The sequence below is a fragment of the Endozoicomonas sp. ALC020 genome, assembly GCF_049275935.1.
Taxonomy (GTDB): domain Bacteria; phylum Pseudomonadota; class Gammaproteobacteria; order Pseudomonadales; family Endozoicomonadaceae; genus Endozoicomonas_A.
This window is the reverse complement of record NZ_CP184830.1, coordinates 1-230686: the sequence shown is the minus strand read 5'-3', so window position 1 is coordinate 230686 and position 230686 is coordinate 1. Positions and strand designations below refer to the sequence as shown.

The 230686-nt window shown below is 47.2% G+C and carries 175 protein-coding genes, 4 tRNA genes and 2 pseudogenes (1 of these 181 cut by a window edge); 86 read left to right on the top strand and 95 right to left on the bottom strand.

Going from position 1 to position 230686, the window contains the following annotated elements; all coding sequences use genetic code 11:
• Positions 1 to 9752: the 3' end of an anthrax toxin-like adenylyl cyclase domain-containing protein gene (locus tag ACOJUO_RS00905; protein ID WP_422138676.1), read on the top strand. Its footprint begins 20149 nt before the window's first position; only the last 9752 of its 29901 coding nucleotides appear in the window; its start codon lies beyond the left edge, outside the window; the stop codon is at positions 9750 to 9752.
• A gap of 10 nt (positions 9753 to 9762) precedes the next feature.
• On the opposite strand, the gene ACOJUO_RS00900 is transcribed toward ACOJUO_RS00905, so the two are convergent.
• Positions 9763 to 11793: an ATP-binding protein gene (locus tag ACOJUO_RS00900; RefSeq protein WP_422138675.1), complete on the bottom strand. Its 2031-nt coding sequence runs from the start codon at positions 11791 to 11793 to the stop codon at positions 9763 to 9765.
• Positions 11794 to 11937: 144 nt separating this feature from the next.
• Positions 11938 to 12117 carry a hypothetical protein gene (locus tag ACOJUO_RS00895; protein WP_422138674.1) on the bottom strand — a complete coding sequence of 60 codons (180 nt, stop codon included), beginning with the start codon at positions 12115 to 12117 and terminating at the stop codon, positions 11938 to 11940.
• Between the two features lie 30 nt (positions 12118 to 12147).
• Here ACOJUO_RS00895 and ACOJUO_RS00890 point away from each other — a divergent pair, with 30 nt between their 5' ends.
• Positions 12148 to 12282, top strand: coding sequence for a hypothetical protein (locus ACOJUO_RS00890; protein WP_422134823.1), 135 nt, complete (start codon positions 12148 to 12150; stop codon positions 12280 to 12282).
• A gap of 107 nt (positions 12283 to 12389) precedes the next feature.
• On the opposite strand, the gene ACOJUO_RS00885 is transcribed toward ACOJUO_RS00890, so the two are convergent.
• The 3 genes and pseudogenes from ACOJUO_RS00885 to ACOJUO_RS00875 form a co-directional block, all read right to left on the bottom strand.
• Entirely contained in the window at positions 12390 to 13709 is a 1320-nt protein-coding gene (locus tag ACOJUO_RS00885) for a KGGVGR-motif variant AAA ATPase (protein WP_422138673.1), read from the bottom strand.
• Between the two features lie 340 nt (positions 13710 to 14049).
• On the bottom strand, positions 14050 to 14205 hold the full coding sequence (locus ACOJUO_RS00880) for a YgjP-like metallopeptidase domain-containing protein (RefSeq protein ID WP_422134820.1): 156 nt from the start codon (positions 14203 to 14205) through the stop codon (positions 14050 to 14052).
• A gap of 287 nt (positions 14206 to 14492) precedes the next feature.
• Positions 14493 to 14576: pseudogene (locus tag ACOJUO_RS00875) on the bottom strand (hypothetical protein); the annotation flags it as partial.
• Between the two features lie 198 nt (positions 14577 to 14774).
• Here ACOJUO_RS00875 and ACOJUO_RS00870 point away from each other — a divergent pair.
• The 3 genes from ACOJUO_RS00870 to ACOJUO_RS00860 all read left to right on the top strand — a co-directional run bounded on the left by ACOJUO_RS00870 (position 14775) and on the right by ACOJUO_RS00860 (position 16570).
• On the top strand, positions 14775 to 14900 hold the full coding sequence (locus tag ACOJUO_RS00870) for a hypothetical protein (protein WP_422134819.1): 126 nt from the start codon (positions 14775 to 14777) through the stop codon (positions 14898 to 14900).
• Between the two features lie 265 nt (positions 14901 to 15165).
• Positions 15166 to 16104 carry a hypothetical protein gene (locus ACOJUO_RS00865; RefSeq protein WP_422138672.1) on the top strand — a complete coding sequence of 313 codons (939 nt, stop codon included), beginning with the start codon at positions 15166 to 15168 and terminating at the stop codon, positions 16102 to 16104.
• A gap of 28 nt (positions 16105 to 16132) precedes the next feature.
• Positions 16133 to 16570: a hypothetical protein gene (locus ACOJUO_RS00860; RefSeq protein WP_422138671.1), complete on the top strand. Its 438-nt coding sequence runs from the start codon at positions 16133 to 16135 to the stop codon at positions 16568 to 16570.
• Positions 16571 to 16796: 226 nt separating this feature from the next.
• Here ACOJUO_RS00860 and ACOJUO_RS00855 read toward each other — a convergent pair whose 3' ends face one another.
• The 3 genes from ACOJUO_RS00855 to ACOJUO_RS00845 all read right to left on the bottom strand — a co-directional run bounded on the left by ACOJUO_RS00855 (position 16797) and on the right by ACOJUO_RS00845 (position 19934).
• Positions 16797 to 17357, bottom strand: coding sequence for a hypothetical protein (locus ACOJUO_RS00855; RefSeq protein WP_422138670.1), 561 nt, complete (start codon positions 17355 to 17357; stop codon positions 16797 to 16799).
• 664 nt (positions 17358 to 18021) lie between these two features.
• Positions 18022 to 19227 carry a hypothetical protein gene (locus ACOJUO_RS00850; RefSeq protein ID WP_422138669.1) on the bottom strand — a complete coding sequence of 402 codons (1206 nt, stop codon included), beginning with the start codon at positions 19225 to 19227 and terminating at the stop codon, positions 18022 to 18024.
• Positions 19228 to 19268: 41 nt separating this feature from the next.
• Positions 19269 to 19934, bottom strand: coding sequence for a hypothetical protein (locus ACOJUO_RS00845; protein WP_422134814.1), 666 nt, complete (start codon positions 19932 to 19934; stop codon positions 19269 to 19271).
• 552 nt (positions 19935 to 20486) lie between these two features.
• Here ACOJUO_RS00845 and ACOJUO_RS00840 point away from each other — a divergent pair.
• Together ACOJUO_RS00840 and pth are read left to right on the top strand one after the other, a co-directional pair.
• A complete protein-coding gene (locus tag ACOJUO_RS00840) occupies positions 20487 to 21122 on the top strand; it encodes a 50S ribosomal protein L25/general stress protein Ctc (RefSeq protein ID WP_422134813.1) in 636 nt (211 codons plus the stop codon).
• 56 nt (positions 21123 to 21178) lie between these two features.
• Positions 21179 to 21772: an aminoacyl-tRNA hydrolase gene (pth, locus tag ACOJUO_RS00835; protein WP_422138668.1), complete on the top strand. Its 594-nt coding sequence runs from the start codon at positions 21179 to 21181 to the stop codon at positions 21770 to 21772.
• Between the two features lie 2 nt (positions 21773 to 21774).
• Here pth and ACOJUO_RS00830 read toward each other — a convergent pair whose 3' ends face one another.
• The 7 genes from ACOJUO_RS00830 to ACOJUO_RS00800 form a co-directional block, all read right to left on the bottom strand.
• Complete coding sequence (locus ACOJUO_RS00830) at positions 21775 to 22776, bottom strand: D-alanine--D-alanine ligase family protein (protein WP_422138667.1); 1002 nt, start codon at positions 22774 to 22776, stop codon at positions 21775 to 21777.
• Positions 22777 to 22859: 83 nt separating this feature from the next.
• Positions 22860 to 23573 (bottom strand): glycosyltransferase, encoded by a 714-nt coding sequence (locus ACOJUO_RS00825; RefSeq protein ID WP_422134810.1) that lies wholly within the window; start codon positions 23571 to 23573, stop codon positions 22860 to 22862.
• Between the two features lie 2 nt (positions 23574 to 23575).
• The gene (locus tag ACOJUO_RS00820) at positions 23576 to 24436 is read right to left on the bottom strand and encodes an MTAP family purine nucleoside phosphorylase (RefSeq protein WP_422134809.1); all 861 of its coding nucleotides are present in this window, start codon (positions 24434 to 24436) and stop codon (positions 23576 to 23578) included.
• The gene (locus ACOJUO_RS00815; protein ID WP_422134808.1) at positions 24424 to 24696 is read right to left on the bottom strand and encodes a hypothetical protein; all 273 of its coding nucleotides are present in this window, start codon (positions 24694 to 24696) and stop codon (positions 24424 to 24426) included. Before ACOJUO_RS00815 ends, ACOJUO_RS00820 begins: the two co-directional genes overlap by 13 nt.
• 27 nt (positions 24697 to 24723) lie before the next feature.
• A complete protein-coding gene (locus ACOJUO_RS00810) occupies positions 24724 to 25653 on the bottom strand; it encodes a radical SAM protein (RefSeq protein ID WP_422134807.1) in 930 nt (309 codons plus the stop codon).
• Positions 25644 to 26696, bottom strand: coding sequence for a methyltransferase domain-containing protein (locus tag ACOJUO_RS00805; RefSeq protein WP_422134806.1), 1053 nt, complete (start codon positions 26694 to 26696; stop codon positions 25644 to 25646). The genes ACOJUO_RS00810 and ACOJUO_RS00805 overlap by 10 nt, the downstream gene beginning before the upstream one ends.
• Positions 26689 to 27396 carry a TIGR04282 family arsenosugar biosynthesis glycosyltransferase gene (locus tag ACOJUO_RS00800; protein ID WP_422134805.1) on the bottom strand — a complete coding sequence of 236 codons (708 nt, stop codon included), beginning with the start codon at positions 27394 to 27396 and terminating at the stop codon, positions 26689 to 26691. The genes ACOJUO_RS00805 and ACOJUO_RS00800 overlap by 8 nt, the downstream gene beginning before the upstream one ends.
• A gap of 293 nt (positions 27397 to 27689) precedes the next feature.
• Here ACOJUO_RS00800 and ychF point away from each other — a divergent pair, with 293 nt between their 5' ends.
• From ychF to cls, 7 genes are all read left to right on the top strand, one after another.
• Positions 27690 to 28781 carry a redox-regulated ATPase YchF gene (gene ychF, locus ACOJUO_RS00795; RefSeq protein ID WP_422134804.1) on the top strand — a complete coding sequence of 364 codons (1092 nt, stop codon included), beginning with the start codon at positions 27690 to 27692 and terminating at the stop codon, positions 28779 to 28781.
• Positions 28782 to 29063: 282 nt separating this feature from the next.
• Positions 29064 to 29140 (top strand) — tRNA-Met (locus tag ACOJUO_RS00790).
• An 89-nt stretch (positions 29141 to 29229) separates the two neighbouring features.
• A tRNA-Gln gene (locus ACOJUO_RS00785) sits at positions 29230 to 29304 on the top strand.
• A gap of 7 nt (positions 29305 to 29311) precedes the next feature.
• Positions 29312 to 29388 (top strand) — tRNA-Met (locus tag ACOJUO_RS00780).
• A gap of 88 nt (positions 29389 to 29476) precedes the next feature.
• A tRNA-Gln gene (locus ACOJUO_RS00775) sits at positions 29477 to 29551 on the top strand.
• A gap of 322 nt (positions 29552 to 29873) precedes the next feature.
• Entirely contained in the window at positions 29874 to 30653 is a 780-nt protein-coding gene (locus ACOJUO_RS00770; RefSeq protein ID WP_422134803.1) for a TSUP family transporter, read from the top strand.
• 110 nt (positions 30654 to 30763) lie between these two features.
• The gene (cls, locus tag ACOJUO_RS00765) at positions 30764 to 32230 is read left to right on the top strand and encodes a cardiolipin synthase (RefSeq protein ID WP_422134802.1); all 1467 of its coding nucleotides are present in this window, start codon (positions 30764 to 30766) and stop codon (positions 32228 to 32230) included.
• A 94-nt stretch (positions 32231 to 32324) separates the two neighbouring features.
• Here the strand turns inward: cls and ACOJUO_RS00760 are convergent, their stop codons facing one another.
• The 11 genes from ACOJUO_RS00760 to ACOJUO_RS00710 all read right to left on the bottom strand — a co-directional run bounded on the left by ACOJUO_RS00760 (position 32325) and on the right by ACOJUO_RS00710 (position 39371).
• Positions 32325 to 32873 carry a DUF3299 domain-containing protein gene (locus ACOJUO_RS00760; protein ID WP_422138666.1) on the bottom strand — a complete coding sequence of 183 codons (549 nt, stop codon included), beginning with the start codon at positions 32871 to 32873 and terminating at the stop codon, positions 32325 to 32327.
• Position 32874: 1 nt separating this feature from the next.
• Positions 32875 to 34137 carry an ABC transporter permease gene (locus ACOJUO_RS00755; protein WP_422138665.1) on the bottom strand — a complete coding sequence of 421 codons (1263 nt, stop codon included), beginning with the start codon at positions 34135 to 34137 and terminating at the stop codon, positions 32875 to 32877.
• Positions 34137 to 34856 carry an ABC transporter ATP-binding protein gene (locus tag ACOJUO_RS00750; protein WP_422138664.1) on the bottom strand — a complete coding sequence of 240 codons (720 nt, stop codon included), beginning with the start codon at positions 34854 to 34856 and terminating at the stop codon, positions 34137 to 34139. Before ACOJUO_RS00750 ends, ACOJUO_RS00755 begins: the two co-directional genes overlap by 1 nt.
• A gap of 1 nt (position 34857) precedes the next feature.
• Entirely contained in the window at positions 34858 to 35565 is a 708-nt protein-coding gene (locus ACOJUO_RS00745) for a ZrgA family zinc uptake protein (RefSeq protein WP_422138663.1), read from the bottom strand.
• Positions 35566 to 35622: 57 nt separating this feature from the next.
• On the bottom strand, positions 35623 to 35997 hold the full coding sequence (locus ACOJUO_RS00740; protein ID WP_422138662.1) for a hypothetical protein: 375 nt from the start codon (positions 35995 to 35997) through the stop codon (positions 35623 to 35625).
• Positions 35998 to 36385: 388 nt separating this feature from the next.
• Positions 36386 to 37102 (bottom strand): hypothetical protein, encoded by a 717-nt coding sequence (locus tag ACOJUO_RS00735; protein ID WP_422138661.1) that lies wholly within the window; start codon positions 37100 to 37102, stop codon positions 36386 to 36388.
• A gap of 301 nt (positions 37103 to 37403) precedes the next feature.
• The gene (locus ACOJUO_RS00730; RefSeq protein ID WP_422138660.1) at positions 37404 to 37898 is read right to left on the bottom strand and encodes a cytochrome b/b6 domain-containing protein; all 495 of its coding nucleotides are present in this window, start codon (positions 37896 to 37898) and stop codon (positions 37404 to 37406) included.
• A complete protein-coding gene (locus ACOJUO_RS00725; RefSeq protein WP_422134796.1) occupies positions 37891 to 38292 on the bottom strand; it encodes a cytochrome b562 in 402 nt (133 codons plus the stop codon). Before ACOJUO_RS00725 ends, ACOJUO_RS00730 begins: the two co-directional genes overlap by 8 nt.
• A gap of 156 nt (positions 38293 to 38448) precedes the next feature.
• Complete coding sequence (locus ACOJUO_RS00720; RefSeq protein ID WP_422138659.1) at positions 38449 to 38898, bottom strand: rhodanese-like domain-containing protein; 450 nt, start codon at positions 38896 to 38898, stop codon at positions 38449 to 38451.
• Between the two features lie 49 nt (positions 38899 to 38947).
• Positions 38948 to 39238: a PA4642 family protein gene (locus ACOJUO_RS00715; RefSeq protein ID WP_422138658.1), complete on the bottom strand. Its 291-nt coding sequence runs from the start codon at positions 39236 to 39238 to the stop codon at positions 38948 to 38950.
• Positions 39207 to 39371, bottom strand: coding sequence for a hypothetical protein (locus tag ACOJUO_RS00710; protein WP_422138657.1), 165 nt, complete (start codon positions 39369 to 39371; stop codon positions 39207 to 39209). Before ACOJUO_RS00710 ends, ACOJUO_RS00715 begins: the two co-directional genes overlap by 32 nt.
• Positions 39372 to 39491: 120 nt before the next feature.
• Here ACOJUO_RS00710 and ACOJUO_RS00705 point away from each other — a divergent pair, with 120 nt between their 5' ends.
• Complete coding sequence (locus ACOJUO_RS00705; protein ID WP_422138656.1) at positions 39492 to 40931, top strand: hypothetical protein; 1440 nt, start codon at positions 39492 to 39494, stop codon at positions 40929 to 40931.
• A gap of 52 nt (positions 40932 to 40983) precedes the next feature.
• Here the strand turns inward: ACOJUO_RS00705 and ACOJUO_RS00700 are convergent, their stop codons facing one another.
• Positions 40984 to 41541 (bottom strand): hypoxanthine-guanine phosphoribosyltransferase, encoded by a 558-nt coding sequence (locus ACOJUO_RS00700; protein ID WP_422137133.1) that lies wholly within the window; start codon positions 41539 to 41541, stop codon positions 40984 to 40986.
• Positions 41542 to 41832: 291 nt separating this feature from the next.
• On the opposite strand from ACOJUO_RS00700, the gene upp reads away from it, so the two are divergent.
• Both upp and ACOJUO_RS00690 read left to right on the top strand, forming a co-directional pair.
• Positions 41833 to 42459 (top strand): uracil phosphoribosyltransferase, encoded by a 627-nt coding sequence (upp, locus tag ACOJUO_RS00695; protein WP_422138655.1) that lies wholly within the window; start codon positions 41833 to 41835, stop codon positions 42457 to 42459.
• An 18-nt stretch (positions 42460 to 42477) separates the two neighbouring features.
• Entirely contained in the window at positions 42478 to 43737 is a 1260-nt protein-coding gene (locus tag ACOJUO_RS00690; RefSeq protein WP_422138654.1) for a uracil-xanthine permease family protein, read from the top strand.
• A gap of 23 nt (positions 43738 to 43760) precedes the next feature.
• Here ACOJUO_RS00690 and ACOJUO_RS00685 read toward each other — a convergent pair whose 3' ends face one another.
• Together ACOJUO_RS00685 and ACOJUO_RS00680 are read right to left on the bottom strand one after the other, a co-directional pair.
• Positions 43761 to 44135 (bottom strand): STAS domain-containing protein, encoded by a 375-nt coding sequence (locus tag ACOJUO_RS00685; RefSeq protein WP_422134790.1) that lies wholly within the window; start codon positions 44133 to 44135, stop codon positions 43761 to 43763.
• A gap of 250 nt (positions 44136 to 44385) precedes the next feature.
• Positions 44386 to 45996 carry an AbgT family transporter gene (locus ACOJUO_RS00680; RefSeq protein WP_422134789.1) on the bottom strand — a complete coding sequence of 537 codons (1611 nt, stop codon included), beginning with the start codon at positions 45994 to 45996 and terminating at the stop codon, positions 44386 to 44388.
• Between the two features lie 473 nt (positions 45997 to 46469).
• Here ACOJUO_RS00680 and ACOJUO_RS00675 point away from each other — a divergent pair, with 473 nt between their 5' ends.
• The 3 genes from ACOJUO_RS00675 to ACOJUO_RS00665 all read left to right on the top strand — a co-directional run bounded on the left by ACOJUO_RS00675 (position 46470) and on the right by ACOJUO_RS00665 (position 50308).
• Positions 46470 to 47792, top strand: a complete 1323-nt coding sequence (locus ACOJUO_RS00675; RefSeq protein WP_422138653.1) for a hypothetical protein — start codon at positions 46470 to 46472, stop codon at positions 47790 to 47792.
• The gene (locus tag ACOJUO_RS00670) at positions 47776 to 49116 is read left to right on the top strand and encodes a hypothetical protein (protein WP_422138652.1); all 1341 of its coding nucleotides are present in this window, start codon (positions 47776 to 47778) and stop codon (positions 49114 to 49116) included. Before ACOJUO_RS00675 ends, ACOJUO_RS00670 begins: the two co-directional genes overlap by 17 nt.
• Positions 49117 to 49252: 136 nt before the next feature.
• Positions 49253 to 50308, top strand: coding sequence for an endonuclease/exonuclease/phosphatase family protein (locus ACOJUO_RS00665; protein ID WP_422134786.1), 1056 nt, complete (start codon positions 49253 to 49255; stop codon positions 50306 to 50308).
• 161 nt (positions 50309 to 50469) lie between these two features.
• Here ACOJUO_RS00665 and gatB read toward each other — a convergent pair whose 3' ends face one another.
• The 4 genes from gatB to ACOJUO_RS00645 form a co-directional block, all read right to left on the bottom strand.
• A complete protein-coding gene (gene gatB / locus ACOJUO_RS00660) occupies positions 50470 to 51972 on the bottom strand; it encodes an Asp-tRNA(Asn)/Glu-tRNA(Gln) amidotransferase subunit GatB (RefSeq protein WP_422138651.1) in 1503 nt (500 codons plus the stop codon).
• Positions 51973 to 52050: 78 nt separating this feature from the next.
• Entirely contained in the window at positions 52051 to 53502 is a 1452-nt protein-coding gene (gene gatA / locus ACOJUO_RS00655) for an Asp-tRNA(Asn)/Glu-tRNA(Gln) amidotransferase subunit GatA (RefSeq protein WP_422138650.1), read from the bottom strand.
• Between the two features lie 60 nt (positions 53503 to 53562).
• Positions 53563 to 53850 carry an Asp-tRNA(Asn)/Glu-tRNA(Gln) amidotransferase subunit GatC gene (gene gatC, locus ACOJUO_RS00650; RefSeq protein ID WP_317145569.1) on the bottom strand — a complete coding sequence of 96 codons (288 nt, stop codon included), beginning with the start codon at positions 53848 to 53850 and terminating at the stop codon, positions 53563 to 53565.
• A 274-nt stretch (positions 53851 to 54124) separates the two neighbouring features.
• Entirely contained in the window at positions 54125 to 54814 is a 690-nt protein-coding gene (locus tag ACOJUO_RS00645; protein ID WP_422138649.1) for a tellurite resistance TerB family protein, read from the bottom strand.
• Positions 54815 to 55287: 473 nt separating this feature from the next.
• On the opposite strand from ACOJUO_RS00645, the gene ACOJUO_RS00640 reads away from it, so the two are divergent.
• From ACOJUO_RS00640 to tldD, 7 genes are all read left to right on the top strand, one after another.
• Positions 55288 to 56325 carry a rod shape-determining protein gene (locus ACOJUO_RS00640; RefSeq protein WP_317145571.1) on the top strand — a complete coding sequence of 346 codons (1038 nt, stop codon included), beginning with the start codon at positions 55288 to 55290 and terminating at the stop codon, positions 56323 to 56325.
• Positions 56326 to 56423: 98 nt separating this feature from the next.
• Positions 56424 to 57329 carry a rod shape-determining protein MreC gene (gene mreC / locus ACOJUO_RS00635; RefSeq protein WP_422134782.1) on the top strand — a complete coding sequence of 302 codons (906 nt, stop codon included), beginning with the start codon at positions 56424 to 56426 and terminating at the stop codon, positions 57327 to 57329.
• A complete protein-coding gene (gene mreD / locus ACOJUO_RS00630) occupies positions 57326 to 57814 on the top strand; it encodes a rod shape-determining protein MreD (protein ID WP_422134781.1) in 489 nt (162 codons plus the stop codon). The genes mreC and mreD overlap by 4 nt, the downstream gene beginning before the upstream one ends.
• Positions 57815 to 57819: 5 nt before the next feature.
• Positions 57820 to 58419, top strand: coding sequence for a Maf family protein (locus ACOJUO_RS00625; RefSeq protein ID WP_422134780.1), 600 nt, complete (start codon positions 57820 to 57822; stop codon positions 58417 to 58419).
• Positions 58420 to 58628: 209 nt separating this feature from the next.
• A complete protein-coding gene (gene rng / locus ACOJUO_RS00620; protein WP_422134779.1) occupies positions 58629 to 60101 on the top strand; it encodes a ribonuclease G in 1473 nt (490 codons plus the stop codon).
• A 31-nt stretch (positions 60102 to 60132) separates the two neighbouring features.
• Positions 60133 to 64089, top strand: a complete 3957-nt coding sequence (locus tag ACOJUO_RS00615) for a YhdP family protein (RefSeq protein ID WP_422138648.1) — start codon at positions 60133 to 60135, stop codon at positions 64087 to 64089.
• Between the two features lie 132 nt (positions 64090 to 64221).
• Complete coding sequence (gene tldD, locus ACOJUO_RS00610; RefSeq protein WP_422134777.1) at positions 64222 to 65661, top strand: metalloprotease TldD; 1440 nt, start codon at positions 64222 to 64224, stop codon at positions 65659 to 65661.
• 192 nt (positions 65662 to 65853) lie between these two features.
• Here tldD and ACOJUO_RS00605 read toward each other — a convergent pair whose 3' ends face one another.
• Positions 65854 to 66480, bottom strand: coding sequence for an NUDIX hydrolase (locus ACOJUO_RS00605; RefSeq protein ID WP_422134776.1), 627 nt, complete (start codon positions 66478 to 66480; stop codon positions 65854 to 65856).
• Between the two features lie 60 nt (positions 66481 to 66540).
• A complete protein-coding gene (locus ACOJUO_RS00600; protein ID WP_422138647.1) occupies positions 66541 to 67638 on the bottom strand; it encodes an AI-2E family transporter in 1098 nt (365 codons plus the stop codon).
• 367 nt (positions 67639 to 68005) lie between these two features.
• Here ACOJUO_RS00600 and ACOJUO_RS00595 point away from each other — a divergent pair, with 367 nt between their 5' ends.
• Both ACOJUO_RS00595 and ACOJUO_RS00590 read left to right on the top strand, forming a co-directional pair.
• On the top strand, positions 68006 to 68398 hold the full coding sequence (locus ACOJUO_RS00595; RefSeq protein ID WP_422134774.1) for a hypothetical protein: 393 nt from the start codon (positions 68006 to 68008) through the stop codon (positions 68396 to 68398).
• A gap of 61 nt (positions 68399 to 68459) precedes the next feature.
• Positions 68460 to 68639 (top strand): hypothetical protein, encoded by a 180-nt coding sequence (locus tag ACOJUO_RS00590; RefSeq protein ID WP_422134773.1) that lies wholly within the window; start codon positions 68460 to 68462, stop codon positions 68637 to 68639.
• Between the two features lie 172 nt (positions 68640 to 68811).
• Here ACOJUO_RS00590 and ACOJUO_RS00585 read toward each other — a convergent pair whose 3' ends face one another.
• Positions 68812 to 70308 (bottom strand): carboxypeptidase M32, encoded by a 1497-nt coding sequence (locus ACOJUO_RS00585; protein ID WP_422138646.1) that lies wholly within the window; start codon positions 70306 to 70308, stop codon positions 68812 to 68814.
• 169 nt (positions 70309 to 70477) lie between these two features.
• On the opposite strand from ACOJUO_RS00585, the gene ACOJUO_RS00580 reads away from it, so the two are divergent.
• Entirely contained in the window at positions 70478 to 71452 is a 975-nt protein-coding gene (locus ACOJUO_RS00580) for a tetratricopeptide repeat protein (RefSeq protein WP_422134771.1), read from the top strand.
• A 116-nt stretch (positions 71453 to 71568) separates the two neighbouring features.
• On the opposite strand, the gene ACOJUO_RS00575 is transcribed toward ACOJUO_RS00580, so the two are convergent.
• The 5 genes from ACOJUO_RS00575 to ACOJUO_RS00555 all read right to left on the bottom strand — a co-directional run bounded on the left by ACOJUO_RS00575 (position 71569) and on the right by ACOJUO_RS00555 (position 76851).
• Positions 71569 to 72957: a hypothetical protein gene (locus ACOJUO_RS00575; protein WP_422134770.1), complete on the bottom strand. Its 1389-nt coding sequence runs from the start codon at positions 72955 to 72957 to the stop codon at positions 71569 to 71571.
• 454 nt (positions 72958 to 73411) lie between these two features.
• Positions 73412 to 74173, bottom strand: coding sequence for a sulfite exporter TauE/SafE family protein (locus ACOJUO_RS00570; protein WP_422138645.1), 762 nt, complete (start codon positions 74171 to 74173; stop codon positions 73412 to 73414).
• A gap of 8 nt (positions 74174 to 74181) precedes the next feature.
• Entirely contained in the window at positions 74182 to 74688 is a 507-nt protein-coding gene (locus tag ACOJUO_RS00565; RefSeq protein ID WP_422134768.1) for an 8-oxo-dGTP diphosphatase, read from the bottom strand.
• Positions 74689 to 74769: 81 nt separating this feature from the next.
• A complete protein-coding gene (locus ACOJUO_RS00560) occupies positions 74770 to 75435 on the bottom strand; it encodes a metallophosphoesterase (RefSeq protein ID WP_422134767.1) in 666 nt (221 codons plus the stop codon).
• A 54-nt stretch (positions 75436 to 75489) separates the two neighbouring features.
• Entirely contained in the window at positions 75490 to 76851 is a 1362-nt protein-coding gene (locus ACOJUO_RS00555) for a hypothetical protein (RefSeq protein WP_422134766.1), read from the bottom strand.
• A gap of 125 nt (positions 76852 to 76976) precedes the next feature.
• On the opposite strand from ACOJUO_RS00555, the gene ACOJUO_RS00550 reads away from it, so the two are divergent.
• The 10 genes from ACOJUO_RS00550 (at position 76977) to ACOJUO_RS00505 (ending at position 86765) form a co-directional block, all read left to right on the top strand.
• Entirely contained in the window at positions 76977 to 77444 is a 468-nt protein-coding gene (locus ACOJUO_RS00550) for a YybH family protein (protein ID WP_422134765.1), read from the top strand.
• Between the two features lie 134 nt (positions 77445 to 77578).
• Positions 77579 to 77875 (top strand): hypothetical protein, encoded by a 297-nt coding sequence (locus tag ACOJUO_RS00545; RefSeq protein WP_422138644.1) that lies wholly within the window; start codon positions 77579 to 77581, stop codon positions 77873 to 77875.
• Positions 77876 to 77979: 104 nt separating this feature from the next.
• Positions 77980 to 79497: an IS1182 family transposase gene (locus tag ACOJUO_RS00540; protein ID WP_422132798.1), complete on the top strand. Its 1518-nt coding sequence runs from the start codon at positions 77980 to 77982 to the stop codon at positions 79495 to 79497.
• Positions 79498 to 79764: 267 nt separating this feature from the next.
• Complete coding sequence (locus ACOJUO_RS00535; protein ID WP_422134763.1) at positions 79765 to 80823, top strand: phospholipase A; 1059 nt, start codon at positions 79765 to 79767, stop codon at positions 80821 to 80823.
• 347 nt (positions 80824 to 81170) lie between these two features.
• Positions 81171 to 82055: a hypothetical protein gene (locus ACOJUO_RS00530; RefSeq protein WP_422138643.1), complete on the top strand. Its 885-nt coding sequence runs from the start codon at positions 81171 to 81173 to the stop codon at positions 82053 to 82055.
• 26 nt (positions 82056 to 82081) lie between these two features.
• Entirely contained in the window at positions 82082 to 82174 is a 93-nt protein-coding gene (locus tag ACOJUO_RS00525) for a hypothetical protein (RefSeq protein WP_422137132.1), read from the top strand.
• Between the two features lie 672 nt (positions 82175 to 82846).
• The gene (locus tag ACOJUO_RS00520) at positions 82847 to 83770 is read left to right on the top strand and encodes a hypothetical protein (protein WP_422138642.1); all 924 of its coding nucleotides are present in this window, start codon (positions 82847 to 82849) and stop codon (positions 83768 to 83770) included.
• 319 nt (positions 83771 to 84089) lie between these two features.
• A complete protein-coding gene (locus ACOJUO_RS00515; RefSeq protein WP_422138641.1) occupies positions 84090 to 85010 on the top strand; it encodes a hypothetical protein in 921 nt (306 codons plus the stop codon).
• Positions 85011 to 85100: 90 nt separating this feature from the next.
• Complete coding sequence (locus tag ACOJUO_RS00510; protein WP_422140100.1) at positions 85101 to 85268, top strand: phospholipase A; 168 nt, start codon at positions 85101 to 85103, stop codon at positions 85266 to 85268.
• Between the two features lie 510 nt (positions 85269 to 85778).
• On the top strand, positions 85779 to 86765 hold the full coding sequence (locus tag ACOJUO_RS00505; RefSeq protein WP_422138640.1) for a hypothetical protein: 987 nt from the start codon (positions 85779 to 85781) through the stop codon (positions 86763 to 86765).
• Positions 86766 to 86814: 49 nt separating this feature from the next.
• On the opposite strand, the gene ACOJUO_RS00500 is transcribed toward ACOJUO_RS00505, so the two are convergent.
• The 3 genes from ACOJUO_RS00500 to ACOJUO_RS00490 all read right to left on the bottom strand — a co-directional run bounded on the left by ACOJUO_RS00500 (position 86815) and on the right by ACOJUO_RS00490 (position 89897).
• Positions 86815 to 87987, bottom strand: a complete 1173-nt coding sequence (locus ACOJUO_RS00500; RefSeq protein ID WP_422138639.1) for an alpha-hydroxy acid oxidase — start codon at positions 87985 to 87987, stop codon at positions 86815 to 86817.
• Between the two features lie 188 nt (positions 87988 to 88175).
• The gene (locus tag ACOJUO_RS00495) at positions 88176 to 88706 is read right to left on the bottom strand and encodes a general stress protein (RefSeq protein ID WP_422138638.1); all 531 of its coding nucleotides are present in this window, start codon (positions 88704 to 88706) and stop codon (positions 88176 to 88178) included.
• A gap of 327 nt (positions 88707 to 89033) precedes the next feature.
• Entirely contained in the window at positions 89034 to 89897 is an 864-nt protein-coding gene (locus ACOJUO_RS00490; RefSeq protein WP_422138637.1) for a hypothetical protein, read from the bottom strand.
• A 275-nt stretch (positions 89898 to 90172) separates the two neighbouring features.
• On the opposite strand from ACOJUO_RS00490, the gene ACOJUO_RS00485 reads away from it, so the two are divergent.
• Positions 90173 to 91453, top strand: coding sequence for a WD40 repeat domain-containing protein (locus ACOJUO_RS00485; RefSeq protein WP_422138636.1), 1281 nt, complete (start codon positions 90173 to 90175; stop codon positions 91451 to 91453).
• 170 nt (positions 91454 to 91623) lie between these two features.
• On the opposite strand, the gene ACOJUO_RS00480 is transcribed toward ACOJUO_RS00485, so the two are convergent.
• A complete protein-coding gene (locus ACOJUO_RS00480; protein WP_422138635.1) occupies positions 91624 to 92877 on the bottom strand; it encodes a hypothetical protein in 1254 nt (417 codons plus the stop codon).
• 202 nt (positions 92878 to 93079) lie between these two features.
• On the opposite strand from ACOJUO_RS00480, the gene ACOJUO_RS00475 reads away from it, so the two are divergent.
• The gene (locus ACOJUO_RS00475; RefSeq protein ID WP_422138634.1) at positions 93080 to 94360 is read left to right on the top strand and encodes a DNA polymerase Y family protein; all 1281 of its coding nucleotides are present in this window, start codon (positions 93080 to 93082) and stop codon (positions 94358 to 94360) included.
• Between the two features lie 23 nt (positions 94361 to 94383).
• Here the strand turns inward: ACOJUO_RS00475 and sctU are convergent, their stop codons facing one another.
• The 9 genes from sctU to ACOJUO_RS00430 all read right to left on the bottom strand — a co-directional run bounded on the left by sctU (position 94384) and on the right by ACOJUO_RS00430 (position 101466).
• On the bottom strand, positions 94384 to 95439 hold the full coding sequence (gene sctU / locus ACOJUO_RS00470) for a type III secretion system export apparatus subunit SctU (protein ID WP_422134752.1): 1056 nt from the start codon (positions 95437 to 95439) through the stop codon (positions 94384 to 94386).
• Positions 95436 to 96227 carry a type III secretion system export apparatus subunit SctT gene (gene sctT / locus ACOJUO_RS00465; protein WP_422134751.1) on the bottom strand — a complete coding sequence of 264 codons (792 nt, stop codon included), beginning with the start codon at positions 96225 to 96227 and terminating at the stop codon, positions 95436 to 95438. The genes sctU and sctT overlap by 4 nt, the downstream gene beginning before the upstream one ends.
• Before the next feature lie 14 nt (positions 96228 to 96241).
• Entirely contained in the window at positions 96242 to 96505 is a 264-nt protein-coding gene (gene sctS, locus ACOJUO_RS00460; RefSeq protein ID WP_317145607.1) for a type III secretion system export apparatus subunit SctS, read from the bottom strand.
• A gap of 9 nt (positions 96506 to 96514) precedes the next feature.
• Positions 96515 to 97174 (bottom strand): type III secretion system export apparatus subunit SctR, encoded by a 660-nt coding sequence (gene sctR / locus ACOJUO_RS00455; protein WP_422134750.1) that lies wholly within the window; start codon positions 97172 to 97174, stop codon positions 96515 to 96517.
• 30 nt (positions 97175 to 97204) lie between these two features.
• Positions 97205 to 98230 carry a type III secretion system cytoplasmic ring protein SctQ gene (gene sctQ / locus ACOJUO_RS00450; RefSeq protein WP_422138633.1) on the bottom strand — a complete coding sequence of 342 codons (1026 nt, stop codon included), beginning with the start codon at positions 98228 to 98230 and terminating at the stop codon, positions 97205 to 97207.
• A 67-nt stretch (positions 98231 to 98297) separates the two neighbouring features.
• Positions 98298 to 99032, bottom strand: coding sequence for a type III secretion HpaP family protein (locus ACOJUO_RS00445; RefSeq protein ID WP_422138632.1), 735 nt, complete (start codon positions 99030 to 99032; stop codon positions 98298 to 98300).
• Between the two features lie 27 nt (positions 99033 to 99059).
• Entirely contained in the window at positions 99060 to 99521 is a 462-nt protein-coding gene (gene sctO, locus ACOJUO_RS00440; protein ID WP_422138631.1) for a type III secretion system stalk subunit SctO, read from the bottom strand.
• 5 nt (positions 99522 to 99526) lie between these two features.
• Positions 99527 to 100858: a type III secretion system ATPase SctN gene (gene sctN, locus ACOJUO_RS00435; RefSeq protein ID WP_422138630.1), complete on the bottom strand. Its 1332-nt coding sequence runs from the start codon at positions 100856 to 100858 to the stop codon at positions 99527 to 99529.
• Between the two features lie 110 nt (positions 100859 to 100968).
• Positions 100969 to 101466, bottom strand: coding sequence for a type III secretion system chaperone (locus ACOJUO_RS00430; protein ID WP_317145613.1), 498 nt, complete (start codon positions 101464 to 101466; stop codon positions 100969 to 100971).
• A 235-nt stretch (positions 101467 to 101701) separates the two neighbouring features.
• Between ACOJUO_RS00430 and tadA the strand changes: the two genes are divergently transcribed.
• The 3 genes from tadA (at position 101702) to purL (ending at position 107259) form a co-directional block, all read left to right on the top strand.
• Positions 101702 to 102202, top strand: a complete 501-nt coding sequence (gene tadA, locus ACOJUO_RS00425; protein WP_422134745.1) for a tRNA adenosine(34) deaminase TadA — start codon at positions 101702 to 101704, stop codon at positions 102200 to 102202.
• Between the two features lie 111 nt (positions 102203 to 102313).
• Positions 102314 to 102616, top strand: a complete 303-nt coding sequence (locus tag ACOJUO_RS00420) for a hypothetical protein (protein ID WP_422134744.1) — start codon at positions 102314 to 102316, stop codon at positions 102614 to 102616.
• A gap of 737 nt (positions 102617 to 103353) precedes the next feature.
• Positions 103354 to 107259, top strand: a complete 3906-nt coding sequence (gene purL, locus ACOJUO_RS00415; protein ID WP_422138629.1) for a phosphoribosylformylglycinamidine synthase — start codon at positions 103354 to 103356, stop codon at positions 107257 to 107259.
• Between the two features lie 70 nt (positions 107260 to 107329).
• On the opposite strand, the gene ACOJUO_RS00410 is transcribed toward purL, so the two are convergent.
• The 5 genes from ACOJUO_RS00410 to ACOJUO_RS00390 all read right to left on the bottom strand — a co-directional run bounded on the left by ACOJUO_RS00410 (position 107330) and on the right by ACOJUO_RS00390 (position 121842).
• Positions 107330 to 107647, bottom strand: coding sequence for a hypothetical protein (locus ACOJUO_RS00410; protein WP_422134742.1), 318 nt, complete (start codon positions 107645 to 107647; stop codon positions 107330 to 107332).
• Between the two features lie 152 nt (positions 107648 to 107799).
• Entirely contained in the window at positions 107800 to 109248 is a 1449-nt protein-coding gene (dgt, locus tag ACOJUO_RS00405; RefSeq protein ID WP_422138628.1) for a dGTPase, read from the bottom strand.
• A gap of 526 nt (positions 109249 to 109774) precedes the next feature.
• Positions 109775 to 111037 (bottom strand): SGNH/GDSL hydrolase family protein, encoded by a 1263-nt coding sequence (locus ACOJUO_RS00400; protein WP_422134740.1) that lies wholly within the window; start codon positions 111035 to 111037, stop codon positions 109775 to 109777.
• A 190-nt stretch (positions 111038 to 111227) separates the two neighbouring features.
• Positions 111228 to 116384, bottom strand: a complete 5157-nt coding sequence (locus ACOJUO_RS00395; protein ID WP_422138627.1) for a hypothetical protein — start codon at positions 116382 to 116384, stop codon at positions 111228 to 111230.
• A gap of 385 nt (positions 116385 to 116769) precedes the next feature.
• Positions 116770 to 121842 (bottom strand): hypothetical protein, encoded by a 5073-nt coding sequence (locus tag ACOJUO_RS00390; protein ID WP_422138626.1) that lies wholly within the window; start codon positions 121840 to 121842, stop codon positions 116770 to 116772.
• Between the two features lie 295 nt (positions 121843 to 122137).
• Between ACOJUO_RS00390 and ACOJUO_RS00385 the strand changes: the two genes are divergently transcribed.
• Positions 122138 to 123286 carry an RNA-guided endonuclease InsQ/TnpB family protein gene (locus ACOJUO_RS00385; protein WP_422138625.1) on the top strand — a complete coding sequence of 383 codons (1149 nt, stop codon included), beginning with the start codon at positions 122138 to 122140 and terminating at the stop codon, positions 123284 to 123286.
• 48 nt (positions 123287 to 123334) lie between these two features.
• Here the strand turns inward: ACOJUO_RS00385 and ACOJUO_RS00380 are convergent, their stop codons facing one another.
• A complete protein-coding gene (locus tag ACOJUO_RS00380) occupies positions 123335 to 128272 on the bottom strand; it encodes a hypothetical protein (RefSeq protein WP_422138624.1) in 4938 nt (1645 codons plus the stop codon).
• A gap of 469 nt (positions 128273 to 128741) precedes the next feature.
• On the opposite strand from ACOJUO_RS00380, the gene ACOJUO_RS00375 reads away from it, so the two are divergent.
• The 6 genes and pseudogenes from ACOJUO_RS00375 to ACOJUO_RS00350 all read left to right on the top strand — a co-directional run bounded on the left by ACOJUO_RS00375 (position 128742) and on the right by ACOJUO_RS00350 (position 137797).
• On the top strand, positions 128742 to 130550 hold the full coding sequence (locus tag ACOJUO_RS00375; RefSeq protein WP_422138623.1) for a hypothetical protein: 1809 nt from the start codon (positions 128742 to 128744) through the stop codon (positions 130548 to 130550).
• A gap of 362 nt (positions 130551 to 130912) precedes the next feature.
• Positions 130913 to 131346 (top strand): annotated as a pseudogene (locus tag ACOJUO_RS00370) (DNA topoisomerase); the annotation flags it as partial.
• Positions 131347 to 132048: 702 nt separating this feature from the next.
• Positions 132049 to 133905 carry a hypothetical protein gene (locus ACOJUO_RS00365; RefSeq protein WP_422138622.1) on the top strand — a complete coding sequence of 619 codons (1857 nt, stop codon included), beginning with the start codon at positions 132049 to 132051 and terminating at the stop codon, positions 133903 to 133905.
• Between the two features lie 130 nt (positions 133906 to 134035).
• On the top strand, positions 134036 to 135964 hold the full coding sequence (locus ACOJUO_RS00360) for a DNA topoisomerase III (protein ID WP_422134734.1): 1929 nt from the start codon (positions 134036 to 134038) through the stop codon (positions 135962 to 135964).
• 199 nt (positions 135965 to 136163) lie between these two features.
• Positions 136164 to 136508 (top strand): hypothetical protein, encoded by a 345-nt coding sequence (locus ACOJUO_RS00355; protein WP_422134733.1) that lies wholly within the window; start codon positions 136164 to 136166, stop codon positions 136506 to 136508.
• Between the two features lie 137 nt (positions 136509 to 136645).
• Positions 136646 to 137797, top strand: coding sequence for a hypothetical protein (locus ACOJUO_RS00350; RefSeq protein ID WP_422134732.1), 1152 nt, complete (start codon positions 136646 to 136648; stop codon positions 137795 to 137797).
• 144 nt (positions 137798 to 137941) lie between these two features.
• On the opposite strand, the gene ACOJUO_RS00345 is transcribed toward ACOJUO_RS00350, so the two are convergent.
• Positions 137942 to 138472, bottom strand: coding sequence for a hypothetical protein (locus ACOJUO_RS00345; protein ID WP_422134731.1), 531 nt, complete (start codon positions 138470 to 138472; stop codon positions 137942 to 137944).
• A gap of 442 nt (positions 138473 to 138914) precedes the next feature.
• On the opposite strand from ACOJUO_RS00345, the gene ACOJUO_RS00340 reads away from it, so the two are divergent.
• From ACOJUO_RS00340 to ACOJUO_RS00330, 3 genes are all read left to right on the top strand, one after another.
• Complete coding sequence (locus ACOJUO_RS00340; protein WP_422134730.1) at positions 138915 to 140042, top strand: hypothetical protein; 1128 nt, start codon at positions 138915 to 138917, stop codon at positions 140040 to 140042.
• Between the two features lie 345 nt (positions 140043 to 140387).
• On the top strand, positions 140388 to 141416 hold the full coding sequence (locus ACOJUO_RS00335; RefSeq protein ID WP_422138621.1) for a hypothetical protein: 1029 nt from the start codon (positions 140388 to 140390) through the stop codon (positions 141414 to 141416).
• A 175-nt stretch (positions 141417 to 141591) separates the two neighbouring features.
• Positions 141592 to 142272 (top strand): hypothetical protein, encoded by a 681-nt coding sequence (locus ACOJUO_RS00330; RefSeq protein ID WP_422138620.1) that lies wholly within the window; start codon positions 141592 to 141594, stop codon positions 142270 to 142272.
• A gap of 588 nt (positions 142273 to 142860) precedes the next feature.
• On the opposite strand, the gene ACOJUO_RS00325 is transcribed toward ACOJUO_RS00330, so the two are convergent.
• Together ACOJUO_RS00325 and ACOJUO_RS00320 are read right to left on the bottom strand one after the other, a co-directional pair.
• Positions 142861 to 143847, bottom strand: coding sequence for a transposase (locus ACOJUO_RS00325; protein ID WP_422138619.1), 987 nt, complete (start codon positions 143845 to 143847; stop codon positions 142861 to 142863).
• A 338-nt stretch (positions 143848 to 144185) separates the two neighbouring features.
• Positions 144186 to 146234, bottom strand: coding sequence for an FAD-dependent oxidoreductase (locus ACOJUO_RS00320; RefSeq protein WP_422137130.1), 2049 nt, complete (start codon positions 146232 to 146234; stop codon positions 144186 to 144188).
• 137 nt (positions 146235 to 146371) lie between these two features.
• Between ACOJUO_RS00320 and ACOJUO_RS00315 the strand changes: the two genes are divergently transcribed.
• Entirely contained in the window at positions 146372 to 146980 is a 609-nt protein-coding gene (locus ACOJUO_RS00315) for a TetR/AcrR family transcriptional regulator (protein ID WP_422138618.1), read from the top strand.
• Positions 146981 to 147000: 20 nt separating this feature from the next.
• Here ACOJUO_RS00315 and ACOJUO_RS00310 read toward each other — a convergent pair whose 3' ends face one another.
• The 5 genes from ACOJUO_RS00310 to ACOJUO_RS00290 all read right to left on the bottom strand — a co-directional run bounded on the left by ACOJUO_RS00310 (position 147001) and on the right by ACOJUO_RS00290 (position 150845).
• The gene (locus ACOJUO_RS00310) at positions 147001 to 147693 is read right to left on the bottom strand and encodes an HD domain-containing protein (RefSeq protein ID WP_422138617.1); all 693 of its coding nucleotides are present in this window, start codon (positions 147691 to 147693) and stop codon (positions 147001 to 147003) included.
• Positions 147694 to 147750: 57 nt separating this feature from the next.
• Positions 147751 to 148428, bottom strand: a complete 678-nt coding sequence (gene artM / locus ACOJUO_RS00305) for an arginine ABC transporter permease ArtM (protein WP_422134724.1) — start codon at positions 148426 to 148428, stop codon at positions 147751 to 147753.
• Positions 148428 to 149090, bottom strand: a complete 663-nt coding sequence (gene artQ / locus ACOJUO_RS00300) for an arginine ABC transporter permease ArtQ (protein WP_422138616.1) — start codon at positions 149088 to 149090, stop codon at positions 148428 to 148430. Before artQ ends, artM begins: the two co-directional genes overlap by 1 nt.
• Before the next feature lie 53 nt (positions 149091 to 149143).
• The gene (locus ACOJUO_RS00295) at positions 149144 to 149920 is read right to left on the bottom strand and encodes a lysine/arginine/ornithine ABC transporter substrate-binding protein (protein WP_422134722.1); all 777 of its coding nucleotides are present in this window, start codon (positions 149918 to 149920) and stop codon (positions 149144 to 149146) included.
• A 187-nt stretch (positions 149921 to 150107) separates the two neighbouring features.
• Positions 150108 to 150845, bottom strand: a complete 738-nt coding sequence (locus ACOJUO_RS00290; protein ID WP_422134721.1) for an ATP-binding cassette domain-containing protein — start codon at positions 150843 to 150845, stop codon at positions 150108 to 150110.
• 377 nt (positions 150846 to 151222) lie between these two features.
• On the opposite strand from ACOJUO_RS00290, the gene argR reads away from it, so the two are divergent.
• The 6 genes from argR (at position 151223) to ACOJUO_RS00260 (ending at position 155398) form a co-directional block, all read left to right on the top strand.
• Complete coding sequence (gene argR / locus ACOJUO_RS00285; protein ID WP_422134720.1) at positions 151223 to 151681, top strand: transcriptional regulator ArgR; 459 nt, start codon at positions 151223 to 151225, stop codon at positions 151679 to 151681.
• A gap of 84 nt (positions 151682 to 151765) precedes the next feature.
• A complete protein-coding gene (locus ACOJUO_RS00280; protein ID WP_422138615.1) occupies positions 151766 to 151921 on the top strand; it encodes a hypothetical protein in 156 nt (51 codons plus the stop codon).
• Positions 151890 to 153011 carry an ABC transporter permease gene (locus ACOJUO_RS00275; protein WP_422134718.1) on the top strand — a complete coding sequence of 374 codons (1122 nt, stop codon included), beginning with the start codon at positions 151890 to 151892 and terminating at the stop codon, positions 153009 to 153011. The genes ACOJUO_RS00280 and ACOJUO_RS00275 overlap by 32 nt, the downstream gene beginning before the upstream one ends.
• A 2-nt stretch (positions 153012 to 153013) precedes the next feature.
• On the top strand, positions 153014 to 153847 hold the full coding sequence (locus ACOJUO_RS00270; RefSeq protein WP_422138614.1) for an ABC transporter ATP-binding protein: 834 nt from the start codon (positions 153014 to 153016) through the stop codon (positions 153845 to 153847).
• Complete coding sequence (locus ACOJUO_RS00265) at positions 153844 to 154812, top strand: MlaD family protein (protein WP_422134716.1); 969 nt, start codon at positions 153844 to 153846, stop codon at positions 154810 to 154812. The genes ACOJUO_RS00270 and ACOJUO_RS00265 overlap by 4 nt, the downstream gene beginning before the upstream one ends.
• 4 nt (positions 154813 to 154816) lie before the next feature.
• Positions 154817 to 155398 (top strand): PqiC family protein, encoded by a 582-nt coding sequence (locus tag ACOJUO_RS00260; RefSeq protein ID WP_422138613.1) that lies wholly within the window; start codon positions 154817 to 154819, stop codon positions 155396 to 155398.
• 115 nt (positions 155399 to 155513) lie between these two features.
• Here ACOJUO_RS00260 and ACOJUO_RS00255 read toward each other — a convergent pair whose 3' ends face one another.
• The 9 genes from ACOJUO_RS00255 to ACOJUO_RS00215 form a co-directional block, all read right to left on the bottom strand.
• On the bottom strand, positions 155514 to 155969 hold the full coding sequence (locus ACOJUO_RS00255) for a DUF29 domain-containing protein (RefSeq protein WP_422134714.1): 456 nt from the start codon (positions 155967 to 155969) through the stop codon (positions 155514 to 155516).
• A 203-nt stretch (positions 155970 to 156172) separates the two neighbouring features.
• Positions 156173 to 156649 (bottom strand): RING finger domain-containing protein, encoded by a 477-nt coding sequence (locus ACOJUO_RS00250; protein WP_422134713.1) that lies wholly within the window; start codon positions 156647 to 156649, stop codon positions 156173 to 156175.
• Positions 156650 to 156801: 152 nt separating this feature from the next.
• Positions 156802 to 157875, bottom strand: a complete 1074-nt coding sequence (locus tag ACOJUO_RS00245; protein ID WP_422138612.1) for an SbmA/BacA-like family transporter — start codon at positions 157873 to 157875, stop codon at positions 156802 to 156804.
• Positions 157876 to 157977: 102 nt separating this feature from the next.
• Positions 157978 to 159954 (bottom strand): amidase, encoded by a 1977-nt coding sequence (locus tag ACOJUO_RS00240; RefSeq protein WP_422138611.1) that lies wholly within the window; start codon positions 159952 to 159954, stop codon positions 157978 to 157980.
• Positions 159955 to 160142: 188 nt separating this feature from the next.
• Positions 160143 to 162206, bottom strand: coding sequence for an amidase (locus ACOJUO_RS00235; RefSeq protein ID WP_422138610.1), 2064 nt, complete (start codon positions 162204 to 162206; stop codon positions 160143 to 160145).
• Positions 162207 to 162382: 176 nt separating this feature from the next.
• On the bottom strand, positions 162383 to 163162 hold the full coding sequence (gene fkpA / locus ACOJUO_RS00230) for an FKBP-type peptidyl-prolyl cis-trans isomerase (protein ID WP_422134709.1): 780 nt from the start codon (positions 163160 to 163162) through the stop codon (positions 162383 to 162385).
• Positions 163163 to 163404: 242 nt separating this feature from the next.
• Positions 163405 to 164643 carry an organoarsenical effux MFS transporter ArsJ gene (gene arsJ, locus ACOJUO_RS00225; RefSeq protein WP_422138609.1) on the bottom strand — a complete coding sequence of 413 codons (1239 nt, stop codon included), beginning with the start codon at positions 164641 to 164643 and terminating at the stop codon, positions 163405 to 163407.
• Positions 164618 to 165412, bottom strand: a complete 795-nt coding sequence (locus tag ACOJUO_RS00220) for a metalloregulator ArsR/SmtB family transcription factor (RefSeq protein WP_422138608.1) — start codon at positions 165410 to 165412, stop codon at positions 164618 to 164620. Before ACOJUO_RS00220 ends, arsJ begins: the two co-directional genes overlap by 26 nt.
• 64 nt (positions 165413 to 165476) lie before the next feature.
• Positions 165477 to 166481, bottom strand: coding sequence for an ArsJ-associated glyceraldehyde-3-phosphate dehydrogenase (locus tag ACOJUO_RS00215; RefSeq protein ID WP_422134706.1), 1005 nt, complete (start codon positions 166479 to 166481; stop codon positions 165477 to 165479).
• 431 nt (positions 166482 to 166912) lie between these two features.
• Between ACOJUO_RS00215 and ACOJUO_RS00210 the strand changes: the two genes are divergently transcribed.
• The 3 genes from ACOJUO_RS00210 (at position 166913) to ACOJUO_RS00200 (ending at position 170479) form a co-directional block, all read left to right on the top strand.
• A complete protein-coding gene (locus tag ACOJUO_RS00210; RefSeq protein WP_422134705.1) occupies positions 166913 to 167248 on the top strand; it encodes a PBPRA1643 family SWIM/SEC-C metal-binding motif protein in 336 nt (111 codons plus the stop codon).
• 457 nt (positions 167249 to 167705) lie between these two features.
• Positions 167706 to 169433, top strand: a complete 1728-nt coding sequence (locus ACOJUO_RS00205; RefSeq protein ID WP_422138607.1) for a WD40 repeat domain-containing protein — start codon at positions 167706 to 167708, stop codon at positions 169431 to 169433.
• A 194-nt stretch (positions 169434 to 169627) separates the two neighbouring features.
• Positions 169628 to 170479, top strand: a complete 852-nt coding sequence (locus ACOJUO_RS00200) for a hypothetical protein (protein ID WP_422138606.1) — start codon at positions 169628 to 169630, stop codon at positions 170477 to 170479.
• Positions 170480 to 170507: 28 nt separating this feature from the next.
• Here ACOJUO_RS00200 and ACOJUO_RS00195 read toward each other — a convergent pair whose 3' ends face one another.
• The 5 genes from ACOJUO_RS00195 to fba (ACOJUO_RS00175) all read right to left on the bottom strand — a co-directional run bounded on the left by ACOJUO_RS00195 (position 170508) and on the right by fba (ACOJUO_RS00175) (position 176115).
• Entirely contained in the window at positions 170508 to 171491 is a 984-nt protein-coding gene (locus tag ACOJUO_RS00195) for a hypothetical protein (RefSeq protein ID WP_422138605.1), read from the bottom strand.
• Between the two features lie 237 nt (positions 171492 to 171728).
• On the bottom strand, positions 171729 to 172751 hold the full coding sequence (locus ACOJUO_RS00190) for a hypothetical protein (protein WP_422138604.1): 1023 nt from the start codon (positions 172749 to 172751) through the stop codon (positions 171729 to 171731).
• A gap of 73 nt (positions 172752 to 172824) precedes the next feature.
• Complete coding sequence (nagK, locus tag ACOJUO_RS00185) at positions 172825 to 173730, bottom strand: N-acetylglucosamine kinase (RefSeq protein WP_422138603.1); 906 nt, start codon at positions 173728 to 173730, stop codon at positions 172825 to 172827.
• Positions 173731 to 173820: 90 nt separating this feature from the next.
• The gene (fba, locus tag ACOJUO_RS00180; RefSeq protein WP_422134699.1) at positions 173821 to 174885 is read right to left on the bottom strand and encodes a class II fructose-bisphosphate aldolase; all 1065 of its coding nucleotides are present in this window, start codon (positions 174883 to 174885) and stop codon (positions 173821 to 173823) included.
• A gap of 372 nt (positions 174886 to 175257) precedes the next feature.
• Entirely contained in the window at positions 175258 to 176115 is an 858-nt protein-coding gene (gene fba, locus ACOJUO_RS00175; protein WP_422134698.1) for a class II fructose-1,6-bisphosphate aldolase, read from the bottom strand.
• A 958-nt stretch (positions 176116 to 177073) separates the two neighbouring features.
• Between fba (ACOJUO_RS00175) and ptsI the strand changes: the two genes are divergently transcribed.
• The 12 genes from ptsI (at position 177074) to ACOJUO_RS00115 (ending at position 193661) form a co-directional block, all read left to right on the top strand.
• Positions 177074 to 178795, top strand: coding sequence for a phosphoenolpyruvate-protein phosphotransferase PtsI (gene ptsI / locus ACOJUO_RS00170; protein WP_422138602.1), 1722 nt, complete (start codon positions 177074 to 177076; stop codon positions 178793 to 178795).
• Positions 178796 to 178975: 180 nt separating this feature from the next.
• Positions 178976 to 181594: a bifunctional acetaldehyde-CoA/alcohol dehydrogenase gene (gene adhE, locus ACOJUO_RS00165; protein WP_422134696.1), complete on the top strand. Its 2619-nt coding sequence runs from the start codon at positions 178976 to 178978 to the stop codon at positions 181592 to 181594.
• A 437-nt stretch (positions 181595 to 182031) separates the two neighbouring features.
• Positions 182032 to 183237 (top strand): 5-aminolevulinate synthase, encoded by a 1206-nt coding sequence (hemA, locus tag ACOJUO_RS00160; protein ID WP_422138601.1) that lies wholly within the window; start codon positions 182032 to 182034, stop codon positions 183235 to 183237.
• A 25-nt stretch (positions 183238 to 183262) separates the two neighbouring features.
• A complete protein-coding gene (locus tag ACOJUO_RS00155; protein WP_422134694.1) occupies positions 183263 to 183778 on the top strand; it encodes a YgjV family protein in 516 nt (171 codons plus the stop codon).
• 315 nt (positions 183779 to 184093) lie between these two features.
• A complete protein-coding gene (nagE, locus tag ACOJUO_RS00150; protein WP_422134693.1) occupies positions 184094 to 185476 on the top strand; it encodes an N-acetylglucosamine-specific PTS transporter subunit IIBC in 1383 nt (460 codons plus the stop codon).
• A 319-nt stretch (positions 185477 to 185795) separates the two neighbouring features.
• Positions 185796 to 186053 carry an HPr family phosphocarrier protein gene (locus tag ACOJUO_RS00145; RefSeq protein ID WP_422134692.1) on the top strand — a complete coding sequence of 86 codons (258 nt, stop codon included), beginning with the start codon at positions 185796 to 185798 and terminating at the stop codon, positions 186051 to 186053.
• Between the two features lie 709 nt (positions 186054 to 186762).
• The gene (gene gap / locus ACOJUO_RS00140) at positions 186763 to 187770 is read left to right on the top strand and encodes a type I glyceraldehyde-3-phosphate dehydrogenase (protein WP_422134691.1); all 1008 of its coding nucleotides are present in this window, start codon (positions 186763 to 186765) and stop codon (positions 187768 to 187770) included.
• A gap of 392 nt (positions 187771 to 188162) precedes the next feature.
• Entirely contained in the window at positions 188163 to 189599 is a 1437-nt protein-coding gene (pyk, locus tag ACOJUO_RS00135; protein ID WP_422134690.1) for a pyruvate kinase, read from the top strand.
• A 77-nt stretch (positions 189600 to 189676) separates the two neighbouring features.
• Positions 189677 to 190657 carry a 6-phosphofructokinase gene (pfkA, locus tag ACOJUO_RS00130; protein WP_422134689.1) on the top strand — a complete coding sequence of 327 codons (981 nt, stop codon included), beginning with the start codon at positions 189677 to 189679 and terminating at the stop codon, positions 190655 to 190657.
• A 291-nt stretch (positions 190658 to 190948) separates the two neighbouring features.
• Positions 190949 to 191455, top strand: coding sequence for a PTS glucose transporter subunit IIA (crr, locus tag ACOJUO_RS00125; RefSeq protein WP_422134688.1), 507 nt, complete (start codon positions 190949 to 190951; stop codon positions 191453 to 191455).
• Between the two features lie 481 nt (positions 191456 to 191936).
• A complete protein-coding gene (locus ACOJUO_RS00120) occupies positions 191937 to 192638 on the top strand; it encodes a hypothetical protein (RefSeq protein WP_422134687.1) in 702 nt (233 codons plus the stop codon).
• A 288-nt stretch (positions 192639 to 192926) separates the two neighbouring features.
• On the top strand, positions 192927 to 193661 hold the full coding sequence (locus tag ACOJUO_RS00115; protein ID WP_422134686.1) for a copper homeostasis protein CutC: 735 nt from the start codon (positions 192927 to 192929) through the stop codon (positions 193659 to 193661).
• Between the two features lie 5 nt (positions 193662 to 193666).
• On the opposite strand, the gene ptsG is transcribed toward ACOJUO_RS00115, so the two are convergent.
• The gene (gene ptsG / locus ACOJUO_RS00110; RefSeq protein WP_422138600.1) at positions 193667 to 195103 is read right to left on the bottom strand and encodes a PTS glucose transporter subunit IIBC; all 1437 of its coding nucleotides are present in this window, start codon (positions 195101 to 195103) and stop codon (positions 193667 to 193669) included.
• Between the two features lie 194 nt (positions 195104 to 195297).
• A complete protein-coding gene (locus ACOJUO_RS00105) occupies positions 195298 to 196302 on the bottom strand; it encodes a LacI family DNA-binding transcriptional regulator (RefSeq protein ID WP_422138599.1) in 1005 nt (334 codons plus the stop codon).
• A gap of 390 nt (positions 196303 to 196692) precedes the next feature.
• Here ACOJUO_RS00105 and ACOJUO_RS00100 point away from each other — a divergent pair, with 390 nt between their 5' ends.
• The 6 genes from ACOJUO_RS00100 to ACOJUO_RS00075 all read left to right on the top strand — a co-directional run bounded on the left by ACOJUO_RS00100 (position 196693) and on the right by ACOJUO_RS00075 (position 202993).
• Entirely contained in the window at positions 196693 to 198402 is a 1710-nt protein-coding gene (locus ACOJUO_RS00100) for a hypothetical protein (protein ID WP_422138598.1), read from the top strand.
• Between the two features lie 413 nt (positions 198403 to 198815).
• A complete protein-coding gene (locus ACOJUO_RS00095; protein ID WP_422138597.1) occupies positions 198816 to 199721 on the top strand; it encodes a TIGR01777 family oxidoreductase in 906 nt (301 codons plus the stop codon).
• 258 nt (positions 199722 to 199979) lie between these two features.
• Positions 199980 to 200951, top strand: coding sequence for an ABC transporter ATP-binding protein (locus ACOJUO_RS00090; protein ID WP_422140099.1), 972 nt, complete (start codon positions 199980 to 199982; stop codon positions 200949 to 200951).
• 62 nt (positions 200952 to 201013) lie between these two features.
• Positions 201014 to 201727, top strand: a complete 714-nt coding sequence (locus ACOJUO_RS00085) for an ABC transporter permease (RefSeq protein WP_422137128.1) — start codon at positions 201014 to 201016, stop codon at positions 201725 to 201727.
• Positions 201728 to 201818: 91 nt separating this feature from the next.
• Positions 201819 to 202643 (top strand): NADPH-dependent 7-cyano-7-deazaguanine reductase QueF, encoded by an 825-nt coding sequence (gene queF, locus ACOJUO_RS00080; RefSeq protein ID WP_422138596.1) that lies wholly within the window; start codon positions 201819 to 201821, stop codon positions 202641 to 202643.
• Between the two features lie 74 nt (positions 202644 to 202717).
• On the top strand, positions 202718 to 202993 hold the full coding sequence (locus ACOJUO_RS00075; protein ID WP_422134680.1) for a hypothetical protein: 276 nt from the start codon (positions 202718 to 202720) through the stop codon (positions 202991 to 202993).
• 119 nt (positions 202994 to 203112) lie between these two features.
• On the opposite strand, the gene ACOJUO_RS00070 is transcribed toward ACOJUO_RS00075, so the two are convergent.
• Positions 203113 to 203616: a YcgN family cysteine cluster protein gene (locus tag ACOJUO_RS00070; RefSeq protein ID WP_422138595.1), complete on the bottom strand. Its 504-nt coding sequence runs from the start codon at positions 203614 to 203616 to the stop codon at positions 203113 to 203115.
• Positions 203606 to 208033 carry a hypothetical protein gene (locus ACOJUO_RS00065; RefSeq protein WP_422138594.1) on the bottom strand — a complete coding sequence of 1476 codons (4428 nt, stop codon included), beginning with the start codon at positions 208031 to 208033 and terminating at the stop codon, positions 203606 to 203608. The genes ACOJUO_RS00070 and ACOJUO_RS00065 overlap by 11 nt, the downstream gene beginning before the upstream one ends.
• Before the next feature lie 85 nt (positions 208034 to 208118).
• On the opposite strand from ACOJUO_RS00065, the gene ACOJUO_RS00060 reads away from it, so the two are divergent.
• A complete protein-coding gene (locus tag ACOJUO_RS00060) occupies positions 208119 to 208430 on the top strand; it encodes a hypothetical protein (protein ID WP_422138593.1) in 312 nt (103 codons plus the stop codon).
• Positions 208431 to 208624: 194 nt separating this feature from the next.
• On the opposite strand, the gene ACOJUO_RS00055 is transcribed toward ACOJUO_RS00060, so the two are convergent.
• The 5 genes from ACOJUO_RS00055 to ACOJUO_RS00035 form a co-directional block, all read right to left on the bottom strand.
• Entirely contained in the window at positions 208625 to 208873 is a 249-nt protein-coding gene (locus ACOJUO_RS00055) for a YcgL domain-containing protein (RefSeq protein WP_422134677.1), read from the bottom strand.
• Positions 208874 to 208916: 43 nt separating this feature from the next.
• Entirely contained in the window at positions 208917 to 210062 is a 1146-nt protein-coding gene (gene rnd / locus ACOJUO_RS00050; RefSeq protein WP_422134676.1) for a ribonuclease D, read from the bottom strand.
• Positions 210063 to 210396: 334 nt separating this feature from the next.
• Positions 210397 to 211284, bottom strand: a complete 888-nt coding sequence (gene htpX, locus ACOJUO_RS00045) for a protease HtpX (RefSeq protein ID WP_422134675.1) — start codon at positions 211282 to 211284, stop codon at positions 210397 to 210399.
• 101 nt (positions 211285 to 211385) lie between these two features.
• Positions 211386 to 211814 carry a hypothetical protein gene (locus tag ACOJUO_RS00040; RefSeq protein ID WP_422134674.1) on the bottom strand — a complete coding sequence of 143 codons (429 nt, stop codon included), beginning with the start codon at positions 211812 to 211814 and terminating at the stop codon, positions 211386 to 211388.
• A 66-nt stretch (positions 211815 to 211880) separates the two neighbouring features.
• Positions 211881 to 213098 carry a pyridoxal phosphate-dependent aminotransferase gene (locus ACOJUO_RS00035; protein ID WP_422138592.1) on the bottom strand — a complete coding sequence of 406 codons (1218 nt, stop codon included), beginning with the start codon at positions 213096 to 213098 and terminating at the stop codon, positions 211881 to 211883.
• A 44-nt stretch (positions 213099 to 213142) separates the two neighbouring features.
• On the opposite strand from ACOJUO_RS00035, the gene ACOJUO_RS00030 reads away from it, so the two are divergent.
• Complete coding sequence (locus ACOJUO_RS00030) at positions 213143 to 213394, top strand: hypothetical protein (protein ID WP_422138591.1); 252 nt, start codon at positions 213143 to 213145, stop codon at positions 213392 to 213394.
• Entirely contained in the window at positions 213391 to 213783 is a 393-nt protein-coding gene (msrB, locus tag ACOJUO_RS00025) for a peptide-methionine (R)-S-oxide reductase MsrB (RefSeq protein WP_422134672.1), read from the top strand. The genes ACOJUO_RS00030 and msrB overlap by 4 nt, the downstream gene beginning before the upstream one ends.
• A gap of 32 nt (positions 213784 to 213815) precedes the next feature.
• Here msrB and ACOJUO_RS00020 read toward each other — a convergent pair whose 3' ends face one another.
• From ACOJUO_RS00020 to ACOJUO_RS00005, 4 genes are all read right to left on the bottom strand, one after another.
• Positions 213816 to 216143, bottom strand: coding sequence for a response regulator (locus ACOJUO_RS00020; protein ID WP_422138590.1), 2328 nt, complete (start codon positions 216141 to 216143; stop codon positions 213816 to 213818).
• Between the two features lie 148 nt (positions 216144 to 216291).
• Entirely contained in the window at positions 216292 to 222471 is a 6180-nt protein-coding gene (locus tag ACOJUO_RS00015; RefSeq protein WP_422138589.1) for a hypothetical protein, read from the bottom strand.
• A 209-nt stretch (positions 222472 to 222680) separates the two neighbouring features.
• On the bottom strand, positions 222681 to 228908 hold the full coding sequence (locus tag ACOJUO_RS00010; protein ID WP_422138588.1) for a hypothetical protein: 6228 nt from the start codon (positions 228906 to 228908) through the stop codon (positions 222681 to 222683).
• Between the two features lie 209 nt (positions 228909 to 229117).
• Positions 229118 to 230686, bottom strand: a 1569-nt coding sequence (locus ACOJUO_RS00005; RefSeq protein ID WP_422138587.1) for a hypothetical protein, incomplete at its 5' end; no start/stop codon positions are given.

The following is a 230686-nucleotide window of genomic DNA, read 5'->3' as shown; positions in this document are numbered from 1 at the left end:
AGGCTGGAGCTTTGCGGGAAAACATGATTGACCGCTGGCTCAGGAAACACAATGTTGACCAATCCCCAACCCTGAAAAAATTTCAGAACGTTCAGGCAAAACTGGGTGCCAAGCCCTGGTTTGGCAAGGCTCAGATGGCGTTCGGTGTGGGTATGGGGATAACGGGCCTGGCCCAAAGCTCGGTGTCGCTGCGCAACTTGAATGAATATCGGGACTATCTGTCACCAGAAACCTATGCCACGGGGATTGCCGGGGTGGCACTGGGATACACTGGCAGCATCTTCAGTTTGTCCAGAACGTCCCACTCGATAATGTCCAAAGCCGCCGGCTTTGCCGATGAAGGGCTGGGTCTTGCCGGTGCGGTCATTGAAAATGCGCCAAGGCTGGTAGGGAAAAGCGCCATCAAATTATCGGCGAAAACCACATCCCGGTTGGCTAGATTTGTTCCCATGGTGGGAGGCTTTGTTGCCGTGGCGGCAGGTGCGGCCGCCCTGGCTTCCAGTGTCATGGCTGCGAAGGATGCCAGTGAGGCAGGCAATAGTGCCCAGGTGGCATTTTATGCAGTGAATGCTGCACTGGACTGCATTGGTCTTGCTTTGGATGCGGTCAGTACTGTTATGGAAGCCTCGGTGATTCTGGCACCGGTTGGTTTTTTACTGGATATCATTTCCACCCTGCTTGGACTGGTTCAGACCATCATCGGTCTTTTTATCCCGCCCACCAATGCCCGTCAGGACTTTGATGCCCTGATGACGAGTAAGGCGTTTACAGACTTTATCGATAAGTTGGCCGGGGACGCAGCAGAGGAAGGCTATAGCCGATTTGCCTGGAGGGAAACGGCAGATCAGCATCTTAAAGATCGCTTTAAAACCTATGAAGTGGATTTGCGAACTTTACGACACCAGGTCGTCAGGGATCTAGAGAGCAGCGGTGAAAAAGGCATCAAAATCTGGGATATGGATGCACTGTCCAAAAAGCTGTTGGCGCGCACCACGGATAAAGACGACTATGTGGTGGCAAAAGGCGATAAAGAAGTTCATGGACTGGGGGGCGAAGATAAGATTTTCCTCGAGATGCACCAGGGGAAAGCCTTCGGTGGCGCTGGTAATGACCTGCTGGTGGGGGGAGTGTTTCAGAGCGGGGGTGCCGGTGATGACAGGCTCGTGCATACTCTCGGTAAAGTAGTTCAGGAGGGAGGGAAAGGTAACGATGAAATAAGCCCCGGTACCGGGTTTGCTGTTATTGACGGTGAGGCCGGTAAGGACACTCTGGTCTTGCCCAGCCCTGTGTTTGAGACCCATTTTAAGGGCATGTACCAGGTACAGTGCCTGAAAACTGATTTGGGGGTACGGAAGATTGATGATTTCTCAAAGCTCCAATATCACTGCGTCTTCTGCTATGAAAAAGCGACCTTTAGTTCTTCTGGTGTGGTTGCCAAGTTTAATCAGGAAGCGCTGAAAACGGGGCAGGATGGTTTCCCCTATCTGTTTGAGGTAGATCTCTCAAAACAAACGTTCACCAACCGGTTGGTTGAACTGTTAGAGCGGAAAAAGCAGGAGGGCAATGACTTCGGTATCTTGAAGGACCTGTATGGTTTGCAGAAGAAAGGTAAAGATAGCCTGCGGGTTCACGATTCAGGTATTAACTTTATCAATTATGCAGGTGACCCCACGACCTTCCTGGTTCATAGTTATTCCAGTCTGAAAAACTGCAAAGGTAAAACTGACATATCCCGAAGTCGTTCAGGTTGCCCTGATGATGAGGATGTGGTGCCGTTCAGTGAAATTGGTACTGATATTCAACCTTTCAAAGAACTCCCTGCAAAAGAAGTTTATAAAGTGGGTGATGTTGTTATCGCCCTTCTTCGCAGAGAGGAAGTTAAGCACTGGGAAGCTAAAGAGCACAAAAAGCTTTATAAGTCCCAGTCTAAAAAAGACATCTTTGCCCTGAATGTGGATAAGCATCGTCATCATTCTTACAACAGCCTGAAGGCTGATGCAAAAGGACGAATTTATGGGGTTGTAAATGAAAAAAAAATGCCCGGTGGCGGTTGTCAGTTGCTTCATCAAAAGACCCGTTGTGCAGACAGTTCAGCATATAAAACTCTTGAAAATTGCTGTGTTTTTTATGGAGTGGCGGGCATTGATTATATTAAAGAAAACCAAGTGTACGAGGGAGCTCTGTATATACATACCAAGGGGCTCAAGGAGGAGAAGAAGGATCGTTCAATCACTATGTACTTTTTGAGTGATAAAGAGGATCGCCTGATTGAGTTTAATCATACACAGTTGCTTGAATATGCCAACCTTAAATCCTTTTACGATAAGAGTAATAGCAGGCGTTACACTCACCTTAATAACCCGGTGGTTCGATTTTACGCGGGTCTTATGGATTTTATCGGAACCCAGGGGGAGGTCAAAAATATTGAAAACGTAGTTGGCAGTGCTTACAGCACCAAAATAATCGGAGATGACCAGAACAATCTGATGGTAGGTAAGAGTGGCCGTAATTTCTTCAAGGGATCATCTGGCGATGACCAGATTGTCACCGGGAGTGAGTTTGATGAAGTCTATGGCGGAGCCGGGCGGGATACCATATCTATTAAGGCCTCAGAGAAAAGCCGGAAATACGTCGACGGCGGCCCAGGTGTTGACAGGGTCTCATATGCACAAAGTAACCAGCGAGTGACCATCGACCTCACCAGAGATAAAAGCCAATTGTCGTATGGTGATGTGTATGTCAATGTCGAAATCTTTGAGGGATCAAATCACGACGATATCATGAAGGGGAATGATGAAAGCACTACCTTTATTCCCCGGGCTGGCGATAACATAGTGTATACCTACGGGGGTGATGACACCGTACTGGCTGATGGTGGAACCACGACAATGCGGTTGCATGAAGGGAGTAATAAGGTTTTCCTGAAGGCTGGGCATCATACTGTCGAGGGTGGCAAAGGCAATGATGAAATTTATTTTTCTGATACCACTCACACCCAGCATCTGATTAAGGGTGGAGGAGGCAGGGATCAGCTAATCAGTACTCTGAGGCCCATTGTTACGTTGAAATTCAAACGGCTGTCGACTTCTGTCGTTGTTCCGAGTACACAGCCAACAACGAAGTCTCCAGTGTTGTCATTCTTAGAATCTATTTTACTTGAACATTTTGTTAAACCGACATCGTTGCCCCTGACGAAATTCCAGTGCTTGGATTTTGCACCTGTCCGCCTGGTGGTGGATCTTGCGAATAATGTATTAAAGCTAAAAGTTTCAGGTGTCTACGATGCCGTCAAAGGCGAGACAAGAATAAAGCGTGAAGACAAGTTTTCCAAGGACAGCGGCTTTCAGTTGTCATTTGATTCAGCTGGGAAGCAGATAGTAAAAAAAGTAGCACTGGGTGACTTCATAAAAGGAGAGGCAACGATAAGCTGGGGAAGCATTGTTCAGGGTGTATCAATGGACTCAAGTTTGGAGTCGTTTATTTCTAGTGCCGTCGTTGATGTTGATCTGAAGTGGGCACCTGAATACAAAACAAAAGTGATCACTAAAGATGGAAAAATAACAGAGCAGGTAACGACAACGTATAAGGAAAAATGCCAGCCTACTCAATGGTCGGTCGAATTCTCAACGATTGATTCGCCATCAGTGACCATCGATTTAACCTACAAAAAAGATGGGCGCTTGCAGGTGCAAGATGTAACGACCCTGGTCGCTCAGGACGGTGATGACAGGATTACCGGAAACCCCGATGAAAATAATAGAATTATCGGAGGCAGCGGTAATAATCGTTTAATTGATATGGGCGGAGATAACCAGTTCTCCACAGGAATGGGAAGTAACACCATTACCGCCGGTCCCGGATACGACACGCTTTTGTATCAGGTGGCGACCCGGACCTGGCTGAAAGGTCGGCCCTTCATTCCCTACACGCTGGATGCTATTTCGGTGGATATGGCCAGCGGAAGAGTTCTTCATACATGGAAAGCCAATAACAGACAATCTCCAGACAAATCATTTTCAGATCAGTTTACCGGAATTGACCATATTGTTGGTACTGGCAATAGCGATCATTATTCCGGATCGGACGATAACGAGCAATATACCACGGGCGGTGGCGACGACACTGTGGATATGGGCGGAGGCGATGATCTGGTTATTGTTCTGGATTCCGGGCAGGAGGCGGTAAAACCCAGCCTCAATGGTGGTAACGGCATCGATACCCTGGTGTTTGAAACTCGACAGGGCGTCTGGTTAGATCTGGAAGCGGGCAAGGCCAGGGTTGGAACCGGGGAGCTATTTCATGTCGCGGGATTTGAGCGGATCACCGGCAGTGTGAGTAGCGATACTCTTTACGGCGATGAGCTTGATAATGTTTTCACTCCCCGGGCAGGCGATAACCAGGAAGTCCATGGCAGGGAAGGCAACGATCGCTTTCTACTGTTTGAGGGAACCCACCTGGTTTCTGGCGGCAATGGCACGGATACCGTCGATTATCAGGCCCTGGTATTACCCCCCGGTACCACGGGTATTATGATTTTACAGGATTATCAGGCACTGTCAGACGGTCAGGGCGGGTTTAATGGCACCCACTGGTTTGACCCGGATTGGTCAGACTATGTCGAACAGGCCGGCTTGCCTTGTCCAAATGACGACACCCTTGGCAGGTCAGCCAATGTTTCGGTCACTTGTCGTTCAGGCTTTGTCGTCTTTCGTTATGAGGAGAGTTCGACTTTACCCAGATCGCCAGGCATCAAAGATCAGTTATACGACATTGAAAACCTGTTTGGCAGCCAGGGTGACGATGTCCTTTTCCTGACGTTGGCCGAACATTTAGCCAATGGGGCTGATGGCAATGACCGCCTGGTGGATCTATCAGAGGGAGCAACCCTGAACGGTGGCAAAGGCGATGACATACTCCATGCCAGCCTTCGTAACGATAGCCTGGGCACTACCACCGTGGGTGGGCCAGGTTCCGATGTTCATTATGGCGGCCCTGGCGATGATAAAATGATTGCGGATCAGGGTCCTGACCGGTTGATGGGCGATAAAGGCAAGGATTTTTATCTCATCGACTGGCAAGCCAGGGGCTCAGAGATTGCTGACCCGGATAATGGCAATATGCTGATGCTCAGAGGCAAAGGGGCCACCTCTAAGAATATTGGGCTGGTACTGAATGGGAATTTCAGTCAGCTGGCCTTTCAAGACCAGGGACAGTACTGGGTAAACATCACCATGGACGCTGTGCCAAGAAGAGTTCGTCCTGATGGCAGCCTGGACACCGGGCATTTTGTCGAAGCACTCTATCAGCATTTTCCTTATCTGCGCATTGAGGATACTGAAAAAGGCAACAAAACGTCTGCGGCTCCCCTGACCAAGCAAGATTTAAAGCTTTTTTATCAGGACCGGTTGATAAAGGATCCCCGTCTGGACAACATCCTGATTGCAGAGGCTGACGATCCGGTGCTTCATGCAGGCATCGGCAATGATGACCTGATGGCACTGGGCTGCCGGAAACCCAACCAGACGGAAGGAGTTTCTGGCTGCCACTACAAGCTCTTCGGTGAAGAGGGGCACGATACTTTCCTGGTTCGCAATGCGACAGCGGATGTCTACCCGGGGCCAGGCCATAACCAGCTTGCTGTGGGTGAAGGGGCCAGGGTTTTTGTCAGTTTTGATCCGGATCAATCACAAACCTTCGGGCTCTCTTTGCCATCTCCGCCAGAACAGCTCAGGTCCGTTTCCTGGCAGTCCGTTGAGCCAGGGCAACTGGTCAGCCATGGCGGGCCCCTCTCTGGTGAAAATAGTGCAGGCTTCAAAAATGCACGGAAGTTAACTGAAAGAAGTCAATGGCTGGAAATACCGGGCTTATTGACGGGTGGAGCCATGACACTGTCCTTGCAGTTGCGGGTTTCTGGTCTGGATCAGGCCTTGCTTCCCATTATTTATTTTGCTGATGACGTTGGTCGTCATGGCATCAGGGTAGATAAAACGGGCCGTGATGATCTGGAACTGACCCTTTCCGACGCTGCTGCTGAAACCAGCTTTCATGGGCGGGTATCTGATTTTTTTCAGGATGGCCAGTGGCTGCATTTGGCGCTGCGGGTGAATCGTGAGGGCCTGGTGGGCATTTATAAAGATGGGAAAAACGTTTTGGAAGGCGTCAGGGTTGATGTGCCAAAACGGATGATCAGGCCCGTGAATTTTCTGGGTCGGGAAGCGCTGGCGGTGAGCACTCAGAATCCCAGTAACGCAACCTTGACCGTTGCCGGGCTGATGGTGGTCGATCATCCGATGGCTGATGAGGCCATTAGTCAGCTGGCCAAATCCCCCAGCGGAAACCTGGTGAAGCTGTCGTCTGAGTGTGATTCAGTTGAAGTGGCTCTGACTCATTATCCTGACTATCTGGAGTTGGGTGCCAGGTACTACCTTGATGGTCAGGATACGGTTCGTGACTGGCTCCAGTCTATTGAACGTTTGCCGGGTATGATTCCTGAACCGGATGGACGACAGGTCTTTGTTGCGGATAAAAACAGCAAAAAAGGGTTGTTTCAGCAGGGCGATGGTTACAGTGAGATTGTCGAGGCGCCGGGGCGCGCCGATTTGTTGGTGGTGAACGTTAATCAAGATAGTCAGGTTGTCTTTCGTAAAGAGAATGATGACCTGATGATTTATCTTTTCAAGGATGGCGAAAGCCTGAAAACGACTTCTTTGACCAGCGTTTCGGATCGGAGACGATATCAGAATTATTTTAATAGCAACCATTCGGATCGGGTTGAGCGCATTGAGCTGGATCATAGAGTTTTGCGGTTGGAAGACATTTGGTCGCTCACCCGCGATTTTCCACAACCCTCACAAATCCTCAACAAGGCAAGACTTGAGGAGGTCAGGGTGCTGGAACGCCAGGGACAGTTGCTGCTGTTCTTTGGCGGGAACCATTTTCCCCTGGGAATGACGCTGGGCCAGTTGTGGCCGGTTGTCTGGGATAATTATGAGAATGATCCGCTGGTCACATTAAGCTGCCCAACCGTTCAGCCCACCAGAGGGACAAAGGCAATATGTTCCCTGTCGGCCATGGATTGGCGCGGGTTGGCCCGGGCCTACGGACAGGTGTTGCTTTCCGGGTCAAACAAGGACATCAGTGATGAGCACTTGCTGCAGCTTAGTGCCCGTAATGTGTTTGAGAAAACAGCTGGGTTCTGCCCGTTGACTGACATTGCTGCGTCCTCGTCAGACTGTATAGTACGTCTGGGTACTCCGGGTGCTGACAAGTGGCACTCATCAGGGGAGACAGGTGCCTTTTTTGGGCTGGGCGGTGATGATCAGTTCACGGTAACGGATTTACGCTGGGGTTATCTCGGCGGCGGTGAGGGCTATGATTCGCTGGTGCTTGCCCCCAAAGTCTCCGTCGGTACGTCGTTTATTGTTGATGGCAACCAACAGCACATTGCTGTGGATGGGCAGGTAAAATGCTCAGTGTCCGGATTCGAGTCTATCCACTGGCAGGTATCCGGTTCTGGCCAATTTATCCCATCACCGGAGGTGAAACAGTTAACGGTTACCTTGGGAGATGTGCAGGTTAAAACCGGGGCCAGGCTTGAAACCATTGTCGTTGGTGACACCGGAACTGTGCGACTGCTGGATACCGGTTGGAACTCGGTGACTATCTCCTGCAAGGAAGATGGAACCGGGCTTGAGAACGTCCATTTTAACTATCCGGGCATCAAGTTGTCCGACCTGATGGTGCAAAAGTTTGAGCCAGCAACAACGTTTGAGAATATTCTGACGGGGGGACAGATGACACTGTCCTGTTTTGTCAGTCCTGGTGTGTCTGGAGATGTGTCTGGAGATGTGTCTGGAACTGCCGAGGTTGAGTTGTTTGATTTTTCTGACTTGACGGACAGCGACAAGGGGGCAATGACCCTGCTGGTCAGTCAGGGGAAGGATCTGGTTATAAGGGTATTGTCGTCTGAAGGGAAAGAACGAAGGATTGACGCCAATGACTTTTTCCCACCGGGCAAAAAAACGCACCTGCTGGTGTCCCAGAATCAGAACGATTTGATGATTTATCAAAATGGCCAGCTTATCCAGTCTGAAGTGCTTGCTCCTTTGCCCAGGGCTTTACGCAGCAGAACGCAGATTGGGGACAGTGCCAGAGGTTGGCTGGACGCGGTGGTTTTGGTGGCTGGCAGCGTTAACGCCAGAACCGCAGCTTTGCTGGCAGAAACACCCAGCGGAAAGTTGACTCGGTTAAAACGAATCGATTCCCCTGAGCTGGGTGTGGTGGTCAAAGGGGGCGGGCCAAAGACTGTCACCGTGGGTCAGCAGCGCTTAACTCTGGATCATACCGACTTTGTTGAGAACCAAAGCATGAAATCTTTGGAAAATTTTCGGAAGGATGCTGAATTAACGGAGCCAGAGGTTAGCCCCGACGCTGCGAGTTTAGTGACCACCGTCACTCCGGTACTGGCAACTTCAAAGCCTGCTGCTACTGTCGTAAATCGGCTTACTCCCACAAAAAGCACTCAGTTTACTCAGGTAACACCGACTCCTACCCAATTAAAGCCAAGTGTTGAGTCTATTGAGTTTCCTGATTTTCCATTGACTGTTCTTAAACAGGAGGCGCCTGAATTACCCAAGATACCGGGGGTGGAAAATCTGCTTGTCAGGGCAAACTCCACTGAGCCTGAGTTCAAAAGGCTTGAATCACTCCCATGTTTTTCCAGTGGCTTGCCTGCAGGCGGTGGGAAGGATTTGAGTATCAGTAATAAACGTCATTTTTCGTACAACAGGCTTCAGTGCAATGAAAGTTCGGTCGAGTTGGTTGATTATCACCAGGCACCGCAACTGCAGGTTCCTCTGGGTGATCAATGGTCGGTATTGGGAAACTGCTCTGCGCTTTGCTTGCCTCTGGTGCCTACTGGTGCCTCTCCTATCCCGACTGTTTCTTCTTCTTTGCTCAACCAGACTGAATGCTTTTTGCCTTGTAATGTAACAGGTTTAGTATGGGATACCGAAGGGGGCAAAAATTACAATATAACCGAGTTAACACCCTTTTCTTATGGAGAAGCCATTAACTGTTATACGCCATGCCAGGGCCCGGCGGCCGCAATGGCAACCGAGTACAATCAGACAGTTAAGGTCGATCTTGATCTTGATCCGCAACAGGTTACCTCTGGTCAGACTTTGAACGTGCTTCTTAAAGAGATCAGGGATTTTAAATGGAACAGTAAGACTGATGTTTTATTAAAGGGAGATGACCTTGATAACACCTTTGAGCTGGGCTCATCCGCCTTAAATGGGCGGGTTGAATCGGGGGCTGGGGATGACCATATAAGGCATCGGTCCCGGGGGACAATGGTTTATCAATACGAACAATGGGGCGGCATAGACCTTATACAGGTATTGGGAGAGGGCAATCTGGAGTTGGATTTTGGCGATGTAGCTATCAATGACATCACTTTAACGGAAAGTCTTGGCGTTGTTCAAGTTGGAGTCAAATTCAAACATGAGGGTAAGGAAGTAGAAGACCTGTTTTATATCACCGGGAAATCCAAATCAGGAAAAGACAGTTTTGACCAGCCGCGCCTGACCGGTATTCGTTATAGAGATGGCAGCATTCAACAGGATGACCTGAATATTCTTATTCAGAGTATTAACCAGTTTGAAAATAAGTTTCAAACGTCGGTTTCTCCATCAATCTCACCGACTGCCACCCGGAGTGTGCCGCTGGTTTCGACTTCCTTTGCCGGGTGAGTAGTCGAACTTACGCAGGTAAGCCGAGCTGGTCAAAGAAAGCCCGGTTCCTCTCTTTTGCTGATTGCAGCAGGCGATCATAAGAAACGACTTCAATGTAAGCATTTCGAGGCTTGTTATAACCAAAGAACCCCATTCCATCACAGGTTTCGGTCAGGCTCGCCAGCTCGCATCGTTCTGACATGGTTGGGGTCAGGTCGCTAATGACATAGACATAGCCGGGTATTTCCTGACTGTTCCTGATAGGTCTGCCTGATGTGGTTTTTACCTTACCTTCACGGATGCGCTTCAGGTAGCCAAGAGCCTGCTCAATAGGGTTTTTATCTTCTCCCTCTGAGGCATCATTCCTCATAGGTCGCTTGATCTCAACCACTGTCAGAGAGGCTAAGGGCATTGATTTTTTTTCAGAAACCAAAATGGGATTGTCGTTAATGTTCAGTGCACACAAGTCAGGCTCTTTCGTAGAGCTATCATCGGTAATGGGCATGGATCGAAGTGATTTATCGGAGGCCAGAAAATCATGGAAAGCCAGTCTTTCATCAATAAGCCAGAGGTTGCAGGCATCTGTGGAGACTTCTTCAGAGGTTTTCCGCATAGGCATAATAAGCTGATGAATCAGCTCTTCATGCACATATTTCCCGTTGTCCATTTGTCCAATATATTTCTCTAGCAAATCAAGAATCACACGTCGATGAGAGACATAGCTGGCCAGGTCTGACTTCTTAAAATCCTCTGCTTTTTTGAGGTATGCTTTCAGTTTTTTCTGATATAAATCCATGTCACTTTCAATGGCCGGATTCATTATCTCGTGACCTTCTGCCAGCAACTGGCGCTCAATATCGGAATACTGTTTATGCAACAATGTATCAAGCTCTTTATCGCTTATTCTGGGGTCAACAGAAAACTCCTGCTGATTGATCAGGTGCATTACCGGTCGGTATCTGGGGGCTTTTTCTGAGACGAACTCGTTGATTCTCTCACGACCTGCTTTCAGGTTTTCACTCAGATAATTGCTCAGGTACTGCTTGCTTCTGGCCAGAACATGACTTTGCATATCTTTGAAACTGACTTCGACATCCTCAAGAATACCCTCTATATCATCCGCTATATCAAATGCAGTGCGCTCTGGACGAACATGGTCGTCCAGATAGTCGGATGAAACGTAGCAGGTGTAGATGAACTCACCAGCCTCATCCGATATTTTGCCAAACAGCCCCGGGATTTGATGACTAATGGGAATTTCCTGCACCAGCCTGTTAGCCGCGCAAAGGGCGAGAGAGTGCTTCTTTTTGGTCGAAGCATGAAATTTTATATGGGTCAGCCTGAACGCATAGCCTTTTATATCAATACATTCTTTACTGGCTTTGCTATGCATGTACTGATCAAACAAGTTTTCCAGGGCAATAGTTTCTGTCCCATCCTTTATAGTTATGCGGGGTACAGAATCTTCTCTGACAAAATACCAAAGACAATGTTCTAATAAAGCATTAGCGATGCTGGTCGCCGTTTTTGGGCAGGCATCACGATACTTTTTATCGAAGCCAGATAATGTGAGGATAGAGAAAGGCCCTTCGCCATTCGGGTCAGGCTCAGGATCCTGAGTCTTTATCCCTTGAGCGGCACTGAACGAGAATTGCCGTTTAACGATACCTGACGAGTTTGATTTGAAGGCACTGGTAACATCCGCTCTATCGAATGCTTTGAGCCACAGTAAACGACCCACTCCCCGGCACCCTTTTCCTATCTTATGATCAGAGTCCAGAGTTTCAAACGATGCCATGTTTTCTTCGTTGAAGCCTATGCCATTGTCGTGAATTTCAAAGCCGACTATTTCTGAGCAGTGCTCAGAGTCGTCAAGCCCAGAGGAAGCCTGCTGACTACGTAGTATTTTTAGTGTCACAGTGCCGCCTGTGAGCAAATTGTTGTTTTCTTCAAGAGCTTGCAGAGAGTTAACGACGGCTTCAAAAACGGGGAAAAGTCCATGACTCTTGAGCAGATTGGTATTCCTTAACCTTCCTGCCAGATTGGTATGCAGGCTCATTATAAATAGGCTCCTCAGGCAAGAAGTGCTTTTTACCAAAATTCAGCGAACTGGAATATTTTATACAAATAGCCAGAGGGCTGCTGACTTTATTATTGCTCAGGCATTGTGGAGCTTCCCGGTGCTGGTCGGAATTAACGCTTTTTAGTTGATAGCTAGTGCAGCTAAGCTCTGATATCCATACACCCCTCGTTCCCACGCAACAGAGGGTGTCGCAAAACCCGTTCCCCTCCCGCCATTTCCGGCCTCACTCCCGTCATTCCCGGCTTCATTCTCGTCATTCCCGGCTTCACTCCCGTCATTCCCGCGAAGGCGGGAATCCACACTGACTCACCACCAGAACCATACTGCCCGGTGCCCCCCTGGCCTTTTCATCCGCGAGAAGGCAGAGACCCGCTGTTGGCGCTGGATTCCCGCCTTCGCGGGAATGACGACCTCAGAGTATCGGAACGAGTGGCCTGTATGGATATCAAGGCTTGGCTGCACTAGTACACGGTTTCAATGTAATTGATGGGTTCCCTCTATTAATGACACTCAAGCTCCGTTCACCCTGAGCGGAGATTGTTCACATCAAACTCATTGAAACTATGTGCTAGTTAATCAGCATCAAAGAAGCCTTTGGCCCAGTTTAACCCTTCATTGAGCAGTGGGCTTGCATGCTCTATAACTGAAAGTGTGCTGTCCAGTGCCCCGAGGTTCAACAGTTGAGAACTGAATTCAGCCTCAATAATCTCAAGGCCGTTAGTGGCGTTAGCATCATCAGTGTATATATCAGGCGTATACGCAGCAGTCAGTCGTTCGAGGCCCGCTTTGTACTGATCGGTTTTTTTGAACTCTTCATTGACAAATGTGGTGATGACTCGAGGGTCTAATGTCTTTTCACCAAATTTATTGCGCCAATCCCGATTATTGGCCAGAGAGGTCAGGCGATTCAGAATGAATTCTGTACCCTTAATAGCCTGCTCGGCCAAAGTGGTCACAACAAATCGCTCCACCCTCGGATCAAATAACAGCGGGCTCGAGAGTTCACTGAGTCCGGCTCTCAAGTCAATCAGAACCAAATCCGCCTGAAGTTGATTTCCCAGCTTTTGTAGCATATCGGTACAACGCCAGGGTTGCTCGTAGGTTCGGGCAAGGTGTTCTGGTCGGACAGAAATGTTGATTAATTGAGCCATTCCCGATTTGCTTTCACTGTGTTTTTCAATATCTGCTTCGCTATCGGAAAAGGCAGGGAGCAGGCAGTATTCAAAACCGGCTTCACTTTTTGTATAACGATCAAGCTCTTTGGCAAAAGTAGCAATCGTGGTTGACTCATCAACCGCAGGGTAGTGACTGGCTTCCAGAAACTGAATCCATGATATATCCGGTTTGTCGCTGTCTTTGAACAAATAGGTCAGCCCCGGCGCTTTAATATCAGCATCGACAAGCAACACTTTTAATTTCCCACGATTGCTTTCACGATGGTGGAAATTCACCTGAAGCGCCTTAAACCATGTCAATAATGAAGTGGTGCGGCCAACACCTCCTTTAAAGGAGTGAAAGGCTGCAAGCCTGCACTTCCCTTCGAAAGGTTCAGGGCTTTTTGGCAGTATTGACGTTGCTCCATCATAACCAAGGTCTTGCCAAAGCGGTCTTGGATGGCGTGGGTTCTGTTCTTCACAGTCCGTGATGATTTCAACATCTATCGAGCTTTGTGAGCCATAAGCCAGCTCAATTTTTCGTTCATCATGATGCCAGTTATTTCCAAATACTGTTTTTACAAAATCGAAGGCAAGGGTTTGATCGTCACCTTCAAGGTCTATTTCGATCGCTTCACTATAAGCACGGATGTCGGCTATACCCTCAGGAAAGTGTGTGAAGTTCTGAGTTTTGGATGCCAGCAGTCGTTCGGCATCCAGCCAGCTATAGAGGTTCATTAATACTGCTTCTTAACCCAGTGACAGATATATTCACAGGTAGCCTCAGCTTTTTTCCACAGCGAAGATGACTCAACATCTTGTTAATGTTGTGTTCAAACCCGTAATGATCGATACCCTCAGAAGTTTGATGCCTTTCACGCTTAATAATAAGTGATTTCAAGCCACACTCAACAGCGTAAAAAAGGCAAACCAGTTTGGAAGGGTTACACGATGATGGTAGGTGACGTGTCGCCTCATGGTGGCTTCTGAATGCACGATCCATTTCTCTTTGAGTAATTTCAATCTTGGACATAATAAACAAAATCCAGCCCGGCTTTGTTAGCACAAACTATGGCTGTCAATACCCCCAATCCTCATACTGCACTGGCAAGCTATTCAGCTCATCCCGATAAGACCGCCAGTTCAGCATATAATGCGTCATCAATTGCTTAAAGCGTTCATTGTAGAAGGGGTCCAGCAAGTGCACCACCTCATGCACCACAATGTACTCCATCCTTCAGGGGCGGGTAGTTCACTGTACTTGCCAAACACCTCAAGGCTGGTGGACGGGTCAGTTCTACTTTGACTCAGCTGTTTGCATGACTGGCCCTCAGTCCTCTGTTTCTATTACCAATGCGACTACCAATGCGACTTTCAGTATCAACGCGGTTTCTACTTCATCAGCGGATACAATCCCAGCGACCAATGTTTTGGGCGTCATAGCCTCGCTGGCCATATCGTTGAATCTATAGCCTGAGCTGATTCCTCGGTTAATATCCGTCGGAAAGTGAACATTGGTTTTTACGACGATGAGGAGGCTAAAGATGAGCCCGTGTGGGCAGCTAGTTCAGCAGCTACACGGGTTAGTCTCTTTGCACGACGTTTATCACCTAATTTCTGCGCAACTCGAAAGTATGTTCAGCCCATTGGAGGGTGTCGCAAAACTTCAACAGCTCGTTCTCACGCTCTGAAGTCGTCATTCCCGCGAAGGCGGGAATCCAGCGCCAACGGTGGATCTCTGCCTTCTCGGGGATGACAAGGCCAGGGGGACACCGGGCAGTATGGTTCTGGTGGAGAGTCAGTGTGGATTCCCGCCTTCGCGGGAATGACGAGATGAAGCCGGGAATGACGAACTCAGAGCATAGGAACGAGCTGTTGGAGTTTTGCGACACCCTCATTGTTGAGGAGACAGTGGAAGCATGGTCTTGACTCGTCTCAGAGAGGTTAAGCCCAGTATAGAATTTGTGACTAAGTGATAGCCGATTGGGCGAGGGTTGACGACGATTTTGCTAAATTTCCTTTGTGTCGTTTTTTGTCTTTGGAATTTTATGGGTTTGAGGATAATTGAAAAGCACTGCCCTGATAAGTGACTATAATTTTCGCTGCGAACGAATAGTGTTAGCTCTTTCTCTTTACTCTGTTTTTGGAAGTGCGATGTTTGTTGTGTTTCCGTACCATTTCGGGAGTGTAGCTTGTGATTTCCTCTGTTTCTCGCTTTCTTATATTAGCTATAAATCTACTGAGCTATTTGTCAGTACATGCCAGCTCTGTTCTCAACACTAGACCTGATTATTTAGTCTCCTTTTCGTCGTCCTCCATCTCGGAAGTCCGACCGTCTTCTGAGAGCCTGCCCTGCCAAGGTCTTTTACTTTCCTCTGGCCATGTTGCTACTGCGCCAGCCTGCGCTAAAACCATAGCTGAACAGGTTAGTATGGGTGGTACAGTAAACCTGTTGGATAACAGCCGACAAAGCATTGGGCATCTATCCGCTATTAATACCGATGAAACAGCGAAAGGGATTCTTTCCGCTTCGCTACACCGAGCAGTAAGCCCAAATAGCTTGTTCTCTGTTACAGGGCTTGCTGCTTCTGGTAATGAACCACGGGCTTATTTCCTGCAACAGGGGGAGAGCCTTACTGTCGGGCACGCAACCGTTCGCTTAGGTGATATAGAGGTGAAACATGGGGTGCAGTTCCAACCGCTTCACTCTGATACTAACCTCCCTCCTGGAAGCCCTGTTATATCAGGTGAGAAGGTGGTTTGTCTGGCTGATGGGGCTGGTGCTTGTGTCGGAAATACTCATAAACAAGCAACACATATTAGTAAGCGGTCTGCTAGAAGCAAAAGGGAGTCTAGCGGGAAAGCAACTGGTTGTACGTTCAACGGTGTCAGCTTGGGTGGCGTAGAAGTTGGCACTTGGACTTGTAGCGATTGCACAGCCTGTGGTTGCTTTGGTGAATGTAGCATTAAAGACGGCAAAGCTGGAAAATTGCAGACAAGTACATGTGTCTGTAATTCAGGTGGAACTTGCAGCGGAAAGACATGCACAGCTACTGCTGGCGCTGCTTCCTTAACAGCGGGAGTCTTTAGCCTTTTGGTTGTATCTGTGGCTGCTATTGCAGCGAGCTTTTAAAGCCATCCCTCTTTATAAAAAGCCCTGATTGGGTAAAATTGAGTTAGTTTCAGGTGTCTACGATGCTGCCAAAGGCGAGACAAAAATAAAGCGTAAAGACAAGTTTTCCAAGGACAGCGGCTTTCAGTTGTCATTTGATTTAGCTGGGAAGCAGGGAGTAAAAAAAGTGGCACTGGGTGACTTCATAAAAGGAGAAGCAACAATAAGCTGGGGAAGCATTGTTCAGGGTGTATCAATGGACTCAGATTTGGAGTCGTTTATTTCCAGTGCCGCCGTTGATGTTGAGCTGATGTGGGCACCTGAATACAAAATAAAAGTGATCACTAAAAATGGAAAAAGAACAGAGCAGGTAACGACAACGTATAAGGAAAAATGCCAGCCTACTAAATGGTCGGTTGTATTCTCAACAATTAGTCTGGGTCGCAGTGGCTGTTCTTTCGGCCTTATCAGAAGTAGTAGTCGATAATATTATCTCGCCTCAGCTATATGCTGACTGCAATGACTGATAGTAGCACCCTGATATTCCGGAGCATCAAATCATGGCCCCATGTTTAAGAAAGCATATAGCCTGCTGTTTGATATTAATGGGCGGAGTAGTAATGCACAGCTCCGAAGCGGTAGATATAGAGTGGCATCCGCCAGGATTGACGGGGGAAGGGTAGAAAGAACGATGGTCCATATAGGTCATGTTTTTATTCGGATTGACTTAACCCCTCAATTTCGCTCTTTAGTTCTTGAAAATCTTCCATTATGTCTAAATCACTAAATAACTTCATAAATTCACTACTTTCATCAATTATTTTCAATTTTCTTATCAAGATAAGCTTCAACCGCTCCTCTAAATATTTGTTTTTTTGCATGTTCTGAAAGGTAACATCAAGCACACCACCTGGTCCAGATATAGGATCAAGAGACATCGTAAAACTAAAACAATTAGGATGAGGATGTAAAGAAACCTTTGGTGATGCCTTTAATTGCTCAAGATATAGATCTTTTGGATCTTTTGAGTCATGTTCGGTTTCACTTGAAAGTACTGCTATCATCATTCGAATTGCTGGCTCCATTCCTGAAAACCCAGGGCTGTCAAAAGCTTTCAAAAATGCTTGATGACTGTCTGCGCCTTTATGAAATGAATTTGCAAATCCATTGTCGTAGAGTTTGATGAAGCGAGAAGCAGCTGAAAGTACCGTCGCATTCAAATTACATGAAATTGAACATATTATTAACAGTAAAATCGTATTTATGAGTCTCATAGTGAACTAATCTCATGGTTTTCTTAGTTCAAGTAAAATAGCACTGTATATTTGCAAAAACAAAAAATGAGCGAAAATTGTCAGTAAAAAGTCAGAATATCTACAAAGTTTCTAAACTAGCATATAATCCGTCGTACACAGAAGACTGCGATATGCGTTTACTGTGAGCAAATAATTTGCAGTGAACTATAACAAGCAGAACCAAAAGCTATCACTAGTTCTGACTTTCTTCCAAGGTCAGAATTGTGCCCCTTGAAAGAATATATGGCTTATATGTGTGATTTTTTTTCACCTTTTCTTAACTTTAAAATTTCATTTATTATTTCTTGAAGGTCTTCCAGCAGGTCTAATTCACTAAATAAGTTTAAAAGATCACTGCTTTCATTTATAGCTAAGCAGAGCCTGCCATTCATTTTCCCGATCAGAAGGAACCTATTAGTGCAAACCTGTTAATTCAACAGTGAAATAAAAGTTTATTGAAGCCACTATGGATCAACCGGTATTTTACCCAGGGAGTCCTTCAACATCGCCTGAACTTTTAGTCGGCCTCCTTGACATAGTGAAACCAAGCCCTTGCCGATAAGATTCTGGCAGATAGTAGCGATGGGGCTCCTTAATTTTTTTGTCTTCATAGACAATTCCATATTCGATTTTATTTTCCCTGTTAAATACATAACACCCTTATGATGAACGCTGTCATTAATTTGAACATTATCGGAGAATACCCTGTTGATGATGATCTGGCTGATTCATTTTCTGATGGCAGTATAGAGCTGGATAACGAGTGGCTTGTTTTTTCCGGAGATGTCCTGCTTACTGTTATTTCTGTTTCTCCGGAATCGGAGTTAACAACCCCCATTAACCGAGTAACAAGTGCTGTTGAATTAAAAAATAGTTCAGTACCCTTTCCGGGGCATGACGTTTGTGTTTTTTCATTAATTGTCACTGAGGTTATCGTAATATTTCCTTTATAATTTCGTAATGCATTTGGAATAACGATGTTTGTTTTTTCTGTATAGTAGCTGTCACCATCAAAATTAATCATGAATAGCTCGGCATCAGAGGTTGCCGTCCATGATAAAACAGGCTTTTTTTCGAAGTATTTTATTTCCGGGTGATAGACATGCCCAGGCACTGAATGATTGAATTTAATATTTTTAAATGCATTGCACTCAGACTCGGTGGAACTTTGAAAAGAACCTGAATCGTGCCTGTCTCTACAGCATTTAATGTTATGAAATTCGATCAAACCCTCAGGCATCAGTGTATTAATGATTAAATCACTGTAACCGGCATTAACAGAACCTTTTTGAGAGGGGGAGCAACGAGAGCAAGAATATTTTTTAACGCAAAATGCATTTGCTTTATCGCGATCGTAGCGATCGTTGCGATCGTAGCAACGACATCGACGATTGATCGAATGACCGCAGTTATAATCAGGAAATTCATAGGTTTCTGCTGCCAGCTGCTGGAAATCAGGTATGTTTTGTCGCTCATCCGTGTAACTGTAATTTAATATCGGGCATGAAACACTGCCATTATCTGTTTTCTCCAGGCATCTGTGAGTTCCATCCTTATGTCTATAAAGGGTGCGAGAGCAGTCAAAATGTGTCGTACAACCACCCGCAGCTGTTCGGGTGGTAACGGAGAATTCCGGATGCTGGTCTGTGCCACACTGTAATTTCAGAAGTATATGGTCAACTCCGGGACAAAGCCGGTTGGAACTCAATGGCGTAAGGGTTTGGGAACGGGCAGGCATTATTATCAACAGCATACAGGCATAAATCCAACCCGTATTAAATAATAATGAGCAAACAATTGATTTGTTATGTAATTTTTTCTTGACCGTTGGATATAATAAACTGTTCATTGTGCATTCGCCTTTAACGTAGCCACTCGAAGTGATCCAGTTTAATGACAGGAGCCTGCATTAAAGAATACGCTTGCTTCTTTACCATATCTTTTGCCTTCTCGTGTAAAGAAGATGGTTTTTAGCTTGATCAAACCACTTGACAGAGATCGGCTTTCTATGAAATCAAGAATTTGCAACTCGGTTTCACTGGCAGGCCTTATCAATGAATCGACTTGCCCTGGAAGATCCACTGAAATAAATCCAATATTAGCAGGATCAATCTTTTGCCATTTCAATACAGGGTTGCCTTTTTCGCCACAACTGATATTGATCCCGGTTATTGTGCTGGAAGAACTGTCCTCTATGACAAAGTTTTCGATTTTTGTCCTGCTCGAACCTGTATTTTTTTTGCAATGGAAGTTGCTCAGCGTCACAGAGCCTTCTGGCATCGTAAAATCAAAGCTGATGTGACTATGAGCAATATAATCAACCGTTTTGATGACACAGTGTCCTTTAGGGCATTTCTTTTTGGGGCAGCCCACTTCATTAGGGATAGAACAATAAGCCTGCGCATACGTGCATCTCAGACACTTATTATTTGAACAACCATCTCCAGAGACACAGCTGACTTGTGAATAGTCAGAATTAATCTTTTTCGTTTTATAAACAGGGTAATAGCGATGATCGATTGATAATGCTGCGCAATTATAACCTTCTCTTTGCATCAGGCTCACATTGCATCGGCCATCCCGACTGTTAGAGCAGTCAAAAGAAAATACGCAGTGATCACCGATTTTCAGATCGAGCTGGATCGACTCATCCAAACCGCAGTAAAGGCTGTATGAGATATTATCTCCTTTGTAGGCACTGTCCGGGAGTGTCAGCGACAAATCCTCCGCATAAGCCTGAATACAGATAAACGTTAAAAGAACACAGGCTACACCGAAAAATCTGGCGAATGAACTACCCCGAGGCAAGCCTGCGGTTATCGTGGGCCGACCGCACTCCGATGCATTAGTATGGGAGCGAGTTGAAAGGTTACGGATGTTAACGCTGAGCTGCATTGGCTTCCCCATGTCTGCTTATGGTTTGCTTTCGCGGTTAACATAGTAGCTGTCTTTTAGCACTCCGACTGAAATTTAGAGAAATATTGGTGACTTGCTGTAAAACCCAAACTTTTTTTGCAATTGCCCCAATTGCCGGTATGATATAGCGCCTTTATTAAAGCCCCGGTATCTGGTCGCAAGATATCAGGGTATTCCTTTGGAGAAAGAAAAATGTCTGAAGCTATCGCTCTGAGCGCTGTTGCACGCAAGGACGTGGGGAAAGGTGCGAGCCGCCGCCTGCGTCGTGCAGAACTGGTACCTGCCGTTATTTACGGCGGTGAGCAGGAACCTGCTCAAATTACTTTGGAAGCACGTGCTATTCGTAAGGCACTGGAATCTGAATCTTTCTACTCCCAGATCGTTACCCTGGATGTAGAAGGCGCTTCCCAGCAGGTTATTCTGAAGGATCTTCAGCGTCACCCTGCAAAAGACTATGCTATGCACCTGGACTTCCTGCGCGTTGACGCTGCTCACGCGGTCACCACGCACATCCCACTGCACTTCCTGAACGAAGATAGCTGTGTCGGTGTCAAAGCCGGTGGCGCTATCACTCACGCTCGTGTTGAAGTAGAAGTTAAATGTCTGCCTGCTGATCTGCCTGAGTTCATCGAAGTCGATATGGCTAATGTCGAGCTGGGTGGTCATATTCACCTGACCGACCTGACCGTGCCTGAGGGTGTTGAACTGGTTGCTTTGCTGCAGGGCGAAGGTCATGATCTGGATGTTGCATCTGTTCAGACTACCCGTGGTGGCAAAGAAGAAGAAGCTGAAGAAGCAGCCTCTGAAGAAGAAGGCGGCGAAGAGTAATCAGCTTTTTTTATGGCCCCGCGCTGTTAACGCAGGTCAGGGCTATGGAGGATATTATGGCGAAGGATCACTCGATCAGGCTGGTTGTCGGACTCGGCAACCCCGGTGCTCAATACGATGATACTCGCCATAATGCCGGATTCTGGTATGTGGAGCAGTTAGCTCGAGCCTACGGCGTCAGCCTGCAACCCGAGATGAAATTCTTTGGTCTGACTGCCCGCATTACCATCGCTGGAGAGGATGTCCGTCTGCTAAACCCGACCACCTTTATGAATCGCAGTGGTCAGGCGGTGGGTGCTATCAGTACCTTCTTCAAGATTCCCCCTCAATCTATTCTTGTTGTTCACGATGAGTTGGACTTGCCAGCGGGTATTGGTCGCCTGAAACAGGGCGGTGGCCACGGCGGACACAACGGCCTTCGGGACATTATTTCAGCGCTGGGAAATAACAGGGACTTTCTGCGTTTGCGTCTGGGGATTGGTCATCCGGGTCAGAGCAAGGAAGTGATTAATTATGTGCTGAACAAGCCCTCCGTGTCGGATCGACTGAAGATCGACTCGGTGATTGACGAAGCCATCCGCATCTCCCCCGAGGCCTTTAATGGTGCTCGTGCCAAGGCCGTTCAAGAGTTACATACCTTTAAAGCCTGACTTCACGATGGCCTGATATTCAGTTTCGGGATTGGCCAGTACTCTCTTCTTTTGCGAATGCTTTCTCCCCGTTTCAAAGCCTGATCCACCAGTTTGCAGATCAGGGTATCAAAGGGTATTCCTGCATGTCTGGCACCGTCCGGAAACAGGCTGGTTGGGGTCATTCCCGGCAGGTTGTTGAGTTCTGCAAAGACTGGCTCTCCTGATTCAGGAACGATAAAGTCAGAGCGACTCAGGTCCTGACAGCCCAGAATCTGGTGTGCCTTCAGTGCAATCTGCTGAACTTTTAGATACTGCTCATCCGAGATTCTGGCGGGAGTCACATGATCACTAAGACCGGGTGTATAGCGGTGAATATAGTCATACCAGGCACCGTCTGGTGTGGTAATTTCGGTAACAGGCAGGATCTGGTAGTCATCCAGGTGGAGGATACCGGCAGTGATTTCGCGTCCGGCAACAAACTCTTCAACCAATAGTTTTTCATCCATTTGCAGGCCGACTTTCAGCTTGCTGAAAAGGTCTTCATAACCCATGGCAAACTGGATGCCAATACCGGAACCCTGACCAGGCGGCTTGATGATGACTTTATGCCCAAGGGATTCGATACAGTCGAGAGTAGCATCTTCATAGTTTTCGCTGCGATAGACGACTCTGTCTCTGGCCATTGTGATGCCGACAGGCTGAAGCAAACGTTTGGTAACCACCTTATCCAGAGAGCAGGCACTTGCCAGGGCTCCGGAACCTACGTAAGGAACGCCCATAATATCCAGAAGACCCTGCAGGCGGCCATCTTCACCATAAGGACCGTGGGCGACCGGGAAAGCAACATCAACCTGTTGGGCTACGAGTTGTTCCGGAAGGGTTTCGTCGAGCTCCAGGTGGATGGCTCTGCCATAATGTTCTTCCAGACAGGGGGTGATTCGGCTTGCGGAGAGTCTGGATACATCGGCTTCGGGAGACAGGCCGCCGCAGATGACGGCTACAGTTTTGCTTTTGTTGGGCATTCGTCTGATGGCTTTTGTTAGGGCTATGATCAGTCAAGCCTAGTACATAAGCCAAATCTGACCAGTCAGGTTAATGAATCTATTCAGACCCTTCCTCTGTCCAGTTTTACCCTGAGCCATTTAAAAAATTCCGGTGTCGCCTGTTTTAGCCAGAGATGCTGGTATTTCAGGGTCAGCTTTAGCCAGCCTTTATCGTGATACTTTCTCGCACTGGTACCCAGTCTGGTGCCACAGGAGTGGAGGAGGATCCTGTTTTGCCGGGCTTTCCAGACAAATGCATGATCTTCACCGTAGAAAGTGTCGGTGGGATAACCCTTGAGGTCGAAAAATTGTGTCCGGCTGATGCAAAACCCTTGATCACCATAGGGGCATCCCAGAATATCGGAGCGGAATCTGGCTCCCCATTCGTTGATGGATAACCAGCAAGTGTCTTTGTCGTAAAACCAGAGATCAAAGTAGAACAAGTGTCTGGGATATTGATCAATGGCATTCAGTAAGCTTTGGACATTCTCTTTGTCCAATACTGTGTCTGCATGCAGAAACCAGAGGTAATTCCCTGTGGCTTTCTCTGCGCCTGCATTGAGCTGGCAGGCACGTCCCTGTTCTGCAGTACACCAAATCCACCTGAGGTGAAGCAAAGGGCCCGGAAGCTGATCCAGTTTGGCAGGCCGCTGATCGTCGTCATAGCCAACCAGGATCACCTCGTTGCCTGCGGGAAGAAGACTTAATTGTTCAAGAAGCGTCGGCCACTGCGTCTCACCAGGGCCCAGTGGCACGATTACAGATAGGCTGGGCATAATTATCTTTGCAGCACTTCCAGCAATGCTTTCTGCTTCTGGCCAAGCTTGTTCTCAGGAGAGAGTACTGCTGATTTCAGTGCGCTCCTGCACTGGCAATAAGTGCTGTCATGAGGTGTTTCTTCCTGCTGTTTCAGATATTGCCCTAACAACGCTTTAGCCAGTGTCAGGCTTTTGCCGTATCTGGCAATGATCTGCTCAACGCTGGCGTGGGCTGAAGGGTCATCTTTCCAGCAATCGTAATCAGTGGCAATAGCGATTGTTGTGTAACAAAGCTGAGCTTCCCGTGCCAGAAACGCTTCAGGCACATTAGTCATGCCGACAACATCGCACTGAGCGGCGTTTTTCAGGAACAGACTCTCTGCACGGCTACCCAGCCTGGGACCGTCAACGCAGGCATAGGTTTTATCTGTATGCAGTCCTATTTCTGCCAGGTTAGCAGCATTGAGCAGTTGTTCTGATTGCTGATGACAGCTTGGTATTGCGGTGGAGACATGAGCGACAAGACCGTTACCAAAAAAGCTTTTTTCCCGGTGTCCTTTTACGAAGTCGAAGTACTGACTGACCAGCGATAATTCGCCCGGCGCAATCTCCTCCTGCAGACTGCCAACCGCAGAAAGGCCTATCACCCGGGTCGCACCCAGACTTTTTAATGCCCAGATGTTGGCCCGATAATTGATTTCATGAGGCAGAAGTTGGTGGCCGCTTCCATGTCTGGGCAAGAACAACAGCTTTTGTTGATTAAAAAGACCTGTTGTTATTGGACCTGAGTGAGGGCCATAAGGTGTTTCAATCGTCTGCTCATTTAATACTTCAAGTCCATCCAGGCTGTAGATGCCTGTTCCACCAATCACTGCCAGCATTGGGTTTCCTTTTCATTGTGTTTTTCATCAGACATCTGTTGGATCAGGCTGGGAAGCTGATTGACCCATGCTCTGATCTCGTCTCTTACACGACGATAGATTGTTAATGATTCTTCTTCTGTTTTCACCGATTCAGCCAGCCGGGGAGGGTCATCAAAACACTTGAGAATGATCTGCCCCTGTCTGGGTGTTGGACTTTCCGCCATCTGGCTGCGACAGGAGTTGCCAGTGCAGAGGAACAGTATCCGGGTTTTAGCCATCAAAATCTCCTGTTATTGAGCAGACAATCAGAGTTCGCTGCAGGAAGAGCCAAAAGCAAAACAGCTGTAGCAACGGTGGTGTTTCATACTGATGGTTTCACTCAGGCTCGTCCGTAAACTCTTGCCAAGGTTGTACTCAGTATCGTCATCCACCAGTGTGCAGGCGTAAACCTGCATCTGCCCGTTTTGTTTGACCATCATTTTGGAAAACGCGCACATAAACTGACGACGACTTTCTTCTGTCTGATAGCGGGTCATACAGTCTGTGCTGACGTGGGGAACATCCGGTAAAGAACCGGGAGGCAGGAAATCCGGAAAGGCCACCTGTTTCAGGTTGATGGGCAAACCGTTCAGTTCAAAAAGATCTCTGAAGGCCTGTTCAACCACTGCCGTGTTTTCGTCTTTTTCCATATGTCTGGCGACGGAGATGTTAAAGCCATTTTCATGCAGTAGTTTCAGTCCTGAAAGAGCGATGGCAAAGCTGTCTTCACCTCGTCCTGCGTCATGTTGTTCAGCGTTTGGATGATCCAGGCTGACTCTCAGGGATATGGGGTAAGGGTTACTGCTCAAACGAGTCAGCTCATCAAGCCTTTTGATCATGGGGGTCGTGCCATTAGTCAGAACCAGGCAGGGGCGATGCTGGGAGGCATAGTCCAGGATTCGGATAATGTCTTTAATGACAAAAGGCTCTCCTCCCGTAAAAGAGAATTGTTCAACCCCCAGTTCAAGTGATTCATCAATGTAGGGTTTTACTTCTGTCAGAGTCGGGGCGTCCAGCCTCTTGCTGGCCGGACTTGAACCCTCCAGACAGAAGCCGCAGGAAAGGTTGCAACGGGTTCCGGTATGAAACCAGAGTTCTTTCAGTTGATGAGGTTTGATATAACCTCTGGGGCTGCCATCAGGCGTAAAGTGCCAATCCTGGCTTTTAGTGTCTGGAGGTGTTCCTGTCAGCAACATGAGCCATCACTTCCCTTGTTTTCATGGGTGGAAGATGAGAAGGGCAGCGAGGTTCCGCAGCCATCAAAAATGCCATAATGGGTGCTGAAGTTACCAATGAACTCGAAGTGTTCACGGAATCTTGTATCGTGCAGCATTCTCCAGGTGTTACCGCAAACCGGGAAAACCTTGCCTTTGGTAATAGGGTGGTGCCCATCCAGATTGAAAGTGTTGGGATGGTGATCAATCGTGCCTTTATAGATCACAGCCTGTCCATAGTCCTCGCAATGACTTTCCAGCTCTGGCAGTTTGAACAATCGATAAGTCGCCGAGAAAAACCGGATATCACCGACCTGAGCTTCAATCTTACGGTTATTGATAGTGACAGGTTTATCTTCCACCAGTCTGGGGTCAGTGAAACCGGCCTTTCTGGCCAGATTCAAAAAGTCATTCCAGTAGAGGGCACCGCTGAGACACTCTCCGTAAAGCACCGGATCATCGACCAGTTCAGCAGGAATGCGGCGATCAGAATAGACGTCAGAGAAGTAAAGTTCACCGCCTGGTTTCAGCAGACGCCAGGCTTCTCTCAACACTGCTTCCTTGTCCGGAGAAAGGTTGATCACGCAGTTTGAAATGATCATGTCGAAGCTGTTTTCTTCCAGGTTCAGTTGATCCAGTTTTTCAATATAGCCTTTGTGGAATTCGGTGTTGGCTTTTGCATAGCCGAATTTTTCCCGGTGGTATTCGACATGTCGGTTGGCAATCGCAAGCTGTTCGTCTGTCATGTCGACACCGACGACATAACCCTCTTCTCCGACCATTTGAGCCAGGGCATAACAGTCACGACCTGATCCGGAACCAAGGTCGAGTATTCTGGCGCCTTGCAACTGCTCAGGGCAGACCAGTCCGCAGCCATAGTAATGGCTCAGAACCTCGTCATGAATATTGGCAAGGGCACTTTTCAGGTGGCGTGGCATGGTTGCATCGGTGCAGCAGGCATTGGTCTGCAGGTCATCGCTGCCTTGCAGAGTCTTGCCATAGTAATTCTGTACTGTTTCATGCATGAGAGATTTTTCCTTGCTTGAAAATAGATTGAATATGTTTTGACAGAGCCCTTCGGGCAGGTCGATTATCACGATTCAGTTCGGGGAGCACTCCGAGCAAATCTTTTAAATGATCAACATCCTGGCCAGAAGGAGCGTAGCCGACGGATAAGCGGGATTGACGACAAAGACTCGTCAGTGACACTCCCAGAGAGCCTGTGCTCCAGGGCAGCTTTGAAAGGTCAGGCCAATGAGTTCGGTTCGCCATGATGGTGACGCCGCCATCACTGGCCTTGCTGAATACGGTGTCGTAGGTCTTGAGCTTTTGTGCTGTGTCCGAAAGGTCTTTGAGGCTGAGTGTCGGACAGTCACTGCCAATATAGATGAGGTTTTCTTTTCCCTGAAGTCTCAGCTCATTGTCGATGTGGTTCAGTCTCTCACCGAGGTTGCCAGAGCCCTGGGGTACTACCAGGTTGTCGTCGCCCTTCAGAAGCTGACTGGCCCAGTCATAGTCGCTTTCATGAGAGGGAGCAATAACTTTCTGGCCTGGCCACTCTGATAAATCTTCCAGTGCACAGGCTAGCAGGTGCTGAGCAACCGTCAGAGCCTGTTCTGTTCCCATGTCAGCAGCAAGGCGTTGTTTTCCCTGGTGTAAGGCGGGCTTTTTGCACACAAGTATCAATGTTGCCTTTTTTATCAGACTTGGTTCGTAGCTTGTCATTATTCTTTGATTTTAATTTCGCTTATGTGGTCGCAGGAGCCAGACTCCGGCCTGCTATTGCGTAACTATACTGCGGAAACAGTTGTTTGGATTCAAGGCTGCGGTTTTTTTTAAAGCTCTCTTCAGGGTTGTCTGGCTAACCTGCCGGGTGTTGTTCTGCCGGTAGGGAAAGCATTCTGCTGTGAGTCAGTATAAATCCGGAAAGAGCAGTCGGGCATAATACTGGTGTCAATTCAGGTCGGGCTTTATAATCCTGTCCCAAATTTTTATTGAATTTCCCCTGGTAACTTTTTATGGGCTTTAAATGTGGCATCGTTGGTCTGCCCAACGTCGGCAAATCAACACTGTTCAATGCTTTGACCAAGGCAGGGATTGATGCAGAGAACTTCCCTTTCTGTACTATCGAGCCAAATTCGGGTGTCGTGGCCATGCCCGATCCGCGTCTGAATAAGCTGGCTGAGATTGTTAAGCCTCAGCGTGTGTTGCCCACGACCATGGAATTTGTCGATATTGCCGGCCTGGTAGAAGGTGCCTCCAAGGGTGAAGGTCTGGGCAACAAATTCCTGGCCAATATTCGTGAGACTGATGCTATCGCCCACGTAGTACGTTGTTTTGAGAATGATAATGTTATTCATGTGGCCAATAAGATTGATCCGGCGGCGGATATCGGCATTATCAATATCGAGCTGGCCATGGCGGATCTGGAAAGCTGTGAAAAACAGCTGCAGCGAGTCACTCGTGTCGCCAAAAGCGGCGACAAGGATGCCAAGGCCCAGAAAGTCCTGCTGGAAAGAATTGTTCCCCATCTGGAAGAAGGCCACCCTGTTCGATCCATGGCAATGACCGATGAAGAGCAGAAGCTGACCAAAACATTCCATCTTCTGACGACAAAGCCCACCATGTACATTGCCAACGTCGATGAAGATGGTTTTGAAGATAACCCTTATCTGGACGTTGTTCGTGACATCGCCAGGAGCGAGGGTTCTGTCGTGGTGACAGTCTGCAACAAGCTGGAAGCTGAGATTGCTGAGCTCGAAGATGAAGAGCGGGATGAATTTCTGGCCGATCTGGGTATGGAAGAGCCAGGTCTGGATCGTGTGATCAGGGGGGGGTATGAACTTCTTGGACTGCAGACGTATTTCACTGCCGGAGTTAAAGAAGTGCGTGCCTGGACTGTGAAGATCGGTGCGACGGCGCCTCAGGCTGCAGGTGTGATTCACACTGACTTTGAGCGTGGGTTCATTCGTGCGGAAGTGACGGCTTACGATGAGTTTGTTCAGTACAACGGTGAACAGGGTGCCAAGGAAGCAGGTCGTCTGAGAGTGGAAGGCAAGGATTACATCGTCAAAGATGGCGATGTTATGCATTTCCGTTTCAATGTCTGATGCAATTGGGGCTGTCTGACCAGCCCTGTCCTTTTTAATTCCGGGTCATTAACTTCTGGAGAGTCATTGAATGTTGCCATTGACATTGCTCTTATCCAGAAAGGTATTAATAGAAGCATTAACAGTCCGTTCTGAAAAAATAATAAGGCTTTGAATAAGGCGCATGCCAGTACCCGCAGAAATACGAAACAGGGGTAGGGGTTTTCTGAAAGTTCCTAAAAAAGCCGCTTAAACAGTTGACAGGACAGCGTTAAATCCTGAAAATGCGCACCATCTTTCGGCGGCTAGGTAGCTCAGTTGGTTAGAGCACAGCACTCATAATGCTGGGGTCGGCAGTTCGAGTCTGCCCCTAGCTACCATATTCAGGAGCTTGCAGGCAGGCGACTGCTAACGTAGGGTCGAAAGTGTACACGGAATGTCCATATCCTATAAAACATTTCGTATTTGCTGGGGTGTAGCCAAGCGGTAAGGCAGCAGGTTTTGATCCTGCCATGCGGGGGTTCGAATCCCTCCACCCCAGCCATAAAAATGGCTAGGTAGCTCAGTTGGTTAGAGCACAGCACTCATAATGCTGGGGTCGGCAGTTCGAATCTGCCCCTAGCTACCATTACTGAAGGGTTTGCAAGTAAGCGAATACTAACGTAAAGTCAAAAGTATCCACGGAATGTCCACAACTTAAAAGCATTTCGTACTGTTGGGGTGTCGCCAAGCGGTAAGGCAGCAGGTTTTGATCCTGCCATGCGGGGGTTCGAATCCCTCCACCCCAGCCATTTCTCTGAAGCCCGACTGAAACAGGTTGGGCTTTTTCGTTTCAGTGACTTTTAAAACCTCAATGTGTAAGTAATACCCAACTTGATTTGATCAGGAAGGTGATCTTCGGGGGGGGCGCAGATGCTGTTCTGAGCATGAAGTTATTTGTGTGAATGTTTATCTGTTGTCATTGCGGATAGCCAGGCACTCAAAACATCAAGATAATCTCATTCGTGTTTGGATTCGATCCAATAAAAAAAGACATTTCGTCATTAAAGAAAAAACGTTTGGGTTATTTGCTGGACGACAAATACCTGACGCATCATAAAGTTGAGGCCTGTTTTGGATTTTGTATTTACTCTTGATTGGGGGTTATTGCTGTTTTTTGTTGCGATTCTGGCTGGTTTTGTTGACTCCATTGCAGGCGGCGGCGGATTGATTACAGTCCCCGCGCTTCTGGCGGTGGGGCTTTCTCCGGCACAGGCTCTGGCGACCAATAAATTACAGTCAACAGGCGGCTCTTTCTCTGCCAGTGTTTATTTTATTCGAAGAGGGTTGGTGAATCTCAGGGAAATGCGTTTTGCCATTTTCATGACCTTTGTTGGCAGTGCCGCAGGCACGATTCTGGTTCAGTTGATTGATGCTTCGGTTTTGAAGCAGATTATTCCCTTCCTGTTATTGGGTATAGCTGCTTACTTTATTCTCTCCCCCAGTGTCCGAAATACTAAAGCTTCTTCTGCCAGAATGAGCCTGACCGCTTTTGCCTGTTCAGCAGGGTTGGGAGTCGGCTTTTATGATGGCTTCTTCGGCCCGGGCACGGGCTCTTTCTTCGCCATAGCCTTTATCAGCCTCCTTGGTTATTCCCTGACAATGGCGACGGCTCATACCAAGGTTCTGAACTGTACCAGTAATGTGGCTTCCCTGCTGTTCTTTATATTGGGTGGTCAGGTTGTCTGGGCCGTAGGGGGAATCATGCTGATAGGTCAGTTCATCGGCGCCAGACTGGGATCGAGAATGGTTGTGAAGCGTGGTCAGCAGATTATTCGTCCCATGATCGTCGTTATTTCACTGGTTATGACCGGCAAACTCATGTGGGACGAATACGGACATTTGCTGTTTTGACGTTTTTTCTGCGAAAGTGACGGTTTAGCGTTATTATAGATAGTCCTGCAGGCTCCTCGCCCTGGAGTCTTATAACTGTTTGTGAAGAATAACGTCACTCAGATATTTGAATGGACAACAGCTGGCTCAATGCATTGTTTGGGGGAATCTATCTTGCCCTGATCATCGCCTTCGGAATTCACATTATTATGCAGCGCAGGCCGGTAGGCGTGACTCTGGCCTGGGTACTGTTGCTGTTCATTCTGCCGGTAGCCGGTTTTTTCTTTTACCTGCTGTTTGGCTCAAGGCGCCTTGGGAGAAGAAGGCTCCGACGTCTGGAGAGTCTGTATCCTGACTACGAACAGTGGTCTAGCCACCTTTCGAGAGTGATTACCCAGCGGCAGCTTGAGTATCCCTCCAATACTCCTCATACAGGGATCTACAAGCTGGCGGAGCAGACCCTGGGTATTCCAGTGCTGCCTTGTAGCAAGCTTCAGCTGTTTCATGAAACCGATACCATTCTTCATGGCCTGTTACAGGACATAGAGAAAGCCAGATGCAGCATTGTACTGGAGTTTTACATCTGTGAGCCCAAGGGGCGAATCAAGGTTCTGGCAGAGGCTCTGATCAGAGCTTCACGAAGGGGTGTTGACTGTATGGTAATACTTGATGCAGTGGGCAGTCGTCAGTTTCTTCGAAGTGAGTGGGCAAGACGTTTCCGTCTGGAGGGCATCAGTGTTACCGGGTCCATGCCGGTTGGTCTTTTAAGGATGCTGTTTGAGCGCCTTGATATTCGCAACCATCGCAAAATTCTCGTGATTGATGATGAAATTGCCTGGAGTGGCAGCTTTAACCTGGTCGATCCTGTTCATTTTCGTCAGAAGGCTAATGTCGGACAATGGATCGACGCCATGGTCAGGGTAGAAGGTATACCCGCACACGTTATGGCAGTGATTGCTCATTGGGATAAAGCGCTTGAAACGGGTGAAAAACATTCGTCGTTTAATGCTACCTACGAGTTTCCACCTTCCTGTCTTGACAGTTACACCGGTGCTGATGTTCACGTACTGCCATCAGGACCGGGTATCAACCGGGAAAGGCTCCATCAGGTTTTGCTTACCGCAATTTACGAAAGTAAGGAAGAGCTGCTGATATCTACACCTTATTTTGTTCCGGACGAATCATTGCTGACAGCCCTGAAGTCAGCGGCCATGAGAGGGGTGGACGTTCAGTTACTGGTTCCTCGCAGAAATGACTCCAGAATGGTTCACTATGCCAGTCGCTCCTATTACGAAGACCTGTTAAACGCAGGGGTGAAAATATTGCAGTTCAAGGGAGGATTGCTGCATACCAAGTGTGTTCTGGTGGACCGATCGACCATTCTTTTTGGTACTGTAAATCTGGATATGCGCAGCGTCTGGCTGAATTATGAAGTGACCATGATCATCTATGACAGAGCCTTCAGCCAAACCATGGCGACGCTTCTGGATCAGTACATGCAGAACTCCGAGCGTGTTCGTTTGTCTCTATGGAGCCGAAGGTCTGTCACCAGACGGTTTCTGGAGAGTCTTTTTCAGCTGTTAAGTCCTTTGTTGTGAAGTAAGTACCTAACCAGCAGGCCTGGTAGTTACTGCGTCGTTTAAGAACATCCATGTTTTGATCAATAAAGATTTTTAACTGAAACAGTTCGCCTTATTTATAGACTTCCAGCGAGTCAACAGTTATGGAGTAAAGGGTTTCAGTGTACTCTGAGTGAGTGGTCTCAACGTGCAGGGTTCCAACCAGCCAATACGGGATTAAGCCCGCTTCCTCAACTTTGATGCCTTTTTCTTTATTCTTGAATTTTACATAAATGGTCTGGTTAGGCGGTGGTGCTGGTACGTGGATGCAGGCACCCCTGGTTGGTACCAGCAACAGCTCCGTCGCTCTCTGGTTTTTGTCGAGGTTAAGTGGCACGAGGTATCCGGGTATTTTTACCGTGCGTTTGTCCAGTCTTGCAACGGGCGTCTTGCCCAGATTATCCAGATAGGCGATGACATCATCTTTGCTCATCTCTCCGGCCTGATAACTGTCAACGACTTTTTGATCCGGTGCAGGCATCAGCTCGTCCCAGGTGATCTCTATGACTTCTGCTTGGGTTGCAGGCTTTTCCACCGGCTTGGCCTGAACGGTGGTGACTGGCAGCAGGGCCAGCAGCGTTGTCAGTATCAGGGATTTTCCTGTTTTCATGATGATATCCATTTTAGACTCTTATGGTCAGGCCATCGGCAAGAGAGTTTTTGTAGGCGCGCCAGGCCGGGATTATGCCCAAAACAATGGCGCAGACAATGATCATTCCGGCCAATGACCATTCAAAGGTGCCCGGAGCACTGATGGCCAGGTGCAGCCCCAGCATCTGTTGCACAACGGGCTGAATAGCGAAAAGCAGTCCATAGAGTATAAGGAAGCCCAGAAGGGTTCCTGACACCGCATAAACGACAGATTCAGTGATCATTAGCGTGAAGATATGGATCGGCCTTGCGCCAACTGAGCGGAGAATGGCCATCTCCCGGCGCCTTTCATTAAGAGAAGTGAGAATCGTAGTCAGCATGCCCATCAGACCTGCCAGGACCACCATGATGGAAACCGCCAGCAGTGCCTTTTCTGCGGTGCCAACCAGTTGCCAGAGCTCCTGAAGAGCAACACCGGGCAGAATGGCGGTCATGGCTTCCTGCCGGTATTCATTGACTTTCCTCTGGTATCGGAAAGCGGCAATACGGGATTTCAGGCCAACGAAATAGGCGGTAACACTGGCGGGCTGCAGATTCATGGCCTGTGCCTCTGCAGCGGACACCGAGAATGCGGCAATGGGTGGTGCACCACTTACCCAGTCGATATGCAGGGCTTCGATCCCCTCAAGAGAGATTAGAATTACTCTGTCCGTGGGCGTGCCCGTTGGCTTGAGAATGCCGGAAACCTTAAAAGGCTTATCATCGTGAGGCAGCAGACTCTTACTTTCTATGCCATGGCTCAGAACAATGCTGTCACCGACTTCATAGCCAAGGCTGGCAGCGACTTCAGATCCAAGTACAGCGTCGTATAAGGCATTGAAAGGTTGGCCCTCGGACAGTTGCAGTGATTCATCATCGCCGTATCGAAAATGACTGAACATGTCGTGGGAGGTGCCCACGACCCGATAGCCATGGTGGGAGTCACCCAGGGAAATGGGAACAGACCAGGCAACATCCGGGGCAGACGTCAGATCCTGATAAGTCTCCCAGGAGATATTGTTGGTGGCATTGCCAATGTGGAAAACAGAATACAACAGAAGATTGATAGAGCTGCTTCTGGCTCCCACAATCAAATCCGTACCTGATACGGTGTTGGTAAAGCTGTTTTTGGCTTCGACCCTGATACGTTCAACCCCCAATAGCAGGGCTACGCTGACAGCAATAGAAAATATAGTCAGCAAGGCGGTTGTTTTTCGGTTTTTAAGGCTCTTTAAAGCCAGGCTTAAAATCGACATCAGTCCACCTCTTTGACTTTGCTGGCCCGGTTAATTTCATTGAGCACAATGCTGCGATCAAATAACGATTCAAGGCTACGGTCGTGGCTGACGAATAGCAGGGTGTTGCCTACTGTTTCACATTCTGCGAACAGCAGATTGATGAAGGCTTCCCGGGTATCTGTGTCAAGTGCTGAAGTAGGCTCGTCGGCGATGATCAGATCAGGCTTGCCAATCAAAGCTCTGGCGGCGGCAACTCGCTGTTGCTGTCCGATACTCAGTTCTGTAGCGGGACGATGCAGTATGGATTCGTCCAGTTCCAGATGTTTAAGAAGACGTCTTGCTTCGTCCTGCTCACTGCCAGCAATACTGTCGAGATTGCTTTTGCGCTTTTTGGCAAAGCCCAAAGACAGAGTGACGTTCTCTATTACAGAGAGATAGGGAATCAGATTGAACATCTGGAAGATAAAGCCAATATGATCAGCACGGAAGCGATCGCGCTGCACCGGGGAAAAACGACTAATGTCGTTCCCCAGCACGTTGACCTGTCCCCGCTCCGGTGTAATGACGCCGCCGAGCAGTCCCAGTAGTGTGGTTTTGCCGGAACCCGATGGGCCGCGGACAAAGACCTTTTCGCCTCTGGATACAGTCAGTTCAGGAATATCCAGAACAGGTATTCCTGCTTTCCAGCTGAACTCAACAGCTGTGAGTTCAATAACGTGAGAGCGGGAGTCAGTCATCTTAGAAGCGAACCTCTGGCTTGCTCTTGGTCATTTCGGCAGCCATCTGACCTTTTTGGGTGAAGCCCTGAACACTTAAGGATTCGCTGCGCTCGAATGTTTCAAAGATTGAGGTGCTGATGGTGTTCAGCTGATTGGCATTGCCACATTCAAAGACGTACGTAGCTGAGATATCCATATGCCCGCTTTCGCTCTCATGCTCTTCATGGTTGTGTTCACCGTGATGGTCATCATGATGGTCATCAGAGGCATGCTCACCGTGATGATCGTGCTCATCATCATGGCCATGAGATGCGTGCTCATCGTGGTGATCATGCCTGTTATGATCTTTTTCATGATGTCCGTGATCGTCGTTATGAGCTTTTTCACGACCATGATCGTGATCAACAGAGCTTGAGGTAGCTTTGGCGCTAACCAGTTTGCAGGAAGCGGCAGGGGTCATGCTCCAGAGGCTGGCGGCTTCCAGCTTTTCCAGAGCTTCATGGAGCTGGTGGCGTTGTTTATCGGTAGTAATGGTCTCGAAGCCCAGCACATCATTGGCAGGCATTTTCAGTTCCAGGTGAATTTCAGAACCTTCGACTGCAAAGTTCAGTTCACCCTGTCCGTGAACATGGGCGTCAACGTGACGCTGCTCTCCATTTGCGGAATAAACAGTCAGGGACAGGACTCCGCAGGCAATACCGGCAGCCAGTTTAGTAAAAGTTTGCATAATGTCACTCGTAGAGGCACTTATCTGATAAATAGGTTTTCTGGTTTATTGATGACATCAGATAAAGGCCGGCGGAGCCCGGGTCAGCTTTTTGGTGGGGGTTTCCAGAGAGAAGGAGCGGGTTTTTTCTGTACTGTTGAAGGGAGCGAAGAACAAACGTTCTGCAGCAAACAGTCCGGGGGACGGAGGTGCCTGGGAAGTCAGCTGACAGCCCGCTGAATGATGCTGATCCCCATGCCAGTGATCCGCATGATCATTCAGTGACAGTTGTTGAAGCAGATTGTGATAGTTAGTACTAAAGTCTTTAGGGGGATTATGTGTGTGACTGACGGAATACTGGATAACCAGTAAATAAACGACAGAAATCAGGCAAAATCGAAGAGGATTTAGTCTGTGTCTGTGGGCAGTGTTTATCAGGCTTATGCTTAGCATTCAGTCGCGTTATCGACACATGTGTAGTAATGGTACGAATTATTCTCTAAAGCCCTGACAAAAAGCAATACTAAGTACTCAACCATACGAAATCATATTTTCTGACTTATTGTTCAGGCACTCGCGGCAACTGCTCCTGCGTTGCTCTAGCTCCTGCATCCATGCAGTCGTGATGCGTTGCAACTCTGGCCACATAGCTTGCTATGTTCCCGTCGTTGCGCCTTGCAGAGCACCTGCCCAATAAGCCAGAAATATTCGATTCCGTATGGCTGAGTACTTACAAGGCGCAGTCATTTGCGTTTAAACGAACTGTCTGCCTGCGTTGTGATCAACGTCCGATGTCGTGTGGCCATCGTAGCTGCAATCGCCACCAGAATACCGATATCACTCAGTAGTAAGGACATATCCAGGTGTCGCTATTTTGATCAGTTGAAATAATTGTGTAACCCCGTAGCATGTTGAAAATTAAATATAAATGCGGATATTCTAACTCCCGGAAAAAACTTGGAGGAAGTTTAGTAATAACAAGCTCACCATTAAGAAAACCCGCTGAATAGACTAACTCATTAGGATTTGAAAGCATGATTTTTCTTTGCGCTTTAATTTGCTGTTGACTTTTATTCTGTAAATTCGACCGATTTAATAACAAATGCTGTTCATGAAATATACATGCGTTAATAGCCATTACATTGGTGCTTGCATAACAACGCTCTGGTGGATTTTCGCCAAAAAAATTATTTATTAAAGCGGCTTGTCTCAGTTTATCAAGGTAAGAACAAGCACTCTCCTTTTTTTTAGTATGATTTAATTTAGCACCCGATAGACCAATAAATCCGAACGAAAGGAAAAATAAATTTCTGGCTAAGTGTTGGTTTTGCCTTCCTTCCGCCACGTTCCTTGATCCGGTTGTCAAAAAACTGAATGACATGATTCCAAGAGGTATAGCTAAAGCTAAAGTTTTTAACTCTGTTAAATGAGTAATTGAGGAGGATGTGGGGCTCTTAAATGCAAGATTGTGTTGTATCGATCCCTTGCTGGCAAGGTAAACACCAGAAGCAATTTTGGAAAAGAGCAAAAAGAATAGAAAAGTTGATATGGTTTTCATAAAAAAGTAAGTACTCAACCGTACGAAATCGTATTTTCTGGCCCACTGTTCAGGTGCTCGCGGCAACTGCTCTTGCGTTGTAGTTAGAGCGCAGGTAAGTCTAGCAAATACCTTCGTAACCTGCTTTCCACATAACGCTTGTAGCAAGGGCGGTGAACGCAGTGAGTTGAGCCTTTCCCTGACATTGCCAAACAGCACCGGCCTTCAGTGCACCAAGTCATACTGGATAGAACATATAAGCCACCTCCGGTTCTTCGGGCTGTTATTGACAAGCCCGATGAAGGAGAACGAAGGTATGTTGTCAGAGCATTGTCTTGACCAGGTTTCGACGGGTCAGCCAAGAGGTAATGAACACTGCCAGTAAGTGCAGGCCGACAAAGTAGTAAAGGCCATTCACCAGCATGGAATGCCATTCATAAACATTGTATTCAAAGCCAAAGTCGGTATCCTGCAGCCACCCGGTAAACGCTGCCAGAGCCAGAGCAATCCACATCAGCCAGACAGCAATCGCTCCCACTGGGTTGTGGCCATTTTTACCCTGTTGCCGGGTTTTCAGCTCATGAAGGTGCTGTTTGATGCCCGAGAATGAGGGTTTGATGTCCCGGAGGCGAGCAGGTGCCGGGGCAAAAGTCACGCCGTAAAGCAGTCTGAGTCCTACCAGGGCAAGGATGACCCAGCCAGAATACGCGTGGTACTCGCTGTACCCGTCAATTAGAAAATGATTACTGAAAAAGAGTAATGCAACCGTCCAGTGAATCAACTGAACGATTCGTGGCCATTGAAACTTTTTAGACATCGAACTTTCTGTGGTATTTCTTTCTGATGTCATTGAGCTTTTTCATTCTTTGTTTGGCCAGATCCAGATCTTTATTGTCGAGAGCAGCCTGAACCCCGGCCAGTCCGGTCAGCAGTTGATCAATGCCTTTTCGGAATTCCTCAGGCGCATCAGTGTAGCCGGTCTCCCTGGCGTTTTCGGCGTGCGTACGGAATTCAGTTAGGTAGCTCTGCATGTCTTCAATGGTTTTAGCAGAGCCGGAGCGTTTGAAATTGAAGCCCATTTTTTTCATTTCAGTGTTCAGTTCATCAGAATGACCTTCGTGGCCATGGCCATGAGCTGAAGCAGGCATGGAAGCCATCAATGAAGCGGACAGTGCCAGTGGTATAAAGAGGGCTTTGGCAAGCGATTTCATATTAACTTTCCGTATAAACATTTCGCTCGGGCATCATAATGATTCTTGCAAGAAATAAGAAGGCTAGTTGTGTAAAACTTTTTGATTTAAAGGCACTGTCACTGAAGGGCATGTCATAAAATATCCGAACACTTTCAGACATTTACCGACATAAAGTTATTCTGTTTTTCTGGTTGCCAGACTACCGCCCTGATCTTTCCAGTCTTTCAGACCTCCTCTGAAGTGCATGATGTTGGTATAACCCCGAGCCGCAGCAAAATCTGCTCCGGCAAACCAGGATGTACATTGTGGACCACCACAATAAACAACTATGGGGTAGTTTTTCAGGATGGGGAGTTGGCTCTCCAGAGTGGCTCTGTCTGTCAGAGAATAGGCATCTGGCAGGTGACCCATGGTATAGGTCTCCCCCCTGTTAGTATCAAGAAGAAACACTTCGCCAGCATCGACTGCCTTGCGCAAGTCAGGGTAAGAGATGGCGGGGTAGTGCCTGTTGTAGGCGGCGAGTCTGTCTTCCGTGGTTGCGTTTTCTGAAGCTGTCACACTGGTGCTCAGCAGGATCGCGGCGCAAGCCAGCATACGTGGGTCTCTTAACCATGAAGCGAACATGGGGGGTCTCCGGTTTACTGCTAAAGCTCAGAGTATAGATGGCCTGTCGCTAGTTGGCTCCGAAGTTCTTTAAAGCCTGGGCATAGGGTGCGGCATGATGGTGTGTTTCCAGTAGCGATAGAAAGGTGCCGCCCTCTGGTGTCACTGGATTGATCTCCAGACCTGTTTCCGAGTAAAAGTGCAGGAATCGTTCAAAGTCCTCTGCTCGCAGTGCACGATAAGCACGGGTCAGAATGTGTAGGGCGCGATCTTCTCCGGCTGGTGCCTGAAGGGTAAGCAGTTCTTTGATTCGCTCATCATTCAGCACTTCACCAATGACTTTCTGTTTGTCTTTCTTCATCGTTATTCCTGATAGCTTTTGGCTGTTTGCCGGCATTGTACACGATGGATTTTAAACTTTCAGGAATCTTAATCTTGATACTTTCACCGGGATTGTCGGAAAAGTGGCGATTATGGCATTTATAGTTGCTCAAGCCCTATTCAAGTAATCTGAATTATTCCGAAATGGTATAGATTTTTTAAATAAGCGCCTCAACTTTAGATGATACTTAATTTTACAAAGGAATAGACTGAATGAATCAGAGGTAACAAGGATGTCAGCAGCAGCAGTAGGTTCAGTTGGGGGGCAAAGTCCGGTAAAAACTGGGCAGCAGGTTTCTCAGGGTATTGAAGGAGGAGCCAGAACGAAAGCCCAGAGTATGAATCGCAGTATCGAAGTGCGTAATCATCCCAATTTTCTCCCTTCATCTCCCCCGACACACAGCAGTTCACTTCAATCACTCCCATCTGACATTTCGCTGTACGAACGAAAGAGCGAAGTAGTAGAGGGTCGAAAGCACATTGAATCAAATCATGTAGAAAAAGAGCCATCAGGTTCTGCCAGCCCAGCTAAAGAAATCACCAAACCGACCTTAAAGCAAAAGGTGGTTCATATCTTTGGCGAGTTGAAGCGTTCCTTAAAGAATGAAAACTGGAAGCCTGTTCCTCAGGATCTGATCAATAGGGTTCGCAACAATGGTTTGAGAGAAGAGCTTTCCACCAGAAATGAAAAGATAGTGGAACTGGGCCAGCTGAAAGAAAGAGCCAATGCTCTGGAGAACAAGCTGGTAAGTTTTGATAAAAAGTACGCCAAGTCACTTGCGCTTTATGCGGCACCGGAAAATCCTCCCAAAAAAGGTAAGTTTCCGGCTCCGGATGGAAAAACCTACGACTTTTCCAAGGGGCAATTTTTTGGTGACAGAGTGAAGATGTTGAATGAGTTCAAAGCTGCCTTTGATAAAGATCCTGGTTTTCAGAGTTACAACTCTGATCTTGAAGAGTTAAGAAGTATAAAAGGCAATGGAGATGAGCCAGGCAAGAAAGCTGAGCTGAAAAAGGAGATCAGGGAGCTGAGTCAATCCCTGAAACCAAGGGTTGACGCAGAGGCTGGTCAGGAAACCGAGCTTCGCCTTGGAAATCTCGATGCTCAGGTAGAAACTATTCAAATGAAAACGAAAAAGGCAATTCAGCAAAAGTCCGAAGAGTATCGAACAAATATAAAAACACTGAAAGAAGCAGTAGATAGTAAAAGAAAAGAACTGGACTCCCACAGAATGGAGAATGAGTTAAGGAAGTTCAAAATCTCGGGAGTGACACGCAAGCTCGAGGGAATCGAAAGCTCCAGACAACGGTGGCTGAATAATGTTGAGAGTAATACTCAATTGAATCCACAGCAGAAACAGCAGAGCAAAGCACGAATAGAGGCGTCATTCAGTCAGAGGAAGGTGGAGCTTCAGGAAGAGTTAAAGAGCCTTAAAAGTAAGGTAAATTCTTATCAAAGCATAAAGCAAGTGCTTCAGGAAGAATATGATCGAGCCATTGAGGCCAGGGACCACGCCGCTGAGGGCAGAGGTTTCAGAGAAAGCATAAATGAAATTCTCAATGGGGAGAGTAAAGAAATAAGAAAAATTTATGAAATGCGCAAGGCATTTCCCGGGAAAATTGAACTTGATCGAGCTGCAATCAGAAAAGGTTTGCAGGGAAGAATAAGCTAAAAGGCGTTGAACCAGTCTACCACCGGGTAAACTGGTTCAGCTCACTCAATTTTCAGTGACCCTTCAAAGCAAAAATGCCGTTGGCATTTCGCCAGTAGCCCTGGTAATCCAGCCCATACCCAAAGATATAACGATCTTCAATTTCAAGACCTGAGAAATCTGCCTTGAGGCCGGGGCGAGCCTTGCGGTCGTGCAGCTTGTCAACCAGAACGGCGGTCAGAACCTTCTCGGCACCCTGTTCCTTGCAGAAGTCGACAATGGCGTCCAGAGTGTGGCCCTCGTCAAGAATGTCATCAACGATCAGAATTGTCCTGCCCTTCATGTCCTGTGAAGGGCGTACTTTCCAGTCCAGACGGCCACCGGTTAATTGATCACGGTAGCGTGTGGCGTGCACGTATGAGGCTTCCAGGGGGAACTGCAGGTGAGTGAGCAGCTTGCCGGTAATGACCATGCCACCATTCATTACACAGTAAACCAGTGGATTACTACCAGACAGTTGTTCAGTAATAGCGCTGCCCATATTTTTAATGGCGTCTTCTATCTGTTGTTCATTGTACAGGCAGTCAGCCTCGTTGAGGACTTGCTGGATATGGTCGAGATCAACAGACATGGGTTGGGAACCTCGTTGTAATAACTCGTCATTGGCTAACAACTGGCTTTCTCCGGAAACTGCCTGATGGGCAAGCAATGAATCGGGTTCCAGGCAGCGCAGACAAAAGTTGAACCGTGGAAAAAAGAGGGCAACGATACCTACATTAGATGTGAACAGCAAGTTATAGCTTACTTCGGTTTGCTGTGAGAAAAACTTATAGGTGGGTCATAAGGGCTGTGTAAAAATAAAAAGATTCAAGCCCGTCAAATGGGTAGAGTCAGTATTAAGTGGAAGGCATCGGGAGCTGACATGAGCGTACAAGAAATCAAGCACCCTCTGGTACAACACAAGCTGGGCATTTTACGCACCAGGGGTATCAGTACGAAAGGGTTTCGGACACTGGCTAATGAAGTGGGTTCGCTGCTAACTTACGAAGCGACCAAAGATTTTGAGCTGGAAGATCATGTTATTCATGGCTGGGCCGGAGACGTCACCGTCAAGCAGATCAAAGGTAAGAAAATTACTATTGTTCCCATTCTCAGAGCAGGTCTGGGTATGATGGATGGAGTGCTTGATCTGGTGCCGGGTGCACGGGTCAGTGTCGTAGGTCTGTATCGGGATGAAGAAACCCTTGAGCCGGTTCCTTACTTCGAAAAGCTGGTTAAGGATATCGATGAGCGAATTGCTCTGGTATTAGACCCTATGCTGGCTACCGGTGGTTCCATGACGGCCACTATTGATATGCTCAAGAAAGTCGGCTGCAAGGAAATCCGCTGCCTTGTGCTGGTGGCGGCTCCGGAGGGTATAGAGAAAGTGCTTGAAGCTCATCCGGATGTCAAAATCTTTACTGCATCAGTAGATGATTGTTTGAATGACCACGGTTATATCATACCGGGTCTGGGCGATGCAGGAGATAAAATCTTCGGAACTAAATAGTGAAGGGAAAGGCTGATTATGACTGATATAAACCTGGCCGATGATGGAATGCCAGTATGGCGACAGATGTTGATGGGGGGGCAGATGCTGTTTGTCGCCTTCGGTGCTCTGGTACTGGTGCCCTTGTTGACCGGGTTGGATCCAAATGTTGCTTTCTTTACCGCTGGTATTGGTACGCTGATATTCCAGTTATGTACCAGACGGCAGGTGCCTATCTTTCTGGCCTCTTCTTTTGCCTTTATTGCGCCTATTACGTTTAGTGTTCAAAGTTGGGGCCTGCCTGCAACATTGGGCGGTATGATGGCAGCAGGGCTGTTTTATGTAGTGCTCAGCTTTATCATTCGCCTGCGGGGAAGCGGCATCCTTTATCGATTATTTCCTCCGGTAGTAGTGGGTCCGGTGATTATGGTCATTGGTCTCGGGCTGGCGTCTGTTGCCGTTGACATGGCCAGTGGTGATGCCAACTCATCGATTGATCCCAATACTTCCTTGTTGCTGGCGGGCGTCGCTCTGGTGACAACACTGGCCGTTTCCACCATGGCCGGCGGTATCTTCAAACTGATTCCGGTTATCTGTGGAATCGCTGTTGGTTATATTGCTGCGTTATTTATGGGGGTTTTGGATTTTCAGCCGGTTATTGATCGTCCATGGTTTGCTGTTCCTGCGTTTACGGCCCCGGAGTTTAACTGGAATGCCATTCTGTTCATGGTACCAGTCGCGATTGCGCCAGCTATTGAGCATATTGGCGATATGCTGGCGATCAGTTCGGTTACCGGTAAGAAGTACCTCGAAAAGCCCGGTCTGAAAAATACCCTGATGGGTGATGGTTTTGCCACTTCTGCTGCGGCCATGTTGGGTGGCCCTCCCAATACTACCTACTCAGAAGTCACCGGTGCGGTGATGCTGACAAAAGCTTTCAATCCCAAAATCATGACCTGGGCTGCAATCATGGCTGTTGCAGTGGCGTTTATCAGCAAAGTCGGTGGCTTTCTGGCTACGATTCCAACACCGGTGATGGGTGGAATCATGATGCTATTATTCGGCTCTATTGCTGTTGTCGGTCTCAGTACCATGATCAAGGCTCAGGTGGATCTGAGCAAGCCACGCAATCTGGTGATTGTGTCAGTTGTTCTGGTGTTTGGTATTGGTGATCTGGCTTTGTCGATGGGTGGGTTCACTCTGAAAGGCGTTAGTCTTTGTGCCATTACTGCCGTTTTGCTGAATGCGATCTTGCCTCATGCCGACAGGGAAGATAAGTTTCAGTCTACAGATGCCTGATTGCAAGTGATCCTGTTACAAAACTAATTGAAACTGATCCTGTCCAGCTCGGTATTAGATTCTAACAGCATAGATTCAGCTTCATCCAGATCTTTGGCAATGTTGATGAATCTGGAGATGCCCGTCAGTTCCAGCAGTGAATGGATGGATCTTGAGACATTGCAAAGCGTGATGCTGTGAATCCGGGTCAATGAATTTCGCGTGTTGAGTAAGACTCTCAGGCCTTCGCTGCTGATGCTGAATAGCTGTGAACAGTCCAGAATCAGGTGGTGATTGCCCTCAAAGGTAGCGGCTTCGATGGCTCGGTCCAGCATTTGTGAGGTGGCAGCGTCTACTTTACCCCGAACTTCCAGCAGGGTGTAGTTGTAATGATCTTCCAGATTGATGGATAAGGCCATAGTCTTACTCCTTTAAAATGGCTGCTTTGTTGCGAGATATCCTAGGATCTGTTGGAAGCAATTGGTATAACAAGGTTGACAGCATTGCTGACAATTTCAGCTGAACAGCTTTTTTTCCGGCAGGTCTTTTCGTGGGTTAAGCTGTTCCGATGGAGCGGTAGGTTTGAGATTCGCTGGTGTCTCTGACTTATTTCCGAGCAATAAAAAAGGGGTGAACCATCACCCCTGTCTTAAATGTCCTGTCAGTCAGTTAGCCAGCACTGTAGAAAGTCGCTGACCCCGGTCCAACCGGCAGACCCATTACGAAGATCCAGATGAAGAACAACACACTCCAGCCAATCACAAAGAACATTGAGTAAGGCAACATCATGGAGATCAGAGTGCCAATACCGAGGTCTTTCTTATAACGTGAAGCAAAGGCAACGATCAGGCCAAAGTAGCTCATCATTGGCGTGATGATATTGGTGACTGAGTCACCGATACGGTAGGCGGCCTGAATGACTTCAGGCGCGTAGCCTACCAGCATCAGCATTGGCACAAAGATTGGTGCAGTAACGGCCCACTGCGCGGAAGCGGAGCCAATCATCAGGTTTACAAAACCACACATCAGGATGAAAACAACGAACAGTAGTGGGCCGGTCAGGCCGATGTTCTGAAGGAATTCCGCACCCAGTACCGCAAAGATGGTGCCGAGATTGGTCATGCCAAAGAAAGCAACAAACTGGGCAGCAAAGAACACCAGGACAATGTACATGCCCATGGTGCTCATGCTCTTGGACATGCAATCGATTACGTCTCTGTCATTCTTGACCGTGCCTACCGTTTTACCGTAGACAAAGCCGGGAATCGCAAAGAAGATCAGGATCATGGCAACAATGCCCTTAAGGAATGGAGAGCCCGCAACAGCACCCGTTTCAGGGTGTCTGAGAACGCCCCACTCGGGAACAATGGTGAGAGCCATAACACCCACCAAGACCAGTAATGCCATTCCAGCCCGTTTCAGGCCGCGTTTCTCAAGGTCGGTGACGTCTTCCATTTTGTCTTCAGAAAGATCAACGGAAGCTTCTGATTCGTTGTACTTGCCCAGACGAGGCTCAATGATCTTGTTGGTTACCCAGGTACCTACGAAGGTGATCAGGAATACACTGACCGACATGAAGTACCAGTTGGCTTCAGGACCCACGACATAAGCCGGGTCAATCATTCTGGCGGCCGTTTCTGTGATGCCGGAAAGCAGTGGATCAACAGTGCCCAGAAGCAGGTTAGCGCTATACCCCCCGGAAACACCGGCAAAAGCGGCAGCCAGACCGGCCAGAGGGTGTCTTCCCAGTGAGTGGAAGATCATGGCAGCCAGAGGAATAACAACCACGTAGCCCAGTTCAGCAGCGGTATTGGACAGAATACCGGCAAACACAACAATCATGGTTACGGTGTTGCGGGATGCCTTCATCACCAGGGAGCGAACCAGTGCACTTAGCAACCCGGAGTGTTCTGCAATAGCAACACCCATGAGAGCAACCAGTACGGTGCCCAGAGGAGCAAAGCCGGTGAAATTGGTAACCAGCCTGGTCACAATCATCCGCAGGCCATCACCTGTCAGCAGGTTGACAACATGGATCATGCCATCTGTTGCACGGCCTGCGGCTCCCTCCGGACGGGGGTCAACGACACTCAGTCCTGCCCATGAGGCGATACCACTGATAATAACAATACCCACAGCAAACAGGGCAAACAGGGTAATTGGATGGGGTAACAGGTTGCCAAGCCACTCTACCGTAGCGAGGAAACGATCAAAGGCGGTGCTATTATTTTTGCTATTATTTGCATCACCTGTTGGGAGAGTTTCGGACTGGTACGACATACTTCCGCTCCAAACAGTTTTAGTAGTTTTTTAGCCAGCATCTTTGCTTTGTAGTTTTGATAGCCTGGCCATGAGTAACACTCATTCGTTAAATGCTTGTGATTGTGGTCGTTTAGCAAATGAATGCGACGGATGAGTCAGGCAAATGATCCTGACAAAAAGATAAGCTGGACTATATTCCCAGAAAATCTGGTCGGCATAATACTCTGAAACAGGATTTTTTTACAAATTTAGTTATAAGGATATAGTTTTTATTTGATTTGAATTTCATTTTAAAAGACGTTTGTCAATTAAGTTGAAAACCCTGAGTCCATGGTAAGCAGGTAACAGGGCTTGTTTAGGGAGGGATTTGACAATTAACTCTTCCGTGGCATGACTGATCGTGAGCTGAGGCATTTTTACGATGAATGATCAGAACCTGTTCACCTTTAATAGTACTGAGGATGTGGTTTTTGTAGATAAGGAGTCTGAGTATGGACGCTGGATCCAGTCAATCTTTCACAGTCAGTCAACCTCTGAGGCCATCGGGCACGGGTAATGAGCTTCATTCAAGGGGGGTATCAGGTCGTTCTGCCACATTCAATACTCGCAATGTGACAAGGGCGGATAACCCTTCTTGTAAACTGACTGTTTACCTCGACAATGGCCACAGCTTTGTCAGGCTTGAAAACAAGGACAGAGGAGTAGACATTACCCGAGGTCTCTACCCAGTACGGTTTGTTGCATCGAAAGCTAATCTTCGTAATAAGCTGAGGCTGGAAGCCCTGTTCAATTCTGAGACTTTTCCCGTTAGTCCCTTGTTATTAAAACTATCCAAACCAGCTCCTATGGAGGAAGTGCAAAAGCCTCGCGTTGCTCGTAATCAGTGTCCGGTGGTTGATAGTAATAATGATAAATTGAAATCCAAACTTTATCTGACCTATGCAGCGTCTTTGGGGGCAAAATTGGCGGGCAAAACACACGTAGGGCGAGCATTGGCGTTAATGGGTGTTCATAGAGTGCTTTTTTCGAAAATGCAGGGGCGGCTTTCAGATGAAACCTTCGGCTATGCCTATGAGGGTTTTGACAGTATCCCTAAAGTTACTTTCTTCATTTCTCAGCAAGAAGCATTGGCGGTGGAGAAGTATATCTCAGAGTATGACGATGCCTGTGACAAAGGAGAGGAAAGTTGTATCTTTCAAGGGATTGGGTTCAACTGTGTTGATTTTGCCCAGGAAGCTTTCTCAAAAACGGACTATTCCGGTCATTTTATTGAATATTTCACCCCTTCAATCTTGTCGCAGAGCGTGGGCATGGCAAGACTCTACGCAGTTGGCTGTCATCTTGTGGTCAAAAATCCCGCTTCGATAGCTGGAACACTGATGTTGGCGGTCGTGGTTGGCAAATGCGCAGTTCCCAGGCTGAAGGAAGCTGTCAGGAGTGTTGGCAGTTGGATCTGTGGTTGGGTGTGGCCTGCACAGCAGGCGATTGCAGCGACACAGGTGGATGTGAGTGAGTTGAAGCGGCTTCATGGCAGCCTTCAATTAGCCAATTTATACTGCGAGGTATTCTGGGAAAATTATAGTGAAAGAGATGCTGAGGCCAGAAAGCTGATCAGGGATAGTGTTGATCTTCAGGCGCGTTTCGATGATCTGGAAGAGCTGATCAAAACAGAAGACTATAATGGAAGACATCAATCGTTTATTTATAAAGAGCTGAAAAATATTCAGGACGGCTTTACCGAATTCTTCAGGGAGGCTGCTGACATGAAGAACGCTCATAACAGCAAGGAGAGTTGGCATGGACGACGGGCATAGTAAACTTCAGACAGGGGCTCTGCCTCCCGGGCCGATGGATACCGGTGATCTTTCTCAATCCGGCGTCCTGTTACGTGATTCGGCAACTTTCAATACTCGCAATGTGACAAGGGCAGACAACCCTTCTTGTAGGCTGACCGTTTATCTCGACTATAGCCACAGTTTTGTCAGGCTTGAAAACAAAGCCAGAGGCGTAGACATTGCTCGCGGTCTCTATCCTGTTTCGAATACTCGGTGGGAAGTGATACCACAGAATGCAGAAGGTAGTCTTGATGATGATCATGAACTGGACTCCCTGTCTCATTCTGAGGCTCCCCCCGCTGATCCTCCATTACCGAGAGACGAGAAACCAGACCCTGTTGACGAAGTGCTCGAGCCTTTCGTTGATCATAATCAGTGTCCTGTGCGGGAAGTTGTTGGGGATCTTGGGCGGGTTCGCAGACTCTTACTGGCCTCTGTAGTGTCTGGAGGGGCCAAGTTGGCGGGCAGAAGATCTCAGGGAAAGGTGTCGTGTTCTGTTGGAGTTGACAGATATTCATATGAAATTCTTTCCAAAACACAGCAGGGGGTTGTGTTGGATGAAGCTATCGAATTTAAAACTTATTACCATAACGAAATTAATGATATCCCTAAAGTCACTTTCTTTATCTCTCAACAGGAAGCCATAAGAGTTGAGAAGTATATCTCAGAGTACGCCGATGCCTGTGATAAAGGAGAGGAAAGTTGTATCTTTCAAGGGATTGGGTTTAATTGTGTTGATTTTGCTCAGGAAGCTTTTTCAAAAACCGGCTATCCCGGGCATTTTATTCAATACTTTACGTCTTCCCTTCTGGACCAGCATCTGGGTGTAGCGGGACTCTACGCAGGTAGCTACCATCCTCTAGTCAAAACGGCCAAATCGATAGGTGGAACCTTGATGTTGGTGGCAATAGTGGGTAAATACGTCCCTAAATTGACGGAAGCGGTAAGAAGTGTTGGTAGCTGGATGTGTGGCTGGGTCTGGCCTGAGCAGCAGGCAGTTGCAGCGACAAAGGTGGATGTGGGTGAATTGAAGCAGCTCCATGGCAGGCTTCAATCAGCCAATTTATCCTGTGAGGCGTTTTGGGAAAGCTATGAAGCAATTGATGCTGAAGCTAAAAAGCTCATCAGCAACAGTGTTGATCTTCAGACACGTTTCGATGATCTGGAAAAGTTGATCAAAACTGAAGGTTATGATGGAAGACATCAATCGTTTATTTATAAAGAGCTGCAAAATATTCAGGATGGCTTCACCGAATTCTTCAGGAAGGCTAATAATATGAAGAGTGCCAAAAACAGCCATTAATCTCCTTCTTGTGGTTCCATTTTTTACTAGTAGCTGAAGGCGTACGCCCCGGTCAGTAGCCCCTGATTTTCTTCTATGCTTTTTTTCGAGAGCTTCTATCCTGTAAATTTGATTTTCCAGTCAGTGAGCAAGCTTGATGAAAGAGTTCAGTGCCCTTCTGGCTTTACTTTTTGGGGTGAGTATCCTTGCAGTTGCAGGTTCGCCTTTGCCGGATGCTTCTGGAAAACGAAAAAGTATGGAATCCATTCCCGTCTACACCAGCCCTCCCACGACCTGTCCCTTGAGTGTCTCTGATCAGTGTTTGCCTCTTAAACTATTGACCTGGAATGTGAATCTGATGACTTCCTATGACTTTTTTGAGTTCCTGATGTGGTGGTTTGGTAGCCAGGACATGAACGATCCGGAAATGAGGGCGCAGGAAATTGCCCATTATATGAGCAAGAGGGATTATCACATTGTCTCGCTTCAGGAATTGGGTGATCAGTATCTCAGAGACGTCGTCAATGAGGGAATGAGGCAGGCAGGTTATTACATGACGCCTGTTTTGGGTGAAGGGTGGGAATGGCTGTTGTATGGCAGGCTATTCAATGGCGGGGTAGTGATTTATAGCAAGGCGCCGATTCTTGAGATGCGTGAATTTGTCTTTCCAATGCCGGCAGGCAACCAGGGGTGGTGTGCTGTCGGTGCCTGGTATATCAAGGTGCCAACCCAAAGTGGAAATTTGCATGTGTTTGGTCTCCATTTGCAAACGGTGCAAACTGATAGCGAAGATGAATACAAAGGTCTGATCAGGCACTACGATTATCTTGGGGAGATCAAGAGTAAATTGAATATACCCAGCCATGAAGCAGTCATTTACATGGGGGACTTTAATTCTGATGCGGGTAGAAAAGACGGAGAATCTGAAGGGGGTGAATATTTTCAAATCATGCTGGAAACCCTGTTCAGCCGCCAGGCAGCTGATTTTACCAATACCTCTTTGCCCTATTCCTTTGACATCCATAGCAATGGAATGGCCAAAGGAAAAGGTCCTCATCAGGGTACTCTGGATAATATTCTTTGTGACAGGAGAAATGTCTGTCCAGTGAGTGGTTACCTGAGAATTTTACAGGCCAATCAAACAAATACCCGATTAGGTGTGCTTTCGGATCATTATCCCGTTGAGGGTATCCTGTATTTCACTGAGGAATAAATCTTTAAGGTTCATATTCCTCTTCCCCGGAGGCTGTCGAAAAACTCTGGTTTCCACGCTTTCAGGTCCTGTAGGGCAAAGCGTGGGAAAGAGCTGTTGGAGTTTTGCGACTGCCTCCTTGGGGTGAGTTGGTTAATTGTCTCCGAATCGGAAAATAACTCTCAGGCGTCCAGCTTTTTCTTGAGAATCTGGTTAACCATACCCGGATTGGCTTTGCCTTTTGAGGCTTTCATGGCCTGACCCACGAAGAAGCCGATCATCTTGCCACGCTTTTCGGGAGGTGCAGCGCGATAGTTTTCGACTTGTTGGGCGTTGGCAGCAAGTACTTCATCAATCATGGATTCAATGGCGCCTGTATCGGTCACTTGCTTGAGACCTTTCTTCTCGATGATTTCATCCGCATCTTTGCCTTCGCTATTCCACAAGGCTTCAAAAACCTGTTTGGCGATCTTGCCAGAAATGGTGTTGTCCTTGATGCGGGCAATCAGGCCTGCCAGTGCTTCAGCAGAAACAGGGCTGTCTGAAATTGCAATGCTTTTGGCATTCAGGGACTTGGATACTTCACCCAGAACCCAGTTGGCAGCGAGTTTGGCGTCACCACTGATTTTCGCAGCGGTTTCAAAGAAAGTGGCCGTCGCCTGATCGCCTGACAGAATTTCAGCATCCACTTCGCTCAACCCCAGCTCTCTGACAAAGCGGGCTTTTTTGGTATCTGGCATTTCCGGCATTTCAGCACGGAGTTTTTCAAGACGACTGTCTTCTATCACAATCGGCAGCAGGTCCGGGCAGGGGAAATAACGGTAATCGTTGGCCTCTTCCTTGCTGCGCATGGAGCGGGCTTCGCCGGTGTCGCCGTTATAAAGACGGGTTTCCTGAATGACTTCGCCACCGTCTTCTATCAGATCGATCTGACGTTGCACTTCTTTCAGGATTGCTGCTTCCATGAACTTGAAGGAGTTCAGGTTCTTGGTTTCGGTGCGGGTACCAAGCTCTTTCTGACCCTTTGGGCGTACAGAGACGTTTACGTCAAAGCGCATGGAGCCTTGGGACATGTCACCATCGCAGATGCCGAGTGTGGTGACGATAGAGTGCAGTTTCCTGGCGAAGGCGACTGCTTCTTCGGCATTACGCATGTCGGGCTCTGTCACAATCTCAATCAGAGGTGTGCCAGCACGGTTGAGGTCGATACCGGTCATGCCGTGGTAATCTTCGTGCAGACTCTTGCCCGCATCTTCTTCCAGATGAGCGTGATGAATACGAACGGTTTTGGTCGAGCCGTCTTTCAGAGTAATCTCTATGTGACCTGCACCGACAATGGGCTTCTCCAGCTGAGTGGTCTGATAGCCTTTTGGCAGATCAGGATAGAAGTAGTTCTTACGTTCGAAAACGTTAACCTGGTTGATCTCGGCATCAATACCCAGACCAAACCTGATGGCCATGTTAATGGCTTCTTCGTTCACCACCGGCAGGACGCCCGGCAGGCCCAGATCGACCGCACAGGCCTGAGTGTTGGGCTCGGCGCCAAAAGCAGTAGAAGCTCCGGAGAAAATCTTGGTTTTGGTGGCCAGCTGAACGTGAATTTCCAGGCCGATAACGGTTTCCCATTGATCTGTTGACAGTGGCCAGTGATCAGTGGTCTGTTGACTCGGAGTTGTTTGAGACACTTTTCAAATCCTCGAAATGTAATCCGTTGTAAATTGTCTTTCAGGAGGTAAGTCTGAAGCACAATCTACCGCCCACTGTTAACCATTAACCGGGAACTGTTTATGAAAGTCGGTGGCCTGCTGGAAGCGGTGAGCAACGTTCAGCAGTCGGGACTCATCAAAGTGACGGCCAATCATCTGCAAACCTGCTGGTCGGCCACTGGCCATTCCGGCTGGTATCGACATGCCGGGCAGACCCGCCAGATTAACAGACAGGGTGTAAATATCGGACAGATACATGGCAACAGGGTCGTTGCTCTTCTCGCCAATGTTGAAGGCCGAGGTCGGAGCGTTAGGTCCCATGATAATGTCACACTGTTCAAAAGCATTTATAAAGTCATCACGGATCAGGCGACGAATCTTCTGGGCTTTTTTGTAGTAAGCATCGTAGTATCCTGCAGACAGTGCGTAAGTACCCACCAAAATACGACGTTTGACTTCTTCACCAAAACCTTCGCTACGGCTGCGCTTGTACATATCCATCAGGTCAACAGGATTATCACAGCGGTGACCAAAGCGGGCACCGTCAAAGCGTGACAGGTTGGAAGAAGCTTCAGCCGGTGCAATTACGTAATAAGAAGGAATGGACAGCTCCAGATTAGGCAGGCTGACTTCTTTGACCCTGGCCCCCAGCTTTTCGAATTCAGCAACGGCGTCTCGCACACATTGTTCAACTTCAGAGTCGAGGCCCGTTGAAAAATATTCTTTTGGTAAGCCAATTGTCAGACCGTCCAGAGACTCATTCAGATTGGCTGTATAATCGGGCACTTCACGATCCAGGCAGGTAGAGTCACGGTGATCGTAGCCAGCCATTACGTTCAGCATCAGGGCCGCATCTTCGGCGGTTTGTGTCATAGGGCCTGCCTGATCCAGACTGGATGCATAAGCAATCATACCGTAACGGGATACACGACCGTAGGTAGGTTTAAGGCCCGTGATACCGCAATGAGAAGCTGGCTGACGAATGGAGCCGCCAGTATCAGTGCCGGTGGCACCGGCTGCCAGTCGTGCTGCAACGCAGGCTGCAGAACCACCGGAGGAACCGCCGGGAATGGCCCGGGTATCCCAGGGGTTTTTCACAGCACCGTAGTGACTGTTTTCGTTGGAGGAACCCATGGCGAACTCGTCCATGTTGGTTTTACCCAGCGTGACAGAGCCGACTTCCTTGAATTTTCGGGTAACCGTTGATTCATAAGGCGCTACAAAGTTGTCCAGGATTTTGGAGCCGCAGGTGGTTTTTACACCTTCTGTGCAAAACAGGTCCTTATGGGCCAGAGGAATACCCGTCAATGCCAAGGCATCGCCTGTTGCACGACGTTCGTCGGCAGCCCTGGCTTGTTTCAGTGCCAGTTCTTCGGTCACTGTTATGTAGCTGTTGTAATTGCCATCAAGCTGTTTGATTCGCTCAAGATAGAGCTGGGTCAGCTCAACACTGGACAGTTCCCCGTCGGCCAGGGCGCGGCTTTGTTCTGAGAGTGATTTATCGTACATGATTCTGGGTAATCGCTTTAAAACAGGGTAAAGGGTTGAGGTTTCTGGTATCGAGCCAGCTCACTCAATCACCTTGGGAACCAGGAAGAGTCCGTCTTCAATGGCCGGTGCACAGCTCTGCAGCTGCTCGCGATTATTCTCTTCAGACACAACGTCTTCGCGCAGGCGCTGGATGGCATCCAATGGGTGAGCCATGGGTTCAACATGATTGGTATTAACTTTCTGCATCTGGTCAACCAGTTCGAGAATGCGGCTGATGGTATTGGCAGTGGTCTCTACCTGATTGTCGTCTATGGACAAGCGCGCCAAATGGGCAAGCTTCTGAATTTCAGAGGCATCAATGGCCATGGCTATCTCCGAATTCGGGCTTTAAAAAGCGGTCATACCCAGCTTTCACCTGCTTTTTGAGGCTAAGAGAGAGCTGGACGTGAAGAATAAAGGCTAAATGTATGGGCTATGAAGGTGAATCTCAAGATGCAGTCGAGATTAATTCTTGTAGACAGAAGTCATGGGTGTCGAGTCGGTCTGGGAAGAGGTGTTGAGAAGTCAGGACCAAATCGTCAGAAGCAGGTTTGAGTCGGAACCACAAAGACGAACGGACCTTTGTGGTCCCTTCAGGGTATTACGCCGCTTGCACATGGGCTTGGGCTTCGAGTTTTTCAACCAACTCAGGCTCGAGTTTCAGCTGTCTACCCAGTTCCTCAAGATAGTTTTTTTCCATAGCATTTTGTTCATCCACAACGAGAAGGGAGGCAAGATAGACCTCAGAGGCTTCTTCAGGACCGAACACTTCATTAGCTACTTCTGCCGGATCAAGAGGTTTCTTCAATTCCTGCTGTACAAATTGATTCAGTTCTTGACTGGTTCCCATTGACTCGAAGGCTTTATAGATTCTTTCTCTTTCGGCTTCATCCACGTGGCCGTCGGCTTTGGCGGCGGCAATCATCGCCATCAGAATCACCTGATTCTGCCTTTCTTCATTTTCCTGCTGCAATTCCAGATCGCTTGAGTCTTGTTGGTTATCTTCAGGCTGATTGGCCCAGCCCTTGTAGGTTTTCAGTGCTAATGCTCCCAGGGCTGCTGCACCACCCGCTTCGGCTGCTTTACCTGCCATCGTGCAGCCTTTTTTGGCGTCAAGTAGCAGAGACAAAGCACCGCCAGTCAGTGCACCTTTTCCGAAGCCAGAAAAAATAGAGCCGCCTTCTCTGTCTGATGAAGAGGTTTTCAGTTCTCCCTCAAGTTTGTGTTTACCTTCACTGATCAGGGAAGAACCTGAGCTAACAACTTGATTAAATAAACCTTTAAAATCCATAACGGCCTCCCGTTCAGATTGTGCTCATAACGGGGTTACTATACGTGTGTTCGTCTGCTTAGCATGAATAGGCGGGGTAAAGGTTTGTTAGCATCGGGTAAGGATTATCAAAAGTCTTAGTGTAAGCCATCAGTAATGTCAGAAGTTCGGGCTTTTTTGTATGAAGTGCGCAAGGCATGTGATTTTTAATTGGAAAAGAGTATAGCTCAAATAGTTCGAAAAAGGTGAGGAGCAGGTTAATGATTTTTTATTTTATTTCAAAATTATGAATGACGGCCATTGAGAACGCAAGCTATCTGCATTAGGTTAATCTATGGTCTGTGTTGAATAGCTTAAGTGGCAATCCTCCATTTTGACCCTGAGTAACTCTTATTGGACCATACAGATTGCGGAATTGTTGCTTGCTCTGAGTACTGTGCATTGATAGAGTTTGCGGCATTTAAAGAAAGCCTTGAATCAAGGTAATACAGAAAATGCTGAAAAGGTTACGGGGTCTGTTTTCCAGCGATTTGTCAATCGACTTGGGAACGGCTAACACATTGGTCTATGTCCGCGAAAAGGGAATAGTCCTGAATGAGCCATCGGTTGTGGCCATTCGAAACTTGGGGCCACAGAAAAGCGTAGTCGCGGTAGGCGCTGATGCCAAGCGTATGCTGGGAAGAACACCAGGCAATATTACTGCCATCCGGCCCATGAAAGATGGTGTGATTGCAGACTTTGATGTCTGCGAGCGCATGCTTCAGCATTTTATTAACAAAGTGCATGAGAACAGTTTTATACAGCCCAGTCCTCGAGTACTTGTCTGTGTTCCCTGCAAGTCCACCAAAGTGGAACGCAGAGCCATTCGTGAATCCGTTCTGGGTGCTGGTGCCCGTGAAGTTTATCTGATTGAAGAGCCCATGGCAGCCGCTATTGGTGCTGGTTTGCCGGTAGAAGAAGCCAGTGGCTCCATGGTAGTCGATATTGGTGGTGGTACCACTGAAATTGCCATTATCTCTCTGAGCGGTGTTGTCTATTCCGAGTCTGTAAGAGTGGGTGGAGACCGTTTTGATGATGCGATCGTAACCTACGTTCGCCGCAACTATGGTAGCCTTATTGGCGACTCAACCGCTGAGCGCATCAAGCAAGAGATTGCTATTGCTTATGCCAGTGATGAGTTAATGGAAATCGACGTCCGTGGTCGTAATCTTGCTGAAGGTATTCCCCGCAGCTTTACCCTGAACAGCAGTGAAATTCTTGATGCCCTGCAGGAGTCCCTGAGTGCGATTGTTCAGGCGGTTAAAAGTGCACTGGAACAGTCTCCACCGGAACTGGCTTCCGACATTGCCGAGCGAGGTCTGGTGTTGACTGGTGGCGGTGCCTTGTTGCGTGACCTGGACAAACTGATCAGTGAAGAGACCGGCCTGCCCGTGCTGGTGGCTGAAGACCCGCTGACCTGCGTTGCCCGTGGCGGTGGTCGGGCTCTGGAAATGATGGACAAACATTGTATGGATTTACTGTCCACCGACTGAACGTCATTTGGGTTGCTTTCCAGCCAAACAACAGGCCAAGCGGTTTCCGCCTGGCCTGTTGTTATGAGTGAAGCCTGTATTTTTGTGAAATTAAAAGATTGAGTTCTCCGTGCAAATCACAGGAGCCAGCCATTAAATCGATATTTAGCCAGCAACAGTCTTTGGCGACACGTTTTGTCTTTTTGCTGAGTATTTGTATTGCCCTGCTGTTTGTTGATCACCGTTATGAGTACCTCTCTACTGCACGCTCCTGGTTAACAATGGCTGTTACCCCCTTGCAGTGGATCTCTGATTTGCCCTCCCGGGCTATTAGCACAGCTGATGAACTGGTGACTTCCCGAAGTGAGCTGCTTGAAGAAAATACCCGGCTGAAAGCCCGTAACCTGATTCTTGAACAAAAAGTTCAGAAGCTGGCATCTCTGACTGCCCAGAACCTACGCCTGAAGGAATTGCTGAATTCATCCGAACTTGTGGATGAGCAGGTTCTGGTGGCTGAAATCATTGGTATTGATCCGGACCCCTATGAACATATCGTGACGATCAATAAAGGTTCTACCGACGGGGTGTTCAGAGGTCAGGCCATTGTTGATGCCCACGGGGTTATGGGGCAGGTGATTGCCGTTAATCCGGTCAGTAGCCGGGTCATGCTGGTCACAGATACCGCCAGCAGGGTTCCTGTCCAGGTTAATCGCAGTGACTATCGTGCCATTGCCGTAGGCACCGGCAGTATGGATTCTGTCGAGCTGCTTCATATTTCCGACACAGTGGATATTAAGGAAGGTGACCTTTTGACCAGTTCGGGTCTGGGACAGATTTACCCGGTGGGCTACCCCTTGGGGAAAGTCAGGAAAATAGTGCGTACACCAGGGGAGGCGTTCGCCAGGATCGAGGTTCAGCTGATGGCTGAAGTCAACAGGACACGTTTTGTTCTGCTGGTCTTCCGTTCAAACGAAGACATGGAACCGAAATTGGCACCTGAGGCTAACCAGAAGGAGAGCCCATGAGTATGCAGAAAGCCAATGCTCACTGGATTGTCTGGTTTTCCGTGCTGGTTGCTTTCCTATTGAGTATTTTACCTCTGCCAGCCTGGATCTCCATTGCCAGGCCATCCTGGGTGGCTATGGTGGTGCTTTATTGGGTCCTGGCTCTTCCAGAGCGTTTCGGATTATTTTTTGCTTTCTTCACCGGCTTGTTGATGGATGTTGTGCTGGGAACAACCTTTGGTCAGAATTCTATGGGATTGTTGCTGGTGGCTGTGATTGTGCTGGGTCTGCACCGCCGTTTGAGAATGTTCCCCTGGTGGCAGCAGGCCTTTATGGTGTTTGTGATTGTCGGTTTTTATCAGTTGCTGAATTTGTGGATTCGCAGTGCCCTGGGTAGAACGCCGCCGACCCTCTGGTATCTGGCGCCGGCCCTCACCAGCGCCGCATTTTGGCCATGGGTGTCTGCTATTTTAGGGGCACTGAGGCGAAACTTCAGAGTGACCTGATTATCATGATTTATCTTGCTTCCCAGTCGCCGCGCAGAAAGGAACTTCTCCAACAGATCGGTATTGCCTTTCAGCAGATTCATTGCGGGATTGATGAAACTCCGCTTTTGAGCGAGGCTCCTGAAGCCTATGTTACCCGAATGGCTGAAGAAAAAGCGCTGGCCGGATGGCAGCAGCTTACTCTTGACCATTTGCCAGCCAGACCTGTGCTGGCAGCTGATACATCAGTGATTCTGGGAATGAAAATACTCGGTAAACCCGAAAATGAGCCACAAGCCTGTGATATGCTGTTGTCATTAAGTGGGAATAGCCATGAGGTATTCACAGCAGTTGCGGTCACTGATGGTAATAATCTATCTGTGAGAGTATCCAGAACAGTGGTCAGAATGGCTGCTTTTGATCGGAAAGTGGCAGAAGCTTACGTCGCCACCGGTGAACCAATGGATAAGGCCGGTGCTTACGGTATCCAGGGAAAAGGAGCCGTTCTGGTAGACAGCATAACGGGAAGCTACACCGGCGTGGTGGGTTTGCCCGTTAAGGAAACCGCAGATCTGCTTCAGAATCTGGGCATTAGCCCATGGCACTCTCAGTCAGTAAAAAACTGATCAGAAAGAACCTCGGGAGACTGTTCAACAGCTTTCCTGCCAGACAAGGCTCCTTCGGTCTGGCAAATCGTTTTCAGGTATTTGTTTTGTTTTTTTAGTTTTTCTGGCAGGTCAGGATTGTCATTGAATTTTGAACCCTTCGGACTTACAGCCAAGATGGCCTTAAGTCCGAAGGGCTCTGGGAGGCTGACCAGCTCAAGGGGAAGGGAATGAGTGAAGAGATTCTGATGAATATCACGCCAATGGAATCGCGTGTGGCGCTGGTTGAAAATGGGGTACTTCAGGAAATTTACATTGAGAGAGCCTGTAGTCGAGGCATTGTCGGTAATATCTACAAGGGCAAAGTAGTCCGGGTTCTCCCCGGAATGCAGGCTGCTTTCGTGGATATCGGTCTCGAAAGGGCCGCTTTTATTCATGCCAGCGAAATTGCTCCCCGCAATGAGAGAGACAATGATGATCAATCGGAGCGACCGATTGTCGCGCTCGTTCATGAAGGTCAGTCGCTGGTTGTCCAGGTTACCAAAGATCCCCTGGGAACAAAAGGTGCCCGCCTGACCACACATATCTCTATCCCTGCCCGCTATCTGGTACTGATGCCTCATAATAATCATGTAGGCATTTCCCTGCGCATTGAAGATGGAGAAGAGCGCGAGCGTCTCAGAAAGCTGGTTGAAGAAGGCATGAGTGACGACGGGGAAGATCAGAAAGGCGGCTTTATTCTCAGAACAGCAGCAGAAGGTATTACCGAGGCAGAAGTGAAGGCCGATATTCTTTTCCTGAGAAGGCTATGGCAGACCATTGAAGAAACGGTTAAGGAAAACACGGCTCCGGCCACGATTTATGAAGACTTGCCTCTGCACTTGAGAACTATGCGTGACCTGGTGGAACCAGATATCGAGAAAATCCGAATTGATTCCAGGGAGACCTTCAATAAGGTCTCCAAGTTTGTCAAAAAACTGGTGCCCCTGGTGGATGGCAGGGTGGAATATTATCCGGGCGAGCGTCCAATTTTTGATCTGTTTGGGGTCGAAGACGAAATCAACAAGGCGCTCAGTCGCAAGGTGCAGTTGAAGTCAGGCGGCTATCTGATTATCGACCAGACTGAGGCCATGACCACGATTGATGTCAACACAGGGGCTTTCGTAGGTCATCGTAACCTCGAAGAAACTATCCTTAAGACCAATCTGGAAGCATCTGTAGCCATTGCCCGGCAGTTACGACTGCGAAACCTGGGCGGCATTATTATTATTGATTTTATCGATATGGAAGACCCGGAGCATCAGAGGCAGGTGCTGAGAACCTATGAGAGATCTCTGGAGAAAGATCACGCCAAAACCAACATCACTGGCGTGAGTGAACTGGGGCTGGTGGAAATGACCCGTAAGAGAACACGGGAGTCGCTGGAGAATGTGCTCTGTGAACCCTGTCCAACCTGTGATGGTCGTGGCACATTGAAAACAGCTGAAACAGTGTGCTATGAAATTTTCAGAGAAATTCTTCGAGCTGTTCGCGCTTATGATAGCCAGAGTTACACCGTTCTGGCATCTGAACAGGTGGTGGACCGCCTGCTGGATGAAGAGTCTAGTAATGTGGCAGATCTCGAAGAATTTATTCAAAAACCGATTCGTTTCCAGGTTGAACCCATATACAGCCAGGAACAGTTTGATGTGGTGCTGGTATAACCGGGAATAGGAACTCGTCAATGAAAAACAGATGGCCTGGTATTTTATGAGGTCAGATTCAAGACTGGTGACTTACCTCAAGTCTGCCGCTCTATGGAGCTTCCGCCTGGTCATGGCGGCCCTTCTTTTAATTGTATTGCTGGTGGCCGGGGTCCGGATTTTTATCGGATCCCTGCCCTTGTTGCAAGACTATCTGGTTGAATATCTTAACAACACGCTCGACACTTCTTTCGCTGTCGATCAGCTGGACGCCAACTGGGCTGGGGGTACTCCTACTCTCAACATCAAAGGGTTGACGCTTCAGGGCAATGCTTCTGAAGCTCCCGGTTTTGCTATCGAGCGCCTTGATCTCGAGCTGGATTTTAAAGCCAGTCTGATGAACCGGGCTCCGGTCTTTTCCTATCTGGAAGCAGAAGGTGTCACTCTGGCCATTGAGAGCGACAGTGATGGCGTGTGGTCACTCAGAGGAGTTCAATACATCCGTGACGACGGCAAGGGCTTTAACCTGCACAAAACTCTGGAGTTATTACAGCTTCAGGAACACATTGATGTCACCAATTTTTCCCTGACAATGCAGCCTTATGGCAGTGAGCCGCTGATTATTGATACCCGCTATTTTTTCTTGGTTGAAGAAGCGTCAGATCTAAAGCATCTTCAGACCAGAATTGTGACACAACAAGGGAGTCTGGAGTTCAAAGCATTGGGCAAGGGGATTGAAAGAAATGACATGACCTGGACCGGGCTTATCAAGGCCAGTGCACTGGACCTGGCTCCCTGGTCTGCGCTCTTTTCACAAGACATTCTTCAGTTGAAAGCCGCTCATTTGAAAAGCACGGAGTTGAAAACCGCACAATTGAATCTCGATGCTGAGTGGCAATATCTCGATGGTCAGTGGCAGTTGCAGGGAGATTTGAATCTGCCATCGATTGTCTACCAGAAAGATCAGCAACTGCTGCCGAATGCTGCTTTGTCGACTGAGCTTTCACTGGCGAGTAATTATCTGATTGGAAGTACAGACTGGCAGCTTGGGCTGCAAAATATGAGTCTGACGTCCGGCGAGCATCATCTTGGTCTTAACATCAAGATTCATGGCAAGAGGGAAAGAGAGCCGACTTACACGACTTCGGTTAACTCTGTTGATCTGGCAGCGCTCAAATCTTTTCTGGTCAATACTCAGCTAATGCCAGAGCTGGCTGATGAGCTGTTCACTAGTCTCAACCCGGCAGGTGAGCTCGATAACATATTTGCCCAATACCACCCTGATAAGCCACTTAGGGAGCAGCTGGATCTTTCTGCGAAACTGAAAGACGTTTCAGTGGCAGCCTGGGAGGGAGCACCGTCTGCTTCAAACGTCAATGGCCATCTAAAAATGGGCATGATCAGCGGCTATTTTGACCTGGATACAGAAAATTTTACATTGGGGCTGACCAAACTGTTTCGCGATGTCTGGCACTTTGATACTGCCCAGGCAAGGCTGAGTTGGGATGTACTGGATAAGAAGAATTTCTTTCAGCTGAGTAGCGATGATATCACCATAAAAGCACCCGAGGGTAATCTCAGTGGTCGGCTGAGGCTCGATATTCCCCTGGATGGCAAGGAGCCCATTGTCATGGACCTGAATGTGGGCATGAAAAACGGTGATGCCAGCTATACGCCAAAATACCTGCCCAGCCATCTGCCAACGCTTTCAAAAGAGCTGGTCGAGTGGCTTGATTCCAGTATCAAAGGGGCCGAAATTTACCAAGGGCGCTTTACCTACGATGGTCCGCTGGAAGACACTGACGACTCTGATGCTGTGAAGTGGGGACTCTATTTCGATGTCAATAAAGCGCGTCTGGATTATGATCCTGACTGGCCAGAAGTCTATGACGCCCGGGGACAAGTGTGGGTGGATAACGACAACATCAAGATTGAATTGGCCTCAGCAAAGTTATTGGCTGCAAAGCTCAGTCATGTCCAGGCTGATCTGGCGCTGGATAAAAATCTGGATTTGAATATCTCTGGTCAGGTGGCCGCTACAGGCACGGATCTCGAAAAGCTCTTGACTGAGACCCCCATAGCTCAGCGGCTGAAGGGAGAAGCAAAGAAGTGGACGATTCGTGGAGACCTGAATGGCAGCATTCAGTTAGGGATTCCACTTGAGCGTACCATGGATACGTCAGTTGACGTAAGTATGGAAACATCGGGAGCGTATTTCGGCATAGATGCGGCGGACATCCAGATTGAAGACATTGAAGGTGTCTTGAATTTCAGTACTGAAACCGGATTGTCTGCTGAAAAAGTGAGGGGTCGCTTTCTGGGTGATGCTGTTGAGGCTCGATTTTACACCGATATGAAGAATAAAACTGAGCCTGAAGTCCATGTCCACTGGAACGGTTCTGTTTCTGCTGAAGGACTTCAGCAATGGCTTCAGCTGGATGCTCTCAGTTTTCTCGAAGGTGCCAGTCACTACAAAGGCGAGTTAATACTGGGCGGCAAGCCTGCTGACCTTCAGTTGAAAGTGACCAGTGACATGAAAGGCATGGAAATCGAGCTTCCGGAGCCTCTAAAAGTAGCGGCTGGCCAGACAGTGCCTTTTGAACTGCGTCTTAATCAATTCACTCATCGAGGTGAACTGGATACTGCTGTTTTGGATATAGTTCTTGGCAGGACAGCACAGGCCAGAATTCAGTTTGAGAATGGCTTCAAGTATAAGTCTGCTGTCGTTCTGCTTGGCAATAAAGGTAAATTGCCGACTATGAAGCCCGATAAAATTGTACTGTCCGGGCAACTATCCAAACTTGATCTGATGCCATGGAAACGTCAGTTTGAAGGGCAGCCGGGTGACACAACAGAAAAGACTCTGGTGAGTCAGATAGAAGTCCGTCAATTGAAGATTGACCGACTCATCTGCAATAAAGAAACTCTGAATAATCTGGTGTTTAACCTGTCTCATGAAGCCCGTGGCACACGTCTTGATTTAAGCAGTGACACGATAGATGGTAGTTTGATAATACCTGAGGATCAGAAGCAACCCTACCAACTGAATTTGAAAAAGCTGCATTTTTCCCAAGATCCTGCAAAGAATGAAGCTACTGCCGGGCATAAAGGTGTATTGGCTGATATCCGGCCTTTAGATCTGCCCAATGCTAATGTCTCCATTAGCTCTCTTAAGTTAGGCAGCAGGAATCTGGGTTCAGTTGCTTTTGGTTTGAGACCCTTTCCTGATGGCAAGCGTATTGAGAATCTGAAAATCAATCTGCAGAAGATGGAGTTATCCGGAGATCTGGACTGGACCTCTATCAATGGTCAGCAAAGAACTTTTTTTAATGAGCATCTGACGGGGTCGGGAATTCAGGCTCTTCAGGAAGCTCTGGGTATCTCACCTTTTGTTTCAGCAAAGAAGACGACCATTGAGGGAAAACTGGCCTGGGATGGACCTCCGATGGGTATCAATATGGCGTCACTGACAGGTGCCGTTCGACTGAAGCTGGAAACTGGCACCCTGCAGAAGTTGGAAGGGGGAGCCGGAGCTTTGAAAATGTTCGGCATCCTGAATATGGAGGCACTGACCCGACGTCTGCGACTGGATTTTTCTGACCTCTACAAGAAAGGCATCAGTTTTGACCGTATGGACGGGGTCGTGCGGTTCAACGAAGGGCTTATCACTTTCGATAAGCCGCTTGAAATTCAGGGGCCTTCATCGAACTTCAAGATGGATGGTCACATAGACACTCTTTCCGAGAGGATGGATATGAGTCTGGTTATTACACTTCCTCTATCGTCTAATCTGCCAATACTCAGTGTTTTGCTGGGGTCTGCGCCTCAGGTGGCTGGTCTGATTTATCTGGCGGATGTGCTGGTGGGCAAACAAGTGGATCAGCTGGCCAGTATTCGCTACCGGATCAAAGGTTCTTTTGATAATCCTGAAGTGACTCTGGATCAGTTATTCTCCGGCAAAGCCCGAAAACCAAACCAGACAGAGATTCCCAAGCGGAAAAAACCCTGACTCAAAAACAGGATTAAGCAAAATGAGAATGCTTTTTCTATCTATAGGTGTGACAATCTCACTATAACGACGTCTGCCCGCTCCGAATTCATAGGGGCAGGCTATGGATAATAGCAAAGGCCTGAATAAACTATGACCGACATTCTTACACAGGCGCGAAATCATTTGCTGGCGCCGGCAAATATCGGTGACAACGAATTGGGCAGAGTACTTGACAGTATTCTCGGCCATTCGGTAGATGCTGCGGACCTCTACTTTCAGTCCACACGCCATGAAGCCTGGTCGTTGGAAGACAGTATTATCAAGGAAGGCAGCTTCAATGTAGACCGGGGTGTGGGTGTACGTGCTATCAGCGGCGAGAAAACCGGTTTTGCCTATTCCAACGAAATTATATTACCGGCCCTGGAGCAGGCTGCGGGTGCGGCTCGCAGTATTGCCCGTCAGGGGCAGGAACATCAGATTCAGGCCTGGAACCGCAGCCAGCCACTGGCTTTATATGGCATGGATAATCCTTTGGATTCTATGAGCCGTGAAGAGAAAGTGGCACTACTCAAGGCTGTTGATCAGGAAGCCAGAAAAGCGGATCCAGCGGTTAAGCAGGTGAATGTCAGCCTGGCGGGGGCCCATGAAGTGATTCTGGTGGCTGCTTCTGATGGTACACTGGCAGCAGACATTCGCCCGCTGGTTCGTATGAGTGTCAGTGTTATTGCCGAGAAAGATGGCCGTATTGAGCGAGGTTCTGCCGGTGGTGGTGGCCGTGGTGACTATCTGCAGTTTATCCGGAATGACAAAGGTTTGGGCTACGCCCGTGAAGCGGTGCGACAGGCTCTGGTGAATCTTGAGGCCGTTGCTGCTCCGGCTGGGACCATGCCAGTGGTATTGGCTCCGGGCTGGTCGGGTGTTCTCTTGCATGAAGCCGTAGGTCATGGTCTGGAAGGCGATTTTAACCGTAAGGGAAGTTCTTCCTATTCGGGTCGCATCGGTGAAAGAGTTGCTTCCCCACTGTGCACCATTGTTGATGATGGCACTCTGACAGGCCGCAGAGGTTCCCTGAATCTTGACGACGAAGGCGTACCGACCGAATCAACGGTTCTGGTTGAGAACGGTATCCTGAAAGGTTACATGCAGGACAAGCTGAATGCTCGTCTGATGGGTGTCGCTCCAACGGGTAATGGACGTCGGGAGTCTTATTCTCATCTGCCCATGCCGCGAATGACCAATACTTACATGCTGGCCGGCAAGAGCGATCCGGGTGAGATTATTACCAGTGTTGACAAAGGTATCTACGTTGCCAATATGGGCGGTGGTCAGGTTGATATTACTTCCGGCAAATTTGTATTCTCTACCAGTGAGGCTTACCTGATTGAGAATGGCAAGATCACTACCCCGGTTAAAGGCGCTACCCTCATTGGTAATGGTCCTGATGTGATGAATCAGGTCTCCATGGTTGGTAATGATCTTGAGCTGGATCCGGGCGTTGGCGTCTGCGGTAAAGACGGCCAATCTGTGCCTGTTGGCGTGGGCCAGCCTACGCTGAAGATTGATGAAATCACGGTAGGCGGAACGGCCTGATCATTATGGGAAGTGGCCGGTGAAACTGCCTAGGAGCCTGACCGAGAATAGACTGCCCTACTGCGGCGGCAGCAAATTGGTCTGAAAATCCGCTTTTGTTCGTCAAATAGCTCGCTATTCTCCTCACAAAACCGAATTTTCATCCTCAATTTTCTGCCGTCCTCGCTACGGGCGCTATTCTCGGTCAGGCTGCTAGCTATCGAACTCTGTGGGCAGTTCACGATTTTCATGATGTTGCTTCAGCAAAGCGATGTCAGAAGCAATGGTTCTCCCCTGTGAAAGAGGTGGGAGTTGATCCGGTTCGAAAAAGCCGACCTCTGATATCTCGATATTGGCAGTGGGACTACCGCCCTTGAGTTCGCAGAGAAAGAGCATTTTGATCAGGTGATGGGGGTTTGTGGGGTAGTAGGGATGTTTATGAACATCGCGAACAGCCACCAGCTTCCCGGCTTTGACAACATACCCTGATTCTTCCAGAGTTTCCCGTTCTGCTCCCAGGGCCGGAGACTCACAGACGTCGGCCCAGCCACCCGGCAGGGCCCAGCGACCATCAGAGCGCTCTCTCACCAGCAGGATACGACCTTCCTGAAACACCCCGGCCCGGATATCGAGCTTGGGTGTGGTGTAGCCATTCTCAGGAAGAAAAAAATGATCAACTTTTTCAATGGGAGCACCGGCGAGAAGTGCCGTCATTTCGTGGGCAATGCCCTGGAGCTGATGGTAGCGCTCCAGGTCAAAGTCGCCATCAGCATAAGTTATTCCGTTTTGGGCTATAGCTCGAATCTTTTCAGCCCAGTCTATCCATGGATTTTTCTGCATGATATTTGCCTGTCCATTGATGAATCTGTTCACTCTAGTACAGTCGGCTGGTGCTGAGTATTACTTTGACAGTTCAGCTTCTACTTCCTCTTTTGTCCGACCAGATCCGAGAAGCGCAGCAAACCTTCGGCTACCGGGTGAGGACTCCAGCAGTACTTTTATGCTGATGGTCAATGGAACTGAGAGCAGCATGCCAATGGGACCCAGTAACCAGCCCCAGATCAGTAACGATAAAAAAACGACCATGGATGAAAGGCCAAGCCCTTTACCCAAAACTCTGGGCTCAAGCATGTTACCAATCAGCATGTTGATCGCGAAATAGCCTGTTGAAACAAATATCGCTTCAGAAAAACCCAGTTGCAGCAAAGTGATCAGAATACCGGGTATCGCCGCCAGTATGGAACCAATGTTTGGAATAAAGTTCAGGGCAAAAGCCAGAATGCCACCGAGCAGGTAAAAGTTAACCCCTTGTGACCATAGCATCAGAGCGACCAGCAATCCGGTGAGCAGACTGATTGCCGTCTTCAGGGCAACATAATGATTGACCGAGGCAACAAATCTTTCGAGATCTTTCAGTTGCTGGTCCGGATTGGGCATGGCGCGGACCAGCTTATTTTTTAGCAGCGGAGCCTCGGCCAGCATGAATATAACCGTCAGAAAGATCAGAAAAGCATAACTGGTGGCACTGCCCATATGACTTAGCATGGACGTTAAAAAGCCAAACAGGGACGAGGTATCCAGTGGTTCAGTGATGTATTTCAGATCCAGATTAATGTTGCGCTGTGCCAGTTTTTCACTGACCTGGTGGATCATCTCGATCGTTTGCTGCTTATACCCTGGCAGTGCTTTGGCGAACTCCTGCAAGGCGCTGCCAATGGAAGCCACAATCATCATCATAGTAATGATAAGCACCGAGACCACTAACAAAATACCCAGCACCCTGGGAATGTGCAGTCGGCTCAAGGCATTAATGGCAGGGTTAAGAAGGATCGCCAGGAAGTAGGAAAACAGCAGGAGAGAGAGTATTTCACTGCCCAGACGGATACCGGCTAGAATAATCACCAGTGAAGCAGCTGTCACTAAATAGCGGCTAATGTTCTGTATTTCGGCTGATTGCATACTTGATTCTTGCTCCTTTTGCCTATGTTCAGGATTCAAGATCTGACTCCTCTGCTTGCAAAAATTGATTGTCATCATCGTTGCCAGCCATGGAGAGTCGAAGGCGAATGCTACGCCGATCCACCTTGGCTAACTTAGTGAGTAAGCCGCCATCTTTATACTAAAATGCTTTCAGAACAGGCTCGCCTGGATGTATCGCAGATGAAGCCGCATCAAGCTTAATCCCGACAAAGGGAGCGTCGCAATGACTGTATACAGGATTTTGAGGAAACCATCAAAAATTAAGTTGTGCCTGATCTCATTGCACAGCATGCCATGGGCAATTGGGCTTGCCTTGGTATTTGTCGTGCAAATTGAAAAGTCGATCATGCACTAAAATCCTAAAGCCAGATATTTGAGGCTAAAGATGATTAAAAATATCTCATGTTTATTTTTAATATCAATAATGGCATTTGCATCTAGCATTGCCTTATCCGGTAATTGCACAATAGTGACAAAAACATATGTAGAAAGCCTTAAGAATGGTAACGAATGCAATGGCATACTGCCATTATTCAGCAACAAGGATGACTTGGTGTATTCACCTAAATATGGAGAAATTACAGCTAAACACTTATTTTGCCATAAGGATAAAGATGTGAAATATGATGTTGTCAATCAACAGCTTTTGACTGACTGCGTGTTAAATTTAACTCTGAATATTGAGGGCATTAATAGCTCATATGTTGATGTTTTTGTGCTTGATGAAAATGGTAAGATCAAATCCTTATCCATTTTTCCTGACCCATCAACATTGTGACTGATATTCACTCCCACCCTCTACGAGGGTGTTGCAAAGCTCTCTCCGGCGTGGGAACGCGTTGACTCCCGTCATTGTCGGCTTCATTCTCGTCATTCCCGCGAAGGCGGGAATCCACACTGACTCTCCACCAGAACCATACTGCCCGGTGTCCCCCTGGCCTTGTCATCCCCGAGAAGGCAGAGATCCACCGTTGGCGCTGGATTCCCGCCTTCGCGGGAATGACGACTTCAGAGCGTGAGAACGAGCTGTTGAAGTTTTGCGACATCCTCTCTACTTGGGTGGGCCTCAGGTCTTGATCCTGCTCCTTTTAGATATGCTGGAGATTCAAGACCCGATCCCGCTGCTGCTCAGGGTAAACCTGAACCCGGTCTCCGAATGAGTGGGTCCGGAAATTTAAGGGGAGCGAGTCATCAGGTGTTCAGGTAACGACTCAAAACGTGCTGTTTGAAGTGATCTGCATTCAGTGGCTCGCCAGTAGCCTTAGTATAAAGTTCATGGGTTTCCAGCTTGCTGCCCTGCTGCCAGATGTTTTCTGTCAGCCAGTTAAATACCGGCTCCAGATCACCATTAGCGATGCGACTTTCTACATCGGGTAATTGTCGTTTAACAGCAGCAAACTGCTGGGCTGCATACATGGCACCCAGAGTATAACTCGGGAAGTAACCGAAAGCGCCCATCGGCCAGTGAATGTCTTGCATGCAGCCGGTGCTGTGATTTTTGCCGGTGGATAGGCCCAGGTAAGCCTGCATTTTCTCATTCCAGATCTGGGGCAGGTCATCCACCTGCAGGTCTCCTTCGATCAATGCCTTCTCGATTTCATAACGCAGGATCACATGCATTGGATAGCTGATTTCATCGGCATCAACACGAATAAAGCCGGGCTTTACCCGGTTGTAGATCATCTCAAGATTGGTCTGGCTGAAACGTTCATCTTCCTGACCTCTTGCCAGATGTTTCACGATCAGAGGCCTTATCAGATGCAGGAACTGGGGGCTGCGGCCCAGTTGCATTTCAAAAAACAGACTCTGGCCTTCGTGGACCCCCATGGAACGATAAGAGCCCAGCGGCAGCGCCCTCAGATCTGCCGGAAGATTCTGGTTATAGCGGGCATGACCTGTCTCGTGGATGGTTCCCATCAGGGATTCAACGAAGTCCTGTTCGTTATAACGGGTTGTGAGGCGAACATCTTCCGGAACCCCTCCACAGAATGGGTGAACACTGACGTCCAGTCGGCCATGGTCGAAGTCAAAACCCAGCAGTTTCATTACATCCAGCCCGAGGGCTTTCTGGCTTTCAGCAGGGTAGTGGCCCTGACTGGCGATCAGAGAGTCATTTTTCTGTTTTTCGACAACGGTTTGCAGGGTTTCTGGCAGCCAGCTCTTGAGGTTGCTAAAAAGGGCATCCAGCTCTCTGGAGGTCATACCGGGTTCATAAAGCTCGAGCATGGCATCGTAGCTTTTGGCACCGGAAGCAGCGGAGCGGATACTGGCCTCTTCACGGGCCAGTTTGACGACTTCTTTCAGGTTTTCGGAGAAGCCTTTCCAGTCGTTTTCCGGGCGCTGGGTTCGCCAGGCATGTTCGCACTTCGAGCTGGCCAGAGACTGAGCTTTAACCAGATCTGCTGGTATGACCGAAGCCTTTCTCCAGCTGCGTTCCATTTCCCGGATAGAACTTTGTATTAACGCATCGTCAGCTTTCTCTCTGGCTTCCTGAAGCCAATGGCCAACCTGTTCTTCAGTCAGCAGTTCGTGCATCAGGCTGGAGAGTTCTGCAAGGGCTCCAGCGCGGGCCTGATTGCCCCCGGAAGGCATCATGGCTGCCTGATCCCAGCTGGCCATGGCAGACAGATGTTGAAAACGGTAAAGCTTGTTGAAACGTTCTACCAAATGGTTGTAAGCCTGGTTCATAGTTCTGGTTCCATTGTTTTGGTTATTGTAACGGTTGAATTCTGTCGAGTAGTCATCCCGGCTTTTGGCCGTTGACAGAGCGAAGCTTCATCCAGTGCAGAATGGTTATCCTATACTAGACTCCTTTTTCTGTCGGCTATTAATTACGGGTAAGATGGAGTCTGAATTTATGCCAAAGCCGTTTTTCCTGACTGTTTCAAAACCTTATTTTCACAAATATAAAGCAAAATGCTTTGTACTTTTGTGCGCTATTCTCTTTGCGACACCCTCAGTCAGCGGGCAGGCGTCTGATGAAGACCCTGCTGTTTGTCAAAAATTTCAACCACCTGAGAGCAAGTCAGGACAATTGGTCGACTGGCTGTTGCGCAATGGCTACGAAATGAAGGAGCAAGGCTGCTGGCAGACCTATATCCAATTGGGCCCCCAGGGGATGCAGGAAGCGGCCATGCACTCGCGTTTTCAGGACCGGGTTCGAATTGCTCTGGCGGTGGCTTCCATTTACTTCTATCAGGGCGATTATGACCAGTCTCGCAAAGTGGCTGAGGAAGCCAGCAACTATGCTCAGGAGCACGAAGAGTGGGATGGATACATTGCCAGCCTGGCTCATTTGTCCGGGGTGGCCAGGGCCCAGGGTCGAGACGAGGCGGCGCTTGGCTATACCAAAAAAGGCATGGGAGTGATAGAGAAACACCCGCCCGTTGACCCGTACCTTAAGGCTAAGACGCTTTATAATCTGGGTGCGTTTCTCAGTGATTCGAATAAACCTGATCTGGGTCGTGCCAGAATAGCATTGGTGAGATCTCTTGCCCTCTATCATCATCTGAAAAATCATTACGAAATCGTCCGTACACACTTGAGGTTGGCAAGAATTGATTACCTTGAAGGTCACTACGACAGTGCTCTGATTGTTATTGAATCTGTAAAAAAACTTGAAGCCCTTGCTGGGGCTGAGAGTCCACGTACCCGGATGCTAACTCACTACATGGCGGCAAAAGTTCATCATCGTCTGGAAAATTGGGACACGGCGAGAGCGGAAGTCCTGAAATCACTGGCTCTGTCTGATCGCATGAATGCCAGGGAGGATGGGAAAAGAGCAAGAGCTTTGCTGGCTGCGATTGATAATAAGACTTTCGTTAACGATTAGTGCAGCTAAGCGTTAATATCCGTACCATTTCAACTTGCTCCCATGCTGCTGCATTGGAGTGTGACCAGCTCCCCGTATGCATTCCCTCGCAGAGCATGGGAACGAGAAGATCGTGTTTAGTCATCACTGTGGCGGTTTTTCAGTTTATTATACAGAGTTTCAGAATAGGCATTTGACACCAGCTTGATATATTCATTGACGGCAATTTTTCTGAGTTCATTCGTGAACAACAAAGAACCAATAGCGGCATCCGAGATCAAAGAAGTTGTAATCTGTCTTCCTTCTTTTTTGAACTTCTCCAGTTTTTCTCTTGAGTCCCAGATGGATTTATTGACTTTCTCCCTCACGGCACCCCGACAGTTTGCTACAAACTTGCGTTCTTGCTCGGGAGTAAGAGCAGGTAAAGATACATTGCTGTACTGAATCTTTTCTGCCACCAGCTCGAGTAATTCAGAAAAGTTTTTACCACCTGGAAAAAATTGCTGCATTCCTGCCTGAGACAGGTTGAGTACAGGTGAACTCCCCATTAGCTTTACCATTTTGATCCCGTCTTCACCCTTGAATGACTCGGGTTTTCCTTTAATCCCCAACGCAAGCTCCCGGGCTGCTCTGAAAATAAGACCGGCATTGTCAGAATCACCTCCCATACTTTCAATCCAGTCTTTTACGGCTTTTTTAAAGAAGCTATGGGATATCTTCTGGCGCAAAGCAGTATGATCCTGACCGAACTGAACATCAAAGTCAGTCTGATAAGCAGTGTTAGAAACGTTCAACCTGTTTCTTCCTATTAGATAGGAACGCAGATCATTTACCAACATAATCGAATTCGATGCTTTATCGAATTGAAACACCAATGCATCACTCGTATAATCAACAGCATCATTATCAGGCTCTTGTGCAGAATCTTTCTGTGGAGGCAGCTTCAACGCATTTAATAGCAACAGAGCCTCTTTTTCGGTTATTTTGTGCGTTGCGGGGTCATACCCCTGAGAAAAAAAAGCATCAAATACCTTATTGACGTCAGCGTCAGGAAAAGCATTCTGAAGTGCAGCTTTGAAACTATCATTGATCTCAACACGCGTTGGCTCTTTATGCTTTGGCCTGAACAGTCGGCCAATCCATGACGTTTTCGGAACAATCTCACCCGATTTGGAATTATAACTAACACATTCTGTGAGATACGCTGCTTGATGCTTATCCGTCTCAGAAGAAAAAGCAGACAAAATAGCCCGGGAAAAGTGAACCGGGGCACGCTTACTTAAAACAGGTGAAGGGGGCGTGGCTACCACATCCCTTGCCAAAATACTTTTCCCCTCCAAGGTAGAACCAGGGGCTTCAGGCGATGGAGTATATCGCCGGGAATTGTCCACCGAACTGACCCGATATCCAAATATTAGTGCTTTAGCAGCCCTGCTAACCGCAGCAATACGACTCTCGCCTTGATCCAGAGTCATTCTGTAAGTATGCTTGCACCCCTCCATACGACCCATTGGCTTTTGATCCATTGGTTTATCATCTTTGTATTCACCTTATAATGCTGTATCGGCTGAAAACTCAGGTGGATTAAGTGAGTGAGACTTTCGTTAACGATTAGTGCAGCCAAGCGTTAATCTCCGTACCATTTCAACTCGCTCCCACGCTGCTGCATCGGAGTGTGACCAGCTCCCCGTATGCATTCCAACGCAAAGCGTGGGAACGAGGAGAAACGAGTAACTGCTTGAATGGTTAGAAGGTTCTGAGAGCAACAATTCTTTTTTGGACACTTGATAAACCTTGAATGTTATTCAACTGAAAAGCTTCAATGCTGTCCTGGTGTTATTCCTGAACTTTGGTCAGCTGGATACCGGCATTAATATTCCAATATCTGATTTAAATTACCTCGGCAGTAAACCAATAAACTGACCAAGCAATGGGCTCGTTTATTCTAGTCGACAAACTTTTGGTTTCTGCAATTTTTTATTAGAACAAGCCGGTTAGAAGCTTCAGCCCTGTTAGAAAAAGGCAGATGTATAAAACCTTGTAAAAAAAATCAGTAGAGATGGTTTTAACCATCTTCATTCCAAGCCAGACACCCAGAGGGCAAACAGGTAGCAACAAAGAAGACAGTAGCAGGTTATCTGGGGTGAACTCGCCAAGGGCAGCATAGGCAGGACATTTGACCAGGTTGAGAGAACCAAAAAAGATCGCCATGGTGCCTGCCAGAAATTCCTTTTTAAGCTTCAACGGCAGCATGTAAACACTCAGGGGAGGTCCCCCGGAGTGAATGCCGAAACTGGTGAAACCACTGACGGTTGACCAGAAGATACCGGACAGTGTTCCCGGCTTGCGGGGTGAGTGAAAGTAGTGACCGAACCATTGCTTCAGGCAAAACAAAATGGCAATGATACCGATCATGCCTTTGACAGCCTGTTCACTGAGGGATGCAAACACCATCAGGCCCAGCAACAGGCCGAACAGGCCAGGAAAAATAATGATCTTGAACACAGTCCAGTCCACGTGCTTCCGCCATCCCCAGACGGCGAATCCGTCCATAGCTAACAGCAGGGGCAGGAGGATTGCGGCAGCCTGAACGGGAGGCATGGATAACGACATAAGTGGCACGGCAATCATGCCCAGAGCATTGCCCATGCCTCCCTTGCCCAGCCCCGTAATAACGACCGCCGGGATAGCCGTTATAAAGAAGGGCAGCTCTGGTATGGACGACAGCGGTGCTGAAAACATGGGAAAAGTCAGGTGAGAAGTTCGATTTCGTAATCCAGCATTTTATCCTTGTTGAACAGGTAGCGACCGATAAAACTCTTTTTCTTAAGCAACAGCGGTAACCAGTAGCGGTCATCCTCCCACATTTCATCATAAGGAATATCTTTGATATGAAACCACAGGGGAATCGCCTCGTCGGTTTCTTCGGGAATACCATCGTAGTCAGAAGCGGAAAAGGCGTAGACATGAATGGAGTAGCCATCGACAAACTGGAACAGGCATTCGCCATGGAAGGTCATATTCAGCGGGGTGATTTTCAGTTCTTCCTGAACTTCACGCACTGCGCACTCCAGTGTGGTTTCACCCTCTTCAAGCCTGCCGCCGGGCCCATTGATTTTACCGGCTCCCAGTCCGCGCTTTTTACGAATTAAAAGAATATGGTCACTTTTAACGATAAACGTCAGGGTAGCAGGATCCTGCGCTTTCCAGCTTTCCCAGTCGATGTCGGACAGTGTTCTGGCGATTATGGGCTGCATGTCAGGCTTTTGCTTTGTCGATACTTCAAATTCCCAAGTATAAAGCAGTGCTGAAAAAGATGGCGGGTTAATTTTTTCTCTCTATTTAAGTTGTGACAGTGGCAGCAGTGTCAGAGTGTTGGACCTGAAAGCCCCGGTGTCAATAAAGTGGGTATTACCGAGGGTTGTAGGATCTTCGACAATGGTGTGGCCACAGATGATATGGTCAACACCTTCAACCCAGTCTGTGTTTCCGGTTTGTACTTTTGTTCTCGACCACATCAATTGCCGGGTCAGTTCCGGATCGGTCTCTATGTTACGGGGATTCCATTGCTTCAATGGGTATTCTGCGTGACAGATCGCCAGTTTGTTGCCATTAGAATGTTCAACGAGTATCAGGTAGGGCAAAGTATCAACCCAGTTGGCATACTCTCGCATTTTTTTTGCAGAAACTTTAAGATGCCAGCGACCGCCATTGAGAACCCAGTCTGCCAGAATAGCTGATGACTCAGGGTTTCGGGCAATGGTCCTCAGGGTATCTTCGTGATTGCCGCAGACAGGGTGAAACCAGGGTTCATGGATCAGGGAGAGGCAACCGGGCGAATCAGGACCCCGGTCAATCAGGTCTCCAACACTGAAACAACGATCTACCTTAAAATCAAAATCCACACGCTCCAGAGTTTCGAAGAGCAAGTCGTACATGCCGTGTAGGTCGCCGATTGCGAAATCTCTTCCTGATAAGTTGGGTCCAAAGGTTTGAAGAAACATGATAGCTCCTTTGCAGTCCATTGCTTCTGGAGTTAGAAGTAGACACGGGTCGTGTTAAGTTCCTTTGAGTGTTGCCAGACCCGATTTTGGATCAATCTGTATCCCGATGGGTGCTGACCTGAGTATAACCTTCACCTGTTTGTCATTGGCCAAAACCCTGAATGACAGTGGTGTACTCTTGGGCAGTTCGCCGTTTTTTCTTGCCTCGGCAGCGGTATCCAGGGCATTAAGGTAAAAAGGCAACACCTTCTCTACTGTTTCGGCCAGATTGCTGAGAATCATAGCGTTAGCCATTAGCGCAGGTACATAAGTCGGTGTAGCGTAATCGGTGGTCTTAAGCTGAGACTGGATATGATCGACCCAGAGTTTCTTTTTTTCTTCGGGCAACTTGTTGAAAGCTTTCAGCAACTGCTTGCCTTCTTCCGGAGTAAAGAGTCTCATCATTGCAGCCAGAGCACCAAGAGCCTCGATTTCCTGAGTCGATAGCCCGCTATTGTTTGACAGGTTCAACCACCAGGCTCGCGCTGTCAGGTAGGAAGGAATGGGATTAAAACCGGGATCTTTCTGCAGCTTGTCCAGTTCTTCTTTGATCTGGTTCATTGCCCGGTAAGTGTTCTCTGTCAGGTAAAGAGAGCCTTTGGCACTGATGTGACCTCTGAAGCCGGCAATATTATCTACCCAGTAGGCATACCAGAGGTTCAGGTCCCCGGGCTTCAGTGTGCCACTGCGAAAGCCCTCTTTCAGAGTGCTGTACATATTCAATGAACCTTCGTCGTACATCATATGGCGCAGATGACTTTCCGGCAGGAACACAATGGTGAATTTACGGCCATCGGAGTGGTATTTACTGGCAACTTCTTTAGCCAGCGGGTAGATACTGGTGGCTTTTTTCGCCGTGACCGAAAGGAAACGGGTACTGTCTTCGGGGAGTTTGGTACCAAGGACTGCAGAGGCCCGCTCCCTCGCGGTCGGTGACAGGGTAACGGCGCTGATGATCGCTGCCGCAGCCAGTGTTTCGTAGGACTCCTCGTCCAGTCCACGAATGAGCGCTGATAGCTGGTTGAAGTGTTCAAGACTCAAGACCGGCTTATCCAGATCTTTCTGAGGCAGGATAAATGCATCGTAGTCCTTTTGTGTACCGGATCTCAGCAACTGCAGTGAATAAAGGCGCGACAGGGCACGAGGGACTTCCGAATGTATATTGGAGGGTAGCTGGTCCGCCGACATTTCAGGGGTGACATTGGGATTGTCCATGACCCAGCTTAGCTGCTCTATCTGGCTGCTGGTAATATTCAGATCCTTACCATAGGTGACGCTGATGTATTCTCTGATCAGGTTGACGGCTTCACTGGCCTGAGCCTGCCAGCCAGGCAGAATCAGCATTAAAATAAAAAGAGGCTTTAATAATGTTTTCATAACTGAAAGGGTAGTGGGTGAGATGCCTAAGCATAGCAACAGGCTTGGAGTTTGCTTCAGGGTTTTTGAATCCGCTTATGAAAATTCCGTCAAGAAACCTGCGTTGACTCTACCTGCAGTTTTATATGAATATTTCAGGAACAGGGCACTATTCAGGAGGGGACAGCATGGCGGACTCCAGAGAGACCATCCGATCATTGTTTGATCTGCAGGCTGAAAACTATATTCAGCAGGACAGTGTTGGCATGCTGGATCATTATGCACCAGAAGAAGAGCTGCTGTTCTGGAGCTCAGAGGGAGCCCAGATTAACGGTCATGATGCCTTGAAGTTTTGGTATGAAACCCTCTTCAACCAGTTCGAAATCCTGTCTGTTAAATACCGAATTGAGTCTGCCTGGGAGGGACCAGACCAGATTTCCTGCAGCAGTACCTGGCAGTTGGAAACCCGGCTCAGGGATGTTGAGTGGGCGGTGGTAGAACTACAGTTTCTGCGGGCGACACACGTTTTGAGACAGTACCAGGGAGCATGGAAAATAGCACATATCCACTCTTCTCCCATTGGCCAGGCCTCAGCCGATTTTCCCGCCAGCTGATGGTTCTCCAATAGCAGGTGGTTTTTCTTGTACCAGCCCCGGGGGGGGACAATGGTCTAACCTGGAGTCACTGCTCTTTTTAACCTTCCTGTCTGGGACAGTGGGCTTTTCCCTGACCAACATTAGAGTGACTTATGCGGCGTTGCATTACTGCACCCAGTGAACAGTACAAATTGGCTCTGGCTGTCTCCATGGTTGCTATGCTGGAGCTTTATGGTTTCCTGATCTATGCCCTGATGGCCAGTTATATCTCCGGGCATTTTTTTCCTGCCTCGGATCAGCTGACGTCCCTTCTGGGAAGTTTTGCTGCCCTTGCTGCAAGGTTTAACCAGACCGTTGGAAGGGCTGTTTTTCGGGCACCTGGGACCTGCATACTATCTTGTGGTCATCGGCATTATCAGTCTGATGGCGGTTCTGGCTCCCTGGCCTGACTACGATATGAAAAAAAATGAATGTCTTGACACAACACTAGGAGCCTGACCGAGAATAGGCTTATCTGTTATGATAAGCCTTAAACCAACTCTGATTATGCCAAATGTCACCACCACCAAAGTTTAAGGACAGTCCTGTTGAGTTTGATCAGCATCTGCTGTTCCCAACCAACGTTTTCGATTTGCTTCCCAAAGATCATGATTGTTTTATTTATGAAAGCATTTTTCAGAACATTAATACGTCTGAAGTCGAAAAAAAATATCACCACCTTGGTCAGCACGCATACCCTCCAAAGCTCATTGTCGCTATTCTGATCTACGCATACAGCCATGGTGTTTTCAGTTCCCGTGAGATTGAGCGACGGTGTCGACAAGACTTGGCGTTCATGTATATCTCACAAATGAACTGCCCGAATTTCAGGGTTCTTGGTGACTTTCGTAAGGATAATCTGTCGTTTTTCCATGACTGCTTCAAACAGTCAGTCAAACTGGCCATTGAACTCAAAATGGCATCACTGGGTCATATCAGCCTGGACGGCTCCAAGTTCAAAGCCAACAGCTCAAAACACAAGGCCATGAGCTACGGGAGGCTCAAAGCGAAAGAGGCAGAACTCAGTGCCGAAGTGGATGAGCTGATCAAAAAAGCCAGTCAGTGTGATCAGGAAGAAGATGACGCCTACAAAGCAACCAATGGTTACAGCATTCCTGAAGACCTCCAGTTTAAAGAAGAGCGCCTGAAAAAAATCAAAGAGGCCAAGAAAGCACTTGAAGAACGTGAAAAAGCTTTAAATCCAGACAAACCAATAGACGACAAAAAGCAGATCAGTTTTGCAGATCACGATGCCCGCGTGATGAGCAAGAAGGGGTATTGTGAGTACAGCTACAATGCTCAAATTACAGTTGATTCCGATAACCAGATCATTGTTGGCCAGCATGTCAGCCAACACGCCAACGATGTACAGGAAGTGGAGCCGGCGCTGAGGGCATTATCAGGAGCCACTGATGGCGCGGCTGTAGATAAGTGGAGTATGGATAATGGTTACTTTTCAGGGTCAAACTTACATACAGTCGAGCGACATGAGATTGATGCCTATATCGCAACCGACAAGGCGGAGAAGCCTGCCGCTGACGACCTTGAAAGCTCTGACAGGAAGTTTGTCAAAGCGGATTTTGCGTATGATTCCGAAGCTGATGTATTTATCTGTCCGGCAGGGGAAAAGCTGGTAACGAACCCGGCCAGCAAAAGCAAAAGAAAAAGCTACCGGGCAAACAAGACGGTATGCAGGGAATGCCCTTATCGTCGGAATTGCAGTGATTCAAAGAAAGAGGCTGGCAGGGTTATCCGTACCGATAAGTTTGAAAAAGCACGTCAGGCTATGAATAAGAAAATGGAGACAGCCGGTGCGAAAGCCATATATGAGCGTCGTAAAGTTATTGCGGAGCCACCATTTGGACAGATAAAAGAATCTGGTTTCCGAGGGTTCAGTCTCCGCGGCAAAGAAAAAGTTTCAGCGGAATTTTCACTGGTATGCACTGCGCATAATATCAAAAAATTTGTAAAAGCGGCTTCCACGAGGTCAATCCGTCTTGAAGATTTGAAAGAGGCTAAAAAGGCAGCATAGAGGCTGTGAGAAGGCATAAATATGCAAAAATGAGCAAAATCCCACTAATAATTGGATATTTTTTGCTCATTTTAAGATTTGGGAAAACTTCTGTTGGTCTGGTTGCGCTATTCTCGGTCAGGCTCCTAGCGGAAAAGGGTTGAGATTGCAGAGTCAGGGATTTATGTTCGCTCATGCAGTAAAGTTTCAGATTGCCCTGTGATGAGCCCAGTCGCGCACCGACATCTCGGCTCATTGTACTCATTAGGAAGAAAAAGAGTTTCAACCATGGATAACAATGCGACGCCTGTCTCATTCAAACAAGGACCTTTGTGGGTTGCAGTTACAGTCCTGAGTCTGTTGCCCGCTTTGGCTTTTTCATCAAGCTTCTATGAACAATGCCTCCTGAAACAGGCTATGGAAGCCGATGACCAGATCACAATGGCGGAGATCAGGGCCGTTTGCAGCAAACCCTCCGAAGAAGATGCTCTGTCAGTCGTTGCAGGTGATTCCGATATGGCCCGGGAGGGAGAGAAAAGCGCTTTTGATGAGCGAGTCAGAGGGGAACGTCAGGCATTTGATAATCGTTTCGTGATTACTCCCCATCGGCCCAATTATGTGCTTCCGGTTTCCTGGAACAGCAATGTTAACAAGGCACCTTACAATGAAGTAGGTGAGGAATTGTCGTCAACTGAAATCAAGTTTCAGCTGAGTCTGAAAGCGCCTGTCTGGGAAGGTCTGTGGAATGGTTACGGTAATGTTTATGTCGCCTATACCAACACTTCCTGGTGGCAGGCCTACAACAGCAACTCGGCACCATTTCGGGAAACGAATCATGAACCGGAGGTCTTTGCAATATTCCCGGTCGATTATTCGGTATTGGGTATGGACTTGAGGGCTGTAGTGGTCGGTCTGTCTCACCAGTCTAATGGCCGGTCGGGCAATCTATCCCGAAGCTGGAATCGGGCCTACCTGAATTTCCTGCTGGAAAAGGGTGATTTTTACATGAGCTTCAAGCCCTGGTATCGAATTCCGGAACCTGAAAAAGATCCCAATAACCCGAATGATACCGAGGGGGATGATAACCCGGATATTGAAAAGTTCATGGGGCATGGTGAGCTTCATTTTGGCTATAAACTGGACGAACACCAGATTTCCATGATGCTCAGAAACAACCTTCGTTTTTCTGATAACAAAGGCGCGGTGCAACTGGGTTGGTCCTTCCCTCTTAATGACCGTTTCCGGGGTTATTTCCAATACTTTAATGGCTATGGTGAGAGCCTGATTGATTACAATGCCAGTGTAAACCGGATCAGTATGGGTGTGATGTTGACCGACTGGTTGTGACAGTGCTTCTTACAACAACTCGACTATACTGAAGCGTCAATCATCAATAGCATGGGACGCTTTCAGTATCAGTGGGGTTCATCTCTTGATAGTATCGCCATTCCTCGTGTATCTCTGTGTGGGCGCAAAACCATCCGTCGGCAAAGAAATAATAATAAGAAAGTTCAGTGAACTTAATTTCGGTTTTTGGGTCAAAGCATCACTGAAAACGCTGTATCACAAAACAATGAAATATGATTGTTCCTGATTAGAGTGACTAACGGCGCTGTTATCGGTCGGGCTTTTGAGCTATGACCTGATGAAACGTCAGCTCTGAGCAGGCAGACAAAAAAAGGAGACTGGGCAAGATGGCAAATATTATCATAGCTGTAGCAGTGACATATCTTTATCATTGCTTTTCAGGATATGTTTCAGACAATCAGACGAAAACGAATGAAACAGTTTTGGAAGTGCATCAGCCTGTAAATAATGGGGCAGGTGTAGAAACACTGTACCGAAATTCTGACTTGGAAAAAACGATCATAAAAGAGCTGATGGATTTAGAGGGTAAAACTTTGCCTGAAGACTATGAATCCAGATTGTTCAGTTTAAGTAGGGGAAATATAAAAACGAATGCACTTAATGATGGTGAACTGGATAAGGTAAATCAGATCTTTGACGCCATAAAAGGCCATATGATTGAGTTGTTCAAAGGCCGTGGTACTTTTGATCTGGAACGGGTACAAGCTGCTGATATTGAGGCTGTTTATATTTATTCTTTTAGTCACAAAGCTGCTACTCCGGAATGTCTTACATTGAACGATATTTGTCAACCCGCTAAAACCCAGCTCATAACTCAAAGCAATAATCAAGACTTAATATTGGGTGATTATAAGAACATGTTTTCAACAGAATGGATTCTTGAAAATTCAAAAGGGGGAGCAAAATATCGGGAATTAAGTCCCGGAGACTTCCTTCTTGATGTCGACTTTGCCCAAAAAAAAATATTATATGAAAATAATTCTGATTTTCTAACGGCATCCAGAATCATTGAAAAAAATGAAACATTCCCCACTATGGGTTTCAGAGCTCTATTTGTAATGTCTGATCCTGCTAAAAAAGAATTTTTTATTCAAACGACTGGAAGAAGCTACACTCACAAAATTGATGCCGAACAGCTATCAAATATGCTTAAAACCATTCCAGGAAGACAAATATCAATGCTCACAGGGTTGGCCAAAAAGCTTTATTGAAAAATAACCCTGATATTGAAAAGTTCATGGGACAGGGTGAACTTTATTTTGGCTATAAGCTGGATGAATACCAGAATTCCATGATGCTCAGAAACAACCTTTGTTTCTCTGATAACTAAGGAGCGGTGCAACGGGTCTGCTCCTTCCCTCCTAATGACTATTTCAGGGATTTTTGCCATTACCTTTATGACCATGAAGAGAACCTGATTGATTACAACGCCAGTATAAACCGGATCAGTATGGGGGTGATGTTGACCGACAGACTATAAAGTGCGTTTCACGAGGACTCGACTATACTGGAGCGTCAATCACCAATAGCATGGGACGCTTCAGTAAGTGGGGGTCACCTCTTGATAGTATTGCCATTCTTTCTATGTCCCCGTGTGGGAGCAGAACCATCGATTTATAAAGAAATAATAACCAGAGAGTTCAGTGAACCTGGTTCTGGTTTCAGGGGCAGAAGTATCACTGAAAAAAGTATCAATGAAAACGGTTCATCTCAAACCATTGGAAGTAGGGTATTCCTGATTAGCGTCATTAGGGACACTAAGTACCTAACCAGTTGGCTTCGCATATTCTGGACGGTGGCTTTTTCCATCCTTCTGCGTTCCAACTCTGGTTGCGTAGCTATGGCTACGCACCAGTCGTTGCGCCTTGAAGGATGAAAAAATCCACTCGCCAGAATATGCGAAACCAACTGGCCAGGTACTTATGATCGTTAAGGCTCCTGAAGCTATGACTTAATGAAACGCAACCTTCAAGCAGGCAGTCAATAGAGGAGACTGGAAGACATGGCGGTAAATATTCTTATAGCAGCAGCAATAGCATATCTTTATTGTAATTCAGGAAATGCACCCGACAAACGCACCAAAAAGACTGAAACAGGCTTGGAAGTGCATCGGCCTGTAGATAGAGGGACAGGCGTAGAAACACTCTATCGAGCCTCCGGAATAGAAAAAAAGATCATCAAAGAGCTGATGGATTTGGATGGAATGACTTTTCCTGAGGACTATGAATCCAGATTATTCACTTTAAGTAGAGGGAGTATAGACACTAATGCCCTTTCTGAAGATGAGCAGGATAAGGTGAATCAAATTTTTAACGCAATAAAAAGTCACATGATTGAGTTCTTTAAAGGCAAGGATACTTTTAATCTGGAAGAAGCTCGAGATGATGGCATTGAGGCTGTCTATATTTACTCTTTTAGTCACAAAGCCGCTACTCTGGAATGCCTTACATCAAACGATCTTTGTCAACCTGCAAATACCCAACACATAACGTTTAAAGGTAAGCCCACAGCTCAAAGCAATAACGAAGATTCGATTTTTGATAATTATAAGAACATGTTTTTATCCGAATGGATTCTTGAACAATCTAAAGCGAGTCTGAAAGGCTATCGGGAAACAGATCCCGGCTATTATCTTTCTGGGGCGGATTTTACCCAAAAAAAATCATTGCATGAAGCATGTCTTGGTTTTATAGAGGCGTCCAGAGTCGTTGAAAAAAATAAGGCATTCCCCACTGCGGGTTTCAGGGCCGTGTTTATAATGACTGATCCAGCTAAAAAAGATCTTTATATTCAAACTGCTGGAAGAAGCTACACTCACAAATTTGGTGCTGAAAGGTTATCAAATATGCTTAAAACCATTCCAGGAAAACAAATATCCATGCTCACAGGGCTGGCCAAAAAGCTTCATACAAAAAAACAACCCTGATATTGAAAGCTTTATGGGACATGGTGAGCTCCATTCAGGCTATTGCCATTCCAGACGCACACTGCGCTAAAGCAAATCAAATAACTGCAAAGAAATAATAATTAGGGTGCTCAGGGGAATTTAATTGAGGTTCTGATGTCTAAAGTACTATGGGAGGCTTCAGATTATCTCAAACCAGAGGAAGAAGGTCGTTTTTAAACGGAGCTGACTGCAGAATTGAGACTCTTTCAGAATTTATCCCTGGATAGTTAAATATCTGATGCCATGACTTTCTGAAATGCGAACGCTCAGAATAGATGTATAAAATGGAGGTGGAGGCATGAAACCAATTCTCGCAGGATTAGCAGTTTACTTTGCTCTACATTATTTTTCAGAGGATATTCCAGATATTCAGACTGAAACAGAAGAGCAAGTTTATCAACCTGTAAATAATGGTACAGGCATACAGTCACTATATCGAAATTCCAACTTGGAAAAAACAATCATCAAAGGACTGAAAAATTTAGGCGGGAGAACTTTGCCTGAAGACTATGAGACCAGATTGTTCACTTTAAGTAAGGGCGATCTGGATACTGCCAGTCTCTCTGATGCTGAGTTAGGTAAATTAAATGAAGTTTTTAGCACAATCAAGAACCATGTCATTGGGCTGTACCGACGCAGCGATGAAATTGATCTGGAACTAATAAAATCTGCTGATATTGAGGCTGTCTATATTTACTCTATTAGCCACACTGCTACCACTCTGGAATGTCTCACATGGAACGATATTTGCCAGCCTGATAGTGCCAAATACACAGAGCATAGATTAAAAGATATAACACAATTGGGTAATAAAAACTCAGTTCTGGATGATTATACAAACATGTTTGCATTCGATTTTATTATGAAAAAAACCATAGACGAAGGTTTTTTATACAACTACTATAGTACGTCTTACATGAACCTCATTGATGAAGTAAACTTTACCAAAAAACAGTTAATACAAGAACGAATTTCTGATCTTATATCGCTCGCCAGTATCACCGATGAAGATAAAGGATTGCCCGCTTTGGGATATAGGGCTTTATTTGTAATGACTGATCCTGACAAAAAGAACCTTTATATTCTAAGTACTGGCAGAAGGTACACCGGCGGTCACAATGCCGAACAGTTATCAGAGTTACTCAAAACCATTCCGGGAAAACAAATATCAAAGCTTACAGGAATCGGAAAAAGGCTTAATAAAAAAAATCAACCTTGATATTGAAAAGTTTATAGGACATGGTGAGCTTCATTCTGGCTATAAATTCTATGAACACAAAATTTTTCACGATGCTTAGCAGTAACCTTCATTTTTCTGATAACAAAGGCCCAGTTACCACTGGGCTGGTCCTTCCCTCTTAATGACCGTTTCCGCGTCTATGTCCAATACTCTAATGGCTATGATGAAAGCCTGATTGATTACAATTTCAGTCTGAACCGAAACAGCATGGATGTGATGCTGACCGATTGGCCATAATATTGCCTTTTACAAAGAGTCGGCTACACTCCAAAGCGTCAATTGCCAATAGCGTGTGACGCTTCAATATTATCGGGGTTTATCTTTTGTCAGTATCACCACACTTCATATATTCCTGTGCGGAATCAAAGCCATCCACCCAAAAAGCAATAGTAACCAGAGAGTTCAGTAAGCTTAATTTCGGTTTTGGGATCAAAAATATCGGTGAAAGTTTTTATCTCAAACCAGTGGGAAGAAGGTCTTTCCCAGTGAGAGGCAGTAACCGGGTTCTAATCGGTCAGGCTCCCAGAGCTATCAATTAATGAAATAAGTACCTGGCCAGTTGGTTTCGCATATTCTGGCGAGTGGATTTTTTCATCCTTCAAGGCGCAACGACGGGCGCGTAGCCATAGCTACGCAACCAGAGTTGGAACGCAGAAGGGTGGAAAAAGCCGCCGTCCAGAATATGCGAAACCAACTGGTTAGGTACTTACTCGCTTTAAGTAGACGTTCAAAAAGAAGGTTAGGCAGATGTTATTAAAAGCTGTTGCATTAGCAGGAGCGGCATATCTTTTTGGTTTTTTTTCAAAAGATGTTCCAGATACCCAGACTGAAACGACTGAAACAGGGTTGGAAGTGCAACAATCTGTTGAAAGAGGATTGGAAACGCATCAATCTGTTGAAACAGGTTTGGAATTGTCTCAACCAGTCAATAGAGGGACAGGCATAGAAACGCAGTTTCGAACTTCCGGCTTGGGAAAGACGATAATCAACGAGCTGATGGAGTTAGATGGGAAAACTCTGCCCGAAGACTATGAATCCAGATTATTCTCATTAAGCAGGGGGAGTATAAACACGGATGCTCTTTCTGATGATGAACTGGAGAAAGTCAATCAAATCTTTGGCGCAATAAAAGACCATATGATTGAATTGTTCAATGACGTGTATACTGTTCGTCAGGAACTAATAAAAGCTGCTGATATTGAGTCTGTCTATGTTTATTCTTTCAGTCACAAAGCAGCTACTCTGGAATGCCTTACATCGAACGATATTTGCCAACCTCCTAATGCTCAACACTTAATACTTAATGCCGAAAGTACAACTCAAAGCAATGATGAAGGCTCAATATTCGATGATTACAAAAAAATGCTTTCATTCGAATGGATTCTTAAACATTCCAAAGTGGGTCTGGCAGGCTATCAGGATTCAAATTACGCGTTAACCCTTCATGGGGTAGACTTTGCCGAAAGAAAAATGTTAGAGGAAACAGCTTCTGATTTTGTAAGTCTGTCCAGAGTCATTAAAAAAAATGAAGCATTTCCCACTATGGGCTTCAGGGCTGTATTTGTAATGACGGGTACCAGTAAAGAGAATGTTCATATTGTGTCTACGGGAAGAAGCTACACTCACAAATTTGATGCCGAACGGTTATCCATTATGCTTAGAACCATTCCGGGAAAAAAAATATCAATGCTCACAGGGTTGGCCAAAATGCTTAATAAAGAAAAGCAACATTGATATTCTAACGCTATAAAAGATCGTTAAATCGTTAAGACACTCACTCAAGTCACCGGGAATGATAGGCGAATTCTGGTCGGAACCGGAGATTACTCCGGTTCAACTCTGAAATGCTTTTACAACCCATCAGTTTCATATCCCGCTCCATTTCGCTGCACAGATTACCCAGAGCCTTTTCAACGCCTGCTCTTCCGGCCGCCGCCAAAGCATAAAGATACAGGCGGCCACCTGAACAGGCTCTGGCGCCCATTGACAGAGCTTTAAGAACGTGTGTTCCCCTCTGTATTCCACCGTCGCATATCACATCAATCCGATCTCCAACGGCATCTACGATTTCTGCCAGCTGGTCAAAGGGAGACCGTGAGCCATCCAGCTGTCGGCCACCATGGTTGGAAATCATAATGGCAGCAGCACCAATATCTACGGCTCTGCGTGCATCTTCGACCGACATAATGCCCTTCAATACCAGCGGCTTTTCCCAGTAGCGGACAATCTCTTCGGCTGCCTGCCAGTCCATACTTTGATCCAGCATGGTATTGATGTAGCTACCGATCGAAAGGCTAATGCTGGTGCCTTCGCCAACATAGTCCTGAAGCTGAGGCAGCTCAAAGCCACCATGAGACAAGTAATTCAGACCCCAGGCCGGATGACAGGTAAAACTCAGCAGACTCTTCAATGTCAGTTTGGGGGGGATGGTAAAACCGGTGACAAGATCCCTTTCCCTGTTGCCTCCCACGGCTGTATCCACCGTTAATGCCATAGCATCGAAGTTGGCTGCCTTGCATCGGTCTATCATGTTGCGGGTCAGCCCCTTATCCTTATGTACGTAAAGCTGGAACAGCTTCGGGGTTTTAATGGTTGAGGCAATCTCTTCGATGCTGGTGGTGCCCAGAGAAGAAAGGCCAAAAAGCGTGCCAAACTGTTCTGCCGCTTTTCCTACAGCCATCTCACCTTCATGATGAAAGAGGCACTGCAGTGCGGTGGGCGATAAGAAGAGAGGGATGTCCAGATCCAGCCCCATAACCCGGGTAGAGAGATCAACATGCTCTGCACCTCTCAAAACATTGGGCACCAGGTCACAGTTGGAATAGGCCTCGGTATTTCTTCGCCGTGTGGTCTCATCATCCGCAGCGCCGTCAATGTAATGAAAAATGGGGGAGGGCAACCGTCTTCGGGCGAGTTCCCGGAAGTCTCTGGTGTTGTGGCAGTGTTTCAGGCGCATGGTTTTCCACTGGCCTGTCGTCGGTGACAGTCTGTAGTTGGATCATGAAAAATATTTGGCGCTTTAGGTATAGCACCGATTTGGAGCAGATCAACAACAAACCGAAAAAATGCGTGCCGGTTTTGCATAGCTGCTGGTCAGTTCTTCTTATGATGTCAAGCAAGCTATTTCAGAGGGAGAAACTGGTACTATCCGACCTCGGCTTCATTATGGGTTTCGACACCGTCATGGTCAGTCTTTTCCAACAGTAACGCGGCAGCTGTTGCAACCTCTTCCTCTGTGCCGTTATACAGCAGCAGAAAGTTGCCGGCAGACAGAGATTTCTCGTAGCGGACAATGCTGTTTTTAGGAATCCCCATACTGGCCAGACCAGCCCCGAGAGCTGACAGCCCGCCGGCAATAACCGCACCTTCAAGCCCGCCGGCAATAGCTGATACCAGCGGTCCTGCGATCACCATGGGACCAATGCCAGGAATCACAAAAAACGCAGCACCAAACAAAATACCCCACAGACCACCCCAGAAGGCACCGATCTTGCCCCAGGCTTTCATCCGGTCCCCGGTGTTGTAGTAACCTACTACGTGCTCTTCGGTATGGTAGTCATTACCAACTACTGAAATTTTCTTCATCTCAAAGCCAGCTTTTTGCAAGCTTTTAACCGCATCATCGGCTGCATTATGGGTTTTGTAGGTAGCAACGCAGGTGTTTGGCGTCTTCATTGGAGTACTCCAGGTAGAAGTTAGCGCTCTAGGAGCCTGACCGAGAATAGACTGCCCTACTGCGGCGGCAGCAAATTGGTCTGTAAATCCGCTTTTGTTCGTCAAATAGCTCGCTATTCTCCTCACAAAACCGAATTTTCATCCTCAATTTTCTGCCGTCCTCGCTACGGGCGCTATTCTCGGTCAGGCTCCTAGGAAAAATAGTTGATTCTCGGTATCCGTCAAATAGTGGTCAAATGTCCAATAGCAGTCGAATTCAGGCTTCCAGTATCGTTTATTTGCAAAAAAAAGCCAGGAGCAAGTCCTGGCAAAAAGGAGTGTTCTCAATTATTTCGCGGTGGTGGTTCTAACCCTGGTTTTCTGTCCGTTCTGGCCTTCCAGCGGGCGGTTCTTTTCAAAGTCCTGTCTCAGATACAGTTTTGGAAAAGCGTGGTTGGCAAACTCTTGTTGAGTAAAGTCACGAATGGCTTTTTTCTCACCCTTTGTCCGGGTGTATTTGGGTTGTGCCAGCCGTTTGATTGTTTCAGGGTTAACCTTGCCGCTTTTATCCCGGGCTACAGGGGCTTTCAGGTTATCCTCATATTTTTTTCTGGCTTCGACCAGTGCGTTTTGTCTGGCCAGAAAATCTGCAGAGAGGGCTTTCTGTTGTGCCTTGGGCTTGCGCTCATTTTTGTCACCGAAAACCACCGTGCGGATGTTTTTTTGGTAACGGTCAGCGACTTCTGCTCCCGGAGTATTGAGAGGGATGGGGTGAGGCTTGGCAAGAGCCGTCATGAAAGCATGGTCTGGATTTTTCTCCAACTGGCCTACTGGACGAGGAATGCGTGATGGCGCTTTTGCAGGTCGCTCTTTTAAGGGCTGCTCTTTTAAAGGTTGCTCTCTGCTGGACGGCTCTTTGATATAGGAAGTGGTGTCAGCAACAGCTGCCTGCCTGTCGCCAATATCCGTTTCATCCCAATCCCACTCAAAGAACATGCCGTTCTCATAGAGATCACGCATATTGGCTATAGAGTCTTTCGCCATGGACCCGACTGCACTGGCTCCGGAATAAAATATGGATACTGCCCTCGAAGCACCATCACACAGCCAGTTTTTGGCTTGCTTTTTGCCCTCTGAAAATGCATTGAGAGCAAATTGCAGTGTACTGTCTGTTTCAGTGTCCGGTGATTTGGTGATCATACATGAGTACATAGGCAACTCCTTTCTATCCTTGAATGCTGTTATTGATATTCAGCTTACCCTTTTTTCAAAAGCTGCTTAATGACCTTCTGGTTAGCAGACCTAACGATCTTTCTCCAGTATGTGCAGCCAAAGCAGGTATGGGCTTCTGATTGAGTACAAATGTCTGCATTAATTCAACGCTCAATCTTTTTATGATCAAGAAGCTCAAGTTTGGATACTCTTTTTCCAACACCGGGTGAACAACAAGCTAGGATGTTAATGCTCAGATACAAGGTGGAAGGTGAATGAACAATGTGAAGAACCTGGCTGTTGCAAGCCTGATTATCTTACCGGCAGTAAGCTGTCTACAGGCACAGGCTCAAACGTCAGGCTCAATTCAGCCAACAGAAATTCCACCTCAATTATTTTATGAATTTGAAGTAGATCCGAACCAGCTACCGGAAATACCCACTGCTTCTGCGCCAACACATTGTCCCCCTCACAGGGCTTTGAGTATTTCATGGAATAAAAACAGTACGCTCATAGCTGTGGGAATAGGTTCTGGCGATATCTATGACTCTGCGAGAAAGTGTCCGATTTCAGGAGCCCTGCAAATCTTTAATGTGAGTGCCTCAGGATACCCGAGACTCGTGCGTACCCATCACGCAACAAACTGGATAGAAAGCGTTACTTTCAGCCCCGACGGCACTCAGCTAATAGCCGGGGTGGGGGGGAAGGATGGCAAGGTCAAGATTTATGGAGGGATAAGCCCGTTCAGCTACCAGCAAACCCTGTCCGAAGGGCTAAGAGATTTAAAACCCGTTGCCATTAACCCGAACGGCACCCTGCTGGCAGCCGGGGGACATAAGGCAAAGATCATGCTTTATCGAAAGAACGAAACCAATCAGTTCACCTACGTGAAAACCCTGTCCCAAGCATCACGGCGTAGTAATGTAGAAGATCTTGACTTCAACCTCATCAACAGCCAGCTGGCAGCGGCTCAACGTCACCGAATTGTAAGAACTTATCGCGGGACCAGTCCGTACAATCTTCTGAAAACCCTGTTGGATCCGTGCTGCCAGATGTTGGCTGTTGCCTACAATCCCAACGGCACCCTGCTGACATCCGGGAATATGGTAGGACAGGTCAGGTTTTATAACGGGATGAACCCGAACAACCCCCTGTACACTCTACCCGTATCAGGCCAGGTACCGATATTGAGCCTTGCCTATAACCCAAGTGGTACCCGGCTGGTAGTTGGCCACAACAATGACGATGACAATGGCGAGGTCAGTGTTTTTGAGGGAATCCGTCCGTTCTCCCACCTGTACACCCTGCCCTCCGGCAGGTCACCGACGGTTGTGTACAGTCGCGATGGCAAATGGCTGGTCACTGCGGGGGATGATGGAAAGATCATGATGTATCGGGTCGATGGTGTAAGAGCACCGACAACAGAAGCTGTTACGGAAACCCGGATAAAAGTCAGCATAGAAAACGGCACAGAAGTACATAGCTCTTCGACATTCACAGCCCTTTCGCTAGTCACATTATTAACAACGGTTCTTCAGGGGATGGTATTGCAATGATGTTTCTGGACAGCTTCTCTCCGACTCCGGAGAAGTCTTGTCTCTCTATTTTCGCTGTTTTCTCTCATGACCATACCGGTCTCGGACATTATCCGAAGTATTGATAGAAAGCTGGAGGAAGATGTATTCCTTTTTTCAAAAGCTGCTTAATGACCGTCTGGTTAGCAGACCTAACGATCTTTCTCCAGTATTTGCAGCCCACCGCCTGAAAGGTTATGGAAGAAGGTGTCTCCAGGGACAATATCCACCCGACAGCGGGCTTCTTTCGGCAGGCTCTTTAGTAGCAGGTCTCTGTTTTCTGCCTTTTCCAGAACGTCGGCAGAGAACTCTCCCAGGATGACAATAGGGTGTTCCGGACTCTGCCCCGGATAATATTCGCTCTGTTTGATGTTGATAATAGTGGCCAGTTGCTCAATAACCTCATGGAAAAGGTCTTTCAGTTGAGTTCGGGCCTTGTCATAGTTGCTGCGGCTCACTGCATGCTGACCGCTGAGATAATCCTGACGGTTGCCGTCGTTGTAGATCTGGCTGACCTGGTAACCCAGAGTATTGATACCTGTGCGACCCCAGCGCTTCATCATGGCATAGGGATCACCTTTGTATTTACCATATTCCTGCACATAGTCGCTGGCGAACAGGGCCTGATGGATTGGCTGTGACGCCATATAGGGAAGATAACTTTTGTTTTTGCAGGGTACAGGGCTGAACCAGGCGTTCTGGCTGGCCTGGCCAATATTCCAGTAACCCCCCGCCATACTCAGCCATTTCGGTAATCTGGCAGACCAGGGGGTGATCTGGCCGTTTTTGACCTGGTAAGGCACCGCTATTGTGGTGGCCTGAATCAGGTCGAAATGTCTGCTGGCTTTATGGTTTCTGTGCAACCAGCTTTTGGCACTGGCGGCCATCAGGGTATGGTCGCCCACCAACTTTACGTTTTCCACCATCACCCCGTGTTCCCTGAACAGAGCCTTTGCCATACAGGTGAAGTAAGCCTCCCGATTTTGACTAACCGGACAGTTTTGAGTCATCAGAGATCGATATTTTGAGAGCTGGCCTGGTTCAGGTGCTGGCTTTTGGCGATAGAAATCGTAGCCAGCGATACCAATAACGAGATCTGTGCTGCTGTTGGGCGCCAGCTTCGAGTGTTCCAACATGTCTTTTAATGCGCTTTCCAACAGTTTTAGTGGCGATTCGTTGAATGCGATATTGCCGGGGTCTTCGGCCAGATGAGCATCTTTGCCTGAAGATGCATAACCTGCAAAGGCAGGCGTTTCGATGCCGGTGTGAGCAACGGCCATCCGGGCGTCGAAATTGCTTACGTAGACCGTGGTGCGGTATCTGGCCGCCAGAACGGCTTCGTTGAAGCCGAAAAAGCTGAACAGTGTCAGTACGATTTGAAAGACGATCCTTGCGTGTTTGAACATGGCTACTTCCCCGTGTGAACCAATGTAGAGCTGATCGTACGAGATTCAGACAAAGGCTTGCATAACATCTCTGTCAGCAGTGCTGACGAAACCGGAAGACCTTGTAAAACTGCACTCATACGCCTCAATTCACACGTTTACTCCCCTGTTTCCGGGGCAATAAAAAAAATCAATCAACGAGGGGCTTGTCTGGAAGCTTTAGGTGAATAATACTGTATGCATGAACAGTATTTCTGTAAAAGACAAGCCCTGGCCCAGAATGATTGCGCTGGTGGATATGAATGCCTTTTTTGCCTCCATTGAGCAGCTGGATCGGCCTCAATGGCAGCAAAAGCCGGTGTGTGTCACCAATGGCCGAACAGGGACTTGCATCATTACCGCCTCCTATGAGGCCCGTGCCCGGGGCATCAAAACCGGGATGAGGTTGCGCGAGGCCAGAGGGTTGGCACCTGACCTGATCCAGGCACCTTCCCGGCCTTATCGTTATGCCCAGATTTCTTCCAGCATTATGGCAGCTCTGGAAAGCATCACCCCGGAAATAGAAGTCTTCTCGGTGGACGAGGCTTTTCTCGATCTGACCGGCTGTCAGTCGCTTTATGATTGCCCGGTGGCCGAGATAGGTCGAAGGATCAAGGCGCGCGTTTTTGAGGCTTCCGGCCTGCTCTGTTCAGTAGGGATCAGTGGTGACAAGAGCACCGCCAAGTGGGCAGCCAAGCAGCAGAAGCCGGACGGACTGACCATTGTCCACCCCTATCAGGCTCGTGAAACCCTGTCGAATGTGCTGGTTACTGACCTGTGTGGCGTAGGGTCAGGCATTGGACGTTACCTGGCTCAATACGGGGTGCATCGCTGTGGTGATATGCAGAAAGTGCCCATCAGCGTGCTGGGCAACCGTTTTGGCAATCTGGGTAAACGTATCTGGCTGATGGCCCAGGGCATGGACCCGGAGCCACTGCATAAAGAAGTGGGCGTGCCCAAGAGCATCGGGCATGGCAAGGTGATTCCGCCGAATACCCGGGATAAAACCATCCTGAGAACCTATCTGTTGCATATGTGTGAAAAGGTGGCTGCCCGCCTCAGACGTTATGACTTTGAAGCCCGTTTGTTTGCCATTGGTATGAATACGCCCGGAGGCTGGGTCAGCAAAAAGCTGAGGACGACAACCCCGACATCCGATGGCGATCAGATCATGGCACTGGCGGACTTTTTTCTGGATGTCTATTGGGATCAAGGCGAGAGAAGTCAGGGCGTGCATCAGGTACACGTTGGAGCCCTGGACCCTCAACCCAAACATAGGCAGAGAGAGCTGTTTACGGAAGAAGATGCCAAAAAAGAAAAACTGCTGGCGACCATTGATGAGGTCAACCATCGTTATGGAGAGTTCGCTCTGTGCAAGGCCCTCTTGCTGAATCGCTCGGAAATGCCCAATGTTATCTCACCGGCCTGGCGACCAGCGGGGCCCAGAAATACTTTGGAGAGTTGACTGGACGTTTGACAGGCTCAATCTCAAGACTCGTCTGAGATGCCCTGTTTTTCCTTGAGATCTTCTACCCATCGGAAGACTTCTGCCACCGGTTCAATCAAATCGCTGGGGATGTAACTGGCAATGTCTGTATCAAACAGGGCGTGAGCCAGGGGGACATTCTCCATAACGGGGATGCCTTCCTTATCGGCAATTTTCACAATAAAGCGTGCACGCCCACCGCGACCTTTAACCGTTACCACGGGCAGTGGCGTCACATCCTGTTTGTAGTGCAGGCCGATCGCAAGGTGAGTCGGGTTTTTGATCACCACGTCTGACTTCTTGGTGTTTTCTGCTTCGTTGAGAATCTCCTGGTGGATTTCTTTTCGTTTACCTTTGATTTCAGGGCTACCTTCCATCTCTTTATGTTCGCGCTTGACTTCATCCTTGGACATTTTATTTTCTTTAGTGAACTGCTGCTTCTCGAAAAGATAGTCCAGCACAGAAATCACTATGAAAGCCGCAATGGCATAGATCATCAGTTTTTTCATCAGGACCCCGACAACAGGAAGAATACAGTCACTACCACAGTAGGGGAGGTTGAACATATCAGCGAGGCTGTTTCTGATAACGAAATAAACAACGATGGAAAGAAACACAATCTTGATAACAGACTTGAAGAATTCCACCAGGTTTTTGATGGCAAAAATGCGCTTGAATCCGGCAATGGGGCTGATCTTTTTGAGGTCGGGTTTTACCGATTCACCGGCCAGCAGAAAGCCAAACTGCATGATGTTGCCTATGATGGCAGACAGCATGGATACCATGACCAGAGGTAGCAGAAGCTCAATGGATTTTTCAAGAATGCCCTGTGTGACAATCTTGAAAGCGTCCTGAAAGTTTTCGTTATAAACCGTTGCCGGGAGGATCACCATTTCCTGAATGGTCGTGAGGTAGGTGTCGCTCATAAACCAGAGGGTGCAGAACACAGCGATAATGCCAAAGGTGCTGGAGACTTCCTTGCTCTTGGCTACCTGACCTTTTTTGCGGGCGTCACGCAGCTTTTTCGGAGTGGGTTTCTCTGTCTTTTCAGCACTCATTTCCAGAGCTCTCCCAGGGTTTTAAAGACCATGGGAATGCCTTCGTCATGTTTTTTGGCCAGTTTCAGAATCGTGCTGACGTAAATCACCAGGATGGCTGCCGCGACACCGGATTTGATCGGCATGGCGAGAATAAATACGTTAAGCTGAGGGGCTGAGCGGCTGATCAAGGCGATACCAAATTCTGTGATAAACATCGCGATAACGACAGGAGCAGAAAGCCACATGGCCAGGCCAATAATCAGGTTGAACTGATTCAGGAAAAAAGTGGAGGCTTCAGGGTTCAACCTGGGATAGAAACTGAATACAGGCCATACCTCATAGCTGATGAAAAGACTTTGCAACAACAGCAGGAATAAGCCGCTGGTCATGAAAATGGCGGTAAAGGCCTGGGAGAACAAAACACCCATGGGTGAAGTTTCGGCACCGGACAGAGGGTTCAGGGCGCTGGCCATGGAAGCACCCCGCTGGTTATCAATGAAGAAACCTGCTGATTCCAGTGCCCAGAACGGGATGGTGATACAAAATCCGATAATGGCTCCGATAAACGCTTCTTTCAGGACAATTCCGGCAGTGGCATAAATGGTGATGGTGTCATCGGGTTTGTGTTCTGCCAGCATAGGATGGAGAAACAGGATCATGCAGGCGCATATGCCATTTCTCATCATGGCCCCCCCCAGCATGCGCTTGTGCAGGAAAGGAATCAGAGTGAACAGGGCAACAATTCTGGGCGTGCCCATGGTAAATACATAAAACCACTCTTTTAGCTCATCTATTGGGATGACCATGGCGGATTATCCGGTTAGAGGTCCGGGATTTTGTTCATGATGGCCAGAGAGTAATGATAAATCTCAATGCCCAGCCATCGGGCAGTAGCAAAGATACTGATGATGACGGCAATCAGCTTGAAGGCGAAGGGCAGGGTTTGTTCCTGGATCTGAGTCAGGGCCTGAATCAAACTGATCAGCAGACCTACGCCAGCCGCAGCAATGATAGGCGGCATGGATAAAATCAGAGTCAGCATCAGCGCCTGGGCTGTGAGCTGGATGATGTCCGAATCTACCATGTTCTTTTCCTAGCCATAACTTAATACCAGCCCCTGAATTAAACGGGTCCAGCCGTCCAGCAAGACAAACAGGAGCAATTTGAAAGGCAAGCTGATGGTCATGGGCGAAACCATCATCATACCCATGGCCAGCAGGATGTTTGAGACGATCAGATCAATGACGATGAAGGGCAAATAGAGCAAAAAGCCAATCTGGAATGCCTTGGTCAATTCCGTGATACAAAAAGAGGGCAGCAGCACAATCAAGTCATCGCCCGAGAGTTCCTGCTGGTATTTTTTTGGCCACAGAAGGCGTGCCGATTTCAGAAAGAAGTTACGCTCATTTTCGTTGGTGTTGTCTTTGAGAAATTGCTTGTAAGGGGCGCTGGCGAGCCTGACAGACTCGATCCAGGAAAGATCCTCAAAATTAATTTTTTCAGGTTCCAGCAACTCATAAGACTCATAGCCTATAGGTGCCATGATATAGAGTGTCAGGATAATGGCCAGGGCGTTCATGGCAATGTTAGGTGGAATCTGCTGGAGACCGGTGGCGTTTCTGAGAATGGAAAAAACCACCACCAGCTTCAAAAAAGAAGTGCCCATGACTGCCATGAATGGAATCAGCGCCATCAGTGCCAGTGGCACCATCAAATAAAATGGGCTGGTTAAATTCAGAATGCCGCTTTCCATGGCGGGAACCTGCTTTAATCGGTGTAATGCTTAGGATTCAGTCTTACCCGTCAGCTCTGTGATCCGGGCTCCGAGTCGGCCTTCAATTTCTACCAGCTGACATCTACCAATGAGTTGGCCATTGGCTCTGATCCTGACCGGTGCTTCTATGGGGTTACTGAGCTGGAAAACATAGCCTGGCGAAAGGCTTTGCAGTTCTGCGAATGTCAGTTGTTGCTCACCCACTTCGAACATCAGTGTCACTGGCAGGTCGTGAAGATCAACAGGGCCTGCAGGTGCTTGAGGAGCTTCACCTTCCGGCATAGGCTCTTCATAATCCGTGTAGCCCTGGTCATAATGTTCTTCCATAGCCTGAAGCCTCTGTGAAATAGTGACCCGGGTATCCTCGAGAGTGCCCAAAAAAGCAACATTCTGTTTGATTCCTACAATCACCTCTGAGTCACTGACGTGTTTTTCCAGAAAAACAATGTCACCTTCTTCCAGGTCATTGAGTTCACTGCGATTGAGTATGGTGCTGCCTTTTTGCAGGGATACCCATAAAGGTATATCGGGCAGCGAGGTGGATTGATGAGGCGGAATTGACTTCAAGAGGTTCTCTATTACCTCGGAATACTCAATCTGTATAGTTGAGCGGATGTTTTCGGCTTCAAGATCCACTGCAATGAGAGGAGCGTCTGTCGGCTCTGCAGGTTTGAGATGACTGAGCGTGACAGACTGACCTAACATCTGACCCAGAAAATTAAACAGGGGGGTCAGGCTATTGGCAATAGCAGCGTCACGAAGGCTTTCGGGCAGTTTTTTAATGATTTGATGGTCGAGTTTTTTGGGTAGAAGAAAATCCAGAACCTGTCGGCCCAGGTAGAGTTTGCCGGGGTAACCCGCCAGTTCCAGATCAGCCTGCCAACTGGATGTCTGGTGACCAAGACCGGCAAGGGAGACAGTGAATTCGATAGCGTTCAGTTGAATCTGGTAGCGGGCTTTGCGATGACACAGGAGTTGCCCCAACTGAAGCTCGGTGGCTGATATTGTTTCAAACTTCAGTGGTATCGCTTCCATTCGTGTTTATCCGCTCTTTTGGGAGTCCCTGTCGGAATTAACCGCAGTAGGACAGTCTTAAGTCCGACTAGGAATCATTGTCTTCCTGATCTTCTTCACCCACGTACTCCTGTTGGGAACGACCGTCATTCTGTTCGTTGCCATCGCCAGACAGGTTGATGTTGACCTGAACTTTTTCGCCCAGCTTTTCCAGATTCTTCATCAAGCTGGCTTCGTTGGCTACCAGAAAATTGTGGGAATCTGCTGAGGAGGTATTCATGGTGACCTGCAGTTCACCAGATACTCTCTGAATGCGGATTTCCGTGCCCGGCAGAATATTGTCTTTCAGAGTAATTCGAACTTCGGCACCCTGGATAGCGTCTTTTGAAGACACCATGATTTTATCAACCAGCTTGTTGATGACTTCATTGATCTCTTTGGGGCCAGTGACCGCCTGGATGCTTTTCAATTGAGTTTCTGAGGCCTGCTGAGTTTCCCTGACCTGACCGATCACATGGTCACTGCCGTCGAGCATAGACTTCATGGCACCTTCTTCCTGGCCTTTCTGACCTTCACGACCATTGCCCTGATCTTTAAACTTGCCTTCCAGGGCTTCCTTGGCACTTTTTCTGCGTTCTGCCATCAGGCTTTCAAGGCTTTGACCGTCTTTGGATTCCCCTTTGGCGCTTTTCGGGTCTTCCTTCTTTTTCATCTTTTTGGAAAAGTCAGAAGCCTGATCCTCAGACACCTTCTGGCTCTGATTCTGGGTAGGCTGGTTGTTGTTATTCTGCTGAACATTCTGATTAGCGTTGGTGGGCTGCATAATTGGCCTCCTTGCGATCTGTAGACCCTAGGATTTCGGGCGAACAGTAAATTCTTCCATTTCCAGGTCTTCGAGGCGAGCGGCTTCTTTTGCGGCTTCCTGGTCCTGAACTTTGGTAAACTCTTCAAACTTTTCCACAGCCTGCATGGCTTTCATATGATCTTCACGGGCCTGTTCAAGCTGCTCTTTGGCCTTCTCGACATCCTGTCTGGCTTCGTTGATGGCCTGTTCCAGCAGTACATCCTTTTCACGCATCCTGGCTACATTGGCTTTCAGCTGATCCAGTTCGTTCTGCTTTACCTCGGTATTGATAATGTTATCGTAGAGCCTTTGTTCTTCTTTACAGCGCCAGTCAATGTACTCTTCCAGTTCCTGCTCTTTGTTTTTGACTTCCAGCTGAGCCTGTTCCAAACGGTATTCACACTTACGCACCTGGTCCTGAGCAGACTTTTCACGAATCTGCTTAACCTTGAGAAGTTCGTGCAGCATTCAGATCAGACTCCAACGACGTGACGCAGCTGCTGGATGGTCGTGTCATAGTCATTGAATTCGTCGGTGCGCTGCTTCAGAAAGGTTCGTATGGCGTCTATTTTCCGCAAGGCTTCATCAGCCACCGGATCTGAACCCGGTTTGTACTCACCGACCTTAACCAGCAGTTCAATCTCATCAAACTTGGCCAGAAGTTCCCTGAGTTTGCCCGCAGCGGCTTTGTGCTCTTCCGGGGTGATGGCATTCATGACACGGCTGGCGCTGGATAGAACATCAATAGCAGGGTAATGGTTAGCGGCAGCCAGTTTTCTGGAAAGGATAATATGACCGTCCAAAATGGATCGGGTTTCATCCGCTACCGGTTCAGTCATGTCATCGCCTTCTACCAGTACTGTATAGAGCGCCGTGATTGAGCCTGTATCTGACATACCGGCACGTTCCATTAACTTGGGAAGCGTGGCAAAGACCGAAGGTGGAAAACCCCGACGGGTAGGTGGCTCACCGGCTGCCAGCCCTATTTCACGCTGGGCACGGGCAAAACGGGTGACGGAATCCATCAGCAGCAGAACTTTTTTGCCTTTGTCTCTGAAATACTCTGCGACAGCCGTGGCGGTATAGGCAGCCTTGGCTCTTTCCATGGAAGATTTATCCGAAGTGGCAACGATGATAACGGACTTCTTGACGCCCTCCGGGCCGAGATCATGCTCGATAAACTCCCTGAGTTCCCGTCCCCTTTCACCGATCAGCGCAAGCACGGTGACATCAACCTCAGCGCCTTTCACCAGCATTGAGAGCAGCGTACTCTTACCGCCACCAGCGGCTGCGAAGATACCCATACGCTGTCCTTCTCCGCAGGTCAGGACACCATCCAGAACTCTCAAGCCCAGAGGTAAGGGTTTATCAATGATCTGGCGGGTCATCGGGTCAGGGCTGTCGGCATAAACCGGATACCAGGTTTCAGGTTCCACGCCTTCGAAGGCTGCCGGATTCAGAGGGTTTCCCATACCATCAAGCACGTGACCCAGAAGATGAGAGCCAACGCCCACATGGTGAACCTTACCTGTAGGAATTACTTCTGTCGTGGAGGAGATACCCATGATTTCACCCATGGGGGAGAGTACTGTTTCGTGACCCTGAAAGCCTACCACCTCGGCATAGCTGGTTTTGTCATCGTTTGGAGTCACCAGCTCACACAACTCGCCAATCTTGACACCGGGAACCGCCGCCTTGATGATCATGCCCTGTACTTCGGTAACACGGCCACGAATATCTAATAGCCGACTGCTTTCAACCGCATTTTGAAGCGCTGAAGTGAGGTAGTTAAGTGCTTCGGCCACGATCCCTGTCTCCTCTGCCAGTCGTTGCTTTTGTCGCCCTATAGGGTTTGATCAGCTAGAAAGCAAAAGAGGGCTGAATAAGCCCTCTTTTTTGATGTGTTGATCAAGAGTCAGACCATCATGCCCATGTCTCCGGGTCCGCCAGGAGCGGTGGGAGGGGGCTTTGGGCCACTATCTTTAGGTGGGGCAGTCCCATCGCTTTCCGTATTATTCACTTCGGAGATCACCCACTCGAGCGTGTTGACGAACTTCTCCAGAGTGGATTCAAAGTTACCGTAGTCCGATGAAGCCTGCATAGAGCGAATCAGCAGAATTTCAGACTTGTCATGGTTCAGGGCGTGGAAGGCACCCTGCATACTGTGATGCTGAAGGTTGAGTGACAGGAGCTTTTCATACAGGCTGGTTTTGGCGTCGTCGTGAGCGTCCATGGGTTTTACTGAAGAAACGAATACCAGAGCTTCGTCTTCTTCCAGGTATTCCATGTTTACGATCAGGGTGTCATCAAAACAGAGACCACAGGCATCGTGTTCATTCAAGCTGAGCTCACCCAGACCGATGCTCTCTGCAAAATGCTGTATATTCTCTTCTACATTTTGCTTGTAACTCATTCGAACAGACCCTCCAATGGTTCTTAGTCAGAAACTGAAATAACGATAAGTAACTTTCAGTATATATCGCTCTTTTGTCTTGCGTTGGAGAATTCCTGATTACCTGCTCTGGGGAACTCCAAGACCCGATTAGAGTTTTTATCGGTCAAAGTGACGAACGTCTGTATACTTGTTTCAACTTTTTTTAAATATTCAGCTCATGGCAGTTTTATTCCCTGAGTAGTGAGATTCTTTTTTGGCAGATCAAAACAGTACCGATAGCCTCTGGATGCGCGAGGCCCTGAAGGAAGCAGAAAAAGCCCGGGAAAAAGACGAAGTTCCGGTCGGGGCCGTTGTGGTCAGGGGAGGCGAAATCATAGGTCGAGGGTATAACCAGCCCATCAGTGGCTGCAATCCGGTGGCCCATGCCGAGGTGCTCGCCCTGCAGGAAGCGGCTGCCACTCTCAACAACTACCGGTTGGTGGATTGTGAACTCTACGTGACTCTTGAGCCTTGCACCATGTGTGCCGGAGCAATTATCCATAGTCGGGTAAAACGAGTGATCTTTGGTGCTCTGGAGCCCAAGGCAGGGGCTCTGGTCAGTCAGAACCGGACTTTAGAGCTGCCCTATGTGAACTATCGGGTGGAAATGACTCCCGGAGTCCTTGAAGAGGAGTGCAGCGAAATCATTTCCTCCTTTTTCAGAGCCCGACGTGAGGCCAAGAAAGCAGAGAAGAGGCGCTTGAGGTTGTGCTGAGATGAAACTTTTTATTAAGAGGGACTGTCCTAGAATTAGCCTTTCATTGAAAGAGCAGCCCAAATCCTGACTTTTGGGTGAACTTATCTTTGTGAATAGGAGTACATTTTGATGAAAAAACTTATTCTGGCGATCCCACTGGTTGTAGCACCTATCATGGCTGCTGCAGAAATACGAGAAATTGAACGAAAGCTATTGAGTGATTGGGACTCAAGAACCATGACAAGTTATTTTGACACAGTGTCTGAACAGTACTGTCTGCTGGTTGTTGACCCTAAACATTCGATTTTGGATTGCAAACCTATCCATAAGTTTTCAGAGCGGGCTCAAAGAAACATTCTTGGCAACATGTACGTACCAAAATCCTGCGTTGGCGAAAGCGGAGTTTCTAAAGGCTATTGTCCCAAAAACTGAATTTCAGTGTGTTAACCCGGACGGAAGAAATACTCAGTTCACATTTATCTCTGAAAGTACACTCAAGCTGCATTTTTAGCAAAATCGTCGTAAACCCTCGCCCAATCGAGGGTGTCGCAAAAGGGTATGGTCAGCAGGATATATCAAGATCGTCGTTCCCGCGCAGGCGGGAACCCACCACGAGCAGTGGATCTCCGCCTTCGCGGAGATGACGGTTTGAAGCTTGAAGCGTTTTAATTGACCTTTTGCGACACCCTCAATCGGGCGGGGATATAAGATGGGAACGCAGAGCGTTCCGGTTGAGCATTTGTATGTAGTTGGTTATATTTTCCATCGGTCTGTCTCTATGCAGAGACTCACGGTGACGAAAATCAAGCACTGTTAACAAAAAATTAAGGCAGAGACAACTGCCCAACCGCCCTTGAAGAACCAGACGAGCCCATACCTGAGTGACCCGTTAAGGCTGCGGCAAATCAAACAAAAGACCAATAAATAACCGAGGGGCACCCGGTTACTGCTGATGGAGGCTTCTGTGTAAGTCCAGTCGCTATAGGCTGGTTGTAGCCTGTGAAGTCAGAAGCCTCGCCTGACAAGGCGGGGAGTGTCACAGATAGATGAACCATTGAAGGGAAAACCTGCCAAGATCCATAGATCAATCACTGGTTTCCATACCTGGGTTTCGATTATCATAGCGCCCCTGATTATCTCCCTGAGTCCAGTTGAGGACAGTTTTTAACATGCTCATTTTGCGTGGTGCTCCGGCTCTCTCGCCGTTTCGTAGCCAAAAGCTGCTTGAAACCCTGCAACACAGGATCCCCGAAATTACCGGTGTTTTTGCTGAATACCAGCACTTTGCCCGGGTCGACGAGGCATTGTCCGACCAGGAATTGAAAGTTCTGAAACAGCTGCTGACCTACGGTCCCCGGATGCAGGAAGGTGAGTGCTCAGGCACTTTGTTTCTTGTCGTACCCCGTCCAGGCACTATTTCCCCATGGTCCAGCAAAGCCACCAACATTGCTGAAAATTGTGGTCTCAGCAAGGTTCACCGTATTGAGCGCGGTTTGGCTTACTATGTGTATGCCGAAGAAGGCCTCAGTGAACACCAGAAAGAAGTGGTATCCAGCCTGATTCATGACCGCATGACCGAGGCTGTGTTGGCTGATGCCAGAGAAACAGAGCTTCTTTTTGCAGAAACCGAGCCAGCGCCCCTGACCCGTGTGGATATTCTTGAAGGCGGACGTGAGGCTCTGGTTGCCGCCAACCAGTCCCTTGGACTGGCTCTGGCAGAAGATGAAATCGATTATCTGGTCACCAGCTATGAGGGGTTGGACAGGAACCCCACTGATGTTGAGCTGATGATGTTTGCCCAGGCTAACTCCGAGCACTGCCGCCATAAGATTTTTAACGCGACCTGGACCATTGACGGTGAGCGGCAAGATCATTCTTTGTTCCAGATGATCCGTAACACCCACACTATGAGCAGTGAAGGTGTGCTCTCGGCCTATAAAGACAATGCCTCTGTTATTGAAGGCTCCAGAGCCGGGCGTTTTTTCCCGTCTCCTGAAAAGAAAGATTACCAGTATCATCAGGAAGACATTCATATCCTGATGAAAGTGGAAACACACAACCATCCAACGGCCATCTCGCCCTGGCCCGGTGCTGCTACCGGTGCCGGTGGTGAGATCCGTGATGAAGGGGCTACTGGTCGAGGCTCCAAGCCAAAGGCGGGGCTGACCGGTTTCTCGGTATCCAATCTGAATATTCCCGGCTACAAACAGCCCTGGGAAAAAGACTACGGCAAGCCGGATCGGATCGTGACTGCCCTGGATATTATGCTGGAAGGTCCTCTGGGTGGTGCAGGCTTTAACAACGAGTTTGGTCGTCCAAACCTTTGCGGTTACTTCCGTACCTTTGAAGCCACAGCCAAAGGCTCTGCTGGCGAAGAAGTGAGGGGGTACCACAAGCCCATCATGCTGGCAGGTGGTCTGGGTAATATCCGCGCCGCTCATGTTGAGAAAGCTGATATTCCCGTTGGCGCCAAGCTGATTGTTCTGGGTGGTCCGGCCATGCAGATCGGTCTGGGGGGTGGTGCAGCCTCTTCCATGACTTCCGGTGAAGGTCAGGAAGATCTGGATTTTGCCAGCGTTCAGCGTGATAACCCCGAGATGGAGCGTCGTTGCCAGGAAGTGATTGACCAATGCTGGCAGCTGGGTGATGAAAACCCCATCGTCTTTATCCACGACGTGGGTGCGGGTGGCCTGTCCAATGCGCTGCCAGAACTGGTCAGCGATGGTGGCCGTGGTGGTCGCTTCCAGCTCAGGGATATTCTGAATGATGAGCCAGGCATGTCCCCCCTGGCGCTCTGGTGTAATGAATCCCAGGAACGTTATGTGATGGCGGTAGCTCCAGAAAATATGGAGCTGTTTGAAGCCATCTGTCAACGAGAGCGTTGTCTCTATGCCGTTGTGGGTGAGGCCACTGAAGAGCCAAACCTGTTGGTGGAAGACAGCCACTTTGATAACAAGCCAGTGGATATGCCTCTGGACGTTCTGTTGGGCAAACCTCCCCGCATGCATCGTGATGTGCAGGCAGAAACTATTCAACAGGATGCACTGGACCTTTCCGGTGTGACTCTGGAAGAAGCGTCTGAGCGAGTTCTCAAGCTGCCAACCGTCGCCAGCAAAAACTTCCTGATTACTATTGGCGACCGCTCTATTACCGGTCTGGTAGCCCGTGAGCAGATGGTTGGCCCATGGCAGGTTCCTGTTGCTGACTGTGCGGTCACCGCTACTGCTTTTGATACCTTCACGGGTGAAGCTATGTCCATGGGGGAGAGAACCCCTCTGGCTCTGGTCAATGCGCCTGCCTCAGGTCGTATGGCGATCGGTGAAGCGATTACCAACATCGCCAGCACCCGTATTGGCAAGCTGGGTGATATCAAGCTGTCGGCAAACTGGATGGCCGCTGCCGGTCATCCGGGTGAAGACGCCAGACTCTATGAAACCTGTAAAGCGGTTGGTATGGAACTCTGCCCGGAACTGGGTATTGCTATTCCTGTAGGCAAGGACTCTATGTCCATGCGCACCAGCTGGAAAGACGGCGATTTAGAAAAGAGTGTTACCTCGCCTCTGTCGCTGGTGATTTCGGCTTTTGCTCCCGTAACAGACATCCGCAAGACCGTTACGCCAGAGCTGCGCACCGATAAAGGTGAGACTGATCTGTTGCTGGTGGATCTGGGTCGTGACCAAAACCGTCTGGGTGGTTCTGCTCTGGCACAGGTTTATGGCCAGATTGGTGATGTGGCGCCTGATGTTTCTTCTGCGCAAGACCTCAAAGGGTTCTTTACTGCCATCCAGCAATGTCTGGAAGAAGACCTGCTGTTGGCTTACCACGACCGTTCAGACGGTGGTCTCTTTACCATATTGGTTGAGATGTCCTTTGCCGGTCACACCGGAATTGAGGTGAATCTGAATAAACTGGCAGGCAATGAAGCGGCCATTATCCCGGCCCTGTTTAACGAAGAGTTGGGCGCCGTTCTGCAGGTTCGTCGTGCAGACAAAGGTAAAGTTAAAGATATCCTGGCAAGCCTGGGTCTGGCCTCCTGCGTACATACCATTGCTTCCCTGAGACCGGATCAGCGCATCAACTTGGTCTTCAATGGCGAGCTGATCAGTAGCGAAAGCCGGGTTAAATACCAGCGCTGGTGGGCTGAAACCAGCTATCGCATGCAGGCTCTGAGAGATAATCCTGAATGTGCCCGTCAGGAATTTGATAACCTGCTGGATGACGGCGACACAGGTTTGCATGCCTCTTTGCCGTTCGACATCAATAGGGATGTTGCTGCTCCATTTATTGCGACTGGAGCCAGCAAACCTCAGGTAGCCATTCTGAGGGAGCAGGGTGTTAACGGTCATGTGGAAATGGCAGCGGCTTTTGATAAGGCCGGCTTCCAGGCAGTGGATGTTCACATGAGTGACATTCTTTCCGGTCATCGTAACCTGACAGAATTCAAAGGATTGGTAGCCTGTGGCGGTTTCTCCTACGGTGACGTTCTGGGTGCGGGAGAAGGCTGGGCGAAATCAGTGCTGTTTAACAGTATGGCCCGTGACCAGTTTGCGGCTTTCTTTGATCGTCCGGACAGTTTTGCCCTGGGTGTCTGCAACGGTTGTCAGATGCTGTCCAATCTCCATGAATTGATTCCGGGTGCAGAGCACTGGCCACACTTTGTCCGTAATCAATCTGAGCAGTTTGAAGCCAGAACCGTGATGGTCGAAGTCCAGCAGAACAAGTCCATTCTCCTCAGAGGTATGGAAGGTTCCAGAATGCCTATTGCGGTGGCTCACGGTGAAGGCTACGCCGAGTTCAAAAAGGCTGACCAAATCCGGAAACTGTCTGCCAGTGGTCAGTTGGCCCTCAGATACGTGGATAATCAGGGACGGGCTACTGAGCGTTACCCCTACAACCCTAACGGTTCTGCTCAAGGGATCACGGGTCTGACTTCGGCAGATGGCAGAGTGACAATTATGATGCCTCACCCGGAAAGGGTATTCAGAGCGGTTCAGAACAGCTGGTATCCAGACACTTGGGGTGAAGATTCACCCTGGATGAGAATGTTCAGGAATGCCCGGGTCTGGGTTGATTGAATGTTGGGCGAGTAGTAAAGCAATTGATTAAGCTGGGTACTCAATGAGTATCCGGCTTAATCACTAAAAATCAGTTTTTGGGACAACTATCCGAAGAGGCATCACACGCGCCAGCGCCAGATTTTGGTACATAGGCGTCGCCGAGAATGTTTCTCTGTGCTTGCTCTGAGAGTTCATGGACACTTTTGCAGTGCATAAGCGAATTATATCCACTAGAAACCTTATCTAAAACCACCAGACAATATTGTTGAGAAACTTTGTCAAAGTAGTTTTCAATGGCCCTGTCGAACCACGGATCCCTAAACGTTTGCCAGTTTGTTCGTTCTACTTCTGCACCAACCATGGTAGACGCTGCAGCCAACAGGGCTGCCAGAATGAATTTTTTCATAGAATTTACTCCTTCTTTAAATAGTCAAAGATCAGTTCACCAGAAAGTCAGGATTTGATTTGAATTTTTAATGAACGCTTAATTGTTAGACATTCGTTCTAATAAAGAGTTCCAGTGAGAGGCTTGAACAATGACGACTTATGCTTTATGAGTCAGATAGCAGAAAGAGTTTGAAACTCGGTCAACACAAAGTGATCGGTCATCCCGCTGACGTAATCAATCAATAATCTTGCCCGGTAATACCATTCCAGCTCATCCTGTTCTTTAGCGGAGTAACTGCTGCCAGGCAATGATTTCACTGCCCGGTGATACGCCATTTTATGTTTGCCAGAGAGGCGGTGGTAAAGACGTTGCTCGATAAAATGTCGGCTGGAATCTTTTTCAGTAAGACTGGCGAATTCTTCACGGCTCAGTTCCAGCAAAGGCTGGAAAATATCCATCAGTCCCATCAGGGCAGAGTAGCCCCTGAGTTCCGGAGTTTCCTTCTCCATGCTGGTAAAGACATAGCGAATAGCGACGGTTTTCAGGGTCTGAAGTGCCAGATGCTGGTCGGACTGGCCGTCAATCAGAGGCTCATCGAGCGTCCCGTCAAAGATCGCCTGATGCTTTTGCAGATAACGATTTGCAGCATAATCCACCAGATCTCTTACCAACCGGGTGCGCAGCCGGATAATAAATTCCTGCTTGTTGTTGCCGGCTCTCTTGACCGCAGACTCCATGATATTGGGCAAATACTCGTTATATTCAGTAAATTCCTCCCAGACTTCATAGAGACTGAAGCGAAGATCGCGGAAAGAGAGAATCCCCTTATCGACCGCATCTTCCAGATCGGCAATGCAGTAGGAAATATCGTCGGCGGCTTCCATGATATAAACCAGAGGGAAGCGACAACCTTCATTGATAGCCAGATGCTGCCAGATGTCACGGACCAGAATGGCTTCGGAAAAGAAGTAACCCGGCTTTTTCTTGCGATAGGCATCGGGTGAGCCTTTGTCGGGTCTGGGCTCATAGGGCGTACGGGTGTATTTCATAAGCGCGCCCATCTGGGAATAGGTCAGGTTTAGATCCTGAAGGTGATGAATAATTCTTAACGCCTGGGCATTGCCTTCGTAAATAGACAAGTCTGGCAGCAGGGTTGACTCCAGTAAGGCTGACCGGGCTTTCTGACCTTTGCACGCTTTTTCATAACATAGCCCGGCTTTATCCTGCATCCAGCGGCTGATAGCCGCCTCGCCAAAATGACCGAATGGAGGGTTGCCAATGTCGTGCATCAGGCAGGCCATTTCTACCAGATTTATAAAAGCCGTGTCCTGATTGTCTAATCCCAGCGATGTTAATTGGCCGCTTTCTGACAGGCGCTGCAGAATCGTCTGTGCCAGAAAACGACCGGTTTGTTGCACTTCCAGAGAGTGCGTCAGACGACTGCGAACAGCGGCATTGGTTTCCAGAGGGTAAACCTGAGTCTTTTGTTGCAGCCGACGTATGGCCGCTGACTGAATGATTCGCCCCCGGTTGCTTTCTGTTTCAGTTAACAGGTCCCGATCCGGTTCGACAGAACTGAGTCTTGGGCGAGTGCAGGTGAGTTTAGTCAGATAGTTCATGCTGATCATAGTCGGCAGGATCTGTTTGAAGGTGAGGTTTGACCTGGCTCTCTATAGGCTAAAAGCCAGCAGGTTAAGGACATAGGGTTTTAGCCAAAGGAATGAAAGGGAATATTATAGATGCTTTTCAAGCAACAGCCGTTCAAGTCTGGACTAGGAGGCTGACCGAGAATAGTCTGCCCTACTGCGGCGGCAGCAAATTGGTCTGAAAATCCGCTTTTGTTCGTCAAATAGCTCGCTATTCTCCTCACAAAACCGAATTTTCATCCTCAATTTTCTGCCGTCCTCGCTACGGGCGCTATTCTCGGTCAGCCTCCTAGCAGCCTGTCGGACTTAAGACTGTCCTACGCGGCAACTGCTCCTGCGTTGCTCTAGCTCCTGCATCCATGCAGTCGTGCGGCGGCAGCAAATTGGTCTAAAAATCCCTGTTTCTTCGTCAAATAGCTCTCTATTCTCCTCAGAAACAGAGATTTTTATCCTCAATTTCTTGCAATCCTCGCTACGGACGCTTAAGTCCGACAGGCTGCTAGAATTCTGCCGGACATCGCCCTTCAAATATCAACTGAACATATTCCCGCTCCAGATAGCCTGGCTTGCCGGTAAAATAATGCAGCAGCAGATCGTCAGCAAGCCTGCGATCTATCTCCGGGCACTTCACTTCATAGTTGAGCATAGACAGCATTTTGCAGTTAAAGTTGAATATCCAGTTCTGTACCGTACTTGATGGATGAACGGAATCAACATAAAAATGATCACTGCGGTTTTTGCAGGGGCTCGCCTTGTGACTCTCGCAGATATCTACCTGGGCATTATCAGAACAGCCTCTGAAGGTGACATCGAGACAGGGGGTTTCAGTGTCAACATCTTGCTGGCGGGCATGTTCTAACAAAATGTCAAACATTCTGTTGTAATCGAAAAACAGGAGTAACAGGTCAGGATACTGTCTTTTCAGCCGAAAAAACGCTTTCGTAGCCAATCGGTTATGATTGACGATCACCTCACGTACTTCCTGACGATCTTCTGAATTGCGCAAACAGGGGGTTTTAGTGACATCGGGAACCGTTCCCCAGAAAATGGTTCTGGCTCCATGGGCATAGAGGTTTTCAATAGCCGCTGACAGCTTGGCAACCACCAGACGATAATTCCAGTAACGGTTGAGATAATCATTAGCGCCACCGGCTAACATAAAAATCTGATCCTCAGAAAAGGGTGCATGATGTTGCACAAGGTGATTTATCTGTTCCTCGACCGAACTCAGAATAGGCTTTCCACCTCTGATGCTATTGGTGAGAAAACTGATATTGGCCAACTGACTTTCACCAAACAGAAACGACCAGAAAAAATCCGTTAACACCTCTGAAAAACCGACCACCGTACTGCCACCATGTGACTGATCGACAAACTCGGTTTTATTGGAGGTATTCAGATAAAGGGCTCTGGCAATAAGCTCTGGTGCCATCAGATCATCACAAAAACGCCCTCCATGATAATTGGCACCCGGTATGGCACCACAGAAACTGCCAAAAATAAAGCCCGGTAACATACGACCGCTCCAGGGATAAAGTGACATTTGACGTTCATTCAGTGTACCGCTACCTGTAAGGAATCGACTGTAGTTATAGAAATTACCCGAATCAACGCTACTGTCACCCACCACAAAGACATTGCTGACAGGTTGTGCCTCCTGCGAGCAAAAACGTTCGGTGAATTTGGGATAAAAAAGTTTTTCATACGCCAAACCGGGTAACGACAACAGCAGTAATACCAGACCCAGCCAACTACGAATCATATTGAAACCCTAATAGAGCAGTTACTAAAAAGCTGAGGATTATAGTGGATTACTCTCCCCGTGCGGTTGTATTAATCTTTATTTTGGCCCTGTTGCCATGCAAAAGCCGATAAAGCTACTTTAAAATCCCGGTTACCAGCTTTTTGGTAAGTTTTTCGATACTCGCTGTAGGATGTAGGAGGTTGTTAACTTACTGAGTATTGGTGGGTGTGACTGAAGTGGTAGAGAATGCCCCTGTGATCCTTTGAATCATCAACGATAAGGGGTTGTAATCCTGTGAAGTCTTAGGGTCAGTCTCGTTGGTTGAAACAGAAGAAGCAGAATCAAACTTTATTCTTTTATCATTTCCATCGATAGAAATTTCTTCAAAAGTCTCATCGAGCTGAGCGATTTGTGGCGAATCAAGTTCTATATTCCGGTCGGGAGCAATCCTGACTGCCGCATCAAAGTGTTCCAGGAGAGCCTCTGAATTGGGGGTGTGGATAAGATAAGCTGAAGACTGATGGGAGTCTGTCAGAGTTTGGGAGACGAAGAGATTAGCTTGATCGAAATTTTGCTTTAACAACAAGTGTAAAAGCATTGCTCTTTGACTTTCAGAGAGATCGGGAAATGTGTAATTGCTGTTTTGCAAAAGCATAACCAAAAGGTTAGGAGCAAAAACTACCCAGCGCTTCAGGTCATAAATCTCGTGATGAGACCCATGGTGACCTTGTGTAATCACCGGGAACCAGACGCCATGTGTCGGCACGAGCAGTGCAATAAGCTGTGAATCGCCAAATTGTTGCAATCTGGCTAAATCCGATTGAGCGAAAGAGGCCGAATCAGTAATGACATTGTTATCGAGAACGGCTGGAATAACGTCAGTATCAATCCCCAATAATAACTCAAGCTCTTGCATTAGTTTTTCCTTCTCAGGATGAGCCTGAATCGTGGAAAAAATCTGTCGAAGGTTATAATCGATAGTTTGCCTTATTATTTGCTGGTTCCAGTCGCCTGCTTGTCCTGATCGCCCACTCCGGTTGAATATTTCTGCAATGGACGAGTACATACAGTTACCATCGCCATTAATTTTTATCAGTTCAAAACTGGTTTGAATCATTAACAATAAAGGGTCGTTATTTTCTAAAGTCTCACTGTCAGTCTCATTGGCTGAAACCGAAGAGACAGAACCGGACCTCATTTGTCTATTATTTTCATCGTTGGAAAGAGCTTCAAAAGCCTCATCAATCTCCATATTCTGAGGCGTGACAATGTTTACTGCTGCATCAAAGTGTTCCATGGTAGTCACTGAACCGGGGTAGTGGATAAGATACGCTGAAGCCTGATGGGAGGCTGCCAGAGTTTGAGAGATGAAGCGCTTGGCTCGATCGAATTTTTGGTTTAACAATAACTGTAAAAGTGTTGTCCTTTGACTTTCAGAGAGATCTGGAAAGGTATAATTTTCGTTTTGTAACAGCATAGTCAAAAGGTTGGGAGCAGAATCAATCCAGTATGTCAGGTCATAAAACTCTTGATAAGGTCCATCGTGACCTTGTGTAATTATCGGGAACCAGACACCCTGTGTAGGTACTAGCAAGGCAATCAACTGGGCACTGGCAAATGGTTGCAATGTGCTTGACCCAGACTGTGCGAAAGAGGCTGATTCAGTAATGACATTATCATCGAGAACCGCTGGAATAATGTCGGCATCGATCCCCAATAACAGCTCAAGCTCCTCTATCAGTATATCCTTGTCGGGGTGATTTTGAATCATGGAAAAAATCTGATGAAGGTTAAAGTCTATAATCTGTCTTATTGTTTTCTGGTTCCATTGTCCTGACGGTTCATATTTGTTGAAAATCGCTGCAATTGACGAATACATACAGTTATCATCGCCATTAATTCTTATCAGTTCAAAGCCCTCGGGGACGGGGTTATGATGAGAATAGTAGGGTTCATAAACCTGTGTTTTGGGGTATCCCTTTTCCATCTTTCTATATAATTGCCCTGCTTGTTCTCTGATGCGTTTGTCTTCAATCATACAGACTTTATGAAAAGGCCTTATCAGCGGTTCTTTTGTTTTTTTAGTGCTTCGGTTTGTATGACGTCCTTTCCCTCGTATGGGATTTTCAGTTTCATAAACTTCACCGCAATGGCAGCAGGTTTGTCTGAAACCACCTTGTCCATTTGGAACATTAATCAGAATCCTGGGAGTATTTTTTCTGAATAAAGAGATTAATTCCTTGGTTTTTTCTTTACTGAAAATATCCGATTTTTGTTCTGTTTTTTTTAGAAAAGCTTGCAATGAAGCTTTTATATCTTTATTTGTTGTTCGACTTACGGTTTTTTTCAAAACACTTAAGGTGAAGTTATTTAAAAAAACGTTGTTTTCGAAATTAAAACTATCCGGGTAATGTCTTGCGGAAGGGAGCAAGTGACTGAAAAAAAGTGGGATAGGGTTTTTTTTACCATCAATAATTGTACGCATGCCCTTGATAATAATCTGAAGATTTTCTAACTCGTTCTGATGAAAAACGAAATCGAAAGCCTCTTTATAAAAAGGAGTAAAGAGGGTTTTTGTAAAAAGGAAATCAACAATTTGTAACACATTAAAAGCTAAAGCAATACCTTGTTTGTTGGAAGTGTAAATGTCCTCCAGGCCAAATTGCTCTGGTTTTTTTGTAATTTTTTTGACTATACCAGAACTTCTGTCAAATTCGTTACAGGTAATTGACCTTACACAGACTTCAATAAGATAGTTTATAACAATACGATACATAACCTCTACTTTATCTGGACCATTGATTTTTGAGACGTATCTCAGACTCGGAACCAGGTGCCCAACAAAAAATCCCAAATCTTTGATGACTTTCTCATCAATATTGCCACTGATAACACACTCAAAAAAAATGTAGTTTTCCTTGGCAATTGAATAATCTTCATGACTTATAAGGAGAGACATCTGAACTCTTTGCAGCAATAATTCCAAATGGGCCTGAGAGGGCAACCAATCATCGTTCTGTGGCGTTAATAATGCTTTGGTAATAATGTTATTACCCAGGTTTGAAACGGAGGCTTTTTTGAGATTGTTTGGTATTTTAAATTTATTTCTTGATAAGTCATACATTGACAACAAAACAAATTTTTTTTCAACGTCTGACATATCATCTTTAATAGTGGGTATCCAGATATTGGCAAAACTTCCATACTGAGTTCCTCCTCTATAACGTTCTGTTGTCTTTTGTGTTTCTAAAGGAAAAATAAGCTTGTATTGATAAAACATAGTATTAGCTTTTGCCAATTTCTTTTTTACAGCTAAGTGTATTTCCCATTTTATGGGTTTAACTACCTTGCTTTTTATGGGTTTACCTATATCGTTATTTATGTGTTTGCCTTTATTAGCTGTGGTTTTGAATTGGTAGCTTTGGTTATGTTTCTCATTATACGTCAGTTGACGAGGATTTTCCGGAACATAATAGGTAACAGAACTGGCTATGGCATTTTCAAATGCTGGCCTTTCATAACCAGGAACTCTAACAATTATCGTTATGATGTTATTTTTTATTTTTCCTTCCTTTTGTTCTTTTTTATTCTTTTTTATATTTCTCTTCCTTAAATTATGTAAAACCTTTGGAAAATTATACTCATCCAGTTTTTCATTCTTATAATAAACAATAGGTTTAACATTTTCTGGTATTTTAAATCCCGACTTCTTCCTGGCCTCATTTATTAGATTGTCAAAATTTCTTATCGAAGTATAAGTGGATTCTACAATCTCAGCCTCATTGTGCATTTCAACAGGAATAAAAATATCTGTCCCTAGTGATAATGGTTTCTCTGAGTTATCTAGCTCATCATCAATAACTAAATAATCAAAATCTGGGTCTTCTCCATCTTTTATTCTTTCATTAACACTTCTTTTTATCTTGTTGTAATCCGTTTCTACATAAACAGAATTGTTGTTTTTTTTTGCCAGAGTATTAACTTCGAATATTTCATATGTGATAAGAAATTGGGTGCTTGTTAGAGACCTGATCTCTGAAAGAATACCTTCAAATTGAGGAGGTGTTAGATACCTGGTCTTTGAAAGAATACCTTCTGATCGTATATCGAAATCGGCTGTCAGAAAATTGATGGTATTTAAAATCTGCTCCTCTACAGAAAAGTTTTCAGATCCATAGCGAACACGTCCGGAAGAATGAAACCACCACCATTGATCAAAGCCTTCATAGATTTTGGGAGGCCCTTCACTGACTCTTTGAGAATTTTTATAAGTCTGCATCAGGCAAAGATTATGGCTATAAAGATAGGATACCTTTGGTGCATATTTAACATAAATGACTGGTCCTTCGTTGCCAATATTGTCGAAATAATACTCTATCCTGAAAAATGCATCTTTCCACCAACCATAAGGTGCTACAAAATCCAGTGTTACCATAAACATATTTTCTTCATTGATACTGAATTTAAATTTCTTTGGGTACCTCTTATTAAGAAAATTTTGAAGTCTATCAATAGCGATATAAATCTCTCTGGCTCTGGATGCGGAATTTCTTTTGGGTGATATTGGGTTAGGTTTGAATTTTTTTAAGGGAACTGTGTGAATTATTTTATCTCCATTCTGTAAGTTTCCTTTCCGAATAATATTGACATGGGTCAAGATGAATTCTCCATTGCGTAGCAGATGCAATGACCGGCAGTTTGGACTGCGTTGCATGTCTATTTCATATTCAGGATGGTTGACTGAATATAGCGATTGAAGATTAAAGTCTTTATTTTTTTTGGCTTTGATAATGCGCGTTATTTTTTTTGCACAATTTCGGTCTTCAAAGAACAGAGTTATCAATTCCATGTCCGCTGTGGGCGTTTGCTCAGCTCTTTCTGATAATAATCTGTCTATATAGTCTTCAACAACACGGACTGCCCTATTAATTTTATCAAGTGTTAATCGGTCTGAATTTATTATTGTTGTTTGTTTGATAGATTCTACTTTACCATAATGGATCATTGCCTGAACAAGATTAAACGTCCTTAACAGGGTGTAAGGTATGCCAAACTTGGTCGTATTATGATTAGTCTTAACCCCCATTTTCTTAGCCAATTCCCTATTTTTGCTTTTAAAAAAATTATTTCTTTTTCTTCGATTAACGCCTGACATCACTTTATCAATGTAAAATTTAGCTTGCACATACAAATTTTTTTCTTTAAGTACTCGATCAATTTCTTCGTACTCGTGAAAAGTAAGTTGTTTTAGTATACTTTTTTGATCTTCGTTTATTGCAAGAGCACTCCCTGATATAAGGTTTATTGATAAAAAGATAAGATGAATACTCTTTTTACTCAATTTGGCTAACGCAGTAAAAACCATACCTGGCGATCCTTATAATTCTCTGAAATTTGGTCTATTGAGCGACACTGGCTGAGTACTCCTCATTAAAAACTGTATCGAGTGAATAGTAGCTTGTTTTAAAATCATCTGCTTTCCTATTAATGGAACTGATGTTTAGGTGAATAGGGCCAAATGGATTACAAGACGATAACCAGCCGCTTCAATGCGGTATCTTTGTCCATTCTCTGAAGCAAACAGTGGGATTTTTCGTTCAGGTCAGGCTCATATCATAAGTACCTAACCAGTTGGTTAGTGTGTCTGATACACCATGTAGCGAGACACTGGGAAGCCGGTAAAGTTACCTCATAGTCCCGATAACCGGCTTTTATTGACACACTGTTCAGTGTACGGAGAGGTTGATAACTTACATGAAATTGGCCGGTGTGCCTGGCAAGTTAAGAAGTGCTTCAGCTCTGGTTTGAATCATTAACGATAAAGGGCTGTGGTCTTGTAGTGTCTCACTGTCTGTTTCATTGGTTGAAACTGAAGAAGCGGGATCAGGTCTCATTCTTTTGTTAATTCCATCTTGGGAAAGATCTTCAAAAGACTCAGCGTTCAGATTGTTTTTTGAAGAATTAACCTCCATGTTCAGAGGCGTTTCAATCTTTACTGCCGCATCAAAGTGTTCCTGAAGAGCTTCTGAACTGGGGGAGTGGATAAGATAAGCTGAAGACTGATGGGAGTCTGTCAGAATTTGGGAGACAAAGAGCCTGGCTTCATCAAAATTTTGGCTTAATAACAATTGTAAAAGCATTGCCCTTTGACTTTCAGAGAGATCAGGAAATTCATAATATTCGTCTTGTAACAGAATAGCCACAAGATTAGGGGCAAAACTTACCCAGCGCCTCAGGTCATAAATATCGTGATGAGACCCATGCTGACCTTGTGTAATCACCGGGAACCAGACACCCTGCGTAGGCACCAGCAATGCAATTAACTGGGTATCGCCAAATTGTTGCAATCTGGCTAAGGCCGATTGCGCGAAAGAGGCTGATTCAGTAATGACATTGTTATCGAGAACGGCTGGAATAACGTCGGCGTCGATCCCCAATAGTAGCTCAAGCTCTTGCATCAGTTTTTCCTTGTCAGGATGGTCCTGAATCGTGGAAAAAATCTGACGCAGGCTGTAATCCATAATCTGCCTTATTGTTTGCTGGTCCCATGCACTTGCATACCCTGGCCGGTCATTCCGGTTGAATATCTCTGCAATGGACGAGTACATACAGTTACCATCACCATTAATTTTTATCAGCTCAAAACTGGTTTGAATCATTAATAATAGGGGGTCGTAATTTTCTAAAGTCTCACTGTCAGTCTCAGTGGATGATCCCGAAGAAACAGAATCTGACCTCATTCTTTTATTATTTTCATCGATGGAAAGAGCCGCAAAAGCCTCATCAACCTCTATATTCTGGAGAGTATCAATGCTTAATGCTGCATCAAAGTGTTCCATGAGACCCACTGAACCTGGGTAATGAATAAGATAAGCTGAAGCCTTATGGAAGGCTATCAGAATTTGGGAGACGAAGAACATGGCTTGATCGAAATTCTGCTTTAACAAGAACTGTAAAAGTGTTGCCCTTTGACTTTCAGAGAGATCAGGAAAGGTATAATTTTTGTTTTGTAACAGCATAGCCAAAAGGTTAGGAGCAAAATTGACCCAGCGCTTCAAATCATAAATCTCGTGATAAGGCCCATCGTGACCTTGTGTAATCACCGGAAACCAGATACTCTGTGTCGGCACTAGCAAGGGAATAAGCTGGACATTGTCAAATGGTTGCAATCTGCCTGAATCCGAATGAGCAAATGAAGCTGAATCAGTAATAACATTGTTATCGAGTAGCGTAAGAATAACATCTGCATCGATCCCCAATAGTAGCTCAAGCTCCTGCAGCAGTTTGTTTTTGTCGGGATGACCTTGAATAATGTCAAAAATCTGACGAAGGTTATAATCCATAATCTGCCTTACCCTATGCTGATTCCATTTGCCTGCTTGTTCTGACGGTCCATTCCTGTCGAATATCTCTGCAATGGACGAGTACATACAGTTACCATCATCATTAATCCTTATCAGCTTAAAACCTTCGGGGACGGGATTATGATGAGAATAGTAGGGTTCATAAATCTGTGTTTTGGGGTATCCTTTTTCCATCTTTTTATATAATTGCCCTGCTTGTTCCCTGATGCGTTTGTCTTCAATCATGCAGGCTTTATGAAAAGGTCTTACCAGCGTCTCTTTTGCTTTTTTGGCCTTTCGGTTTGTACTGTGACCTTTACCTCTAATGGCGTTTTCAGTTTCATAAACTTCACCGCAATGGTAACAGGTTTGCCTGAAACCGCCTTGTCCATTCGGAACATTAATCAGAAGCTCTGGAGTATTTCTCCTGAATAAAGAGATTAGTTCCTCGGTTTTTTCTTTACTGAAAATCTCTGGCTTTTGTTCTTTTTTGTTTAGAAAAGCTTGCAGTGAAGCTTTTATATCTTCATTTGTTGTTCGACTTAAGAACTTTTCCAAAATACTTAAGGTAAATTTATTTAAAAAATCATTGCTTTCAAAATCAAGATCACCGGAGGAATACTTTGCTGCTGGCAATATATGACTGAAAAATAGTTGAATGCGATTTTTCTCAGCATCAATAATTTTACGCATACCCCTGATACTAAACTGTAGGCTCTCTAATTCATTCTCATAAAAAGTAATATCAGAAGCTTCTTTATAAAAAGGATCAAAGATAGTTTTTGCAAAAAGGAAATCAACGATTTGTAATGCATTAAAAGCTACAGAAAAACCTTTTTTGTTGGAAGCGTGGATGTCTTCGATGCTAAATTGATCCGGATTTTCTATAAGTTTTCTAACTATTTCAGAACTTGCGTCAAATTCGTTAGCGGTCAGAGTCCTGACACATAGTTCAATGAGATAGTTTAAAACAATACGATAAACGACTTCTCTCTTATCTGGATAATTGATTCTGGATAGGTATCTCAAGCTTGGCGCCAGTTCTCCAATAAAAAAGTCTAAATCCTTGATAACATTCTCATCAATATTTCCACTGATGAGACTTTCAAAAAAAACATTTTTTTCCTTAGCCATTGAATAATTTTCGTGACTTATAAAGAGAGCCATCTGAACTCTTTGCAGTAATAATTCTAGACGGGGCTGATTTGGCAACCACACATCGTTATGTGGTGTTAGTAGTGCTTTGGTAATAATGTTATTCCCTAGATTTGAAACGTAGTCTTTTTTAAGATTATTTGGAATTTTAAATTTATTTCTCGATAAGTCGTACATTGACATCAAAGCAAATTTTCTTTCAACATCTGACATGTCATCACTAATAGTAGGTATCCAGACATTGGCTAAACTTCCATACTGAGCTCCCCCCCTGTAGCGTTCTGTTGTCTTTTGCTTTTCTAAAGGTAAAATAAGTTTGTAATGGTTAAGCATAGTATTAGCTTTTGCCAATTTCTTTTTTTCAGCTAAATGTATTTCCCATTTTATGGGTTTTCCTTTCTTGGCTATGTCTTCGACTTCCTCGCTTTCGTTATGTCTGTCGTTGTACGTCAGTCGACGAAGATTATCTGGAACATAATAGTTAACCGAACTGGCTATAGCATTTTCAAACGCTAGCCTTTCATAACCAGGGACTTTAACAATCAGTGTCAGGATATTATTTCTTATCTTTCCTTCTTTTTTCTTCTTTTTTGTATTCTTGCTCCTAATGTCATATAAAACGTTTTGAAAATTATGCTCGTTCAATTCTTTATTCTTATAATAAACAGTGGGTTCAACATTTTTTGGTATTTTAAATCCCGAACACTTTCTGGTCTTATATATCAGATCATTAAAATTTTTAATCGAGGTAGAGTGAAGTTCTACAAGCTGAGCTTCACCATGCATTTCGACAGGAATAAATATATCAGTCCTTATTGATTCTGTTTTCTCTGCATTATCGAACTCATCATCCATAATTAAATAATCAAAGCTTGGATCTTTGTCTGGCTTTATTCTTTTACGTACATTTTTTTTTATCTTATTACGATCTGTTTCAACATAAACAGAGGTTTCAATATCTTTTGCCCGAGTATTAACTTTGATTATTTCTTTTGTAATCACATCCTGAGTTTTCTCTCCATCAGTATTATGTGAAAGAATACCTTCTGATCTTATATCGAAGTCAGCTGTCAGAAAGTTGATAACATTTAAAATCTGCTCTTGTACAGAAAAATTTTCCGATCCATAGCGCACATGTCCGGAACAATGATGCCACCACCACTGGTCCATGCCACCATACATTTTGGGAGGGCCGTCACTGGTTCTTTGAGAATTTTTATAAGTTTGCATCAGACAGAGAACATGTCCATAAAGATTGGATACTCTTGGTGCATATTGAACATAAATGTCTGGTCCTTCGTTGCCAATATTGTCAAAATAAAACTCTATTCTAAAAAATGCATCTTTCCACCAACCATAGGGTGCTACAAAATCCAGAGATACCTTAAACATATTTTCTTCACTGATACTGAATCTAAACTTCTTTGGATACCTCTTTTCAAGAAAGTTTTGAAGCCTATCAATAGCGATATAAATTTCTCTGGCTCTGGATGCCGAATTTCTTTTGGGTGATATTGCGCTAGGTTTGAATCTTTTAAAGCGGTATGGGTAGATTATCTTATCTCCATCTTGTAAATTTCCCTGCCGAATTATATTGACATGGGTCAAAATAAATTCTCCTTTGCGAACTAGGTGTAGTCTCTTGTCTGTAAATTCGTCTCGCAAGTGTAGCAGGTGTTTTTTATAATCTGGATGGTCTTTTGGACATATTGAATCATAGTCAAAGTCTTTGTTTTTTGACCCCTTAATATTACGCGTTATTTTATGATTAAGATTTCGGTCTTCAAAAAACAGATTTACCGAATTCATATCTGTTATGGGCGTTTGCTCAGTTCTTTTTGATATTAATCTGTCTACATATTTTTCAACAGCATTAACTGCCTTATTACTTTTATCAAGTTTTGCTTTATCTATATTTGTTATTGGTGTTTGGTTGATAGAGTCTACTTTACCATAATGAATCATTGCCTGAACAAGATTAAACGTTCTTAGCAGGGTGTAAGGTATACCAAACTTGGCGGTATTATCACTAGCCTTCACCCCCATTGCCTTAGCGATTTTCCTGTTTTTTCTTTTAAAAAAAAGATTTATTTTACTTCTGTCAATAGAAGTCATCACTTGATTTATGTAATATTCAGATTGCACATACAATTTTTTTTCTCTAAGTTCTCGATCAAGTTCTTCATACTCTTGAAGGGTAAGTTGTTTTAGTATGCTTTTTTGATCTTCGTTTATTGCAAGCGCACTCGCTGAAATCAGGTTTATCGATAAAACGATAAGAGGAACACTTTTTTTATTCAATTTGGTCAACACTGTAAAAACCATACTTAGTAAGCCTTACAATATCTTGAAATTTTATCTATTGAACGTCACAGGCTGAGTATTCTTTACTGAAACCTTTAGCGAGTAAATAGTAGCTTGTTTTAAAAACATCTGCTTTGCGATTACTGGAACTCATGTTTAAGTGAATAAGAGCCTATGGATTACACGACGCTTACCTGAACCTGCGTAAAGCATCGCCCAATCGGGCGGTGATATAAGCAACAAGCCCGTGTAGGCCTTGCAGAACCGGAAGCCTTAATTATTTACAGGCGCTTATCGTTTCTGTAATATTCCTGCCATGAAAACTAAACGTGCCTACAAAGAACGATTCTACCCAACGCCGGAACAGGAAATACTTCTTGCCCAGTCGTTTGGTTGCGCCCGTTTTGTCTATAACAACACCCTCCGTTTTCGCACTGATGCCTACTACAAAGACGGGCAATCTATCTCCCATTCCGAGGCAGAAAAGCGGCTTGTGTCGCTCAAGACAGAGTTCCCATTTCTGGCAGATGTATCCAGTGTCATCCTGCAACAAACACTCAGGGATCAGCAGGAAGCCTTCAAGAACTTTTGGGCTGGCAGGGCGAAATACCCTAAGTTCAAAAAAAGACATTCAAGACAAAGTATGCGGCTGACAAAGGCTGCTTTCAGCGTTAAAAACGGCCACCTGTTTATAGCGAAAAGCAAAGAGCCTCTGAATATCTGCTGGAGCAGAGAACTGTCTTCTGAGCCTTCCAGTGTAACTATCAGCAAAGATCGGGCAGGCCGGTACTTTGTTTCTATGTTGTGCGAATTTGAAGCTAAAGCAATGCCTATTAGAAATAAGACAGTGGGCATTGATTTAGGTTTGAATGATCTGTTCATCACTTCAGACGGCGAAAAATCCGGTAATCCAAGACACACCAAACGCTACGAGCGAAAGCTCGCCTACCTTCAGCGTCAGTTGTCGAAAAAGCAGAAAGGTAGCAGCAACAGAGCTAAAGCAAAGCTCAAGGTTGCTCGCATTCATGCAAAAATTGCCGATTGCCGGATGGATGCTACTCACAAGGCATCCCGCGAATTTATAGACGAGAACCAAGGGGGCGGCCATCCGCTTGTTTGCGTAGAGTCTCTAAACGTGAAGGGTATGATTCAAAATCCAAAGCTGGCCAAGCACATAGCCGATGCAAACTGGGGAGAATTTGTCCGACAGTTGCAATACAAGGCGGAGTGGGCAGGAAGAAAGGTTGTTCAGATTGACCGGTTCTTTCCAAGCTCCAAGCGTTGCTCCGGCTGCGGGTTTGTCCATGAAAGCTTGCCGTTGTCTATTCGTGAATGGGAGTGTCCAGAGTGCCGCACTCATCACGACCGGGACATTAACGCAGCAAAGAATATCAAAACCGCCGGGCTGGCGGGGTTAGCCTGTGGAGCGACTGGAACGGGGATGGCTGCGAAAGCAACCATCTAGGGAAGGCGTGTGGTGACAACCTCTTGAGCGGGCAGGGAGGTTGTTAACCTATAGAGTATTGGTTGGTGTGGTGTGGACTGCAAGCCTGGCTTGAATCATTAACGATAGGGGGTTATGGTCCTCTACAGTTGGTGACGAATTAAACTCCACATTTGGGGGCGTTTCAATGCTTACTGCCGCATCAAAGTGTTCCAGGAGAGCTTCTGAACTGGGAGTGTGGATAAGATAAGCTGAAGACTGATGGGAGTCTGTGAGAATTTGGGAGACGAAGAGTATGGCTTGATCAAAATTTTGGCTTAACAACAACCGTAAAAGTATCGTCTTTTCACTGTCAGAGAGATCAGGAAAATCATAATTTTTGTCTTGTAACAGAATAGCCAAAAGATTAGGAGTAAAGCTTACCCAGCGCTTCAGGTCATAAATCTCGTGATGAGAGCTTTGGTGACCTAGTGTAATCACGGGGAACCAGACACCATGAGTTGGCACTAGCAATGCAATCAGCTGGGCATCGCCAAATTGTTGTAATCTGGCTAAGTCCGATTGAGCGTAAGAAGCTGATTCAGTAATGATCTTATTATCGAGAATGGCTGGAATAACATCAGCGTCGATCCCCAACAGAAGCTCAAGCTCTTGCATCAGTTTTTCCCTGTCAGGATGGTCCTGAATCGTGGAAAAAATCTGACGAAGGTTATAATCCACAATCTGCCTTATTGTTTGCTGGTCCCATATGCCTGCTTGTCCTGACCGCCCATTCCGGTTGAATATCTCTGCGATAGACGAGTACATACAGTTACCATCACCATTAACTCTTATCAGTTCAAAACTGGTTTGAATCATTAACAATAAGGGGTCGGGATTTTCTGATGTCTCACTGTCAGTCTTATTGGCTGAAACCGAAGAAACAGTATCAGACCTCATTCTTCTATTATTTTCATCGATGGAAAGAGCTTCAAAAGTCTCTCCAACCTCGATATTCCGGGAATTTTCAATGCTTACTGCTGCATCAAAGTGTTCTATGAGAGCTACTGAACCAGGGTAGTGGATAAGATAAGCTGAAGACTGATAGGAAGCTTTCAGAATGTGGGAGACGAAGAGCTTGGCTTGATCGAAATTCTGGTTTAACAACAACTGTAAAAGTGTTGCCCTTTGACTTTCAGAGAAATCAGGAAAGGTATAATTTTCGTTTTGTAATAGCATAGCCAAAAGGTCAGGAGCAAAATTGACCCAGCGCCTCAGGTCATAAATCTCATGATAAGGCCCAGCCTGACCTTGTGTAATCACCGGGAACCAGACACCCTGTGTCGGTACTAGCAGGGTAATCAGCCGGGCAGCGCCAAATTGTTGCAATCTGTCTGATTCGGGGTGGGCGAAAGAGGCTGAATCAGTAATAACATTGTTATCGAGGATCGCTGGAATAATGCCAGCATCGATCCCCAAGAGTAGCTCAAGCTCCTGCATCAGTTTGTGTTTGTCGGGATGAGCCTGTATCGTGAAAAAAATCTCACGAAGATTATAATCCATGATCTCTCTTACTGTTTGTTGGTTCCATTGGACCGCTTGTTCTGACCATGCATGCCTGTTGAATATCTCTGCAATGGACGAGTACATAGAGTTACCATCGCCATTGATTCTTATCAGCTCAAAACCGTCGGGAACAGGGTTATAGTGATAATCAGGACCATATAGCTGTTTTTTGGGATAGCTCTTTTCCATCTCTTTAAATAATTGCCCTGCTTGCTGCCTGATGCGTCTGTCTTCTTCCATGCAGGCTCTGTGAAAAGGTCTGACGAGCGTTTCTTTTGATTTACCCGTGTTTTTGTTTTTACGACTCCCTTTCCCTCTTATAGGTTCTTCAGTTTGATACAGTTCACCACAATGGTAACAGGTTTGTACGAAACTACCTTGTTCATTCTGTGCATTAATAAAAAAATTCGGAGAATTTTTCCTGAATAAAGTGATTAATTCCTCCGTTTTTTCTTTACTGAAAATATCCGACTTTTGTCCTGTTTTTTTCAGGAAAAGTTGCAGTGAAACTTTTATATCGTTATTTGTTGTTCGACTTAAAAATTTTTCCAAAATACTTAAGGTGAACTTATTTAAAAAATCGTTGCTTTCGAAATCAAGACCACCCGAGCAATACCTAGCGGCTGGCAACAAGTGACTGAAAAATAGTGGAATAAGATTTTTCCCATCATCAATAATTTTATGCATACTCTTGATGTTAAGCTGAAGACTTTCTAGCTCATTCTCATAAAAATAAAAATCGGAAGCCTCTTTATAAAAAGGATTAAAGAGGGTCTTTCCGAAAAGGAAATCAGCTATTTGTAATACCTTAAAAGCTACAGAAATATCTTTTTTGCTGGAATTGTGGATGTCCTCCAGGCTAAATTGCTCCGGTTTTTCTATAAGTTTTTTGACTATTTCAGAGCTTGCGTCAAATTCGTTAGAGGTCAGAGTCCTGACACAAAATTCAACGAGATAGTTTAAAACAATACGATAAATAACTTCTACTTTATCAGGATTATTCATTCTTGATACATGTCTCAGGCTTGGAGCCAGGTACCCAATAAAAAAGCCCAAATCCTTGATAACATTCTCATCAATATTTCCACTGATGAGACTTTCAAAAAAAACATTGTTTTCCTCTGCAATTGAGTAGTCCTCATTACTGAGAAGGAGAGACATTTGAACTCTTTGCAACAAAAATTCCAAATTGGCCTGAGTTGGCAACCAGACATCGTTCTGTGGCGTCAATAATGATTTGGTAATAATATTGTTGCCAAAGTTTGAAACGGAGTTTTTTTTGAGATTATTTGGAATTTTAAATTTATTTCTTGATAAATCATACATTGACATCAAAGCGAATTTCTTTTCAACGTCTGACATATCATTTCTAATAGTGGGTATCCAGACATTGGCGAAACTTCCATACTGAGCTCCTCCTCTGTAGCGTTCTGTTGTCTTTTGTGTTTCTAAAGGTAAAATAAGTTTGTATTGATAAAGCATATTATTAGCTTTTGCCAATTTCTTATTTTCAACTAGGTGTATTTCCCATTTTATGGGTTTGCCTACCTCAAATATGTAAGCTGGCTTGTGACAATCGAGCGGCTGCTGACACGGGTTTTCTGGAATATAATGCGTCAGTGAACTAGCTTTAGCATTTTCAAAAGCTCGACTTTCATAATCAGGGACTTTAACAATCATCGTCAGGGCGTTATGCTTTTTTTTGTGTTTTTTTATCATTTTTTCTTTTTTTATATATTTTTTATTCTGATTCCTTATGCCATCCCAAACCCTTTTGTAATTATTCTCATCCAGCTTTTCATTGTTATAATAAATAACGGGTTTAATATTTTTTGGTATTTTAAATTCCGACTTCCTTCTGGCTTCATATATCAGATCATCAAAATCTCTAATTGAGGTGTAATCAAATTCTACAATTTCAGCTTCAGCATGCATTTCAACTGGAATAAAAATATCTGTCCTTATTGATTCTGTATTCTTTGTGTTATCGAATTCTGCATCAAACTCGTCATCAAAAAACAAATGATAAAAAGCCGGGTCTTCTCCATCTTTTAATCTTGTATTTACACTTTCTTTTATCTTATTATGATCTGTTTCTACATAAACAGACTTGCTGGCCATTTTTGCCTGATTATTGACTTTGATTATTTCTTCTGTAATTAAATCCTTGGTGGGCTCTCTATAGTTATTGCTAGAAAGAATACCTTCTGATCTAATATTGAAGTCAGCGATCATATAATTTATAACGTTTAAAATAAGCTCTTCTACAGTAAAAATGTCCGATCCATAGCGCACACGTCTGAAACAATTTAACCACCACCATTTGCTATAGCCGGGATTGAATCTTTCAGAATTTTTATAAATCTGCATCAGGCAAAGACTTTCACCATAAAGATTGGCTACCCTTGGTGCATATTTAACATAAACTTCTGGTCCTTCGTTGCCAATATTGTCAAAATTAAACTCTATTCTAAAAAATGCATCTTTCCACCAACCATAGGGTGCTACAAAATCCAATAAAACCTGAAAAAAATTTTGTTCATTGATACTGAGTCTAAATTTGTTTGGATACCTCTTATCAAGGAAGGTTTGAAGTCTATCTACAGCAATATAAATCTCTCTGGCTCTGGATGCGGAGTTTCTCGTGGGTGATGTTGATTTAGGTTTAAATAATCTGGATTTATCCAGGTAGATTATTTTATCGCCATCTTCTAAATTTCCCTGCCGAATTATATTGACATGGGTCAAAACAAATTCACCATTACGTAGCAGGTGCAGTTGATGATCCGGATGGTAGTCTGGATTATCTGCTAAGCGAATTAGATGATATAGATTGTTGTTTGGGTATACTGATTGAAAATTAAAGTCTTTATTTTTTTCTGTCTTAATAATACTTGTTCCTTCTTTTTGATGACTTCGGTCCTCATAGAACAGATTTACCAATCCCATATCGGTTGTGGGCGTTTGCTCAGCTCTTTCCAATAATTTGTCTACATAGTCTTCAACGACACTGGCTGCTCTATTACTTTTATGAAGCATTACTTGATCTGTATCGGCTATTCGTATTTGCTTAATAGGTTCTACTTTACCATAGTGAATCATTGCCTGAACAAGATTAAACGTCCTTAGTAGGGTATAAGGCATACCAAACTTGGTAGTATTATAACTAGCCTTAACCCCCATTTTCTTAGCTATTTCCCTGTTTTTTCTTCTGAAAAAAACATTTCTTTTTCTTCTATTAACACCTGCCATCATTTTATTAATGTAAAATTTAGCCTGCACATACAATTTTTTTTCTTTAATTTCTCGATCAAGCTCTACATACTCTTGAAGGGTCAGTTGTTTTAGTATGCTTTTTTGATCTTCGGTTATTGCCAGAGCACTCCCTGTTATCAGGTTTATTGACAACAGGATAGTCTTAATAGTTTTCTTATTAAATCTGGTTAATGCGGTAAAAACCATACTAAGTAATCTTTGTAATTTCTCGAAATTTTGTCTGTTGAACGTCACTGGCTGGGTACTCTTCACTAAAATCTTTAGCGAGTGAAGGGTAGCTTGTTTTAAAAGTATCTGCCTTACTATGATTGGAACTAAAGTTTATTCTTATTTGATCCTCTTTTATATCGGAGGAAACTACTCCGTCCAGGCTGATTTTTTCGAATTGGGTTCTATGATGAATCATAATTTTTCCGTATAACGTTGAGTGTTCTTCATTCAGTCCATACAGTTTCAGGGTTTTTTCGGGAAATATATGACATGGTTTCAGATCAGGCTATTGTTATTCAACAAAAACATGTCCTGTCATACTGATGTGTCTCAGTGAAAATGAACTACTATATCTGTTTTATTTCAAGCTAACAGTTATATCCCATTAAAAAATTGTTGATATGAGTTGCGCTTATCGCTTGTATCACAGGAGGTCTAATACATTATGAAGCTAAAAAGCTTCCACAAAAATTCTACAGCAACAATGTGTTTAATAGCAGTAATGCTTAGTTTTATGGCATCATTTATCTGCGCTACAGAAGTCGAAATGGGTGACAGGGAGATCAACCCCGGATCTTCTTTAATCAAATGGTTTCTTGCGTTGAACAAAAGGCCATACAGCTTTATTCCCTATGACCCAAGGTTGATTTTGGCAACAATAGCCGAAGAAGGTACAGATGACTTTGCCTATGTACTGGAAGTAACCAGAGAGCTTGGTAATGATAAAGCTTTTAGCAACATTCCTGTTGAACTGATAGTACAGAGCACTGAATCTCAAAAAAAGGAGATCTATCGTGCTTTTTCTGAAGCTTCTGATTTGAAAATTAATTGGATTTATAAAGATGAACGGCAGGAATACTTGACTGGATTGATGCAGATGGAGTATGCAAGCTTTTCCCTTTTTCTGTCTACATGGTCAGGAATGAGAGTCCCCAAAACATCCAATTGGTTGGGAATTGGTCACTATTCTAATATTGAGGCTATGGATAAAGGCTTGGACGTTAGTATTACTGACGATTTATTGTTAACAGAAAATTATTATCAGAGTTCTGGTGTTAATAATTTTGCTAATCTGACATTGAGTCGTCGAAATAGAAGGTTCCTCTCAGACCCAGAACATTATAATCATAATGTTAATCATCCCTACTTGAAATATTCCCTTGATTCAGCTCAGGATAAATCCTGTATTGCATCGCCAAAATTTGGCTTGGGTGAACTGCACCTTGGGTTGCCTTTTAACTCTGAGTTGATCGAAAAAATTGATGATTACGAAATGTCAGTCGACAAAGCATCAACTTCGCTGCATCAAGATTTAAAGCAATTACTGCAAGATAAGCCATGGCTGGGATATGCTCTTACGGGGCATCGTGATTTGAATACTCAGGCAGAAACTATCCAGAACGTGTCGTATTATACTGCTTATTATCAAGATGAAGCCTTCTTGAAAGAGTATCTGGACATTATCAGAAGAATAGAGCCGGGTGAAATAAAAATTGTTACCCCCACTAAATCGACAATATTAAGCACGCCAGCCTTTAGGGAAATGTTGTATGAAATGGGCTTTAGCACTATACATTACAAATCAAGAGGTGGGTCTGGCATCTATTTTCAACGCATTGGCTCTGAATATAGAAAAATAACTTTTATCAATCCTGGTTTTATCGATAACGAGCGTGCTTATAATGCTCTCGCCTACTTCTCTCAGCCACTCACTCTGGTTACAGGAGATATGAGCCTGATCAAGGCCATCACAATGAATAAGATTCCTTTTTACGAATGGCATTACTTTCAAACTGATGTAAATAAGCATCTCCAATCACTCTGGAAAGGCACAGGCCTTGAGTCTTTTTTTGTGAGTGACTATCAGCCGGAAATAAAAGCTGCAGCACTTAACCAATTTAACCTTGATTCACCGCTTCGTCGTGAGATAAACAGGCGAATTATTAGTGCGCACAACGCCATGCCCGGTCTACTTGATGTTATATGGTTGGTCCATCGTCCCAGTCATGCACTCTGGAATCTTGATACACAGGTCAGAGAGAGATTGGAGAATGGGCAGAACGATGAATTGTTCCATGAGATCAAACAGACGGAGAGTATGGATATACGGGATATTTTGGCTACCAAAGTGCTGATTCAGCACAGTCGTGATCAGAGTACGGGCTTTAATCAATACCAGCTTGACGAATTATTCATGTTAATTCAGGATCCAAGGCTCAGAGAATACCTGATACCATTGCTAAACAAACATTAGCACTAGCAGCCTGTCGGACTTAAGCGTCCGTAGCGAGGATTGCAAGAAATTGAGGATAAAAATCTCTGTTTCTGAGGAGAATAGCGAGCTATTTGACGAAGAAACAGAGATTTTTAGACCAATTTATTGCAACCGCAGTAGGACAGTCTTAAGTCCGACAGGCTGCTAGAAACCCCGGAGACTCTGCCTGTCTGGTTATTCGGGGCTAACACTGGACCAGAAAGAAACTTACCCAACTGGCCAGATACTTAGGAAAAGGTCAAAGCCTTGGCCTGTCTGGTTATTCAGGGCTATGACACGGCCAGAAAGAAACTTATTATAGGCAGCTGTACCATTGATCTGATGTAACTTTTGTTGACCTGATGCGTTTAATCATTGCTGAAAAACCCAGTCTGGGCAGAGCCATAGCCGATGTTTTGCCCCGCCCCCATAAACGACAGGATGGCTACATAGAGACCGCATCCGGTGATGTCGTCACCTGGTGTATAGGCCACCTGCTGGAGTAGGTCCCTCTGCAGAAAGGCTCTATGGTATCAATTTAACCCGTGCCGATACCGTTCTTGGCAAAAAGGCAGGTTATGGTGGTTTGCTTTCTGTCGGTCGGGTACAGACTCCGGTTTTGGGCCTGGTGGTTCGAAGAGACGAAGCTATTGCCGATTTCCAACCCAAACCTTATTTCGAAGTCTTTGCCCTGCTGGTGACTGATCAGGGTGAGTGTTTTTCCGCTCTTCAGATTGATGCTGCCAAACAGTTAAGGATGAGTGCCAAGGAAGTGTTGGATGTCTGTCAAAAGCTTTCTAAGTAATCCTTTAGTACTCAACCATACGAAATCATATCTTCTGACTCATTGTTCAGACACTCGCGGCAACTGCTCCTGCGTTGCTCTAGCTCCTGCATCCATGCAGTCGTGATGCGTTGCAACTCTGGTCACATAGCTTGCTATGTTCCCGTCGTTGCGCCTTGCAGAACACCTGCCCAATAAGCCAGAAATATTCGATTCCGTATGGCTGAGTACTTTTAATTTCTTGAAATTTTGTCTATTGAACGTCACTGGCTGGGTACTCTTTACTAAAATCTTTAGCGAGTGAAGAGTAGCTTGTTTCAAAAACATTTGCTTACCTATGATTGGAACTAAAGTTTTTTGTCATTTGTTCATCTTTTATATCTGAGGAAATTCAGGAAATACATCACATGGCTTTCAATCGGGTTGATGTCATTTAAAAAATCTTCCTGTGATATTGATGTACTTCATAAAAAATGAACTACTATTTCTATCCTGTTAACGGAACTATCATACACTCTGATTGTGATTGCTACATCGAATCGATCAGGAAAGATGTCAGGTTTTAGCTTTCAGCAGAGAGGTTCTATGGTTAGGTACTTATAACAGCCTGCCTCAATACAGGCGTTGATTTCTCAATTATCTGATGCAAATAATCGTAACCCGCAAAAATTGTCGGTATCAGGTACGCTTGTTTCATAGGAGGTCTGATACATTATGCAGCTAAAAAACGTCTACAAAACTTTTACATTAATGATGATTTTGTTACTGGCTCTTTTCCTTAATTTTTTGCCATCATCGGTCTGCGCTACACAAGTCGATATGGATGACAGGGAGATCAACCTCAAATCGTCCTTAGTCAAATGGTTGCTGGCACTGAATGCAAGGCCCTATGTTTATTATCCCAATGAGCCAAAACTGATTTTGGCAACAATAGCCGAAGATGGTCTGGATGACTTTGCCTGTTTACTGGAAGTCAACAAAGAGCTTCGTCGTGATAAAGCTTTTAACAATATTCCTGTTGAATTGACTGTACAGAGCACTCAATCTCAGAAAAAAAAGCTCTACCGTGCTTTTTCTGAAGCTTCTGATCTGAAAATTAATTGGATTTTTAAGGATGAAAGGCAGGAATACGACACCAGTTCGATGCAGATGGAGTTCGGAAGTTTTACCCTCTCCCTGTCAACCTGGGCAGGAATGAGAATCCCCAGTACATCCAACTGGTTGGGAATTGGTCAGTATTCTAATATTGGTGCCGGAGGCAAGAGTTTGGCTGAGAGCTTTATTGTCAGTTTATGGCTGGTAGAAAATTTTCACCAAAGATCTGGAGTCAGTAGCCTTGAATCTATGCCTTTGAATCGTCAAACCATGAACTACATCTCGGACTTTCGGTTTGAAGGTTATGATTTGTGTCAAAATCTTACAGAGTGCTCCATTAAAACAGAACAACATAAGTTCTCTATTGCTACGCCAAGGTTTGGTCTGGGTGAACTGCACCTTGGGTTACCCTTTAACTCAGAACTGATCGAGAAAGTTGATAATTACGAAATTTCAGACGACAAAACGTCAACTTCACTGTACAAAGATTTAAAGCAATTACTGCAAGATAGGCCATGGCTGGGACTTGCTCTTACGGGCCGTAGTGATTTGGATGCTCAGGCAGAAGCTATTCAGAACGTGTCGTATTATACCGCTTATTACGACGATGAAGCCTTCTTGAAAGAGTATTTGGAGATTATCAGAAGAATAGATCCGGGTGACATAAAAATTGTTACCGACCTTAAATGGTCAATGTTATCAACAGAATCCTTTAAAGAAATGCTCAGTGAACTGGGTTTTGGCAATGTTCATTACAAATCAAACAGTGCATCAAATAGCTATTGTCAGCGCACAACCTCTGAATATAAAAAAATAACGTATAGCGATTGTGACCCTACTGTCTCTGAATATAGAAAAATAACGTTTATCGATTCTGGTTTTATTGATAACGACAATGCTTACAATGCTCTGGCTTACTTCTCTCAACCATTAACCCTGGTTACAGGAGATATCAACCTGACCAAAGCCATCACAATGAATAAGATTCCTTTTTACCAATGGCGTCATTTTCAAACTCAGGTGAACGAACATCTTCAATCACTCTGGCAAGGCACAGGCCTTGAGTCATTTTTCGTGAATGACTATCAGCCAGAAATAAAGGCAGCAGCACTGAATCAATTTAATCAGGACTCACCGCTTCGTCGTCAGACAAACAAGCAAATCATTAAGGCAAAAAACGCCATGCCTGATCTGCTGGATGTTGTATGGCTGGTCCACTGCCCCAATGCTGAAGTTTGGCGTCTCGATACACAAGTTAAGAGAAAGTTGGTACAGGGTGAGAACAATGAATTATTTGATGAAATCAAAAACACAGAAAGCAAGGATATTCGTGATATTTTGGCAACCAAGGTACTGATTCAGCACATATTCGATCAGAATACCGGTTATGATAAAGAACAGCTTGACGAATTCTTCAAGTTAATTAATGACTCAAGGCTCAGGGAGTACCTGCTATCATTGCTGAACGTATATTGAACCAACTGGCCAGATACTTGAAAAAGGCTGAAGCCTTGGGCTGTCTGCTTATTCAGGGCTATGATACGGCCAGAAAGAAACTTATTATAGGCAGCTGTACCATTGATCTGATGTAACTTTTGTTGACCTGATGCGTTTAATCATTGCTGAAAAACCCAGTCTGGGCAGAGCCATAGCCGATGTTTTGCCCCGCCCCCATAAACGACAGGATGGCTACATAGAGACCGCATCCGGTGATGTCGTCACCTGGTGTATAGGCCACCTGCTGGAGCAGGTTGAGCCTGAGCAGTATGACCCTGCCTTCAAGCAATGGCGTTTTGAACATTTGCCTATTGTTCCCCAGCAGTGGCAACTGCAACCACGAAAAAACACTCGCTCCCAGTTATCGGTGATTCGTAAGCTGTTGAAAACGGCTGATGTCATTGTTCATGCCGGAGACCCGGACAGGGAAGGGCAGTTGCTGGTCGATGAAGTGTTGGATTATCTCAAACTTTCACCAACCCGCAGAAAAAGTGTCCGTCGTCTTTTAGTGAATGACTTGAACGGTCCGGCAGTTAAGAAAGCCTTCGATCGAATGCAGAGCAATTCTGATTTTGTACCTCTTTCTGTTTCCGCTCTGACACGCTCCCGTGCCGACTGGCTCTATGGTATCAATTTAACCCGTGCCTATACCGTTCTTGGCAAAAAGGCAGGTTATGGCGGTTTGCTTTCTGTCGGTCGGGTACAGACTCCGGTTTTGGGCCTGGTGGTTCGAAGAGACGAAGATATTGCCGATTTCCAACCCAAACCTTATTTCGAAGTCTTTGCCCTGCTGGTGACTGACCAGGGTGAGTGTTTCAAGGCAAAATGGCAACCCAGTGAAGCCTGCCAGCCCTGGATGGATGACGAGGGCCGTGTACTTGATCGTCGACTGGCGGAAAATGTTGTCAGCAGGATTCAGGGCAAGGAGGGGACAGTCACTAAGCTGGAGAAGAAACCTGGCAAGGAATCGCCACCGTTACCCTATTCACTTTCCGCTCTTCAGATTGATGCTGCCAAACAGTTAAGGATGAGTGCCAAGGAAGTGTTGGATGTCTGTCAAAAGCTTTATGAGCAGAAACTGGTGACTTATCCCCGATCGGATTGTCGTTATCTGCCTGTGGAGCATTTCAGGGAGGCACCGGAAGTGCTTGGCGCGATACGAAGCAATGATGAAAAACTGGCCAGTGCTGTGGACGGTGCATTACCCGACCGCAAAAGCAAAGCCTGGAATGACAGCAAAGTAAGCGCACACCACGGTATTATCCCGACCACCCGAAGAACTGATCTCTACAAAATGGGTGACCGGGAGCGCAACTTATATGGCCTCATCGCCAGACAGTATGTGGCACAGTTTTATCCGGATCACCGGTTTTTAGCTCGTAAAGTCAGTGTCACCCTGGAAGGCGGGCAATTCACGGCCAGCAGCAGGGAGGTGCAGGAAGAAGGCTGGAAAGCCATTTTTCCCCGCAAGCCGTCCGTCTCTGAGGATAAAGAGGACGGTCAGAGGTTGCCGGAATTGCACAGGGGGCAGGCACTGCTCTGCAAGGATGCGGATTTGGCAGAAAAGCAAACTCAGCCACCCAGACCTTTCACCGACGCCACTCTGCTGTCGGCCATGACCGGTATTGCCCGCTATGTTAAAGATACCGGGATCAGGAAGGTGCTCAAGGAGACCGACGGTCTGGGTACCGAAGCCACCCGGGCAGGCATTATAGAATTATTGTTCAATAGGAAATATCTTACCCGTCAGGGTAAAAACATTCATGCTACAGAGACCGGGAAAGCATTGATAAAAGCTCTGCCCGAGCCTGTCAGTCGTCCTGACATGACCGCCCGCTGGGAAGCCTCACTGAATCAGATTGTAGAGAAAAAAGGCTCTTATCAGACTTTTATGAGTGAGCTGGAACAGCATCTGGTTCAGTTGTTGCGGGAGGCTGGGCAGTCCGGAGCCATTAATGTACAGGGGTTGCCTCCGGTATCGCCAAACCGCTTCAAGAAGAAAACCCGGCGCAGAAAAAACTCTCGTCGAGCTTCCTGACAAAGATCCCTGAATGTGAACGAATTCAGCGTTCCGTTTCTGCCTGGTAAGATGTTTGTCCAAGAATTTTCAGTTTCTGGCAAAGGCTGTGTTAGAGTGCCCCAGTGGTTCTTTTGATCCTACACGGGCAGATTCGTTGGGCTGACTCAGCCAACGTTTCTGGGATGGTTGACTATGAATTCGAACAGGATGATCCCCCATGTACAGAGCTTTTCTGGCCATTCTGGTTGGGTTGGGTATGACCGGACTGGCATCCGCATCGGATAATTACTCATACACCTGTGACCGCAGCAATCAGGAACGAAAGATAAGCGTCATCTATCTTCAGCGTGAATCCAGCCTGCCCTGTGAGGTCCGCTACACCAAAGGCAGTGATGAAAAGACACTCTGGAACGCCACTTACACTGAAGGCTATTGCGAAGGTCAAGCCTCAGAATTTGTGAAAAAACAGGAAGGTTGGGGTTGGAATTGCACCCTCGACCAGCCAAAAACCGGTGGCAGTCTGCCAGAAGATGCCGAAACGAGAGCGCCAGAGTCCGGCTGAATACCTGCTGATCCGGGCTTAAAGCTAACCACATTCAGGCTGGCAGCATGAATCTGAATCATGTTCGATCGCGGTAGTTAAACTTTCTGGGGTAATCAGGGTCTAAGAATTACCAGTAACTGATTCAGGAACACCTCATGCTGCCAACCCGCTTTACCCATGGGCAGGTTCTTTCTGCTCTGCTAATCCTTCTTCTGTCTGTGCAGTCGTCTCTGTCGTTTTCTTCAGAAAGTTGTCAGACAAGCGAATGCAGTGGCTTTCGAGGCTATAGGTTTCCTTTAGCAGCCCTGTTTGTCTCTGCAGTGACCTATTATGCATGGTCTGAGACGCCGGACGTTCCTTTATCCGGTGAGCATGAATCCTGCAGTATTCACCCCTTCGAACTCTGGAAGCCCAGGCTGGACAGAGAATTCTGTCAGTCCCTGGTTTCCCTGAAAGACCGCACAGAAGCGTTGGAACTATTAAGGCAAACGGGAGCTATGCAGCCTGCGACAGTGGCTTGCCATAACTGGCAAGCTGAGCTGGCAGACTATTTCAACTGGCGTTGGCCAGGAAACAACGCCAGCCAATGGCAGCAAATACCTGTAGGGGCTTTTAAGCAAGTGCTTGACATCATCGAAGAAGCTGACTTTATAGGTATTCTGGCTCGCTCTGCCTCGATCTATTCGTTGAATACGATACAGATCAACAGTCAGCAGTTTATCCTGAAAGGCTATATCAACAGTGGCTTTATTATTGTCCCTATGTTGAAAGTGGCTGAATGTTATTTTGTACCCGAAGAAGAGCCGGTGGCTTTTGGTTTCGATGAGTGGAGTGGGCTAATCGGGGGGCGTATTCATTCCCTGTTCAAAGCCGTGAAGGGGCGTTCTCTTGGGGTCTGGGTTGCTGAGTCTCGCAAACCCTCAAGCCAGGTTGATCTTGATGCCTTGTTCTCGGAGTTTGGGCAAGTTCTGGCGAAGTTTCACCTGCGTCACAGAACTTCAAATTTCAATGGGATTTATACTCTATCCAGAGCGGTTCACCATGACCTGGATTTCAAGAATGTTTTTTATGATGAAAAGACGGGTTTCTCGCTGATTGATACCATTGGGCTTTCTATTTCAGTGCTGGAACCCTCCGAAATGATCCATGATCTGAGTCAGCTCTTTGAAGATATGAACAGAAGCAGGATATCAAAGAGAGGCTTTATCAGGGCTTACGCAAGTCAGTGGCCAGAAGAGACTCAGGCAGTTATCAAGGAGGACTTGGCAGTACTTCAATTGGCGCTGAAGTTGAGATATAGCCCGTAACGTTGGCCCTGAGCTTGTTATCGAAGCCAGAGCGGCAGTCGGGGTCTTTTGAATACACGCTGAATTACTTGGTAGATCATGAAATCGACACTTCGATCTTTCACACTCTCAAAAGCTTTCAAAAGCTTTCAAAAGTAAAAATTACTAATTTGTATCTGAATTGGGTCGGTGATTTTTATATTTAGAGTATGCCACCATGCAACCAAGAGCTGTCCAGCACATGTTTGAATAAAGGTCAGTATAATCAGGTTTTATTTGTCCTTTGTTCATATATTGCATTAAATATGCGGGGGGCTTATGAAATAGGCAATCGGCTAAAAAAAATGTTGCGATTGTGGCAATCGGGCGTCCTACTCTTGAAGGCAAGCATTTATATACAGGTCTAATAATATATTTAAAATGAATCATATCTTTACATTCACTGAATGCCAGTTCAATAGACCCGCAGACTCTGGAAACGGATCTATCAAAAATAGATATGCAATTGCCAGCTATTTTTTTTACCAGCGAACATTTTCTTTTCAGAAGTGGTATTTTATTATTTCTGGCTAAAAGTTTTCCTTCTTCATTGAACTCTTTACATAAATAAACAGTTTTTTTTGCACCAGTATTTTCTGACATGTGATCAGTAGAGTTAGAAAAGCTCAAAGTTTTTTCTTTGCAAGCACCTATCATTCGTATACCCCACATGATTTTTTATAAATAATTACTACTTTTGACGCGTATTAAAAAAAATAGTTCCTTAAGTACCTGGCCAGTTGGTTTCGCATATTCTGGCAAGTGGATTTTTTCATCCTTCAAGGCGCAACGACGGACGCGTAGCCATAGCTACGCAACCAGAGTTGGAACGCAGAAGGATGGAAAAAGCCGCCGTCCAGAATATGCGAAACCAACTGGTTAGGTACTTACTAGTTAGACCTGATAACAGCAATGTTATTAAGAAACCAAAGCGTCAACGTGGATCAGTGAGCCTCTTCTTTGCCGATCAGGATTCACCAAATAATCTTACTCAGGCTGGCAGCATGAATCTGAATCGTTGAATGATGTTCGATGGCCGTTGAACTCTCTGGAGTTATCACGGTCATAGAATGATCAGGATCTGATTCAGGAGTACTTTATGCCGTCAAACCGCTTTGCCTGTGGGCAGTTACTTTCTATTCTGCTGACCTCACTGTTCTTAATGCAGACGGCACCTTCATTTTCTTCAGAAAGTTATCATACAGAGCCATGCCGTCGCTCTGGAGGGCATCGGTTCTCTTTGGCCGTCCTGTTTGCGTCTGCAGCTAACTATTTTGCATCGCCCGAGACACCACACTCGCCAGAATCCGGGGAAGATGAATCCTGTACTATCCAGCCCTTTGAACTCTGGAAGCCAAAACTGGACCGTGAATTTTGTCAGTCTCTGATTGCCAGTAAAAACTGCACAGAAGCTTTGAAACTATTAAGAAAAACGCAAGCCATGCAACCTGCAACAATGTCCTGCGATGATTGGCAAGCTGATCTGGAAGACTATTTCAACTGGCGCTGGCCGGGGAACAACGCCAGCCAATGGCAACAAAATCCTGTGCATCACAGAGGGTTACAGTGGGTGACTGACACCATGGATGAAGCTGAGTTCATAGCTCTTCTGGCTCGTTCTCCTTCGGTGTTTTCGTTGGACAGGATCGAGATCAACGGTCAGCCGTTTATTTTGAAGGGCTATGCGGACACTGGCTTTATGATTACCCCCATGTTGAAAGTGGCAGAATGCTACTTTGTGCCAGAAGAAGAGCCCGTGGCTTTTGGTTTTGATGAGTGGAGCGGATGGGTCGCGGGGCGTATGCACTCCCTGTTCAAAGCCGTGAAAGGGCGCTCACTCCATGATTGGCTAGATGAGTCCCGTAAACCTTCAAGTAAGGTTGACCTTGGTGCCTTGTTCTCGGAGTTTGGGCAAATTCTGGCGAAATTTCACCTGCGTCACAGAGATTCGGATTTGGATGGAATTTATACCCTTTCCAGAGCCGTTCATCATGACCTGAATTTCCAGAATGTTTTTTATGATGAAGAGTCGGGCTTCTCTCTGATTGATACCATCGGGCTTTCTGTTTCAGTTTTGGAACCGTCTAAAGTGCATAATGACCTTATTATGCTGTTCAAGAATATGGACAAACACAGAATATCAAAGGGTAGCTTTATCAGTGCCTATGTAGGTCAGTGGCCAGAAGAAGCTCAGGAGAATCTCAAGCAGGAAATAGAGTCACTTTAAATCTTGCAACGAGACGTTTGCCCTGAGCTTGCTACCCAGGCCAAAAAGTGGGTTAAAGGGCGTCTTTTTTACCGGTCTGGACTAAATATAGAACCGTAATCAGGCTGGCAGCATGAATCTGAATCATCGAACGATGTTCGATGGGCGTTGAACTCTCTGGAGTAATTACGGTCATAGAATAACCAATATCTGATTCAGGAACATGTTATGCCGCGAAACCGCTTAGCCTTTGGGCCGTTATTTTTTATTATGCTGACCCTCCTGCTGTTAATGCAGTCCACATATTCTTTTTCTTTGGAAAGTTGTCCGACAGAGCCATGGAGTCGTGGAGGTTGTCGGTTCCCTTTGGCCGTGCTGTTTGCGTCTGCAGCTGCTTATTTTGCATGGCACGAGACACCGCACTCGCCAGTAACCGGGGATGATGAATCCTGTAGTATCCAACCCTTTGAACTCTGGAAGCCGAAACTGGACAGTGAATTTTGTCAGTCTCTGACTGCCAGTAAAAACTGCGCAGAAGCTTTGAAACTATTAAGAAAAACCCAAGCCATTCATGCTGCAACAATGTCCTGCGATGATTGGCAAGCTGACCTGGAAGATTATTTCAACTGGCGTTGGCCGGGGAACAACGCCAGCCAATGGCAACAAATTCCTGTGCGTTACAAGGGCTTACAGTGGGCGACTGACAACACGGATGAAGCTGAGTTCATAGCTTTTCTGGCTCGTTCTCCTTCGGTGTTTTCGTTGAACACGATACGGATCAACGGTCAGCAGTTTATTTTGAAAGGTTATGCTGAAACTGGCTTTATGATTACCCCTATGTTGAAAGTGGCTGAATGCTACTTTGTGCCTGAAGAAGAGCCGGTGGCTTTTGGTTTTGATGAGTGGAGTGGATTGATCGGGGGGAGGATGCACTCACTGTTCAAAGCCGTAAAAGGGCGCTCTCTTCGGGATTGGGTTGCTGAGTCCCGCAGGCCCTCAAGCAGTTTTGATATTGAAGCATTGTTTTCCGAGCTTGGGCAAATTCTGGCGAAATTTCACCTGCGTCACAGGGTTTCGAAATTCGATGGGATTTATACCCTTTCCAGGGCGGTTCATCGAGACCCGAACTTCAATAATGTTTTTTATGATGAAAAGTCGGGTTTTTCGCTGATTGATACCATAGGGCTTTCTGTTTCTGTCCTGGAACCATCGGGAGTGTTTTACGATCTGAATCAACTGTTCCTAGAGATGAACGGAAGTCAGATATCAAAGGATGGCTTTACCAGGGCCTATATAAGTCAATGGCCGGAAGATGTTCAGGAGAGTCTTAAAAAGCAAATTGAGTCACTTCAGGTCGTGCAGATTAACTATACACCATCGTACCGTAAGCCTTGAATCAAGTAACAAGCCGCTGCACAAAGCAGGAGGCTTCAGTGTCTCCTGTTGCTGACTGGCCAATACTGATTTGTTTTTCAAATTGAATATGGCTGATTTTATGCCATTTTTAAGCAGCCTGTATGAGCGATGCAGGCGAATTTCTATGTTTTTTAAATTGGAGTAAAAAATAATCATGCTCAATCCCCTGAACAAAAACATTTTGCTACTTTTTGCGAGCCTTTCTTCTGCTTTGGTAGCAGCAAACCCTATTGTGGAAGGAAACAGTAATGGCATTATATTTGATGCTTCCTGCCCGAACGGAGAAAAGGTTTGTAAAAATCATCCGATTGACTGCCTGGGCGGCTGTGCGCTCAATGCATCAACAGGGGAAACTGTGTTTCAGTGGGAACGCACTATTTTTACAACCAAAGCCGACAAGGCTTCACGGCTTGATATTCAGGCAATGAAAAAGTGTCTTGGCCGCGAAGCCATCCGCACTGCTTTGCTCAAGGGGCAGGAAAACATGCAGGATACCGGTTCAGAGACATTACCCTGTACAGTCACTGGCTCGGAATGGCAATATATCTACCCCCAGTATCATATTTCGGCGCTTACACAGCCTGCTTGTGACAAAACCGAATCTTATCTTGATGAACTGACAGGCAGTTGCCAGAACTGGAAAAATACCGTCTCTGAAGCCGGACTGTGGGTCGGGGTCGGGGCGGCTGCTGTGGTTGCTTTGGTTACATCCTATTTCGTTATAGCACAGGTTGGCAGATGCACCGGATGGTTTCATTGGTTCACTCTTGGAGATGGTGTAGGTATGTGTATTAGAAAGTTCAAATGCTCCGGGTACGTGAGACCAGGCGGTTAATAGAAGGAAGAGGCAGGCATTCTTGCCATTAACAAAAAGCAAGTAAATTTTATGTAGACCATTCAACCGAAGCCGTTCAGGAGATTCTTCAGGAGCTAATAGAATTACCTTAACCATTGCAGCCAGGTGCCAGAGCTTGTCTAAGGCTTCGACAAGCTCTGGGCTAAGTATCAAAATTTTGAACTTTTTCGGAAAAATATGGACTAATAAAAGGTATGAATTGGAATTGTAAAGGAGTACTTCCATGTATTTATCCATAATTCCCTCGCAATCTCAGCCCACCGAGGCAGATACAGCCTGCCAGAAAGTTCAGAGCTCGAAAATAAATGTTTAAAATGTTTAAAGGACATCCATATAAAATACAATCAAACCCTGACAGCCACTAAAAGGTAAATATTAATGAAATGTTTAAAATGTTTAAAGGACATCCATATAAAATACAATCAAACCCTGACAGCCACTAAAAGGTAAATATTAATCGTTTATCAGAACAAACAAAAAGCGAATCACTCAAAAGGGAGAAAAGTCAGAAATAGCAAAGCTCCCCATATGACAGGGGAAACTAATAACAACGAAAAAGTTGGTCAATTAACTTACGCCATAAAATAAACGACTACAGGCGAACATCCCCTGTACCCAATGCTGCCCCATTTCCTGAGCAAAAGTTTTCATGGCTTCCAGCTTGCCCACTGCCCGATAGAAGCGGCTATTCCATCTCATGGTTTTGAGCCATTCATTTGAATCAATTTCCAGTCGGGTCAGAATGGGTGGAATATCTGAAGGGATTGAACCTTTCTTATCAGATCGAACTGCACGCCCACTCCAGTCAACCAGCTCAAGATAATCGTGAAGAATATAAGGCAATGCCTTAGCCGGGTTTTGCCCTTGTGATCGAAAAGGCAGAAGGGTGATTGGCTGCTTTCGGGTATCAGAGCCTGCCAACTTTTCAATTCGTTCCTGGATCGACGTGTAGTCTGATTCTTCTGGTGTTTCCGATATTTCGGCACGGATCGGATTCAAGTCAACATAGGCCATGCAGGTCAACAACGCTGCTTCATCCAACAACGCCTGACTTTTAAAACGCCCCTCCCAGAATCGACCTCTGCAGCCATCTTCCTGGTTAGCCTCACGGGCAAGATGTTCGTTCAGGCAACGCATGAACCAGCTGATGTTCGTTAATCGATTTCGATACTCTTCAACAAATTCGTCCACGCGAGCCAGTTCCGAATGACTCAGCTGGTCAGCAGCAAGATACCTCTGAACCAGATGCGGACCTGTGAAAAGCCTTGTCCATCGACTCAAAATTTCATCTCGTGTCCACTCTCCGGCAGGTATCTGATTAATATGCAAAACCACATGATAGTGATTCGACATGACAGCGTAGGCGCAGACCTCTATAGAAAAGATTGAAACCAGTTCTCTGAGCTTGTCTACAACCCACTGCCGACGGTGCTCGTAGTTTTTGCCCGTTAAATGATCTTCTCCACACAAATATGCTCTGCGTACGCACCGAGCTATACAGTGATAATAAGGTGTGGAACCTGGGTCGATCAGAGAACTTCGCGCACGGGTCATAATCTCTCCTGCCGGAACTAAAAATCAGCAACAAGAAAAAAGTAGACAAGCTGGTTTGTTTGTCAAATATAAGGGGGTCTTTTTATTCTTTTTTATGGGTGTCCTTTTATTTTTTCTTATTTTTGGGTGTCCTTTTATTTTTTTGGGTGTCCTTTTATTTTTTTTTTATTTTTCTTATTTTTGGGTGTCCTTTTATTTTTTTATTTTTTTTTTTTTTCTTTTTCTTTATTATTTTTTTTCTTTTATTTATTACGATCGCCCCGGGCTAGTCGCAGCTTTCGACATGCTCAGGGCAACCTCAGGTCAACAGAGTGTGAGTCTATCCGCACATAGCCGGATCAGATTTCTGCGGCAAGGCGAGCCCCCTGGTTAATGGCTCGCTTGGCATCCAGTTCGGCGGCAACGTCGGCACCACCGATAAGGTGAACAGGCTTGCTGATGATAGTATCAGCCAGCTCTCTGAGAGGTAATTGACCTGCACAGATGACTACGTTATCCACATCCAGAACCTTTGGCTCACCATCAATGGAGACATGAAGACCACTATCGTCTACCTTGTGGTATTCACAGGAAGGCACCATTTTCACGCCACGCTTGACCATTTCGGTTCGGTGAATCCATCCGGTGGTTTTACCCAGGGTGGCTCCCGGCTTCGTCTTTTTGCGCTGAAGCAGGTAAACCTCCCGTGAACTTTCTTCTTCCCGGGAGCCGGAAGCAGCCAGACCACCCCTGTTGCTGAGACTCATATCAACCCCCCAGTCTTTCATGAAGGCTTCGACATCCAGGCTGTGTGAAGGCCCTTTCTGGGTAATAAATTCACTCAAATCGAAACCAATTCCGCCAGCACCGATCACTGCTACGGTTTTACCGACTTTTGCACCCCTGAAGACATCCAGGTAGGTCAGAACTTTGGGGTGATCCAATCCTTCAATATCGGGTGTACGTGGTGTAACGCCAGTCGCTACGATGATTTCATCAAAATCGCTGTTTTCCAGTTCACTGGCAGAAACCCGGGTGTTCAGTTTCAGATTTACACCGGTGAGCTCTAACTGACGCTGGAAGTATCGAAGTGTTTCATGGAACTCTTCCTTGCCCGGTACCTGTTTGGCAATATTGAACTGGCCACCGATTTTGTCAGCAGCCTCAAACAGGGTGACATCATGGCCTCTGTATGCGGCAGTTGTCGCAAAAGAGAGGCCGGCGGGACCAGCACCCACCACCGCAAGCTTTTTCGGCTTGTCAGTAGGCAGATAGTTTAATTCGGTCTCATGACAGGCTCTGGGGTTAACAAGGCAGCTGACCAGTTTCAATTCAAAAGCATGGTCCAGACAGGCCTGATTGCAGGCGATACAGGTGTTGATTTCATCAGCACGGCCCTCTTCAGCTTTTTTAACCCACTCTGGGTCAGCCAGCAAAGGGCGAGCCATGGAAACCATGTCGGCATCGCCTCTGGCCAGAACCGTTTCAGCCACTTCTGGCATGTTAATACGGTTGGAGGTAATAACAGGAACGCTTAACTCTTTTCTGATTTTTGCAGTGACCCAAGTGAAAGCAGCACGGGGGACCATGGTTGCAATGGTGGGAATGCGAGCCTCGTGCCAGCCAATACCGGTGTTGATAATGGTCGCACCCGCTTTTTCGATCTCTTTGCCAAGCTCTACAATCTCATCCCAGCTGCTGCCGCCTTCAACCAGGTCGAGCATGGAGAGACGATAAATAATAATAAAGTCTTTGCCGGTCTTTTCTCTTACACGACGAATGACTTCAATGGGCAGTCGAATGCGGTTTTCGTAACGTCCACCCCAGTCATCATCACGGTGGTTGGTTTTAGCGACGATAAACTGGTTGATGAAATAACCTTCCGAACCCATGATTTCAACACCATCATAGCCCGCTTTCCGGGCATTCAGGCTACATTGCACAAAGTCTTCAATCTGGCTGTCAATCTCTTCGGGCGTCAGCTCTTTGGGAGGAAAAGGCGCAATCGGTGCTTGCAGGGCACTGGGAGCAATGGCTTTAGGGTGGTAGGCATAGCGGCCGGTGTGCAAAATCTGCATACAGATCTTGCCGCCTTCGTTGTGTACGGCCCGGGTGACCAGGCTGTGACCGGCAATCTCTTCTTCTGTTGTAATCTGGGCTGCGTTGGGCAAGCCGCCGGATTCCCAGTTGGGCGCAATGCCGCCGGTCACCATCAGACCGACGCCACCTTTTGCGCGCTCACCAAAGTAAGCGGCCAGCCGCTCGTAGCCACCGGGATGCTCTTCCAGGTTAGTGTGCATGGAGCCCATCAGCACCCGGTTTTTCAACTGTGTGAAGCCCAGATCCAGTGGTTCCAGCAGGTGAGGGTAGAGCTTATGGGGCTCAGAGCTGTGTGGGGAGATGGTCATCGACAGATCCTCATCATGTTTTTTAAGGGACATTTGTAATTATCTTATCTGGACGGCGTCAAGATAAGACTGTATGTTGACACTGTCAAGATTGAGTATTCATTTTCTGAAACAGAGCACTGTCTTTGAGTAAAAATATGTCAGCCAAGAAGAATTACCATCATGGAGACTTACGACAAAGCCTGATTAATGAGGCAACCCGGATGATCGCCGGGTCCGGCGTTGAGAAGCTCTCTATGCGTGGGTTGGCTGATGCTGTTGGTGTCTCGAGAACCGCAGCCTATCATCATTTCAAAGATAAGAATGAACTTTTATGTGCCATCGCAGAGCAAGGGTTCAATCACTGGTACCAGGAACTGGGAAGCAGGCTGACAGAAGCCCCCGACGATCTTGAAGCCTGGTTTCGTGAGTTTTCCCACGCTTACATCGATTTTGCCCAGAATCATGCCGAACAGTATGACCTGATGTTTGGCCGACCTATCTGGAAGAATGGGCAAGCCACTGATGAACTCAGTAAAATCTCATTTGAAGCTTTTCAGCGTTATGCTGACTTTGTCAAAAAATACTTACCGGGTGACAGCTTCAGTCAGGATCAGGATGCCCTGCGGGTAGCCCAGGTATCCTGGGGCAGTTTGCACGGTTTAAGTCGTTTATTAATTGATGGGGTTTATCTGGATAAGGCCTCCATCAATAGCATGTGCGATGTAGCGGCAAGATTACTGGTACAGAATATGAAGTCAACATAGCTGCTTTTAGCTGCTCTGATTCATAAGGGCCGCTCGGACTCATCAAAGCTACGCCAGAAAAGGCGAGCCATTCTGATATCATTTTGAGCCATGGATCGACCTGTTTCGGTCATCAGTTTTTCTTCAAAAAGGTTCTGTACTCTTCGGGTTTGCATCAACGCCTGATCGCAGGGGAATTTTCTGACTTCAAGGTTACAGGCCAGTTCGCGGGCTATGCCCCGGGCTCCCATTAGGTCCATGGCATCGGCATCAAAGACAATTTTCGCCTCTAAGGGGGAACGCCCGGAAATCAGATGAGGACGGCACAGCCTGACAATCTCGTACAGCTGAGATTGAACGACGGGATTCAATCCGGTTTCTTTCAAAAGTTTATCGAGTTGCTCCAGATGGTCATGATATTGATGGAGCCAGGCACCCGCTTCAACAAGAAAGGAATTACCCGATTCATACTGATTGATCTTCAGGGCGTATTTTACCACTCGTTCTCCATGCCTCAGGTTGTGGTAAGGGTCCTGCTGCTGATAAAAAACGCTGGCTTTTGCTTTTATGTCGTTCAGGCAGTTCTGCATGGTTTTGCTCTGATCGCGTCCATATCCATTCAGGGAGAACTGTCGGCAGGGTTGGGCAGTACCTTCAGCCTGAATGCCTGAAAATAATAGTATTAATGACAGAGTGGCTGACAGGATTTTGGGAGGCCGGAGTAGACATTGCAATGTATATTCCTGATGAGGTTGTCTGCCGCCCCTGACAGGCGGCAAAACCTTTACGATTTAGCGGGAAAATGCCAGGGCCCTGCGCTCTATCCACCTTATTATCAGTGTCAGGATTCCAGTCAGAGTCAGGTAGATAAGACCCGCCAGTGAGAAAACTGTAAGGGTGTCGTATGTTTGGGCATTCAGGCGAGCGGCATAACCCATGAGGTCCATTAAGGTAATGGTACTGGCCAGTGAGGTTCCTTTCATAACCAGAATCATTTCATTGCCATAGGCTGGCAATGCCCTGCGAATCGCGTGGGGCAGAACGATCCGGGTCAAAGCCTGCTGGCGCGTCATACCCAGCGCCATAGCCGCTTCCCACTCACCGGCAGAGACCGCATCAATAGAACCCTTGAATAGTTGAGTGGAATAAGCTGCGCTATTCAGGGCCAGAGCCAGCATGGCACAGAACCAGGGTTCGCTGAGCAATGACCAGAATACTGTTTCCTGTAGGATCGGAAACTGAGCCGGACCATAATAAATCAGAAAAATCTGCACCAGCAGGGGGGTGCCTGTAAACATCAGGATTTGCAGGCGAACCAGCCAGACCAGAGGTTTAAAACGCAAGGAAAGGATCAGGGTAAAAAGCAAGGCCATGACCAGACCAGCCAGCAAGCTGACTAAGGTCAACTCCAGGGTGGTCTGAAGACCTCTTGATAGGAGGGGCAGGTATTCATACAAGGATTCCGGCATTATACGTTCACCGTCCTGATATGTTGACTGGTTTTCTGTTTCATCTTGTTCAGGCAATGTTGACTGATCAGGGTGATCAGCAGATAGATGGCACCAGCTGTTGCGTACCAGGTAAAAGGTTCATAAGTCTGGGATGAAACCAGTTGTGCCTGACGTAGCAGGTCCGTCACGCCTATCAGGGCGACCAGTGCCGTATCTTTCAGAAGCACCAGCCACTGATTGCCCAGCCCGGGTAGTGCGTGGCGCCAGGCCTGGGGCAGTATCACTCGATAAAAACAGCGGACAGAGCTGATACCCAGAGCTTTGGCCGCTTCCGACTGCCCCCTGGGAACGGCCATGAAAGCACCCCGCAGAGTCTGGCTGGCATAGGCTGAAAAGATCAGCGACAGGGCAACGGTACCGGCTGTGAAAGGACTGATCTCGATAAATTCATCGGTAAGCAGAAAGAGCAGGTGAGTCGCACCGAAATAGATAAAGAAGACCACCAGAATCTCGGGCATTCCTCTGATAAGAGTGACCCATGAAACGGTCAGGTATCTAAGCAACCGGAAACGGCTCAGTTCACCCAAAGCCAGCAGGGCCGCGAGTATCAGGCCCAGAAGCAGGGAAGAAAGCGCCAGTCCCAGAGTCATCAGAGTTGCATTGAAGAAGAGATCAAGCATGGGTACATGGGTCTGTCAGTTAATAAAGAGACTGCAACTGGGCAGGATGCAGTTCAGGCTTTGTTAAAGTATTTGTCGTAGATTTTTTGGTAAGTGCCGTTTTCTTTAAGTTTTTTCAGGGCAGAATCAATTTCTTCCTTCAGTTTGTCCTGTTTTCTGACTGCAATCCCGTAGCCGATGCCAAAATAATCTGCATCTTTCACCTCCGGGCCTGCCTGGGCATAGAGACCTTCGCCTCTTTCTTTCATCCATTCTCTGGCAACCGCAGTATCGGCGAAGACCGCATCAACCCGGCCACTGGTCATATCCAGGAAAGCATTCTGGAATGTGTCATAAGGACGGACCTTAACACCCTGACTCTCCAGCTTTTCGATCAGATACTGTTGATGGGTTGAGCCGTTCTGAACACCCACAGAGTGACCCTTGAGCGCTTCAATAGACGTTAATCCCTTGTTTTTGTCGGTGACAAAGATGGCCGAGTTCTCATAATAAGGGCCACTGAAGTCGACTTGCTTGAGACGGTCTGGAGTAATGTCCATCCCTGAAATCACTGCGTCAAAACGGCGGAACTTCAGACTGGGAATAAGGCTGTCAAAGGACTGATTGCTGAACGTACACTCTGCTTTCAGTTCGTTACAGATGGCTTTGGCCAGATCAATATCAAACCCTTCCAGTTGATTGTCTTTACCCACAAACTCAAAAGGAGGATAAGTGGCTTCTGTGGCAAAGCGAATAGTCTCGACAGCCTGAGCCTGAGTGAATTGAGCGCCAATGAGCGTGGCAACAGTCAAAGCACTGGTCGCCAGCAGGGAAGCGAACATCTTTTTCATTTTTTGATACTCCAGAAATCATGAAAGTCTATAAACAAGCCAGTGCAGTCAGGCGTAAGGCTCCATTCCATAAACAGCAGACTTGTTGAAGCGCGGTGACACCATCCTTCAAAAAGCTCAGGACGAAAGGAGTGTTTATCTGCATCAGCACCTGGCTGCAATGGTCGGAGACACTGTCTCCGGTGGGTCAATGTTCCAGATAGCTGCGAAAAGCCTCTGTCCGGGGGTGAGCAAAGTGATCGGATGATCCATCTTCAACAATATGACCATCTTCAAGATAAATCACCTTGCTGGCAATTTTTCGCGCAAATTCGACTTCGTGAGTGACAACTACCTGGGTGATACCAGATTGGCTCAGCTCCCTGATCACTTCTACCACCTGATTGGTGATAGCCGGATCAAGAGCAGCAGTGGGCTCATCGAATAAAAGAACGTCTGGCGACAGCATCAGGGAGCGGGCAATAGCTACCCGTTGCTGCTGGCCACCCGACAGCGAAGAAGGCCAGGCGTGGGCTTTTTCAGACAGGCCAACACGCTCGAGCAGTTCTCTGGCTTTGGTGGTGGCTTGTTCTTTGGGCATACCCTGTACGACCGGAGCCTCAATCAGATTGCCAAGCACGGTCATATGTGGCCAGAGATTGTATTGTTGAAATACCATGCCTACCCTGCGTCTCAGGGCGCAAGCCTGTTTGTTCAGGTGCCTGCTGTTATGGCCATTGTTGAAATTAAACGCCATATCAGCGATTTTCATGGTGCCCTGGTCGGGTGTTTCCAGCAGGTTGAGCATGCGCAGCAGGGTGCTTTTACCTGCACCGCTGGCCCCCAGAAGAACGGTGGTTTCACCCCGGGGAATATTAAAACTGATATCTTTAAGAACCTGTGTGGAGCCAAATGCTTTGCTGAGGCCCTCTACGACTATGCCCATTGCCTTTCATCTGCCATTTTGTGAGAATTCCCGCTTTGCCGGGTATGAGATGCAGCGGGTTTTTTTGTGCTCATGACTGTGTGAGAGTACTGCCCATTGCAAGGTGTTTGTGGTGCTTGCACAAAAAAGCCTGTCCCGATTTTATCGTATGGGCAGGCTTCAGGGCTGACGGAGTCCGTTGAGCTTGACCCTTTCTTACCAGAAAAGCATAGGCCGAACAGACGACTGGTTCACACAAAAATAGATTCTCTTATATGAATATGGATAAAATCAAGTATTTTTAGAATACTTATTCATAATTGGTGCTTTTTTATCCAGAAGAGGCCAGGGATTCTGGTCACTACTGCCTGGGAATTCAGGAGCAATGAACAAAGGTTATGGCCAGTCAAAAACAGGAAGAACTCATTAAGGCTTTCAGACAGCTGCTTAAAGAAGAGCGCTGCGGGTCCCAAAGCCAGATCGTTGAGCAACTTCAGAGTCAGGGCTTTGATAATATCAGTCAGTCAAAAGTTTCCCGGTTACTTTGTCGCCACGGTGCTGTTCGTGTTCGCAATGCCCGCAATGAACAAGTGTATTGTCTGCCCCCGGAACTGGGGAAAATGGATTCCAATATTGCCGTCAGAGATCTGGTGGAAGACGTAGCTAACAACGGCATGTTGATCGTGATCAAAACCAGTCCGGGGGCTGCCCAGATGATCGCACGGCTGTTGGATTCCGTCGGCCGCTCCGATGGTATCCTGGGGTGTGTAGCGGGCGACGACACTATTTTTGTAGCTCCCGTTTCCTCTGCTGAAATTGACAGGCTTCAGGACGGTATCGTCAAGCTGTTTATGTAACACCCTGATTATCATTGGACTGATTGACATCCTCGCAGAACGTGAGTGCGAGATGCTGTTTTGTACGTCAATGAATTAATAATTTTGAGCGGACCCGAACTGTTGCTGAATGAGCTGATGGGCTGGGTAAAGCCTGCCACAGGCATATTTACCCGGTTCATTTTTGTCTATATGCTTGTGGCTCATTTTTTCAGTGCTTCCAGAGTCGATGGCATCACCCGGTTTCAAGATAGCGCATAACGTTAATCCAGAACACATGAGTGCGATCCTGTCCGGTAGTTGGGACCGGTATCAGGCGTTACCTGATGCTGTGCAGTTATTTTCTGAACTGATTTCAGGGGACCTCCAGACGCTTGATCTCCTGACCGACGCTTCCTTTCAATGGGATTCGCTGTTTTGTGCCTGGTTGCTCAAGCTTCAACGACACTGTGATAGTAATAATATAAAGTTGTTACTCTCCGGGTTGCCGGAAGATGTCCAGAACCTTCATCAGTTGGCCATCGCAGTTCCTGTGGAAAACGTTTCGACTAAAAAGACTTTTTTTTCACTGCAGTCACTGCAATTCCTGACGAAAGGAGTGTTTCAGTGGCTGGAAAATGTTGTTCTTTTTTTGGGCGATATCACGCTCGGAATAATCAGAATGTTCAGGTTGCGCAGCGATGTCAGACCTGGTGACTTTTTTCAGTTTTTGCATCAGACCGGGCCAGCGGCATTACCCATCGTGACCTTACTGAGCTTTCTGGTAGGCATGATTCTGGCCTACCTGGGGACAGTCCAGTTACGACAGTTTGGTGCTGAAGTTTACGTGGCTGATCTGGTGGGTATTGGTATGGTGCGGGAAATGGGGGCTTTGATGACCGCTATCATCATGGCCGGTAGAACAGGCGCTGCCTACGCCGCACAGCTGGGTACCATGCAGGTCAATGAAGAGGTTGATGCTCTTACCACGCTGGGCATCAAGACCGTTGATTATCTGGTGCTTCCGAGAATGCTGGCCCTTATTGTGGCCATGCCATTGTTGACGCTTTATAGCGATGTATTGGGAATGCTGGGAGGCTCGGCTGTGGCTCTCAGTATGGACATCACCTTCACCCAGTATTTTCATCAGCTTTCCGGTTCCTTCGCCATGGCCGATGTGATGACAGGCTTATTTAAAAGTCTGGTGTTCGCTATTTTGATCAGTTTTGCCGGGTGTCAGGCCGGACTGGCCTGTGGCCGCTCTTCTGCGGCAGTGGGTAAGGCAACCACTACGGCGGTGGTTACTGCTATTGTCTATCTGGTGGTCGCGGATGCAGGTCTGAATATTCTCTATTTCCAGATGGGTATTTGATAATGGAGCAGCCAGGTCCCCAAGCTACGGATAGAAAAAGCGCAGCAATAGAAGTCAGCCAGCTGACTATGAAATACGGCAGCAACCTTATACAGCAGGACCTGACCTTTAAGGTTCACAAAGGCGATGTGTTTGTGATCATGGGAGGTAGTGGTTGTGGTAAAAGCACTTTGCTAAAGCATATGATCGGACTCTATCAGCCAGCCGCCGGAACCATTGCCTATGAGGGGCGGGACTATTTTTCTGCCACAGACAACCAGCAGCTGGAAATGCGGAAGCGGTGGGGAGTCACTTATCAGAGTGGAGCCCTGTTCAGTGCCATGACTTTGGCAGAAAATGTCGGTTTTCCTCTCACCCAATATACCCGGATGAAACCGGCAGAGGTATTCGATCTGGTGCGTTACAAGCTGGCTCTGGTCGGGTTGGCAGGCTATGAAAACTATTATCCGTCACAAATCAGTGGTGGTATGGCCAAGCGTGCCGGTCTGGCCAGGGCTATGGCTCTGGACCCTGACGTGCTGTTTTTCGACGAGCCGTCAGCCGGTCTTGATCCTCTCAGTGCCAGGCGGCTGGACGATCTGATTCTTCAGCTCAGTCAGTCACTGGGAGTAACGATTGTGATCGTAACCCATGAACTGGAAAGTATTTTTGCCATAGGCTCCAATGGCGTATTTCTCGATGCGCAGACTAAAACACAGCTGGATACGGGGGCTCCGTCCTATATGCTGAATCACAGCTCTCAGCCCCTGGTCAGAGACTTTCTGTCCCGAGGGCAGAGCCATCAGCGCGCTTCTGAGAAGAGCTTTCAGCGGGCTTCCGGGGAAAGAGGACGATGAATAAAAAAAGGTACTCCATTTTTGCCGGTCTGTTCGTGATTACCATGATCGGACTGGCAGTGGGTCTTGCCATGTTTGTAGGCCAGGGCAGTTACTCCAGTCACAGCAAAGAGCGTTATGAGCTGATCTACGACAGTAGTGTTATGGGTCTGAATATTGGAGCTCCTGTTACGCTGCGAGGGGTCAAAATTGGTGAAGTCACGGATATCCGCACCCAGCTGTATGTGGACAAGGAAGAGTTATTAAATACGGTGATTATCGATATCTATCCGGACATGGTTATTGGTAAGGGAGGAAAAGTTCCTGAAGATATCATGAAGCAACTGGTGTTCCGGGGACTGGCAGCCAAGCTCAAAACCCAGAGTCTTCTCACAGGATTGTTGTACGTCGAAGTGGACTTCTACAAAACCAGTGCGCGAACGATTCCTGTCTCTACACAATACCCTCAGCTCCCGACGGTGCCCACTGATTTTGAAACCATTACTCAAGATCTGGACGAAATGAACCTGCCTGCGCTCATAGCAGACTTGAAAAGTATTGCCCACAACCTGAATACCATCAGTAGCAGTCAGGCATTTCAGCAGATGCCGACAAAACTCAATAAGGCTTTTTCACAGTTTGGGGCTATGTCAGAGGATATGGCTAAAAGCATGTCAGACATCAGGGATGAATTTGTCCCTATGGCTGATAGCATGAACCAGATGTCTCAGGCTATTGAGAGAGAACTGCCAAAAACGCTTGGTCGGGTAAGCGAGGTATTATCCTCTGTAGAAGCTGCCCTGAAAGCACTGGAGCAAACGACAATGGAACTGAGTGATACCCTGGCACCTGACTCGCCTCTGATGTATCAATTGGATCGCAGCAGTAAGGATATCAGTCGCTCGGCAGATGCTGTCAGGGAGCTGGCAGAGTTGTTGGAAGAACAGCCGGGTTCAGTGTTGTTGGGCAGAGATACAGGGGAGTAATGTCATGAAAAGTCATGTTAAATGGTTTCTGCCTCTGATTGCCGTGTTTCTTATGTCGGCCTGCGTGAGTCAAGTCAGACCTTTTCAGTACTACACTCTGAAGCCGGTAGTTGAGGGGGAGTCCGGTCACACTAGAGTATCGTCAATCGGAGTGGCTCCGGCCAGAATCCCGGGCTGGATGGATCGATCTGGTCTGATTATAAACGACGGGGGGTACAAACTTATCCGCTTCGATAATCAGCGTTGGGGTGAACCACTACAGGATGCAATCACACGTACCCTGACTCAGAATCTGATGGCATTATTTCCTCACTCTGATATTCAGGCCGGACCCTGGTTGAGGAGTCAGGCACCTGATATTGCTGTGGCAGTTGACATTAATAATCTGGCCTGGTCTGGCAATAACATGGAGCTGGATGCCAGTTTTACCCTCCTTAAAAAACAGGCAAGCGTTGAATTTCGCACCGTCAGGTTAACCAGAAATCTCCCAAAAGGAAGCACTTCTGAGCAATGGGTTGAAAGCTTCAGTTATTTGCTGGCTGATCTGAGTCAGCAAATAGAGAAGGGCATTGTTGCTCAGCATTGAAGAGTTGTTGGGTCGCCTGGACGGGGTCGCCTGGACGGGGTCGCCCAGACGGGGTCGCCCAGACGGGGTCGCCCAGACGGGGTCGCCCAGACGGGCACTATTCTCGGTCAGCCTACTAGTGCGGCGGGTCCTTTGGAAGAAAGTCATCGTGCATGACTTCTTCATACGTCCACGGACATTCTGAAGGGAAGGTTTTAAGGAGTAACTCGGTTTGCTTGGCCGCAAGGACGACGGCTTTTTGGTAGGCTTTTTTATACAGTTCTGCCTTCCTGAGCTTCAGACCGGGGTTTTCATCAAGTAAATCTTTAGCCTTGGCTCTTTGTAAAATGATGGAGTCTCGCCAGCTTCTTGAACGTCGCTCTGGCTGGTATTGCCATTTTAATAAGTGCATGAGCAGTTGCATCAGGTGACTGGTTAATGAACGCGGCTCATACTTCCCCATATCTTCCACTTCTTCAGCAAGGTTATCGAGATCAAGTTCGTCGAACCGGCGTTCTTTAATGAGTTGAGCCTGCTGTTTAGTCCAGCTATAGAAGTCGGACTCGTAAAGTGTTTTCTGATCATTATCCATGATGTAATTCCCCCGTTAATTTCAGCAGAGTATAGGACAAGTATTGTAATGTCATTCCCATCAATACCAACCAGCGTAGATCGCTACTGAACCGGCTATTGGGTCGCACCGGGGCCGCAATTTTACTGGATCAGACACGTCTACACGGCAGGTCAGCATTCCGGTTTCAATCAGCTTGATAGCACAGAACGACTGTAATGCTTTTACAAGTCATCGTCATCGTCATCATCGTCAACAAGATGTAGATTAATGATCTTCAATCTTAAGCGTTCTATTTCTTCTTCCAATCTCATATCAATTTCTTTTTTTAAGATTACAGATAAAACCTCATCTACTCTTGATCTGACAGAGAAAAGTTCAGAAAAAGAGCAAAGGTGGGGTGTGATTTCAATTTTAATGTAAGGAACTTTTCCGCATAAGTCATGAGCTTTTAAAATATGCAAATCGTGATGGTAGATTAGTTCCTTTCTGCATATTGGGCATGTGTCTTTTTTTTCTCTTTTATTCCAGCGTGAAATACAACGCTCATGAAATGTATGCTGACAGCATAAAGAAATACCTTTATCCTCATAGTGCAATATTTCAAGACAAATAGGGCAGATTGATTGGGCAGATACCGCATTTGAAATAAAAAAAATAATTATAAAAATTAAAAAATGTCTGATTGTATTAATTTTCATATTATTAAGCCCGTGATAGATTTGCTTTCTGAAGTGTGGCCGATGCTTTAGTTATGAAGGATATTAAACGACCCGGAAAGATCCAGAAGGCCGACCAATTTGCTGCGCATGGATCCAGGAGCTAGAGCAACGCCAGCGCAGAGTTAAGATTATTATTGAATTTTAAACAGTCCGGACGACCCCGATTCAGAACGATAACCGATATTCACTTCAAACTCTCTCAGGCGTTTAATAATGGATAACAACTCAGTGACGTTTGCCCAGTTTTCAGTGAAGTAGGAAAGGCTGTCTGAAACACTGCTAAATGCATGGGACACTCTGTTTAAAGTCCCCATCAGGATGATGCCGTAAATAACACCCGGACCAATGACCATCAGGTCGGCAATTGACACAAACTGGAAAAAGAAGTTCTGCCAGAGTGAAAAGTAGGAGTGGTTGAGAAACAGTCGAAAATAGTTTAAACGCAGTCCTGTAAACAGCTCCAGCAGCGTTGGAGTTTTGGCGTAGGTTTTATCGTCTTCAGCATAGACCAGCTGTTTTCTGAAGCGGGCTTCGACTTTCTGGTTGTTGTATTCAAGGCCGGGCAGGCGGATGCCCACAGCGTAGGAGATGATGATGGCACTGAACGACAACAGGCAGGAAAACCAGAGCAGGGAGCCCGGTATCTGACCCATGATTTCCATGCCTTTCAGGGATAGCGGAATTTTATCATAGTTCTCCGTAAAAGCCGGGCTGTTGAGCCAGTCCGCCAGCTTGCCACAAATCTCCTCACTGAGCGTCCAGAGAATGGGGATAAAGGCGATCAATGTCAGAATGGAGCGAAACAGTCCCAGTGCCAGCAGTTCGGTAACTCTGGCAAAACGCTGGGGATCTTCCTGCAAGCGTTGGGAGGCGCCTTCAATGTCACTATCTACTTTTTGCCAAAAGGGCAGGTAAGCGAGGGTCATGGCCTGCCGCCAGCGGAAGCAAAAGTGCTGTGAAAGGAAGCTGGAAAGGGTTCTCAGTAAAATATAGGGAAAAACTATGGCGCAGAATAGAAGAATCAGTTCCCAGAAACGGTCAATGGTTTCCGGTTTGGCCAGCTGCATCATATTCCACATCTCGCCATACCATTCATTCATTCTGACCATCATGCTGACTTCAATAAATATAGAAGCCAGCAGCCCGAGAAGCCCTCCCCAGGCCCATATAGCCCATTGTTTTGACAAGAAAAAGCACTTCAACATCCCTGCACTCCTCTACTGCATTGTGTACATAACTTTAGACAGTTGAGGATTCGAATCGTTCATTTTTTGGTGCAGCAGCCGCTATCAGCCTGTTTACAATAGCTATAAATCTTTATGGGGCAGATGAGCATCAGGGGATGGTTTTTCATGGGGTTTAAAACCTTTCAAAAACGTATTGCTCTCCGCCTTTTTCATGAGTTCTTCAGCCATCTCCTGTTCAAGCAAACTGCCAATGGCAAGCAACAGATATTCGCTGTCAATTGCTCCCATTAACTGAAGGCCAAAAGGCAGGTTTTCATGATTAAAGCCGCAGGGAATGGTCACCCTGGGACCTCCTGTCAGGTTGGCCAGTGAAGTATTAAATGCCAGAAGGTAAGCTTTGGCTAAATTCAACTCGCCAGCGGTATTTGTTAGCCAGTGGTTCACTCTGGCCGGAGCAGGCGTTAACGTTGTTGGCATTGCAATAACATCAACCTTTGAGAAGATATTTTTTTCAAAGTGATCTGCCAGCACTTTCTGGTTCTGTCTGGCTCGTTCGGCCTGTTCATTAGACAGGGCTTTGCCCATTAACAGGGCCATTTCAGTTTCATAAGGTATACCTTTGCCCAAAAAATTGAGATTCCCTTTCGCTGCCCAGCTCCCAAACAGGGTTATATGGGTTGCCCAGAGCCGTTTTCTGAAATTCTCAGAGGTAAACTGCATTTTGACGAACAGGTTGTCTTTGCGATTTTGCAGTTTTTTAAGTCGGGTTCCTAATCGGTCGAGACATTCAAATGTTTTCTCTGAAACTTCTTTGTCTGCATGTTCAAGCCAGTCAGGATCAAGGCCTATTTTTAGAGTCTTCAAAGCTTCAGCTACTTGAAGGGTGGGATGACGTCCGCTTGCAACCTGATAGCCCAGAGCAATATCTTTAAAACGCTTACCGATGAGCCCAATAGCTACCATGTCTAACTCAGCGTTGATGTAATTTTTGGTGGACAACTTGTCAGATGTGGGCTTGAGACCGGGTAAACCATTTAATGAGGCAGGAATGGATACAGAGCCACCACCATCAGTCCCTACTGTTAATGGCGACAGGCCAAGGGCAACCATCAGGGCACTGCCACTGGATGATCCACCCGCGACATGGAAAGAACTGAATCGATTAGAGATCCCGGGAAAGTGGGGGTTTTCTCCCGTTGCCCCAAGCCCGAAAAGATGTTGATTGGTTAGGCCCAGGATAATAACACCCTCATGCTTTAACAATCGTACCACTTCAGATTCAGTCTCTTCAGTGACAATGGGAAAAAGCGATTGATCGGCTATTTTTTTTCGATTAACGCCAGCGGTCGCGTAATAGCCTGCAACATTGACTTCTGATTTTACAGCAATAGGAATACCTTCCAACTCGCTGATAATCCGTTGCTTTTTACACTCTTCAATAACTCCATTATACGCTGAAATACACTTTAGCCACCGCTGATCGGAGGCCCTGGCCATACGCATGGCGAGATCTTTGTTTTGCTCAATCAGTACATCCTTCATGCTTTCTGGCAGTTTTTTTTCGTACCAGTCATAAATATTTTCAACCAGCCTGGAAGGGGTTAGTTTTTGTTCTGCAAACAATTGCTGAATATCATCAATGCCACCGGCACGATCAAAAAGTTCGGATATCTTGCCAGTTGTGCTGCCACGAGAGCCTCTCTCTTCAGAAGGTGTCTCTTCAGAAGCTGTCTCTTCAAAAGGAGCCCGTTCTGGCTTGTCCGGAATACCTGGATTGAGAGCCGTCAATTCTGCCTCAGAGAAAAGCACAGGGTCTTCAGGGTTTATGCCACTCATGACCAACTGACTTTTGACGAACTCAATCTGTCGATCAACAGTCCCATGACCCACTACCCAACTTCGAACAAAGGACAGCCAGAATCCGGAAAGGTTTTGTGAAGAGCTTAGCCAGTCTGGGTAATAGTCCCAGGAAATATAAGGCTTTTGCCGGTAAGGGTTATAAATATCAACAAGAGTAGGGTCAGATAAGTCATAGCCATTACTGCCGGTTGCCATCACAAGAAGAGTGAATACAAGAGCTACACCTGAACGCCGCATTAGAGTTCCTCAATAGATTATCATTAACAATTTTTTCAACAGGAGCCCAGTATAGAACATTCGGAGTCTGAGCCATTTTAGCAAAAACGTTCAAACCCTCGCCCAAACGAGGGTGCCACTAAACTCCTGGACGGCAGCGGAAGCAGCAGTGCTGCGAAAGGAATTTTGACCATCATGGTGCGCAATAGCTACAAATCTCCTTTCCTGACTTTATAAGGAACACTGCCACCATCATCAGGGGATGGTTTTTGATAGGGTTTAAAACGTTTCAAAAACGTGTTGCTATCCGCCTTTTTTCTGAGTTCTCCGTCCATTTCCTGTTCAAGCAAATTGCCAAGTGCAAGCAACAGGTATTCACTATGAAAAGCACCCATTAGCTGAAGACCAAAAGGCAGGTCTTCATGATTAAAGCCGCAGGGGATGGTTATCCTTGGGCTGCCTGTCAGGTTGGCCAGCGAAGTATTGAATGCCAGAAGATACGTGGTGGCAAAATTCAACTCGCCAGCTGTATTTGTTAGCCAGTGTTTCAATTTGGCTGTAGCAGGCGTTAAGGTCGTAGGCATGGCAATAACATCAACCTTTGAAAATATATTGTTTTCAAAATGACCGACCAGGTCTCTCTGGTTTTGTTTGGCTCGCTGGACTTGTTCATAAGACAGGGCCTTGCCCATCAACAGAGCCATTTCAGTTTCATGGGGTAAGTCCATACCATCAGTTTTGCCTACAAATTTGAATTTCCCCTCCGCTGCACCATGCCCAAACAGGATCATATGGGTCGCCCAGAGCCGTTTTCTGAAGTTCTCAGGCATAAATTGCATTCTGACAAAGAGGCTGTCTTTGTGACTTTGCAGTTTTTTAAGTTGGGTTCCCAATCGGTCAAGACATTCAAATGTTTTCTCTGAAACTTCTTTATCTGCATGTTCAAGCCAATCAGGATCAAGGCCTATTTTTAGAGTCTTCAAAGCCTCAGCTACTTGAGGGGTGGGATGAAGTCCGCTTGAAACCTGATAACCGAGGGCAATATCTTTAAAACGGTTACCAATAAGTCCAATAGCCGTCAGAGCCGGCACTGTGTAGTCATAATTTTTGGTGGACAGTTTGTCTGTGGTGGGTTTAAGACCGGGTAAACCATTTAATGAGGCAGAAATGGATACAGACCCTCCATTATCGGTACCTACTGTTAATGGCGACAAGCCAAGAGCAGCCATCAGGGCACTGCCACTGGATGATCCACCCGCGACATGGAAAGGACTGAATCGATTAGAGATCCTGGGAAATTGTGGATTTTCTCCCGTTGCTCCAAGCCCGAGAATATGTTGATGGGTTGACCCCAGAATAATAACTCCCTCACTCTTTAACCGTTGGACCACTTCAGATTCAGTATTTTCAAACGCCATGTAAAAGGTCGGATGATAGGCCATTTTGCGACGAAGGCCAGCGGTCGGGTAATACCCTGCAACATTGATTTCTGAGCTTACGGCAATAGGAATACCTTCCAGCTCTCTAATAATCCGTTTTTTTTTACACTCTTCAATAACACCCAGGTATGCTGAAGTACAATTCCGCCATCGCAGATCCGAAGCTTCAGCCATTTTCATTGCCAGACTTTTGTCTTGTTCAATCAGCACATCCTTCATACTTTCTGGCAGCTTCTTTTCGTACCAGAGATAAATATCTTCAACCAACCTGAGAGGGGTTAGTTTTTGTTCTGCAAACAATTGTTGAATGTCATCAATGCCACCGGCACGATCAAAAAGTTCGGATATCCTGGCAGTTGGACTGCCGCGAGAGACATTGTCTAAAGAAGGAGCCTCTTCAGAAGGAGCCTCTTCAGAAGGAGCCTCTTCAGAAGGAGCCTCTTCAGAAGGAGCCTCTTCAAAAGGACCTTCTTCAAAAGGTCGCCGTTCAGGCCTGCCCGGAATACCTGCGTTGAGTGCTGATAATTCTGCGTCGGAGAAAAGCACAGGATCTTCAGGGTTTATGCAGCTCATGACCAACTGCCTTTTGATGTACTCAATCTGTTCATTGATACTCCCAAGACCCACTACCCAATTTCGGGTATAGTACAGCGAAAATCCGGAAAGGCTTTCTGAAGAACTCAGCCAGTCAGGATAATAGTCCCTGGTGATATAAGGTTTTTGCCCGGTACGACGATCAATATCAACAAGAACAGGGTCGGATAAGACATAGCCATAACTAACGGCCGCCACTAGAAGAAGAGTGAATACAAGAGCCACACCTGAACGCTGCATTGTAGTTCCTCAATAGAGTCTCTTTGACAATTTTCTAAGCAGGAGTCCAGTATAGATTAATGGGAGCCGACAAGGTTTCAGATTCTCTTTGGTATCGACCTGTACTCATTTTTTAACATAAAAAAAGGCCGGAAGATCTCCGGCCTTTTTGACTGACTGAAAACGATAGTCAGGAATTACTTCTTGTCAGTGCTGTTTTTGTCATTTTTGGTTTTATCGCTGTCGTCAGCGATATCCAGCAGTTCAACTTCGAAGATCAGTGTAGAAGCTGGTGGGATGGACCCTGCAGCCTGATCACCGTACCCCAGTTCAGCTGGAATATACAGCTTGTACTTGGAGCCTTCCGGCATCAATTGCAGACCTTCCTGCCAGCCTTTGATCACGCCATTAAGAGGGAAGGTAGCTGGCTGGCCGCGCTCAACACTGCTGTCGAAAACGGTGCCATCGATCAGGGTGCCCGTATAGTGAACGGTGACCTGGTCTTCAGGGCCCGGCCTTGCTGCATCTTCTTTACCGGCTTCAATGACTTCGTACTGCAAACCTGAATCAGTGGTTTTCACGCCTTCTCTCTTGGCGTTTTCCTTCAGGAAGTCTTCTCCCTTCTTGCGGTCTTCGTCCAGACGCTCCTGAACCTTTTTCTCAATGATGGGTCGGATACGCTCTTCGTGACCCTGCAGGGCGGTGCGAATCTCTTCATCGTTCAGCTTACTCTCGCCATTCAAGGCTTCCATAAATCCTTTCTTGAGCAGTTCACGGTCAATGGTGATACCCATTTCTTCCTGCTGCTTGAGGGTTTGATCTGCGTAGTTGCCCAGCGAAGCCCCCATAGCGTAGGCGGCTTTCTGCTCAGGGGATTCCAGCTTGACTTCTTCAGTAACGGGTTGGGTGTTTTCCCTACAACCTGCGGCAAGAGCAACTACTGCGGCCAACGCGGTTACTTTGAGAACCTTTTTCACTATTTTTCTCCAATGGGTTGGTCAAAGTCCTGCCAGTCAAGGGCTTAGACCCGGTAAAGACAGGGAGAACCCTGCCCTGATGATTAAATATTGAATAATGGCACAGGGATTATAGTAATTGAACTTTTCAGAGCTTTTTTTGTGGGTTCTGACACTCTCTTGACCTTTTCAAACTGGATGTTGACTAAATTAGCGGCTTTATTGGTACATTTGTGCATATTTTTATGGATTCAGCCTGTGTCTTAAAGCTTGTTAACGGGAGAGGGAGCATGAGGATGCAGCCTCGGCAGGCCAAGGGAGATCAATGTAGTCAAGGCAACAAACAGGCAGGATACCCAGAGGCAGACAGTCAGTCCACCCAACTGGAACAGCCATCCTGATAATAGGGTACCCGTCAGTCGACCCATGGCATTGGCCATATAATAGAATCCCACATCCATGGACGCCCCATCCTCCCGGGCATAGCTGACAATCAGGTATGAATGCAGTGAGGAGTTAATAGCGAAGATGGCACCAAACACCAGCAGTCCGGCAATAATAGTCAGCTCAGGGTGCCATTCCAGCTGGATGCCCGAGGCAACAGCTATTGCGGATAATAACAGTGCTGCTGCCCAGACAGTGGCAGCTCTGCGTCCGGGAGGTGAGTCACTTTCATTGCCGGTAATTCGTGGCGCCAGCCCTTGCACAAACCCATAACCCATCACCCAAAGGGCCATAAAGCCACCGGTTTCAGAGTGACTCCATTCAAAGACACCAGAGAGATAGACCGGCAGGGCAATGACAAACCAGACATCCCGTGAGCCAAACAGAAACATTCTGGCTGCTGAGAGGATGTTGATGGCGCGGTTGTCAGAAAATATATGACTAAATTTCGCTTTTGCTCTGGACTTGCCGAAGTCCCGGTTCAGCCAGATCAGACTCATAATCAGAACCAGAGCCAGAACTGTCGCCATGGCAAACAGTGTATTTCTGAAGCCAATCAGTGATAAAAGTGCACCACCCAGAAAGAAGCCAGCCCCTTTCAGAGCATTTTTTGATCCTGTCAGGATAGCGACCCATTGGTACAGCTTACCCTGTTGTTTGCTACTGACCAGTTTTTTGATGGCTGTTTTGGCACTCATTTTATTCAGGTCTTTTGCAATACCTGAAAGGGCCTGGGCAAACATGACCAGTGGCACCGATAACCACTGGGAAGGTACGCTAAGCAACAACAAAGCAAAAATCTGCAGGCCAAGGCCGAAGTTCATCGTGCGGTTCAGTCCCAGTCTGGACGCCAGCCAGCCACCGACCAGGTTGGTTACGACACCGAAGAACTCATAGAACAGAAAGAGCATGGCTATTTCCAGAGACTGATAGCCAAGACTGTAAAAATGCAGTACCACCAGCATCCGGAGGGCGCCATCGGTCAGAGTGAAATTCCAGTAATTGAACGTCACCAGCAAATACTGTCTGAGGTCATACGACAGATTCTTTAACACCATACTTTCCCGACTTTTGTCTGCTGCTGTTTGAAGCCTGTTCTTTCAGGCGGATCTTTTCCTGGTTAATAAAATCCGGCTGGCCGGTTCTTGTTACCGCCAGAATCAGCTTCATCCAGGGTGGAAGATTGGGATTGAGGCGATAGAAAATGTTCTGGGCACGGCGATGAGAGCTCAGCACTTTTAAAGTACGCATCTGTGCCAGATGACGGGAAATCTTGGACTGACTTTCCTGAAGGGCTTCTACCAGATCATTGACGCAGAGTTCATGTTCATCCTCAATCAGCATAAGAATACGCAGTCGTGTATTGTCAGAAAGCAGCTTGAAAAAGTCGCCCGGATTGGAATCATTTTTGATAACGTTGGGGGTATTCAGCTGGAGAAACAGTTTGATGTGTCCTTCCAGAATGTCTGCAGTAGTTTCAAACGGGCTCAGACCTTCCTGTCGTCTGGGGTCTGCAAGATCCCAGTGTAACAGTGCGTCCGATTGAGGGTAGTGAGCACATTCGTTCTTGGCGTTATCACACAGGGTGATAACATAATCAAAATGCTGTTCTTCAAGATCCTCCAGACTCTTGCTTGTCAGGCCATCAGCGGCGATGCCCCGTTTTTTCAGCGTCTGAAAGACTCTGTCATCAATACCCTGGGACTGGGTTCCGGCACTGAAAACTCTGAAGTCATCATCGGCCATATTGCGAAAGATGGCTTCTGCCAGCTGAGAGCGGGCCGAGTTTCCGGTACAGAGAAACAAGATAGAAAGCAGTGTCGTCATCGGTAATAAATGTCCGTCGTATAACACTCGGTTTGGTCGGCTCAGGGCCGGGTTTGAAATTAACTCAGGCTCCTAGCCCGACTTTTCTGGCCAGTTCAGCCGTTCTGGCTGAATAACCCATCTCATTGTCGTACCAGGCATAGATCTTCACCATTCGATCATTGACCACCATGGTTGAGAGCGCATCGACAATACTGGAGCGGGTATCGCCCAGATAATCGATAGAAACCAGGGGCCTTTCCTCGTAACCGAGAATGCTTTCCAGTTCATTTTCGGCGGCTGACTTCAGCAGACTGTTCACTTCTTCAATACGGGTGTCTTTTGCCACTTCAAACACCATATCGGTCAGAGAAGCGTTGGCCAGAGGCACACGAACAGCATGGCCATTCAGCTTGCCCTTCAATTCCGGAAAGATGTGGGTGATGGCTGTTGCAGAGCCGGTGGTGGTGGGAATCAGTGACATACCGCAGGCTCTGGCACGACGCAGATCCTTGTGGGGAGCATCCAGAATGGTCTGGGTGTTGGTGATGTCGTGGATAGTCGTCATGCTGCCACGAACAATGCCCAGGTTCTCGTGAATAACTTTTACGACAGGTGCCAGGCAATTGGTGGTGCAGGATGCAGCCGTTACAATCCGGTGTGTTTCCGGATTGAAGAGGTGATCGTTAACACCCATAACGGCGTTCAGGACCCCTTCTTCTTTGACAGGAGCGCTTACAACCACACGCTTGACACCCTGATTGAGGTATTTTTGCAGGATTGACGTTTTCTTGTGAACGCCGGTGCTGTCAATAACCACATCGCAGTCTGACCAGTCAATGTCGTCTATTTCTTTCATCTGACTGCAGGCAATCGTTCTGCCATCAACGTTAATGCGGTTGTCAGCGGCTGAAATATTGCGTGACCAGCGACCCTGAACAGAATCAAACTCCAGCAGGTGCGCCAGGGTTGGGGCACTGCCTGCTACATCGTTGATTCTGACAAACTCCAGCTCTGGCCAGTCAAAAGCTGCACGCAACACCAGACGGCCTATTCGGCCAAAACCATTAATACCTACTTTTACTGCCATGATGACCTCACTACTTCAGGTTGTTTTATGAATTGAAGAATAAGTTTGAATATTTGAATATGCGGATAATCAAATATAAAAAAAAGAGTGTCAAGTATTACGCGTTGATTTCAGTCATTCTACCTGCAGGACTTAAGTTGGGTTTGCATGGCTAAAAAGCTCTTGGTAGCAGATTTCTATGGAGATAGCGGTTATGGATGAAAGGATAGACCCGGTTTTCACTGCTGGCATTCTTGAACTGGTCATCAGGGCTCGCTGGCGTGGAGTCGCGGCCTTGGAGGCTGAGTAATGAGCAATTTGACTAAAAATTCATCAGACTTCTGGCTAAATCCTTTCAAATCCAGTAAATTACGTCGGTTTTACTGGCTATCCCTGCTCAGAGGTTATCGGGTACGGATAAAAAATTTACGATCAAATGTGGTGGGCTACCTATGCTTTATGCCGAAGGCAACCGTCTGATGAACCTTGCGGATAAACACAACCGGGGTTTCGAGCGTAAGAAAACAGCCCGGCTGGGTACTGAGAAAAATCCTGCCAGTGTGGTTGTTCAGAATGAAGAGCGTGAGCAGGAGCTGTCGGCCATTTTTGAAGAGAATGGTTGGTTTTACACCATTGAGATTGATGAAGAGAAGCAGGAAGATGTCTCTGATCTGGAGTTACTGAAGAACCTGCCAACCACCAGGGTGGTAGAAAAAACGCCGGGTCGCAACGATCCTTGTGTATGTGGTAGCGGTAAGAAATACAAGAAGTGCTGTGGCCGATCATAATAGCCTGGCACTGTGCTACATAAGAACCTGCCAGACTTTTCAGGCGGCTTTCACTTCAAAAGGCTCTGTTGGTTACCTGGTGGTAGTTCATTTGCCACCGGACTCGACTGTCTCCCACCTTGATTATTGCCCTATCGTTTTGTAACTCTGGCATCTGTGAAGCTGCAAGCATTTATAACGAATGGTGATTCTGGAGTTAATTTATCCTATCCAGCGGATTATCGAATTCGCTGATTTGGACCTGTGCAGACTGTTATTGATCAACGAAGTTCGGAATCTGTAGCGGAGTGAGCTGGTGCTAAGCGGCGCTGCCCAGTGTGTGATGAAAGACAGAAGCACTGTTGGTTGCCATTACCAACATAGTATGAACTTTTATTCCAAATCCGTGTCCAACTGCCGTATCCACTTTTAATGTCGTTTCAAAATAAGGACAAATAAAATTTTAGAGGAGCTGGAAATGACACCAGAAATCAGGCAATTAAATGACAATTCCAAAATTGTCGATTCAATACAGACGCCCTCAGGGCGATCTCAATCAGAGCCGCCAACCGGTATCGGTATGGGCAGAGATATTAATGCATCTGGCCAGTGTGAATCTTTATTGGAGCAAATGCCCTTAGAATTGAAATATAAAATCATTGACTACTTGCATCTTCCAACTGCAAACCTTTTAAAACGGACATGCTCCAACCTCAAAAATGCTATCAAAGACGGCGATGTTCTGGCAAAAGCTTGGTATAACCGGTTTCCTTCGGCACATCAGGCTCGACTGGAAACAATCGTCAGTACAAAAGATGACAACCAGCTTCACGATTGGTTGGGACAGTTTACGAATGACAAGGCACTAATCAAATCACTTATACAATGCCGGGAGAGTTGTGATTTTCCTGCTATTTTCTATTTCACCATGACTGAACTGATGTCTAAATGTGAAACGTTTAAATTGGTTGATAATGGTGAGATTTCTCATGCTGGCCGGGTTGCATTAGCCACCTTCAGCGACGATGGCCTCCATGTGTTGACCAGGAGGGTGTCTGCCGGTCCTAACACAGTGAAAATCTTTGGTCAGAGCATCAGTGGATCATGGGATGTAAAAGCTAACATTCCTCATATCGATTGTACCAATTCAGCCAACTTCAGCACCGATGGCAATCATCTGGTCACCGCCAGTAGTGATGGCACGGCGAAAATCTATGGTCAGGAGGCTGATGGATCCTGGGAAGCAAAAGTGACCATTAATCATGTTCGTGAGGTCAACTCAGCCATCTTCAGTCCCGATGGTACTCTTGTGGTCACCGCCAGTGATGATTGCAATGCGCAAATCTATGGTCTGGAGGCCGACGGATCCTGGGTACCAAGAGCCAGCATTTTTCATGAAGGTTCGATAACCTCAGCCAACTTCAGCGCTGATGGACGCTATGTGATAACCACTGGTAATGATATGAAGCTGAGGATCCATTACCGAGAGGAAGATGGATCATGGCTGTTTAAAGACACTATTACCCATGACAGTAATCTAGACTCAGCCATCTTCAGCCCCGATGGCGCCCACGTGATGACCATTGGTCAAATGTTTGCGAACAATATGGATCTATTCACCCCCGACTCCATCTGCGATTACATGGTGATAATCTACGGCCAGGATTCCGATGGATTCTGGAAAGAAAAGGCTGACATCAGGCATTTTCGTGAGGTCAACTCAGCTAGCTTCAGCCCCGATGGCATTCACGTGGTAACTGCCAGTAGAGATGGTATGGCGCAAATCTATGGTCAGAAGGCCGATGGATCATGGCAACGAAAAGCCAACATTGTCCATCAGAAGTCGGTGGTATCAGCCACTTTCAGCGTCGATGGTCGCCATGTGGTGACTGCCAGCTATGATAAAACAGTGAAAATCTATGTTCTGAGGGCCGATGGAGTCTGGAAAGAAAAAGCTTCCATTGCTCATGACGACGAGGTCAATTCAGCGATCTTCAGCTCTGATGGTCGCCATGTGGTGACTGCGAGTAAGGATAAAACGGCTAAAATCATTGGCCAGGAGATTGATGGATCATGGGTAGTGAAAGGCACCATTTCGCATCAGGGTGCAGTCGACTCAGCCACCTTCAGTAGCGATGTTCGCTATGTGTTAACCGCCAGTCGTGATCAGACGGTGAAAATCACTGAAATAAGGATGGGTAATTGATTTTTTTTCTCAGTCTAAATCAACGGCCAACACTGGCGTTACAGGATTTTTTTACAGGTTGGTCTGCTCTGAAGGTCTGCATATCCTTTGAAGGGTATGGTGTGAATTTCAGGAAATTTCTGGTGGTTCTGTCAGTTATTCTCGGCATTTTTTCTGGGAGTAAATGTTTTTCATGGTGGTTATGTGGTGATTATATGGTACCCAATTTTCCCGTTTTGGCCATTCCTGGTCACGAGGCTTTCATGCAAGATCTCATGGCGGCTGCCCATGAAGTCCTGAATCGTGATCCAGACGACGATGATTCTATAACTGACACGCTACCTGTCGTGCCGAAACATGTTGTTCCCTATATTCCTTCCGACAGACAGCAAAATGCTGCACCCAAAAAACTGGACGAGTGCACCATTACCTTTCCTGAGGTGCCTGAGGATTCGCCTTTTCTGGTTGGTGTTCGGGAGAAAGATGCAAAGGCAGCAGCGAGGGCTCCAGAGGCAAAGGTCCCTGAAAGTTCAACAGAATGCAATCTGTCGGATGAGCTTGTTGCACGTCAGGAAGAAAAAAAACAGCTGACCGACGCTATTATCGAATTACGACTTGAGTGTCTTAAAATCAGCCGCAAATGGGAAACTTATGTCCCCCGTGTGGATATCGATTCGGAAGCTGCCCGGGACGTAATTAACTACGCCATGGCTATGCGTCGCGGTACCGTAAAAAAGTCAACAGTCGCATACCACAGGGCGCAACTGAACAAGCAGGTGGATACTGTTAATGTCCAGTCTGCAGGGGATCATGCCAAACAGGCTGTCAATCGCCCTGAGGCTGACCCTACACCCAAATTACTCGGTAACGCTGGTATTTGCGCGGAATTAATGAAGACACTGGAATTGGCAAAAGATGCTGCAGCTATTTATGATCCAGACAGAAGGTCACTTGAGGATGATGTCAAACTGCAAGAAACCATCAAAATCTATGAAACTTATCAAAAAGTAAAGGGGCAGTTAGTCGACTTACAGGCAGCCCTGCAGGGGATTGATGATTTTTCGTAACTAAATGATTGCGACGATTTTATCAAAGTCACTGGTCCAGAAGAACGTGCATTTCTTCTATCTGTTTGCTGCAGCGGATGTTTGAGGGGGTAGAAGCCAGTTCAGGGCAATTCTCATCATAACCGGGATTAGGCGTTCGGGAGGGTGAAGCAATCATACAGTTCATCCAGATCAACCCAAAGAATGCTATTTCTTTCATTGCCTCAATCTTGCCCCGGAAAGTCTTAGGCCAGAAGCTTAAAGCATCAAAGATATCTGGCGTGCCAAGGCTTATCTCAATGCAATTACTGAACACTTCAAGCACAAATTCCCAAAAGCTGAATTCGCTACGATGGATGTTGATGTACAGGCTGTGTTTATAGGCTTCAAGGGAGTTCCAAACCATGCCGAGCATCATCATCGGAAAGGCATAGACACTGTTTGATAGTTGATAAGTGTTCCATATTTTCTGGTAGATCATGCCATGGAAGAAAATTTCAACCAGGTTGCCACCCCCATTGTACAGGGCATAAGTAGCGAGTTCTGATAAAGACTCTGGATGTAGATAGATATCATCTTTTATGGGCACGATAGGGTAGTCGGGTATTTCATAGACATGGTTGTTGTAGGTAGCTATTTTCAACAGTGTCTGACAGTCAGGGAGCAGGTTTTTCCCAGAGCTGTTAAAGGTCAATGAGGGAAATGAGTAACATGCGTATTCCAGTGTGTTGGGAGGCACGAAAACAGTTTTCTCGAAGATCCAACGCTCCTCATTTGAAAGGATGGTATGGCATACCAGGTGCCTGGGAAAATAAAAGGGGTCAAGCTGATGACGATCCCTCATGGCTTTATGACAGCTTTCATGGGCTTTACTCACCTGAACGCCGTCGTCCGCATGTGTCGCCATATGAAAATAAAAGCCGAGTAACGCAATGAGCTTAACAGTGCTAAGCATTTTAATTTTCAGTGAGCTGACTTTTGAAGGCAATTTATTGCAGCCCGGGCATCTTGCAGGATTATGGGAAGAATTCATCGGTGACTTTTCCTTTCTAAAGGATCAGATCTCCAGCGAAGCGTAGACCTTTTTGATAAATTGTAAAAAAGAATGGTTTTTGCACAATGGAGCTTTGCGACACCCGCTAAGTTCGTCTCAATGAAAAAAGCCATTTCTGTTTCTGTTGCCAGAGACCTTCTGGAAAAGTTCAGACCCGCAGCAGGTCATCCTGTTTCGGTCAGACATTCCGGGTAAAGTTTTTTGTTACGTGGAAATCTATTGATCCAGAAGAACGTGCATTTCTTCTATCTGTTTGATGCAGGGAGCGTTTTCGGGGGCAGAAGCCAGGGTCGGGCAGTCCTCATGGTAATGGTTGTCAATGGAGTATGAAATCCATGAAGTTGCAATGACGATGCAGTTCAACCCGATGAGTCCAACAAATATACTCTCCTTCATAAAATTGATTTCGTCCCGGAAATCTTTCATTAAATAGTAATCGCCCCGGATAATTGGCAATAATTTAAATGCCTTAATGACTCCCGGTGCTTCAAGATCTATTTTAATGGGCATGCTGATAAGTTCAAAAGCGGTTTCCCCGATGGTGAATTGATGCTCACTATGAGTGTTAATGGCATGCAGGCTGTGTTTATAGATTGCAAGAGAGTTCCAGACTACGCCGAGCACCGTCAGTCGAAAAGCGAAGGCATTGTTGGAGAGTTGATAGTTTTGCCATATTTCCCGGTAGATCATGCCATGAAAGAGGGCAGCAGCCAGATTGCCTCCATTGTATAAGACAGAGGTAATGAGTTCTGACAAGGTCTGCTCGGGGTGCAGATAGATATCGTCTTTGATGAGTACGATCGGGTAGGGGGAGCGGGGTATTTCGACGGCTCGGCTGGGGGGGACGGTTTTATTTGACATTGCCTGGCATTCAGACAACTGGGCTTTCTCAGAGGTATTTCTGGCGAATGAGCGACAAGTGTATTCCAGTCTGTTGGGAGGCACGAATGCGGTCTTCTCGATAAAGAGACCCTTTTCAGTGTGAAGGATGCTTTTGCATCTCAGGTGTTTGGGGAAATGAAAGGGATCGAAATGGTGACGGTCCCGCATGGCTTTATGACAGCTTTCATGGATTTTACTCATCTGTACCCCGTCATCCGCTTGCACTGACATGTGAAAACAAAAACTGAACAGAGCCATGAGCTGGATAGTGCCGAGGAGTTTGATTATCAGTGCGCTGACTTTTAAGAACTGTTTATTGCAGCCCGGGCATCCTGCAAGCCTTTGGTAAGGAGTCATTGGTGCCTCTTACTATCAGAAGAATAAAGCAGACGAATAAGACATGCAGGAAAGCGTAGACCCTTTGCAGAAATCAGGCATTCAGCATAGCAGCACCACGTACACCCCCGGCATCACCGAATTTTGCCTTACGAATCTCCGGCAGTTGACCGATGTTCAGAGTGTATTTTGGCAGCAGAGGAGGAACCAGTTCGTAGAGTTCATCAAAGTTTGACAGGCCGCCACCCAGAACAATGACACCGGGGTCCAGAATATTGATCATGGCACCCAGTCCCGAAGCGAGCAGTTCACAATAAATCTCAACAGCTCGTTCTGCCCGGGCATCATGATGGCGGTATAGTTGTACTATGTCTTTGCCTGACCGGGACTCGTCGGCAACATGCTTATATGCCAGCTCCAGACCTCTGCCTGACAAGTAGTTATCCAGACAGCCGTGCATGCCGCAGCCACACTTGACGATGGGGAAGTTTTCGCCAGCCAGTTTGAAAACATGGTAGGGCAGTGGTGTGTGTCCCCATTCGCCTGCCAGGTTGTTTCTACCATCATGAATATTGCCGTTGATATAGAGACCGCCACCGCAACCGGTTCCGAGAATCACACCAAAAACCGTAGGGATTTTATCGCCTGCTCCGCCAATGGCTTCCGACAGGGCAAAGCAGTTGGCATCATTTTCAATTTTAACGGGACGATCCAGAAGTAATTCAAGATCAACTTGCAGATTCTGGTTGTTGGTACAGGGCACATTAGCACACTGAGCCTTGCCGGTATCAGGATTAACAAATCCGGGAATACCAATACCTACACTACCTCGTGTGTTTAATTCACGATCGGTTTCTAATACCAGTTCACGTATGGCTTTTTTAAAGGCATCGTAGGAGTCGGTCGGTGTGGGTAAGCGTTTGCTCACGAGTTTGTTATGCTCATGATCAAAAACGGCCAGCTCCATTTTAGTGCCACCGATATCCACTCCATACAGCATGGCTCACTCCTGAATCTGTTTTAAAGTAGTTTAAGCATAAAAAAGCCAACCCCGGAGGAGGTTGGCTTTTGTGATCAAGCGACGGTTGTATTACTGGATTTTTGGGTCCAGCTCACCCTTACCGTAACGAATAAACATGCTTTCCAGACTGGTGTTGCCAATCTTTGAACCCTGACCTGCAGCGCCGAACGCTTCATAACGCTGGATGCAGATGTCTTTCATGGCTTTGGTGGCCACTGCGAAATATTTGCGCGGGTCAAATTCGGAAGGGTTTTCTGCCATGAAGCGGCGAATAGCGCCCGTAGACGCCAGACGCAGGTCGGTATCAATGTTGACCTTGCGAACGCCGTGACGAATACCTTCCTGAATCTGTTCCACCGGTACACCGTAAGTTTCAGGGATTTGCCCACCGTTTTCGTTGATGACTTTCAGCCATTCCTGGGGAACAGAAGAGGAGCCGTGCATCACCAGGTGGGTGTTCGGGATGCGCTGGTGGATTTCACGAATACGGTCGATCGCCAGAATATCGCCTGTCGGTGGACGAGTGAATTTGTAGGCACCGTGGCTGGTACCGCAGGCAATGGCCAGGGCATCCACATGAGTGGCTTTTACAAATTCTGCTGCTTCATCCGGGTCTGTCAGCAGCTGATCGTGTGACAGGGTGCCTTCTGCGCCGACGCCGTCTTCTTCACCGGCCTGTCCGGTTTCCAGAGAGCCCAGGCAACCCAGTTCGCCTTCTACAGAAACACCACAGGCGTGTGCCATTTCTACTGTGCGACGGGTTACATCAACGTTGTAATCGTAGGAAGACGGTGTTTTGCCATCATCTTTCAGTGAGCCATCCATCATCACGGAGGTGAAGCCAAGCTGGATGGAACGTTGGCATACAGCGGGGCTGGTACCGTGATCCTGATGCATAACGACTGGAATATGGGGGAACTCTTCAGTGGCGGCCAGAATCAGGTGTCTCAAGAAAGGGGCACCTGCGTATTTACGGGCGCCTGCAGAAGCCTGAACGATGACCGGGGAGTCAGTCTCGTCGGCAGCCTCCATAATGGCGCGCATCTGTTCCAGGTTGTTGACATTAAATGCGGGGACACCGTAGTTGTTTTCTGCGGCGTGGTCGAGCATCTCACGCAAGCTGATCAGGGCCATTGCCTGCTCCTGCTAATCAAGGGGTGATTGAATTCGGTGGCTATTATCCCTGTTTCTTGGGAGTGGTGCAAAACATGAACGGCTTCAGGTATCTGAATACTAGTTCAGATAAGAAAGAGGTGGGCAAATAATAAGCCCGTTAGTCTGAACTACCGGGCTGATAAGTACTCAGCCATACGGAATCGAATATTTCTGGCTTATTGGGCAGGTGCTCTGCAAGGCGCAACGACGGGAACATAGCAAGCTATGTGACCAGAGTTGCAACGCATCACGACTGCATGGATGCAGGAGCTAGAGCAACGCAGGAGCAGTTGCCGCGAGTGCCTGAACAAGAAGTCAGAAAATATGATTTCGTATGGTTGAGTACTTAAATCAGGCTTTGCCTTCGGAGCCGAACTCACGGATTTTACCCATGACGGTTTCAATGATGGCTTCTTTACCCGGGCCAATGACCTTACGTGGGTCGTAAACTTCAGCGTCGTTGGCCAGGACCTTGCGAACCATGTTAGTCCAGGCGATCTGGTTTTCTGTGTTTACGTTGATCTTGGCGGTGCCACGGCTGATGGCATTCTGGATATCGGCAGTCGGTATGCCTGTGCCGCCATGCAGAACCAGTGGCACCCCCGTCAGCTCTTTAACCTGCAACATTTCTTCAAAGCCCAGATTTGGCAGGCCTTTGTATGGGCCGTGAACAGAGCCCAGAGCAGGGGCCAGACAATCTACGCCAGTGCGTTCAACCAGCTCTTTACATTCCTGTGGATCAGCGTAGATGCAGCTATCTGCAACAACGTCGTCTTCCTGACCACCAACAACACCCAGTTCCGCTTCAACGGATACGCCAAGAGCGTGAGCATACTCAACCACGGTTTTGGTCATGGCAACATTCTCTTCGAATGGGCCGTGAGAGCCGTCGATCATCACGGAAGAGAAACCGGCTTCGATGGCTTCTTTGCATTTTTCAATGCTGGAACCGTGATCCAGATGAACAGCAACCGGTACAGTAATTTTCATGCTCTCGATCAGGGCATTTACCATCGCGGTAATCACCTTGAAGCCACCCATATAACGAGCCGCGCCTTCAGATACACCAAGAATAACGGGAGACCGGGTTTTCTGGGCGGCAGTCAGTATAGCCTGAGTCCACTCCAGATTATTGATATTGAACTGGCCAATTGCGTACTTGCCTTCCAGAGCTTTTTTCAGCATTTCGGTCATGGATACCAGTGCCATAAAGGTTTCCTCGGTCAGTGGTCGGGAGAGCTGAGTCTGAATCAGTTTGAGTATCAGTCAACGATGAAGTTTGATAACACTTTCATACTGAGCCGTGCAAACTGAAATGTTTATGCTGTGATGCAAATTAATCCTGAGGCCGGAAACTTGGCTTGCCTGAAGTCTAACAAAAAAACTTTATCTTTCTCCAGTTATATAGAAAGAGAGTTTAAGAATTTTTTCAGCTTATTAATGCCTTGATCCTTTCAGGGGGCTTATGTTGACAAGAATTATATTTCCTCTTTATTAAAATAATGTTGTCGTTTAATGAAAAGAGTCATTGGGTAAGGTGTATGAAAATTCTGAGTATTTTATTGAAGTATGTCGTAAAAAAATGCTTGCAGCGGTCTGTTGACAGGGTGTTAGGTAGTAATGCGTATATTGGCTGGAGGTCAATCCTATTAAGGTGTGGAGCAATTTTTTGTGAGAAGGTGGGGGCTTTTTTAGTATTTCCTGAAGGAGTGACACGTCTTTTTTTGGGATTGAAGTGCTAAATAACGTCGCCTCCCTGAAGCAACCCTGAATGTTAGTGGATTGATCCGGTTTATTAATGAAAAAACATTACATAGCAGTGGGCTTTTTATGGTTTGAAGGCATTCTAAACCGCTTGTTGATGGTGTTTATTTTAGTGTGGCTGTTCATCATACGGCAGGCGATTAATTAGATGATGCACTATCTTGGAGTGGGTCTCTCTATAAGCAATGAAGTTTGTAAGAAACTCCGTATTCAGGTGCACGTTTTGAAATAATTTGTCGAGCTATGTCAGGGTTTGTGTGATTGATTGCCGGTTGTATCCTGTCGCTTACAAGCCGGATACTCCGGTAGCTGAGCAGCTATGAGCCGAGAAGAGTAGTTTGCGTCACTTTTCATCATGAGAAGAGGGCGGGCGGGCTGTTTTTCCCGGCAGGTAACTTTTTGAGTGGGTAAGATCATGTTTTCAGGCATCATTGCGTCTTCCGGCGTGGCCATTGGTAACGCCTTTGTGCTGAAAGAGGTCGAAATACAGATCAGCGATGGCGTTCTGGACAACTCTGAGGTCGAGGCGGATATCACTCGCTTCAGGCAGGCCAGAGATCGCGCAGTTGAGCAGCTTGAAGCCATTCGTGATAAAACTGCAGGCAAACTGGGGGAAGAGGAAGCTGAAGTCTTTGAAGGTCACATTCTGGTGGCAACAGACGAAGAGCTGGAAGAAGAAGTTATTTCAGCAATCCGTTCGCTGAAACCGGCAGATGCGGCACTGAATGACGCCATTATGGCTAATGTCAGTATGCTGGAAGAGCTGGACGACCCGTATCTGCGTGAGCGTGTAGCGGATATCAGGGATGTAGGGCGCAGGATGCTGAAGAATTTGCTGGGTATTCCTGTGACCTCTCTGGAGGAGGTGGAAGAGGGTTCTATTATTATTGCCAATGACCTGACTCCCTCTGATACTTCCCAGATTGATCTCAAAAAGGTCTGGGGTTTTGTGACCAACGTCGGTGGTCGTACTTCTCACTCTGCTATTATGGCTCGTTCTCTTGAGTTGCCCGCCATTGTTGGAGCCAGGGTGGCGACTGACAGAATTCAGAGTGGTGATCAGGTGGTGCTTGATGCCATCAACAATAAAGTGCTGGTGAATCCTGATGCCTCCGCGCTGGATTACTACCGGACGCTTCAGAAACAGCTGGATGAAGAACGTATTGAGCTGACCAAGCTTAAGGATCTCCCCTGCGAGACCCTGGACGGTAAAGCCTTCGAAGTCTGTGCCAATATTGGTACGGTCAAGGATATCGGAGGAGCTGATCGTCATGGTGCTGAAGGTGTGGGTCTCTACAGAACCGAGTTCCTGTTTATGGACCGCACTCAAATGCCTTCGGAAGAAGAGCAGTTCGAGGCTTATAAGGCCGTTGCTGAAGCCATGGGGGGGCGGCCGGTAATTATCCGCACTCTGGATATCGGTGGTGACAAGGAGCTGCCCTATCTTGATCTGCCTGAGGAACTGAATCCGTTTCTCGGCTGGCGAGCCATTCGAATGTGCTTTGACAAGCCTGAAATTCTTAACACCCAGTTACGTGCCATTTTCAGAGCCAGTGCTTTTGGCAAACTGAAGATTATGTTCCCCATGGTCATTTCCGTGGAAGAAGCCCGTCGGCTGAATGCCATGATGGCAGCGGTCAAGTCAGAGCTCAGCAATGAAGGCGTGTGCTTTGATGACCATGTTGAGGCAGGAATCATGGTGGAAACCCCTGCTGCGGTTATGATTGCCGACCTGCTGATTGAAGAAGTGGACTTCTTCAGTATCGGTACCAATGACCTGACCCAGTACGTTCTGGCTGTGGATCGTGGCAATGAAATGATTGCTGATCTCTATGAACCTATGTCACCCGCTGTACTGCGTGCCATCAAACGGGTGATTGATTGCTCTCATAAAGCAGGCAAGTGGACCGGTATGTGTGGAGAAATGGCGGGCGATGAGCGTGCCGCTTTGATACTTGCGGGTTTAGGGCTGGATGAGTTCAGTATGAGTGCTACGTCGATTCCCAGGGTTAAAAAAGTGCTCAGAGAGCAGCGTTTCGAAGCATTGCAAAAGCTGGCCAATGATGTGGTAAATCAACCTACCATCAAGGATGTACAAGCAGCCCTTGATGCATTTATTCAATGACCGACAGGCGGGGGGCATGGGCTCCCTTTTTTCAGAATTGCCAGAGAAAGTCAGTAGACAAGCAGTTCCGGATTAGAGTCCGATAGCCCGGACACAGTGCCCAAGAGTAAGAATATTTCGAACCAACTATGTCTTAGCGAGTGATTTTGCCTTAATAAACGACAGTGTGAGGTGCTTCTCATGGTGAGTAATAAATCAGCAGCCAAGGCCAGGGAGAAAAAACACGACAGTGCGTCCAGTGTGAATGAGCAGCTGGATGGTCTGCTTAAGCGAGCCGGGATAGCGAGAGAAAAGTACCTGAAGCTCAACCAGGAAGACGTGGACCGGGTGACACGGGCTATGGCTCTGGCAGGGCAGTCTGCTCACATGGAGCTGGCGAGAATGGCCGTTGAGGAAACCGGAAGGGGAATCCTCGAAGATAAGGTCACCAAAAACATCTTTGCGACTGAGTCCATCTACCATTCTATCAAATACGATAAAACTGTCGGTGTGATTGAAGATAATGAGGAGGAGGATTTCATGTTGGTAGCTGAACCAGTAGGCGTTGTCTGTGGTATCACGCCAGTGACAAACCCCACCTCCACCACCATGTTCAAGTCTATTATTGCTGCCAAGACGCGTAATCCTATTGTTTTTGCTTTTCACCCTTCGGCACAACAATGTTCAACAGAAGCGGCAAGAATTGTTCGCGATGCGGCCATAGAGGCAGGAGCGCCAGAAGATTGCATACTCTGGGTAGAGCATCCATCACTGGAGGCCACTCAGAAGTTGATGACCCATCCCGAGATCTCAGTCATTCTCGCCACCGGTGGTTCAGGTATGGTTCGGGCCGCCTATTCTTCTGGCAAGCCGGCTCTGGGGGTGGGTCCGGGTAATGTGCCCTGTGTTATTGATCGCACTGCCAATATCAAGCAGGCCGCCAATGATCTGGTTCTGTCCAAGAGTTTTGATAACGGAATGATCTGTGCCTCCGAGCAGGCTGCCATAGTACACGACGAAGTTTATGCTTCTTTTAAGGAAGAGATGAAGAGGCTGAATGTCTATTTCACCTCTCCCAAAGAGACCGATCGCCTGGCTGAAGTGGTCATTATTGATGGCCATGTCAACAGTAAGATTGTGGGGATGAAGCCATCCGATATTGCTGCGCTGGCAGATATTAAAATACCGCAAGAGACAAGGGTTATCGCGTCTGAGATTGAAGGGGTTGGGCCCGAGTTTCCCCTGTCCCGCGAGAAGCTCTCGCCGGTGTTGGGCTTTCTCAAGGCCAGGGATACCCAACATGGTATTGAACTGGCCGACCAGATGCTGAACTTCGGTGGTCTCGGGCATTCCGCTGTTCTGCACTCCCAGAACGATGATGTGATTGATGAATTCTCGCTGGCGATGAAGGCCGGTCGTATTATCATTAACTCACCAAGCACCCATGGTGCTATTGGTGATATTTATAACACCAACATGCCCTCCCTGACTCTGGGTTGTGGCACCTATGGTGGGAACAGTACGACGTCCAACGTTTCTGCTGTTAACCTCATCAACGTCAAGCGCGTGGCCAAGCGCAGGGTTAATATGCAATGGTTCAAAGTGCCCAGAAAAATCTATTTCGAAGCCAACTCCCTGCAATACCTTGAAAAAATGCCCGACATTTCTCGTGTGTTCATCGTGACAGACGAGGTGATTCAGAGTCTGGGATATGTTGAAAAGGTTCGGTACCACCTGAGAAAACGTCCGGTGCCAGTGCAGGTGAGGGTATTTAATCAGGTTGAGGCCGATCCGAGTCTGGCGACTATTCGCGAGGGTGCCGAGGATATGGCGCTGTTCAATCCGGACGTCGTGATTGCTCTGGGTGGTGGCTCTCCTATTGATGCGGCCAAGGGCATGTGGTTGTTCTACGAGCAGCCAGAAGCTGATTTTGCGGGTATGGCCCAGAAGTTTTTTGATATCCGCAAGCGGGTTTACAAGTTCCCGAAACTGGGCAAGAAAGCCAGACTGGTGGCTATTCCCACAACGTCCGGAACCGGCTCTGAGGTGACTTCCTTTGCCGTTATTACCGATAAAGAGAAAGGCATCAAGTATCCTCTGGCCGACTATGAGTTAACGCCTGATGTAGCCATTCTGGACCCGAATCTGGTGCTGACGGTGCCCAAAAAGGTGACCGCAGACACAGGTCTGGATGTCCTGACTCACGCACTGGAAGCTTATGTCTCTGTGATGGCGTCAGATTATACGGATGCCCTGGCTATGAAGGCGATTCAGTTGGTTTTTGAGTATCTGCCGAAATCCTGCGAAGAAGCTGACAAGGTAGCCAGGGAAAAGATGCATAATGCTTCCTGCATTGCCGGTATGGCCTTTGCCAACGCTTTCCTGGGTATCAATCACTCTATGGCTCATAATTTGGGGCATGAGTTCCATATTCCCCATGGTTTGGCCAATGCACTGTTGTTGCCTCATGTGATTGAGTACAACGGGTGTCCGAATCCTTCCAAGGTGGCTTCTTTCCCGAAATACGATCATTACATCGCCCATGAGAAATATACCGAAGTGGCCAGGGCGCTGGGCCTGCCCTGTAAAACCCCTGAAGAAGGAGTCAAATCCCTGGCCAATGCTGTTCGTAAATTGATGAAGCGGCTGGGGATGCCTTTATCTCTGAAAGAGCTGGGGGTTTCTGAGAAAGGGTTTATGGAAAAAGTCAAAATGCTGGCTGATCATGCTTTTGAAGATCAGTGCACTACGGCAAACCCAAGAATGCCACTGATCTCTGAGCTGGAAACTTTGCTGAGGAAAGCTTATTACGGTGAGTGATCTTGTTTTTACTGTGGGGCGTTCCACACATCAGCATTGAAGGCGGCTCTGAACTATCTGGAGTCACACTGGTTCAATGGACTGTTGGCAAATACAAGAAATCAAAGGGGCGAAAGCGAAGAGCCTAACGTTATCCGGCAAGCATTAGCCAGAGAGGCTCCGATGTTTATGGCGTGCTGGCGTATTGGCTTGGTATTAGCGGTTGGATGAGGAGGTCATTAAGTGCTGAGTGATTCAAGTATACTTCTGTGAGCACCTGATGAGGTGGTTCTTTTGGGTGAGCCCACTGGCAGGAGTATGGTCGCGAGGCTATGTCCTATCTCGAATGCAATAAGTGAATGATTATATTGGATAATTTGATGTTTTGAATTATTTCAGTTTGTTACATCTCGCAATAAAATAAGCATGAGGCATAACAAAAAAAGAGCAAATTGCTGATGTATGAAATAATGGAAAGCCAATTGGCTCGCATAAAACAATCCGGCGAATACAGAATATTTACGGACATCAATCGCATTGGAGGCAATTACCCTCGTGCGTTATCCAACGGCAAGCCCGTCACGGTCTGGTGCAGTAACGACTATCTGGGTATGTCTCAGAATGATCTGGTCATTGCCTCCGCCGTGGATGCCATCCAACAGCATGGCGTTGGCTCCGGCGGCTCTCGTAATATTGGTGGCACGCACCAATACCTCACTGAATTGGAAGTCTCGATTGCAGACTGGCATCAAAAAGAAGCTGCACTGGTTTACCCGACCGGTTACTCTTCAAACGATGCAACCTTGCAATGTTTACTGAGGATGTTCCCAGAGCTAATAATCTTTTCTGATGAAAAGAATCATGCCTCCATCATTAATGGCATTCGCTCATCTAAAAACCAAAAGCACATCTTCAGACGCAATGACGCAGACCACCTCGAGTCACTTCTGAAAACCGTCGACATCGATTGCCCGAAACTGATCATCTTTGAATCCGTTTACTCTATGGATGGTGACATTGCCGACATCTTTGGGATTGTTACACTAGCAAAGAAATACAGATGCTTGACTTATTTGGATGAAGTACATGCCATAGGTATGTACGGCGCACGCGGGGCGGGTATTGCGGAGGCCTTGGGCCACGAATCGGATATCGACATCATACAAGGTACCATGGCGAAAGCCATCGGCGTGATTGGTGGTTACGTTGCTGGCAACCGAACCATTATCGACTTTATTCGCTCGTTTTCGTCCGGCTTTATCTTTACCACTTCATTGCCTCCAAGCATCGCCAGAGCCTGTTTAACCAGCATCAACCACTTGAAAGCCTCGGACTCTGAGCGCCAGAAGCTCAAGTTCAATACAGCGCTCTTGCGCGCGATTTTTGCGGAGTTGGGCATTCCCATCATGGGATGCTCAGAAACGCACATTTTGCCAGTCAAGATCGGCGACGCCCGGAAATGCAAACAAGCGGCCGATCTGCTGCTGAGCAAGCATGGGATTTACATTCAGTCGATCAACTCACCAACCGTCGAGGTAGGCACCGAGAGCTTCCGGATCAATGCAACGCCCAATCACACCGAGACGCATATTCGTCACCTCGCTGAGGCAATCAAGAGCGTGTTCGTTGAGCTAGAAATCGATCAAACTGTTGCGCTTGGGTGAGCCAGAGTGAACAAGGGTTGTAAACATGGATAATTACACGCTTTCACAGATCCTGGTATCCATCGCTATTGTGTTTGACCTGTTGTCTTTCCAGTTCAAAACACGCAAACACGTGGTGTTGTGCCTGTTTATTGCGGGAGCGTTGATTGCGACGCACTTTTACTTGCTCAATGCTTTCACAGCGGCCGTGGTTATGACGATTGCGTCAATACGCTATCTGACCAGTTACTTTACGTCTCGGCCCGGGGTAAGAAACCTGTTTTTGATTATCAATGGTGTGACACTCTTTGTTACCTACGAGTCTTTCATCAGTCTCGTGGCGTTCGTCGGCTCCTGCCTGCAAACGATAGGCGCATTCAGTAAAGACGATCGTGAGATGAGACTCATCATGATGGTGGGTGCGGTAGTTTGGTTGAGCCACAACGTTCTTGTCCTGTCCCCGATGGCCGTCGTCATGGAAGTGCTGTTCCTGCTCAGTAACATCGTGGCCTACCTGAGGTTCTACAACAAGAGCCCAATAGTGACAAAGTCCGAGTACTGAGCTTTACGTCTGTTTCATTCCAGCTAATGAACAGACATCTGGCTCCCATCGCTTAAGCACCTCATTGAGGTGCTCTCTATTGTGGTGTGTCATATATGACTACTGATGCCACATGTTCTGTTTGCTTTTTTGCTCTGGGTCAATAACCGGTTAATCTCTTTACGAAACCTTCACAACACAGTTGAACTGGTGCATTGTGACCGGTTACATTTCGTCCCAAACCATGCGCTGCCCATCAACTGTCTGCCTGTTTGAGTTCCACGGGGTTTTGATTGAGGTTTGTGCAGTGACGTTAATATCTAAGGGGTAACTATTTTGAACATTCTTGGCTATATGCAGAGATTGGGTAAGGCATTGATGCTGCCCATCGCCACTCTGCCTATTGCAGCAATCCTGTTGCGTCTTGGGCAGCCTGACCTGCTGGATATTGCCTTTGTCGCAGAAGCGGGTAACGCTATTTTCAGTAACCTGCCTTTGCTGTTCGCGATGGGTATTGCTGCCGGACTGTCAAAGGACGATGCCGGTGCAGCGGTGCTGGCGGGTGCAGTTGGCTATTTTGTCCTGACTGCCGGGGCCAAGACCATCAATGCCGACATTGATATGTCATTCTTTGGCGGCATTATTGCCGGTATTATTGCCGGTCATAGTTACAACCGTTTCCATGCGGTGGCACTGCCACCCTATCTGGCGTTCTTCGGTGGCAAACGTCTGGTTCCGATCATGACCGGTCTGATTGCTCTGGCGGTCTCTGTAGCAGCAGGTTATGTATGGCCAGTCATCCAGTCTGCCATTGATGCATTTGCTAATGGTATCTCTGAGTCTGGCCCCATTGGACAGTTTGCCTATGGAGTGCTGAACCGTGGCCTGATTCCGGTAGGTCTGCACCATGTTGTGAACTCTGTTTTCTGGTTTGGCTTCGGTGAATTCACCAATGCTGCCGGTGAGGTAGTTACGGGCGATCTGCCTCGTTTCTTTGCCGGTGACCCCACTGCCGGTACTTTTATGGCGGGCTTCTATCCGGTCATGATGTTCGGTCTGCCAGCTGCTGCGCTGGCTATGTATCTGGCGGCGCCTAAAGAAAATCGTGCCCGTGTAGGTGGTGTTCTGCTGTCTGTCGGTGCTACTGCCTTCCTGACCGGTGTCACTGAGCCTCTGGAGTTCATGTTCGTATTCCTGGCGCCAGGTCTCTACGCTGTTCATGCCGTGCTGACAGGTTTATCTCTGGTAATCACCAATATGTTTGGTGTTCTGCATGGCTTTGGTTTCTCTGCGGGTGCCCTGGATATGGCTCTGAACTGGGGGCTGGCTACCAAGCCTGTGACCCTGGTGTTCATTGGTCTGGCTTTCTCTGTTATTTACTTCTGTGTTTTCTATTTCGCTATCAGGGCTTTCAACCTGAAGACACCGGGGCGCGAAGACGAGGAGCCGGAAACAGCAGGATCTTCTGAAGCAGTCAGTGGTTCGGAGCGTGCTCTGCGTTTCATCGAACTGTTGGGCGGTGAGGGCAACCTGACCTCTGTTGAAGCCTGTATCACCCGTCTGCGTCTGACTCTGGCCAATCGTGACCTGATCGATGAAGCTGGCCTGAAAGCCGTGGGTGCCAAAGGTGTGGTGAAGCTGGGTGAAAATAACCTGCAGGTGATTCTTGGGCCTCAGGCTGAGATCATTGCGGGTGAAATAAATGCCCTGATGGCTTGACAATAGCTATTTTGCCCTGACTCAAAGAAACTTGTACCGGTCTTTCCCCGCAAAGCAGTTTAGGGGAAAATCCGGATACCTTTTTAGTCAGGGCTGTCTGATTCTTAGGTTATGGTGCGGAGTATACCTGGAGTATGTTCGACTTGCCGAATGACTGGGTGAATCAATATTTCCTGTCGGCTTACGTTCTGAAATTCAGGCTCAGCGTCTGAATTAAAGCAGACAGATAGTGTATCTTTATTCTGATGCATCCGTTTAGAGTCAGGCCTGTCCAGCCTCTTGCTTCCTGACAGGTGCTCAAGTTAGAGAGAGACCGAATATGTTTAAGAAAGATGTAGTGATCACGGCTGAGAATGGCCTTCATACTCGTCCAGCTGCTCAGTTTGTTAAAGAAGCCAAGAGTTTTGACTGTGACATCAAACTGGAAGCAGGTGGCAAGCAGGCCAGTGCCAAGAGTTTGTTTAAACTGCAGACCCTGGGGCTGACTCAAGGCTCAACAGTGACCATCATCGGCGAAGGTGATGGCGCTGAAAAGGCTGTAGAGCATCTGGCAGAGTTTATCATTACTTTGAAGTAAGCTCTTTGTTGACCTGGCCTCTCCGGCCGGGTTGTCTCTCGGAATAAAGCAGTCGTGAATCAGGAAATGATTGAGTCGTCCTCTGACGGATTAGTTTGCTGCTGCAAAAATGCCTGTAATACTAAGGCGGTTGCGGGTATTCTCTAGAGAGTATCACGTACCGGGTGTATCTGAACGAATACATCGGGGCGATGTCATTCACGAGGCAATACTGAGACGTGTTCTCAAGTATGTCTGTTGGATAGCTGGCGGGTAATGCGCTCTGGTGAGTTAAATTGTCAGGTGTTGTTACTTGTTAAAATGTTCCGGATTCTCTTCAGATTGCCTTCTGTACAGAGAATTCCGGCTCTTCGTGTACTCTTTAACAGGTACATTACGATCCTCCAGTAAAGATTTGCCGGGGAACGATGTTTTCAAGTGTGCGATTATGTGTGTCTTGTTGAGCGTATTTGTAACGTCGTTCCAATCCTGTGTCAAGTCCTGGTGGTTTAATACGGATAACTTTTGTTGTGTTCCGTGAATAAAAGTGTCCTTTGGTGTGACTGTATGTTGGGCAGAGTCATCAACTCTGTTGATTGTTGAAAAAGCCTGTTAGCCCTTGTGTGGCAAGGGGGTTAGGTATTTTCACGAGGCTGAATTTACACCGGAAATCCTATTTACTAATGAACTGGCGGGTTATCCCGCTGTGACTAAGGGTATTGGAGACGTCATGATCAAAATCGCAATCAATGGCTATGGTCGTATCGGTCGCAACGTTCTGCGTGCACTCTACGAAGCAGGTCGCCGTGAAGAATTCCAGATTGTTGCTATCAATGACCTGGGTGATGCGAAAATCAATGCTCACCTGACCAAGTACGACACTGTACATGGTCGTTTCGACGCTCAGGTTGAGGAGGGTGAAGGTGCACTGTTTGTAAATGGTGACGAAATCAAGACATTCTCTGAGCGTGATCCTTCCAGTCTGCCCTGGGCCGCTCTGGGTGTAGACGTTGTATTTGAATGCACCGGTGTGTTCCGTTCCAAGGAAGCCTGCAAACCTCACTTGAGTGCTGGTGCCAAGAAAGTCATCATCTCTGCTCCGGGCAAGGAAGTAGACGCCACCATCGTTTATGGTGTTAACCACGACACTCTGACTCCTGACATGACCGTTATCTCTAACGCTTCATGCACCACCAACTGCCTGGCTCCCATTGCCAAGCCTCTGAACGATGCTCTGGGGATTGAAAAAGGCTTGATGACCACTATTCACGCCTACACCAATGATCAGCGTCTCAGCGATGTATACCACAGTGACCTGTATCGTGCCCGTGCTGCTGCACAGAACATGATCCCGACTGCTACCGGTGCCGCTGCAGCGGTTGGCCTGGTGGTTCCGGAGCTGAAAGGCAAGTTTGACGGTATGGCCGTTCGTGTACCTACCATCAACGTATCTCTGGTAGACCTGAGTTTTGTGGCCAGTCGTGAAACTTCTGCTGAAGAAGTTAACGAAATCATTGCTTCTGCTGCCAAGTCTTCCGAAGCGATGGGCAAGGTTTTGCACGTAAACCATGAGCCTCTGGTTTCCATGGACTTTAACCACAGCCCATTCTCTTCCAGCTTTGATGCCACACAGACTCGCGTTCAGGGTAACCTGGTGAAGGTTATGTCCTGGTACGACAACGAGTGGGGCTTTTCCAACCGAATGCTGGATACTGCTAAAGCGCTGCTGGGCGCCTGAATCCAGATCATTGAAAAGCCTCGCTGATCTGAGGCTTTTCAGGTTGATGCCGATGCTCTGATAACAGGGCATTGGATTCCTGAGACTGAGTGGCAAAAAGAAGAAGGTGTTTATGAAGCTGGCCGGGAATTAACCTCTCAACCTGCCTTCTGGACGATGGTAGATTAGCCTGCCATCTATAATGGGCTCAGATTGGCATACTGGCTTTCAGGTACACACTCTCCTTTTTGCTGCTTTATCAAGATAAGCAGATGCAGGAACTTACACTTCGAACGTTCCTCACTTAAAAATTGTTGTCAAACTGCCGTATGGCATTTATGCCCCGGTCGACTCTTCCTTTAAGTAGTTTCATCGTGCTGGGTCGATTCGTGGCGAATTCGCGAGAGGATATCATGCTCAGACGCACAAAAATCGTTGCCACACTCGGACCAGCTACAGAGTCCGAAGAACAGCTCACCAAGCTGATTGAAGCCGGTGTCAACGTTGTTCGACTGAACTTCTCCCACGGTGATGCTGATGATCACCGTGTCCGTGCAGAGCGCATTCGCAATATCGCTGCCCGTCTGGGTCGCAGTGTTGCGATTCTGGGTGACCTGCAGGGGCCCAAAATTCGAATTGGTCGTTTCCAGAATGGCAAGATCTTTCTGCCCGATGGCGCTGAGTTCGTTCTGGATGCAGAGCTGCCTATTGATGCCGGTGATGAAACCCAGGTCGGTCTGGCTTACAAGAATCTGCCAAACGATTGCAAGGTGGGCGATGTGCTGTTGCTGGACGACGGTCGTCTGAGCCTGCAGGTTAAGTCGATTGAAGGTTCGCGCATTGTAACCACTACTCTGGATGGTGGTGAGCTGTCTAATAACAAAGGTATCAACCTGGCCGGTGGGGGTCTTTCTGCCGATGCCCTGACCGAAAAAGACAAGGAAGACATCAAGCTGGCTGCCTCTCTGGAGGTGGATTTCCTGGCTGTGTCTTTCGTTCGCAGTGCCAGTGATGTTGAACAGGCTCGCAAGCTGCTGGCTGAAGCCGGTGGTACTGCTGCCATTTTGTCCAAGATTGAGCGTGCTGAAGTGGTTCAAAGCTTTCAATTGCTGGAAGAAGTGATCCGGGCCTCAGACGCGGTCATGGTAGCTCGTGGTGACCTGGGGGTGGAAATTGGTGACGCTGAACTGATTGGTGTTCAGAAACAGATGATCAACGTTGCCCGTCGACTGAACCGTCCTGTCATTACCGCCACACAAATGATGGAATCCATGATTCACAACACACAGCCAACCCGTGCTGAAGTGTTTGACGTGGCCAATGCTGTTCTCGATGGCACCGACGCAGTCATGCTCTCCGGTGAAACAGCAACAGGCAAGCGTCCACATGAAGTCGTCAAAGCCATGGCCCGTATTTGTCAGGGCGCTGAAAAACATCCTGAAATGATCTCCGGAAGCAACCTGGATAAGGCCTATGCCGGTGAAACCGATGCCGCCATTGCGCTGGCTGCCATGCATGCGGCTAACCGTCTGGAAGGTGTAAAAGCGATCGTTTGCCTGACCAAAACCGGTGCGACTCCTCTTTGGATGTCCCGTGTTAATACCAGCCTGCCCATTTTTGCCCTGACTCGCTACAAAACCACCGAGCGCCGCGTTGCACTTTACCGTGGGGTGGAGTCGGTCGCTTTTGACAGTGGCAGCCAGTACGGTCCTGAAGTGAATCAGCGTGCTATTGCCGAACTAAAAGGTCGTGGCCTGCTGGAATCCGGCGACCGTATTATTCTGACCAAGGGTGAGTCCTGTGAAATTGAGGGCGGTACCAACACCATGCAGATCGTTACTGTGAAATAATTTCAGTCAATTCAGGCATGTTGACTGGGCAGCATGCCTCACGCTTTCCCTTACGGGATTCAGGAGACGAGCAGATCATGGCAGAACTAAAAAAAATTGGTGTGCTTACTTCAGGTGGCGATGCGCCTGGCATGAATGCTGCCATTCGTTCCGTAGTACGTAGCTGCATCTTTTACGGGGTTGAGCCGGTAGCCATTTATGAAGGTTACAAAGGCCTGATTGAAAACGATCTGAAGGTAGTGAATGCGCGTTCAGTGGCCAATATTATCAACCAGGGTGGGACATTCCTGAAGTCTGCCCGTTGTCAGGAATTCCGTGCTCCGGAGGGACGGGCTGCTGCTTATAAAAATGCCTCTGCCGCCGGACTGGATGGACTGGTTGTTATTGGCGGTGACGGTTCCTTCACGGGTGCCATGCTGCTGGAACAAGAGCATGGTCTTCGCTGCATTGGTGTTCCCGGCACTATTGATAACGATATCTTCGGAACCGATTTCACCATCGGTTATGACACCGCCCTGAATACCGTGGTCGAGGCGATTGACAAGATTCGTGATACCGCCACCTCTCATAATCGTCTGTTTCTGATTGAAGTTATGGGTCGTGATGCAGGCTTTATCGCATTGAACGCCGGTATTGCTGCGGGTGCAGAAGATATTTTGATTCCGGAAGATCAGAAGCCCATAGATCAGTTGATGGGCTCTATTGAAAGCAGTGGCAGAGCCGGGAAAACATCCAGTATCGTAGTGGTTTCAGAAGGTGATAAATCCGGTGGTGTTTTTGAACTGTCCCGGGCTGTGGAAGAAAACTTCCCGGCCTATGAAGTCAAAGTGACGGTGCTGGGCCATATTCAGCGCGGTGGCAAGCCCAGCTGTTATGATCGTGTCCTGGCCAGTCGTCTTGGAGTGGCTTCTGTGGAAGCTCTGCTTGACGGTGTCAGTGGAGTGATGGTGGGTGTACGTGATCAGAAGATTGTCCATACACCCTTAAAGGAAGCCATTAGTAAACACAATGAGATTGACAGCCAACTGTTGAAAGTAGCAGACATAGTTACAGTATAAAGACATATAATACTAATCGTGCTTTCTAACTTCCGTGATGAGCATGGAGATTTGAGCCTTAAGAAAAGGCGGGGTGAGGAGTCATAGTCTTAGCTGCGACGATCGCCAACGCAGGATTAAGGCTCAAATCTTCAGCGCAATAGGGAGTTAGAAAGTTCGATTGGTATAGCAGCTGTGGTCTGCCGTTTCAGCTGTTAATCTGGAAAGGAATCGGGAGTTTCAGTCAGGTTAACTGGCCTGATTACTCAAAGGCTCCTAAAATCAATGCGTTTGAAGTAGAAGGTGAAAGTGATGGGCCTTTTTGACTCTCTCAAGAAAAGTATGGGGCTGGGTGCCAGTCAGGGAACGGTGATCAGAGCACCGTTGACCGGCGACATTGTACCAATTGAAGAAGTACCTGATCCTGTTTTTGCTGACAAGGTGGTAGGTGATGGTATCGCCATTAATCCCACCGGCAAAGTCATGGTAGCCCCTTGCGATGGTGAGATTGGCAAAATCTTTGAAACCAATCATGCCTTCAGCATGGAGACGCCAACCGGGGTTGAGCTGTTTGTTCACTTTGGTATCGACACCGTTGAGCTGAAGGGCGAGGGTTTCAAGCGTATTGCCAGCGAAGGCCAGCAAGTCATGGCTGGAGATCCCATCATCGAAGTGGATCTGGACTTTCTGAAAGAGAATGCCAAAAGTATTATTACGCCCGTTGTGATCTCCAACATGGACGATGTAGCCTCTCTGGAAAAATCTTCGGGCTCTGTTGTTCAGGGCAACGACAAGTTGCTGGTGGTCAAAATGAAGTAAAACTTTACAAAGACTATTATTTTTTGAACAAAAAAATCAGCCATACCCTGAAGCCGGTTCTCTGTCGGCTTTTAAAATGTCTGGCCTTAAAGCTTTCCCTGCCAGTTAGTATCCCTGACCACCCCGTTAGTGAAGACTTATCTTCCTTCCCCTATCCTGTTTGCGATTGAACCCTTTGGGTAACTCGTTGTCTCACTATATAGACAGGTATGAATTTAGAAATGCAGTTTACGTCCTGAAAAGCAATGCCTAGGAGCCTGACCGAGAATAGCGCCCGTAGCGAGGACGGCAGAAAATTGAGGATGAAAATTCGGTTTTGTGAGGAGAATAGCGAGCTATTTGACGAACAAAAGCGGATTTTTAGACCAATTTGCTGCCGCCGCAGTAGGGCAGTCTATTCTCGGTCAGGCTGCTAGTAACCGCCTGTCGTGACTTATCCCCATAATAAAAACCCTATGCGATTAGGCTGAAGGAGGTGTATATGAAAGGAATTGTGTCACTTTTAGTGATGGTGTTTACCGGTTTCCTGCTGTTGATTTTTTCATTCCAAAAAGTGTCTGTACCCACGGAAGAGCCTGGGGAGGCAGAAAGTTTGCAGGTTGTTATTGATGAGTTGGACTTTATCAGAAGCGAGACAGTGTCCAAATACCTGGACGGAGACCCGCTCTTGAATGGGGACAGCTATCTGTCTTACGACAAGGCTCGTGAGGCTCGCTTGAACAAGATGTCCCATCAGGAATTGGTTGCAGAGCTCAAGCGTCTTGAAACCCTGCAGGTCAGTCAGGCTACCCAACTTGCCGGAATCGTTCTTCCTCCGCAGGAAGAAACTGCCAAGACAGCAGAGATATGGGGCCTCGATGACATAGTCAAAAAAAGCTCAGGCAACGGGTGTATGGGAGCAAGATCAGCCTATTCCTCTTATATGTCGTCTTATTATGATGACCTTCTGAGGTATCAGTCAGGGGGATGTTTTGGCGATTTTCTTCATCCTGTGCCCTATTTTGTTATGGACCCATCCTATGAGGAATATACCGTTACAATGCCTGCAGCGATTACCGAGGGTGAGCCTGAAAGTTACAAGGTTTGGGTCAGCCCGGGTAAGATGGAAATGCTTAAGCAGAAACAGAAGCTGGACAAGATGCTGATTGATGATGTGCTCAGAATGACGGGTGAGTTGCCTTGATGGATGACTAAATAAAAGGTTTACGTCGTATGGTTAGCCGTGGCTCTGGTTAAGGGTTGCCAGCTTTCTCTTAAACTCTCCTGTTAGCTCATGAAGACCACCACTCTCAATTTTGTGAGATTTTTTTTGTAAAGACTATGATTTCCTGAGCAGTCTGTGACAATCTGGTTATTATTGTCAGAGTTGTCCTGTCTATGTTTTTAGTCACTTTAATTCAGTCACTTTAATTTAGTCACTTTAAATAGTAGGCCAGACTTCTATAACTGATATCCAGCCAGGAGTCATACATTGTCAATACCTGTTGAGATCTGCATCAACAGTCTGAATCCAGACTATGTTTACCGCTCTGCTGCAGCCGCTTACGAGGGGGGCGCAGCACGTATAGAGTTGTGTGACGATATGTCCGTGGGAGGCACTACTCCCACAATAGAAGCTTTGGAAGCCGCCCGGAAAGCCTTTCAGGATCGCTGTGGTTTACTGTGCATGATTCGTCCCCGGGGTGGCGACTTTTCATTCGGCACTGAAGAGGTTCTGCTTATGGAACAGCAGATCTGTGATGCTGCAAAGGCAGGTGCTGATGGTGTCGTCATTGGCGCTCTTGCGCCTCCCGGTAATACCATTAATCGTGATGTGTTGGGCCGACTGGTCGATACCGCCAAGACCCGAAATCTGATTGTGACTTTTCATCGTGCACTGGATGCTACGCCCAATATGTTTGAGAGCCTGGATGTACTGATTCAATATGGTGTGGATCGTATTCTGAGTAGTGGTACAACCTGGGGTTCTGCTGACGGTGCCTTTGAAGGTGTGAGGATGCTCGAGCAACTTATGTTGAAAGCTGAAAACAGGCTGGAGGTGGTCGTCGGTGGCGGGGTTGATCCGGAAAATATCGGAAAGATACTACAACAGCTGCCAGTAGCGAATCATTCAGCCAGCATTCACGCGTACAGCAGTGTTCTTGATGAAGGGGAGTTATCGGTGGAGAGAGTCCGTTCCCTGTGTGCAGCAGTTGAATCCTTTTAGCCGGTCTACATGGCCTTAATGGCTTCTTCCATCTCGGTTCGGATATTGTCGGACTGAGTACCAAAGATAGCCTGCATATTCTGACCTATCACCACTACAGCCGTGGCTCCCAGCTGTTTAATGGCCTCCTGATCAACCTTGTCAGGGTTGTTAACCGTGACTCTCAAACGAGTGATGCAGGCATCCAGATTCTTGATATTTCCCTTGCCACCAAAGGCCAGAATAAGGTCCCTGGCCAGTTCACTGGATGGAACCACTTTCGCTGATAATTCTGATTCAATTTCTCGCCCGGGTGTCTTGAGGTCCAGCAGCGTGATCATAACTCTGAAGATCACATAATAGAGGACTGCGTAGATCAGTCCCAGGCCGATAATCCAGGCGGGTCTGGTGGCTATGCTGTAATAGAGGAGATAATCGATCATGCCGTTGGAAAATGACATGGCCATCTTGATGTCGAGGTAATTGGTAATGGCGTAAGCCAGTCCGGCCAGCAGCGCATGAATCACATAAAGTATCGGAGCGACAAAAAGGAATGAGAACTCTATGGGCTCGGTGATACCAGTGAGCAATGAGGTAAGCGCCGCTGACATCATAAGGCCACCGACTTTTTGTTTATTCTCAGATTTGGCGCAATGCCAGATGGCAATGGCCGCAGCAGGTAGGCCAAACATTTTGAAAAGATAGCCGCCTGCCAGAAATCCGGCAGTAGGATCACCGGCAAAGAATCGCGCGATGTCACCTCTGAAGACGTTACCTGTTGATGGATCAATGAACTCACCCATCTCTATCTGGAAGGGCACATTCCAGATATGATGTAGGCCAAATGGAATCAGGGCACGTTCAACCACACCGTAGATAAAGCCAGCCAGAACCGGGTTCTCAGTCACTGACCATTGAGAGAAGGCGTCGATAGCCTGTTGTATAGGGGGCCAGATAAAGCTGAGGAGAATGCCAAGGAAGACGGCTCCTATGGCAGTGACGATCGGAACAAAGCGCTTTCCTGCAAAGAAGCCCAGGTAATCCGGAAGTTTGATTTTGTAGTAGCGTCTGAACATCCATGAGGCCAACATACCAACAACGATCCCACCGAAAACACCGGTATCAATGGTATCTATTCCCATAACAGAACTGGGCTCAACTCCCAGTTCTGAGGCCATAACGCCCATGGTTCCCAGCATGACCACGTAGCCGACAGTTGCCGCTACTGAGGAAACACCGTCATTATCAGTTAGGCCAATAGCAGTACCAATGGCAAAGATAATGGGCAGGTTTCCGAAAACCATGCCGCCGGCCTGGGCCATGACGCTGGAGACGAGATCTGGAATAAAGTTGAAGCCCGCACTGCCGACGCCCAGCAGTATCCCTGCAACAGGCAGAACGGCTACAGGCAGCATCAGCGCCCGACCTATCTGCTGAAGTGTGCCGAATGCAGATTTGACCATTGGAGAAACTCCGGGGAGACGATTCTGATCTGAGAGCAAACCGAAGACTCGTGGATTTATGGAAGAATAGACCAAACAGCCATGAGCGTAGAAAAAAACATCTTCTTTCCTGGGTGTATTGCAAGTCCGGGCACGTGCGCCGCTGAGGGCGGCGACAGTCTAGGATGAAAGTCCTTTGACAAACTGAAGTAAAACTAACAGAGCCTTCCTATTGAATCTCTCAGGCGCAGCTCGCCCTCAAAATGGGTGCTTTCCGGCCTGCTAAAACCCTCCTCCCGTAGTCGGTTCATCAAGAGTTCTCCGGCAACTCTGGCCATCTCTGTCATTGGAAAATGCAATGCAGTGACATGTGGAGTCAGGAAAGTACAAAGGTCCACACTGTCATAACTGATGAGAGAAACGTCTTCGGGCACACGGATGTTGTTTTCACGAAAGGCGTCCATACAACCTGCCGCCATCTCTTCGCTGCAAGCAAATACAGCAGTAAAAGGTTTGCCGGTTGTGAGTAGTTGCCTGGTGCCTTCGTATCCGGCTTGTCTCGTATAGTTGCCTTCAGTGATCAGGTCCATATCCAGGGCAATATCATGCCGGGTAAGGGCATTGGCATAACCCTGGAAACGTTCTTTTGCTTTTGACTTGGCGAGTTTTCCGGCCAGACAGGCAATACAGGTGTGGCCATTTTTCAGAAGCAGTTCTACGGTGTTGTCGCTGGCTTTGATGTGATCAAAGGTGACGCAGCGGTCGGCCAGGACATCGACGTAACGATCCAGAAGTACAAAGGGCGGAGCGGTTTCTGCAATGTTAATCAGCTCATCATCACCCAGGTAACGGACGTGCAGCAGTAATCCGTCAACCCGCATGTTGATCAGGTGGTCGATAGCGGCACGCTCGCTTTCAGCACTGTGCTTGCCCTGGGTGACGATCATCACTTTACCTGCAGAGTCTGCGACCTGCTGAACCTCTGCCATAAGGTCACCAAAAAAAACACCCCGGAAGGACGAGACCATCAAGCCGATGGTATTGGTGGTATTGCTCGCCAGTGACTGGGCAACAGGATTTGGATGATAATTCAGTTCGTCGATGGCGGACTCTACTCTCAGACGAGTTGTCTCCTTTACCTGTCCGGTGTTGTTCAGTACCCTGGATACCGTAGCGCGGGATACTTTGGCTCGCTCAGCGACATCTTTAATGGTTGCCATTATTGCTTCTGATCGACTTTTTTGTGAAGTGTTATCAACTCCTGAACCATTTCCCGGGCCAGCATGGATGTCATTAAATGGTCCTCAGAAAATGTTTCAAGGTAAAGATAGTCAGGACACCGGTCTGCGCTGTGTGTTTTTAGATGTAACCGGTTTTATCGACCGGCCTCATAATGGTTGATCTAAGTCAAAAAACCAAATTATGGACTTCGTCGATGAGAATCAGGTCAACAACAAACAGATGTCTGGTATTAGGAAAACACAAAAACACACTTATTTTCTTGATCTATCCTTTCTCTCTGTAGGTCAGAAGACAGGGATAGGATTATTAAACACTCACTCTTTATTGTGCTGCTGTCGCTGTTGTCTGCCATTTGTCAGGCTAAATCTTTGACAGAGCATTTTATTTTCGAGTCTAAACAGATTGTAGATTTTTCAAAACAGAGCTTTTCTATAAAGCGTGAACTGCGAACATTGTCTGACAACCCGCTAGAGATTACCGACACAGACGTTTATGAAGAACCCGATTTTCCTGCTGATAACAAACGACAAAAACCTGGCAACTACAGGGCAAAAACAATCATTACTCTAAGCTCAACCCCTTATTCATGGTTATCTGTAGAAATGATTGTCACTGTCAGTTGGCTTTTGAAAGGCTATTGGAACATAGATTCACCGCTGTTTAACCCGATTGAACAACAAGAGGCGGCATTTATGTTTGGCTCAGAACAGGATCAGCAACAACACCAGCCATCAGAACCATCCAGCCAGCAAGGACCACCAGTCAACCGCCACCGAACAGTTTCTTTCATCCGCCCCCGGGATACTGACTACAGTGACGGGAACGGAGGCTCTGAACGACACCAGCATTCGTTGGGTTTAAATTGTTTTGTCCAGCCCTGTCATGGCGTCTGTCGATTTCGACAATTTTCCGATTCATTGGTTAGCGGAGTGCAGAATTGTGAAGAAAGTTCGACAGACAGCACTGTAGCAACACCCGAACACAGCTTATGCAACCATTTGACCAATGCACACTGTTATCGTTGCAACTTGATAGACGGGGTCGCCTTAGACGGGGTCGCCTTAGACGGGGTCGCCTCAGATTCAATGGCAGCAGGAACAGCTAATACAATTGACCCTGACTGGCAAGTAACCTGCAACGTGATCCTGGTTGGAGAGGATGGTCAACTGCGGCAATGCGGGAAGGTCCTCAAGAATAACAAAGCGCTTTTAAGTCACAAACGCAGCATTCACAGCGGGGAAAAAACTTGTAATGCAATCAGGGTTGGGAAGGATGGCCAGCCACAGCCATGTGGAACGGTCTGCAAGAATGCAAAAGCTCTATTCGATCACAAAAGAGGAATCCACTCCGGGCCACAAACCTGTGATGTATCAGTAGCCGGGGAGGATGGACAGCGGCAGTCATGCGGGATGGTCTGCAAGAGTGCTACAGCCCTGGCGTATCACAAAAGATTAATTCACTCCGGGCAACAAACCTGCAATGCGATTGTGGTTGGGGAGGATGGCCTGCATCGACCATGCGGGAGGACCTACAAGAATGCTAAAGGCCTGTCGTCACACAAAAGCCAATACCATACCGGGCAAAAGACCTGTGACGCCACAGTAGTCGGGAAGGATGGCCAGCCGCAGCCATGCGGAGTAGTCTGCAAGAATAGTCAAGCCCTGGCGAATCACAAAGTCACATACCATAGCGGGCAAAAAACCTGTGATGTAACAATAGTCTGGGAGGACGGCCAGCCACGGCCATGCGGAATGGTTTGCAAGAATGCTAAAGCCATGTGGAGTCACAAAGTCAAAGTACACAGTGGGCAAAAAACCTGTGACGAAATCGTGGTCGGAGAAGATGGGCATCCACAGACATGTGGGAGAGTCTGCGAAAATGCCGGAATCCTGTTGTCTCACAAAAACAGAAGCCATAGCGGACAAAAAATCTGTAACCTGAGAGAGTTCGGGGAGGATGGTCAGCAGCGGTCATGCGGGGCTGTCTGCAATAATGCTCAAGCCTTGTCGATCCACAAAAGAATACATCGAAAACGCAAGCCCGTTGATATGGACCAGAAAGATAACCTCAGACCTTAATTTGTTTCTCCGCTCTTTCAGAGTGTGTCGCATGTCAGGCTTGGATGGACGGGTAAGTGTAAACCGAAGTTTTATTGATGTAGGTCAAGGTTTTGATAGTGGCTAGTACGTATTATGGAATCACTCAGGCAATCAAGAAAAATAATAAAAAGCGCCAGAGAATTAAGGACATAAAAAAAAGAAGCGGGAGCCAGTGACAAGCCAGCCGATCAAATACCCGGGTTTGAGGGGACCACGGGTATTTTTTTATGGGTAAAAAAACTGCCCGGAGTTCATTCTTTCTGTAATAAAATCGTCAGTGAAAAATTGTTTCTGACCCCCATGGCTGTTTACTATGGAACCATGGGTTTTTGTCCCGTGGGACCGAAGACGTTTTAATACCATCTCAAGGTTTTTTTTCAGGACTTAATGTTATGCAGATACTGATTACCGGGGGAACAGGATTTATTGGCCGACGACTGGTGGCCAGGCTTTTGTCAAGAGGGCATCGGCTGACCATTTTAAGCAGGCAGGATTCCGTGGGTGTCCAACGTCTGCTGACCCCTGAAGTGAGTTCTGTGAAGTCTTTGACGGCAGTGAATCCTTCTGTGGCTTTCGATGCCGTTATCAATCTGGCCGGTGAGGGGGTAATGGATAAACGTTGGACACCCTCGAGAAAAACACAGTTGCTCGATAGCCGGGTCGCCCTGACTTCAGAACTGGTTGACCTGATTGAACGAATGGAAAACCGACCAGGCTGCCTGATCAGTGGCTCTGCCATCGGGTTTTATGGTGGCAGGGATGATGCGGCCCGTCTGGACGAGTCTTCCGGCGCAGGAGACGACTTTGCTTCAGGGCTCTGTGTGCGCTGGGAACAGGCTGCCGAGCGTGCCAAAGGTCTGGGGGTACGGGTTTGTCTGGTCAGAACTGGCGTTGTGTTACACCCCGAAGGAGGTGCGTTGCATGAAATGATGACTCCTTTTCGTTTAGGGATTGGAGGTCCGCTGGGTTCTGGCCAACAGATGATGTCGTGGATTCACATGGAAGATATGGTGAATGCGCTGCTGTTTTTGTTGGAGAATGAATCAGCTGAGGGTGCTTTTAATGCCACCGCCCCTGAAGCGGTCAGCAATAAAGACTTTGCGATGGCTCTGGCTGGTACTCTCAATCGTCCCGCCTTGTTGAAAATGCCAGCAAGGGTTCTGAAGTGGATGTTGGGGGAATCTTCTGAAATGGTATTGAAAGGCCAGAATGTTTATCCAGAGCGTCTAATGGCTGAAGGCTATCAGTTCACCTATCCACAATTGAAACCGGCACTGACGCAGTTGATCAGAGCATAGCGTGAAAAAATGCTCTAAAAGTGCCGTTTACTTCGTCGTTTTATAATAAAATGACCCTCTTTTAAGTACTGACAGCCATAAGCAACAGGATATTTTTCTATTTCCTGATGATGGAAAAACGTTCAAAGTAACTGCCAAGACTAATCGCCTCTGTTTGACTTCACGCAATGGATGAAAAGGAAGCAGGGTAAAGCAAGAGTGAAACTGTGCAGAGGCTCTGATGGAGAAGAAATCCTGCATAATACGGACTATAGAAGCATGCCCCAGGCACTGAAAATACAGAATCTTAGAAAACAATACGACAATGGATTTCAAGCCCTGAAAGGGATTGATCTCTCAGTTGAAGAAGGCGATTTTTACGCCCTGCTGGGACCCAATGGTGCTGGCAAATCAACCACTATTGGTATTATTTCATCATTGGTTCGCAAGACTTCAGGCGAGGTTTCAATATTCGGGCACGATATTGATACTGACCTTGTCAAGGCCAAGCGGATGCTGGGCGTCGTTCCCCAGGAGTTCAACTTCAACCAGTTTGAAAAAGTTGAAGATATCATTGTGACGCAGGCCGGCTATTACGGCATATCGGCAAAAGAAGCCGGCAAACGTGCCGAGAAGTATCTCAAGCAGCTGGGCCTGTGGGATAAACGACACAATGTCTCAAGAATGTTGTCCGGTGGTATGAAGCGACGTTTGATGATTGTCAGAGCCCTGATTCATCAGCCAAAACTACTGATTCTTGATGAACCGACCGCCGGAGTTGATATTGAACTTCGTCGCTCTCTCTGGGATTTTCTCAGGGAGATCAACGAGCAGGGCACCACGATTATCCTGACTACTCATTACCTTGAGGAAGCCGAGCAGCTCTGCCGCAATATCGGCATCATTGACAGTGGCAGGATCGTCGAGAACACCAGCACCAAGGCTCTGCTGGGCAAACTGCAACAAGAAAGTTTTGTGCTGGATCTGAAACAGCCGATTGGAGATCTGCCGACCCTTGCGGATTATATTGTCAAGAAGTTGGATAACCACAGTATTGAAGTTGAGGTCGGCAAGCACCAGGGGGTTAATGACCTGTTCCGGCAGCTGAGTGAATATCAAATTGAAGTGGCCAGTATGAGAAACAAGTCCAACCGTCTTGAGGAGTTGTTTGTCAGTCTGACTTCGGATGCTTTAGCGGCTTCAGGACAAACAAAGGACAGCGCGGCCGTGAAGGGAGGAAGTGCACAGTGAGTGAGTGGAAATATAACCTGGTTGCATTTAATACGATCTTCACTAAAGAAATTCGTCGTTTCATGCGGATCTGGCCACAGACGCTATTGCCACCGGCGATGACCATGTCTTTGTATTTCGTTATTTTTGGTGCTGTTATTGGCTCCAGAGTGGGCGAGATGGGTGGCTTTGATTATATGACCTTTGTCGTACCGGGTCTGGTCATGATGGCGGTGATTACCAACAGCTTCACTAATGTGGCTTCCAGCTTTTTCAGTAACAAGTTTCAGAAGTGTGTTGAAGAGTTGCTGGTGTCACCCGTACCGAACTGGGTGATTCTGGCCGGTTACACCATGGGTGGTGTTGTCAGGGGGGTCTACGTAGGTGTTCTGGTTATGCTACTGGGCGCTTTCTTCGTAGAACTACAGGTACATCATATTCTTATTACCCTGCTGGCTGTTTTCCTGACTGCAACTCTGTTTGCACTGGGTGGTTTCATCAATGCAGTGTTTGCCAGAAAGTTTGACGATGTGGCCATCATCCCGACCTTCGTACTGACGCCTCTTACTTACCTGGGAGGTGTTTTCTACTCGATAGACGTGCTTCCAGAGCCATTTCGATCCATCTCGCTGCTGAATCCTATCCTGTATCAGGTGAATGCCTTTCGATATGGAATCCTGGGACAGGACAGTGGTATCAGTTTAGGTTGGGCTTTTGTTGTGATGGTTCTGGCTATCGTAATACTGGCCGCCTGGGCTCTCCACCTTCTGCGAGTGGGCAAAGGCCTTCGAAACTGAATTTGAAGCGAGGCTTTCCAGGCCTCGTTTTTTCCAGAGGATACTGATCTGGCCGGGTTGCCGGGCAAACAGGATTGGGTCAAGTGAAGTTATGAGTGAATTAGTGAATGCTTCCCCGCTGGGGAAAAACAGTGAGTATCAGGCGGAGTATAATCCGGAAGTTTTGTTCCCTATTCCCCGCAGGGAGAAGCAGTTGGAGTTGGGGCTGGACCCCGATAACCTCCCTTTTGCAGGCAGTGATGTCTGGTTTGGTTATGAGCTGTCCTGGCTTGACGCCAAGGGTAAGCCGTTGGCAATGATCGGTCGCTTTGAGCTGCCCTGCCAGTCTCCCTGCCTGATTGAATCCAAGTCCTTCAAGCTTTATCTGAACTCATTCAACCAGACTCAGTTTGATTCTGTGGCACAGGTTCAGGCGGTTATGGAAAAGGATCTCAGCCAGGCTGCAGGTGCGCCGGTCAGAGTAAAGCTGATGACGATTGCTGAAATGGAAGCTTTCGGATTCAAATCGGCTCCCGGCACCGGAGTGGATGAGCTGGATGTGGTTATTGATTGCTATGACTATACACCTGATCTTTTGCAAAAGGCTGAAGGCATTCGGGAAGAAACTATCCATTCTCATCTGCTGAAGTCCAACTGTCCTGTGACCGGGCAGCCAGACTGGGGAACTGTGGTTGTTCAATATAAGGGAGAAGCCATTAGTCATGAGTCGTTTCTGAAGTTTATCTGTTCATTCCGTGGGCATCAGGAATTTCATGAGCAATGTGTGGAAAGAGTATTCACAGAAATACAGGCCCGTTTCAAAATGGAGTCCCTGACCGTCTATGCCCGCTATGTACGCCGGGGGGGGCTGGATATTAACCCATGGCGCAGCACTGATCAGGCCGGGCAGGATGATGGGCGTCTGATCAGGCAATAAAGTCAGGTTTTGAGTTGCAAGATCAGTAAGTTGGTCCATATATATTCTTTGGTATATGGAGGTTCTCTACCGATATGAAAAAATATATAGCTCTTACTGCTCTTTGTCTTTCCTGTAAAAGTTTTGCCGCAGGCTATGTTATCCGCAGTCCTTATGACTATCATTCAGTGGCTAGTTTAATACTTTTATCAAACGGCTGGGGTATTCTCTGGTTGTCCAGCAGACAACAGTTTCTTCCTTATCTGGTGCAGGGCTACCCAGCTCCAACAAACTTCTTCCCCAGCCATATCGGTATTGTGATTCGAGGCTGCGTCCACTATACAGAGGTACTGGATTACTTCTCCCCATAGCTCAGTCGATCTGACACAGTTGACCTGTAACTCCGCCAAGGGCAAATAACGGCTCCCCGACACCGGGAGCCAGCAAAAACCTGGCAGGAGAGGCCACTTCGTTTGCTTGTGACTCAACTCTAAACAGGCCGCATGGGGATAATGTAATCTTCCCAATCCTCTTCAGGCACCGAGGTTTCTGATTGCGCAAAGGCCCTGACGGAAATGCCAGCCAGGTGAACGCTGTTCGGGTTTCCCGATATCAGAGGGTGCCAGTCGAAGAGCGATTTACCTTCGGCCAGGAGTCGGTAGGCACAGGTGTCTGGCAACCAGTGAAAATGAGGTATATCACCGGCTGTAAGTTTCAGGCATTGAGGAACCTTTTCCTTTCGGTGTTCATAGTCTGAACACCGGCAGCTGTGAATATCCAGCAGCTGGCAGGCCAGAGAGGTGTTGTGAACCTCTCCTGTCTCCTCATCTTCGAGTTTTTGCAGGCAGCAGCGACCACAGCCATCGCAAAGACTCTCCCATTCTTCAGGGGTCATCTGTTCGAGAGATTGGGTCTGCCAGAAAGGTGTTGTCATATCGCAATGCCGACTATTTACAGTGTCGTGTGACTGGGAAACTAACGGACTAATGCTCATCAAGCAACTCCAGTTCCTGACAGTTCTGATAAACATCAGGAGCAACATCTGATAATAAAGTGTCCCGTTTTTTTAACTGCTCTATTTTACTGCATGCCCGTTGCCTCCATCCTTCCAGTATGTAGTCAGCGATATCGATTTTGGCTTTTTTAAGGACGGTCACCGTATGCGTAAGCTCCATTTCATCCCCATACTCGTCGAGTAAGTTCAGAATTTCGGTGCCAAAAATTTCTGTCTGGTTTAGCTTTGACCACAAACTGTCAAACGCCTGTTTTTCTCTTTTGCTGTCTGGCAGGTTAATGCTTTGTGCTTCTGTTTCACTCACCGTGTCACAGGCTTCAGCGTCTCCGGGTTGAATGTTGTCCAGGTATTGGGACAGCGATTCTTTAATCTCATCGGGGCACTCGCTACCTGATGCTTCGACTTTTTCTCTCAGTTGGCAAAACAGGGGGGCAGGCAGTCTCTCTTTATGATGGTCAAGGGATCTCCAGGTGATGGGTTTGATGGTCATTCCTCTCCTGACCAGAAGAATCAGAACATGAACAGGTATCGGATTGAAGGGGGCTGCTGTCAACGCACCTTCTGCCCTCAGCTCTCTGTTTGCGGCCAGTTTGGCTTTACGTCTTTGGATGTATACCGGGCAATCGGGTTTTAAACGCTTTTGCCACTCATCTGCTGTCAGATAATAACGTTCAGACATCTCAGTGATTTTCAAAAAAATCCTGAGTTGCTCCTCTGTCCAGTTGCTGATTTCTATTTTTTCATCCCGTATTTTCAGCAGTGGCATGGGGAAACGGTAGGTCTGAACACCGTCAACCTCAACCTCAAGCCGCTGCCCTTTGATGGTAAAAGACATCTCGTTGAGGTTTTGCATCAGCACAGCGATATAGCTCAGGGCCAACTGCTTTCCTGACTGGATATGTCCAGAGACAGTTATCTCAACATTGTTGTTATCGGTTGAACGCATCCCGGACAGAAAGTGATCGGGGATATCCTGATCCCAGGGCAGAAGACTATGGGTTTTGAGTAAGGCTTCAAACAGTATCTGGATGCCTTTTTTGGTGATTTCATGGGTTTTTAGTTGCAGGCAGGCTTCAAGCAGCCGTTTTAAATATTGAGAGGAATGCTCTTTGCTGAGTTTTTGCAGGGCGCTCAAAGAAGGAAACAGATCGAATACAGCCCGGGCATGGCTGGCATCCAGAAAACGCAGTTGATCATCCTTTGTTAAGGGTTGCAGGATTTCCCAGTAGAGTCTTTTCATAGAGTCGTGTTTCAGCACGCCCGATAGTTGTTGCAACCGGGTTGAGAGCTGTTGCCATTGGTTTTTACCCGGCAATGACATCAGCCGCTTGACAAAGTAGACATAACGCTCTCTGTATTCATCTGAAGAAAACAAAGCCATTGTCTTCTTTAACACGTGCAAAGGCGTGGTTTTACCCGAATGACGCCACAAAAAAATCCGGTTCCGTTGATTAGCTTTAAGATAGTTCCTGACGCCTTTCCCTCCATAAGAAGACAGAAGCCTTATTAATGATTTCAGCATCAGAGCGGGTTTAGTCTTTTCACGGTGGTGAAATTGTTTTAAAACCGCCCAGTTGATTAACCAGTCTGGTTTAGGGGTGGAAAGATAAAGGGAAACTGTTTTTAGCTGGCGATTGAATTTGTCATTCTCTTCATTATCCAGGTTGTCATCCAAGCCGCTATTTTCTTCAGTAGATTCTGTCAACAGCCACTGCTTCAGTTGTGCTTCCTGGTGTTTCAGCTCTTCAATAGCAGGTAGCCCTTCTGATGCCCAGAGTCTGGCCATAATTTGCAATAACAGATGGTTGGGTGCCCCCCCGCAGCTTATCCAGTTCATCACTTTTTTCACTGGCCCATGTTTGGGCACGCCCTGGCCATAATTTATGGACGAGAAGGCACGGAACCGCTCCTTACTGAACTCGCCATCCTGGTCTTTCCACTCCGGCCAGCCAAGCACTTTTTTCACTTGCTCATATCTGGGCATGCCCCGGCTAAAATTCATGGAAGAAAATGCGCGGAGCCGCTCCATACTGAACTCGCCATACTTATCTTTCCATTCCGGCCAGTTCAGAACCTCTTTCACTTCCTCCTCATGTTCAGGCAAGCCTCTGGAATGAATCATGGACGAGAAGGTGCGGAGTCGCTCCATACTGAACTCGCCATACTTATCTTTCCACACCTGCCAGCCCAGAACCTCTTTCACTTCCTCCTCATGTTCAGGCATGCCTTTGCCACCATTCATGGATGAGAAAGCGCGGAACAGCTCCATATTGAACGCGCCATCCTTGTCTTTCCATACCTGCCAGCCCAGCACCACCTTCACTTCCTTGTGTTTGGGCATACCTTTTTTGGTTAACATAGACGAGAAAGAGCGGAATAAATCCATATTGAATTGGCCATCCTCATCTCTCCATTCCGGCCAGTCCAGCATTGCTTTTAATTTTTTATGTTCCTCATGTTTGGGCATGCCTTTGCAACTATTCAGGGACGAGAAAGCGCGGAACAGCTCCATATTGAACTCGCCATCCCTGTCTTTCCATTCCGGCCAGGCCAGCACCTCTTCCACTTCCTTTTTTTTGAGCATGCCTTTGCCACCATTCATGGATGAGAAAGCGCGAAACAGCTCCATATTGAACTCGCCATCCTTGTCTTTCCATTCCGGCCAGTCAAGGATCTCTTCCACTGCCTCATGTTTAAGCATGCCTTTGGAACTATTCAGGGACGAGAAGGCGCGGAACAGCTCCATATTGAACTTTCCATACTTGTCTTTCCATTCCGGCCAGCCCAATATTTCTTTCACTTTCTCATAGTTGAGCTTTCCTTTGCCATGATTCATGGATGAGAAGCAGCGGAACAACTTTATATTGAATTGGCCATCCTTGTCTTTCCACTCCGACCAGCCGAGCACCTCTTCCACATCCTTATGCTCGGGCAAGCCTTTTGTGTTGTACATGGACGAGAAAGACTGGAACCGTTCCCTATCGAACTCGCCATTCTGGTCTTTCCATTCCGGCCAGCCCAGCACTTCTTCCACTTCCTCTTGTCTGGGTATGCCTTTGCTATTGTTCATGGAAGAGAGGGAAGTCAATAAATCCAAACCCGCCAAATATTCGAGTTCATCCTGGCTACGTTGTGCAAAGCTACGGATATATTTTCTGACATTATGTAGCATGCTGGTCAGCATGCCGGTATTTTTGACGTTTTCAGGAAGATGCCCAAAAAACGCAGTGGCATTATCGAAGAAATCATTAAAAGACTCTCTCTCTACGAAACCAAGCAGCTTATAAAAAGTGTGCTTGACGGTGATGTTTTTTTTCTTGAATACCTCAATCAAAGTTTGCACTTTCTCCAGATCTTCCTTGCTTAATTTGTATTTGATGTTTTCTTTTACTTTTTCTAATGGGTCGTCGGGGGTCTGAGTGTCTGCCGGTTTACTTTTTTTGGCCGGTGGTGCAGCGGCTGCTTGTGAAATCTTTCTCTTTCTACCCGCGTCCTTCTTTTTTTTCTGAGTGGGTTCTGATGAATCTGGCTCTGTTTCATGGTGGGCTGGTCTTGCCCTCTTTTTGCCGTGAGTGCCCGACAGGCACTGGTTGCATAAAAATGCTGAAGCTGCTGTCTCATTAGCTACACGTCTTAATTCCTGTTGAGTCAGCGCCTTGTCACACTTCGAACAATTGACAGCGGCTTTTCCGGTATCCTGCTGAGCTGAGGGGCCCGGTGGCTCGTCGCCTCCACGATCGCTGCCGTCTATTGAACCGGTTCTCTGGTTACGGGCAGCGACTCGGCTCCTCTGGCTGTTCTGAGCTGTGGTCGCAGTTGTTGGTTCTTTGGTCGTTCGGGAGGTTTGATTCTTGTCGCCGGAAGCCGCCTGTCGGCCAGAATATTTGCCAGAAATGATTTCACAGTAAACACTGAGTTCCTGACCATTCTCTGCCAGCCATGACTGAACCAGCCCCGTTTGAAACCCGGCAGGGCCTGACCTTTCCAGATCAAGAAGGTCGGCTTTAATTACCATGATCCGGTCTGACATAATCCGGGCCAGCGTTGTTTGGCCCGTCATAGTAGCCCATAGTCGTTTTATTCGTAATACTCTAAGCAGTTGTCTTTTTTGTTGCTGGCATTTTTGAACAGGATCAGGAACAAGGATAAGGTCAGGCTGGGGTTCCGGGTCAGAATTCCAGTTGTTTCCATCAGGTGGCTTATCGCCATCATCTCCCCCGGCAGCATCCATGGCGATGGGCGTGTTGGTCGTCTTCTCAGGCGCTTCAGGGGACCAGGTCACCCGATCAATGCGGCGTGTTTGTTTTATTGGCCAATCGGGTAGGAGAGGCAGTTGAAGCGACTCAGGAGGACTGATATTTGGCAGTAGCTGAAGCAAACTGAAAGCGAACAGCATAAACCCGACCGGAAAAGGGTCGGGCTGTTCAGGTTTAGCCAGCTTATTGGCATATAAGGAATGTGCTGGCAGCGGACTTGAGCCGGTGAGCCCCATCGCAAGCAGCGATTCCCAAAACACCATCGTCACTAGCAGAAGCAGTGATCGGGTTACCGAGCAGACAATTTTGTTTTTTTGTGAGCGTCTCATAGACCCTGGCGAACTGGTTGCCATTTGCACGAGTCTGTATAGCACTGCACTGGCTATAACGCCATTAACGGAGTTGACGAATATTTCTGAGTCAACTCTGTCTGCAACCTTGTTTTTGCAGTTTGTGGTGGTACCCACTGGCTTGCCTGAATGTCAGGGCTCAGGACAAACCGGGCTCTATACCCTTGTTTTCACAGCGGGTCGTTAAAGCTCAGCAGTTCTTCAGGAAGGTGTTGAATGTAAGTACCTAACCAGTTGGTTTCGCATATTCTGGACGGCGGCTTTTTCCACCCTTCTGCGTTCCAACTCTGGTTGCGTAGCTAAGGCTACGCGCCCGTCGTTGCGCCTTGAAGGATGAAAAAATCCACTCGCCAGAATATGCGAAACCAACTGGCCAGGTACTTAGTCTTCTTCGGCTGGGGGCATCTGCAGGTAAAACCCCTTTTCCTGAATCCCGGTCATCACTTTTTCAATGTCTGCCCTGGCCAGTTTGCGCTCAGGTGTCAGCAGAATATCCATCACATGGGTAGCTTTGCCGAAAGCCTGATGAAGGGCTTCAGGGACTTTCTTCAGTTGATCACGCTTGTCAACGTAAAGGTACATCTCGTTGCGTTTGCTGCTTTTGAAAATGGAAGCAAGAATTTTAGACATAATATTAATACTATCTTGAATTTGCCTGGAGTCTGGGAAGTAATTATCTCTGGTTCTCTTTGTACTCTTTCATAGCCAGAATCAGGGGTTCGGCAATTTCCCGTTGTCGCCAGCCTTTAATGCTCTCTGGCATCGAAAAACGGCCACTGTTTTGCCACTGACGTAAGAGTGCGTTAGACATTTTTCCCGGGAATAACAGCTCTGCAGGTACATTCAGCTCATCTGATTTGTGAGTCACCCAGGCCTTGATCAGTTTGCCATAGTCGCGGGCGGCTTTCGGCAGGGGGGCAGGGAGCTGTTCCGGATAGTCAGCTTCCGGACTGTCTTTGGCCTGTTTGACCAGGTTCAGAATAATCCCGCCGTATTTTCGAAGCGTTTTGGGTTTCATATCCTGAATGGAAGAGAGTGAACGTATATTCTCCGGCATATAACGGGCAATTGGCCACAGGCTTCCCTTGGGGATGACCCGGTTGCGCGGGGTATTGGTTTTTCGGGCTTCCAGTTCACGGTATTCACAGATCTTCTGTAAAACCGCCAGTTGTTGAGGCTGCAATTGCCAGGCACGCTTAACATCTTTCCAGATTTCGCCGGGGACCGGAAACAATGGCGAGCTGAGCAAGGTGTCACAATCCTCGTTAAGCCATTGCAACTGAGGCTTGCCTTTCATTTTTTCGAGTAATAGCTCATAAGCTTCCAGCAGGTGAACGACATCGAGCGTGGCATAGCTGATCTGGGCTTCAGTCAGTGGTCGCTGAAGCCAGTCTGAGCGAGTGGCATCCTTGGGCAGGTCCACTTCCAGAAGCGCCTTTAGCAAGTTTTGGTAGCTTAATGAATGTCCCAGTCCTGCATAGGCCGCAGCAAGCTGTGTATCCAGCAATGCAACTGGGCGGCAGCCGGTGAGAATATTGAAAACTTCGAGATCTTCTCCGCAGGCGTGAAGGACTTTGATGACAGATTTGGATTGCAGAACCCGGCCAAAGGAAGCCCAGTCCTGAACACTGAGTGGGTCAATCAGGAAAACTCTGTCACCGGTACCCACCTGAATCAGTCCGGGAATAGGGTAAAAGGTATCAGTGCGAATAAACTCTGTGTCCAGTGCAATGGCATCCAGCTCAAGCCACTGCTGGCAGTAATGGTTAAGGCTTTCGCTGTCGAGGACCCAGATGGGGTCAGGATGTTCAATAGGCATATAAGCAGCTGGATTAGAAATAAAAGCCTATTATAAGGAGCTTGTCTCTGAAGCCAAAACAATATTCTCCAGGGCTTGATGAGAAAGTCAGTAAATTCGTGGACAAGATGGCTCAGATACTCTCATCCCCCATGAAGAAGCTGAAACGTATATCCTCAATCGAATTAAACAATAATTATGAACATTTACAGGATCAAGAAGGCCAGAGCAGACATGCATCATTGGCTTGACTAAGTGTGTATTCGTAATCCTGAAGCAGAAGTGCTTTCGTAATAAAAAGGCCCGCATCAGCGAGCCTTGTGGAGTGAGTGGGTGCGATAAAAAAGAAACCCTGTCAGCGATGGGATTGCAGCGACTGAATTCGATCTTCAAGAGGAGGGTGGCTGGAGAACAGTGCGGCCAGGCCACCCTGACCGTTCTTGCGAATACCGAAGGCCGTCATGGTGGCAGGCATCGCACTGGGTGCGTCGTATTCAGCTCTCAGTCTTTCCAGAGCGGCAATCATATCACCACGACCTGCGAGCTCGGCACCGGCTTCATCGGCACGGAATTCTCGCTTGCGGGAGAACCACATCACGATGGCGCTGGCGGCAATACCCAGAACAATCTCGGCAATAAAGCTGACAACATAAAAGCCAATACCCGGGCCACTGTTTTCTTCATCACGACGGAGGAAGCTGTCTACGGCATAGCCGATGATACGTGCAAAGAACATCACGAAGGTGTTCACAACACCCTGAATCAGCGCCAGCGTCACCATGTCACCGTTAGCAACGTGACCTATTTCGTGACCAATAACGGCTCTTGCTTCCCTCGGGCTGAAACGATCCAATAATCCCTGACTCACGGCAACCAGTGAGGCGTTTTTGTTCCAGCCGGTGGCAAAAGCATTGGTTTCCGGGGATGGGAAAATACCCACTTCCGGCATGCCAATGCCCGCTTTTTCAGACAGCTCTTTGACCGTATCCATCAACCAGCGCTCCTGGGCTGTTCGGGGCTGATCGATAACCTGGGTGCCTGTGCCCATCTTGGCCATGGTTTTGGAAAGGAGCAGAGAAACCAATGAACCGGCAAAACCGAAAACGGCACAGAAAGCCAGCAGTGACTTCATATCGAGTCCCTGGGCTGTGACATAGCTACCCACGCCAAGGATGTTAAGCGTGATGCTGGCGACTGCGATGACAGCAAGGTTAGTTGCAAGAAATAGCAGAATTCTTTTCATTACCGAATGGTTGCCTTTGTTAGTTGGATAGTTGGACTATGGAGGCGTTGAGTCCGGATTTCAATCCTCAGCCCGTCACATTTAACAATGTTTACACTCCTTCAGGCTTTGCAGGCGAAAAAGTGCTGGCAGAGCAGGTTCAGCTGGTGGGTGGTCCCGGATTTTAATGTTTCACGAAACTGCCAGCCCAGAGTCCTCTGTTTCTGAAGCATCGGTTCTGGCAGGTCTTCCAATTCGGTTTTCAGGCTTGGCATACCGAGCCTGAGGAAACTTTTTTCAGTCAGAACCACCTGGTCCAGCCCTTCCAGCCGAACTCTTTCGGAGTAGTGTATGTAGCCTTCTCTGGCCAGCCAGAGAAAACTGTCAAAGCAGGCCTGGTGTCGCTTGCCGGGTAATCCGAATTCATCCACGGGCACGGGCGTAATGATGTCGTCGACGTACAGAGAGGTCAGCCGCGGGAAGACATTGTAGAGATGTACCAGTGTCTTGGCACAATCATGAAAAAAGTCGTCGATGTGGATGTCAGCCATGTTCAGAATGTGAGTGTCCGGAATTCAGTAATCGGTAGCAAATGGGCCGTTGAGTCACGGCCAGGATTATGATTGTTTGTATCGGCTCAGGAATCGTTCAAGTTTATCGCCCACCATCTCCAGATCTTCAACCCGGGGCAGGGTAATTATCCTGAGATGGTCCGGGTCCGGCCAGTTGAAGGCACGACCCTGTACGAGCAGAATTTTTTCCTGAATCAGCAGGTCGAGTACCAGCTGTTCATCGTCGTGAATCGGATACTTTTTCGGGTCCAGTTTCGGGAACACGTAAAGGGCTCCCCTGGGTTTGACACAGCTGACACCGGGTATCTGATTCAGGCGCTCGTAGATCACATCTCTCTGTGCCAGGAGTCTGCCGCCGGGAAGAACGAGGTCATTGATGCTCTGGTAACCCCCCAGTGCCGTTTGAATAGCATGCTGGGCAGGAACGTTGGAACACAGACGCATGGAGGCCAGCATTTCCAGACCTTCCAGGTAGTCCCTGGCTTTATGTTTGGGACCACTGGCAACCATCCAGCCAGAACGAAAACCGGCTGCACGATAAGATTTGGAGAGCCCGTTGAATGAGATCATGAACACATCATCCGCCAGCGATGCCATGGCAGTGTGCTCTGTTCCATCGAAGAGGATCTTGTCGTAGATCTCGTCAGCAAAAATAATCAGGCTGTGCTGGCGGGCAATCTCAATGATTTCCTGCAGCAGCTCAGGTGGGTAAACGGCACCCGTTGGATTGTTAGGGTTGATGACAACAATGCCCCGGGTCTTGGCGGTGATTTTGCTGCGAATATCATCCAGGTCAGGGTACCAGTCAGATTGCTCGTCACAGAGGTAGTGAACCGCTCGGCCTCCTGAAAGGTTAGCCGCCGCAGTCCAGAGAGGGTAGTCCGGCGCCGGGATCAGCAATTCATCACCGTTGTTCAGTAATCCCTGCATGGCCATGACGACCAGTTCGCTGACGCCATTACCGATAAAAATGTCTTCCAGCTCGACACCGGGAAAATCTTTCTGCTGACAGTAGTGCATTACGGCCTTGCGTGCCGAAAACAAACCCTTGGAGTCGGTGTAGCCCTGGGAGTTGGGGAGGTTGAGAATGACGTCTTGAATAATCTCTTCAGGTGCATCAAAGCCAAAAGGCGCAGGGTTGCCTGTGTTCAGTTTCAGAACACGCTGGCCTTCCTCCTCCAGTCTTCTGGCTTCGCGCAATACCGGACCACGTATTTCGTAGCAGACGTTTGCCAGTTTCAGGGACTTCTCAATATCCTTCATGGGTTCTTTTCCTGTGGCCGATATAAGGCTCATTGTCTTTTTGTATGTTATCTGTTACTCAGGGCTGCCTGAGTATTGCTCCGTTAATGAGTGGCGTCAGTTCCGATCGTTGTGGATCAGGTCATGGGATTCTCTGGAACATCATCAATCTGATTATAAACCTGACTATAAATAGACAAGAGTGGGTAAAAAATGTTCTCTCTGGCAGGGAATCAGGTGGCCATTATGATCGCTTTAAGGCTACAGTGCACGACCCAATCCGGATATTTCCGTTAAAGAAGCTGGAGGTGGTATGAAAGTTGAAAAAACCGATGCCCAATGGCAGTCAGAGCTGACTGAAGAGCAGTATTATGTCTGTCGGCAAAAGGGTACCGAACGGCCTTTTTCTGGTGAGTACGTTCATTTTGATGGCCTGGGTCGTTATAGCTGTGTCTGCTGTGATCAAATCCTGTTCGAATCCACGACCAAATTTGATGCCGGCTGTGGTTGGCCCAGCTTCTGGGAAGTCGTGGATAAGGAGGCGGTCAATTACCTTGAAGACAAAAGCCTGGGTATGGAGCGGACAGAAGTGGTGTGTTCAGCCTGCAACGCGCATCTGGGGCATGTATTTCCTGATGGGCCTGAGCCTACAGGGTTGAGGTACTGCATGAATTCAGTCGCTCTTCAGTTCAAAGCAGACAACTGAATAGCGCAAAAAAACAGTGCATACACTGTCCATCAGGCTATTAACCAGCGGGTCAGAGTGCTTTCAAGCTGCTCCTTGTTGAAAGGTTTAGCCAAATGGTCGTTCATTCCGGCATCCAGGCATTGCTTTCTGTGCTGATTCATAGCGTTGGCGGTTAAGGCTATGATGGGTGTCTCTCTGGTTGCTATCTGAACTCGCAGTCTCTGAGTGGTGGTAAACCCATCCATAATTGGCATATTGCAGTCCATCAGAATCAGGTCATAGTTTTTTTGCTGACAGGCTGCCAGACAACTCTCGCCATTATGAGCCAGCTCTACCTTATAGCCCAGCTGCTCAAGCATTCCCTCCGCCACCATTCTGTTGATGGGATTATCTTCGACCACCAGAACCGAATAATCCCTGTTTTTTTGGTGTTGGATTTTCACTGTGTCAGGTAACGGTTGGGAGACCTGATGACGTATAGTCCGGGTTTTCTCCAGTGCCTGGATAAACAGTTTCCGGGTCAGAGGGAGTGGCAGCCAGACCAGGGTGTCCGGGCCGTTATCCAGAGGTGTATGAGCGGCATAAATCACTTTTAGTGACGGATTATCCTGACCGGCATTTCTGGCCAGACCTTCATTCTCTGTAATCAGAATATCCGCCCAGTCGGACAGGTCACCGATGTTGTTGTTCGAGGTCTGTCGGTGGCTGATATCCCAATGCGCCAGAAGATGAGAACAACAGCTTTGCAGAGCTTCTGAGCCATTGAGCACAATCTGGTTACTCTTGATATCAGCAGAAACCGATACTTTTTCTTCCCTTGATTTATATCGGAATGGTAAACGGACAGAAAATGTGCTGCCTTCTCCGGGCTCTGATATAACAGACAGTTGTCCGCCCATGTTAGTGACTATGGACTGGACCAAAGGCAGGCCCATACCGGAGCCCCCGAAACGGCGACTGGTATCACTGCTGGCCTGAGCAAAGGGTTTGAAAATTTCGTCCAGGGCTGATTCAGGGATGCCGATACCGCTGTCACTGATGTTCACCATAATATCAAGATGATTCTCGGAGGTTTTCTGGCAGTCGAGCCAGATACGAATGTCACCCTCATCGGTAAATTTTGCAGCATTGCCTATCAGGTTGGAAATGACCTGATGAAAACGGGTTGGGTCACCCAGGACTTCTTCCGGCAGGGTGGGATCGATATCACAATAGATCGGAACCCCTTTGGTAAATGTGGATTGTCCTGCAAGCACCACAACATCTTCCATTGAGTTTCTGAGGTCAAAAGAGATTTCTTCAAGAATCATCTTGCCCGAGTCAAGTCGGGAAAGGTCCAGGATATCATTGAGCAGACGGATCAGATGAGTACCAGAATCTCTGGCAGTGTTTAAACGCTGATGTTGTAGTTCGGTCAGTTCGTCGTTGAGGGCGATACTCAGCATGCCCAAAACTGCATTGAGTGGGGTTCTGATTTCGTGACTCAGACTGGACAGCTGCCTGGCTCGCTGACTGGCAGTTTCCAGTGCCTGGCTGCGTGCTTTCTCAAGCTGACGGTTGGTCTTCTCAAGGGCCTGGTTGTTTTTGCGAATATCCCTGGTCCGCCGGGCAATAATGGTTTCCAGTTCAGCCAGATGTTCACGTAACTGTTCTTCAGCCAGTCGCCGGTGGTGCAGATGGTGATGAATGTTGTTCAAATAATGGTTGATAGTGCGGGTCAGCAGGCCGATTTCGTCATTCTCATGCCCCCTGGGCTGCGGAAGCTGAATCTTGCTACTGTTTTCCGGGTGCTCAACCATTTTTTCTGTCATGTTCAGCAAAGGCTTGGTCAACATGTGATAAAACATGATGGACAGAACCAGCGAAAGCAGGAAAGTTTTGATCAGGACAGTCACCAGGGTAAAGATGGCCCGATCAAAAAACTGAGTGCTGATAGGGCGAGTGTCGGCAACGATTTTAAGCCAGCCGAGCGGTTCATCTTCATCAAAGGGAACCTTAAGCTCCCGGATATAGGTTCGGCTGGCACCAAACAGCATATCAGTGAAGGGGCGGGCTTTATCCTGTTGCGGCTCTTTACTCACAGCGGCAAGGATTGCACCCGATGGTTCAACAATTTCTGCCCTGACGATGGTGGGCGATTTAATGAGTCCCAACACCAGCTCGTTGGCCAGCTCCTTATCAATGTTGTAAGCGATGCGGGCAGCTGGAGTCCGGGTGATATCAATGAAGGTTTCTATGGTGGCATCAATTTGCCGGTCCTGAGACCGGTAGTCGATGATCACGAGATAAAGACTCAGGAACAGCCCCAGGATAAAGGCAAAGACAACGGTGTTACGCGCCTGTTTAAACGACAGTCGATCCCTGAAACGGATTGGCATGAGAAACGTTTTATTTTAATTATTACTCTGTGATTCGTTTTACCTGTATTTTCCTGACAGCGCAACAACAGCCCGAATTTAATCTGCTTGTTTGGGAACCTAACTTCCCTGTTCTCCCTCATCGAGTTGTTTGTTCATTATCATCGCCCTACTGCCAGTTGTAGAAGGTGCCCAGAGTGTAGGAGTAAGGAATACTTTTTGCGTGGGAAAACGACCATTTAGGCAGATTTTCCCTGAAGTATTTCTCCCATCCGTTCTCAAATAGTTTCATGGTTTGATCGCGGCGTTCACGGAACTGCAGGTAATTTTCGTGTCGAGTCCAGCCATGTATCATGTCATTTGCTTCAACACGGTCTGTATAGTCTCCATCGGCTTCACCGAAACGTTGAGGCGAAGCAGTATCGGTACGCATCTCATATTCATCGTCCGTTTCACCTGCGCCTCGCCAGCGATTAATCCTGTCAAGAGTGCGGCCCAGGGGTCCACCCAGCCATTGAGTGAGCATCTTGTTGTCGTTCATAAAAAAGTCGAAAGTGAGACCCGATGCCAGAGCAAATCCGAAGGTTTGAGCACTGGTAAATCCTGCTATAAGACCGTGGGCGTATGCTCCGACGGTGGAAATTGGGCCCAGCATGAGACCGGCTGTGGCGGAGGCCAGCGTTTTCGCTGTTTGTGGTGTTACCCTGTGCAGCAGGGGTACCTGAATCCCTTGCCTGGAACCCATGGATTGCACTATTTCGGGCACCAGACGGAAAATGCTGCGATACATTTGAGGGTTGGCGTTGTACTGTCTGGCAAACAACATGGAGCCGGTTCTCAACAGAATCACTGAAGAAGCGGCCTTGCCCAATGGCATGGCCAGTCCGCCCAGTTCAGAAACTTTCTCAATTCCGTTGTGGTGGGCATATTGCGCGGTTCGGTCTGGATCAACACCATAGTGTTCGAGCCAGTGCTGGAAAGGTATGAGCATCCGGTGCAGGTAATCACCCCTGTTGGTCAGATCCAGAAGGTAGAGGAACGCCATGTTTGTCAGGGACAGATCGGTAGCCTGCCAGACGGTATGGGTCGCCAGCAGGGGTTTGTAACTGGTGTAGTACCAGGTGACAGCCTGTACCAGGAAGGCTGAAGGTTTGCCCCAGTAATCATTGAGCTGCCACTCAACTGCTGCGACATGAGCCAGCATCAATGTGTTATGGATGGCCTTGATCAGGTCTGATTCAGACAGGCCAGCAACATTGGCATAAGGTGTCAGGGTATCCTGAAGATTGCACAGGAAGGCTGCCGTCCTGCGGCCATTTTCAAAGGCAATATCGTCAAGAACGTAGTTGGCGATGACCGCAGCTGCATACTCTTTCATGCCGACAACAGACTCTTTCATACCCGCCGGGTCAGTGGCCGCCACGGTCACAGGATTAAAGGCAGTCTGCATGAATTCGTCAGCCCCCTCATCAGACAGTATCCCGACAACGACTTTAAAGCGAGGCACGTCGACACCGTGTTTGTAGCCAAGCAAGTGTTCAAATTCGGCCACTGTCTGATAACCATCAACACCTCTGACGGCCTTTATATAGTTCTCAAGTTCAACTTTACTGATCAAGCCTTCCCGCAGCAGAGTGATGATCTTGTCAGCACTGGCAGAATGGGTAGCGAAGTATTCTGAGAAGCTTTTCAAGTCTTCCGGTTCATGCCCAACGGAGTCTATGGCTGTTTTGCCAATGTCGCGAATTTCGTCTTGGAATTGCTGAGACCCTATTTCCATCTCATACATGGCGTTGAGCACCATAATCTCGATTTCTTCCAGCACGTCTTCGGGCCGATTTTCCGGGGAGGCGACGGGGGATTTCGGAAAGCTGGTCTTCAGGCTTTTAAAAACTTCCACAATCCGACTGGCCTGTTTAAACGTCAGTTTGTCTCCGGCCATTGCCTGCACGCGAATGGGTGCAAATTCATCGTCAAAATTGAAAACCGAAAGAAATGGTATTGTCTTATCGCTCTGCATTGCTGCTTCGTTCAGGCCAATTGCGGCTTGCAGAGCTTGTTTTTTGAGAGGGTGCCGCTGCATGAAGTCGTTCATATCGGTCAGCAATTTTGCCTGTTTCTCTGAGTACTGGATGAGACTGCGGTCATTCTTGACGGCTTCTTCGGCAACCTTCAGGACTTTTTCCATTCTCACAACGTCTGCTTTCCTGGCTTCAAGTTCAGCTTCCAGACGCATCTGACGGGACGGTTCCTCAATCAGTTGCCGGATCTTGCCGCCAGTACCATCATCACCGCCCAGTTCTAACTGTTTGTTTCTCAGGGCATTAATCCGTTGTTCATTGGTGTCAGAAGTGTCAGGTTCAAGACCCACGGCTGCTTCGGTGGCTTCAAGAAACGCGTCATGATCCGCCAGGTCCTGTTTTGCACTTAATGCAGCTTGATATTTATGATGCAGGGCTGAATCCAGCCGATCCCGATCGATTTTATCTGAGCTTGATGGGTGTCCATTGATGTTTTCATAGTCGAACATTTGCTGTTCTTTACGAACCAGATTTTCTCGTGCAGCAACTTCTTCAGCCATTGCATTGGCTAAATCCATACTTTTCCTGTCGTGCTCATGCAGAAACTCCGTGACCTGAGCGTACATTTTTCTGGTTAAAGGCAGTTCACCCCGTACTCCATCAATTTCATCGGCTGCGGCATGAAGCGGAGTGTATGTATAGCCATTAACAAGAAAAACGTAGTCAGCTTCTTGCAGCGAAGTGGGGTCGAAATGTATCCGGACGTACTGATTTGTTTTGGCTTTCAGTTTCTCAACGATTTTATCTCGTACGTCTACACTGTACCCCAGCAGGAAATTTATGATCTCCTCTGCTCGCTCTTTATTGGTTTGTTCGTCACCTGCAGACAGGCCCAGCTCGGTCTGAAGTTGTTTCATTCCCTGATTGAGAGCGATATTTCCCCGGTTATGTTGGAGAAAAATATCCATGTTGCGGTCAGCCATTTCCAGCTCATTTTCAGCTTCTCTTACTGCTCGCCTGGCTCTGGCTACCTCACGATCAAGTAAGTATCGGGGTTTTGGCCCCAGTCGGGCCATTTGTCTGTCAAGCTCATTCTCAATGACTGCGACGCTCTCAGTAACGGTAGGCCGACCCACTTTGAAAATTTCTTTGCTCAGTTTTGAGAGTGTTTCTTCAATGAGATTGGTCTGATCATTCACACAGGCATTATTGTTATAGTCTTCAATGTTGAGTTGATGAGCAATTTCATTGTTAATATTTCTTGATAAATCTTCATCTTCATAGCGGTGGGATACTTTTAACCTTAATTCCGAAACTCTGGACCTTAGGGCTTGCACCTGTTTTTTTCGGCTGACATCTTTTTTTAATTCTACTTTCAGATCATCGGCCAGTTTAGCAATTAAAGCCTTGTCCCTTTTCCTGAGAGCAGCGCTTTCATAAGCGGAGATGCCCAGAATGCGCTCTAAAGCCATGAGCATCTCACTCTGCCGTCCTTTGGCTAGCTGATCTGCATCTTCGACATAAAAGGTAAGATGGGCATCAAGCAGGAGCTTCTCATGTTTACCTTTCCTTTTTTTGTAATCAGCAGGTTTGGTATCGTCTCCCCAGAGGGCATAATACTGCTGCTCGGTTATTTTTTTGATGACATTATTGTCATGAAGTTTTTTACGAACCCTGTCAAGTCGTTCCAGTTTGTTATCACCTTCACTGACCTGGATCCCGAGTATTTCTTCTGCGGTTTTCAGTGTATCCAGCGCCCCTTCCTCTGCCCGCTGCATAGCCTCGTTAAAGTATGTCTGAATTTTCTCAGAAATGGCGTTCCGACGATCATACACATCGCCCTCGCTATCGATGTCGACCATCTTCAGGGTTTTTTCCACAGCAGTGAGTTTCTGAAGTAGTTCAGGGCTGGGTTTGAGGCGGTCTGGCGTTCTGATCTCTTTCAGTTTTTTTTCCAGGCGTGCAAGATTGTGGACCACCCTGAATACCGCTTTTTCCAGGACGTCCTGATTCTTTTCTACGCTGTTTTTACTCAGTTTAATACCAAGAATTTCTGCCAGAGCATTTTGTTTGGCCTCGGTGTAAGAATTATCTTGGCCATGCAGTGTCTCAATTCTATGAAGCAGGACATCTTGTTGAATATCCATTGTCTTGATTTTCTGAAGCATGAGTTGTTTGTGAGCATTCATTTCCTCGATTTTTTGAAGCAGGTGTTCTTGCTGAGCGTCTACATCTGCATTGCTATCAAAATCCTGAATGTTTAAATGTGCGGCAATGGTTGCATAGCGGGCTTTGATTGCGGCTGCTTTTCCAGCTTCTATAATGGTTCTCGGAAGAAGATATCGCTGGACCAAAGCTTCCTGCTGTTCAAGGAGCTGCAGAATGGCCTGCTGACGGGTTTCCGGGGTATCTTTGTCGTTAGAGATCAGGCCGAGATTACTTTCAAGGTTTGTCAGTCTCTGCGGAGCCTCATCGTCGGTCGGGTCTGTCTTATGTTGTATATGCTGCCGAACAGACTGAAAGCGGGCAACAAGATCGTTTTTATTGTTCGGGGTCATACCGAACTGATCTTCAACGGCTGTCAGTATTGTAATTATAATTTCATAGTCAGGCTGTTCTACTGCAGCAAAGGTTGTGACCAACTCCTGGGTGATTTCATGAATTTTATTTCTGAGAAGTCTGGCTTGTTCTTCTGGTGTCTGGGTATTATCCCAATTATAAATACCAAGTTCTGCTGCCGTTTCACGAAATATTTTTTCGTTTAGCTTGCCCAGTTTGGCATATTCTATCCGCAGCTCCTCCAGGTTGTTGTGTAACTCAAACAACTGTCTCGCCATGTCGGTCATGACTCTGAAAGTAAACTCTTCGTCTTTGTCAGGATCGATCTGTGCTTCTTTGATATCGCCGACAACGGGTAACACTTTGCGAATATGCTGAAAAAAGTGCGGGTTCATCAGAAGATTTTTAAGTACGGGTTTGAAGCCAAAGTGTCCTAAGAGTTGCCTGTACATCCGGGTTGGCGTGATGACTAATGAAGCGACTTTGATGTGTTCTGGTGTGAACTCAAATTCATCTGATCCATATGCCTCATCTGGAGAAGCCAGCACCAATGCCTGCAGGAGGGATTCGTAATATACAAGCGAACGCATCGCCAGTTTATCCTCGTTTGAAAGTACCGTCAGTTGATCTTTGTCAACGTCGGCATCGTGCCGTGCCACTAACTCCTCCAGCACCGCCATCTGCCTGCTTCGAATCACGAACCGGTAGTTTTTGAGCTTGCGTTTGTTAGGCTCTGCTTTTACTGCAGGGACGGGACTATTACCGTCGGCTTCTATCCAGAATTTATAGAGGTTTTCTACGAAAGCGACATCATCCGGATTCTGCATCAGACCATGAAAAACAATATTCTCCCCCGGAGCTTCTGCTATTTCCAACTTTGGATAACCCGCAGGCACATGATAAACCCGTTTGGCATCCTCAGCGTCTACTATGTAGCCGACAGGTTTGTTGTGTGCCAGCAGTTCGTTCAGAGCCTCCTGTTGTAAATCCTCTTCCAGTACATGAACCTGGATATAGGCGGAGGCGGCAGCTGCCAGGAGAGCCTCATCATTGACAAAGAGTGATTGACCCAGACGGTGCAGTTCAGGGGGCTGATCGCCCGCAGCGATAAGGCGCATGAAGGTACGCCCATTCACTTCAACTTTTTCAACTTCAATGGTGGCAAGGCCAACATAGTGATCATTTGAGCCGAGGTTTCCTGCTCTTTCTGCAGCGGCTTTCAAAACTTTAGCCAGTTGCAGGTGGTTGGCGATTTTCGTTAACGGTTGTAATGATGAACTCCAAACTAATTGATCACGAGCAACCTCCACGGAATCCTGATCGGTCATTCCGCCTCTGACTTCAATGACCAGTTCCTTTTCTTCAAGGTTGTGGGTGAACCTGAAGACTCCCTCATCGCCTACTTTGAGAACTTTGATATATTTCTGAGCAACGTCATTTTCGCCTGTTTCAAACTGATCAACACTGGAAACACCATCACCAATACCATAAAGAATTTCTGTAAAACTCATAGTAGTAGAGATAAAGCCCTGACCTTCTGAAGGCTCATAAGGGTACGTGGTGGTAAAAGATTTGGGTATTGGTTGCTGGTCATCACCTAAAGTTGGCTGAACCATGACCTCACTACGAAGTTTCACAACATTTCCGCTGCCCAAAATATAGGCTTTCGTCTGCAGTTTGCGAGCAGCCAGTGCCTCTGTATTAATGATGGAAGAGCTGATCGCAACGGCCACTGCAAGGCTTAATGCATTGTGGCGGATATTTGTCATTCTGCTACCTCAGAGCTGAGTACTTTTGTTATCTTGAAAAGTGATTGCCATACCTGGAGAGGAAGCACATTACAGCGGTTCATGACCGTCAATCGCTCATGGTTGTTCCGGCAAGCTGTTGAGTGAATTTAGTTCAAAGTGAGGAATCCGCCAGAAGCGAATTCAGTTCGCAGTGGTAAAGCTCAATGCCCGTATAATTGAGTGGTTTTTCAGGGAAGGAATGCATTCATGGCTGTAGAGGCTTCCTCAGGCGCTTCAGTCCCTGACTCGAATAAAGCACCCAGAGTGCAGGAGTAAGGAATACTTTCTGCGTGGGAAAACGACCATTTGGGCACATTCTCCCTGAAGTATTTTTCCCAGCTATTCTCGAACATCTTCATGGTGCGATCACGGCGGTCACGGAACTGCAGATAATTTTCATGTCGAGTCCAGCCATGCATCCTGTTGCCTGCTTTAACACGGTTTGTATAGGCTTCATCAGTTTCATTGAAGCGTTGAGGCGAGGCAATAGCGGTACGTTTCACAAATTCATCTTGCGTTTCCCCCATGCCTTTCCAGCGATTTATCTTGTCAAGACTGCGGCCCAGGGGTCCACCCAGCCACTGAGTGAGCATCTTGTTGTCGTTCATAAAGAAGTCGAAAGTGAGACTCGATGCCAGAGCGAATCCGAAGGTTTGAGCATAAGTGAATCCAGATATAAGGCCATGGGCGTATGCTCCGACAGTGGCTACCGGACCCAGCACCAGACCGGCTGTGGCCGAGGCCAGAGTTTTTACTTTTTGTGGTGTCGCTCTGTGCAGCAAGGGTACCTGAACCCCTTGCCCGGAACCCATGGATTTCACTATTTCGGGCGTCAGGCGTGAAATGCTGCGATATCTGTGCGGGTTGGCGTTGTGCTGTCTGGCAAATAGCATAGCGCCGGTTTGCAGCAGAATGACCGATGACATGGCCTTGCCCAACGGCATGACCATCCCGCCCACCTCAGAGACTTGTTCAATTCCACTGTGGTAGGCATATTGCCCGGTTCGGTCAAGATCAACACCGTAGCCTTGCAACCAGTGCTGGAAGGGTATGAGCATCCGGTGCAGGTAATCACCCCTGTTGGTGAGATCCAGAAGGTAGAGGAATGCCATGTTTGACAGCGACAGATCGGTAGCCTGCCAGACGGTATGGGTCGCCAGCAGGGGTTTGTAACTGGTGTAGTACCAGGTGACAGCCTGTACCAGAAAAGCTGAAGGTTTGACCCAGTAATCATTGAGCTGCCACTCAACTGCTGCGACATGAGCCTGCATCAATGTGTTATGGATTGCCTTGATCAGGTCTGATTCAGACAGGCCAGCGGTATTGGCATAAGGTGTCAGGGTATCCTGAATATTGCTCAGGAAGGCTGCCGTCCTGCGGCCATTTTCAAAGGCAATATCGTCAAGCACGTAGTTGGCGATGATCGCAGCTGCATACTCTTTCATGCCGACAACAGACTCTTTCATACCCGCCGGGTGAGTGGCCGTCAGGGTCACAGGATTAAAGGCAGTCTGAATGAATTCATCAACCCCCTCATCAGACAGTGTCCCGACAACGACTTTGAAGCGAGGCACGTCGACACCCTGTTTGTAGCCAAGGAAGTGTTCAAATTCGGCCACTGTCTGATAACCATCAACACCTCTGTCGGCCTTTATATAGTTCTCAAGTTCAACTTTACTGATCAAGCCTTCCCGCAGCAGAGTGATGATCTTGTCAGCACTGGCAGAATGGGCAGCGAAGTATTCCGAGAAGCTTTTCAAGTCTTCCGGTTCATGCCCAACGGAGTCTATGGCTGTTTTGCCAATGTCGCGAATTTCGTCTTGGAATTGCTGAGACCCTATTTCCATCTCATACATGGCGTTGAGCACCATAATCTCGATTTCTTCCAGCACGTCTTCGGGCTGACCTTCCGGGTGGATGACAGGGGATTTCGGAAAGCTGGTCTTCAGGCTCTTAAAAACTTCCACAATCCGACTGGCCTGTTTAAACGTCAGTTTGTCTCCGGCCATTGCCTGCACGCGAATGGGTGCAAATTCATCGTCAAAATTGAAAACCGAAAGAAATGGTCTTGTCTTATCGCTCTGCATTGCTGCTTCGTTCAGGCCAATTGCGGCTTGCAGAGCTTGTTTTTTGAGAGGGTGCCGCTGCATGAAGTCGTTCATATCGGTCAGCAGTTTTGCCTGTTTCTCTGAGTACTGGATGAGACTGCGGTCATTCCTGGCGGCTTCTTCGGCAACCTTCAGGACTTTTTCCATTCTCACAACGTCTGCTTTCCTGGCTTCAAGTTCAGCTTCCAGACGCATCTGACGGGACGGTTCCTCAATCAGTTGCCGGATCTTGCCGCCAGTACCATCATCACCGCCCAGTTCTAACTGTTTGTTTCTCAGGGCATTAATCCGTTGTTCATTGGTGTCAGAAGTGTCAGGTTCAAGACCCACGGCTGCTTCGGTGGCTTCAAGAAACGCGTCATGATCCGCCAGGTCCTGTTTTGCACTTAATGCAGCTTGATATTTATGATGCAGGGCTGAATCCAGCCGATCCCGATCGATTTTATCTGAGCTTGATGGGTGTCCATTGATGTTTTCATAGTCGAACATTTGCTGTTCTTTGCGAACCAGATTTTCTCGTGCAGCAACTTCTTCAGCCATTGCATTGGCTAAATCCATACTTTTCCTGTCGTGCTCATGCAGAAACTCCGTGACCTGAGCGTACATTTTTCTGGTTAAAGGCAGTTCACCCCGTACTCCATCGATTTCATCGGCTGCGGCATGAAACGGAGTGTATGTATAGCCATTAACATGAAAAACGTAGTCAGCTTCTTGCAGCGAAGTGGGGTCGAAATGTATCCGGACGTACTGATTTGTTTTGGCTTTCAGTTTCTCAACGATTTTATCTCGTACGTCTACACTGTACCCCAGCAGGAAATTTATGATCTCCTCTGCTCGCTCTTTATTGGTTTGTTCGTCACCTGCAGACAGGCCCAGCTCGGTCTGAAGTTGTTTCATTCCCTGATTGAGAGCGATATTACCCCGGTTATGTTGGAGAAAAATATCCATGTTGCGGTCAGCCATTTCCAGCTCATTTTCAGCTTCTCTTACTGCTCGCCTGGCTCTGGCTACCTCACGATCAAGTAAGTATCGGGGTTTTGGCCCCAGCCGGGCCATATGCCTGTCAAGCTCATTCTCAATGACTGCGATGCGCTCAGTAAAGGTAGGCCGAAACACTTTGTAAATTTCTTTGGTCATTTTACAGAGTGTTTCTTCAATGAGATTGATCTGATCATTCACACAGGCATTATTTTTATAGTCTTCAATGTTGAGTTGATGAGCAATTTCATTGTTAATGTTTCTTGATAAACCTTCATCTTCATAGCGGTGGAATACTTTTAACCTTAATTCCGAAATTCTGGACTTTATGGCTTGCACCTGTTTTTGTCGGCCGACATCTTTTTTTAATTCTACTTTCAGATCATCGGCCAGTTTAGCAATTAAAGCCTTGTCCCTTTTCCTGGCAGCAGCGTTTTCATTCGGGTCGATGCCCAGATCGTACTCTAAATCTTGAAGCATCACCTTCTGTCGTCCTTTGGCTAGCTGATCTGCATATTCGACATAAAGGGCAATATGGGAATAAAGCAGGAGCTTCTCATGTTTACCTTTCCTTTTTTTGTAATCAGCAGGTTTGGTATCTTCTCTCCAGAGGGCATAATACTGCTGCTCGGTTATTTTTTTGATGACATCATTGTCATCAAGTTTTTTACGAACCCTGTCAAGTCGTTCCAGTTTGTTATCACCTTCACTGACCTGAATCCCGAGTATTTCTTCTGTGGTTTTCAGCGTATCCAGCGCCTCTTCCTCTGCCCGCTGCTCAGCCTCGTTAAAGTATGTCTGAATTTTCTCAGAAATGGCGTTCCGACGATCATACACATCGCCCTCGCTATCGATGTCGACCATCTTCAGGGTTTTTTCCACAGCATTGAGTTTCTGAAGTAGTTCAGGGCCGGGTTTGAGGCGTTCTGGCGTTCTGATCTCTTTCAGTTCTTTTTCCAGGCGTGCAAGATTGTGGACCACCCTGAATACCGCTTTTTCCAGGACGCCCTGATTCTTTTCTACGTTGTCTTTACTCAGTTTAATACCAAGAATTTCTGCCAGAGCATTTTGTTTGGCCTCGGTGTAAGAATTATCTTGGCCATGCAGTGTCTCAATTCTATGAAGCAGGACATCTTGTTGAATATCCATTGTCTTGATTTTCTGAAGCATGAGTTGTTTGTGAGCATTCATTTCCTCGATTTTTTGAAGCAGGTGTTCTTGCTGAGCGTCAACATCTGCATTGCTATCAAAATCCTGAATGTTTAAATGTGCGGCAATGGTTGCATAGCGGGCTTTGATTGCGGCTGCTTTTCCAGCTTCTATAATGGTTCTCGGAAGAAGATATCGCCGGACCAAAGCTTCCTGCTGTTCAAGGAGCTGCAGAATGGCCTGCTGACGGGTTTCCGGGGTATCTCTGTCGTTAGAGGTCAGGCCGAGATTACTTTCAAGGTTTGTCAGTCTCTGCGGAGCCTCATCGTCGGTCGGGTCTGTCTTATGTTGTATATGCTGCCGAACAGACTGAAAGCGGGCAACAAGATCGTTTTTATTGTTCGGGGTCATACCGAACTGATCTTCAACGGCTGTCAGTATTGTAATTATAATTTCATAGTCAGGCTGTTCTACTGCAGCAAAGGTTGTGACCAACTCCTGGGTGGTTTCATGAATTTTATTTCTGAGAAGTCTGGCTTGTTCTTCTGGTGTTTGGGTATTATCCCAATTATAAATACCAAGTTCTGCTGCCGTTTCACGAAATATTTTTTCGTTTAGCTTGCCCAGTTTGGCATATTCTATCCGCAGCTCCTCCAGGTTGTTGTGTAACTCAAACAACTGTCTCGCCATGTCGGTCATGACTCTGAAAGTAAACTCTTCGTCTTTGTCAGGATCGATCTGTGCTTCTTTGATATAGCCGACAACGGGTAACACTTTGCGAATATGCTGAAAAAAGTGCGGGTTCATCAGAAGATTTTTAAGTACGGGTTTGAAGCCAAAGTGTCCTAAGAGTTGCCTGTACATCCGGGTTGGCGTGATGACTAATGAAGCGACTTTGATGTGTTCTGGTGTGAACTCAAATTCATCTGATCCATATGCCTCATCTGGAGAAGCCAGCGCCAATGCCTGCAGGAGGGATTCGTAATATACAAGCGAACGCACCGCCAGTTTATCTTCGTTTGAAAGTGTCGTTAGTTGATCTTTGTCAATGACTGCATCGTGCCGTGCAACTAACTCCTCCAGCACCGCCATCTGCCTGCTTCGAATGACGAACGGGTAGTTTTTGAGCTTGCGTTTGATAAGCTCTGCTTTTACTGCAGGGGCGGGATTATTACCCTCAGCTTCTATCCAGAATTTATAGAGGTTTTCTACGAAAGCGACATCGTCCGGATTCTGCATCAGACCATGAAAAACAATATTCTCCCCCGGAGCTTCTGTTATTTCCAACTTTGGATAACCCACAGGCACAGGATAAACCTGTGTATCATCCTCGGTGTGCACAACGTAGCCGACGGGTTTGTTGTATGCCAGTAGTTCGTTTAGAGCCTTCTGCTGTAAATCCTCTTCCAGTACATGAACCTGGATATAGGCAGAGGCGGCAGCTGCCAGGAGAGCCTCATCATTGACAAAGAGTGATTGACCCAGACGGTGCAGTTCAGGGGGCTGATCGCCCGCAGCGATAAGGCGCATGAAGGTGCGCCCATTCACTTCAACTTTTTCAACTTCAATGGTGGCAAGGCCAACATAGTGATCATTTGAGCCGAGGTTTCCTGCTCTTTCTGCAGCGGCTTTCAAAACTTTAGCCAGTTGCAGGTGGTTGGCGATTTTCGTTAACGGTTGTAATGATGAACTCCAAACTAATTGATCACGAGCAACCTCCACGGAATCCTGATCGGTCATTCCGCCCCTGACTTCAATGACCAGTTCCTTTTCTTCAAGGTTGTGAGTGAACCTGAAGACTCCCTCATCGCCTACTTTGAGAACTTTGATATATTTCTGAGCAACATCATTTTCGCCTGTTTCAAACTGATCAACACTGGAAACACCATCACCAATACCATAAAGAATTTCTGTAAAACTCATAGTAGTAGAGACAAAGCCCTGACCTTCTGAAGGCTCATAAGGGTACGTGGTGGTAAAAGATTTGGGTATTGGCTGCTGGTCATCACCTAAAGTTGGCTGAACCATGACCTCACTACGAAGTTTCACAACATTTCCGCTGCCCAAAATATAGGCTTTCGTCTGCAGTTTGCGAGCAGCCAGTGCCTCTGTATTAATGATGGAAGAGCTGATCGCAATGGCCACTGCAAGGCTTAATGCATTGTGGCGGGTATTTGTCATTCTGCTACCTCAGAGCTGAGTACTTTTGTTATCTTGAAAAGTGATTGCCATACCTGGAGAGGAAGCACATTACAGCGGTTCATGACCGTCAATCGCTCATGGTTGTTCCGGCAAGCTGTTGAGTGAATTTAGTTCAAAGTGAGGAATCCGCCAGAAGCGAATTCAGTTCGCAGTGGTAAAGCTCAATGCCCGTATAATTGAGTGGTTTTTCAGGGAAGGAATGCATTCATGGCTGTAGAGGCTTCCTCAGGCGCTTCAGTCCCTGACTCGAATAAAGCACCCAGAGTGCAGGAGTAAGGAATACTTTCTGCGTGGGAAAACGACCATTTGGGCACATTCTCCCTGAAGTATTTTTCCCAGCTATTCTCGAACATCTTCATGGTGCGATCACGGCGGTCACGGAACTGCAGATAATTTTCATGTCGAGTCCAGCCATGCATCCTGTTGCCTGCTTTAACACGGTTTGTATAGGCTTCATCAGTTTCATTGAAGCGTTGAGGCGAGGCAATAGCGGTACGTTTCACAAATTCATCTTGCGTTTCCCCCATGCCTTTCCAGCGATTTATCTTGTCAAGACTGCGGCCCAGGGGTCCACCCAGCCACTGAGTGAGCATCTTGTTGTCGTTCATAAAGAAGTCGAAAGTGAGACTCGATGCCAGAGCGAATCCGAAGGTTTGAGCATAAGTGAATCCAGATATAAGGCCATGGGCGTATGCTCCGACAGTGGCTACCGGACCCAGCACCAGACCGGCTGTGGCCGAGGCCAGAGTTTTTACTTTTTGTGGTGTCGCTCTGTGCAGCAAGGGTACCTGAACCCCTTGCCCGGAACCCATGGATTTCACTATTTCGGGCGTCAGACGTGAAATGCTGCGATAGCTGTGCGGGTTGGCGTTGTGCTGTCTGGCAAATAGCATAGCGCCGGTTTGCAGCAGAATGACCGATGACATGGCCTTGCCCAACGGCATGACCATCCCGCCCACCTCAGAGACTTGTTCAATTCCACTGTGGTAGGCATATTGCCCGGTTCGGTCAAGATCAACACCGTAGCCTTGCAACCAGTGCTGGAAGGGTATGAGCATCCGGTGCAGGTAATCACCCCTGTTGGTCAGATCCAGAAGGTAGAGGAATACCATGTTTGACAGCGACAGATCGTTAGCCTGCCAGACGGTATGGGTCGCCAGCAGGGGTTTGTAACTGGTGCCGTACCAGGTGACAGCCTGTACCAGAAAAGCTGAAGGTTTGACCCAGTAATCATTGAGTTGCCACTCAACTGCTGCGACATGAGCCAGCATCAATGTGTTATGGATGGCCTTGATCAGGTCTGATTCAGACAGGCCAGCGGTATTGGCATAAGGTGTCAGGGTATCCTGAAGATTGCACAGGAAGGCTGCCGTCCTGCGGCCATTTTCAAAGGCAATATCGTCAAGAACGTAGTTGGCGATGACCGCAGCTGCATACTCTTTCATGCCGACAACAGACTCTTTCATACCCGCCGGGTCAGTGGCCGCCACGGTCACAGGATTAAAGGCAGTCTGCATGAATTCGTCAGCCCCCTCATCAGACAGTATCCCGACAACGACTTTAAAGCGAGGCACGTCGACACCGTGTTTGTAGCCAAGCAAGTGTTCAAATTCGGCCACTGTCTGATAACCATCGACACCTCTGACGGCCTTTATATAGTTGTCAAGTTCAACCTTGCTGATTGAGCCTTCCTGCAGCAGAGTAGTGATCTTGTTAGCACAGGCAGAATGGGTAGCGAAGTATTCCGAGAAGCTTTT

Coding starts and splice junctions, on each gene's coding strand:
- ACOJUO_RS00830 (WP_422138667.1), bottom strand. CDS start 22,776: ATGCCCAACAAAAGCAAAACTGTAGCCGTCATCTGCGGCGGCCTGTCT.
- msrB (WP_422134672.1), top strand. CDS start 213,391: ATGAAAGTTGAAAAAACCGATGCCCAATGGCAGTCAGAGCTGACTGAA.
- ACOJUO_RS00820 (WP_422134809.1), bottom strand. CDS start 24,436: ATGCTGGCAGTGATTGGTGGAACAGGCATCTACAGCCTGGATGGACTT.
- ACOJUO_RS00545 (WP_422138644.1), top strand. CDS start 77,579: ATGCGGCGTTGCATTACTGCACCCAGTGAACAGTACAAATTGGCTCTG.
- sctT (WP_422134751.1), bottom strand. CDS start 96,227: ATGGTCATCCCAATAGATGAGCTAAAAGAGTGGTTTTATGTATTTACC.
- ACOJUO_RS00075 (WP_422134680.1), top strand. CDS start 202,718: ATGAAAAAATATATAGCTCTTACTGCTCTTTGTCTTTCCTGTAAAAGT.
- sctR (WP_422134750.1), bottom strand. CDS start 97,174: ATGGAAAGCGGCATTCTGAATTTAACCAGCCCATTTTATTTGATGGTG.
- sctS (WP_317145607.1), bottom strand. CDS start 96,505: ATGGTAGATTCGGACATCATCCAGCTCACAGCCCAGGCGCTGATGCTG.
- ACOJUO_RS00355 (WP_422134733.1), top strand. CDS start 136,164: ATGTACAGAGCTTTTCTGGCCATTCTGGTTGGGTTGGGTATGACCGGA.
- ACOJUO_RS00595 (WP_422134774.1), top strand. CDS start 68,006: ATGATTAAAAATATCTCATGTTTATTTTTAATATCAATAATGGCATTT.
- ACOJUO_RS00120 (WP_422134687.1), top strand. CDS start 191,937: ATGAAAGGAATTGTGTCACTTTTAGTGATGGTGTTTACCGGTTTCCTG.
- ACOJUO_RS00390 (WP_422138626.1), bottom strand. CDS start 121,842: ATGGTTTTTACAGTGTTGACCAAATTGAATAAAAAAAGTGTTCCTCTT.
- ACOJUO_RS00380 (WP_422138624.1), bottom strand. CDS start 128,272: ATGGTTTTTACCGCATTAACCAGATTTAATAAGAAAACTATTAAGACT.
- arsJ (WP_422138609.1), bottom strand. CDS start 164,643: ATGGTGTTAAAGAATCTGTCGTATGACCTCAGACAGTATTTGCTGGTG.
- ACOJUO_RS00640 (WP_317145571.1), top strand. CDS start 55,288: ATGCTGAAAAGGTTACGGGGTCTGTTTTCCAGCGATTTGTCAATCGAC.
- ACOJUO_RS00680 (WP_422134789.1), bottom strand. CDS start 45,996: ATGTCGTACCAGTCCGAAACTCTCCCAACAGGTGATGCAAATAATAGC.
- ACOJUO_RS00760 (WP_422138666.1), bottom strand. CDS start 32,873: ATGGATATCATCATGAAAACAGGAAAATCCCTGATACTGACAACGCTG.
- ychF (WP_422134804.1), top strand. CDS start 27,690: ATGGGCTTTAAATGTGGCATCGTTGGTCTGCCCAACGTCGGCAAATCA.
- ACOJUO_RS00560 (WP_422134767.1), bottom strand. CDS start 75,435: ATGTTTCTTCAAACCTTTGGACCCAACTTATCAGGAAGAGATTTCGCA.
- ACOJUO_RS00885 (WP_422138673.1), bottom strand. CDS start 13,709: ATGAACCTCTATAGCTGGCTGGATGCCGAACGACTGCTGGCATCCAAA.
- ACOJUO_RS00245 (WP_422138612.1), bottom strand. CDS start 157,875: ATGTTGAAGTGCTTTTTCTTGTCAAAACAATGGGCTATATGGGCCTGG.
- rnd (WP_422134676.1), bottom strand. CDS start 210,062: ATGCCTATTGAACATCCTGACCCCATCTGGGTCCTCGACAGCGAAAGC.
- ACOJUO_RS00520 (WP_422138642.1), top strand. CDS start 82,847: ATGGCGGTAAATATTCTTATAGCAGCAGCAATAGCATATCTTTATTGT.
- ACOJUO_RS00020 (WP_422138590.1), bottom strand. CDS start 216,143: ATGCCAATCCGTTTCAGGGATCGACTGTCGTTTAAACAGGCGCGTAAC.
- cls (WP_422134802.1), top strand. CDS start 30,764: ATGGACAACAGCTGGCTCAATGCATTGTTTGGGGGAATCTATCTTGCC.
- pth (WP_422138668.1), top strand. CDS start 21,179: ATGGCGAAGGATCACTCGATCAGGCTGGTTGTCGGACTCGGCAACCCC.
- dgt (WP_422138628.1), bottom strand. CDS start 109,248: ATGAACTATCTGACTAAACTCACCTGCACTCGCCCAAGACTCAGTTCT.
- ACOJUO_RS00055 (WP_422134677.1), bottom strand. CDS start 208,873: ATGTCTAAAATTCTTGCTTCCATTTTCAAAAGCAGCAAACGCAACGAG.
- nagK (WP_422138603.1), bottom strand. CDS start 173,730: ATGCTGTATGGAGTGGATATCGGTGGCACTAAAATGGAGCTGGCCGTT.
- ACOJUO_RS00325 (WP_422138619.1), bottom strand. CDS start 143,847: ATGACCCGTGCGCGAAGTTCTCTGATCGACCCAGGTTCCACACCTTAT.
- htpX (WP_422134675.1), bottom strand. CDS start 211,284: ATGAAAAGAATTCTGCTATTTCTTGCAACTAACCTTGCTGTCATCGCA.
- ACOJUO_RS00035 (WP_422138592.1), bottom strand. CDS start 213,098: ATGAAGGATATTGAGAAGTCCCTGAAACTGGCAAACGTCTGCTACGAA.
- ACOJUO_RS00275 (WP_422134718.1), top strand. CDS start 151,890: ATGGCATCACCCGGTTTCAAGATAGCGCATAACGTTAATCCAGAACAC.
- ACOJUO_RS00010 (WP_422138588.1), bottom strand. CDS start 228,908: ATGACAAATACCCGCCACAATGCATTAAGCCTTGCAGTGGCCATTGCG.
- ACOJUO_RS00400 (WP_422134740.1), bottom strand. CDS start 111,037: ATGATTCGTAGTTGGCTGGGTCTGGTATTACTGCTGTTGTCGTTACCC.
- ACOJUO_RS00360 (WP_422134734.1), top strand. CDS start 134,036: ATGCGTTTAATCATTGCTGAAAAACCCAGTCTGGGCAGAGCCATAGCC.
- ACOJUO_RS00685 (WP_422134790.1), bottom strand. CDS start 44,135: ATGGCCTTATCCATCAATCTGGAAGATCATTACAACTACACCCTGCTG.
- fba (WP_422134698.1), bottom strand. CDS start 176,115: ATGGCACTGGTATCCATGACCGAAATGCTGAAAAAAGCTCTGGAAGGC.
- ACOJUO_RS00270 (WP_422138614.1), top strand. CDS start 153,014: ATGGAGCAGCCAGGTCCCCAAGCTACGGATAGAAAAAGCGCAGCAATA.
- sctQ (WP_422138633.1), bottom strand. CDS start 98,230: ATGGAAGCGATACCACTGAAGTTTGAAACAATATCAGCCACCGAGCTT.
- ACOJUO_RS00690 (WP_422138654.1), top strand. CDS start 42,478: ATGACTGATATAAACCTGGCCGATGATGGAATGCCAGTATGGCGACAG.
- mreD (WP_422134781.1), top strand. CDS start 57,326: ATGAGTATGCAGAAAGCCAATGCTCACTGGATTGTCTGGTTTTCCGTG.
- ACOJUO_RS00190 (WP_422138604.1), bottom strand. CDS start 172,751: ATGACTCCTTACCAAAGGCTTGCAGGATGCCCGGGCTGCAATAAACAG.
- ACOJUO_RS00735 (WP_422138661.1), bottom strand. CDS start 37,102: ATGAAAACCATATCAACTTTTCTATTCTTTTTGCTCTTTTCCAAAATT.
- ACOJUO_RS00575 (WP_422134770.1), bottom strand. CDS start 72,957: ATGGATCAAAAGCCAATGGGTCGTATGGAGGGGTGCAAGCATACTTAC.
- ACOJUO_RS00815 (WP_422134808.1), bottom strand. CDS start 24,696: ATGGCTAAAACCCGGATACTGTTCCTCTGCACTGGCAACTCCTGTCGC.
- ACOJUO_RS00730 (WP_422138660.1), bottom strand. CDS start 37,898: ATGTCTAAAAAGTTTCAATGGCCACGAATCGTTCAGTTGATTCACTGG.
- ACOJUO_RS00880 (WP_422134820.1), bottom strand. CDS start 14,205: ATGGAGTACATTGTGGTGCATGAGGTGGTGCACTTGCTGGACCCCTTC.
- ACOJUO_RS00200 (WP_422138606.1), top strand. CDS start 169,628: ATGGTACCCAATTTTCCCGTTTTGGCCATTCCTGGTCACGAGGCTTTC.
- ACOJUO_RS00580 (WP_422134771.1), top strand. CDS start 70,478: ATGCCAAAGCCGTTTTTCCTGACTGTTTCAAAACCTTATTTTCACAAA.
- ACOJUO_RS00900 (WP_422138675.1), bottom strand. CDS start 11,793: ATGAGCCTGCATACCAATCTGGCAGGAAGGTTAAGGAATACCAATCTG.
- ACOJUO_RS00500 (WP_422138639.1), bottom strand. CDS start 87,987: ATGCGCCTGAAACACTGCCACAACACCAGAGACTTCCGGGAACTCGCC.
- ACOJUO_RS00755 (WP_422138665.1), bottom strand. CDS start 34,137: ATGTCGATTTTAAGCCTGGCTTTAAAGAGCCTTAAAAACCGAAAAACA.
- artQ (WP_422138616.1), bottom strand. CDS start 149,090: ATGCTTGATCTCTTCTTCAATGCAACTCTGATGACTCTGGGACTGGCG.
- purL (WP_422138629.1), top strand. CDS start 103,354: ATGCTCATTTTGCGTGGTGCTCCGGCTCTCTCGCCGTTTCGTAGCCAA.
- argR (WP_422134720.1), top strand. CDS start 151,223: ATGGCCAGTCAAAAACAGGAAGAACTCATTAAGGCTTTCAGACAGCTG.
- ACOJUO_RS00155 (WP_422134694.1), top strand. CDS start 183,263: ATGGATAATTACACGCTTTCACAGATCCTGGTATCCATCGCTATTGTG.
- gatA (WP_422138650.1), bottom strand. CDS start 53,502: ATGTACGATAAATCACTCTCAGAACAAAGCCGCGCCCTGGCCGACGGG.
- ACOJUO_RS00490 (WP_422138637.1), bottom strand. CDS start 89,897: ATGTACTCATGTATGATCACCAAATCACCGGACACTGAAACAGACAGT.
- ACOJUO_RS00615 (WP_422138648.1), top strand. CDS start 60,133: ATGGCCTGGTATTTTATGAGGTCAGATTCAAGACTGGTGACTTACCTC.
- upp (WP_422138655.1), top strand. CDS start 41,833: ATGAGCGTACAAGAAATCAAGCACCCTCTGGTACAACACAAGCTGGGC.
- ACOJUO_RS00670 (WP_422138652.1), top strand. CDS start 47,776: ATGGACGACGGGCATAGTAAACTTCAGACAGGGGCTCTGCCTCCCGGG.
- ACOJUO_RS00570 (WP_422138645.1), bottom strand. CDS start 74,173: ATGTTTTCAGCACCGCTGTCGTCCATACCAGAGCTGCCCTTCTTTATA.
- hemA (WP_422138601.1), top strand. CDS start 182,032: ATGTATGAAATAATGGAAAGCCAATTGGCTCGCATAAAACAATCCGGC.
- ACOJUO_RS00260 (WP_422138613.1), top strand. CDS start 154,817: ATGAAAAGTCATGTTAAATGGTTTCTGCCTCTGATTGCCGTGTTTCTT.
- ACOJUO_RS00825 (WP_422134810.1), bottom strand. CDS start 23,573: ATGCCCAGCCTATCTGTAATCGTGCCACTGGGCCCTGGTGAGACGCAG.
- ACOJUO_RS00385 (WP_422138625.1), top strand. CDS start 122,138: ATGAAAACTAAACGTGCCTACAAAGAACGATTCTACCCAACGCCGGAA.
- ACOJUO_RS00315 (WP_422138618.1), top strand. CDS start 146,372: ATGTCAGCCAAGAAGAATTACCATCATGGAGACTTACGACAAAGCCTG.
- ACOJUO_RS00535 (WP_422134763.1), top strand. CDS start 79,765: ATGGATAACAATGCGACGCCTGTCTCATTCAAACAAGGACCTTTGTGG.
- ACOJUO_RS00320 (WP_422137130.1), bottom strand. CDS start 146,234: ATGACCATCTCCCCACACAGCTCTGAGCCCCATAAGCTCTACCCTCAC.
- ACOJUO_RS00290 (WP_422134721.1), bottom strand. CDS start 150,845: ATGGGCATAGTCGTAGAGGGCCTCAGCAAAGCATTTGGCTCCACACAG.
- ACOJUO_RS00810 (WP_422134807.1), bottom strand. CDS start 25,653: ATGTTGCTGACAGGAACACCTCCAGACACTAAAAGCCAGGATTGGCAC.
- ACOJUO_RS00675 (WP_422138653.1), top strand. CDS start 46,470: ATGGACGCTGGATCCAGTCAATCTTTCACAGTCAGTCAACCTCTGAGG.
- ACOJUO_RS00210 (WP_422134705.1), top strand. CDS start 166,913: ATGCTTTATGCCGAAGGCAACCGTCTGATGAACCTTGCGGATAAACAC.
- ACOJUO_RS00645 (WP_422138649.1), bottom strand. CDS start 54,814: ATGGATTTTAAAGGTTTATTTAATCAAGTTGTTAGCTCAGGTTCTTCC.
- gatC (WP_317145569.1), bottom strand. CDS start 53,850: ATGGCCATTGATGCCTCTGAAATTCAGAAGCTTGCCCATTTGGCGCGC.
- ACOJUO_RS00550 (WP_422134765.1), top strand. CDS start 76,977: ATGAATATTTCAGGAACAGGGCACTATTCAGGAGGGGACAGCATGGCG.
- ACOJUO_RS00040 (WP_422134674.1), bottom strand. CDS start 211,814: ATGGCTGACATCCACATCGACGACTTTTTTCATGATTGTGCCAAGACA.
- ACOJUO_RS00495 (WP_422138638.1), bottom strand. CDS start 88,706: ATGAAGACGCCAAACACCTGCGTTGCTACCTACAAAACCCATAATGCA.
- pyk (WP_422134690.1), top strand. CDS start 188,163: ATGCTCAGACGCACAAAAATCGTTGCCACACTCGGACCAGCTACAGAG.
- fba (WP_422134699.1), bottom strand. CDS start 174,885: ATGGCCCTGATCAGCTTGCGTGAGATGCTCGACCACGCCGCAGAAAAC.
- ACOJUO_RS00340 (WP_422134730.1), top strand. CDS start 138,915: ATGCCGTCAAACCGCTTTGCCTGTGGGCAGTTACTTTCTATTCTGCTG.
- ACOJUO_RS00220 (WP_422138608.1), bottom strand. CDS start 165,412: ATGACGACACTGCTTTCTATCTTGTTTCTCTGTACCGGAAACTCGGCC.
- ACOJUO_RS00375 (WP_422138623.1), top strand. CDS start 128,742: ATGAAGCTAAAAAGCTTCCACAAAAATTCTACAGCAACAATGTGTTTA.
- ACOJUO_RS00030 (WP_422138591.1), top strand. CDS start 213,143: ATGTTATCTGTTACTCAGGGCTGCCTGAGTATTGCTCCGTTAATGAGT.
- ACOJUO_RS00855 (WP_422138670.1), bottom strand. CDS start 17,357: ATGAGACTCATAAATACGATTTTACTGTTAATAATATGTTCAATTTCA.
- gap (WP_422134691.1), top strand. CDS start 186,763: ATGATCAAAATCGCAATCAATGGCTATGGTCGTATCGGTCGCAACGTT.
- ACOJUO_RS00445 (WP_422138632.1), bottom strand. CDS start 99,032: ATGCAGCCCACCAACGCTAATCAGAATGTTCAGCAGAATAACAACAAC.
- ACOJUO_RS00065 (WP_422138594.1), bottom strand. CDS start 208,033: ATGCTGTTCGCTTTCAGTTTGCTTCAGCTACTGCCAAATATCAGTCCT.
- ACOJUO_RS00525 (WP_422137132.1), top strand. CDS start 82,082: ATGGGACAGGGTGAACTTTATTTTGGCTATAAGCTGGATGAATACCAG.
- ACOJUO_RS00330 (WP_422138620.1), top strand. CDS start 141,592: ATGCTCAATCCCCTGAACAAAAACATTTTGCTACTTTTTGCGAGCCTT.
- ACOJUO_RS00265 (WP_422134716.1), top strand. CDS start 153,844: ATGAATAAAAAAAGGTACTCCATTTTTGCCGGTCTGTTCGTGATTACC.
- ACOJUO_RS00840 (WP_422134813.1), top strand. CDS start 20,487: ATGTCTGAAGCTATCGCTCTGAGCGCTGTTGCACGCAAGGACGTGGGG.
- pfkA (WP_422134689.1), top strand. CDS start 189,677: ATGGCAGAACTAAAAAAAATTGGTGTGCTTACTTCAGGTGGCGATGCG.
- rng (WP_422134779.1), top strand. CDS start 58,629: ATGAGTGAAGAGATTCTGATGAATATCACGCCAATGGAATCGCGTGTG.
- ACOJUO_RS00255 (WP_422134714.1), bottom strand. CDS start 155,969: ATGGATAATGATCAGAAAACACTTTACGAGTCCGACTTCTATAGCTGG.
- ACOJUO_RS00705 (WP_422138656.1), top strand. CDS start 39,492: ATGTCAGCAGCAGCAGTAGGTTCAGTTGGGGGGCAAAGTCCGGTAAAA.
- ACOJUO_RS00480 (WP_422138635.1), bottom strand. CDS start 92,877: ATGTTCAAACACGCAAGGATCGTCTTTCAAATCGTACTGACACTGTTC.
- ACOJUO_RS00800 (WP_422134805.1), bottom strand. CDS start 27,396: ATGACAAGCTACGAACCAAGTCTGATAAAAAAGGCAACATTGATACTT.
- ACOJUO_RS00555 (WP_422134766.1), bottom strand. CDS start 76,851: ATGAAAACATTATTAAAGCCTCTTTTTATTTTAATGCTGATTCTGCCT.
- sctO (WP_422138631.1), bottom strand. CDS start 99,521: ATGCTGCACGAACTTCTCAAGGTTAAGCAGATTCGTGAAAAGTCTGCT.
- crr (WP_422134688.1), top strand. CDS start 190,949: ATGGGCCTTTTTGACTCTCTCAAGAAAAGTATGGGGCTGGGTGCCAGT.
- ACOJUO_RS00105 (WP_422138599.1), bottom strand. CDS start 196,302: ATGGCAACCATTAAAGATGTCGCTGAGCGAGCCAAAGTATCCCGCGCT.
- ACOJUO_RS00530 (WP_422138643.1), top strand. CDS start 81,171: ATGGCAAATATTATCATAGCTGTAGCAGTGACATATCTTTATCATTGC.
- ACOJUO_RS00410 (WP_422134742.1), bottom strand. CDS start 107,647: ATGAAAAAATTCATTCTGGCAGCCCTGTTGGCTGCAGCGTCTACCATG.
- ACOJUO_RS00565 (WP_422134768.1), bottom strand. CDS start 74,688: ATGCAGCCCATAATCGCCAGAACACTGTCCGACATCGACTGGGAAAGC.
- ACOJUO_RS00070 (WP_422138595.1), bottom strand. CDS start 203,616: ATGAGCATTAGTCCGTTAGTTTCCCAGTCACACGACACTGTAAATAGT.
- ACOJUO_RS00420 (WP_422134744.1), top strand. CDS start 102,314: ATGAAAAAACTTATTCTGGCGATCCCACTGGTTGTAGCACCTATCATG.
- ACOJUO_RS00235 (WP_422138610.1), bottom strand. CDS start 162,206: ATGCAGCGTTCAGGTGTGGCTCTTGTATTCACTCTTCTTCTAGTGGCG.
- artM (WP_422134724.1), bottom strand. CDS start 148,428: ATGCCGGAATCCTTGTATGAATACCTGCCCCTCCTATCAAGAGGTCTT.
- ACOJUO_RS00195 (WP_422138605.1), bottom strand. CDS start 171,491: ATGAATTCTTCCCATAATCCTGCAAGATGCCCGGGCTGCAATAAATTG.
- ptsG (WP_422138600.1), bottom strand. CDS start 195,103: ATGGTCAAATCTGCATTCGGCACACTTCAGCAGATAGGTCGGGCGCTG.
- ACOJUO_RS00750 (WP_422138664.1), bottom strand. CDS start 34,856: ATGACTGACTCCCGCTCTCACGTTATTGAACTCACAGCTGTTGAGTTC.
- ACOJUO_RS00605 (WP_422134776.1), bottom strand. CDS start 66,480: ATGCAGAAAAATCCATGGATAGACTGGGCTGAAAAGATTCGAGCTATA.
- ACOJUO_RS00805 (WP_422134806.1), bottom strand. CDS start 26,696: ATGCATGAAACAGTACAGAATTACTATGGCAAGACTCTGCAAGGCAGC.
- ACOJUO_RS00515 (WP_422138641.1), top strand. CDS start 84,090: ATGAAACCAATTCTCGCAGGATTAGCAGTTTACTTTGCTCTACATTAT.
- ACOJUO_RS00145 (WP_422134692.1), top strand. CDS start 185,796: ATGTTTAAGAAAGATGTAGTGATCACGGCTGAGAATGGCCTTCATACT.
- ACOJUO_RS00585 (WP_422138646.1), bottom strand. CDS start 70,308: ATGAACCAGGCTTACAACCATTTGGTAGAACGTTTCAACAAGCTTTAC.
- ACOJUO_RS00625 (WP_422134780.1), top strand. CDS start 57,820: ATGATTTATCTTGCTTCCCAGTCGCCGCGCAGAAAGGAACTTCTCCAA.
- ACOJUO_RS00240 (WP_422138611.1), bottom strand. CDS start 159,954: ATGCGGCGTTCAGGTGTAGCTCTTGTATTCACTCTTCTTGTGATGGCA.
- queF (WP_422138596.1), top strand. CDS start 201,819: ATGAGTGAATTAGTGAATGCTTCCCCGCTGGGGAAAAACAGTGAGTAT.
- ACOJUO_RS00215 (WP_422134706.1), bottom strand. CDS start 166,481: ATGGCAGTAAAAGTAGGTATTAATGGTTTTGGCCGAATAGGCCGTCTG.
- ACOJUO_RS00090 (WP_422140099.1), top strand. CDS start 199,980: ATGCCCCAGGCACTGAAAATACAGAATCTTAGAAAACAATACGACAAT.
- ACOJUO_RS00845 (WP_422134814.1), bottom strand. CDS start 19,934: ATGCAAAGAGAAGGTTATAATTGCGCAGCATTATCAATCGATCATCGC.
- ACOJUO_RS00365 (WP_422138622.1), top strand. CDS start 132,049: ATGCAGCTAAAAAACGTCTACAAAACTTTTACATTAATGATGATTTTG.
- ACOJUO_RS00085 (WP_422137128.1), top strand. CDS start 201,014: ATGCGGATCTGGCCACAGACGCTATTGCCACCGGCGATGACCATGTCT.
- ACOJUO_RS00665 (WP_422134786.1), top strand. CDS start 49,253: ATGAAAGAGTTCAGTGCCCTTCTGGCTTTACTTTTTGGGGTGAGTATC.
- ACOJUO_RS00350 (WP_422134732.1), top strand. CDS start 136,646: ATGCTGCCAACCCGCTTTACCCATGGGCAGGTTCTTTCTGCTCTGCTA.
- ACOJUO_RS00250 (WP_422134713.1), bottom strand. CDS start 156,649: ATGAAAATTAATACAATCAGACATTTTTTAATTTTTATAATTATTTTT.
- sctU (WP_422134752.1), bottom strand. CDS start 95,439: ATGAGTGCTGAAAAGACAGAGAAACCCACTCCGAAAAAGCTGCGTGAC.
- ACOJUO_RS00015 (WP_422138589.1), bottom strand. CDS start 222,471: ATGACAAATATCCGCCACAATGCATTAAGCCTTGCAGTGGCCGTTGCG.
- ACOJUO_RS00700 (WP_422137133.1), bottom strand. CDS start 41,541: ATGTCTGTTGATCTCGACCATATCCAGCAAGTCCTCAACGAGGCTGAC.
- ACOJUO_RS00295 (WP_422134722.1), bottom strand. CDS start 149,920: ATGAAAAAGATGTTCGCTTCCCTGCTGGCGACCAGTGCTTTGACTGTT.
- ACOJUO_RS00725 (WP_422134796.1), bottom strand. CDS start 38,292: ATGAAATCGCTTGCCAAAGCCCTCTTTATACCACTGGCACTGTCCGCT.
- ACOJUO_RS00740 (WP_422138662.1), bottom strand. CDS start 35,997: ATGCTAAGCATAAGCCTGATAAACACTGCCCACAGACACAGACTAAAT.
- ACOJUO_RS00205 (WP_422138607.1), top strand. CDS start 167,706: ATGACACCAGAAATCAGGCAATTAAATGACAATTCCAAAATTGTCGAT.
- ACOJUO_RS00745 (WP_422138663.1), bottom strand. CDS start 35,565: ATGCAAACTTTTACTAAACTGGCTGCCGGTATTGCCTGCGGAGTCCTG.
- ACOJUO_RS00850 (WP_422138669.1), bottom strand. CDS start 19,227: ATGAACAGTTTATTATATCCAACGGTCAAGAAAAAATTACATAACAAA.
- ACOJUO_RS00345 (WP_422134731.1), bottom strand. CDS start 138,472: ATGATAGGTGCTTGCAAAGAAAAAACTTTGAGCTTTTCTAACTCTACT.
- ACOJUO_RS00540 (WP_422132798.1), top strand. CDS start 77,980: ATGTCACCACCACCAAAGTTTAAGGACAGTCCTGTTGAGTTTGATCAG.
- ACOJUO_RS00720 (WP_422138659.1), bottom strand. CDS start 38,898: ATGTTCGCTTCATGGTTAAGAGACCCACGTATGCTGGCTTGCGCCGCG.
- ACOJUO_RS00505 (WP_422138640.1), top strand. CDS start 85,779: ATGTTATTAAAAGCTGTTGCATTAGCAGGAGCGGCATATCTTTTTGGT.
- ACOJUO_RS00485 (WP_422138636.1), top strand. CDS start 90,173: ATGAACAATGTGAAGAACCTGGCTGTTGCAAGCCTGATTATCTTACCG.
- ACOJUO_RS00715 (WP_422138658.1), bottom strand. CDS start 39,238: ATGAAGAAAGACAAACAGAAAGTCATTGGTGAAGTGCTGAATGATGAG.
- adhE (WP_422134696.1), top strand. CDS start 178,976: ATGGTGAGTAATAAATCAGCAGCCAAGGCCAGGGAGAAAAAACACGAC.
- tldD (WP_422134777.1), top strand. CDS start 64,222: ATGACCGACATTCTTACACAGGCGCGAAATCATTTGCTGGCGCCGGCA.
- ACOJUO_RS00095 (WP_422138597.1), top strand. CDS start 198,816: ATGCAGATACTGATTACCGGGGGAACAGGATTTATTGGCCGACGACTG.
- ACOJUO_RS00430 (WP_317145613.1), bottom strand. CDS start 101,466: ATGAGTTACAAGCAAAATGTAGAAGAGAATATACAGCATTTTGCAGAG.
- ACOJUO_RS00395 (WP_422138627.1), bottom strand. CDS start 116,384: ATGGTTTTTACTGCGTTAGCCAAATTGAGTAAAAAGAGTATTCATCTT.